General features: G+C 66.8%; 158 protein-coding genes and 1 tRNA gene. 101 read left to right on the top strand and 58 right to left on the bottom strand.

Annotated elements, in window-relative coordinates; all coding sequences use genetic code 11:
- The 4 genes from FOZ70_RS12050 to FOZ70_RS12035 form a co-directional block, all read left to right on the top strand.
- Positions 1 to 785 (top strand): L-carnitine dehydrogenase (locus FOZ70_RS12050; RefSeq protein WP_219705947.1); only part of this gene is annotated, 785 nt, incomplete at its 5' end.
- A 69-nt stretch (positions 786 to 854) separates the two neighbouring features.
- Positions 855 to 1,343 carry a thioesterase family protein gene (locus tag FOZ70_RS12045; protein ID WP_021161452.1) on the top strand — a complete coding sequence of 163 codons (489 nt, stop codon included), beginning with the start codon at positions 855 to 857 and terminating at the stop codon, positions 1,341 to 1,343.
- A gap of 33 nt (positions 1,344 to 1,376) precedes the next feature.
- Complete coding sequence (locus FOZ70_RS12040) at positions 1,377 to 2,333, top strand: alpha/beta hydrolase (RefSeq protein WP_059649713.1); 957 nt, start codon at positions 1,377 to 1,379, stop codon at positions 2,331 to 2,333.
- Between the two features lie 22 nt (positions 2,334 to 2,355).
- Positions 2,356 to 3,552: a TauD/TfdA family dioxygenase gene (locus FOZ70_RS12035; RefSeq protein ID WP_219705946.1), complete on the top strand. Its 1,197-nt coding sequence runs from the start codon at positions 2,356 to 2,358 to the stop codon at positions 3,550 to 3,552.
- Positions 3,553 to 3,752: 200 nt separating this feature from the next.
- Here the strand turns inward: FOZ70_RS12035 and FOZ70_RS12030 are convergent, their stop codons facing one another.
- The 3 genes from FOZ70_RS12030 to FOZ70_RS12020 form a co-directional block, all read right to left on the bottom strand.
- Entirely contained in the window at positions 3,753 to 4,052 is a 300-nt protein-coding gene (locus tag FOZ70_RS12030) for a DUF4148 domain-containing protein (protein ID WP_021161448.1), read from the bottom strand.
- 214 nt (positions 4,053 to 4,266) lie between these two features.
- Positions 4,267 to 5,253, bottom strand: coding sequence for an oxidoreductase (locus FOZ70_RS12025; protein WP_069254882.1), 987 nt, complete (start codon positions 5,251 to 5,253; stop codon positions 4,267 to 4,269).
- A 167-nt stretch (positions 5,254 to 5,420) separates the two neighbouring features.
- On the bottom strand, positions 5,421 to 5,711 hold the full coding sequence (locus tag FOZ70_RS12020) for a DUF3331 domain-containing protein (RefSeq protein ID WP_021161446.1): 291 nt from the start codon (positions 5,709 to 5,711) through the stop codon (positions 5,421 to 5,423).
- Positions 5,712 to 6,376: 665 nt separating this feature from the next.
- Between FOZ70_RS12020 and FOZ70_RS12015 the strand changes: the two genes are divergently transcribed.
- From FOZ70_RS12015 to FOZ70_RS11975, 9 genes are all read left to right on the top strand, one after another.
- On the top strand, positions 6,377 to 7,141 hold the full coding sequence (locus tag FOZ70_RS12015; protein ID WP_021161445.1) for an SDR family oxidoreductase: 765 nt from the start codon (positions 6,377 to 6,379) through the stop codon (positions 7,139 to 7,141).
- Between the two features lie 43 nt (positions 7,142 to 7,184).
- A complete protein-coding gene (locus FOZ70_RS12010) occupies positions 7,185 to 8,027 on the top strand; it encodes an ureidoglycolate lyase (RefSeq protein WP_027789693.1) in 843 nt (280 codons plus the stop codon).
- 23 nt (positions 8,028 to 8,050) lie between these two features.
- Entirely contained in the window at positions 8,051 to 9,328 is a 1,278-nt protein-coding gene (locus FOZ70_RS12005) for an L-fuconate dehydratase (protein WP_219705945.1), read from the top strand.
- A gap of 59 nt (positions 9,329 to 9,387) precedes the next feature.
- A complete protein-coding gene (locus FOZ70_RS12000; protein WP_059489473.1) occupies positions 9,388 to 10,164 on the top strand; it encodes an SDR family oxidoreductase in 777 nt (258 codons plus the stop codon).
- Between the two features lie 12 nt (positions 10,165 to 10,176).
- Positions 10,177 to 11,715 carry a sugar ABC transporter ATP-binding protein gene (locus FOZ70_RS11995; protein WP_059494866.1) on the top strand — a complete coding sequence of 513 codons (1,539 nt, stop codon included), beginning with the start codon at positions 10,177 to 10,179 and terminating at the stop codon, positions 11,713 to 11,715.
- Positions 11,716 to 11,746: 31 nt separating this feature from the next.
- Positions 11,747 to 12,784, top strand: a complete 1,038-nt coding sequence (locus tag FOZ70_RS11990; RefSeq protein ID WP_219705944.1) for an ABC transporter permease — start codon at positions 11,747 to 11,749, stop codon at positions 12,782 to 12,784.
- Between the two features lie 80 nt (positions 12,785 to 12,864).
- Complete coding sequence (locus FOZ70_RS11985) at positions 12,865 to 13,806, top strand: ABC transporter substrate-binding protein (protein ID WP_021161439.1); 942 nt, start codon at positions 12,865 to 12,867, stop codon at positions 13,804 to 13,806.
- Positions 13,807 to 13,897: 91 nt separating this feature from the next.
- Positions 13,898 to 14,788, top strand: coding sequence for an amidohydrolase family protein (locus FOZ70_RS11980; protein ID WP_219705943.1), 891 nt, complete (start codon positions 13,898 to 13,900; stop codon positions 14,786 to 14,788).
- A gap of 68 nt (positions 14,789 to 14,856) precedes the next feature.
- A complete protein-coding gene (locus FOZ70_RS11975) occupies positions 14,857 to 15,624 on the top strand; it encodes a FadR/GntR family transcriptional regulator (RefSeq protein ID WP_021161437.1) in 768 nt (255 codons plus the stop codon).
- A 23-nt stretch (positions 15,625 to 15,647) separates the two neighbouring features.
- Here FOZ70_RS11975 and FOZ70_RS11970 read toward each other — a convergent pair whose 3' ends face one another.
- A complete protein-coding gene (locus FOZ70_RS11970; RefSeq protein WP_219705942.1) occupies positions 15,648 to 16,889 on the bottom strand; it encodes an FAD-binding oxidoreductase in 1,242 nt (413 codons plus the stop codon).
- A gap of 404 nt (positions 16,890 to 17,293) precedes the next feature.
- Here FOZ70_RS11970 and FOZ70_RS11965 point away from each other — a divergent pair, with 404 nt between their 5' ends.
- The 19 genes from FOZ70_RS11965 to FOZ70_RS11865 all read left to right on the top strand — a co-directional run bounded on the left by FOZ70_RS11965 (position 17,294) and on the right by FOZ70_RS11865 (position 36,668).
- Entirely contained in the window at positions 17,294 to 18,466 is a 1,173-nt protein-coding gene (locus FOZ70_RS11965) for an XRE family transcriptional regulator (RefSeq protein WP_193093963.1), read from the top strand.
- Positions 18,463 to 18,960, top strand: a complete 498-nt coding sequence (locus FOZ70_RS11960; protein ID WP_104766916.1) for a PIN domain-containing protein — start codon at positions 18,463 to 18,465, stop codon at positions 18,958 to 18,960. The genes FOZ70_RS11965 and FOZ70_RS11960 overlap by 4 nt, the downstream gene beginning before the upstream one ends.
- Before the next feature lie 302 nt (positions 18,961 to 19,262).
- Entirely contained in the window at positions 19,263 to 19,976 is a 714-nt protein-coding gene (locus FOZ70_RS11955) for a YfiR family protein (protein ID WP_193093964.1), read from the top strand.
- A gap of 32 nt (positions 19,977 to 20,008) precedes the next feature.
- Complete coding sequence (locus FOZ70_RS11950) at positions 20,009 to 21,241, top strand: diguanylate cyclase (RefSeq protein ID WP_230954022.1); 1,233 nt, start codon at positions 20,009 to 20,011, stop codon at positions 21,239 to 21,241.
- An 85-nt stretch (positions 21,242 to 21,326) separates the two neighbouring features.
- A complete protein-coding gene (locus tag FOZ70_RS11945) occupies positions 21,327 to 21,836 on the top strand; it encodes an OmpA family protein (protein ID WP_021161431.1) in 510 nt (169 codons plus the stop codon).
- A 400-nt stretch (positions 21,837 to 22,236) separates the two neighbouring features.
- On the top strand, positions 22,237 to 24,375 hold the full coding sequence (gene tssI / locus FOZ70_RS11940) for a type VI secretion system tip protein TssI/VgrG (protein WP_060066863.1): 2,139 nt from the start codon (positions 22,237 to 22,239) through the stop codon (positions 24,373 to 24,375).
- Between the two features lie 17 nt (positions 24,376 to 24,392).
- Positions 24,393 to 24,851 carry a DUF1795 domain-containing protein gene (locus tag FOZ70_RS11935; RefSeq protein ID WP_059497124.1) on the top strand — a complete coding sequence of 153 codons (459 nt, stop codon included), beginning with the start codon at positions 24,393 to 24,395 and terminating at the stop codon, positions 24,849 to 24,851.
- Positions 24,848 to 29,164: an RHS repeat-associated core domain-containing protein gene (locus tag FOZ70_RS11930; protein ID WP_346656399.1), complete on the top strand. Its 4,317-nt coding sequence runs from the start codon at positions 24,848 to 24,850 to the stop codon at positions 29,162 to 29,164. Before FOZ70_RS11935 ends, FOZ70_RS11930 begins: the two co-directional genes overlap by 4 nt.
- Before the next feature lie 5 nt (positions 29,165 to 29,169).
- The gene (locus FOZ70_RS11925; protein WP_155631100.1) at positions 29,170 to 29,670 is read left to right on the top strand and encodes a hypothetical protein; all 501 of its coding nucleotides are present in this window, start codon (positions 29,170 to 29,172) and stop codon (positions 29,668 to 29,670) included.
- Between the two features lie 228 nt (positions 29,671 to 29,898).
- Positions 29,899 to 30,543 (top strand): hypothetical protein, encoded by a 645-nt coding sequence (locus FOZ70_RS38045; protein WP_226816824.1) that lies wholly within the window; start codon positions 29,899 to 29,901, stop codon positions 30,541 to 30,543.
- 49 nt (positions 30,544 to 30,592) lie between these two features.
- Positions 30,593 to 31,156, top strand: coding sequence for a hypothetical protein (locus FOZ70_RS11910; protein WP_219705941.1), 564 nt, complete (start codon positions 30,593 to 30,595; stop codon positions 31,154 to 31,156).
- A gap of 307 nt (positions 31,157 to 31,463) precedes the next feature.
- A complete protein-coding gene (locus FOZ70_RS11900) occupies positions 31,464 to 31,733 on the top strand; it encodes a hypothetical protein (protein ID WP_219705939.1) in 270 nt (89 codons plus the stop codon).
- Complete coding sequence (locus tag FOZ70_RS11895; protein ID WP_219705938.1) at positions 31,720 to 32,328, top strand: pentapeptide repeat-containing protein; 609 nt, start codon at positions 31,720 to 31,722, stop codon at positions 32,326 to 32,328. Before FOZ70_RS11900 ends, FOZ70_RS11895 begins: the two co-directional genes overlap by 14 nt.
- Positions 32,329 to 32,712: 384 nt before the next feature.
- Entirely contained in the window at positions 32,713 to 33,042 is a 330-nt protein-coding gene (locus FOZ70_RS11890) for a hypothetical protein (RefSeq protein WP_219705937.1), read from the top strand.
- A gap of 216 nt (positions 33,043 to 33,258) precedes the next feature.
- Positions 33,259 to 33,660 carry a barstar family protein gene (locus FOZ70_RS11885; protein ID WP_219705936.1) on the top strand — a complete coding sequence of 134 codons (402 nt, stop codon included), beginning with the start codon at positions 33,259 to 33,261 and terminating at the stop codon, positions 33,658 to 33,660.
- Positions 33,661 to 33,900: 240 nt separating this feature from the next.
- Entirely contained in the window at positions 33,901 to 34,323 is a 423-nt protein-coding gene (locus FOZ70_RS11880; protein ID WP_219705935.1) for a hypothetical protein, read from the top strand.
- A 149-nt stretch (positions 34,324 to 34,472) separates the two neighbouring features.
- Positions 34,473 to 34,922, top strand: coding sequence for an SMI1/KNR4 family protein (locus FOZ70_RS11875; RefSeq protein ID WP_155753888.1), 450 nt, complete (start codon positions 34,473 to 34,475; stop codon positions 34,920 to 34,922).
- 449 nt (positions 34,923 to 35,371) lie between these two features.
- Complete coding sequence (locus tag FOZ70_RS11870; RefSeq protein WP_060056946.1) at positions 35,372 to 35,785, top strand: hypothetical protein; 414 nt, start codon at positions 35,372 to 35,374, stop codon at positions 35,783 to 35,785.
- Between the two features lie 664 nt (positions 35,786 to 36,449).
- Positions 36,450 to 36,668 carry a hypothetical protein gene (locus FOZ70_RS11865; protein ID WP_060056944.1) on the top strand — a complete coding sequence of 73 codons (219 nt, stop codon included), beginning with the start codon at positions 36,450 to 36,452 and terminating at the stop codon, positions 36,666 to 36,668.
- An 86-nt stretch (positions 36,669 to 36,754) separates the two neighbouring features.
- Here FOZ70_RS11865 and FOZ70_RS11860 read toward each other — a convergent pair whose 3' ends face one another.
- Positions 36,755 to 37,378 (bottom strand): hypothetical protein, encoded by a 624-nt coding sequence (locus tag FOZ70_RS11860; RefSeq protein ID WP_219705934.1) that lies wholly within the window; start codon positions 37,376 to 37,378, stop codon positions 36,755 to 36,757.
- A gap of 812 nt (positions 37,379 to 38,190) precedes the next feature.
- Here FOZ70_RS11860 and FOZ70_RS11855 point away from each other — a divergent pair.
- The 7 genes from FOZ70_RS11855 to FOZ70_RS11825 all read left to right on the top strand — a co-directional run bounded on the left by FOZ70_RS11855 (position 38,191) and on the right by FOZ70_RS11825 (position 44,118).
- Positions 38,191 to 39,309, top strand: coding sequence for a branched-chain amino acid ABC transporter substrate-binding protein (locus tag FOZ70_RS11855; protein ID WP_027789675.1), 1,119 nt, complete (start codon positions 38,191 to 38,193; stop codon positions 39,307 to 39,309).
- Positions 39,310 to 39,493: 184 nt separating this feature from the next.
- Entirely contained in the window at positions 39,494 to 40,420 is a 927-nt protein-coding gene (gene livH, locus FOZ70_RS11850; protein WP_027789674.1) for a high-affinity branched-chain amino acid ABC transporter permease LivH, read from the top strand.
- 11 nt (positions 40,421 to 40,431) lie between these two features.
- Complete coding sequence (locus FOZ70_RS11845; RefSeq protein WP_124817866.1) at positions 40,432 to 41,703, top strand: high-affinity branched-chain amino acid ABC transporter permease LivM; 1,272 nt, start codon at positions 40,432 to 40,434, stop codon at positions 41,701 to 41,703.
- The gene (gene livG, locus FOZ70_RS11840; RefSeq protein ID WP_027789672.1) at positions 41,700 to 42,473 is read left to right on the top strand and encodes a high-affinity branched-chain amino acid ABC transporter ATP-binding protein LivG; all 774 of its coding nucleotides are present in this window, start codon (positions 41,700 to 41,702) and stop codon (positions 42,471 to 42,473) included. The genes FOZ70_RS11845 and livG overlap by 4 nt, the downstream gene beginning before the upstream one ends.
- Positions 42,473 to 43,174, top strand: a complete 702-nt coding sequence (locus FOZ70_RS11835) for an ABC transporter ATP-binding protein (protein ID WP_011694813.1) — start codon at positions 42,473 to 42,475, stop codon at positions 43,172 to 43,174. The genes livG and FOZ70_RS11835 overlap by 1 nt, the downstream gene beginning before the upstream one ends.
- Before the next feature lie 251 nt (positions 43,175 to 43,425).
- Positions 43,426 to 43,701, top strand: a complete 276-nt coding sequence (locus FOZ70_RS11830) for an EamA family transporter (protein ID WP_226281415.1) — start codon at positions 43,426 to 43,428, stop codon at positions 43,699 to 43,701.
- 66 nt (positions 43,702 to 43,767) lie between these two features.
- Positions 43,768 to 44,118: a VOC family protein gene (locus tag FOZ70_RS11825; protein ID WP_059698361.1), complete on the top strand. Its 351-nt coding sequence runs from the start codon at positions 43,768 to 43,770 to the stop codon at positions 44,116 to 44,118.
- Positions 44,119 to 44,145: 27 nt separating this feature from the next.
- On the opposite strand, the gene FOZ70_RS11820 is transcribed toward FOZ70_RS11825, so the two are convergent.
- The 3 genes from FOZ70_RS11820 to FOZ70_RS11810 form a co-directional block, all read right to left on the bottom strand.
- Positions 44,146 to 44,553: a DUF2000 domain-containing protein gene (locus FOZ70_RS11820; RefSeq protein ID WP_021161420.1), complete on the bottom strand. Its 408-nt coding sequence runs from the start codon at positions 44,551 to 44,553 to the stop codon at positions 44,146 to 44,148.
- A gap of 44 nt (positions 44,554 to 44,597) precedes the next feature.
- On the bottom strand, positions 44,598 to 45,461 hold the full coding sequence (locus FOZ70_RS11815) for an AraC family transcriptional regulator (protein ID WP_219705933.1): 864 nt from the start codon (positions 45,459 to 45,461) through the stop codon (positions 44,598 to 44,600).
- Positions 45,462 to 45,550: 89 nt separating this feature from the next.
- Entirely contained in the window at positions 45,551 to 46,528 is a 978-nt protein-coding gene (locus FOZ70_RS11810; RefSeq protein WP_021161418.1) for an AraC family transcriptional regulator, read from the bottom strand.
- A 48-nt stretch (positions 46,529 to 46,576) separates the two neighbouring features.
- Between FOZ70_RS11810 and FOZ70_RS11805 the strand changes: the two genes are divergently transcribed.
- Entirely contained in the window at positions 46,577 to 47,326 is a 750-nt protein-coding gene (locus tag FOZ70_RS11805; RefSeq protein ID WP_048024789.1) for an SDR family oxidoreductase, read from the top strand.
- Positions 47,327 to 47,407: 81 nt separating this feature from the next.
- Here FOZ70_RS11805 and FOZ70_RS11800 read toward each other — a convergent pair whose 3' ends face one another.
- The gene (locus FOZ70_RS11800) at positions 47,408 to 48,709 is read right to left on the bottom strand and encodes an aspartate aminotransferase family protein (protein WP_219705932.1); all 1,302 of its coding nucleotides are present in this window, start codon (positions 48,707 to 48,709) and stop codon (positions 47,408 to 47,410) included.
- Between the two features lie 77 nt (positions 48,710 to 48,786).
- Here FOZ70_RS11800 and FOZ70_RS11795 point away from each other — a divergent pair, with 77 nt between their 5' ends.
- Entirely contained in the window at positions 48,787 to 49,671 is an 885-nt protein-coding gene (locus FOZ70_RS11795) for a LysR family transcriptional regulator (protein WP_081052663.1), read from the top strand.
- Between the two features lie 25 nt (positions 49,672 to 49,696).
- On the opposite strand, the gene FOZ70_RS11790 is transcribed toward FOZ70_RS11795, so the two are convergent.
- The 4 genes from FOZ70_RS11790 to FOZ70_RS11775 are packed head-to-tail and all read right to left on the bottom strand — an operon-like array spanning position 49,697 to position 53,863.
- Positions 49,697 to 51,142, bottom strand: a complete 1,446-nt coding sequence (locus FOZ70_RS11790) for an isochorismate synthase (protein WP_219705931.1) — start codon at positions 51,140 to 51,142, stop codon at positions 49,697 to 49,699.
- Positions 51,139 to 51,444: an isochorismate lyase gene (locus FOZ70_RS11785; protein ID WP_021163799.1), complete on the bottom strand. Its 306-nt coding sequence runs from the start codon at positions 51,442 to 51,444 to the stop codon at positions 51,139 to 51,141. Before FOZ70_RS11785 ends, FOZ70_RS11790 begins: the two co-directional genes overlap by 4 nt.
- Positions 51,441 to 52,214 (bottom strand): alpha/beta fold hydrolase, encoded by a 774-nt coding sequence (locus FOZ70_RS11780; RefSeq protein ID WP_021163800.1) that lies wholly within the window; start codon positions 52,212 to 52,214, stop codon positions 51,441 to 51,443. The genes FOZ70_RS11785 and FOZ70_RS11780 overlap by 4 nt, the downstream gene beginning before the upstream one ends.
- Positions 52,211 to 53,863, bottom strand: a complete 1,653-nt coding sequence (locus FOZ70_RS11775; RefSeq protein WP_219705930.1) for an AMP-binding protein — start codon at positions 53,861 to 53,863, stop codon at positions 52,211 to 52,213. The genes FOZ70_RS11780 and FOZ70_RS11775 overlap by 4 nt, the downstream gene beginning before the upstream one ends.
- Positions 53,864 to 54,080: 217 nt before the next feature.
- Between FOZ70_RS11775 and FOZ70_RS11770 the strand changes: the two genes are divergently transcribed.
- The 10 genes from FOZ70_RS11770 (at position 54,081) to FOZ70_RS11725 (ending at position 74,977) form a co-directional block, all read left to right on the top strand.
- The gene (locus FOZ70_RS11770) at positions 54,081 to 55,022 is read left to right on the top strand and encodes an AraC family transcriptional regulator (protein ID WP_021163802.1); all 942 of its coding nucleotides are present in this window, start codon (positions 54,081 to 54,083) and stop codon (positions 55,020 to 55,022) included.
- 123 nt (positions 55,023 to 55,145) lie between these two features.
- Entirely contained in the window at positions 55,146 to 59,558 is a 4,413-nt protein-coding gene (locus FOZ70_RS11765) for a non-ribosomal peptide synthetase (protein WP_219705929.1), read from the top strand.
- Positions 59,555 to 65,029 carry a non-ribosomal peptide synthetase gene (locus FOZ70_RS11760; protein ID WP_219705928.1) on the top strand — a complete coding sequence of 1,825 codons (5,475 nt, stop codon included), beginning with the start codon at positions 59,555 to 59,557 and terminating at the stop codon, positions 65,027 to 65,029. Before FOZ70_RS11765 ends, FOZ70_RS11760 begins: the two co-directional genes overlap by 4 nt.
- Entirely contained in the window at positions 65,026 to 66,078 is a 1,053-nt protein-coding gene (locus tag FOZ70_RS11755; protein ID WP_027789652.1) for a Gfo/Idh/MocA family oxidoreductase, read from the top strand. Before FOZ70_RS11760 ends, FOZ70_RS11755 begins: the two co-directional genes overlap by 4 nt.
- A complete protein-coding gene (locus tag FOZ70_RS11750; RefSeq protein WP_219705927.1) occupies positions 66,075 to 67,796 on the top strand; it encodes an ABC transporter ATP-binding protein in 1,722 nt (573 codons plus the stop codon). The genes FOZ70_RS11755 and FOZ70_RS11750 overlap by 4 nt, the downstream gene beginning before the upstream one ends.
- Complete coding sequence (locus FOZ70_RS11745) at positions 67,796 to 69,595, top strand: ABC transporter ATP-binding protein (RefSeq protein WP_346656400.1); 1,800 nt, start codon at positions 67,796 to 67,798, stop codon at positions 69,593 to 69,595. The genes FOZ70_RS11750 and FOZ70_RS11745 overlap by 1 nt, the downstream gene beginning before the upstream one ends.
- Positions 69,596 to 69,807: 212 nt before the next feature.
- On the top strand, positions 69,808 to 71,931 hold the full coding sequence (locus FOZ70_RS11740; protein ID WP_276573412.1) for a TonB-dependent siderophore receptor: 2,124 nt from the start codon (positions 69,808 to 69,810) through the stop codon (positions 71,929 to 71,931).
- The gene (locus tag FOZ70_RS11735; RefSeq protein ID WP_219705925.1) at positions 71,931 to 72,194 is read left to right on the top strand and encodes a hypothetical protein; all 264 of its coding nucleotides are present in this window, start codon (positions 71,931 to 71,933) and stop codon (positions 72,192 to 72,194) included. The genes FOZ70_RS11740 and FOZ70_RS11735 overlap by 1 nt, the downstream gene beginning before the upstream one ends.
- Before the next feature lies 1 nt (position 72,195).
- The gene (locus FOZ70_RS11730) at positions 72,196 to 73,707 is read left to right on the top strand and encodes a PepSY-associated TM helix domain-containing protein (RefSeq protein ID WP_219705924.1); all 1,512 of its coding nucleotides are present in this window, start codon (positions 72,196 to 72,198) and stop codon (positions 73,705 to 73,707) included.
- Positions 73,708 to 73,729: 22 nt separating this feature from the next.
- Positions 73,730 to 74,977, top strand: a complete 1,248-nt coding sequence (locus tag FOZ70_RS11725) for an MFS transporter (protein ID WP_219705923.1) — start codon at positions 73,730 to 73,732, stop codon at positions 74,975 to 74,977.
- A gap of 109 nt (positions 74,978 to 75,086) precedes the next feature.
- Here the strand turns inward: FOZ70_RS11725 and FOZ70_RS11720 are convergent, their stop codons facing one another.
- Positions 75,087 to 76,328, bottom strand: coding sequence for an MFS transporter (locus FOZ70_RS11720; RefSeq protein ID WP_219705922.1), 1,242 nt, complete (start codon positions 76,326 to 76,328; stop codon positions 75,087 to 75,089).
- A gap of 138 nt (positions 76,329 to 76,466) precedes the next feature.
- On the opposite strand from FOZ70_RS11720, the gene FOZ70_RS11715 reads away from it, so the two are divergent.
- Positions 76,467 to 77,357 carry a LysR substrate-binding domain-containing protein gene (locus FOZ70_RS11715; RefSeq protein WP_048024765.1) on the top strand — a complete coding sequence of 297 codons (891 nt, stop codon included), beginning with the start codon at positions 76,467 to 76,469 and terminating at the stop codon, positions 77,355 to 77,357.
- 111 nt (positions 77,358 to 77,468) lie between these two features.
- On the opposite strand, the gene FOZ70_RS11710 is transcribed toward FOZ70_RS11715, so the two are convergent.
- Complete coding sequence (locus FOZ70_RS11710) at positions 77,469 to 77,666, bottom strand: hypothetical protein (RefSeq protein WP_155632241.1); 198 nt, start codon at positions 77,664 to 77,666, stop codon at positions 77,469 to 77,471.
- 358 nt (positions 77,667 to 78,024) lie between these two features.
- Here FOZ70_RS11710 and FOZ70_RS11705 point away from each other — a divergent pair, with 358 nt between their 5' ends.
- The 5 genes from FOZ70_RS11705 to FOZ70_RS11685 all read left to right on the top strand — a co-directional run bounded on the left by FOZ70_RS11705 (position 78,025) and on the right by FOZ70_RS11685 (position 83,934).
- Positions 78,025 to 80,775 carry a type VI secretion system Vgr family protein gene (locus tag FOZ70_RS11705; protein WP_219705921.1) on the top strand — a complete coding sequence of 917 codons (2,751 nt, stop codon included), beginning with the start codon at positions 78,025 to 78,027 and terminating at the stop codon, positions 80,773 to 80,775.
- The gene (locus FOZ70_RS11700; protein ID WP_219705920.1) at positions 80,772 to 81,350 is read left to right on the top strand and encodes a hypothetical protein; all 579 of its coding nucleotides are present in this window, start codon (positions 80,772 to 80,774) and stop codon (positions 81,348 to 81,350) included. Before FOZ70_RS11705 ends, FOZ70_RS11700 begins: the two co-directional genes overlap by 4 nt.
- A 3-nt stretch (positions 81,351 to 81,353) precedes the next feature.
- Positions 81,354 to 83,138, top strand: coding sequence for a LysM domain-containing protein (locus FOZ70_RS11695; RefSeq protein WP_059619403.1), 1,785 nt, complete (start codon positions 81,354 to 81,356; stop codon positions 83,136 to 83,138).
- Positions 83,135 to 83,620, top strand: a complete 486-nt coding sequence (locus tag FOZ70_RS11690; RefSeq protein ID WP_059485189.1) for a hypothetical protein — start codon at positions 83,135 to 83,137, stop codon at positions 83,618 to 83,620. Before FOZ70_RS11695 ends, FOZ70_RS11690 begins: the two co-directional genes overlap by 4 nt.
- A gap of 62 nt (positions 83,621 to 83,682) precedes the next feature.
- Positions 83,683 to 83,934 carry a PAAR domain-containing protein gene (locus tag FOZ70_RS11685; protein ID WP_042977768.1) on the top strand — a complete coding sequence of 84 codons (252 nt, stop codon included), beginning with the start codon at positions 83,683 to 83,685 and terminating at the stop codon, positions 83,932 to 83,934.
- A gap of 448 nt (positions 83,935 to 84,382) precedes the next feature.
- Here the strand turns inward: FOZ70_RS11685 and FOZ70_RS11680 are convergent.
- A tRNA-Leu gene (locus FOZ70_RS11680) sits at positions 84,383 to 84,467 on the bottom strand.
- Positions 84,468 to 84,618: 151 nt separating this feature from the next.
- Between FOZ70_RS11680 and FOZ70_RS11675 the strand changes: the two genes are divergently transcribed.
- Complete coding sequence (locus FOZ70_RS11675; RefSeq protein WP_219705919.1) at positions 84,619 to 85,944, top strand: leucine-rich repeat-containing protein kinase family protein; 1,326 nt, start codon at positions 84,619 to 84,621, stop codon at positions 85,942 to 85,944.
- 40 nt (positions 85,945 to 85,984) lie between these two features.
- Here FOZ70_RS11675 and FOZ70_RS11670 read toward each other — a convergent pair whose 3' ends face one another.
- From FOZ70_RS11670 to FOZ70_RS11635, 8 genes are all read right to left on the bottom strand, one after another.
- Positions 85,985 to 86,614, bottom strand: coding sequence for a LysE family translocator (locus FOZ70_RS11670; protein WP_059588736.1), 630 nt, complete (start codon positions 86,612 to 86,614; stop codon positions 85,985 to 85,987).
- 98 nt (positions 86,615 to 86,712) lie between these two features.
- Positions 86,713 to 86,886, bottom strand: a complete 174-nt coding sequence (locus FOZ70_RS11665) for a hypothetical protein (RefSeq protein ID WP_021163271.1) — start codon at positions 86,884 to 86,886, stop codon at positions 86,713 to 86,715.
- Positions 86,887 to 86,917: 31 nt separating this feature from the next.
- The gene (locus FOZ70_RS11660; RefSeq protein WP_021163272.1) at positions 86,918 to 87,364 is read right to left on the bottom strand and encodes a copper chaperone PCu(A)C; all 447 of its coding nucleotides are present in this window, start codon (positions 87,362 to 87,364) and stop codon (positions 86,918 to 86,920) included.
- Positions 87,365 to 87,445: 81 nt separating this feature from the next.
- Complete coding sequence (locus FOZ70_RS11655) at positions 87,446 to 87,811, bottom strand: copper resistance protein CopC (RefSeq protein ID WP_219705918.1); 366 nt, start codon at positions 87,809 to 87,811, stop codon at positions 87,446 to 87,448.
- 302 nt (positions 87,812 to 88,113) lie between these two features.
- A complete protein-coding gene (locus tag FOZ70_RS11650) occupies positions 88,114 to 88,491 on the bottom strand; it encodes a DUF2946 domain-containing protein (RefSeq protein WP_048024760.1) in 378 nt (125 codons plus the stop codon).
- Between the two features lie 92 nt (positions 88,492 to 88,583).
- A complete protein-coding gene (locus tag FOZ70_RS11645) occupies positions 88,584 to 89,078 on the bottom strand; it encodes an SRPBCC family protein (RefSeq protein ID WP_059588741.1) in 495 nt (164 codons plus the stop codon).
- Between the two features lie 56 nt (positions 89,079 to 89,134).
- Positions 89,135 to 89,437, bottom strand: coding sequence for a 2Fe-2S iron-sulfur cluster-binding protein (locus FOZ70_RS11640; protein ID WP_027789629.1), 303 nt, complete (start codon positions 89,435 to 89,437; stop codon positions 89,135 to 89,137).
- Positions 89,438 to 89,519: 82 nt separating this feature from the next.
- On the bottom strand, positions 89,520 to 91,433 hold the full coding sequence (locus FOZ70_RS11635; protein WP_219705917.1) for a sigma-54-dependent Fis family transcriptional regulator: 1,914 nt from the start codon (positions 91,431 to 91,433) through the stop codon (positions 89,520 to 89,522).
- Between the two features lie 384 nt (positions 91,434 to 91,817).
- Between FOZ70_RS11635 and FOZ70_RS11630 the strand changes: the two genes are divergently transcribed.
- The 3 genes from FOZ70_RS11630 to FOZ70_RS11620 all read left to right on the top strand — a co-directional run bounded on the left by FOZ70_RS11630 (position 91,818) and on the right by FOZ70_RS11620 (position 93,104).
- On the top strand, positions 91,818 to 92,093 hold the full coding sequence (locus FOZ70_RS11630; RefSeq protein WP_021163278.1) for a DUF2964 family protein: 276 nt from the start codon (positions 91,818 to 91,820) through the stop codon (positions 92,091 to 92,093).
- Positions 92,094 to 92,333: 240 nt separating this feature from the next.
- On the top strand, positions 92,334 to 92,621 hold the full coding sequence (locus tag FOZ70_RS11625) for a DUF1488 domain-containing protein (RefSeq protein WP_011354308.1): 288 nt from the start codon (positions 92,334 to 92,336) through the stop codon (positions 92,619 to 92,621).
- Positions 92,622 to 92,831: 210 nt separating this feature from the next.
- On the top strand, positions 92,832 to 93,104 hold the full coding sequence (locus FOZ70_RS11620; RefSeq protein WP_258025606.1) for a tetratricopeptide repeat protein: 273 nt from the start codon (positions 92,832 to 92,834) through the stop codon (positions 93,102 to 93,104).
- 90 nt (positions 93,105 to 93,194) lie between these two features.
- Here the strand turns inward: FOZ70_RS11620 and FOZ70_RS11615 are convergent, their stop codons facing one another.
- Entirely contained in the window at positions 93,195 to 94,496 is a 1,302-nt protein-coding gene (locus tag FOZ70_RS11615) for an NCS2 family permease (protein ID WP_021163282.1), read from the bottom strand.
- 832 nt (positions 94,497 to 95,328) lie between these two features.
- On the opposite strand from FOZ70_RS11615, the gene FOZ70_RS11610 reads away from it, so the two are divergent.
- Complete coding sequence (locus FOZ70_RS11610; protein ID WP_006480752.1) at positions 95,329 to 95,607, top strand: hypothetical protein; 279 nt, start codon at positions 95,329 to 95,331, stop codon at positions 95,605 to 95,607.
- A gap of 157 nt (positions 95,608 to 95,764) precedes the next feature.
- Here the strand turns inward: FOZ70_RS11610 and FOZ70_RS11605 are convergent, their stop codons facing one another.
- The 6 genes from FOZ70_RS11605 to FOZ70_RS11580 form a co-directional block, all read right to left on the bottom strand.
- Complete coding sequence (locus FOZ70_RS11605; protein ID WP_021163284.1) at positions 95,765 to 96,142, bottom strand: DUF2917 domain-containing protein; 378 nt, start codon at positions 96,140 to 96,142, stop codon at positions 95,765 to 95,767.
- Positions 96,143 to 96,456: 314 nt separating this feature from the next.
- Positions 96,457 to 96,834, bottom strand: coding sequence for a DUF2917 domain-containing protein (locus tag FOZ70_RS11600; RefSeq protein ID WP_048024804.1), 378 nt, complete (start codon positions 96,832 to 96,834; stop codon positions 96,457 to 96,459).
- A 251-nt stretch (positions 96,835 to 97,085) separates the two neighbouring features.
- Positions 97,086 to 97,373, bottom strand: coding sequence for a hypothetical protein (locus FOZ70_RS11595; protein ID WP_021163286.1), 288 nt, complete (start codon positions 97,371 to 97,373; stop codon positions 97,086 to 97,088).
- A gap of 79 nt (positions 97,374 to 97,452) precedes the next feature.
- Positions 97,453 to 98,358 carry a metal-dependent hydrolase gene (locus FOZ70_RS11590; protein ID WP_021163287.1) on the bottom strand — a complete coding sequence of 302 codons (906 nt, stop codon included), beginning with the start codon at positions 98,356 to 98,358 and terminating at the stop codon, positions 97,453 to 97,455.
- A gap of 30 nt (positions 98,359 to 98,388) precedes the next feature.
- Positions 98,389 to 100,176 carry an SDR family oxidoreductase gene (locus tag FOZ70_RS11585; protein ID WP_059649441.1) on the bottom strand — a complete coding sequence of 596 codons (1,788 nt, stop codon included), beginning with the start codon at positions 100,174 to 100,176 and terminating at the stop codon, positions 98,389 to 98,391.
- A 44-nt stretch (positions 100,177 to 100,220) separates the two neighbouring features.
- Entirely contained in the window at positions 100,221 to 101,117 is an 897-nt protein-coding gene (locus tag FOZ70_RS11580) for a M24 family metallopeptidase (protein ID WP_219705916.1), read from the bottom strand.
- Between the two features lie 430 nt (positions 101,118 to 101,547).
- Between FOZ70_RS11580 and FOZ70_RS11575 the strand changes: the two genes are divergently transcribed.
- Together FOZ70_RS11575 and FOZ70_RS11570 are read left to right on the top strand one after the other, a co-directional pair.
- Positions 101,548 to 102,825, top strand: a complete 1,278-nt coding sequence (locus FOZ70_RS11575) for a haloacid dehalogenase-like hydrolase (protein WP_059649442.1) — start codon at positions 101,548 to 101,550, stop codon at positions 102,823 to 102,825.
- A 163-nt stretch (positions 102,826 to 102,988) separates the two neighbouring features.
- Complete coding sequence (locus FOZ70_RS11570; RefSeq protein WP_059485181.1) at positions 102,989 to 103,171, top strand: hypothetical protein; 183 nt, start codon at positions 102,989 to 102,991, stop codon at positions 103,169 to 103,171.
- A gap of 91 nt (positions 103,172 to 103,262) precedes the next feature.
- Here FOZ70_RS11570 and FOZ70_RS11565 read toward each other — a convergent pair whose 3' ends face one another.
- From FOZ70_RS11565 to FOZ70_RS11550, 4 genes are all read right to left on the bottom strand, one after another.
- Entirely contained in the window at positions 103,263 to 104,204 is a 942-nt protein-coding gene (locus tag FOZ70_RS11565; protein ID WP_219705915.1) for an Abi family protein, read from the bottom strand.
- A 156-nt stretch (positions 104,205 to 104,360) separates the two neighbouring features.
- Positions 104,361 to 105,134 carry a slipin family protein gene (locus FOZ70_RS11560; protein ID WP_059588752.1) on the bottom strand — a complete coding sequence of 258 codons (774 nt, stop codon included), beginning with the start codon at positions 105,132 to 105,134 and terminating at the stop codon, positions 104,361 to 104,363.
- Entirely contained in the window at positions 105,131 to 106,723 is a 1,593-nt protein-coding gene (locus tag FOZ70_RS11555; RefSeq protein ID WP_219705914.1) for a nodulation protein NfeD, read from the bottom strand. Before FOZ70_RS11555 ends, FOZ70_RS11560 begins: the two co-directional genes overlap by 4 nt.
- Before the next feature lie 117 nt (positions 106,724 to 106,840).
- Positions 106,841 to 107,875: an AraC family transcriptional regulator gene (locus tag FOZ70_RS11550; protein ID WP_059588755.1), complete on the bottom strand. Its 1,035-nt coding sequence runs from the start codon at positions 107,873 to 107,875 to the stop codon at positions 106,841 to 106,843.
- Positions 107,876 to 108,012: 137 nt separating this feature from the next.
- Between FOZ70_RS11550 and FOZ70_RS11545 the strand changes: the two genes are divergently transcribed.
- From FOZ70_RS11545 to FOZ70_RS11520, 6 genes are all read left to right on the top strand, one after another.
- Positions 108,013 to 109,146 carry an acyl-CoA dehydrogenase family protein gene (locus FOZ70_RS11545; RefSeq protein WP_219705913.1) on the top strand — a complete coding sequence of 378 codons (1,134 nt, stop codon included), beginning with the start codon at positions 108,013 to 108,015 and terminating at the stop codon, positions 109,144 to 109,146.
- Positions 109,147 to 109,444: 298 nt separating this feature from the next.
- Positions 109,445 to 111,151: an AMP-binding protein gene (locus FOZ70_RS11540; protein ID WP_021161956.1), complete on the top strand. Its 1,707-nt coding sequence runs from the start codon at positions 109,445 to 109,447 to the stop codon at positions 111,149 to 111,151.
- A 108-nt stretch (positions 111,152 to 111,259) separates the two neighbouring features.
- Positions 111,260 to 112,789 carry a CoA-acylating methylmalonate-semialdehyde dehydrogenase gene (locus FOZ70_RS11535; protein ID WP_059485176.1) on the top strand — a complete coding sequence of 510 codons (1,530 nt, stop codon included), beginning with the start codon at positions 111,260 to 111,262 and terminating at the stop codon, positions 112,787 to 112,789.
- 15 nt (positions 112,790 to 112,804) lie between these two features.
- The gene (gene mmsB / locus FOZ70_RS11530; protein WP_027789614.1) at positions 112,805 to 113,707 is read left to right on the top strand and encodes a 3-hydroxyisobutyrate dehydrogenase; all 903 of its coding nucleotides are present in this window, start codon (positions 112,805 to 112,807) and stop codon (positions 113,705 to 113,707) included.
- Positions 113,704 to 114,495, top strand: coding sequence for an enoyl-CoA hydratase (locus FOZ70_RS11525; protein WP_059492046.1), 792 nt, complete (start codon positions 113,704 to 113,706; stop codon positions 114,493 to 114,495). The genes mmsB and FOZ70_RS11525 overlap by 4 nt, the downstream gene beginning before the upstream one ends.
- Positions 114,492 to 115,631: an enoyl-CoA hydratase/isomerase family protein gene (locus FOZ70_RS11520; RefSeq protein ID WP_219705912.1), complete on the top strand. Its 1,140-nt coding sequence runs from the start codon at positions 114,492 to 114,494 to the stop codon at positions 115,629 to 115,631. Before FOZ70_RS11525 ends, FOZ70_RS11520 begins: the two co-directional genes overlap by 4 nt.
- 55 nt (positions 115,632 to 115,686) lie before the next feature.
- Here FOZ70_RS11520 and FOZ70_RS11515 read toward each other — a convergent pair whose 3' ends face one another.
- Positions 115,687 to 116,592, bottom strand: a complete 906-nt coding sequence (locus FOZ70_RS11515) for a LysR family transcriptional regulator (protein ID WP_059485170.1) — start codon at positions 116,590 to 116,592, stop codon at positions 115,687 to 115,689.
- Between the two features lie 180 nt (positions 116,593 to 116,772).
- Here FOZ70_RS11515 and FOZ70_RS11510 point away from each other — a divergent pair, with 180 nt between their 5' ends.
- Positions 116,773 to 118,311, top strand: a complete 1,539-nt coding sequence (locus FOZ70_RS11510; RefSeq protein ID WP_048024739.1) for an MFS transporter — start codon at positions 116,773 to 116,775, stop codon at positions 118,309 to 118,311.
- A 51-nt stretch (positions 118,312 to 118,362) separates the two neighbouring features.
- Here the strand turns inward: FOZ70_RS11510 and FOZ70_RS11505 are convergent, their stop codons facing one another.
- The 7 genes from FOZ70_RS11505 to FOZ70_RS11475 all read right to left on the bottom strand — a co-directional run bounded on the left by FOZ70_RS11505 (position 118,363) and on the right by FOZ70_RS11475 (position 126,031).
- Entirely contained in the window at positions 118,363 to 119,736 is a 1,374-nt protein-coding gene (locus FOZ70_RS11505; RefSeq protein ID WP_219705911.1) for an efflux transporter outer membrane subunit, read from the bottom strand.
- Between the two features lie 13 nt (positions 119,737 to 119,749).
- Positions 119,750 to 121,810, bottom strand: coding sequence for a MacB family efflux pump subunit (locus FOZ70_RS11500; RefSeq protein WP_219705910.1), 2,061 nt, complete (start codon positions 121,808 to 121,810; stop codon positions 119,750 to 119,752).
- 2 nt (positions 121,811 to 121,812) lie between these two features.
- Entirely contained in the window at positions 121,813 to 123,006 is a 1,194-nt protein-coding gene (gene macA, locus FOZ70_RS11495) for a macrolide transporter subunit MacA (protein ID WP_059485166.1), read from the bottom strand.
- 287 nt (positions 123,007 to 123,293) lie between these two features.
- A complete protein-coding gene (locus FOZ70_RS11490) occupies positions 123,294 to 124,022 on the bottom strand; it encodes a class I SAM-dependent methyltransferase (RefSeq protein WP_219705909.1) in 729 nt (242 codons plus the stop codon).
- Between the two features lie 55 nt (positions 124,023 to 124,077).
- Positions 124,078 to 124,659: an HD domain-containing protein gene (locus tag FOZ70_RS11485; protein ID WP_021162781.1), complete on the bottom strand. Its 582-nt coding sequence runs from the start codon at positions 124,657 to 124,659 to the stop codon at positions 124,078 to 124,080.
- Between the two features lie 82 nt (positions 124,660 to 124,741).
- Positions 124,742 to 125,299 carry a helix-turn-helix transcriptional regulator gene (locus tag FOZ70_RS11480; protein WP_059709465.1) on the bottom strand — a complete coding sequence of 186 codons (558 nt, stop codon included), beginning with the start codon at positions 125,297 to 125,299 and terminating at the stop codon, positions 124,742 to 124,744.
- A gap of 54 nt (positions 125,300 to 125,353) precedes the next feature.
- The gene (locus FOZ70_RS11475) at positions 125,354 to 126,031 is read right to left on the bottom strand and encodes a hypothetical protein (protein WP_059553059.1); all 678 of its coding nucleotides are present in this window, start codon (positions 126,029 to 126,031) and stop codon (positions 125,354 to 125,356) included.
- Between the two features lie 360 nt (positions 126,032 to 126,391).
- Here FOZ70_RS11475 and FOZ70_RS11470 point away from each other — a divergent pair, with 360 nt between their 5' ends.
- Both FOZ70_RS11470 and FOZ70_RS11465 read left to right on the top strand, forming a co-directional pair.
- Positions 126,392 to 127,795, top strand: a complete 1,404-nt coding sequence (locus tag FOZ70_RS11470) for a hypothetical protein (protein ID WP_059484040.1) — start codon at positions 126,392 to 126,394, stop codon at positions 127,793 to 127,795.
- 96 nt (positions 127,796 to 127,891) lie between these two features.
- Positions 127,892 to 128,470, top strand: a complete 579-nt coding sequence (locus tag FOZ70_RS11465) for a hypothetical protein (protein ID WP_060218121.1) — start codon at positions 127,892 to 127,894, stop codon at positions 128,468 to 128,470.
- Positions 128,471 to 128,551: 81 nt separating this feature from the next.
- Here FOZ70_RS11465 and FOZ70_RS11460 read toward each other — a convergent pair whose 3' ends face one another.
- The gene (locus FOZ70_RS11460; RefSeq protein WP_060224648.1) at positions 128,552 to 128,941 is read right to left on the bottom strand and encodes an OsmC family protein; all 390 of its coding nucleotides are present in this window, start codon (positions 128,939 to 128,941) and stop codon (positions 128,552 to 128,554) included.
- 230 nt (positions 128,942 to 129,171) lie between these two features.
- On the opposite strand from FOZ70_RS11460, the gene FOZ70_RS11455 reads away from it, so the two are divergent.
- Positions 129,172 to 129,903 (top strand): ribonuclease T2, encoded by a 732-nt coding sequence (locus tag FOZ70_RS11455; RefSeq protein ID WP_006498851.1) that lies wholly within the window; start codon positions 129,172 to 129,174, stop codon positions 129,901 to 129,903.
- A 159-nt stretch (positions 129,904 to 130,062) separates the two neighbouring features.
- On the opposite strand, the gene FOZ70_RS11450 is transcribed toward FOZ70_RS11455, so the two are convergent.
- A complete protein-coding gene (locus FOZ70_RS11450) occupies positions 130,063 to 130,701 on the bottom strand; it encodes an isochorismatase family cysteine hydrolase (RefSeq protein WP_059861936.1) in 639 nt (212 codons plus the stop codon).
- A 313-nt stretch (positions 130,702 to 131,014) separates the two neighbouring features.
- Between FOZ70_RS11450 and FOZ70_RS11445 the strand changes: the two genes are divergently transcribed.
- From FOZ70_RS11445 to FOZ70_RS11435, 3 genes are all read left to right on the top strand, one after another.
- Positions 131,015 to 131,419 (top strand): hypothetical protein, encoded by a 405-nt coding sequence (locus FOZ70_RS11445; protein WP_059484037.1) that lies wholly within the window; start codon positions 131,015 to 131,017, stop codon positions 131,417 to 131,419.
- Between the two features lie 149 nt (positions 131,420 to 131,568).
- A complete protein-coding gene (locus tag FOZ70_RS11440) occupies positions 131,569 to 131,934 on the top strand; it encodes a VOC family protein (protein WP_219705908.1) in 366 nt (121 codons plus the stop codon).
- 750 nt (positions 131,935 to 132,684) lie between these two features.
- Positions 132,685 to 132,951: a hypothetical protein gene (locus FOZ70_RS11435; RefSeq protein ID WP_021162772.1), complete on the top strand. Its 267-nt coding sequence runs from the start codon at positions 132,685 to 132,687 to the stop codon at positions 132,949 to 132,951.
- Positions 132,952 to 133,291: 340 nt separating this feature from the next.
- Here FOZ70_RS11435 and FOZ70_RS11430 read toward each other — a convergent pair whose 3' ends face one another.
- Entirely contained in the window at positions 133,292 to 134,206 is a 915-nt protein-coding gene (locus FOZ70_RS11430) for a glutaminase (protein ID WP_060056876.1), read from the bottom strand.
- Between the two features lie 218 nt (positions 134,207 to 134,424).
- On the opposite strand from FOZ70_RS11430, the gene FOZ70_RS11425 reads away from it, so the two are divergent.
- The 3 genes from FOZ70_RS11425 (at position 134,425) to FOZ70_RS11415 (ending at position 137,270) form a co-directional block, all read left to right on the top strand.
- Entirely contained in the window at positions 134,425 to 135,135 is a 711-nt protein-coding gene (locus tag FOZ70_RS11425) for a response regulator (protein ID WP_027789596.1), read from the top strand.
- 64 nt (positions 135,136 to 135,199) lie between these two features.
- Entirely contained in the window at positions 135,200 to 136,330 is a 1,131-nt protein-coding gene (locus FOZ70_RS11420; protein WP_021162771.1) for an ATP-binding protein, read from the top strand.
- Positions 136,331 to 136,646: 316 nt separating this feature from the next.
- Positions 136,647 to 137,270 (top strand): NAD(P)H-dependent oxidoreductase, encoded by a 624-nt coding sequence (locus FOZ70_RS11415; RefSeq protein ID WP_021162770.1) that lies wholly within the window; start codon positions 136,647 to 136,649, stop codon positions 137,268 to 137,270.
- Between the two features lie 57 nt (positions 137,271 to 137,327).
- Here the strand turns inward: FOZ70_RS11415 and FOZ70_RS11410 are convergent, their stop codons facing one another.
- Positions 137,328 to 139,721 carry a patatin-like phospholipase family protein gene (locus tag FOZ70_RS11410; RefSeq protein WP_219705907.1) on the bottom strand — a complete coding sequence of 798 codons (2,394 nt, stop codon included), beginning with the start codon at positions 139,719 to 139,721 and terminating at the stop codon, positions 137,328 to 137,330.
- A 271-nt stretch (positions 139,722 to 139,992) separates the two neighbouring features.
- Between FOZ70_RS11410 and FOZ70_RS11405 the strand changes: the two genes are divergently transcribed.
- The 5 genes from FOZ70_RS11405 to FOZ70_RS11385 all read left to right on the top strand — a co-directional run bounded on the left by FOZ70_RS11405 (position 139,993) and on the right by FOZ70_RS11385 (position 152,998).
- The gene (locus FOZ70_RS11405; protein ID WP_027789592.1) at positions 139,993 to 141,027 is read left to right on the top strand and encodes a rod shape-determining protein; all 1,035 of its coding nucleotides are present in this window, start codon (positions 139,993 to 139,995) and stop codon (positions 141,025 to 141,027) included.
- Positions 141,028 to 141,323: 296 nt separating this feature from the next.
- Entirely contained in the window at positions 141,324 to 142,013 is a 690-nt protein-coding gene (locus FOZ70_RS11400) for a YdcF family protein (protein WP_059492091.1), read from the top strand.
- Between the two features lie 551 nt (positions 142,014 to 142,564).
- The gene (locus FOZ70_RS11395; protein ID WP_219705906.1) at positions 142,565 to 150,274 is read left to right on the top strand and encodes an autotransporter-associated beta strand repeat-containing protein; all 7,710 of its coding nucleotides are present in this window, start codon (positions 142,565 to 142,567) and stop codon (positions 150,272 to 150,274) included.
- A 155-nt stretch (positions 150,275 to 150,429) separates the two neighbouring features.
- Positions 150,430 to 152,652, top strand: coding sequence for an amylo-alpha-1,6-glucosidase (locus FOZ70_RS11390; protein ID WP_219705905.1), 2,223 nt, complete (start codon positions 150,430 to 150,432; stop codon positions 152,650 to 152,652).
- 94 nt (positions 152,653 to 152,746) lie between these two features.
- On the top strand, positions 152,747 to 152,998 hold the full coding sequence (locus FOZ70_RS11385; protein ID WP_006482135.1) for a hypothetical protein: 252 nt from the start codon (positions 152,747 to 152,749) through the stop codon (positions 152,996 to 152,998).
- A 499-nt stretch (positions 152,999 to 153,497) separates the two neighbouring features.
- On the opposite strand, the gene penR is transcribed toward FOZ70_RS11385, so the two are convergent.
- On the bottom strand, positions 153,498 to 154,388 hold the full coding sequence (gene penR / locus FOZ70_RS11380) for a beta-lactamase transcriptional regulator PenR (protein WP_219705904.1): 891 nt from the start codon (positions 154,386 to 154,388) through the stop codon (positions 153,498 to 153,500).
- Between the two features lie 128 nt (positions 154,389 to 154,516).
- Between penR and blaPEN-bcc the strand changes: the two genes are divergently transcribed.
- The gene (blaPEN-bcc, locus tag FOZ70_RS11375) at positions 154,517 to 155,455 is read left to right on the top strand and encodes a PEN family class A beta-lactamase, Bcc-type (RefSeq protein ID WP_219705903.1); all 939 of its coding nucleotides are present in this window, start codon (positions 154,517 to 154,519) and stop codon (positions 155,453 to 155,455) included.
- A 483-nt stretch (positions 155,456 to 155,938) separates the two neighbouring features.
- Here blaPEN-bcc and FOZ70_RS11370 read toward each other — a convergent pair whose 3' ends face one another.
- The 3 genes from FOZ70_RS11370 to FOZ70_RS11360 all read right to left on the bottom strand — a co-directional run bounded on the left by FOZ70_RS11370 (position 155,939) and on the right by FOZ70_RS11360 (position 157,567).
- The gene (locus FOZ70_RS11370; RefSeq protein WP_027789587.1) at positions 155,939 to 156,139 is read right to left on the bottom strand and encodes a membrane protein; all 201 of its coding nucleotides are present in this window, start codon (positions 156,137 to 156,139) and stop codon (positions 155,939 to 155,941) included.
- A gap of 571 nt (positions 156,140 to 156,710) precedes the next feature.
- Positions 156,711 to 157,079 carry an antibiotic biosynthesis monooxygenase family protein gene (locus FOZ70_RS11365; RefSeq protein WP_048026313.1) on the bottom strand — a complete coding sequence of 123 codons (369 nt, stop codon included), beginning with the start codon at positions 157,077 to 157,079 and terminating at the stop codon, positions 156,711 to 156,713.
- Positions 157,080 to 157,120: 41 nt separating this feature from the next.
- Positions 157,121 to 157,567 carry a MarR family winged helix-turn-helix transcriptional regulator gene (locus FOZ70_RS11360; RefSeq protein ID WP_059860307.1) on the bottom strand — a complete coding sequence of 149 codons (447 nt, stop codon included), beginning with the start codon at positions 157,565 to 157,567 and terminating at the stop codon, positions 157,121 to 157,123.
- 202 nt (positions 157,568 to 157,769) lie between these two features.
- Here FOZ70_RS11360 and FOZ70_RS11355 point away from each other — a divergent pair, with 202 nt between their 5' ends.
- Complete coding sequence (locus FOZ70_RS11355; RefSeq protein WP_059488326.1) at positions 157,770 to 158,249, top strand: hypothetical protein; 480 nt, start codon at positions 157,770 to 157,772, stop codon at positions 158,247 to 158,249.
- Positions 158,250 to 158,399: 150 nt separating this feature from the next.
- Here FOZ70_RS11355 and FOZ70_RS11350 read toward each other — a convergent pair whose 3' ends face one another.
- Together FOZ70_RS11350 and FOZ70_RS11345 are read right to left on the bottom strand one after the other, a co-directional pair.
- Positions 158,400 to 159,776, bottom strand: a complete 1,377-nt coding sequence (locus FOZ70_RS11350) for an ATP-binding protein (RefSeq protein ID WP_060156263.1) — start codon at positions 159,774 to 159,776, stop codon at positions 158,400 to 158,402.
- Positions 159,773 to 160,435 carry a response regulator gene (locus tag FOZ70_RS11345; RefSeq protein ID WP_021159887.1) on the bottom strand — a complete coding sequence of 221 codons (663 nt, stop codon included), beginning with the start codon at positions 160,433 to 160,435 and terminating at the stop codon, positions 159,773 to 159,775. The genes FOZ70_RS11350 and FOZ70_RS11345 overlap by 4 nt, the downstream gene beginning before the upstream one ends.
- Positions 160,436 to 160,664: 229 nt before the next feature.
- Between FOZ70_RS11345 and FOZ70_RS11340 the strand changes: the two genes are divergently transcribed.
- From FOZ70_RS11340 to FOZ70_RS11310, 7 genes are all read left to right on the top strand, one after another.
- Positions 160,665 to 161,018, top strand: a complete 354-nt coding sequence (locus FOZ70_RS11340) for a NirD/YgiW/YdeI family stress tolerance protein (protein ID WP_021159886.1) — start codon at positions 160,665 to 160,667, stop codon at positions 161,016 to 161,018.
- 55 nt (positions 161,019 to 161,073) lie between these two features.
- Positions 161,074 to 161,934, top strand: coding sequence for a MurR/RpiR family transcriptional regulator (locus FOZ70_RS11335; RefSeq protein ID WP_059812778.1), 861 nt, complete (start codon positions 161,074 to 161,076; stop codon positions 161,932 to 161,934).
- Positions 161,935 to 161,988: 54 nt separating this feature from the next.
- Positions 161,989 to 162,414 carry a GNAT family N-acetyltransferase gene (locus FOZ70_RS11330; RefSeq protein WP_021159884.1) on the top strand — a complete coding sequence of 142 codons (426 nt, stop codon included), beginning with the start codon at positions 161,989 to 161,991 and terminating at the stop codon, positions 162,412 to 162,414.
- A gap of 189 nt (positions 162,415 to 162,603) precedes the next feature.
- Entirely contained in the window at positions 162,604 to 164,271 is a 1,668-nt protein-coding gene (locus FOZ70_RS11325) for a hypothetical protein (protein WP_219705902.1), read from the top strand.
- Positions 164,272 to 164,558: 287 nt separating this feature from the next.
- Positions 164,559 to 165,419: an isocitrate lyase/phosphoenolpyruvate mutase family protein gene (locus FOZ70_RS11320; protein WP_219705901.1), complete on the top strand. Its 861-nt coding sequence runs from the start codon at positions 164,559 to 164,561 to the stop codon at positions 165,417 to 165,419.
- A gap of 336 nt (positions 165,420 to 165,755) precedes the next feature.
- A complete protein-coding gene (locus FOZ70_RS11315; RefSeq protein ID WP_048023317.1) occupies positions 165,756 to 166,022 on the top strand; it encodes a YodC family protein in 267 nt (88 codons plus the stop codon).
- Between the two features lie 101 nt (positions 166,023 to 166,123).
- Positions 166,124 to 167,329: a cytochrome P450 gene (locus FOZ70_RS11310; protein WP_219705900.1), complete on the top strand. Its 1,206-nt coding sequence runs from the start codon at positions 166,124 to 166,126 to the stop codon at positions 167,327 to 167,329.
- A gap of 15 nt (positions 167,330 to 167,344) precedes the next feature.
- Here the strand turns inward: FOZ70_RS11310 and FOZ70_RS11305 are convergent, their stop codons facing one another.
- On the bottom strand, positions 167,345 to 167,671 hold the full coding sequence (locus FOZ70_RS11305) for a superinfection immunity protein (RefSeq protein WP_219705899.1): 327 nt from the start codon (positions 167,669 to 167,671) through the stop codon (positions 167,345 to 167,347).
- Between the two features lie 101 nt (positions 167,672 to 167,772).
- Positions 167,773 to 168,192, bottom strand: a complete 420-nt coding sequence (locus tag FOZ70_RS11300; RefSeq protein ID WP_059619345.1) for a rhodanese-like domain-containing protein — start codon at positions 168,190 to 168,192, stop codon at positions 167,773 to 167,775.
- A 111-nt stretch (positions 168,193 to 168,303) separates the two neighbouring features.
- On the opposite strand from FOZ70_RS11300, the gene ftrA reads away from it, so the two are divergent.
- Entirely contained in the window at positions 168,304 to 169,278 is a 975-nt protein-coding gene (gene ftrA, locus FOZ70_RS11295) for a transcriptional regulator FtrA (protein WP_059488315.1), read from the top strand.
- Positions 169,279 to 169,366: 88 nt separating this feature from the next.
- Positions 169,367 to 171,793, top strand: coding sequence for a DKNYY domain-containing protein (locus tag FOZ70_RS11290; RefSeq protein WP_219705898.1), 2,427 nt, complete (start codon positions 169,367 to 169,369; stop codon positions 171,791 to 171,793).
- Between the two features lie 202 nt (positions 171,794 to 171,995).
- On the opposite strand, the gene FOZ70_RS11285 is transcribed toward FOZ70_RS11290, so the two are convergent.
- Both FOZ70_RS11285 and adiC read right to left on the bottom strand, forming a co-directional pair.
- The gene (locus tag FOZ70_RS11285; RefSeq protein ID WP_021163782.1) at positions 171,996 to 174,335 is read right to left on the bottom strand and encodes an Orn/Lys/Arg decarboxylase N-terminal domain-containing protein; all 2,340 of its coding nucleotides are present in this window, start codon (positions 174,333 to 174,335) and stop codon (positions 171,996 to 171,998) included.
- A 1-nt stretch (position 174,336) separates the two neighbouring features.
- On the bottom strand, positions 174,337 to 175,869 hold the full coding sequence (gene adiC, locus FOZ70_RS11280) for an arginine/agmatine antiporter (protein ID WP_021163783.1): 1,533 nt from the start codon (positions 175,867 to 175,869) through the stop codon (positions 174,337 to 174,339).
- A gap of 433 nt (positions 175,870 to 176,302) precedes the next feature.
- Between adiC and FOZ70_RS11275 the strand changes: the two genes are divergently transcribed.
- The 5 genes from FOZ70_RS11275 (at position 176,303) to FOZ70_RS11255 (ending at position 181,569) form a co-directional block, all read left to right on the top strand.
- On the top strand, positions 176,303 to 177,373 hold the full coding sequence (locus FOZ70_RS11275) for a nitronate monooxygenase (RefSeq protein WP_192389662.1): 1,071 nt from the start codon (positions 176,303 to 176,305) through the stop codon (positions 177,371 to 177,373).
- A gap of 80 nt (positions 177,374 to 177,453) precedes the next feature.
- Entirely contained in the window at positions 177,454 to 178,908 is a 1,455-nt protein-coding gene (locus tag FOZ70_RS11270) for a M20 family metallopeptidase (protein ID WP_021163689.1), read from the top strand.
- A 40-nt stretch (positions 178,909 to 178,948) separates the two neighbouring features.
- Positions 178,949 to 180,058, top strand: a complete 1,110-nt coding sequence (locus tag FOZ70_RS11265) for a malate/lactate/ureidoglycolate dehydrogenase (RefSeq protein WP_219705897.1) — start codon at positions 178,949 to 178,951, stop codon at positions 180,056 to 180,058.
- Entirely contained in the window at positions 180,055 to 180,672 is a 618-nt protein-coding gene (locus FOZ70_RS11260; protein ID WP_219705896.1) for a TfoX/Sxy family protein, read from the top strand. Before FOZ70_RS11265 ends, FOZ70_RS11260 begins: the two co-directional genes overlap by 4 nt.
- Positions 180,673 to 180,990: 318 nt before the next feature.
- Positions 180,991 to 181,569 (top strand): NnrU family protein, encoded by a 579-nt coding sequence (locus tag FOZ70_RS11255; RefSeq protein ID WP_021163685.1) that lies wholly within the window; start codon positions 180,991 to 180,993, stop codon positions 181,567 to 181,569.
- A gap of 102 nt (positions 181,570 to 181,671) precedes the next feature.
- On the opposite strand, the gene FOZ70_RS11250 is transcribed toward FOZ70_RS11255, so the two are convergent.
- Positions 181,672 to 183,051 carry an amino acid permease gene (locus tag FOZ70_RS11250; protein WP_059488303.1) on the bottom strand — a complete coding sequence of 460 codons (1,380 nt, stop codon included), beginning with the start codon at positions 183,049 to 183,051 and terminating at the stop codon, positions 181,672 to 181,674.
- Positions 183,052 to 183,137 lie beyond the last annotated feature (86 nt).

Genomic DNA, 183,137 nt, shown 5'->3' with positions numbered 1-183,137 from the left:
GCCTCGCGCCCGGCGCCGATCCCGCGCGGCTGCGTTTCGTGGAGACGATCGAGGCATGCGTCGCCGATGCCGATTTCATCCAGGAAAGCGCGCCCGAGCGCGAGGCGCTGAAGCTCGAACTGCACGAGCAGATCAGCCGCGCGGCGAAACCCGACGCGATCATCGCGTCGTCGACGTCGGGCCTGCTGCCGACGGATTTCTACGCGCGGGCGACGCATCCGGAGCGCTGCGTGGTCGGCCACCCGTTCAATCCCGTCTACCTGCTGCCGCTCGTCGAGGTGCTCGGCGGCGCGCGCACGTCGCCGGAAGCGGTCGAAGGTGCGATGGAGATCTATCGCAAGCTCGGCATGCGGCCGCTGCACGTGCGCAAGGAAGTGCCGGGCTTCATCGCGGACCGGCTGCTCGAGGCGTTGTGGCGCGAGGCGCTGCACCTCGTCAACGAGGGCGTCGCGACGACCGGCGAGATCGACGACGCGATCCGCTTCGGCGCGGGCATCCGCTGGTCGTTCATGGGCACCTTCCTGACCTACACGCTCGCCGGCGGCGACGCGGGCATGCGACACTTCATGCAGCAATTCGGCCCCGCGCTCGAACTGCCGTGGACGAAGCTGGTCGCACCCACGCTCACCGATGCGCTGATCGACAGCGTCGTCGTAGGCACGACCGAACAGCAGGGCACGCGCAGCATCAAGGAACTCGAACGCTATCGCGACGAGTGCATCACCGAGGTGCTGAAGTCGATCGCCGCGGTGAAGGCGCGGCACGGGATGCGATTCGAGGACTAAGGGACTAAAGCACTAAAGCACTAAAGCACTAAAGCACTAAAGCACTAAAGCACTAAAGGACTGAAGGCGATGACCGGCGATACCCCGCTGACGATATACCGCGACGTGGTGCGACCCGAATGGGTCGACTACAACGGCCACCTGCGCGATGCGTTCTACCTGCTGATCTTCAGCTTCGCGACCGATGCGCTGCTGGATCGCATCGGCCTCGACGACGCCGCGCGCCGCGAGCGGGGCCGCTCGGTCTACACGCTCGAAGCGCACGTGAACTACCTGCACGAGATCAAGGAGGGCACGCAGGTGCGTGTCGATGCGCGTGTGCTGGCGCATGACGCGAAGCGGCTGCACCTGTATCTCGAGCTGTTCGCGGACGGGCATGACGACGCGGTATCGGCGAGCGAGCAGATGCTGCTGCACGTCGATACGCGCGACGGCGCGAAATCGGCGCCGTTCGACGACGACGTGGCCGCACGCGTGGCCGGGCTGCATGCGTTGCAGCGCGATTGCGCGGCACCCGCGTATGCGGGCCGCGTGATCGCGCTGCCGCCGCGCCGATAGCGGGCGCGAACCTTCAAGCGCGGAGCGCACACGATGCTCGAACCGGAAATCGCGGCGTTCGTCGCTGCCGTCGACGCGTGGTATCCGGCCGACGCGGCCGAACGCGCGCCCGCCGAGCAGCGCCGCCTCTACGACCGCTTCGCGGCCGAGTGGACGCCGGCCGCGCTGCCGGCCGGCATCGTGCAGCAGGACGCCGTCTGGCAGGCGCCCGACGGCCGCGCGATCGCGCTGCGGCGCTACACGTCCGCGCAGGGTGCGCCGCGCGGCACGGTGCTGTTCTTGCATGGCGGCGGCTTCGTCGTCGGCTCGCTCGACAGTCATGCGCTGATCACCGCGCAACTGGCGGCCGATACGGGGCTCGACGTGATCGCGGTCGACTACCGGCTGGCGCCCGAGCATCGTGCGCCGGCCGCGCTTGAAGATTGCCTGGCCGTCACGCGCGCCGCACGCGACGCGCGCTGGCCGTTCGGGCCGTGCGCGCATCCGCTGACGCTCGCGGGCGACAGCGCGGGCGGCATGCTCGCGGCGGCCGTGGCCACCGCGTTGCGCGATGCGGGCGAAGGCGGTGTCGACGGCATCGCGCTCGTCTATCCGATGCTCGGGTTCGAACCGCAATCGCCGGCGCGCGAAACGGAAGCGCACGCACCGATGCTGACGCTCGACGACGTCCATCGTTATCGCGCGCTGTACTGGAACGGCGACTTGTCCGATGCGCTGGGAGACGGCAATCCGCTGTTGCGCGCGTCGGTGCCGCTCGCGGCGGCGCGTTTCGACGGCCTGCCGCCCGTTCTCGCGATCGGCGCCGAACACGATCCGCTGCGCGACGATGCGCGCGTGTACGTCGAACGGATTCGCGCGGCCGGCGGTGCCGCGCACTACTGGATGGGAGAGGGGCTGGTGCACGGCTGCTGGCGCGCGCTCGGAACGAGCCCGCAGGCGGCGCGGATGCACCGGACGGTCGGCGGGTTTCTGCTCGCACCACACGCGTAGCGGGCGTTTCCGGGAGGCAACGATGCAGGCAGCGCAACACCGTATCGAGGACTGGCGGACGTTTTCGGTCGACGCGACCATTGCGGCGGTCGCGATTGGCGACTCAGCGGTGGACGTCGAGTGGAGCGACACGCGACGATCGCCGTTTCATTTCGACTGGCTGCGCGACAATTGCGCGTGCTCCGCATGCGTGCATGCCGTCACGCGTGAACAGGTATTCGAGATCGCCGACGCGCGCGAGGATCTCGCCGCGCGCGCGGTGCACATCGAAGCCGACGGCGCGCTGCATGTCGAGTGGAACGACGGACATCGCAGCGCGTGGTCGCCGGGATGGTTGCGCGCGCATGCGTACGACGACGCGTCGCGCGCCGAGCGCCAGGCCGCGCACGGGCGGCACGTGTGGGCCGGCGACGATGCGACGGCCATCGGCGTGTTCGCGTGGCGCGACGTGATGGAGGACGACGGCGCATTGCTCGCATGGCTCGCCGCGTTGCAGCGCACCGGGCTGACGCTCGTCGAAGGCGTGCCGGCCGAGCGCGGGCGCGTCGACGAGATCGCGCGCCGCGTCGGCCTGATCCGCGAGAGCAATTTCGGTGTGCTGTTCGACGTCGAATCGAAGCCGCGCCCGGACAGCAATGCGTATACGTCGCTGAACCTGCCGCCGCATACCGATCTGCCGACCCGCGAGTTGCAGCCGGGCGTGCAGTTCCTGCATTGTCTGGCGAACGACGCGACCGGCGGCGACAGCGTGTTCCTCGACGGCTTCGCGCTGGCGGATGCGCTGCGGCGCGAGCACCCGGCCGATTTCGAGCAACTCGCGTCGACGCCGTTCGAGCTCTGGAACAAGAGTGCGAACAGCGACTATCGCTGCTCGGCGCCGGTGATCGGGCTCGATGCGCGCGGCAACGTGACCGAGGTGCGCGTCGCGAACTTCCTGCGCGGGCCGCTCGATGCGCCGGCCGGCTCGGTCGCGGCCGTCTATCGCGCGTACCGGCGGTTTCTCGCGCTTGCGCGCGAGCCGCGCTTTCGCGTGCAGCGCCGGCTGCGGGCGGGCGACATGTGGGCGTTCGACAACCGGCGCGTGCTGCATGCGCGCACCGAGTTCGATCCGTCGACCGGCCGCCGGCATCTGCAGGGCTGCTACGTCGATCGTGACGAATTGCTGTCGCGGTGGCGCGTGCTGTCGCGTTCGGCGTCTGCCGCGGCTGCACCGCACTGACGCGCACGCGCGGCTTCATCCTGCCTGCACACCTGCCGCGCAGGATGAAAAAGCGCCCGGACGCGAGGCGCCCGGGCGAAGCCACCCGCTGCCGGGCGGCGGAGGTATGCGTTTCATAAAAAAGGACGAGCCCCGCAAGGGGGCTCGTCCTGATGTTTCTTCATCGCGCTGCTCGCGGCGCCCGTCGGGGGCGCATCGGCTTACTGGCCGAAGAAGATCGAGTCGCGAGCGTTCGACGACGTTGCGGCCGGGGCGCCCGAGTGGACGGCCGGAGCCGGTTGCGCGCCGTAGCCGCTGGTGTCGGCACCATGAACACGCGCTTCGGCGCTCTGGATGTCGTTCGGGTAGTACGGGCTCGACAGGCCCGGCTTGTAGCCGGCTTGTTCGAGCTGAACCAGTTCGTTCTTCACTTGCGCGCGGGTCACGGTGCTTTGGGCGAATGCGCCGAACGAAGCGGACAGGGCGGCAGCGGCAACGACTGCGGAAACGAGCGATTTCATGATGACCTCCGGTGTTTTATTGAGTTCGCTCTCGACACCATGTCTTAAGCGATTGATCAAATCTTAGTCATCGGAAGGTTCAGGGTAAACGCTGATTTTGACGATAGATTGTTTCCTGGGCAGTAACAGTGGCGCGTCGACTCAGGCTTTCAACGGGCTTTCTTATCGGTTGGTGCAACAAGTATGAAGAATGTTGCGGAGGCCGGCACGCATTTCAGCGCGCCTCGGCCGCGGTGTCGAACGGCCGGCCCGGCGAACGTCCGGCCGGCGCGCCCGAGCTGAGGAAGCGCACGCCCGTCGCGGCTTCCGATGCCTCCCACAGCAACGCCGCCGATCCCACGTCGCGGGCCGTGCGTGGCACGCTCGCGGGCGCCGGCAGCCCGCGCGACTCGAACCAGCCGGACGGCCCGATATACGCGCCGCCCGCGAGATCGGGCGCGGTCGCCGCATGAATCGCGGGCAGTGCCCCCTGGTCGGCCGGCTGCGCGAGATAACGGTTCGCGGCCCGCATCAGCGCCGCACGCGCGGGCGAGCTGTCCATCGCCGGGCCCGCGAACTGCAGGTTGGTTGCCGCGTAGCCCGGGTGCGCGGCCACGCTGATCCCGGCGAACGCCGCGCGCTCGAAACGGCGCTGCAGTTCGATCGCGAACACGAGGTTCGCGAGCTTGCTGTCGCAATAGGCGAGATAACGGTTGTAGCGGCGCTCGGCGCGCAGGTCGTCGACGCGGATTCGCCCGCCGCGGTTGAGGCCGCTCGACATCGTCACGACCCGCGGCCGGCGCGCGGCGCGCAGCGCGGGCAGCAGATGGCCGGTCAGCGCGAAATGGCCGAGGTGGTTGGTGCCGAACTGCATCTCGAAGCCGTCGCGCGTATGGCGCAGCGGCAGGAACATCACGCCGGCGTTGTTGCAGAGGATATCGACGCGGCCATGGCGTTCGGCCACATCGGCCGCGAAGCGTGCGATCGAGGCGAGATCGGCGAGGTCGAGCGCGTCGACTTCGACGCGGGCATCGGGATGGAGCCGGCGGATCGCATCGGCGGCCTGCGCGGCGCGGGCCGCGTCGCGGCAGCCCATCACAACGGTCGCGCCTTTCGCGGCCAGCGTTTCCGCGAGTTGCCAGCCGAGCCCGCTATTGGCACCGGTCACGACCGCGACCTTGCCGCCCTGCGCCGGGACGTGGCGCGCGCTCCATGCATGCATGTCTGCCTCCATCGGCGCGACCGGATGGCCGCGGCACGTAATCGTTACATCGAGTGGTGTAACGATAGTGCGCGTGGTCGTGGCAGGCAAGCAGGGGAATTAGACCGGCGCTTCTAGGGCTTGCGCATCGTGTGGCACCGCATGCCGCGATGCGCGGCCGGCAGGATTTACCTGCCGCCGGCCAGCGCGAGCACTTCGGCGGCGGAGATCATCGCGGCCGCGTTCGCGGGCGCCGGGCGTTCGGCCGGGCGGAAGACTTCGTCGCCGCGCTGGATGACCTGGCGCGACAGCGCGCACGTGCCGGTGCGTTGCGCGAAGCGGCGGCGCCAGCGCTGTTCACCGTAGTGACAGCGGCCGGGCTCGACCCAGCGGACGACGAGCAGCGTATCGGAGCGTTCGAGAATTTCGACGTGGACGTCGGCGGGATCGAGCACAGGCAGGGATTTGGAGGCCTTCATTTTGCCGTTTCCTAAAGCTCGTGCGGTTCGGCCGTGGCAGTGGATGTCACTACCCGATGGCGAATCCGTAGCGGTTTCCATGAGTGGTGCGCTAAATGTAAGCGTCTGTGACCGGAAAAAACATCCTGTCTGGCTCAAATTACCTTTTGCCGATTTAGAAACAATCCACGCTTATTTTCTTGGAAAACCAACGACAAAAACGCCCCGGACATGAAGTCCGGGGCGGGAAATCGGCCTGCGCGCCGTGTCTGCTCGCCCAGTCACGGAGCCCATCGCCGGGGGGACGGAGATGCCCGCAGGGATCGAACGCGGGCGGGGAGGCGATGGACCGGTAGCGCAGTCCGGTACGTCATGATGGCGCGCGCATCCCGTTGAGACCCTGACGCGAACATGACTTTTTCGCCAGTTTGGCGCGGCGCCTCGCCGGGCGTGTCTGGATAAACGGCTGGACGGCCCGTCGGTATTGGGTGTGCGCGGATCCCGGGACAGGCGCCCGCGTGCCGTCGAATGCCGGATGCTTGCTCGACCGCCCGATTTCCACGCCCGGGTAAATACTGAATTCCGATTTCGTGACAAACGCAAAGTCGGCTCCTATGATTGGTTGGACCTTTAGTCCTTTGTGCCAATCGGCCGACGGGTGGCCGGTTTTTTCGGGAGAGTCGCTCATGAGATTGCAGGGCAAACGCGCGCTGGTGACGGCGGCCGGGCAGGGTATCGGCCGCGCGACCGCGCTGCGGTTCGCGAGCGAGGGCGCCGACGTGCTGGCGACCGACATCAACGAAGCCGCGCTCGTGCGGCTCGAGGCCGACGCCGAACGCGCGGGCAGCCGGCTGGCCACGCGGCGGCTCGACGTCACCGATGCGCAGGACGTCGCGGCGCTTGCCGCGAACGAGCGCGCGTTCGACGTGCTGTTCAACTGCGCGGGCTATGTCCACCACGGCTCGATCCTCGACTGCGACGACGACGCATGGGCGTTCTCGCTGAACCTGAACGTCACGTCGATGTACCGCCTGATTCGCGCGCTGCTGCCCGCGATGCTCGAAGCGGGCGGCGCGTCGATCATCAACATGGCGTCGGCCGCGTCGAGCGTGAAGGGCGTGCCGAACCGCTTCGTCTACGGCACGACCAAGGCGGCCGTGATCGGCCTGACCAAGGCGGTGGCCGCCGATTTCGTCGAGCGCGGCATCCGCTGCAACGCGATCTGCCCGGGCACGATCGAATCGCCGTCGCTGGAGCAGCGGATCGCGGACCAGGCGCGCATGCGCGACGTGTCGGCCGATGAGGTGCGCCAGGCGTTCGTCGCGCGCCAGCCGATCGGCCGCATCGGCACCGCGGACGAAGTGGCCGCGCTCGCGCTGTACCTCGCGTCCGACGAAGCGTCGTTCACGACCGGCGCGATTCATTTGATCGATGGCGGCTGGTCGAACTGACCGCGCCTTTCTCCGTTCACTTTCCATTTCCGTTCAAGACGACATGAAACTGCTGAGATTTGGCGACAAACACCATGAAAAACCGGGCCTGCTCGATGCGCAGGGCCACATCCGCGACCTGTCGGGCGTGATCGACGATCTCGCCGGCGATGCGCTGGCGCCGGCCTCGCTCGCGCGGCTGCGCGACATTCCGCCGTCGTCGCTGCCGCGGGTCGAAGGCACGCCGCGGCTCGGCGCGTGCGTCGGGCGCGTCGGCAAGTTCATCTGCATCGGGCTCAACTATTCCGACCACGCGGCCGAATCGGGGATGGAGGTGCCGAAGGAGCCCGTCGTGTTCGGCAAGTGGACGAGCGCGATCTCGGGGCCGAACGACGACGTCGAGATTCCGCGCGGCTCGGAGAAGACCGACTGGGAGGTCGAACTCGGCGTGGTGATCGGCCAGGGCGGTCGTTATATCGCGGAAGCCGACGCGCTGTCGCACGTGGCGGGCTACTGCGTCGTGAACGACGTGTCGGAGCGTGAATTCCAGCTCGAACGCGGCGGCACGTGGGACAAGGGCAAGGGCAACGACACGTTCGGGCCGCTCGGCCCGTGGCTCGTGACGGCCGACGAAGTGCCCGATCCGCATGCGCTGCGGCTGTGGCTCGACGTCGATGGCCATCGCTACCAGAACGGCACGACCGCGACGATGGTGTTCCGCGTGCCGCACCTGATCAGCTACCTGAGCCGCTTCATGAGCCTGCAGCCGGGCGACGTGATCTCGACCGGCACGCCGCCGGGTGTCGGCCTCGGGCAGAAGCCGCCCGTCTATCTGCGCGCCGGGCAGGTGATCACGCTCGGTATCGACGGGCTCGGCGAGCAACGCCAGCGCACCGTGCAGGCCTGATTCCCTTTCGCGGACGATTCGTCATGCCTATCATTCGATCGATGCGCGTCCTCGACGTGCGCTTTCCGACCTCGCGCCAGCTCGACGGCTCCGATGCGATGAACCCGGACCCCGATTATTCGGCCGCGTACGTCGTGCTCGAAACCGACCGCGACGGGCTCGAAGGTCACGGCCTCACGTTCACCATCGGGCGCGGCAACGAGATCTGCTGCGCGGCGATCGACGCGATGCGTCACCTCGTCGTCGGCCTCGACCTCGACTGGATTCGCGCGGACATGGGCCGCTTCTGGCGGCACGTCACGTCGGACAGTCAGTTGCGCTGGATCGGCCCCGACAAGGGGGCGATTCATCTGGCGACGGGGGCCGTCGTCAACGCGGTGTGGGATCTGTGGGCGAAAGCCGAACGCAAGCCGTTATGGCGGCTCGTTGCCGACCTGAGCCCCGAGGAACTGGTGCGCGCGATCGACTTCCGCTACCTGACGGACTGCCTGACGCCGGACGAAGCGCTCGACCTGCTGCGCAGGCAGGCGCCGGGCAAGGCCGAGCGGATCGCGATTCTCGAGCGCGACGGCTACCCGTGCTACACGACGTCGGCCGGCTGGCTCGGCTACAGCGACGACAAGCTGCGGCGGCTGTGCCGCGAAGCCGTCGAAGCCGGGTTCGACCACGTGAAGCTGAAAGTCGGCGCGAACCTGGAGGACGATATCCGCCGCGTGACGATCGCGCGCGAAGTGATCGGCTCGGACCGCAAGCTGATGATCGACGCGAACCAGGTGTGGGAAGTGGACGAGGCGATCGACTGGGTGCGCGAGCTGGCGTTCGCGCGGCCGTGGTTCATCGAGGAGCCGACGAGCCCCGACGATGTCGAAGGGCATCGCACGATCCGCGAAGCGATCGCGCCCGTGCAGGTCGCGACCGGCGAGATGTGCCAGAACCGCGTCCTGTTCAAGCAGTTCATCGCGCGCGGTGCGATCGACGTCGTGCAGATCGATGCGTGCCGGCTCGGCGGCGTGAACGAGATTCTCGCGGTGATGCTGATGGCCGCGAAGTACGGGCTGCCCGTCTGCCCGCATGCGGGCGGCGTCGGGTTGTGCGAATACGTGCAGCATCTGTCGATGATCGACTACGTGTGCATTTCCGGCACGAAGGAAGGGCGCGTGACGGAGTACGTCGATCACCTGCACGAGCATTTCGTCGAACCGTGCATCGTGCGCGGCGCGGCCTACATGCCGCCGACGGCGCCCGGTTTCTCGATCGAGATGAAACCCGAATCGCTGGAGCAGTACCGGTTCCGGGGCTGAGGCACGGCGCGCGCGACGCGCGTCGTGCGCGCCGACAACTTGAACGACGGAGACGCGAAGTGGATTTGAATCTGCAACACAAGGTCGTGATCGTGACCGGCGGCGCATCGGGCATCGGTGCCGCGATCTCGATGCGGCTTGCCGAAGAAGGCGCGATTCCGGTGGTGTTCGCGCGCCACGCGCCCGACGATGCGTTCTGGCGCGCACTCGTGCAGAAGCAGCCGCAGGCCGCGTGCATGTCGGTCGAGTTGCAGGACGACGCACAGTGCCGCGACGCGGTTGCGCAGACCGTCGCGCGCTTCGGTCGTCTCGACGGCCTCGTCAACAACGCGGGCGTCAACGACGGTGTCGGGCTCGATGCCGGTCGCGATGCGTTCGTCGCGTCGCTCGAGCGCAACCTGATCCACTACTACGTGATGGCGCACTACTGCGTGCCGCACCTGAAGGCGACGCGCGGCGCGATCGTCAACGTCGCGTCGAAGACGGCCGTGACCGGCCAGGGCAACACGAGCGGCTATTGCGCGTCGAAGGGCGCGCAACTCGCGCTGACACGCGAATGGGCCGTCGCGTTGCGCGACGACGGCGTGCGCGTGAACGCGGTGATTCCGGCCGAGGTGATGACGCCGCTTTACCGCAACTGGCTCGCCGGTTTCGACGACCCCGACGCGAAGCTGGCGGGCATCGCCGGCAAGGTGCCGCTCGGCAAACGCTTCACGACGGCCGACGAGATCGCCGATACGGCCGTATTCCTGCTGTCGGCACGCGCATCGCACACGACGGGCCAGTGGCTGTTCGTCGACGGCGGTTATACGCATCTCGACCGTGCGATCAGCTGAGGGCCGCGCTCCATGCAACCCGACCCGAACCTGACTGCCGCGCCGCCGCTGATCGCATTGACCGGCATCGGCAAGCGCTTCCCGGGCGTGCAGGCGCTCGACGATTGCCGTTTCGACCTGCGTGCCGGCGAAGTGCATGCGCTGATGGGCGAGAACGGCGCCGGCAAGTCGACGTTGATGAAGATCCTCGCGGGCGTGTACCAGCGCGACGGCGGCGAGATCCGGATGGACGGCCGTGCGGTGGAGATCGCCGATCCGCGCGCCGCGCAGGCGCTCGGGATCGGCATCATCCATCAGGAACTGAACCTGATGAACCACCTGAGCGTCGCGCAGAACATCTTCATCGGCCGCGAGCCGCGCGGCCGCTTCGGCGTGTTCGTCGACGAAGACACGCTGAATCGCGATGCCGCCGCGATCTTCCGGCGGATGCGGCTCGATCTCGATCCGCGCACGCCGGTCGGCCGGCTGACGGTCGCGAAGCAGCAGATGGTCGAGATCGCGAAGGCACTGTCGTTCGACTCGCGCGTGCTGATCATGGACGAGCCGACCGCCGCGCTCAACAACGCGGAGATCGCCGAGCTGTTCCGCATCATCCGCGACCTGCGCGCGCACGGCGTCGGCATCGTCTACATCTCGCACAAGATGGACGAGCTGCGCCAGATCGCCGATCGCGTGACCGTGATGCGCGACGGCAAGTACGTCGCGACCGTGCCGATGGCGGATACGTCGATGGACGCGATCATCGCGATGATGGTCGGCCGCCAGCTCGCGACGGAATTCCGCACGCCGCCCGATACGTCCGCGAACGACGTCGCGCTCGAAGTGCGCGGGCTGTCGCGCGGCCGTGCGATCCGCGACGTCGGCTTCACGCTGCGGCGCGGCGAGATTCTCGGCTTCGCGGGCCTGATGGGCGCGGGCCGCACCGAGGTCGCGCGCGCGGTGTTCGGCGCCGACCCGATCGACGCGGGCGAGATCCGCGTGCACGGCAAGACCGTGACGATCCGCACGCCGGCCGATGCGGTGAAGCACGGCATCGGCTATCTGTCCGAGGATCGCAAGCACTTCGGGCTCGCGGTCGGGATGGACGTGCAGAACAACATCGCCATGTCGAGCATGCGTCGTTTCGTGCGCCGTGGCGTGTTTCTCGACGCGCGCGCGATGCGCGACACCGCACACGCGTATGTGCGGCAGCTCGCGATCCGCACGCCGTCGGTCGCGCAGCCCGCGCGCCTTTTGTCGGGCGGCAACCAGCAGAAGATCGTGATCGCGAAGTGGCTGCTGCGCGACTGCGACATCCTGTTCTTCGACGAGCCGACGCGCGGCATCGACGTCGGCGCGAAGAGCGAGATCTACAAGCTGCTCGACGCGCTGGCCGCCGACGGCAAGGCGATCGTGATGATCTCGTCGGAACTGCCGGAGGTGCTGCGCATGAGCCACCGGATTCTCGTGATGTGCGAGGGGCGCGTGACCGGCGAGCTGCGCGCGGCCGACGCCACGCAGGAAAAGATCATGCAGCTCGCGACGCAGCGCGAGTCGACCGTGTTGTCCTGATTCAGACGCCGATCCATACGCCTATCCGATCATGTCCAACGATACGCATCCCATTCCGCCCCTCGCGTCCGGCGATACGCCTGCCGGCGCATCGAGCCTGAAGTCGCGCTTCTTCAACCCCGCCGCGCGCCAGAAGCTGCTCGCGTTCGCGAGCCTCGTGCTGCTGATCGTGTTCTTCAGCTTCGCGTCGCCGAACTTCCTCGAAGTCGACAACCTCGTCACGATCCTGCAGGCCACCGCCGTGAACGGCGTGCTGGCGGTCGCGTGTACCTACGTGATCATCACGTCGGGCATCGACCTGTCGGTCGGCACGCTGATGACGTTCTGCGCGGTGATGGCCGGCGTCGTGCTGACGAAGTGGGGCATGCCGCTGCCGCTCGGGATCCTGGCCGCGCTGTTTTTCGGCGCGCTGTCGGGTTGCGTATCGGGCTTCGTGATCGCGAAGATGAAGGTGCCGCCGTTCATCGCGACGCTCGGCATGATGATGCTGCTCAAGGGGCTGTCGCTCGTGATCTCGGGCACGCGGCCGATCTACTTCAACGACACGCCGGGCTTCACGTCGATCGCGCAGGATTCGCTGATCGGCAACCTGATTCCGGCGCTGCCGATTCCGAATGCGGTGCTGATCCTGTTCCTCGTCGCGATCGGCGCGTCGATCGTGCTGAACCGCACGATCTTCGGCCGCTACACGTTCGCGCTCGGCAGCAACGAGGAGGCGCTGCGGCTGTCCGGCGTGAACGTCGACGCATGGAAGATCGCGGTGTACACGTTCAGCGGCGCGGTGTGCGGGATCGCCGGGCTGCTGATCGCGTCGCGGCTGAACTCCGCGCAGCCGGCGCTCGGGCAGGGCTATGAGCTCGATGCGATCGCGGCCGTCGTGATCGGCGGCACGTCGCTGTCGGGCGGCGCGGGCAGCATCGTCGGCACCATCATCGGCGCGTTCATCATGAGCGTGCTGACCAACGGCCTGCGCATCATGTCGGTCGCGCAGGAATGGCAGACGGTCGTGACGGGCGTGATCATCATCCTGGCCGTCTACGTCGACATCCTGCGCCGGCGGCGCCGCTGATGCACGCAGGCATGTGCTTCACCGCCGGTTCCGGCCGGCGTTCCAGTCGTTCCAGTCGATACGAAAAAAGGAGACGCGAAGTGATCAGGAGCAAGGTGTTGAACGCGATCGTCGGGCTGACGTTCGCCGTCGGCGTCACGGCCGGTGCGCACGCGCAGGAAGCCTACATCCCGCTGATCTCGAAGGGCTTCCAGCATCAGTTCTGGCAGGCCGTGAAATCGGGCGCGACGCAGGCCGCGAAGGACTACAAGGTGAAGGTGACGTTCGAAGGGCCCGAAACCGAGGCGATGGTCGACAAGCAGATCGACATGCTGTCGGCCGCGATCGCGAAGAAGCCGGCCGCGCTCGGCTTCGCGGCGCTCGACAGCAAGGCCGCGCTGCCGCTGCTGAAGAAGGCGCAGGCCGAGAAGATCCCGGTGATCGCATTCGACTCGGGCGTTGACAGCGACATCCCGGTGACGACGGCCGCGACCAACAACAAGGCCGCCGCCGCGCTGGCCGCCGACAAGCTCGCCGCGCTGATCGGCGACGAGGGCGAAGTCGCCGTGGTCGCGCACGACCAGACGAGCCGCACCGGCATCGATCGCCGCGACGGTTTTCTCGAGCGGATGAAGGCGGCGCACCCGAAGGTGCAGGTCGTGACCGTGCAGTACGGCGAAGGCGACCAGCTGAAGTCGACCGAGGTGACGAAGTCGATCCTGCAGGGGTACCCGAAGCTCAAGGGGCTGTTCGGCACCAACGAAGGCTCGGCGATCGGCGTGGTCAACGGCGTGCGTGAAATGAAGCGCAAGGTCGTGATCGTCGGCTACGATTCGGGCAAGCAGCAGAAGGACGCGATCCGCAGCGGGCTGATGGCCGGCGCGATCACGCAGAACCCGATCGGGATCGGCTACAAGACGGTCGAGGCGGCCGTGAAGGCGATCAAGGGCGAGAAGCTGCCGAAGGTCATCGATACCGGTTTCTACTGGTACGACAAGACCAATATCGACGATCCGAAGATCGCGGCGGTGCTGTACGACTGAACGCCGTGCCACGGCGCCGCCGCGCGCGGCGCGTAGCGTGTGCGGCGGCGCGGCGGCGCGGGTGGCCGCCTGAGCAGAACACGAGGACACCATGGGCGCAGTGCGTATCGACTCCCATCAGCACTTCTGGCGTTATCGCGCGGCCGACTATCCGTGGATCGGCCCCGGCATGGAGGTGCTCGCGCGCGACTACCTGCCCGACGCGTTGCGGCCGCTGATGCATGCGCAGGCGCTCGGCGCGTCGATCGCGGTGCAGGCGCGCGCCGGGCGCGACGAGACCGCGTTCCTGCTCGATCTCGCCCGCGACGATACGCACATCGCGGCGGTGGTCGGCTGGGAGGATCTCGCCGCGCCGCAGCTTGCCGAGCGCGTCGCCGAATGGTGCAGCCCGAAGCTGCGTGGCTTCCGGCACCAGGTGCAGGACGAAGCCGACGCCGGCGCGTTCGTCGCCGATCCCGGCTTCAACCGCGGCATCGCGTGGCTGCAGGCGAACGGTTACGTGTACGACGTGCTCGTGTTCGAGCGCCAGTTGCCGGACGTGCAGGCGTTCTGCGCACGGCACGACGCGCACTGGCTCGTGCTCGATCACGCCGGCAAGCCCGCGCTGGCCGAATTCGAGCGCGACGAATCGGCGCTCGCGCGCTGGCGCGCCGCATTGCGCGAGCTGGGCGCGCTGCCGCACGTCGCGTGCAAGCTGTCGGGGCTCGTGACGGAAGCGGACTGGAAGCGCGGCCTGCGCGGGAAGGACGTGCGGCATATCGAGCAGTGCCTCGATGCGGCGCTCGACGCGTTTGGCCCGCAGCGGCTGATGTTCGGGTCGGACTGGCCGGTGTGCCTGCTGGCCGCGTCGTATGACGAAGTCGCATCGATCGTCGAGCGCTGGGCCGAATCGCGGCTGTCGGCGGCCGAGCGCAGTGCGCTTTGGGGCGGGGCGGCGGCGCGTTGTTATGCGGTGCCGGGCGACGCGAAGCGCGGCATATAAAATAGGCGCGAACGGCCCGTGCGCTTCGCCGGGCCGTCCGCAATGCAACCGATCACCAGCATCAACGTATGTCCATCCAGCCGATCCAGAACCGCCGCCTGTACCAGCAGATCGCCGACAAGCTCAGTGCGATGATCGAGTCCGGCGATTTTCCGCCGGGCAGTTACCTGCCGCCCGAGCGCGAACTGGCCGAACAGTTCGGCGTGTCGCGCACGTCGGTGCGTGAAGCGCTGATCGCGCTCGAAGTGAGCGGGCTCGTCAGCGTGCGCGTCGGCGACGGCGTGAAGGTGCGCCACCCCGAAACGGCCGCCGCACCCGAACCCGCACCCGGCCTGGCAGGGAAGGCCGCGCCGTTCACGGTCATCGAGATCGATCCCGAACTCGGCATCGCACTCGATCTCGATACCGAAATCCCGCCGTTCGCGCTGTTGCAGGCACGCCGGCTGATCGAGCCGGAAGCCGCGTCGCTTGCCGCGAAGCACGGCTCCGACGAGCAGATCGAAGGCATCCACGAGGCGTTCCTGCGCAACCAGGAAGACAACCGCAGCGGCTCGCTCACGCATCCGGGCGACCGGCTGTTTCATATCCGCATCGCGGAAGCGAGCGACAACGCCGCGTATGCGCTGATGATCAAGCAGCTGCTCGCGCACAAGTACGACCTGATGTTCCAGCGGCTGCAGTCGCTGTACATGCCGAACGACATGCCGCACCGATCGGAACTGGAACACCGCGCGATCCTCGATGCGATCCGTGCGCGCGACCCGGACGCCGCGCGCCGCGCGATGGCCGAGCACCTCGACGAAGTGATCCGCATCTTCGGGCGCGCGCTCGACTGAGCGCGCGTCGACGCGCTGCCAGGTCAGAAGCGATCCGCGCGGTACGGCGCCGGATCGGTGAACGGCGCTTCGCCCGTCATCATCTCGGCCAGCAGGCGGCCCGTGACGGGGCCGAGCGTCAGCCCGTGATGGTTGTGCCCGAACGCGAACCACAGCCCGCGATGCGCGGGCGCGGGGCCGATCACCGGGCGCATGTCGGGCGTGCACGGCCGGAAGCCGAGCCACGGTTGCGGGTCGAGCCGCTCGCCGAAACCGAACACGGGGCGCGCGACACGTTCCGCGCGTTCCAGCTGCACGCCGGTCGGCGGCACGCGGCGCCGCGCGATCTCGACGCCGGTCGTCAGCCGCAGCCCGCGCTTCATCGGTGCGATCACGTAGCCGTATTCGCGATCGACGATCGGCGCCGACGGCACGCCGCGCGCGGACGGCGCGTAATGCATGTGATAACCGCGCTTCTCGCGCAGCGGGATCTTGTAGCCGAACTTGCCGAACACCGTGTCGGACCACGGGCCGAGCGCGACGACGACAGACGGCGCGGCGGCCGTGCCGTCCTGCGTGTTCACTTGCCAGCCGGGCGAGAGTGCGTCGAGGCTCGCGGCGTCGCCAGTCAGCAGCGTGCCGCCGCCTTGCACGAACAGATGCGCATACGCTTTGACGAGTGCGGCCGGATCGACGACGCTTTTCGGATCGAGCCAGTGCAACGCGCCGCAGAAGCCGGGGGCGAGGCTCGGCTCGTGCGCGAGCAGCGCGGCGGCATCGAGCGGCGTGATGCCGAGCCCGTGGCGGCGTGCGGTGAGGCCGGCCTCGGCCACGCCGCGTTCGAATGCGGCGGGCGTGCGGAACGCTTCCAGCCAGCCGTTCGCGCGGATCAGTTCGCCGGCACCGGCCCGAGCGATCAGCGCGTCGTGCTCGACGAGGCAGCGCTCGATCAGCGGCAGCATGTCGCGTGAAGCTGCCGCGTGGCGCAGCGGCGCCGATTCCCACCAGAAACGCGCGAGCCACGGCGCGAACGCGGGCAGCGACGCGCTGTGCCAGTAGAGATCGGTCGAGCGGTTCAGCGCGTAGCGCATCAGCGTGAACGGGCTGCGCGGGAACGGATACGGCTCGACCGACGAGCGCTCGATCAGCCCCGCGTTGCCGAAGCTCGTGCCTTCGCCGGGCGCACCGCGATCGACGAGGGCGACCTTGCGTCCGCGATCCTGCAGGTGCAGTGCGACGGAGACGCCGACGATGCCGGCGCCGAGAACGATGACGTCGAAGTCCATAGCGAGCTGGATGCAGGTTGTCGTCCAACATTGTGTTGAGACGAATGCCGGAGGTTTCACCGAAACGTGACTGCCGGTTAGGATACTCGCGATGCTGTCCGGTCAGCAAAATCCGGTCACGTTCCGCCCGCGCGATCTTTTACGATTCGCGACATTGAGAGCTTGGTTCACGCGTGAGGAGCCGGGCGGAATGCAGTTCTTTCCGGTGCGAGACCCATGAAAATGGGTGCGTCGCGTGTACGTAATGCCATGATTTAAAATGGTTTTGCATTTCAGGTCGATGGCGGTGTTTCTGCCCGAGGCCGGCGCGAGCGCTCCGCGCGTACCGAGCCCATCGGCGACGAGCCGGCCAAGCATCTATGATGGTGACGGTAGCAGTCTCCTGAATTGATAGAGAAACAGCGATGAAGCGAGAACCCGTGGCAGGCGTGCAGCCTGACGTGTTGCGTTGGGCGAGAGAAACGGTCGGACTGTCGATCGAAGAAGTCGCGACCATCCTTCGGATTCCGTCCAGCGAGGTTGTCGGCTGGGAGACGGGAACCGAGGCGCCGACATACGCTCAGCTCGAGAAGCTTGCGTACCAGGTTTTCAAGAGGCCGCTGGCGGTCTTTTTTCTCCCGGCTCCACCTGACGAGAAGGTGCCTCAGCGCGAGTTCCGGACGCTCCCCGAAACGGACATGCAGTCGCTCTCACGCGACACATATTTACAGATCCGGCAGGCGCAGGCATTTCAGGTTTCGCTGCGAGAAGTATTCGGTGGACGCAATCCCGCGCGAGACATGATCTGGAAATCGTTGGCGCTCTCGTTGTCGGAGTCGGTGTCAGCGCAGGCGGATCGCGTTCGTCATGTGCTGGGCATCACGCTTGATGAGCAGACTTCGTGGCATAACGACGACGTCGCACTGAAGCAATGGCGAAAGGCCGTCGAGGATGCCGGAATTTTCGTGTTCAAGTCGTCGTTCAAGCAGCGCGAAATCTCGGGTTTCTGCTTGATGGAGGATATGTTTCCGATCATCTATCTCAACAACGGCACGACGAAGACCCGTCAGATATTCAGTCTGCTGCACGAACTTGCGCATTTGCTTCTGAGCATGAATGGCCTGAGCAAGCTCAAGCCCGATTATATCGATGCGCTTCCTCAGGCCGAGAGGAGGATCGAGCAATTTTGCAACGCGATCGCGGCAGAGGTACTGATTCCACGCGCCGCGTTCAACGAGGCGGTGCGAGCGTTTCCGGCCGATGTCGAGTCCGCGTCTGACCACGTATTTTCGGATCTCGCGAATCATTTCGGTGTGAGCCGCGAGGCCGTGTTGCGACGATTGTTGGATCAAGGGCGAGTCGGCCAGTCTTTCTACAAGCGCAAGGCAATGGCCTGGTCGGCTCAGCAAAAAGAGGCGACAGGCGGAAGCTATTATGCGAATCAGGGCGCCTATCTCAGTGACCGCTTCGCCAGGGAGGTCGTCGGCCGTCATTACCAGCATCAGATCACGCTCGAGCAGGCCGCTGATTTTCTCGGCATCAAGCCGAAAAGCTTTGCAGGATTTGAAGCGCATGTCCTTCACGGGGCTGGTGCATGATCTATGTGTTCGACACTAGTTCCATCCGGTCACTCCAGCATTTCTACCCGCGTGTGTTCAGAAGCATCTGGGATGGTATCGAAAGACTCGTTGGCCAGAGGCGATTGATTTCGACGCGAGAAGTGTTGAATGAAATCGAGCGACAGGCCGTCAGCGCAGATGTATTGGCGTGGGTGAAAGTCAATCGTTCACTGTTCACGACGCCAAGTGCAGAGGAACTGCGATTTGTCGCTGCGATTTTGCGGATCAAGCATTTTCAGGCATTGATTGGACAGCAGCAGCGTCTCAAAGGGACGCCGGTCGCCGATCCGTTTGTCATAGCCTGCGCAAAGATCTGCGACGGGACGGTCGTGACCGAGGAAGGATGGCAGCACATGCAGGGCGGCCTGACGGCAAAACCTCACGCGGCGAAGATACCTAATGTCTGCGCGCATTTCGGCATTCCGTGCATTGACCTCGAAGAATTCATGCACCAGCAGGATTGGCGGTTCTGAAAACATCCCTGTGCACCGCTGCAGAACGTATGAAGTTTGACGTGCGTGGTTTCGTAATCCGCTGATCAATTCGCCGACACCGGTACCGACACGGGGCCCGCATCAACAATCGCACGCATCCGTATCGTTCTCTACGCGTCAATTCCGCATACTTTCTTCCCCTTCCCAGCGGGTGTTTCCCACTGGTGGATCACGCGGATTTTTACCTAAGATGAAGCAATCGTGCGCGTGATACGGTGCCTGCTCGCGCACGGAGGGAGGCGGGAGGCAGCGCCGGAGCGACGCCAGCGGATGTTGCCATCATGGATGCGAAAGTGTGCGCGGCGGCTGCCGGTTTTGCGACGGCAACGACGCCAACGTGCGCGGCGGCGATCGCCGCGCGGAAGACGGGCCGGCCCGGCCGTACCGCTTCACTGCGCCACGCACTTCTCGCAATCGTTTGCGTTCTGGGAGCGGCGCCGGCCGTGCTCGCGGGGGTTCCCGCCGACGCGGACGGTCCGTCCGACACCATGCACACCGCCGCCGCCGCAAGCCCTGCCGATTCCGCGGCGACGCCCGATCACGCCGTTTCGTCACACGACTCCGCCGTGCGTCAGGTCGTGCTCGGCATCGTCAGCTTCACGCGCTGGCCGACCATGCCCGTTCGTCTGCACCTGTGCGTCACCGGCCGCCCCGACTACGCGCGCGGCCTGACCGATACGCTGCAGGCCGGCTCGACGCTGCTCGACGTGCAGCATGTCCGCTTCGACGATCCGTCGCTCGGCATCGCGTGCGACGTCGTGTATCTCGGCACCTTGAACAACGACGAGAGAACGCGCGTCAGGCGCGCGCTGGCCGGCCATCCCGTCCTGACGATCGCGGAACACGATCCGTCCTGCACCGCGGGCGGCATGTTCTGTCTCAATGTCGATGGCGATCGCGTGTCGTTCGACATCAATCTCGATGCGGTGGCGCGCAGCGGCGTGCGCGTGCATCCGAACGTGCTGAATCTCGCACGACGGCCGGGGGCGCCATGATGCGGCCCTTGCTCCACCTGCCCCCTTCGCGCATGCCGCGCCCCACGCTGCAAAGCGTGCTGCGCCGCGCGCACCTGCGCCTCGCGTTCGTCGCCGTCGCGATGGCGGCCGTGTCGTTGATCGTCGTCGCCGTGATCGCGTTGCGTGCGTATGCCGGTAACAACCTGAACCTGCTGGCCCGCTCGCTCGGTTATACGGTCGAGGCGGCGCTCGTGTTCGGCGATCGCGTCGCGGCGAACGAGGCGATCGGGATGATCGCGAGCGAGGAAGACGTCGCGCAGGTCGTCGTCACCGACAGCAACGGCCAGCCGTTCGCGACGTGGCAGTTGCCAGCCGGCAACGGGATCGCGCGGCTCGAGCGCATCGTGGCCGACGTCGCGCTGCCCGGGCCCGTCGCGGTGCCGGTCGTGCATGACGGCATCGTCGTCGGGAAGGTCGTCGTGCGCGGCCGCGGGCACCAGTTCTTCGGCTTCCTGCTCGGCGGCATCGGCGGCATTCTCGGCTGCCTGGCCGTCAGTGTGTTCGGCGCGTATGTGAGCTCGAAGCGCCTGCTGCGCAACATCGTCGCGCCGCTGCGTGCGCTCGCCGGCGTCGCGCACGCGGTGCGGCGCGAACGGGCATTCGCGCGGCGTGTCGAGCCGGCGGCGATCGCGGAACTGAACGAGCTCGGCGACGACTTCAATGCGCTGCTCGACGAATTCGAAGACTGGCAGAACACGCTGCGCGACGAAAACGCGTCGCTCGAACACAAGGCGACGCACGATGCGCTTACCGGGCTGCCCAATCGCGTGCAGTTCGAGTCGCGCCTGGCGCGCGCGCTCGGCGACGCGAATGCGACGGGCCAGCGGGTCGCGATCCTGTATCTCGACTGCGATCGCTTCAAGGAGATCAACGATTGTCTCGGTCACGATGCCGGCGACGCGGTGCTGATCGGCGTCGCGTCGCGGCTGCGCACGCAGGTGCGCGAGACCGATCTGGTCGCCCGCCTCGGCGGCGACGAATTTGCGGTGATGCTGGCGGCGGTGCCCGAAGCGGGCAGCGTGTGCCGGATCGCCGACGAGATCTTGTCCGGCATGGCGCCGTCGATCGAGCTGTCCGACGGCCGCATGGTGGCCACCATGATGAGTGCCGGCGTAGCGCTGTATCCCGACCACGCATCGGACGCGAGCGGTTTGCTGCGCGCGGCGGATGCAGCGATGTACCGGGCCAAGCGCGCCCGGCCAGGCTCGTGGCAGCTGGCCGAAGGTGTCGCGGGGCCGGTTTGATCGATTGCTTCGCGCTGCGGGCGAGGCCGCAGCCGCGGATGACAACAGGCGCGCCCGGCGCGGGCGCACTCGAAGGGGATGCGACATGAACCACTCGTTTCCGGTGGGCATCGGGCGTACGTGCGTTTGGAGCGCGCTGCTGCTGTGCATGGCGCTGGGCGGCTGCAAGACGCCACCGCTTCATCGCGGGCTGACGCAGACGCAGGTCACGGCGCTCAAGTCGGCCGGTTTCCAGGAAACCCAGCAGGGTTTCGAATTCGGCTCGACCGGGCCGATCCTGTTCGATTTCGATCGCTACAACCTCAAGCCCGATGTGCGGCGGATCGTCGAGCGGATCGGGCGCACGCTCCATTCGGCCGGGATCAACGGGGTGCGGGTCTACGGTTATACGGACGAAGAGGGCGTGGACGACTACGACGTCGAGTTGTCGCGTCGGCGTGCCGAGGTGGTGGCGATCGAGCTCGTCGATCTCGGGCTGGACCCGAAGCGCATCGCGGTCGTCGGGAAAGGCAAGCTCGACCCGGTGGGCGACAACCGGACACCGGCGGGCCGCGCGCAGAACCGGCGGGCGGCGATCGTGGTTTCGCCGCGGTGAGGTTTCGCTTCGGCGGGGCGGCGCGGCGCGTGCAGCGGAATTCCGGGCGTTTGCTCCCCGCGAGCAGCCGATCGTCATGCCCCTGACATGCTGACGTGGCGCATTACCGGGTGAAGCAGTCTTCGACGCCCGGATGGCGTTGCTCGACGCATTCGAGCCCGGGGCTTTCACGTGTCCGGACGAAATCGCCCCGCCGGCTCCTTGAATACTTCCTCACCATGGGGGCGCCGAGGGCGATCCTGCCCCGGAATCCCGCTGCCAGCCTGGTTTACCGGTTTTCGGGGCGCGAGCGTAAACGTTTGCGAGTGGCTTCCGCGCTGTCGGAATTTGTCCTACATTATCGGGGCTTCGGGCCGGCCAGCCGGCCTACGGAACCTGAGATCATACGCAAGGAACAAGAATGAGTTTCGCTCCGAACGGGGGTATTCCCAATGGTTTGGGCGGCGGCGGGCTGGGCTCGTTGAGCGCGCTCGGCGGCCTGGCCGGCCCGGTTGCGTCGAGTGTCGCCGGCAGCCTCGGGCCGCTCGCGGGGCTGGCCGGCCACGTCGACACCGTCCAGCGCGCGATGCAGCTCGCGCAGACCGGCTTCTCGCTGATGGACAAGACGCCCGGCGCGATCGCCGAGGCGATCAACGGTGCCGCCAACCCCGCGCGCCTGACCCAGCTCAACCGCTACGTGACGCTCGATACGCCGCTCGGCCCGGATGTGCTGCTGGTCAGCGCCGCCGTCGTCGACGAGCACGTGAACCGGTTGCCCGAGATCCACCTCGACCTGCTGTCCCATCGCCACGACCTGCGCCCGGAAGACCTGATCGGCCAGCAGGTCAAGATCCGGTTCGACCAGCAGGCGCGCCTGTCGACGCTCGAGCGTGTCGTCGCATCGGGTACCGGCGACAACGACCGTTATTTCGACGGCTACGTGGCATCGTTCGACCGCGCGGGCAACCCCGGGAACGTCACGCAGTATCACCTGACGGCGGTGCCGTGGTTCTGGTTCCTGACGCGCTCGACCGACTGCCGGATCTTCCAGAACAAGACCGCGCAGGACATCCTCACCGAGATCTTCCAGGAGCACGGGTTCTCCGACTTCGTGTTCGATATCCGGACGAGCCAGAAGCCGCTCGAATATGTCGTGATGTACCAGGAGAGCTACTACAACTTCTGCGCTCGGCTGATGGAGCAGGAGGGGCTCGTCTGGACGCACCGCTACGAGAAGGACAAGCACATCCTGGTGATCGGCGATTCGAACCTGCTGTTCCGCCCGATCGACGGGCTCGCCACGGTGCCGTTCGCGGCGACCGAGGCGAGTGAGGACAGCGGGATCGACCAGTTGCACGAAGGCCGGCGCTTCGGCGTCGGCAAGGTCACGTTCCGCGACTTCAACCACCAGAACCCGTCGTCGCCGCTGATGCTGGTGGAAGCCGGGCCGCAGAACCTCAAGCATGCGCGGCTCGACGCGACCGAGCGGTTCGAGCACCAGTCGCTGTACGACCACGGCGATGACGGTAACCGTTACGCCCGTTTTGCGATGGAGGCCGAGGAGGCGCAGGCCCACCGCTATACCGGCGGCGGCTACGCGTGGCGCATGACCACGGCGGGCGCGGTCACCGTGGCGAATCACCCGGTGCTCGAGAACAACCAGGAATACGTGATCCTGCACGTGCGTCACGAGGCGGTGAACGACTACACGCAGCACAGCGCGAAGCTGCCGTATCGCAACAGCTTCGCGCTGCTGCCGAAGAAGGTGCCGTATCGCGCGCCGCGCGGCACGCCGAAGCCGGTGATTCACGGCACGCAGTCGGCGATCGTCGTCGGGCCGAAGGGCGAGGAAATCTACACCAACGGCAGCGCGGTGAAGGTGCATTTTCCGTGGGACCGGCGCGGCAAGAAGGACGGATCCGATTCGATGTGGGTGCGCGTGTCGCAACCGTGGGCGGGTGACGGCTGGGGTGCGGCGGCGATTCCGCGGATCAAGCAGGAAGTGCTCGTCGCGTTCAACCAGGGCGATCCGGACAACCCGGTGATCGTCGGCCGCGTGTTCAACGGCGAGCAAGGCAATCCGTATCACGGCGCGGCCGGCCAGACGATGGGGATCAAGAGCCAGACGCACAAGGGGCAGGGGTCGAACGAGATCCGCATGACCGACACGAACGGCATGCAGGAGTTCTTCATGCACGCGCAGAAGGACATGAACACCGTCGTCGAGAACAACGAGACGCACAAGGTGCTGGGGCCGATGCGTACCGTGCTGGTGGCCACCGGCAGCGAAGAGAAGCAGATTCCGCAGGGCAACCTGACCGAGACGATCGCCGAGAAGCGCAGCACGACCGCGACCACCGTCGAGGTGACGACGCCGGCCAAGGACGGGGGCGGCGGCACGCAGGTTTACATGGCCGAGCGAGGCATCCTGCTGAAGGTGATGGACAGCTCGATCTCGCTCGCGCCGGAAGGCATTCGCCTCGAACACAAGGGCTCCGTGATCCTGATGACCGACGACGGCGTGATGGTCAACGGCAAGCGCATCGATCTCAACAAATAAAACGAACGAAACCAGCCATGCACTACGCAATTCACGAAGGCACCTTCGAACTGCCGGACGCGGCACTTGATCGCACGGTCAACATCCTGATGATGAACGCCGGCCCCGGCGGCCTCAATCTCGTGATCGCTCGCGGGCGCTTGCGTGACGGGGAGAATCTCGACGCGTTCGTCGCGCGCGAATGGGAAGTGGCGTCGCGCGATGCCAGGATGCTGACCGAGAAAGCACGCCGGCCGGTGACGGTGGCGGGTCGTGCGGGCGTTCAAATCGACTCCACGCACGAACGGGACGGCCGGCTCTGGCATCAGGTGCAGACCATGTTTCCGTCGGACGACGCCGGCCGCGTGCTGGTGATGACGTTGACCAGCGCGGCGCCGCTGACCGACGAACAGCAGGCGATCGCCGACCGCATGCTGGCCAGTTTCCAGCCGCGCGCGGCGCGACCGACCCTGCTCGGGCCGGGTGACGCGTCGTGAGCGCGGAAAACTTCGCGGCCGCTCGCTTCGAAGATCCGATCCAGCACACGTCGTTTCTGGGTGAACTGGTCGGTACGGTCGGGTCGGTTGTCGGCGGCGCCATCGTCGGGGCATTGGTGGCGGAGGCGATGGAGGGGCTGATATTCGCCGGCCTCGCCGCGCTCGAGATCGGCACGGCCGGGCTGGCGACGCCGCTCGTGATCGCGATCGGCGTCGGCGTGGCCGTTGGCTCGGGCGCGCTGATGGAAGCGAGCGGGATGAACGAAGCCATCGACGACGGCGCGAAGGCGCTGGCCAATTCGATGGTGCCGCCCGAGATCAAGGGCAAGATCGCAAGCGGATCGGGGAACGTTTACGTCAACAACAAGAAGGCGGCGCGGGCGGCGAAGCCGGGCGATCTCGATACCGTTGCGTGTACCGATCATCCCGGGCCGCAGATGATTGCCGATGGGTCGGGGAGTGTTTACATCAACGATCAACCGGCCGCGCGGGTCGGGGACAAGACCACGTGCGACGGCACGATTGCCGAAGGTTCGGACAACGTTTTCATCGGCGGCGGCACGCAGCGGGTGAGGGACGTGAAGTCGGCTACCCGGCTCGGATGGCTGGGGGCGGCGCTGGGTATTGCGCTCGCAGTTTGCGGGCGCGGAAAGATGAGCTGGGGGCAGTTCCTGAAGAGCAAGGTGCCGTGTCTTGCGGTGAATTTTGCGGCGAGTGCGTTCGGTACCTGGCTGGGGAGCCTGGCGCGGCCGTCGGCAGGGCATCCGGTCAACGTCATTACCGGCAGCAAGGTTCTCGACGGCACGGACGATACCGACTTCGTACTGCCCGGGCCGTTGCCGATCGTGTGGCAGCGTTTCTATAGCAGCCTCGATGATCGTGCCGACAGCCTGTTCGGGACGGGATGGAGCGTGCCGATCAGCGTCGAACTGCGGCTCGCGCGTGAACACGGCGAGGTTCAGTCGATCACTTACTGGGACGAGCAGGGGCGCGATATCGTGTTCCCGGCCGTGTCGCCGGGTGAGAGTCACTTCAGCGTGCCCGAAGGCATTTACCTGATCTGCACCGAGGGTGGCCACTATGTGGTCGAGACGGTCGATGGTGTGTATCGCGATTTCGGTCGTGCCCGGAGCGATGCGGATAACGAAACGCTCAAGCTGTGGCGTCTCGAGGATCGCAACGGCAACTGGATCGAGGTGGAGCAGGAAGCGGCCGGTGAGGTCGTGCGGCCGGCACGGCTGCATGACAGCGCTGGTCGCGTATTGGCGTTCGCCTACGACAAGTCGCACGCCCGACGCATTGCCGCGATCGAGCTGACACGTGGTGTGGACGGTGAGCAACCCGATACGCTGGTGCGTTACGCGTACAACGATGCTGGCGAACTGGTTGCCGTTACCGACCGCAGCGGCTATATCGCGCGACGTTTCGCGTACGAGCGTGGACTGATGGTTCAGCACACGTTGCGCGGCGGCTTGCAGTGTTTCTATGCGTGGGAGGGTGTTGGGCGCGATGCACGTGTCGTGCGCCACTGGACCAACGACGGCGAAGCGTACACGTTCAATGCGGACCTCGCCGGGCGCACGGTGACGATTACCGACCAGATCGGCCGCGTGACGCAGTGGACGTGGAACGAGGATCAGCAGCCGACGAGTCATACGGATGCCGAAGGTCATGTGTGGCACCTCGAATGGAACGCGATGCGGCAGTTGGTCAGTACGACCGATCCGGCAGGGAACACGACCCGCTTCGAATATGACGAGCGCGGGCGGCAGACGCAGCGCATCGATGCACTGGGCCAGGTCGAGCGCACCGAGTGGAACGGGCACTACGATCTGCCCGTCGCGGAAACCGATCCGGCCAACTCGCGCTGGATCTATCGCTACGACGATCGCGGCAACCTGACGATGACGCGCGATCCGGCGGGCTTCGCGACCGAGTATCACCGGGATGAACGCGGGTTGGTACACACGATCCGCGATGCGCGCGGTGGTTACAAGTTCCTCGAATGGAACGGCCGCGCGCAGTTGACCTCGTACACGGATTGTTCAGGCAAGGTCACGCGGTTTGCATACGATGCGCGGGGTACGCTTGCGCGCGTGACCGACGCGATGGGCCAGTCCACCGTCTATGAAACGGATGCGATGGGGAGGGTCACGGGGATCGGGACGGCCGACGGTGCGCGCCAGATGTTTCGATACGATGCGGCCGGGCGGCTCGTTGAAGTTGTCGATGCGAACCAGCGCAGCACGCGCTATGAACTTAATCCGCGCGGATTGCTGATAGCACGCACGGATGCGGCTGATCGTGTCGTGCGATTCGGGTACGACGATGCGTTCCGGTTGGCGAGTTTGACCAACGAGAATCGCGAGACGTATCGCTTCCAGTATGACCGTCGCGATCTGGTTTCTGCGCAGATCGGACTGGATGGTCACAAGCGTACGTACGAATATGACGTGTGCGGCCAAGGCACGAGTGTCCGGGATGGACAGATCGAGACGCGATACGAGCGCGACGCGATCGGTCGACTGACGGCGAAGCAAGCCGCGCATGAGCGGTGTGAATATCTGTACGACAAGGCGAGCCGAATCACATCCGCCGAGTTGTACACGCTGGCTGCTCGCGGCCCGTCGCTGAAGAATCGGGTCAGCTTGAAATACGGCGCTCGCGGTGAGGTCGTCGAGGAATACACACCGACCGGCTGGCTCGCGCATACCTATGATGAACTCGGCAATCGCGTCAGCACCACGATCTCCGGTGAGCGCACGATCGACTGGCTGCATTACGGGTCGGGACATGTGCACCAGATTCGCGTTGACGGTGCTGCGGTCGCCGACATGGAACGCGATGATCTGCATCGCGAGGTGCTGCGAACGCAGGGCAAGCTGACCAGTCGTTTCGGATACGACGCGGTAGGCCGTCGCGCACGGCACGCTGCGCAGCGGGGCCATGCGGCTGATGACCTGCTTGCGAAGCAGTGGCAATACGATGCGGCGGGTGACGTGATCCAGAAGCGCGATCAGCGTTATGGGACGACGAACTATCGGTATGACCCGACGGGTCGCATTGAACAGGCGGCGGGGCCGGGATTGCCGTCGGAAGTGTTTCGCTGGGATGCGGCAGCTAACCTGGTGTCGAGCGATCACCCGGGTGGCTACGTCGAGCACAACCGGCTCAAGATGTTCGAGGACAAGCGCTTCGAGTATGACGTTTATGGTCGGCTGGTTCGCAAGGTGAGTGGTCATGGGCCTGCGAAAGAGCTGGCGCTTGAATACGACGACTGGAACCAGCTGAAGACCGTCGTGACGAAGGACCGGCTGGGGATCGCGACGACGCATTTCGAATACGACGCGTTTGGTCGGCGGATTCGGAAGCTCAACGGCAGTTACGCGAGTACGGATTTCCTGTGGGACGGTATGCGGCTCGTGCAGGAGACGTATCACGACCGTCAGGGTGAGGAAGCGCTGACGTATTTGTATGAGGCTAATAGCTATGTGCCACTTGCGCGGATCGATCAGGGCAAGCCGGCGGCTAACGATGCTGATGCGAGGGATGCGGTTTACTACTTCCACAACGATGTTTCGGGGCTGCCGGAGGAGTTAACCGACGCAGGTGGAGATCTGGTCTGGCAGGCTCGCTACAAGGTTTGGGGCAACGCGGTGCAGGAGGAGTGGGTTGCGCAGGCGCCGCAGCGGCCGACAGCCACCTGGGGCGAAGTGTCGGTGGTCGCGCCAACGCCAACACGCGTACCGCGACCACAGAACCTGCGTTTCCAGGGGCAGTATTTGGACCGTGAGACGGGGCTCCACTACAACACGTTCCGGTTCTACGATCCAGACATTGGGCGGTTCATCAGCCCGGATCCGATCGGGTTGATGGGAGGGTTTAACTTCTATGCGTATGCACCCAACTCGCTTGGATGGGTTGATCCGCTGGGACTTTCCTGTGGAGAAACACCTCGAGCCAAACCGTCAAACTCGAGTTTGGCTAGTCGTATTCGCGGTATGCTCAATTTGTATCCGGAGGTAGTGGACCCGAGAACTGGACGTAGTATCCCTTTCCCCAGCGGAATAGGAGGGAAAGTTCCTGTCGCAGATCGGGTTTCGTGGGGCGCGACCGAGCGAGGAAATTTCATTAAGGAATGGTACGACCGAGGATATTCAACGCCTCGAGGGGGATGGGCTGAGTACGATATACATCATATTCAACCAAGGGAATTTGGTGGTAACAATGATTTCTGGAATTTGGTGCCGGTTCAGCGGAAAAGCCATCAGGAATTGTTCAATGCATTCTGGAGGGATTTTGACGGATTATGAATAAGTTGAGTATTCTTGTTGAGAAAATAAAATCGGATTGGTCCGTTTCGAGAAGGGCTGTTCATTTTGGTCAGGAATGTCCATTTTTATTGAGATCCGATTTTTCTGATGGCATCGCTGGTGATGTGGCGAGCGATGGTATTCCGGATTCTGCATGTGAGCTCACGCAGTTTTGGAAAATATCCGGGCGAGCAGATTTATTCAAGGATGATGAGTATGGGCAATGGGGGGTTGAGATATTGCCACCTCAAGAAGCAATTGAAGAAACGGCGAAGCAAAAGCAGATAAGGGGGCGGGAGTTTCTGGGTAGTGATATTGTGTTCGCCCGTTTTTATGGGGATTCTGACTTGCTTCTGATGGATTCCGTTGGTGCTGTTTATGTCGCTTTGCCTTTGGACCATAGACGCGACTGGCCGAAAGTGGCAGATTCTTTGGGGGATTTTTTGGAGAAGTTGGCGAATTCGCAGGGGGCCAAATATTGGGAACTACCAAAGGGAAGTCGATAATTTGGCGAGGCGATATCGTAGTAATGCATCAGCGTTGTATGCCTCTATAACAAGGCAGGCCAAATCACATCGGCCGAGTTATACGCGCTTGCCGTTCGTGGAGAAGTCGTCGAGGAGTACACGCCGACCGGCCGGCTTGCACACACCTACGACGAGCTTGGTAATCGCGTCAGCACCACGATCTCCGGTGAGCGTACGATCGATTGGCTGCATTACTGTTCAGGGCATGTGCATCAGATCCGTTTCGATGGTGCCGCGGTTGCGGACATCGAACGGGATGATCTGCATCGCGAGGTGCTACGGACGCAGGGCAAGCTGACGAGTCACTTCGGATACGACGCGGTCGGGCGCCGTGCGCGGCAAACTGCGCAGCGTGGTACGGCGGGCGGCGAGTTGCTTTCGAAGCAGTGGCAATACGATGCAGCGGGCGATGTGATCCAGAAGCGCGATCAGCGTTATGGCACGACGAGCTATCGGTATGACCCGACAGGGCGTATCGAACAGGCGGGAGGGCCGGGATTGCCGTCGGAAGTGTTTCGCTGGGATGCGGCGGCCAACCTGGTGTCGAGCGATCACCCGGGTGGCTACGTCGAGCACAACCGGCTCAAGATGTTCGAGGACAAGCGCTTCGAGTATGGCGTTTATGGTCGGCTGGTTCGCAAGCTCAGTGGGCATGGGCCTGCTAAAGAGCTCACGCTTGAATACGACGATTGGAACCAGCTCAAGACCGTCGTGACGAAGGACCGGCTGGGGATCGCGACGATGCATTTCGAATACGACGCGTTTGGTCGGCGGATTCGGAAGCTCAATGGTAGTTACTCGGTGGGGAATTCCGTGGGGCGGACTACAACGGAACGCCTCCTGCATCCATAGTCAGCTGCATGTCGACAAGACTGATGGCATTTTTGACTAGGAGTATCGAATGGCTACAGTCACTGAACATAAAGAAAACCTGACCAGAGAACTGACCACGCTCGACTCAGTGAGTCAATTGAAGTTTGCCTCGTGGTGTTGTTTTGCACTCACCGGAACAAAATCGGTATTTGACTTTTTGTCTCGTTACTCGGTCCTATCGGCAGATGACATCCATGCACGCATCGTCAAAGGGCTTGATCGTGTTTGGGGCGGAGACAAGTCGGGATCAGATTTCTCGGATTTAAGGCTTCGAGAATGGGATATAGACGATATCAGTATGGGTGACGATGCAAATGCTCAAGGTGCGTCTGATCTATTGGGGGCGCTATCCTTTCTTCACAAGTGGATACGTGCTCATTCCGTGATTGACCTAGTAAGCTGCGCGGAGCAGGTCATAAATAGAATTGACTACCTTGAGGGGTTTGAGTTGCTTCCAGGGAATGTCAAGAGCCCAGTGGAAATGGAAATTCATGTGCAAACGAAATTCATTGAGGATCTCAGAGGTGGGTTGGTCGGCGATGATGAGGTATTTAAATATCACGAATTGTTGATGGCTATTGGTAATCCATAATGTATCGGCAGTAGGGCGGATCGCTGATAATTTGAGAGGTGTTCGTGAAAAACTATCGTTCAACCCTGGATTTGCTTGGGGAGCCAGGAAGTTTTCATCGGAGTTCGGCTCTGTCTATTAAAAAAATGCTTAGGTGGTTGATCCTTGGGATTGCCGGAAGAACTGAACGACGCCGACGGTGAACTGGTCTGGCAAGCGTGCTACAAGGTAAGGGGCAACGCGGTGCAGGAGGAGTAGGTTGCACGGGCTCCGCGCCAATCTGAACCGGCTTTGGGTGCGGTGCAGGAGGTGATGCCGACATCTGTCCATGTATCAAGACCGCGAAGCCAAGGGGAATGCTGTTCAGCAGATTGCCGATACAACGCTCAGGAACAATCGCGACCTGCATGATGCCGGCGTCGTATCCAACCAGAGGCATTTGATGGGTGTCAGGAACTTTGCTGGTAATTTACTCAGACCTGACTGCCAAATTTACTTGTCTGGCGGGAAGTTCGCTGTATTCGATATAACAGCTCCTGAGCAAGGGGCGAACGTCGATAAGTATGCTGCCGATATCTGGATAAATGTATTTTACTGATATGGGTGATGAAAAAAAGATTCAACTCAGATGGGGCGAAAATTTATCTCGGTCGGCAAATCAAGAGATGAGTCTCGCGACAAAAAGGAGCGGCATTATTTCGGATTCTCCGTTTCAAAGAACGGAGGGCGGACTTAAGGATTTTCGTGGTTTTCCCCTAAAAGTCCAGATTTCGAGGGTGGAGATGAATGATGTCGATTTTTCTCATTCTATCTGTCTTCTGGCGGGTTCGTTAAATCATTGCAATGTTCGGCGGAGCAAGTTCGCAGGTGCCAACTTCGATGGGAGATTTTTGGGGGTTCGGTTTGAGGATTGTGATTTTGAAAAATCATCACTGAAAAGCACCGCGCTTGGATCGACATATTTTTTAAATTGCAATTTTTCGGGCGCAAAAATGAATGGTGCGATGGCTCGGGCGGCTATTTTTGAAAAGTGTTCATTTGATCGGGCAAATATGAAGAAGGCAGTCCTCCTTGGTTGTACGTTCAATGAATGTACCTTCGATGGTGCTGAGTTTCACAATGGGTCTTTGGTGGGCTGCAAATTCATAGGTAATCGCCCGAGCGATGCTCAATTGGGTAACACGATGATTTAGCGCGACAATCGCCGATTCTGAACGGGGCGCGTGTGGATTTCTCCGTTGCCTACGCGGAGCTCGGACGTATCAAGGGAGTTGGTGAAAATTTCGCCAAGTACTTCCTAAAGGAGAAGGAGCCTGACTTCGCTTTGAACGACGCTGAGTGCGCTGGTCGGATTCTCTTTGTCATTTTCTCGGTTCCTTTGCCATCGTTATCGCTGGCTTAGGCCCTCGCCAAAGCACTTATCCGAATGTCAGAGGTTGCATGGTCCTCTGTGCGGCAGGACCGCTGATGATCTGCTTGCGAAGTAGTAGCAACTAGATGCAGCGGGCAGCAGCGTCCAGAAGCGCTATCGGCATTACCAATAACGATGCAAGGGAAACTGCGTATCTAGGGTGCGAATGAAAATATATGTCGATGAAGACGGTTTTGTCAAAGTGAAGATGGCGAAAGGCAGCGAGGTGCCTGGTGATTTCTTATCGGGAGATGTTCAGGGAAGTGTCTTTGCTGCCATTGAATACATAAACGCCTGTCTGTCCGTCGAAAGTGGAGAGGCTAGCAGGTGGGAGGGCACTGGTAACGCTTTCACAGTAAGAATTGAGGGCGGTGGCGTGGAAATATTCAACGAGTACACGGAGGAGTTTGTGCGGATAATCAACATCAGTGATTTCAGAGCTTATCTGGAGGAGTGGAAGGAATATTTGATTCGTCTGAAATCGAAGGATCAGTGATGGACCGCCGTTTCAACGCGATGCGGAGACCGTTTGAGTGATCGCGGACCTACTGAAGAACTGGCTCTTGAGTGCGATGATTGGAGCCGGTTGAAGGTCGTCGTGACGAAGGGCCGCTTTGACAAACCGGCAACATATTTTTTAATTCGATGAATTTGGTCGCTGGATTCGTAATTTAAATGAGAATATCGTTTATTTAGATCGAGGTGGTTTGGAATGCGTGATAAGCCAGGATTATATGTTGTTGGTGCGATCGAGGCGAAGCGTATTGCGGAAGAATATGAGCGCAGTGGTTGGGTGGTTATTTATTTGCCTGCAGGAATTGCAACCAAGGATCAGTTTTACGATGTGATTCGCAGCAACTGTCCGCTGGATCCGCCGTTGCATAGCAATCGAAGCTGGGACGCGCTGGCTGATTCGTTATGGTCGGGACTGGGTGAGGTAGGGAATGAGAGGATTGTGATCTTCTGGCCCAATTCGGACCGTATGAGAGCAGTGGATCCGGATACTTTTGCTGTTGCGACAGCTGTACTCAGAGACTTGTGCATTTCGTTGGCAGACCCGAAAATCACGGTATCCAGAACGAAGTCGTTGCTGGTTTTCCAAATTCAAGGTTGAATACACGCAAGAGATGCGTGTGCGGATCTTTTCGTCTCGACCAGTGATGTCAGTAAGTTGTCGGTGTTTGTCTGCAATTCAGGTTCATCGCTTCGACTAGCGTCCCGCATGCTCGATCTACATCACGGAAAATTTCACTAATATGTGAAGAATCACGAGTTATTCGTCGACGAAATTCTGATCAATGACTGCAATCATTAATGATAACGTGGAATGCTCGCAAAACCATAGGAGTTGACGGTGTTGAACGAAATAATTGTTCCCGCAAAATCCTTGGGTGGAATTATTCTTGGTGAAAAATTTCAGGTTGCTGTTGACAGGCTAGGTGCGCACCATGTGATTACGAGAATCGATCGAGGTGCCGTCGCTATAGATGATGGTGCAATTACGATCTACTATGATCCGGAAAGTGGGTGCATTGAAAGTCTCGCGTGTAATAAGAATTTCCGTGCGAACTTCCTTGGAAAGCTGTGGCCGGGGATGACCGTTGGCGATGTGCTGGAAAGAACGAAAACGCAGCTTGCGTGGTGTGGGTTTGTTCAGGTTGATGGTATTGGTGGAGTAGGTCTTTCGTTGCCGGAAGAATTTGATGATTTTGAACAGTTGACGGATTTCTTGGGTCGAGAATTCGTGTTTAATGAGCTATGGGTGTATCGATTTTGAAAAATTACTTTTATGGAAAATGGAGCTGAGAGGAATTCTTGCTAGCGCGGCATGGTAGGGCAGTTGACGGTGGAGCAGGCGACACGCGAGCATTTTGGGTGCGGTAACTATGGAAGGTAGTGCTGGAAAGAGACGGCGAGGGGTTCGCGATGCATTTGAATCTTGGTGGTCTGATTTTTGAAAATGAAAGGTCTGGATCGGATATTGTAATTTCCGGATCTGTTTCCATTGAAAAAATTCAAGAGGCAGAGTTGCTGCTTGGGGTTGAATTTCCATCGTCATATAAAGAGTATTTGTTAGAGTATGGCGCCATGGAGATTGATGGGCGTTCGTTTGCCGGGCTCACGCCCAATCCCGTCGGAGACAGGGGTGATGTTGTCGCATTTACAAGGTATGCGCGTGGCAATTATGGATTGCCTAATCAATATTTGGCTTTGGATTTTCAGGATGGTGACGCCTTTTTGTGTATCGATACGTCTCAGAAGGACGGTGATGGTGAATCGCCCGTGGCATTGATTAGTCCTGTTGATGGAAGGAAAATGGGGGCGGTGACAGCTAAGAGTTGGGGAGATTATTTGGTCAAGTATCTTTCGAGTTAGTGGGGCGCGTGATGGAGGTAATGAATTCGAGATGGTGAGTCGCGTGTACAACGATGACGGCAAATTGATTGCAGTTACCGACCGCAGTGGCTGTGTCGCACGACGATTCACGTACGAGCGCGGATTGATGGCACAGCACACCTTGCGCGGTGGTTTGCAGTGTGTTTACGCGTGGTAGGTGTCTGCCGCGACGCGCGTGTCGTGCGTACTGAACCGATGACGACGAGGCGTACACCCGATCCGCGTTTACGGGGCTACTGTTCTGATGCTTTCGATCCAAATTTGAGTGAAGATGAGAATCACGCTGCAGTTCAGGTCGTCCTGGCTAATTCGTTTGAGTCGTTCATAAGCCAGTTGAGCGGAGATCCTAATCTGGAGTTGGATGAGGGGCCGGAAGGGTGACTCGGTTTGGTCGAGAAGATGCGAATTATTGTGATGGAAGGGTTGCGATGAGCGCCACGATGCATTCTGTAGGGGTGGATTTTGTCTATGACGTATTGAATACAAATGCCGTCAACTTCAAATTGAAAGATGGGTATATTTCGATCCAGACCTGTGTTTACCTCCTGGATGATGAGAGGCTAAATGAGCCGACGATCGAGTTGAACGATCAGGGAAGTTCGCAGTGCGGCGGGTTGATGAAGGTTGTTATTTTTCCGAGTGAGATTCAGTTGGTGTTTTGTGAAAATTCTCGCTTTCTCGGTGAATACTATTTCATATCTATTTTGCTTGATGAGTTGGTTGATGTGAGGCTTGTGGATTTTTTTGTTAATCATTTGTTCCTTGGTGGTATTGTGGTGTATGGCGATGATTTTGATCCTTCCAAAAAGGTGGATCAAATCGGGAGGCGAGATTACCTTTGAGGCGATCTGGGAAATTTACTGTCTCTAATTTTCGAACAGGTGAGGTGCTTGGTGGTGAGCCTCACAGATTGAATTCCAGTGGAATTTTTCGATATCTATTGCCGATCGTGCATCGGTGAGGCCAAGGGTTTTCAAATAATTTCAGTCGCTGAGCATAAAGAAAACTTGACCTGAAAACCCATCGCGCTCGATTCGGCAAGTCAACTGGAATTTTTCCTGTGGTGCCTCTCTCCGTGAGAAAACAAATATTTAGCAGCAGTCGTATCCGCATCGAGAGGGACTCGTACATATACAGTTCGTCTAATCCAATCGAACTGTTTCGAATCGTCAAGTTCTGATCAACCGCTCACTGTGACAGATCGACGTTCACTATCAGCTATCGCACTGCCCGTGAGCATTGACCTCATGGTGTGCCTATAACCAACGGCTAACGTGTGCGCAAGCAACGAACACTGTCTAATAGGCAATGTCCAGCCAATGATGATCGCGCGCGTGGATGGATACGCCGCACGTCCTGATCCACACGTCGACCCCCCGTATCCCCCGAACCACCAACAAAGGAGGACTCCGAACCATCAAAATCACCGCTGTAAACGAGCGCGGGCCGCAAGTGCTACCAACACTCACGACCCGCTAACCACAGCCAACTACAGGAGAGTTGTCCATGGCTAAGCCGAATCATAAAGCACGACCACCAAAGACGGAACGTTTCGTAACGATCCAGGAAATGTGGGGTACGCCGAAAACCGACCGCAAGCCGGAGAAGATCTTCCCGTACATGAAGATTGGCGGAATGTGGCTGATCAGCGATGCGTGTTTTGTCCCGGGCCGAAAGGCGCGAATCGATATTGAGCCTGGCCGGCTGATCATCACGCAGTTGTAAAAGGCAACGCCGCGGGATGCGGCCGCGCTGCGCGAAGTCGCGCAGCGCGCCGGGTAGGGCAACCTAAGCCACCCGCGCCGAGCGCATCACCAGGCGATATTGCAAGACGACCGCGACGTCCCCGCACCGCCGGTAGCCGTGCAATGCGTGCCTGCGCCGTTGTCATAGAACGTCCGCGTCTCCGGCTGCGGCACGGACGGATCGAACGGATTCGGCGCGCCATGCGGACCGCGCGGCGGATCGAACGACCGCTGCGCCGCATACGATCCACCACTCCCCGCCGGCCGCGACCCATTAGCCCTCAGGTACTCATTCCAGTTCTGCTCGCGCTGCTCATACCCAGGCACCGCGCGACCAAAACTATCGTTCCCACCCGCACCGAGCGCGATGCGGTTCGGCGGCAATGCAAAATCGGGTTCGTGTTTGAAAGAAGTCGGCGCTGCCACAAGCGCATCGCCCGTTACACGCAACGGCCGCGTATCCGGCGTATCGAAAGGACTACGCTCCACGGGCGCAGCGTACTGCGAGCGGCGGCGGTTCAAACGTGCCGTATGTCCATCATCGCGAATGGCGGCGCGCCGTTCGGAACGAAAGACATTGGCACCGGCCGACCGATCGGTCAGCGTATCGCGGCCCGACGCATTGGCGGTAGAAACAGAAAGCGCGCACGCGATCGCGGCGGCGGAGGAAAGGCGAAACGGATGATTCATGAGCGATCCCAATCAGGTGATGTGCAATGAACAAAACGGCAGATCACTGGCTGGCGGCTGGGCGACGGGCGGGCGTTGAAGTGGCCCTGAAGCGACTGCAAGGCGCGGTGGACGCGTCTCGCAGGAAGGCTGGCTGGATTGCAGAGGCGAATTCGTATTATTTCACATCAATAACAAGCACCTTTCTAAGTGACGAAAACCGTCGGCAAACAGAAGGCTTGAGCGCCTCCACCCAACGCACTGCAATGGTGCCCGCCAAACCAATCATCAGTCGATTGAAGAACGATGATGCGACCCTTTATGGCTCCACCACACCCCACGAAAAATCGCCTATCACCCAATCCCAATCCCGACAAGGCACAGCGCCGAAAAACCCCCCGCCAATAGCAACCAGATTGCACTCCCACCAAGCACCCCAGGGCCCCCAAGGTTGCGCCGTCATTGCTACCGACTGTCACAACCTCTCTACGTGTTTTCCCTCGGTAGACCGGCATTTTTGACAGACGATTTAAAAACGCCCATATAATTTCGACTGCCTTGCCAACGGCTGTCGGACCACCCCTCCGATCAAGCGGTTTGGCAAGCGGGGCAGGCGAAACGCTTGCGCAATGCAAGACGCATCACGATGTCTTTCCGAACCAGACGTCCCCTTCGGGGACTGCAAGAGCCGGGCCCCGCTACGCAACATTCCGCTGGAGTTCCGTCTTCTATGTGTCTCGGGCGTGTCCCATGTCCTCGCCCCGGGTGCTGTTCGATTGCGCAAGTCATGCCGCCTTTGCCCGTATGACTAAACAACATCGAGGAGCTCCCAGATGACGCTGTCCCGTCTTACGTCCATTTCCGTCGCCGCCGTGCTGTTCGCCGCCGGCGCGGCCACCGCGCAAGCGGAAACCGTGAAGATCGCCATCGCTGGTCCGATGAGCGGCTCGGTCGCCCAATACGGCGACATGGTGAAGGCCGGCGCGCTGACCGCGATCGAGCAGGTCAACGCAGCAGGCGGTGCGGGCGGCAACAAGTTCGAAGTGGTGATGATGGACGACGCATGCGAACCGAAGCAGGCCGTCGCCGTCGCCAATAAGATCGTCAGCCAGAAGATCAAGTACGTGATCGGCCACGTGTGCTCGGGGTCGACGATCCCGGCCTCCGACATCTACGAGAACGAAGGCATCGTGATGGTCACGCCGTCGGCCACCGCACCGCAGTTGACGGAAGGCAAGAAGCGTCACTTCATCTTCCGCACGATCGGCCGTGACGACCAGCAAGGCCCGGCCGCCGCGCACTTCATCATCAACAACGTGAAGCCGAAGAAGGTCGCGGTGCTGCACGACAAGCAGTCGTACGGCCAGGGCATCGCATCGTCGGTGAAGAAGGACCTCGAAGCCGCGAAGATCCCGGTCGTGCTGTTCGAAGGCATCAACGCCGGCGATTCGGACTACTCGGCGATCATCACGAAGCTGAAGTCGCAAGGCGTCGATTTCGTCTACTTCGGCGGCTACCACCCGGAAATGGGCCTGCTGCTGCGCCAGGCGCGCGAGCAGGGCGTGAAGGCCACGTTCATGGGGCCTGAAGGCGTGGGCAACAAGGACGTGACGGCAATCGCCGGCCCGGCCTCGGAAGGCATGCTCGTCACGCTGCCGGCCGATTTCTCGGCCGATCCGGCCAACGCGGCGCTCGTGAAGGCGTTCGCGGACAAGAAGCGCGATCCGAACGGCCCGTTCCAGATGCCGTCGTACGCCGCGGTGAAGATCATCGCCGACGCGATCGCCGGCGCGAAGACGACCGACCCGACCAAGGTCGCCGCGTACATGCACAAGACGACGTTCGACACGCCGATCGGCAAGGTCGCGTATGACGCGCAGGGCGACCTGAAGGCGTTCAAGTTCGTCGTGTACACGTGGCACAAGGACGCGACGAAGACCGCCGCCAAGTAATACGGAGTACCCGCCCACGCATCCGCCCTGTCCGAAACCCGGACGGGGCGGGTGTGCATTCGCGCCGCGCATGTCCCCAGTGCGCGGCCGGCAGGCGGCCCGAGACGACACCGTGCGTTGCGCGCGGCCGAATGCCGTGATCCGGCGCGGTACGCGACACAGCGCCAACGGGAGCTTCCCGCACATGACTGACTTCTTTCCGCAATTCGCCCAGCAGCTGGTCAACGGCCTGACGCTGGGTGCGATCTATGCGCTGATCGCCATCGGCTATTCGATGGTCTACGGCATCATCGGCATGATCAACTTCGCCCACGGCGAGATCTACATGATCGGCGCATACGTGGGCCTCGTCACCCTGACGGCCATCGGCATCTCCGCTGGTTATCCGCTGCCGCTCGTGCTCGGCGCCGCACTGATCGTGTCGGTGATCGTCACCGGGTTGTACGGTTTCGCGGTCGAGCGTGTCGCGTATCGGCCGCTGCGCGGCGGCCCGCGCCTCGTGCCGCTGATCTCCGCGATCGGCATGTCGATCTTCCTGCAGAACTACGTGCAGATCGGCCAGGGCGCGCGCGACGTGTCCGTGCCGGTGCTGATCTCCGGCGCGTTCGACATCCATCTCGGCGGCGACTTCGACGTGACGATCCCGTATGCGCGCCTGCTGATCGTCTGCGTGACGGTCGTGCTGATGATCGCGCTCACGCTGTTCATCTCGCATTCGCGGATGGGCCGTGCCTGCCGCGCATGCGCCGAGGACATGAAGATGGCGAACCTGCTCGGCATCGACACGAACCGCGTGATCTCGTTCACGTTCGTGCTCGGCGCGATGCTGGCGGCCGTCGGCGGCGTGCTGATCGGGCTGACGATCGGCAAGCTGAATCCGTATATCGGCTTCGTCGCGGGCATCAAGGCGTTCACGGCCGCGGTGCTCGGCGGGATCGGCAGCATCCCGGGCGCGATGCTCGGCGGCGTGCTGCTGGGCCTCGCTGAAACCTTCGCCGCAGGCTACATGCCGGCCGAGTACAAGGACGTCGTTGCGTTCGGCCTGCTCGTGCTGATCCTGCTCTTCCGCCCGACCGGCCTGCTCGGCAAGTCGGACATCGAAAAGGTTTGACGGAGACGCAGATGAGTACAGTCATTTCCGTTCGCCGCCCGGCCGCCGACGCTTCGTTCGGCCAGGCGCTGAAAAATGCCGTGGCCGCCGCGTTCCTGACGGCGATCCTCACGATTCCGGTGCTCGGGCTGCAACTGAAGCTCGAAGGCTATCAGGTGGTGCTCACGCCGCACTGGCGGCCGGTGTGGATCGCGGTCGCGGCCGTGTTCCTGTTCCAGCTCTTCAAGCCGTGGCTCGTGCGCGCGAAATCGGCGGTGAAGCTGCCGGCGATGCCCGCGATGGGCGCACGGCAGCAGCGCGCGGTCGTATGGGTGCTGCTCGCGGTCGGGCTCGTGTGGCCGTTCTTCGGCTCGCGCGGCGCGGTGGACGTCGCGACGCTCGCGCTGATCTACGTGATCCTCGGCCTCGGGCTGAACATCGTGGTCGGTTTCGCGGGGCTGCTGGATCTCGGTTATGTCGGGTTCTACGCGGTCGGCGGCTATACGTACGCGATGCTGAACCAGTACTTCGGGCTGTCGTTCTGGGAGTGCCTGCCGCTCGCCGCGATCGCGGCCGCGACGTTCGGCTTCCTGCTCGGCTTCCCGGTGCTGCGGCTGCGCGGCGACTATCTCGCGATCGTCACGCTCGGCTTCGGCGAAATCATCCGCCTGCTCGCGAACAACCTGACGAGCCTCACGGGCGGCCCGGACGGCATCTCGGGCATCCCGAAGCCGACCGTGTTCGGTTACGAGATGGCGCGCAGCGCGAGCGTCGAAGGCGCGAAGACGTTCCACGAACTGATCGGGCTGGAATACAGCGGCGACCACGTGGTGATCTTCCTGTACCTGCTCGCGCTCGTGCTGGTCGGCTTCACGCTGTTCGTCACGAGCCGCCTGATCCGCATGCCGATGGGCCGTGCGTGGGAAGCGCTGCGCGACGACGAGATCGCGTGCCGTTCGCTGGGCCTGAACCCGACACGCATCAAGCTGTCGGCGTTCACGCTCGGCGCGGCGTTCGCGGGCATCGGCGGCGCGTTCTTCGCGGCACGCCAGGGCCTCGTGAATCCTGAATCGTTCACCTTCATCGAATCGGCGCTGATCCTCGCGATCGTCGTGCTCGGCGGGATGGGCTCGCAGCTCGGCGTGATTCTCGCGGCGATCCTGCTGACCGTGCTGCCGGAAGTCGCGCGCGGCTTTGCCGAGTACCGGATGCTGATCTTCGGTCTGGTGATGGTGTTGATGATGATGTGGCGTCCGCAGGGCCTGCTGCCCGCGAGCCGTCCCCACGTGGAGCTGCCGCGATGAGCGCACATGCAGAACTGTTGAAGGTCGCCGGGCTGCAGATGCGCTTCGGCGGGTTGCTCGCGGTGGACGGGATCGATTTCGACGTGCGCCGCGATGAAGTATTCGCGATCATCGGGCCGAACGGCGCGGGCAAGACCACGGTGTTCAACTGCGTCGGCGGCTTCTACAAGCCGACCGGCGGCGACGTCGTGCTCGACGGCCACGCGATCGCGGGGCTGCCGAGCCACAAGATCGCGTTGAAGGGCCTCGTGCGGACGTTCCAGAACATTCGCCTGTTCAAGTCGCTGACCGTCGTCGAGAACCTGCTCGTCGCGCAGCACCGCAAGGTGAAGGCGGGGTTGCTGCCGGGCCTCTTCTCGACGCCCGCGTATCGCCGTGCCGAGAAGGAAGCGCTCGAGCGCGCGGCGGTGTGGCTCGACCGGATGGGGCTGACGTCGGTCGCCAACCGGCCGGCCGGCACGCTGTCGTACGGGCATCAGCGGCGTCTGGAGATTGCGCGCTGCATGATCACCGAGCCGCGCCTGCTGATGCTCGACGAGCCGGCGGCTGGCCTCAACCCGCAGGAGAAGGTCGAACTGCAGCACCTGATCGACAAGCTGCGCCGCGAGTTCGGCGTGTCGGTGCTGCTGATCGAACACGACATGAGCCTCGTGATGGGCGTGTCCGACCGCATCCTCGTGATGGAGCACGGCCGGCCGATCGTGATCGGCACGCCGGAAGCGGTCCGCAACGACCCGCGCGTGATCAAGGCGTATCTGGGGGAAGAGTGATGCTGAAGCTGGAACAGGTCCATACGCACTACGGCGCGGTCGAGGCGCTCGCGGGCGTGTCGATCGAGGTGAACAAGGGCGAGATCGTCACGCTGATCGGCAGCAACGGCGCCGGCAAGACGACGCTGATGATGACCGTGTGCGGCACGCCGCGCGCATCGTCGGGCCGCGTGCTGTTCGAGGGCAACGACATCACCGCGATGTCGACGCACCAGATCATGCGGCAGGGGATGGCGATCTCGCCGGAAGGGCGGCGCGTATTCCCGAGCCTGACGGTGCTCGAGAACCTGAAGATGGGCGGCTTCTTCGCGAGCCGTCACGAGATCGACGACGGCATCGAGCACGTGTTCAAGCTGTTTCCGCGCCTGAAGGAGCGCGCGACGCAGCGGGCCGGCACGATGTCGGGCGGCGAGCAGCAGATGCTGGCGATCGGACGTGCGCTGATGAGCAAGCCGCGCCTGCTGCTGCTCGACGAACCGACGCTCGGCCTCGCGCCGCTCGTGATCGCGCAGATCTTCGACATCATCAGGACGATCCGCGACGAGGGCGTCACGGTGTTCCTCGTCGAGCAGAACGCGAACAAGGCGCTCGGTGTGGCCGATCGCGGCTACGTGCTCGAAACGGGGCGCGTGGTGCTTGCCGATACGGGCGCGAACCTGCTCGCGAACGACCGGATCAAGCAGGCGTACCTCGGCGGTTGATGAAGGAAGCCGCCGGCCTGCAATGGGCCGGCGGTCACCGCGAATGGTGTAGCCGATTCGGCTTCGATCGTAGTTGATCCGGCTACGCCCGGCGGCGACGCGAAACACCTCTATCGGCAGCCGCTCGACCTCGACCTCGACCTCGAACTGCCGATGCCTTTTCTACCCTAGCCGATCCTGAACGTGCTTTTCAGCACGTCGCGCAAATGCAGCGCGGCGCGATTGCCGTCGTCCGTCAGCCGGATGTGTGGGTGTCCGTCGTGTGGCTGACGGTTTTCTCGACTTTCATCGCCTACCTGTCGTTGTGGGCGCTGCTCAAGCGCATGCCCGCGACGCGCGTGGCGACCCTCGTTTATCTCGAACCGCCGGTGACGCTGACCTGGGCCGCGTGGATGTTCGGCGACAGCATCGCGGTGTCGACCTATCTCGGCATCGTCGTCGTCGCGATCGGTGTGTGGCTGGCCGGCAAGCCAGGCGAGCGGGCCACCCGGGCCCGGCGTGCCAGGATGGAAGCGGCCGGGCGCTGATGCGCTGGTTGTGCACGCGATTCCGGTGTAGCGTCGCGGTACTGTCACGACCTGTGAAGGAATCCGATGAAGGTCAAACGGATCGTCGCCAATATCGACACACGATCAGTCGACGACGCAAAGCGCTTCTACCAGCGGATCTTCGGCCTCGACTTGCTGATGGACCACGGCTGGATCGCAACCTATGGCAATGCCGAGCAGATGGACGTGCAGATCAGCTTCGCATCGCAGGGCGGGGCGGGTACGCCGACGCCCGATCTGTCGATCGAGGTCGACGACGTCGACGAAGCGCTCGCACGCGTGCATGCGGCCGGGATTCCCGTCGAATACGGCCCGGCTGACGAGCCTTGGGGCGTGCGGCGGTTTTACGTGCGCGATCCGTTCGGCAAGCTCGTCAACGTGCTCGCGCATCGTTGATCCGGGATGCGGGGGCGGCCGGGGTGTTCACGTATGCAGCGCCAGCCCCTTCACGGCCTTGTCGACCGCCTTCTTCGGCCCGCGCAGCGCCAGCCCGACGAGGTCGGGATGCTCCGCATCGCCGGCACGAAAGACTTCGCGGTTGGCCGCGTCGTGCCCGGTCGAAAACATCGCGTGCACGTAGGGCACGATCGTGAGCTCGCGCGACAGCGCCTGCCGGTGCGCGGCCTGCAGGCCGTTCAAATCGGCCGCGAACACCAGCATCGGCTGGCCCAGCATGCGGCCGTAGCGGCGTCCCGCCGCATCCTCGTAAGGCTCGCCGAGCGCTTCGGGCGCTTCAGCCGCGACGCCTGTCGCGAGAAACGCGACGACATTGAGTTTCTGCCACGCCGCGAGATCGTCGCGCACGATCAGCGCCACCTTGGTATCGAACATGATTGCTCCTCGTTGAAGCGCACATGATCGGATGCCGCGTGGGATCAGTCTGGAACGTTTGTGCACATCTGCCGGTACGCGGCCGGCGTGATCCGGTATGCGCGGCGGAACCAGCGGCCGAGGTGGCTCTGGTCGGCGAAGCCGACGTCGGCCGCGACCTGTGCGGGCGTGCGGCCGGCGGCCAGCAGGCGGCGCGCGGCGCGTAGCCGCACGCGCACCAGGTACGCGTGCGGCGACGCGCCGTACGCGCGCTGGAACAGCCGCGTCAGCCGGAACCGGTCGATCCCGGTGAGATCGACGAGTGCGTCGAGGCCGATATCGTCGCTCATGCGCGCATGCAGCAGATCGCGCGCGCGGGCAATCGCGGGCGCGACGGCATGGCCGCTGCTCTCAAGCGGGGCGCGCAATTCGCCGCCGAGCCGCGTCAGCAGGCGGTCGAGCGCCTGGTCGCGTGCGAGCTTGCCCTCGTTGCCGTGGAGCGCGACGAACGCCTGCCGGATCGTGTCGACGAGGCCGCGATCGTCGACCAGCGTGTGGCCGAACGCGGCTTCGACGCCGCCGAGGCCCGGCAGGTCCAGCCGGCGTGCCGCTCGCTCGACCCATGCCTGCGGGAGGTACAGCATTCCGTACGTGAAGCCGCCGGCTTCGGGCGCGTGGCCATCGTGCAGCGCGCCCGGCTCGATCAGGATCGCGCGGCCCGGCACGCTCGTATGCACCGACCGGTGGCACTGGAATTGCTGCACGCCCTGTTCGGTGAAACCGACCAGCATGTCGTCGTGATCGTGCGCATCGTATGCATGGCCGCTGAAATGCGCATGCAGGCTCTCGATGCCGGTGTCCGCATCGCGCCGAGCGACGAGCCAGTGGTCGCGCGTGTCGTTGCCGTTCGTCGCCGTGTCCCTCTCCATCGCTCGTTTCGTGCCGCGTCGTGACGTGTCCTGCAGTGTACGCCGATGCCGCCCGCTCACGCGCTGCCGGATGCCCCGGCCCCGGCCATTCACGCGTCGTTCGTCGTCGCCTGTTCGTCGCGCGCATATTGCGCGGGCGGCCGGCCGACGTGCCGCGTGAACGCCACGCTGAACGTGCTGGCCGAGCTGTAGCCGACACGTCCCGCGATCTCCGCGATACGGCCCTCGTTGCGCCGGAGCAGGTCCTTCGCGAGCGCCATGCGCCATGTCAGCAGGTATTCCATCGGTGCGACGCCGACCGCGCGGCTGAAGCGTTCGAAGAACGTCGAGCGCGACAACGCGGCTTCCTTTGCCAGCTCGACGACCGTCCAGGGGTGCGCGGGACGTTCGTGCATCCGCCGGATCGCGGCTGCGAGGCGGCTGTCGGCAAGCCCGCGCACGAGGCCGGGCGACGCGTTCGTGCCGGACGTGAAGCGCAGCGCCTCGATCAGCAGCACTTCCAGCAGGCGCGCCAGCACGATCTCGCGGGCCGGCCGCTGTGCGCGCGATTCGTCGCGCACCAGTTGCACGAGCGTGGTCAACCGCGGTTCGCCGCGCACGTGCACGAATTGCGGCAGCAGCGACACCAGCAGCGATGCATCGGGCGAACCGAAGCTGCAGTTGCCGGCCATCATCCGCGTGTCGACCGGGTTGGCGGCGTCGCCGATCCGGTATTCGCCGTGGTCGAGCGCGACTGGCGGCGCGGTTTCGACGCCCGGTGCCGGCGGTTCGAGGCTCGACATCGCGACGCCTTGGGCAGCCGGAATCAGCATGAAGTCGCCGGGCAACAGTTCGATCGGTGCGTGCCCGTCGATCGCGATCCGGCACCCGCCGTCGAGGATCGCGCAGTAGAACGGTTCGCCGGCGACCGTGCGGCTGATCGCCCACGGGCTCGCGCCGCGCACGTACTTCGAGTACCGCGCGCCCGGTTGCAACAGCGTCACGACTTCGGTCAGCGGGTCGATCATCGCCGGACTCTCGCAAAAGAAAAGCGGATTTTCGATTGTAGCGAATACGGATCCGGCCATCTATCGTACGAACACCTGCCCGACACATGACACATCACAGGAGTTCACATGAAGACCGTACTGATCACCGGCTGTTCCTCCGGCTTCGGCCTCGAGATCGCCCGCCATTTCCTGGCCCGCGACTGGCAAGTCGTCGCGACGATGCGCACGCCGCGCGAGGACGTGCTGCCGCCGTCGGCCAACCTGCGCGTGCTGCCGCTCGACGTGACGAACGCGGACAGCATCCGTGCCGCGATCGACGCGGCGGGCCCGATCGACGTGCTCGTCAACAACGCGGGTTTCGGCGCGGCCGCGCCGGCCGAGCTCATGCCGCTCGATACGGTGCGTGCGCTATTCGAGACCAACACGCTCGGCACGATCGCGCTCACGCAGGCCGTGCTGCCGCAGTTTCGCGCGCGCGGGGCCGGGGTGGTCGTGAACGTCACGTCGAGCGTCACGCTGAAGGCGTTGCCGCTGGTCGGCGCGTACCGCGCGAGCAAGGCGGCGGTCAATGCGTACACCGAATCGATGGCGGTCGAGCTCGAACCGTTCGGCGTGCGCGCGCATCTCGTGTTGCCGGGTCGGGCGCCCGACACGCGCTTCGGCGACAACGCGCGCGCGAACATGCACGGCTTCGAGCATGAAGCGTATGCGGAGTTTGTCGGGAAGGCCGTCGCGCGGATGCTCGATGCATCGGGGCCGATCACCCATGCGCAGGACGTCGCCGAAGCCGTATGGCGGGCGGCGACCGATCCGTCGAGCCCGATGCGCATTCCGGCCGGCGCGGATGCCGAGGCGTGGGCGGCCGAGGCGCGTTGATCGATCGGATATTCGTCGCGCCGGTCGGTCGAGCCGGCGCGACGGATTGCGTGATGCGGGGAAGGGCGTTACCGCGCGCCGCTACAGCGCCCGTTCGATCGCCTGCCCCAGCAGCGACAGGCCAAGATCGATCTCTTCCTCGCTGACGGTCAGCGGCGGCGCGATCCGGAACACGCCGCCCATGCCGGGCAACTGCACGATGTTCATGCTGAGCCCGAGGTTCATGCATTCGCGCGTGATCTTCGCGCCGAGCCCGTCCGCCGGTTCCTTCGTCCGGCGATCCTTGACGATCTCGACACCGAGCAGCAGCCCGCGCCCACGCACGTCGCCGATGCAGTCGAACCGTTCCATCAGGTCGAGCAGGCCGCGCCGGAGCCGGTCGCCCATCACGTTCGCCCGTGCGACGAGCCCGTCGCGCTGCACCACGTCGAGCACGCGCAGGCCGACGGCCGCCGGCAGCGGGTCCGACACGTGCGTCGTGTAGAACAGGTAACCGAGTTCGTGCGCGCGTTCCTCGATCGCCGCGGACGTCACGATCGCCGCGAGCGGCAGCCCCGCGCCGAGCGTTTTCGACAGCGTCAGGATGTCGGGCGTCACGCCGTCGCGCTGGCACGCGAACATCGTGCCGGTGCGCCCGACGCCCGTCTGCGCCTCGTCGAGGATCAGCAGCATTCCGCGTTCCTCGCACTTGCGCTTGAGCGCCGCCATATAGCCTTCCGGCAGCTCGATGATCCCGCCTGAACTGAGGATCGGCTCCGCGATGAACGCGGCGAGGTTGCCGCTCGACTGGCGGTCGATCAGGTCGAACGCGTAGTCGAGTTCGGCGAGATAGTCGTACGTGCCCTCGCGCTCGAAGCGCGGCCGGTACGTGAACGGTGCCGGGATCGCGAACGAGCCGACGGCGGCCGGGCCGACGCCCTTGCGGCCGGCACTGTACGTCGCCGACGCGGCGGCGCCCGTCATCCCGTGCCACGACTGCGCGAAGCCGACGATCTCGTACTTGCCGGTGACGAGCTTCGCCATCCGGATCGCCGCTTCGTTCGATTCCGCGCCGGTGCTGAGCAACAGCGCGCGATCGAGCCCGTCGGGCGTGATGTCGGCGAGGCGTGTCGCGAGGTCGACGACCGGCCGCGACAGCATCCCGCTGAACAGATGGTCGAGCTTGCCCGCGTATTCGCCGATCACGGAGACGATCTCCGGATGGCTATGGCCGAGCACCGCGCTCATCTGCCCCGACGTGAAATCGAGGATCGCGCGGCCGTCGGCGTCGTAGACGAAGCTGCCTTTCGCGCGCTCGATGATCATCGGCTCGAACGTGCCGCCATAGCGGACCAGGTGCTGCCTGGCGTTGCGCCAGAAGGTCGGGTCGTCGTTCAGGGACATCGGGCTTCTCCGGGCAAGGGGCAGGGATCGCTTGCAGTCTAGGCGTGTGTTTGGTTTGATGGAAACGAATAGTTCTTATGCAAGGTAGAAAAGGAGCTAATACCTTGGGGCTTTCGCTTGAAATCGACCTGCTGCGCTCGTTCGTCGTGATCGCGGAGGTGCGCGCGCTCAGCCGCGCGGCCGCGCGTGTCGGCCGCACCCAGTCCGCGCTGAGCCAGCAGATGAAGCGGCTCGAGGAGGCCGTCGACCAGCCGCTGTTCCAGCGCACCGGGCGCGGCGTGGTGCTGACCCATCCGGGCGAGCGGCTGCTCGTGCATGCGCAGCGCATCCTGCGGCTGCACGACGAGGCGATGGCCGACCTGTGCGGCACGGGGTTGTCGGGGACGATCCGCTTCGGGTGCCCGGACGATTACGCGCAGGTGTGGCTGCCGTCGCTGCTGCGGCAGTTTTCGAGCCAGCATCCGCAGGCGATCGTCGAGGTCGTGTGCGGGCCGACGCCGCGTCTCGTCGAACAGCTGGAGAAACGCGCGGTCGACCTAGCGATGATTTCATTGCCGGACGACGGCGCGAACGACGACATCATTCGCCGCGAGCAACTGGTCTGGATCGGCTATCCGGGGCTGGAACCCGGGCATTTCGATCCGCTGCCGCTTGCGTTGTCCGATCGCGACACGCTCGACCACATCGCGGCCTGCGAGGCGCTGGAGCGCGCCGGCCGCCATTACCGTGTCGCATACGCGAGCAGCAGTCTCGCGGGGCTGATCGCGCTGGTGCGTTCGGGGCAGGCGTTCGCGGTGATGACGCAGACGGCGGTACCGGCCGACCTGGCGATCGTCACCGGCGATCCGCGCCTGCCGCCGTTGCCCGCCGTGGGCATTACGCTGAAGTTCGATCGCAAGCGGCCGTCGCACCTGACGGCGGCGTTCGCCGAGCATATCCGGCTCACGCTGCCGCTGTTGTGATGCGCGCGGCCGCCGCGCCGCGGCGTCACTCGACCGTCGACGAAGCCGACACCCGTGCCGGGTCATGCGCATCCGATGCCGCCTCCATCCCCACATCACGCACGCGGATCGCCGCCTGCATGCCCGACAACTTGAGTTCGGTCTCCTGATATTCGTTGACCGGTTCGGAATCGGCGACGATGCCGCAGCCCGCGAACAGCCGGCAGGCCCCGCCGTCGACCAGCGCGGAGCGCAGCGCGACGATGAAGTCGCCGTTGCCGTGCGCGTCGATCCAGCCGACGGGCGCCGCATACCAGCCGCGATCGAATCCTTCATGCGCGCGGATGTGGTCGAGCGCCGCGTCGCGCGGATGGCCGGCCACCGCCGGCGTCGGGTGCAGCGCCGCGATGACCTGCAGGAGCGTCGCGTCCGCGTTCAGCGTCGCGCGGATCGGCGTGCTCAGGTGCTGCAGCCTCGGCAGCCGGTGCAGCGACGGTTCCGCGGGTACGTCGAGCGCGCGCGAGAGCGGCGTGAGCGCGGCGCGGATCGCGTCGACGACGAGCGCGTGTTCGAGCCGCTCCTTGGCGGAAGCCATCAGGGCCGCGCCGAGTGCGCGATCGTCGTCGGGCGTGGCGCCGCGCCGGGTCGTCCCGGCCAGCGCATGCGTGCGCACGTTGCCGGCCGCGACACGCGCGAGCCGTTCCGGCGTGGCGCCGACGAAGCAGGCGCCTTCTCGGCGGACCGCGAACAGGTGCGCGTGCGCGTCGCGCTTGCGCAGCCGGCGCAGCAGCGGCGCGATGGCAACGGGCCGCGCGTATTGTTCGAGCACGTCGCGCGCGAGCACGACCTTGCCGAATGCGCCGCCGTGGATCGCGTCCACCGCGCACCGGACTTCGTGCTGCCATTCGCTCGCCTGCAGCGCCTGCGTGTGCAGCAGATGCGGTGCAGCGTCGTCGCGGGCGGCCGCGAGCGAGCCGAGCGACTCGATGCGCGCGAGACACGCATGCGCGAGCGCGGCCGGATCGTCATGCGCGGCGACGACGTGCTGGCAGACGGCCCAGTGCGCGTCGCCTTCGCGCACGATCAGCAGCGTCGCCACCGTCATGCTGGCGTCGGGAAACGGCGCCCAGTGCGCGCTGCGCGCGCCGCGCGGATCGAACCGGAAGCCGCCGACGGCGCGCGGCGGTTGCGGGCCGGCCGTCACGGCATCGCGAACGAGCGTGCGCCAGCGCGCATCGATCTGCGCGAAGCGCGTGTCGCCGGTGGCGGTCAGTTCGAGCGCGTTGCCCCAGCCGAACAGCGTGACGGATGTATCACCGGCTTCGTGGAAGAACCACGGCGTGGCCCCGTCGTCCCATGCGGCGATCAGGTCGAAGAAGTCGAGCGGCCGCACCGGCACCGACACCGACGCGAGCGTCGGCGTGCCGGTGTCGGCGGCGCGGCGGGCCGCACGGGCGAACGTGTCGTGCAGCAGCGGGAGGCCGGCGTTCATGCGAGCCCCCGTTGCCGGCGCCAGTGCTGCGTTTGCTGCGCGATGTACCACGCGATCAGGCCGGCGAACAGCGTTTCGACGTAGTCGCCGTCGAGGCCCGCCTGTTCGGCCCAGCGGCGCCGGTCGGGCAGCATCGCGGCCACCCGTTCCGGCGCGGCGATGCTCGCTTCGTCGGGCTTGAAGCGCGATGCAGCCTTCACGTACTGCATGCGCCGGCCGAGCGCGTCGATGATGTCGGCGTCCAGGCGATCGATGGCTTCGCGAATGTCGGGCAGCCCCGTGCAGGCGTCCGGTGTTTTCATGTGTACTCCTTTCCGTAACGAAGGGATTGGTCGATCCGTTCGACCAGGTGCGCGATCAGCGCCGGGTACTGGTGCCGCAGGTAGAAGTGGTCGCCGCTGAACGTCTCGATGCGGATCGGGCGCGACGCGACGTCCTGCCACGCGTGCGCTTCGTCGTCGTCGAGCTCGGAATCGGCAAGCGGCAGCATCACGCCGAGCGGCGTGTCGAGCCGCGGCGGCCGGTCGCGGCGATACGTCTCGATCGCACGGTAGTCGTGGCGGATCATCGGCAGGTAGATCGCGCGCATCTCCGGATCGGCGAGCAGCGCGGCGTGCTCGCCGGACAGCCGGGCGACATCGGCCACGAGCGCGTCGTCGGATTGCAGGTGCAGATCGGACAGGCGCTGACGATGCGGCGGCGGCAACGCGGATACGGCCAGGTAAAGCGGCGCCGCGCCGCGCGCCTCGAGCCGCACCGCCACCTCGTACGCGAGCGCCGCGCCGAGGCTGTGCCCGAACAGCACGAGCGGCGCGTGCGCATAACGTTGCAGCGCGTCGGCGGCGGGGCCGGCGAGGGCGTCGATCGTCGTCAGGCACGGTTCGCCGAAGCGCTCCTCTCGGCCCGGATACTGCAGCGCGAGCAGGTCGACGTCCCATGGCAGCGCGCGGCTCCAGTTGCGAAAGAAATTCGCGGTGCCGCCTGCATGCGGGAAACACACGAGCTGCGCGCGCGGGCACGGCGACAGGCGCAGCTCGCGGATCCAGTTCGAACCGGTCGGTCGCGCGCTCATGCGGCCGCCGCCTGCAACTGGCGGCGCAGCAGGTCGCGCAGCGATTTCTTGCTGGTCTTGCCGATGCCGGTTTCCGGGAAGCGCGGCATGAACTCGATGCGATCGGGAATCTTGAAGGTGGCGAGCCCGCAGTCGCGCAGGTAGCGTTTCAGCACCAGCCTCGACGGCGCGGGTGCGCGTGCGACGACGAACGCGCACGTGCGCTCGCCGAGCAGCGGGTCGGGCATCGCGACCACCGCGGCGTCATGCACCTGCGGGTGCGCGAGCAGCAGGTTCTCCACTTCCTCGGCGGAGACCTTCTCGCCGCCGCGATTGATCTGGTCCTTGTCGCGGCCTTCGACGACGAGGTCGCCGTCGGCGGTGCGCCGCACGCGATCGCCGCTGCGATAGAAGCCGTCGGCCGTGAACGCGGTGGCATCGTGCCCGGCGAGCCGGTAGTAGCCGCGTATCGTGTACGGGCCGCGCACCTGCAGTTCGCCGATCTCGCCCGGTGCGACCGGTTCGCCGGTTTCGTCGACGATGCGCACTTCGTCGCCGTCCGACACCGGGCGGCCCTGTGTATGCGCGATCCGTTCAGGTGAATCGTCGAGCCGCGTGCAGCAGATGAGCCCTTCGGCCATCCCGAACACCTGTTGCAGCCGGCAGCCGAGCACGGGCGTCACGCGCGCGGCGGCGTGGTCCATCAACCGCGCGCCGCCGACCTGCAGCACGCGCAGGCTCGACAGGTCGGCCCGGCGTTGCGGCTGTTCGTCGAGCCACAGCAGCGCGAGCGGCGGCACGAGCGCGGTATGCGTGACGCGCTCCTGCGCGATCAGCGCGAAGCTCTGTTCGGGCTCGGGCCGCCCGGTCGCGACCACGCGGCCGCCCGCGAGCAGCGCACCGATCGTGCCGGGGCAGCACAGCGTGAAGTTGTGCGCCATCGGCAGCGCGGCGAGGTAGACGGTGCCGGCGTCGAATCCGCTCGCGGCGCTGCACGCGCGCACGTTGTACAGGTATTCGCGATGGCGGCGCGGGATCAGCTTCGGCGTGCCGGTCGTGCCGCCCGACAGCTGGAAGCATGCGATGTCGTCGGCGCGTGCCGCGCATTCGCGCAGCGGCGGCGCGTCGTACAGCGCGTCGAATGGTGTGAACGCGTGATCGTCGCCGTCCATCACGACGTGCTCGAGCGTCGGGCAGTCGGCCTGCAATGCGGCCGCGAGCGGCCGGCAGTCGAACTCGCCGAGTCGTGCCGCGCACAGATACGCGCGCGCGCCGGCGAAGCGGCAGAACGCGCCGATCTCGTAGTGCCGGTGGGCAGGCAGCGCGAGCACCGGCCGCACCCCGAGCTGGAACAGCGCGAAGCAGGTTTCGATGAAGCGTGCGCCGTTCGGCAGATGGACGACGACCGCGTCGCCGCGCACCAAGCCTAGACGCGCGAGGCCGCCCGCAAGCCGGCGGATGCGCGCCAGCAGGTCGCGGTAGCTGAGCCGGCAGGTGCCGTCAACGACCGCGAGCGCGTCGGGGGTGCGCTGCGCTTGCGCGTCGAGCGCCTCGAAGAACGTCGTGTCCTGCCAGTAGCCGGCGTCGCGATAGCGGTGTGCGAAGTCGTCGGGCCAGTCGGGCGCGTCGGCCGGGATGGCCGGCGCCACGGAGGGAAGGGAGGAGTGCATGCGCTGACCTTGGGTTCCGACAAGTTGTCAAAAAATGTAAATGAGAGGTATTATCATTTGTAACAAGTGCCGCGATAACGTCGTTTCTTTCGATATCGCGGCAATTTCATTCGATCGGGCGCCTGTCGCGCGGCGCCCGCCCGGCCCGGCCGGAGAATCGGCCGGTTGCCGCCGGCGCGCGCCGGGCCGCGCGTGCCGCCTAACCAACGGACCTCCGATGAGCTCGACCTCCTTCGCTTCGTCACGACGTCACCCGCCGGTGCTCGTGCCCGGCAATCATCCGGGCGTGGTGCACATCGACGCGGGCATGAAACTCATGAGCGGCACGCTGTGCTCGGACAGCCGCGACTGGTACGAGGAGCCGCTCGAAAAAGGGCTGAAGCTCGTCCTCGTGCAGAGCGGGCAGTTGCGCTGCCGCGTGCCGGGCCAGCCCGAGCAGTGCATCAAGGGGCCGGGCCTGTGCGTGATCGCCAACGACGGCGAATTCACGACGCACCAGATCTACGACCGCGACGTGCCGCTGCGCTACACGATCGTGCAGCTCGGCCTCGATGCGCTCGACCGCAACCTGAGCCTGTTGCCGGAGAAGATGCTCGCGCCGACGGGCGGCGATCCGCGCATCGTCAGTTGCCCGGCATCGAAGGCGCTGCAGGCGCTCGCGGTGCAGATCGCGACGTGCCCGTTCGAGGGCGCGGTGCGCGAGTACTACCTGAAGGCCAAGGCATTCGAGCTGACCGCGCTGAGCGCGCAGCTGCTGGCGACGCAGCGGCAGTTCGCGCCGGCCGACGTGCGCGTCACGTCGTCGGACGTCGAGCGCGTGTACGCGGCGAGCGACATCCTCACGCGCGAGCTCCAGCAGCCGCCGACGCTCGATGCGCTCGCGGGCCGGGTGGGGATGAATTCGCGCAAGCTGACGGCCGGCTTCCGCAAGGTGTTCGGCACGAGCGTGTATGCGTACCTGCAGGAATACCGGCTGCGGACCGCGCACGCGATGCTGTGCGCGGAGGACGCGAACGTGTCGACCGTGGCGTACCGCGTCGGCTACAGCCCCGCGCATTTCTCGATCGCGTTCCGCAAGCGCTACGGCATTTCGCCGAGCGACATTCGCGCATCGTCGAACGCGATCGACGATGCCGAACTGGAGAGCGCGGCAATCTAAAACAACTGACCGGCCGCCTAAAGCAATCGACCGGGCTCATGGGCGTGAATGCGATAGATTCTCATTCACGGGTGGCCGCCGCCGCGCGGATCCGCCATCGAACGACCCATACAAGGCGTGCCCATGAGCCAGACCGCTGTCGATTCAACCATCGATCATTCCGATCCTTCCCGTTTTTCTCCCATTGCCTTTCGCTCGCAGCTCGTCGCGATGATCGCGGCGCTGCTCGACGAGCCCGTCGACGAAATCGCGTCGCTCGACGATGACGAGGACCTGCTGAGCTGCGGCCTCGATTCGATCCGGCTGATGTATCTGCAGACGCGCGTGAACCGGCTCGGCTACGCGCTGACGTTCGATGCGCTCGCGCGTACGCCGACGCTCGGCGCGTGGGCCGAGCTGCTCGCGAATGCGCCGCGCGGCGCATCCTCGGCGCCCGACGTCGAAGCCGCCGAGGCGGTCGATGTCGACGTGCATGCGCCGTTCGACTTGTCCGCGGTGCAGCAGGCGTACTGGCTCGGCCGCGGCGACGGGGAAGTGCTCGGCAACGTGAGCTGCCACGCATTCCTCGAGTTTCGCAGCCGCGCGATCGATCCCGTTCGTCTCGACGCGGTGTGCCGACTCGTGCGCGAACGCCATCCGATGCTGCGTGCGCGCTTTGCCGGTGGCCGCCAGCAGATCGTCGCGGCACCGGAGGCCCCGGTGTTCGCGCATGCGGACTGGCGCGACCTGACGGCCGCCGAAGCGGAAACCGAATGGGTGTCGCTGCGCGCGTTCCGGTCGCACGAATGTCTCGACGTCGAGCACGCGCAGGTCTTCATGATGGGCCTCGCGCAGATGCCCGGCGGCGAGGATCGCGTGTGGCTGAGCGTCGACCTGCTCGCGGCCGACGTGGACAGCGTGCGGCTGCTGATGCAGGAGATCGGCGCCGCGTATGCCGAGCCGTCGGCGTTGCCCGACGCGCCGTCGACGTGGTTCCCGACCTGGCTCGCGCGTCGCGCGGCCGATACGCGCGATGCGCGGGCCGCGGCGCGCGACGCATGGCAGGCGCGGCTCGCGACGCTCCCGGAAGGGCCGGCGCTGCCGCTCGCCCGCGCGCCGGAAACGATCCGCGCGCCGCGTTTCAGCCGCGTCACGCATACGCTGAGCACGGCCGAACTGACGCGCCTGCAGGCACGGGCCGCGCAGCATGGCGTCACGCTGTCGTCGGTGTTCGGTGCGGCGTTCGCGGCAGTGCTCGCGCGCTGGAGCGGCCGGCAGGCGTTCCTGCTCAACGTGCCGTTGTTCGACCGGCACGGCGATGCGCCCGATCTCGGCCGCGTGATCGCCGATTTCACGACGCTGCTGCTCGTCGAATGCGACGTGCGCGCCGACGCGAGCGCGGCCGACACGGTGCGCGCGTTCCAGCAGCGGCTGCACGGCGCGATCGCGCAGGCTGCGTATCCGGCGCTCGATGTGCTGCGCGATGCACGCAGGCAGGGCGCGCCGCGGGCGGCGCCCGTCGTGTTCTCGTGCAATCTCGGCGACGCGCCGTTCGTGCCCGACGCATTCGCGCGCGTGTTCGGCGATCTGCACGACATGATTTCGCAGACGCCGCAGGTGTGGCTCGATCACCAGCTCTATCGCGTGCCGGACGGCGCGTTGCTCGCATGGGACAGCGTCGACGGCCTGTTTCCCGACGGGATGGTCGATGCGATGTTCGGCGCGTATGTCGCGCTCGTGCAGGCGCTGTGCGATCGCGACTGGCGGCTGCCGATCGCGGTCGAGCTGCCGTCCGCGCAGCGACGCGTGCGCGATGCGCTCAACGCGGTGCCCGCTCCCGCGCGGCCGCGCACGCTGCATGCCGACTTCTTTGCATCGGCCGCGCGCGAGCCGGCGGCCGTCGCATTGCGGTGCGCCGAGCGCGTGGTGACGCGCGGCAAACTGGCCGCGCAGGCACTGGCGATCGCGGGTGGCCTGCGTGCCGCCGGCATCGGTCACGGCGATGCCGTCGAGATCAGCCTGCCGCGCGGGCCGGAACAGGTGGCCGCGGTGTTCGGCGTACTGGCCGCCGGCGCGTGTTACGTGCCGCTCGACATTGCGCAGCCGGCCGCGCGCAAGACGCTGATCGAACGCGCGGCCGGCGTGAAGGCCGCGATCGGCGACACGGCGCACGCGGATGCGCCGCTGCCGCGCTTCGATGTTGCCTCGCTGATGAAACATGCGCCGCTGGCCGCGCCGCTCGCGGTGGCGCCGCAGGCCACCGCGTACGTGATCTACACGTCCGGTTCGACGGGCGTGCCGAAGGGTGTCGAGATGACGCATGCGGCGGCGCTCAACACGATCGACGCGATCGATGCACTGCTCGGCGTGCGTGCACACGACCGGCTGCTCGCGGTATCGGCGCTCGACTTCGACCTGTCGGTGTACGACCTGTTCGGCGTGCTCGGTGCCGGCGCCGAGCTCGTGCTGCCGACCCAGGACGACGCGCGCGACGCGGCGCGCTGGATCGACCTGATCGCGCAGCATCGCGTGACGCTGTGGAATTCGGCGCCCGCGCTGCTCGAAATGGCGCTGGCGGTGCCCGCCGCGGCCGACGCATGCCGCAGCGTGCGCGCGGCGCTGCTGTCCGGCGACTGGATCGCACTCGACCTGCCGGCGCGCCTGCGCGAACGGTGCGGCGACGCATGTGCGTTCCATGCGCTCGGCGGCGCGACCGAGGCCGGCATCTGGTCGAACGTGCAGACGGTGCGCGACGTGCCGCCGCACTGGCGTTCGATTCCGTATGGCCGGCCGTTGCCGGGGCAGGCCTATCGCGTCGTCGATGCCGACGGCCGCGATGTGCCGGATTACGTGCCGGGCGAACTGCTGATCGGCGGCGACAGTCTCGCGCGCGGCTACCGCAACGATCCCGAGCTGACCGCGCAGCGCTTCGTGCAGCACGCGTCGGGCCGCTGGTATCGCACGGGCGACCGTGGCCGCTACTGGCCCGACGGCACGCTCGAATTCCTGGGGCGCGAGGATCGCCAGGTGAAGGTGCGCGGGCACCGGATCGAGCTGGGCGAGATCGAGGCCGCGCTGGCCGCGCATCCGCAGATCGACGGTGCGTGCGCGAGTGTCGTGAATGGCGAGGCTGCGCGCATCGTCGCCGCATTCGTGCCGGCCGATTGCGTTGCCGACTGTGGTGCGGATCGCGTTGCCGATGCCGCGCCGTCGTTGCTCGCGGATGCCGACCTGGCCGATACGGTCGAGGCGGAAGCGGCCGTTGCGCGCACCGTCGCCGATCGGCTGCTCGATGGCGGCGCGGGTCTGCCGCCGTCGTTGCGTGCGCACCGGCACGCGAAAGGCGATGCGTCGATCGCCATCGACGGTGCGCTCGATCGGCTCGACTGGCATGCAACCGATCTCGACGATCTGACGGCGTCGCTGCGCGCGCTCGCAGCCGATCCGGATACGGCCGCGCAGCGCGTACCGCTGGACCCGTGCGTGGCACCGCTTGCGTTCGCGACGCGTTTGCCGGACGGCGCCCGCGCGCTGCGCGAGTTTGCCGGCGCGCTGGAGGCCCAGGCCGCTGCGCGCACCGGTGTGCTGCGCGTGGCGGTGATCGACGCCCGCGCCGGGCAATGGTTCGAAGCGGGCCTCGGCGTGCTCGACGATCCACGTTTCGACGTGACGCTGTTCGACGTGTCGCCGGGGCTGCTGCACACCGCACAGGCACGCTTCACCGTTACGAGGCCCGCGCTTCAGACGATGCAGGACGGCTTGTTGCCCGCGCGGCATCTCGGCGAATTCGATTGCGTGATCAGTTTCGCGGCCGCGCATCTGCGCGACGATCCGCGCGATACGTTCCGGATCGCGGCAGCGTTGCTGGCGCAGGATGGCCGTTTGCTGTTCGCCGACGTGCTGCGCGACTCGCCGTTGCGTGAACTCGTCGCGAGCGTGGCGGGTGATGCGTCGTTGCCGCAGCCGTTCACGCCCGATGCGATCGCCGCCGCCGCGCATGCGCGCGGTTTTACGCTCGACTCCCGAAGCTGGCGTTCGAACGCATTCGCGTGCATCGACGCGCGCCGTGCCGGCGAACCGGCCGCGCAAGCGGCGCTGGCCGACTGGCTGCGCGACCGCTTGCCCGACGCGATGCGCCCCGATGCGCTGTGGTGCATCGCGCGCTGGCCGCTCAACGCGAACGGCAAGATCGACCGGCGGGCGGTGGGCGAGGCGCTCGCGCGCGCGCGCGGCGACGCACCGGCCGCCCACGATGCATTCGTGCCGGCCGACGAACGGCAGGCAACGCTGCTCGCATGCTGGGAGCACGCGCTCGGCCGTCCGGCGAACGCGCGCGACGCGACGTTCTTCGCGCTCGGCGGCGACAGCCTGCTCGCGACGCGCCTGCTCGCGCAACTGCGCGAGCGGCTCGGCGTGCGGGTCGGGATGGCGGCGTTCTACCGGCAGCCGACGCTCGCGGGTCTCGCCGCGCAGCTCGACGAGGCCGCACCGGCCATGCAAGCCTCGCAGGCCGACGGCGACACGCGGGTTGCGACGATCGAGGAGGGCGTGCTGTGAGCTTCGATGACGTGCTCGATCTCTGCCGCGAACGCCAGATCGAACTGTGGTGCGACGACGGCGGCCAGTTGCGCTATCGCGCGCCGGCCGGCGCGCTCGATGCGGACCTGGCCGCGCGCATCAAGGCCGAACGCGACGCGTTCGTCCGCTTCCTGCAGGACGGCGCATGGCGCTGCGATCCGGTGCGCCGGCACGAGCGGTTCGCACTGACGCCGGTGCAGGCCGCGTACGTGCTCGGCCGCCACGAATCGTTCGAGTTCGGCGGCAATGCGTGCCATCTGTACGTCGAATACGGCGAGCCCGCGAATCTCGACTGCGTGCGCTTCGAGGCGGCGTGGAACGCGTGCGTCGCGCGGCATCCGATGCTGCGCGCGATCGTCGAGGACAACGCATGGCAACGCGTGCTGCCCGACGTGCCGTGGCAGCCGCTCGTGGTGCACGACCTGCGCGATGTCGACGCGAACGCGTTCGACGCGCACGTAAGGCGCGTGCGCGAGCGTCTCGACCATGCGGTGCACGCGCTCGACCGCTGGCCGGTGCTGCAGCCGGAAGTGAGCCTCGGGCCGGACGGTGCGGTGCTGCACCTGTCGGTCGATTTCACGCTGATCGACTATGCGAGCCTGCAATTGCTGCTCGCCGAATGGCGGCGCCGCTACGACGACCCGCAGTGGCAGCCCGAGGCGCTCGACGCGACGTTCCGCGACTACGTCGTCAATGAAGCCCATGCCGGCACGCGCGCGGATCATGCGCGCGACAAGGCGTGGTGGCTTGCGCGCATCGACGATCTGCCGGCGCGCCCCGATCTGCCGGTGGTGCCCGCGATGCCGTCCGACGCGCGGCCGCGCTTCACGCACCGGCATGCGCGGCTCGATCGCGCGCAATGGGCCGCGCTGAGCGGCCACGCGAGCCGCTTCGGCCTGAGCGCGGCGAGTGTCGCGCTGGCCGCGTTCGCCGAAGTCGTCGGCCGCTGGAGCCAGTCGCCCGCGTTCTGCCTGAACCTGACGGTGCTGAACCGGCCGCCCGTGCATCCGCGCATCGACGCGGTGCTCGGCGATTTCACCGCGCTGAGCCTGCTCGCGGTCGACACGACGCAAGGGCGCGATTTCGTCGAGCGTGCCCGCACGATCGGCGCGCGGATGTTCGACGACCTCGACCATCGAGCGTTTACCGGTGTCGACGTGATGCGCGAACTCGCGCGACGGCGCGGCAAGGATGCGGCGCTGATGCCGGTGGTGTTCACGAGCGGCATCGGCAGTGTCGGCCGGCTGCTCGGCGAACACGCGGCCCGTGCCGAGCCGCCGCGCTACATGATCAGCCAGACGCCGCAGGTGTGGCTCGACTGCCAGGTGACCGATCAGTTCGGCGGCCTGGAAATCGGCTGGGACGTGCGCGACGACCTGTTTCCGGACGGGATGCCCGCGGCGATGTTCGACGCGTACGTCGCCCTGCTGGGCCGGCTCGCCGCCGACGCCGCATGGTGGTCGCGCGCGGGCGACATCGTGCTGCCGTCCGATGCGCCCGCCGCCGGAATCCATCCGGATGCGGAGTCGCACATCGCGGCCGGCTTCGCCGCGCAGGCGTTGCGTACGCCCGATGCGCCGGCGGTGATCGATGCGCAGGGGGCGCGCACGTATCGCGACGTCGCGCAGCACGCGGCGGCGCTGCGGTCGGCGCTCGAACAGGCCGGCGTCGCCGTGGGCGATACCGTCGCGGTGCTGATGCCGAAGTGCGCGCACCAGCTCGTGGCCGTGCTCGCGATCGTCCAGGCGGGCGCCGCGTACGTGCCGGTCGACAGCCGGCAGCCGGCGCTGCGGCAACAGGCGATCCTGCGCAATGCGCGCGTGCGTGCGGTCGTCAGCGTGCAGGCGCTCGAGTTCGAACACGACGGGTGCGTGCGCATCGATGTCGATGCCGTGCCGATCGATCCGCAATGGCCGCCGCGCGCCGCGCGCGACATCGCTGGCGACGCACTTGCATACGTGATCTATACGTCGGGCTCCACCGGCGAGCCCAAGGGCGTGATGCTGAGCCACGCGGCCGTGTGCAACACGCTGGCCGACATCAGCGCGCGCCATGAAGTGGGCGACGGCGACGTGGTGCTCGGCCTGGCCGAGTTGAGCTTCGACCTGTCCGTCTACGACTTCTTCGGCGCGACCGCGCGCGGCGCGTGCATCGTGCTGCCCGATCCGGCGCGCGGCAACGATCCGTCGCATTGGGCCGCGCTGATGGCGCGCCATCGCGTGACGCTGTGGAATTCGGTTCCCGCGCAAGGGCAGATGCTGATCGACTACGTCGAAAGCGAACCGGCGCTCGATGTGCCGGGCCCGCGCCGCGTGCTGTGGTCGGGCGACTGGATTCCGGTGACGCTGCCCACCCGCTGGTGGCGGCGCTGGCCCGACAGTGCGCTGTTCAGCCTCGGCGGCGCGACCGAGGCATCGATCTGGTCGATCGAGCATCCGATCCGTCCGGCGGACACGCAGCTGGCCAGCATTCCTTACGGCCGCGCGCTGACCGGGCAGACGATGGAGGTGCTCGACGCGCTCGGCCGGCCGTGCCCGCCGGGTGTGCGCGGCGAGATCCATATCGGCGGCGTCGGGCTGGCGACGGGTTACGCGAACGATCCGGTGCGAACGGCCGAACGCTTCATCCGTCATGGCGACGGGCGGCGACTCTACCGCACCGGCGATCTCGGCCGCGTGCGTGCCGACGGTTCGCTCGAATTCCTCGGGCGGCAGGACGATCAGGTGAAGATCCGCGGCTACCGGATCGAGCTGGCCGAGATCGATGCGGCGCTGACCGCGCATCCGCTCGTCGGCGCGGCCGCGACGATCGTGCTCGGCGACGGCACGGAGCGCCGGCTCGCGAGCTTCGTGTCGCTGCATGGCGCGGAGCCGCCGCAGCAGGACGACGCGCTGCACGAGATCGCGGCGCACGTGCGCACGGCGTTCGACGCCGCGCGCTGGCCCGCGCACGCGGACGTGACGCGGTCGGTCGCCCGGCTCGAAGCGGCCTGCGTTGCATCGCTGGCAGCGTGGATCGTGCCGGCGGGGGCGCTGACCGAGGAGGCGGCGACGGACTTCGCGACGTTGTGCGAACGGTTGCGTGTGCCGGCGGCGCGACAGCATCTGCTGCGTCACTGGCTCGCGATGCTCGACCGGCACGGCGTGCTGCACGCGGATGCCGATGGCGGCTGGCGCAGGCGGCCCGATGCCGGCCACGCCGATGCGCATGCCTGCTGGGACGCGTTTGCGCAGGATGCGTCGCCCGATCTGTGGCCGGCCGTCCTCGTCGACTACTTCCGCGACAGCGCGGGATGCATCGACGTGCAGGTGGACGGCACCGTGTCGCCCGCCGGCCTGATGTTCCCGGAAGGCGCGTCGCATATCGCCGACGCGATGTACAGCGACGGCGAACATGCGCAGGCCCTGCATGACGGAATGGCACAGGCCGTGCGTGCGATCGTCGCGCGCGAGCCGCAGCGCCCGTGGCGCATCCTCGAGATCGGCGCGGGTACGGCCGCGGCGACGCGGGCGATCGTCGACGCGCTCGCGCCGCTGGTCGAAGCGGGCGCGCGGATCGACTACCTGTTCAGCGACGTGTCGAGCTATTTCCTCGCGGCGGCACGCGAGCGCTTCGCCGCGTATCCGTGGATGCGGTTCGAGCGGTTCGACATGAACGCGGCACTCGACGCGCAGGGTATTGCGCCGCATTCGATCGACATCACGATCAGCTCCGGCGCACTGAACAATGCGCGCGACACGGTCGCGCTGGTCGCCGGATTGCGTGCGCTGTCGGCGGCGGATGCGTGGTGGGTGATCCAGGAACTGACGACCGAGCATCCGGAGATCAGCATCAGCCAGGGGTTGATGATGGAAACGCCGCACGACGCGCGCGTCGAATCGGCGCGTCTGTTCGTGCCGCGCGCGCAGTGGCTCGAATGGCTGCAAGCGGCGGGCGGCGATCGCGCGCTCGGTTGCGTGGCACCCGGCACGCCGCTCGACGCACTCGGCTATGACATCCTGCTCGCGCACGTGAAGCGCGGGGCGGCGCGCATCGCGCCGGACGCGCTGCTGGCATGCGTCGCGGAGCGCGTGCCGGGTTACATGGTGCCGTCGCAATTGCGCGTGCTCGACCGCCTGCCCGTGACCGCGAACGGCAAGATCGATCGCCGCACGCTGGCCGGCATCGCCGGCATCCGCGAAGCGGAGCTGGCGGCCGCCCGGCCGGCTCACGCGCAGGCCGCCGCCGATCCGCTGCTGGCGCGGCTGATCGGCTTGTGGGAAGCCGTGCTCGATACGCGCAACGTCACGCCCGATCAGGACTTCTTCGCCGCGGGCGGCGATTCGCTGCTGATCGCGCAACTCGTGTCGCGGCTGCGCGGCGAGGAACCGCTCGCGCATGCGCATCCGTTCGACCGGTTGCTGCGCTGGGTGCTCGCGCAACCGACGCCCGCCGCGTTCGCGCAATGCCTGCGCGACGCGGATGCGCAGCCGTCGGACAGCGCATCGCCGGTTGCGCCGGCCGCTCCGCGTAGCGCGCACGTTTCGGCGGTCGTCCATGCGCCGGCGCCGCGCGTGCGCGCCGGCGTGCGGCCGATACCGCTCGCGCCCGGCGACGGCGTGCCGCGCGTGATCGTGCATGAAGGGCTCGGCACGGTGCACGCGTATCGTCCGGTCATGCCGGCGCTCGCGCGGCTCGGCCCCGTGCTCGGCTTCGCGGTGCGCGACGCGCAGGACTATCTCGACCTGCCGGCGCGCCACCTGAACGCGACGCTCGGCCGGCGTTATGCGGATGCGCTGTGGCGCACCGGCGTGCGCGAGGTCGACGTGCTCGGCTACTGCTCGGGCGGGCTGGTCGCGCTCGAAATGGCGAAGTCGCTGGTGCAGCTCGGTGTCGAGGTGCGCACGCTCGACATCGTGTCGAGCTACCGGATTCCCTATCTGATCGAAGACGAGCGGCTCGTGCTGTTCAACTTCGCGGCGACGCTCGGGCTGCCGCTCGACGCGCTCGGGTTTCCGGAAACGTATGTGCTGGCCGACGCACTCGCCGACGCATTGAAGGCCGACCCCGCGCGTCTCGCGCCCGGCAGCCTGCAGGCCCAGCTGGAGATTTTCGGCGACCGCTGCGAGCCGCTCGACACGTTGCGACGCCGCGTGCTGCGCGCGGCCGCCGGATTGTCGATGCAGGACGAGGTCGCGCATCCGCTGCTCGACGAGCGCGAACGGCTGTACCGGCTTTTCATGCATTCGGTGCAGGCGAGCCACTGGGCGGGCGACGCGCCATACGCGGGTGCGCTGCGGCTGTTCGTGCCGGAGCGCTGCAACCCGCTGATTCCGCAGCAGCGCGCGGCGCTCACCGAATACTGGGCGGCACAGGCGCTCGGCGGCATCACGTCCGTCGACATCCCCGGCGGTCATTTCGACTGCCTGAACGCCGCGTTCGTCGACACCCGCCTGAAGGAGGCGCAATGAAGGCTCATCCGCTGCCGGTCGTCGTGGCCGGCTCCCGCTTCGGCCAGTTCTATGCGGCGGGCCTCGCCGCGTCCGGCACGTATCGCGTCGCCGGCATCCTGGGGCAAGGCAGCGCGCGTACCGCCGCGCTGGCCGCGCGCGTCGGCGCGCCCGTGTTCGACCGTCCGGAAGCGTTGCCCGACGACGTGCGCGCTGCGTGCGTCGCGGTCGGCGGTGCGGCGCGCGGTGCCGACGGGGCCGCGCTCGCGTGCCGGCTGCTCGAGCGCGGGATCGACGTCGTGATCGAGCATCCGCTGCTGCCCGACGAATGGGACCGCGTGCTGCGCACCGCGTCGCGTCACGGCCGGCGCTGCCTGCTCAACAGTTTCTATCCGAACCTACCGGTCGTCTCCCGCTTCATCGCGGTCGCGCGACGGCTGCGTGAAACGAGCGCGCCCGTGCATGCGGATGTCGTGTGCTCGGTGCAGGCCAGTTACGCGGCGCTCGACGTGCTCGCCGCCGCGCTGCAGGGCGTGGGCCCGTGGTCGGTCGAGCCGGTCGGGCCGGCACTGTCGTCGATGCGCGAATGCGCGATGGTGCTCGCCGAAACGCCGGTCTCGCTGCGCGTGCACAACGAGATGGCGGCGGCCGACGACGGCCGGATGAGCATGCTGTTCAGCATCACGCTGACGACGGACGCCGGCACGTGGACGCTCGCGTCGCCGCATGGCCCGCTGTGGTGGGCGCCCGCGCTGCGCGAACCGGCAACGGACGACGACGGGCTGTTCCCGATCTTCGGCGACGCGGCGGGCGACGACATGCCGAGCATCCAGATCTGCGACGATGCGCGCGATACGTGGGGCGCGATTCATGCCCGCAGCTGGCCGCAGGCGGCCGTGCGCGCGGTCGACCGGCTCGTGTCGGGCGAAGGGTTGCACGCGTGCAACCAGCGCAGCATCGACGTGACGCGCGTCTGGCAGCAACTGACGATGCAGCTCGGTTTTCCGGAGCAGCCGCCGGGCGACGCGTGCGCGGCCACGCTCGGCATGCTGCTGGAGCGTGCCGCATGAAGGGACCGTTGCTTTCGATGTTGCGGCCGTTCGCGGTGCCGCTTGCGGCGGCGGTCGTGCTGCAGGCGCTGGCGGGTGTCGCGTCGCTCGTGCCGTGGCTCGCGCTCGGCCGTATCGCCGACGTATGGCGCGAGACGGCCCAGCTCGACGCGACGGCGCGCGGCTGGCTCGTCGCGGCCGTGGCGGCCGGCGTGTGCTGGCTGGGCGGCCAGACGGTCGCGCTGCACCTGACCCACCGTGTCGATGCCGATCTCGCCGATCGCTTGCGCAGGCGGCTCGCCGATCATCTGCAACGCTTGCCGCTCGGCTGGTTCGCGCGCGCGGGCAGCGATCGCGTCGCGCGCCACGTCGACCAGGACGTGCGTGCGCTGCACCAGCTCGTCGCGCATGCGCCGGCCGACGTCACGCAACTCGTCGTCGTGCCGTGCGCGGCGCTGGCGTGCCTGCTTTACCTGAATCCCGTGCTGCTCGCCTTTGCGCTGGTCCCGCTCGTCGCGGGCGCCGCGCTGTTCCGCTGGATGCGCTCGGCGCGGTTCGCACCGGCCGTCGCGGCGCGCAACGCGGCACTCGAACAGCTGATGGGCGATTACGCGCAGCTCGCGCAGAACCCGGCGCTCGTGCGGCAGTATCCGGGCGCCGGCATCGAGGCGGCCGCGCTCGCGTCGACCGGGCGCTTCGACCAGGCGTTTTCGGCATGGGTCGGCCGCGTCGGCGGGCCCGGTGCCTGCACGCAGGTGCTGCTCGGCACGCCGTTCCTGCTCGCGTGGGTCGTGTTCGGCGCGACGTGGCTCACGGCCGGCCGCCTGCCGGTCGGCGAACTGTGCGCGTTCGCACTGCTGATCTGGGCGGTCGCCGCGCCGGTGCGGGCGCTCGGCCACGGTGCCGACGCGTTGCGCGAAGCGCGCGCGGCCGCTGCGCGCCTCGATGCGTTGCTCGCGCAGCCGGGCCTGCCCGAGCCGGCCGACGGCGCGGCACAGGTGCCGTGCGATGCGTCGATCGAGCTGCGCGGCGTGAGCGTCGACATCGACGGCACGCCGATCCTGCGCGACATCGACGCGACGGTCGCGGCGGGCACGACCACCGCGATCGTCGGGCCGTCGGGTGCGGGCAAGAGCACGCTGCTGATGCTGCTCGCGCGCTTCATGGACCCCGACCGCGGCACGGTGCGGCTCGGCGGCGCCGACCTGCGGCTGCTTGCGCCGGATACGCGGCGCGAGCAGATGGCGATGGTGTTCCAGCAGGCCGCCGCGCTCGACGTGTCGATTGCCGCGAACATCGCGCTGTACCGGCCCGATGCCGATCACGATGCGATTCGCGCGGCCGCGCGCGCCGCCTGTCTCGACGAACGCATCGATGCGTTGCCGGGCGGCTACGGTTGCGTGTGCGGGCGCGACGTGCGGCTGTCCGGCGGCGAGCTGCAGCGGCTGGCGATTGCGCGTGCGCTGCTGTCGACGGCGCCGCTGTTGCTGCTCGACGAACCGGCATCGGCACTCGATCCGCAAACCGGACGCGCATTGCGCAACGCGCTGCGCGGCGACGCGCGCACGCGCGTGATCGTCAGCCACGATCTCGACGCGATCCGGCAGGCGGACCAGATTCTCGTGATGGATCGCGGCCGCATCGTCGAGCGCGGCACGCATGCGGCGCTGCTGGCCGCGTGCGGGCTGTATGCGCGGCTGTGGCGCGAACGCGGTGCCGCGGACGGGGAGGCCGCATGATGATGAAATCGCTCAAACGTTTGCAGTGCCTGCCATCCGGCACACGCCGCGCGCTGTGGCGCGGGGTCGGCTGGGCGGTGGCGGCCGCGTTGCTCGACGGCGCCTGCGGGTTGCTGCTCGTGCCGTTGATCCGCGCGTGGTTCGCCGGCGCGCAGGCAGCCGTGTTGCACTGGACGATCGCGCTCTGTGTGCTGACGTTGTGCCATGCATTCGTGGTGTACGTCGCGCAGCGCGGCGGCTATCGCGCGGGTGGCGCGCTCGCGGCCGGTCTCGTCGAACGCCTCGTGCGGCACCTGCCGCGCATCGCGTCGTGGCAGGCCGTGCGCGACAGTCATCCGGTCGGGCTGCTGCGCGGGCCGGTCATGCAGGCGATGGGGATTCCGGCGCACCTGCTCGGGCCGCTGATCGGCGCGGTCGTGACACCGCTTGCGGTCGTCGCCGGGCTCGCGTGGATCGACTGGCGCATCGCGCTGTGCCTCGCGGCAGCCGCCGTGTTGCTGTTCGCGCTGCTCGAGCGCGGCGGCACGCGCACCCTCGCGTTCGAGCAGGCGCGCGCGTCCGGCGATCGCGACATGGCCGTGCAGCTTCAGACCTTCGCCGCGCATCAGGGGCTGCTGCGCTTCGCGGGCCGCGAAGGCGACGCGCGCGCGGCGCTGATGCACGCGTTCGACGCGCAGCATCGCCGCACGTGCGCGCTGATGCGGCGCTCGCTGCCGATCGAACTCGGCTTCGCGGGCGCGGTGCAGGGCGTGTTCGTCGCGATGCTGGCGGGCGGCGCATGGGCCGTCTCGGCGGGCCGGCTCGATGCCGCGACGGCCGTGGCGGTGCTCGTGCTGCTCGTGCGTTTCATCGAACCGCTCGCGCAGCTCACGCAGCTCGACCAGGCGCTGCGCGGCGCCTGGCGCGCACTCGACACCGTGCTCGCGGTGCTGCATGCGCCGCGTTTCGACAGCCCCGACCGCGGCACGCCGGTGCACGACGCGAGTGTCGACGCGGTGCGCGTCGGTTACCGTTCGCCCGCCGGCGCGACGCTGCTGGACGGCGTCGACCTGCATTGCCCGGCGGGCGGCTTCGTCGCGATCGTCGGCCCCACGGGTGCCGGCAAGAGCACGCTGCTCGGCCTGCTCGCGCGGCTCGACGATCCGGGCGCCGGGCGCGTGCTGCTCGGCCGCGCCGATGTGCGGCACCTGAGCGAGGCGACGCTCGCGGCGACGCGCAACCTCGTGTTCCAGGACAACGGGCTGTTTCGCGGCAGCCTCGCGTGGAACGTGCGGATGGGCCGCCCGGATGCGACCGATGCCGAACTGCGCGACGCGCTCGACGCGGCCGGCCTGCTGCACGACGCCGAGCACTTGCCGGACGGGCTCGAATCCGACGTGGGGCCGGGCGGCCAGTTGCTGTCGGGCGGGCAGCGCCAGCGGGCGTGCCTGGCGCGCGCGCTGCTGTCGCGTGCGCCGGTGCTGATGTTCGACGAGCCGACCGCGAGCCTCGACGAATCGAGTGCGCGGCGCGTGCGCGACAGCCTCGTCGCGCTGCGCGGGCAGCGCACGCGCATCGTCGTCACGCACCAGCCGGCGCTCGCGGCGGCCGCCGACACGATCGTCGTGCTCGACGCGGGCCGCGTGCGGGCGACCGGCACGCACGCGCAGCTCGTCGAGGCCGACGCGTGGTACGCGGCCTTCGCCCGCGCGGAGCCGGGGCTCGACGGCCTGCCGCCGGACGATCTGGAGGCTAACGACGCAGAGGACGCTGTGGGCGCTTCGAACGCGGAAGCCCGGGCGGCCGAATCCGAACACTGACGTGAACAATGCGGGCCGGCGTGCCCGGAATCGATAGGAAAAGCCCCTCGATCGAAAAATGGCCTGCCGGTTCTATTTGATAATGAGAATGATTATCAAATACGGGGGCGTGAATGCGGTACGAGGTGCTGGAACCTGGGAGATCGATGACGAAGGGCGCGCGCGTCGCCCGTCCGGGGCGAGGGCGCTGGCGCCCGTCGCTGTATCTCGGCCTGCTGATCGCCGCGCATCCGGCGGCGGCGTTCGCCGATGCGGCGCCGGCGGCCGGCGCGGAAGTCCGGAAGGAGGAAACGACCGCCGTGAAGCCTGCCGCGGGCGAGCTGAAGGCGATATCCGTGACCGCGTCGCGCGGCGTGGCCGACGATCCGGCCGTGGCGACGGTCGGCAAGATGCCGCTGGCGTTGCGGGAGATTCCGCAGTCGGTCAGCGTGACGACGCGCGAACGGATCGACCAGCAGAACCTGTATTCGCTCGACGAGGTGATGCAGCAATCGGCGGGCGTGACCGTGCAACCGTACGTGCTGCTCACCACCGCGTATTTCGTGCGCGGCTTCAAGGTCGATTCGTTCGAATTCGACGGCGTGCCGGTGGTGATCGGCGACATGGCGAGCGCGCCGCAGGACATCTCCGTGTACGAGCGCGTGGAGATCCTGCGCGGCGCGAACGGCCTGCTGCACGGCTCGGGCAACCCGGCCGCGACGGTCAACCTCGTGCGCAAGCGGCCGCAGTACCAGTTCTCCGCGAACGCGAGCGTGAGCGTCGGCAGCTGGGACCGCTACCGCGCGGAAGCCGACATCGGCGGCCCGCTCAATGCGGCCGGCACCGTGCGCAGCCGGCTCGTCGCCGCATACGAGGATCGTCATTTCTTCTACGACCACGCGAAACAGGACACGCGCTCGATCTACGGCATCACGGAAGTCGACGTGACGCGCGACACGCTGCTCACGTTCGGCGCGCAATACCAGACGACGCGCTCGGTGCCCGACATGTCCGGCGTGCCGATGGCGCGCGACGGGTCGAGCCTCGGCCTGTCGCGCTCGACGTTCCTCGACACGGCGTGGGGCCACTTCGACTGGGACACGACGCGCGCGTTCGCGTCGGTCGAGCAGAAGCTCGGCGCCGGCTGGAAAGCGAAGGTCAGCGGCGAATACCAGAGCGTGCGTTCCGACCTGAAATACGCGGGCTCGTACGGCGCGATCGATCCGTCGACCGGTGCGGGCGGCGCGCTGACGGGCGGCGCGTACCAGTTCAGCAGCTACAGCCGCAGCATCGATGCGAACGTGCAGGGGCCGGTGCATGCGTTCGGGCTGACGCACGACCTGCTGTTCGGCGTGACCTACGCGAACAGCAGCAGCGGGCAGATGTCGGCGCAGCTGCTCGGCAACGTGGCCGGCATGCCGGTGAACGTCTACCGCTGGAACCCGGGCAGCGTGCCCGAGCCGGGCGTCGGCCCGTACCAGCAGTCGCAGCAGAACGACGTGTCGCAGAAGGGCGTGTACGGGCTCGGCCGCATCAAGCTCGCGGAACCCGTCACGCTCGTGCTCGGCGGCCGGATGAGCTGGTGGAACCAGGACAGCCTCGGCGCGCACTACAACACCGGCCACCAGTTCACGCCGTACGGCGGGCTGATCTGGGATTTCGCGCGCGACTGGTCGTGGTACGCGAGTTATGCGGAAGTGTTTCAGCCGCAAACCAAGTCGATGTGGGGCGGCGGCATCCTGACGCCGGTGAAGGGGCGCACCTACGAGACGGGCGTGAAGGGCGAGCTGGCGGGCGGCAAGCTGAACGTGTCGCTCGCGGCGTTCCGCATCGATCTCGACAACAATCCGCAGGTCGATCTCGCGCATCCGTGCGCGGGGCCGAACTGCTACTACGTGAACGGCGGCAGCGTGCGCAGCCAGGGCTTCGAGTTCGAGGCGAACGGCCGCATCACGCCGTGGTGGAGCGTGTGGGCGAGCTATACGTACGACACGATGCGCTATGCGGACAACCTCGCGAACGCGGGCACGTTCGCGCCGCTGCTGAACCCGCGCCACCTGTTCCGGCTGTGGACCAACTACGACCTGCCGTGGCAGGAACGGCGCTGGAGCATCGGCGGCGGCGTGCAGGTGCAGAGCAATTACTCGGCGCAGGCGAACGGCGTCACGATGAGCCAGGGCGGCTACGCGCTCGCCAGCGTGCGGCTCGGCTATCGCTACGACAAGCACTGGAGTGCGGCCGTCAACGTCAACAACCTGTTCGACCGCAAGTACTACCTGAGCCTGAGCCAGCCGGGCTGGAACAACCGCTACGGGGAACCGCGCAACGTGATGCTGACCGTGCGCGGGCAGTTCTGATGGCGGGCGGCTGGGGGACGCGGGCGGCGCTCGCGATCGCAGGCGTGCTGCCGGGCGCGGTCGCGCTGGCGGTCACGCTGGCCCGTCATTACCCGGCCGACGGCCTGAACCGGCTCTACGCGGCGGTGCTGCTGTCGCTGGCCGCGGGTGTCGCCGCGCTGCTGTGGGTGCTCGTCGCGCCCGTGCGGCGGCAGGCCGCGTGGCGCGCCTGCCTGTGGCTCGCGGTGCTCGTGCCGTGCGCGATGTTCTGGGGAGGGCGCTGACATGGACGCTTCATCGCGTTCGCGCTGGCGCGCGCTGCATCGCGGCGCCGGTGCGCTGTTCGGCGTGGTGCTGTTCGTCGTGCTGTTCAGCGGCACGTGGAGTCTCGCGACCGATTCGATGCAGGGCTGGTGGCGGCCGCCGCCGGTCGCCGTCGCGCGGCCGGCGCTGCCGCTCGATACGCTCGTCGCACGCGCGGCGGCGCTCGGCGTGCCGTTGCGCGATGCGCGCATCGTGCTGCCGCAACCGGACGATCCGGCGATCCGTTTCTGCGACGCGCGGCAGGCCTGCACGCTGGCGCTCGACCCGGCGACGGGCGAGCGGCTGGCCGACGGCGGACGCGCGGCGTTGCTCGTCACGCTGCACAAGACGCTGTTCGCGGGCTTTCCCGGGCGGATCTTCGTCAGCCTGTGGGGGATCGTGCTGCTCGTGCTCATCGTCGCGGGCCTGGTCGTGCATCACCGGCGCTGGCCCGCAGCGGCGCGCATCCGGCGCGGCAGCGGGCTGCGCGCCGCGCTGTTCGACCTGCACGCGTGGATCGGCCTGTGGGGCGCGCCGTGGCTCGTGCTGTTCGCGTTCACCGGCGCGTTGTCGGGGCTGGGCGCGCTCGGCACGGTGTCGCTTGCGGGCGTCGCGTATCCGGGGCAACCGCAGCGCGCGTTCGCCGAGCTGCTCGGCGGGCCGCCGCCGATTGCCGCCGGCGGCGCGTGGCAACACGCGCCCGATCTCGAGGCGCTGCTGCGGCGCGATGCGGCGCGCACGCCGGATTTCCGGCGCGAAGCCGTCGTGCTGCATCGGTGGGGGGACGTGAACGCGCGTGTCGAGATTGCCGGGACGACCGCCGGCCTGCCGAGCACGGCGGTGTTCGAGCGCCACCTGTATCGCGCGGTGGACGGCCAATGGCTCGCGGACGCCACGTCGCGCGGCCGAGGCTTCTGGTTGCGCGCGTTCATCGCGGTGCAGCCGCTGCATTTCGCGCAATACGGCTGGGTCGGTGCGATGGGCGGCGTGCTGCGCGTGCTGCATTTCCTGATGGGACTCGCGGCGTGCGCGCTCTGCGCGACGGGGCTGCATCTGTGGATCGAGCGGCGGCGGGCGCAGCACGACCGCTCGGCGAACGTGCTGGCCGCGGTCGCCGTCGGCACCTGCGGCGGGCTGGTGCTCGCCGGCGGCGTCCTGCTGCTCGCGGGGCGTGCGTTGCCCGCCGACGTGCACGTCGACCATGTGCTCGCGATGCTGTTCTGGGCCGTGTGGGGCGGTGCGCTCGCGCTCGCGGCCTGCGTGGCCGATCGCGCGGCCTGGCTGCGGACGCTGATGCGTGCGGCCGGCGCCGCTTACGGGCTGGCAGGGGCGACGCACTGCGCGATCGCGCTGCTCGGCACGGGCGAACCCGTGTACTGGCCGATCGACGCGGCCCTCGTCGCGTTCGGCGCATTGCTGCTGCGTGCCGCGCGCCGTCCGCGCCGCGATGCGATGCAGCCCGCGCGCGTGCCGGCCGGTGCCGAACCTTTTTAATTTCATGCAACTGGAGACTTCGATGCGCGATCTGCTCGAACATCGCCGCCTGGTCATCACGATCACGCTGCTTTACCTGTCACAGGGAATCCCGATCGGCATCGCGATGGATGCGATGCCGACCCTGCTGCGCCACGACGGCGCACCGCTTCATGCACTGGCGTTCCTGCCGCTCGTCGGTTTGCCGTGGGTCGTGAAGTTCCTGTGGGCGCCTGTCGTCGACAACCGCTGGTCGCCGCGCATCGGCCGGCGGTGCAGCTGGATGCTGCCGATGCAGACGCTCGTGGTGCTCTGCCTCGGCAGCCTCGCGCAGATCGGGATGACCGTCGCGACGGCCGGATGGGCGGTCGGCCTGCTGGCCGTCGCGTCGCTTGCGAGCGCGACCCAGGACATCGCGAACGACGGGATGGCCGCCGAGCACTTCAGCGGCGACACGCTCGCGAAGATCAACGCGATCCAGATCGCGGGCGTGATGATCGGCTTCTTCGGCGGCGGCGCCGGCACGTTGACGCTGATCGGCCTGTTCGGCCAGCGGGCCGCGTTTCTCGCGCTGGCGGCCGTGCCGCTCGCGAGCCTGGTCTGCGTGCTGTGGGTGTTGCCGCGCGATGCGGATCGTGCGCGCGCGAAGCCCGAGCATGATGCGAGCCTCGTCCGTTTCGCGAAGCGGCCGCGCTCGTGGTCGCTGCTGTCGCTCGCGCTGCTGTCGGCGATGACGGCCGTATCGGGCTTCGGCCTGTCGAAGCTGTTCCTCAACGACGCGGGCTGGACGCTCGACGCGATCGGCAAGCTCGGCATGGCCGGCGGCATCGTGACGGTCGTGCTCGGTTGCGGCGGCGGTGCGTGGCTCGTGAGGCGGCTCGGGTTGTGGCCCGCGTTTACGGCCGGCGTGAGCTGTGCGGGCGCGGCCGCGCTGCTGTGGTTCGCGCAGGCGGGCGGGTGGCTGCCGGTGTCGCCGTCGTGGGCATGGCTGTGCACGGTACTCGGTTCGCTGGCGACCGGGATCACGTCGGTGTCGATCATGACGGCCGGCATGCGCTTCGCGGGCGGCAGCGACCAGGCCGGCACCGACGTGACGGCCGTGCAGAGCACGCGCGACCTCGGCGAGCTGATCGCGTCGTCGACGATTCTGTCGCTCACCGCGAAGGTCGGTTATACGGGCGGGTTTCTCACGGGCGCCGCGCTGGCGGTGCTCGCGGCGCTGATCGCGATGCGGCTGAAGCGGCGCGAGTCGGCGTATGCGGTGAAGGGGGATGATGTGCTGGCGTCTTGATCGGCGCGCGGTCGGCCTGATGCGTCGCGCGCTTGAAGCTCGCGACGAATGACCGGATCGCGCGGGGCGTTCACTGCACTCACTGCGCCCATTACGTCTGCTACACCCATTACGCCCGTGCCAGCCGACGCGCAGCCAGCAGCCCGAGCACGAGCAGCACCGCGACGTAAGCGGCGACGCCCGTCCACGCGCCGTGTTGCCAGAACGTGCCGCCGATCGACCCGAGCACGCTCGACCCGAGATAGTACGCAAGCAGGTACAGCGACGCGGCGTGCCCTTTCGCGGCCCCCGCGAGGTAGCCCACCCAGCCGCTCGCGACCGAGTGGGCAATGAAGAAGCCGATCGTCACGAGCACGATGCCGACGACGATCGCGACGAGCGAATGCGACAGCGTCAGCGCGAGGCCCGCCGCGAACACGAGCACGCCGCTGACGAGCACCGGTGCGCGGCCGAGGCGGTCGGCGAGCGCGCCTGCGCTCGATGACGACACCATCCCGAACAGGTAGGCGCCGAAGATCAGCCCGCACGCGGTCGCACTCAGGTTGAACGGGGCCGCGGTGAGCCGGAACCCCGCGTAGTTGTAGATCGTCACGAACGCGCCCATCACGAGGAAGCCGATCGCGAACACGAACGGGAGCCGCGCGTGACGCAGTTGCTCGCCCCACAGCCGGAAGTGATGGCGCAGTGTCAGGTCGGTGCGCTTCACGAAACGTCGCGACGGCGGCAGCAGCATCACGAACGCGGCCGCCGCGACGAGATCGACGACACCGATCGTCAGCATCGCCGTGCGCCACGAAAAGTGCTCTTCCAGCATGCTCATGCCGATCCGTCCGACCATGCCGCCGAACGCGGTCCCGCCGACATAGAGCCCCATCGAGAAACCGAGCCCTTCCGACGCGATTTCCTCGGCGAGATACGCCATCGCGACTGCCGGGACGCCGCCCAGCGCGAAACCTTCCAGCGCGCGCCAGACCAGCAGCAGGTTCCAGTCGGGCGACAGCGCGGCGAGCACGTTGAACAGCGCGGCGAGCGTCATCGACGCGAACATCAGCCCGCGCCGCCCGACGCGTTCGGACAGCGCGCCGGCGCACAGAATGGAGATCGCCAGCATCCCGGTCGACAGCGACAGCGAGAGCGAACTCGAGGCCGCGCCGAGCCCGAACTCGCGTGCGAACGCGGGAAGCAGCGGCTGGACGCAGTACAGCAGCGAGAACGTGGAAAAACCGGCGAGGAAGAGCGCGAGAGCGATGCGCTTGTACGCGGCCGAGCGCGGGGAAACGCCGGCGGGCAGCGCATCGGGCGTGGCCTGTTGCGTGCCGGGCAGCGCACGGGAAAGCGAAGGGGAGGACATGACTGCGCTCGATGTGCGAAGGAATGCCTGAATTCTTGCGCACGGTCATGTATATGTCCAATATATGAAAGTAACCGCAGCGATATGTTTAACCACTGGCTGGTGAATCAACCCGGCACACCGTGAGAGCACGTACGAATGGAACTCCGGCATCTCCGTTATTTTCTGGCCGTGGCGGCCGCATCGAATTTCACCAAGGCGGCAGAGGCGCTCGGCATCGGGCAGCCGCCGTTGAGCCAGCAGATCAAGGCGCTCGAAAGCGAGCTCGATGTGGAACTGTTCAGGCGGACCGCGCGCGGCGCCGAGCTGACGCTGGCGGGCGAGGTCTTCGCGCAGGAAGCGCGCCGCGTGCTCGACGCCGCCGAGCGTGCGGTGCGCGCGGCAAGGCGGGCCGCGCGCGGGGAAACCGGGCATCTGCGCGTGGGTTTCACCGGGACGGCGGCGTTCAATTCGAAAGTGTCGGACCTGATCCGGCGCTTTCGGGAAGCGTTTCCGGATGCCGAGCTGACGTTGCAGGAGGCCGCGTCGCGGATGCTGCTGGAGGCGCTGGAGGCCGGGCACCTCGACGTCGCGATCGTGCGGCCGGCACGCCGGGCCGCCGCGACGTTGCGGTTACTCGACTGGGACGACGAACCGATGTTCGTCGCGTTGCCCGTTGCGCACAGGCTGGCGCAGCGGCGGCGGATCGATCTGGTGGAACTGGCGGACGAGTCGTTCGTGCAGGTGCCGAGGGAGGCCGGCGGCGCGCTGTTCGACCATATCGTCGCCGCATGCAATGCTGCCGGGTTCGAGCCGCGCATGGCGCAGCCCGCGCCGCAAATGGCGTCCGCGGTGACGCTGGTCGCGGCCGGGCTCGGCGTGTCGGTCGTGCCGAAGGCGATTACGCAGGTGCAGGTTGCCGGAGTCGTTTATCGGCCGCTGGCGGGGGATGCGTTGCGGGCACGGCTCGCCATTGCGTCACGATGCGATGAGTCGTCGGCGGTGGTCCGGAATTTCCTGTTGCTGGCGGGAGAGGATGGGGCGGTGTGAGGGCGGCGGAAACAAAAACCGCGTAGCGATGTGGCGTCGTGTTTTTCGAGCATGCTGGAAGCGCGATGATGTCGTATTCGACGGGCCGTTGGTCTTCGCATTTGAATGACTTCAATATCGACGAAGACGTATTTTTGCTAATTGTTGCGCGCTGCCGTCTGCAATCTGTCGATGTTGATCGCGAGATGAAATTGACGTTGATTTCAATTTCACCAGCACGCAGGTCGATGGAGTGGCTCGAATTTCCTTGTCGTTCGCCATGATCACGGCCTGGCAGGAGCCGGGTGGTGGGAAGCCGATCGATGTCATCAGGAAACACTTCAACGGTTCGTCCGAACTGCAGCGGCGGCCATGCTGGCATCGATGCCAGCGACGACAACCTGATCAAGCGCCAAGCATTACGAATTTGTTTTTATTTCGTGAAAATTGAAAAGAAATAGAAAGGCTGTAGTTTGGTAATTTGAATGATCCTGTCATCAAAATGAGAAACTCGGTTCTTTAATACTTCGTTTATCAATTTTTACATGGTCTTTTTGTTGTTTTCGCGAGCCGGGTACATTCTCACGACTCGTTGCTGCCGCTAGAATTGCGGCGGCATGACGGGAAGCCGTTCCCGTGAGAGTGCGGGCCGCTGCGGGCTCGCAAAGAACAAGAAGACGGATAACGAATGAACATGAACGAAGTGGCTCAGGCGATTCGTGGCGGCCTGATCCAGCAGGATCGCCTGCTCAAGACAAGCATCCCGGCGTTGCCGGAAAATGCGCTGGTGCCACGACGAGCCGTGACGTATTCCGAACTTGGCCGTGACTACAGCGTCACGCTCGATATGGTATCCACGGCAGGCGACATCGAGCTGAAAACGCTGATTGCCCAGCCGATGACGCTCTGGATTCAGCAAGCGAACAAGTCCTATCGACCGCTCAACGGTTACATTCATACGGCTCGCAGACTGGGTGCCGACGGCAGCCTTTCGAGCTATCAATTGACATTCGCTTCGTGGATGCATTTCCTCAGGTTCCGCAGCGATATGCGGTACTGGCAGGACAAGAGCGTCGACACCATCATCACGGACGTATTCAATGCGCATCCGCAAGCCCAGGGGCAATTCGAATTTGCTTTATTGAAGCCGCTGCCTCCGCGTTCGTATTGCCGCCAGAGCGAGACTGACTGGAATTTTGTCCATCGGCTGCTGGAGGAGGAGGGGCTGTTCGGTTTCTGGCGGCAGGATCAAGACGGGAAGTCGCATCGACTCGTCGTGACCGACGATGTCTACTCGCTCGATGAGATGTCTCCCAATTCAGTCGGTTTCTCCCGATCGGGTACGGGTGGAGAAACGGATGCTTTTACGCAGTGGGCGGGTTCGCGGACATTGCAAAGCGCAGTGCACACGACACGCACGTTCGACTACAAGGCGCCTTCGTCCTTCGCCAATCCCAAAGGCACGACGTTGCCGACGATGTCGGGCCAGGGGAGTTTGCCGGAGCAGGCCGAAGTTTACGAATACACCGGCGCTTATACGTATCTGGATCGCAATCGCGGTGAGCATCTTTCGAAGATGCACCTGGAGGAATGGGAGTCCCGGGCGAAGCGATTTTTCGGTGTGGGCGGCGTGCGGGGGATCGATGCCGGCTGCCGTTTCGTTCTGACCGGGCATCCGGAGCATGACCGCGATTCGGCAGCTCAGCGTGAATTCGCCGCAATCAAGGTGCATCGGTATATCGAGAACAACCTGCCGCTGTCGAGTCATGAATCGAGCTTTCCGTACAGCCTGCAGGGCGAACTCGCCCAGGCCAAGCTCGCGCAGGAGGGTGCAGTCGTTGCACACGCTGACGGTTCAGTCGGCTTTTATCGGGTGGAGGTCGAGGCGCAGCGTGTGACGGTCCCGTATCGGAGCCCGTTCGAGCACAAGAAGCCGGCGATGGAACTGGAAACGGCAATCGTCGTCGGGCCGCAGGGCGAAGAGGTCTATACGGACGCGCTGAATCGAGTCAAGGTCATGTTCATCTGGGACCGGCAAAACTCGGGAGATGCGAGCGCTTCGTGCTGGGTGAGAGTCGCCCAGTCGGACACGGGGGGCGGTTACGGGAGCGTTCACGTTCCACGTGTCGGCGAGGAAGTGCTGGTCGGTTACGTCGGTGGAGACTGTGACCGGCCCATCGTACTGCATCGTGTATACAACGGGAACGTTCAGCCGCAGTGGCACAGCAACGGCATCCTTTCGGGTTACCGGTCGAAGGAGTATTCAGGGGCCGGTTATAACGAAATGGTTCTGGACGATGCGACGGGACAGAATCGCGCAAGACTGTTCAGCAGCAATGGCAACAGTTTGCTGCATTTGGGATACCTGATCGATCAGAGCGGCAACGCGCGCGGCTCGTATCTGGGCTCGGGATTCGACCTGAAAACCGATGCGTATGGTGCCGTGCGAGCCGCACGGGGGTTGTACGTCACGACCCATGCGAAAGAGGCGAACAGTCAGCAACTCGACGTGCGTGAAGCCCAGCAGCAACTCGTCGGCGCCGAAAGCACGATCGAAGCAATGTCGCGGGTCAGCCTGGCGCATCAGGCGGAAGGTCTCGCCGAAGCGCACGAATCGCTGAAGGCGTTTACCGATGCAACGCAAGGCAGCGCGCAGGGCGTGCAGTCGGGCGGCAGAACGGCGGGCGGGGGCGCCGGCAACGCCAACGTTTTCCGGACCCCCGTCATGCTGCTTGCCAGTCCGTCCGGCGTTGCGTTGTCCACGCAGCAATCGGTCCATGTCGCGAGCGATCAGCAGACCAATCTGGTCAGCGGGCAAGGCATGTTCATCGCCAGCGGAAAGTCGCTCGTCGCGAGCGTCGCGGAGAAGATCAGTCTGTTCGTGCAGAACGCAGGGATGAAATTGTTCGCGGCGAAAGGCAAGGTCGAGATTCAGGCGCAGGGCGACCAGATGGCGCTTGCCGCGTTGAAGGATCTTACGATCACCAGCACCGATGGAAAGGTGGTGATCTCGGCGGCAAAGGAAGTCTGGATCGGCGCGGGCGGATCGTACATCCAGATCAATGGCAACGGGATCGTCAATGGTTCGCCGGGAACGATTCTGGAGCGGGCCGCGAGCTGGGATGTGCCTGGACCGGATTCGGCGCGCATGCCTTTGCCACCGATGCCCATACCCCAGAGCGCGGGCCCGTACAGCTTGCGATTCGATCTGTCGGGGGCGCTCGCAGATGGAGAAATACTCGGCAATGCACCGTACATGATCAAGGTCGGCGAGGATTCTCACTATTACGGAACGCTTGATGAGGATGGCATGACCGGCAGAATCTTCACGGAGTCGGAAGAGACGGTACAGGTCAGCGTGAGGAACGGCGATTGGACTCATCATTTGGACACGGTTCACGATGACCTGTTTTCTAGCGGAGATGGAGTGCAGGAATGACGCAGGAACACACTGGAAAAGTACGATTGAAGGGACTCTTCGAAGTCCGTTCGTATCAGGCTCGATTCAGATTTCTCTGGATGGTTTTGTTTTGTTCGGCGGCATTCGGTTGCAAGGCTCAGAGCCAGGTTTCCGTGGCGGAAAATGTCACGCCGGCAAGCTCGGAATATAAAACCGAGATCTTCAATCTCGTGGATCCGGATGGAAGTCAGGCCGACACCCCGGCCGGCCGGACGCTGTCGAGCGCGTTCGACCACTTTCTGAATACGTCCGGCCTGGATGTGCAGATGCTTCGAAAACGCCTGCTGAGTGGCCCTGCGACACAAGGATCGCTCTGGCGGGTGGGCGATTCACGCGAGTGGCTCTACCATATTTGCCAGGCCAATCAGTGCAACGTTACGAACGTCGCGATGCTTTATGACGAACAGTCTCATCGCACCGCGGGACGCTTGCTGTATCGCTGCGCGCCGCAATGGCTGGGAAGTCCGAGCGCGGCTGAAAAGACGTTGATCGAGACGCAATATCCGATCAGGATCGATGCGGACGACGCTCGAATTTTTTGCAAGAAGAAGTGAACCATGAGCAAGGGCGGAATCAAGGAATTCCTGGGCGCACTCTTTCAGAGCGAGGGTGGCGGGAACTATCAGGTCATCAACAAGTACGGATACGTCGGTAAATATCAGTTTGGCGAGTCCGCGTTGAGCGACCTGGGTTATTACGTGTCGGACGGTACGTCTCCCATCATCAAGTTGCCGAACCACCATACGAAGTTCCAGTATCAATGGAAAGGAACCTGGACCGGAAAGGATGGAATCCACAGTCTGGAGGATTTCAGGAACTCTCCCGATGAACAGGACGTGGCGGCCGTATCGTGGGTGCGGTTGCTTTGTTCGAGAGCTCGTCAGCAAGGTGCGGATCAATATGAGGGCAAGGTCATTGCCGGAATAACGATCACGCACTCCGGTATTGTCGGTGCGGCTCACCTCAAGGGTTTCGGAACAGCCACGCATCCCGGCGTGATGAAATTCCTTGAATCGAATGGAGCCGACGATCCTTCGGACGCGAACGGTACTACGGTTTCAGACTATATCGACAAGTTCGGCGACTACGATCTCGGCTGCTGCTCGGGTGCACTGGGCGTTCAGTTCGTCAACAAGAAAAAACAGCCTGTTTCCGGCGTGCACTACCAGGTGAAGTCCGGAGGGAAGGTGCTGCAGGAAGGCCATAGCGACGCGTCCGGAAAAATCAGTCAGCCCGTCAAGAACATTCCGTTCACACAGACGCTGGAGGTCTGGGTGAGGGAGGTGGAGACGAATCTCGAGCGGGCATGGACGGGTTCGCTTTCCGGCTCGTTTGCCACGTTGACGCTGACGAGTCCGCACAGCAAAGTCGAGGCCCGGACAAATTCGCATCCCGGGGCGCCGGGGGATCACCGACGGAATAGCAAGCTGGGCGCGTATACGGTCAAGAGCGGCGATTCGCTATGGAAAATTGCGCACCAGCACGGGACGAGCGTTGCCGAGCTCCGGCGAGTCAATCCAGGGCTGGACGGCAATTTGATTAAGCCGGGGCAGCAAATCAAGCTGCCGTCGAATGGTGCGTCATCGGGAGCCGCGCGCGCTCCAGCGGCGGCATCTTCGACGCCGGTGTCGCCGGCGGCAGCGCCCTCTCCAACGGCGACATCGTCGGCACCCGTGCCGCCGGGGGCAACGTCCGCTCCAGCGGCGGCATCTTCAGCGCCGGCGTCGTCGGCCGAGCAGGCGGATGCGCCTTCTCCGGACACGCATCAAGCGAAAGTGACCCGCAACGACAATGGTCATCCTGTTGCCGTGGCGCACGCGTCCGACGATCCGCCGCCGGACGGCGACCCCAAGCAGAAGATGTTCGAGATTTTGCGCAGGGACGCCAAGTACGGCAAGCGAAAGGCCAATTTCAGCGGGCCTGCCGCGGTCAAGAAGGCGAAGCTGGGGCAGCCGATCTACAGTGTCGCCAAAGCGCCCGGTGTGTCGACGATGGAGTGCTGGAAGTATGTGAAAATCGCGCTCATGGCTTCCGGCATGGTCGATTCGTACCCGCCGCAGGTCGAAGCCAAGGATGCCGGAATCGATCTTGAAAAGGCTGGATTCAAAAACATTCTGTCCGATCCGTCCTATCGCATCGCCAGCCCCTATGATGCCCCCGAGGGTGCCGTGATCGTCTACGGTACGACCGATGGATCGACTCATGGTCACGCCGAGGTCGTACTGCCCGGACCGCTTTTCGCGAGTGATTACATCAGTCCGAATAGCAGGGTGATGCGCAAGGGCGAGAAGCCCACGTTGATCGGAAAGGGTAGAAAGGTAACGGGAGTCTGGATCAAATGAAATGGAATGCCTGGTTTTTGATTTCTGGCGCAGTGCTTTCTTGCTGGGGGGCGACAGTTCTGGCCGATCAAGGCAACGCCGATCCGTTCGTCGCGTTTCAGCAGCGGTTCGGCGGCAATCAGGAGTTCGTTTGCACGGTAAAGGGAGGGAAGAAACTTTCCGTCAATGTTGGCGTGCCTCAGGCGGATGCCGATCAGATGAAGGTGGTGCCCCGCCAGGAGTGGGGCAATACCCTGTCGGTCTACCTGTCCGCTGGCGAGGGGAAGCCGATTGATTCGTCATGGGGAACGCCGACATTCGATCAATCGATGAAGTTCATGTCGATACGGTTGCGGAACGGCAAGACGCTCGTTTTCGAGCGATTTCGAAATATCCCCGATCCCGATGCGGACGAAAAGCATCTCGATCGCAAACCGTACTTCAATCTGACGATCGATAGCGGAGCAAAGCTGCCTTGCAGTCAGGTCTTCAACTTGCCCTGACGCGTGAATATCTCGTTGATCCCGTTGCGGCAGTCGACAGGTTGCCGAATGAGGGAAACTCCATGATTGATCTGATTCGACTCGGCGACACCACTGACCACGGGGGCGAGGTCATTACCGCCTCGGAGACCATGCGCTACGGCGGACGGCGTGTGGCGCGCAAGGGCGACCTCGTGAAGTGCCCCCTGCATCCTGACGTGAATCCGAACGTGATTCTGGAAGGCGATGCCAAAATAACCGATCGCGGCATATGGGTCGCCCGACAGGGGCACCACGCTACGTGCGGGTGCGCGCTGATTTCGAGCATCCGGTAAGGTTGCTGTCCCTGCGGCGCAGCCAAAAGTCGCGCGCATGATCGAACGGCCAAAAACGGCTGTTTGCGCACTGAACGTCGGAGTCGTATCGACCGGCGTGGCCCGTGCCCGTGATCCGGGCGCAAGGGAATGCCGCATTGAAGTCGACCGGACCTCGGTCATTTGCTTCTCTCAGATCGCGGAGTGTGGCCGGGCCGTCAGTAAAGCGTGACGCGCAGCATTCCCGACAGTGTCCGATCGAATGGACTTCAAGCTGGAAAGGGGAGCGTGCGGTTATCGATGTGGGCCAAGCTCCGACAGGCCTTGTCGGCCGGCAATTGGCGCATGCCGCGCCAGGCGGGCAATGAGGAAGGAACCACGACGAAAACCTCGTTGCGAGGCGGCTGGATCGTCGGAGCCTCGACGCAAGGCGTGGACTGCTGAACTCGAAATGCGGTTAAACCGCATCTGGTGCCGACGGCGAGACTCGAACTCGCACAGCTTTCGCCACTACCCCCTCAAGATAGCGTGTCTACCAATTTCACCACGTCGGCACTGCATTGCACTGCAAGGGGCGCAATTGTAGCGTCACATTTCGCGTTTGTGAAGAGGGTGTGACACGATGGGCGGATGCGCGAAAGCGATCCCGGTAGAATTCCGGCGATCGACCCGATGGCCGCCGCAACCGCAACCCATTTTCTCCGCGTGACACATACCCTCGAACAACTGCAGGCCGGGCAACTGGCCGGCGCACGGCAACTCAAGCTCGCATGCGGGTTGACGGCATTCCCGCGCGAGATTTTCGATCTCGCCGACACGCTCGAAGTGCTCGACCTGACCGGCAATGCGCTCACCGCGCTGCCGGACGACCTGCCGCGCCTGCATCGCCTGCGCATCCTGTTCGCGTCCGGCAACCGCTTCACCGCGTTCCCCGGCGTGCTCGGCGCGTGCGAACGGCTCGACATGATCGGCTTCAAGGCGAACCGGATTCAAACGGTGTCGCGCGGATCGCTGCCGCGCGCATTGCGCTGGCTGATCCTCACCGACAACGCAATCGACGAGTTGCCCGCCGATATCGGCGATTGCCCGCGCTTGCAGAAGCTGATGCTCGCCGGCAACCGGCTGCGCACGCTGCCGGCCGGGCTGGCCGCCTGCCGCGCGCTCGAACTGGTGCGCCTGTCGGCGAATCGCCTGGACGAACTGCCGGACTGGCTGCTGCGGATGCCGCGGCTCGCGTGGCTTGCTGCCGCCGGCAATCCGTTCGGCGCGGCACCGGAAGCCGCGGCGTCGGCGGAGCCGGACATCGCCGACGTCGATTGGGCATCGCTCGCATGCGAGCAGAAGCTCGGTGAAGGCGCATCGGGCGTGATTTACCGCGCGCGATGGGCGGCGGAAAACCGCGCGCCGCGCGCGGTCGCCGTCAAGCTGTTCAAGGGCGCGGTGACGAGCGACGGCCTGCCCGATTGCGAAATGGCCGCGTGCCTGCATGCCGGCCGCCACCCGAACATGATCCCGGTGATCGGCAAGGTGCGCGGGCACCCGGACGGCACGCACGGCCTCGTGATGGAACTCGTCGATCCCGCGCTGACGAATCTCGCGGGGCCGCCGAGCTTCGCGACCTGCACGCGCGACGTATATGCCGACGGTACGGAATTCGAGCCTGCCGCGGCGCTGCGAATCGCACACGGCATCGCGTCGGTCGCGGGCCATCTGCACGAACGCGGCATCATGCACGGCGACCTGTATGCGCACAACATCCTGCACGACGGTGCCGGTGGCGCGTTGCTCGGCGATTTCGGCGCGGCGTCGCTCTACGACGTGAACGACCGCATGCGCGGTGCGCGGTTCGAACGCCTCGAGGTGCGTGCGTTCGGTTACCTGCTCGGCGAGTTGCTCGATCGGTGCGGGCAGCAGGTGTGGGCCGGCCGGCCCACGCTCGACGCACTGGCGGCCGCCTGTTTGAACGAGGATGTCGACGCGCGGCCGTCGTTCGTGGAGATCACCGCCGCGCTGGCTGCGCAAACACGCTGACGGGACGGCGCGGCAGGTTCGGTCTCGACAATACGGGCGCTTACGCCTGCCGCGCAGTCAGCAGCTTGATCCCGAGCCCGACGAACAGCAGCCCGCTGGCGCGCTTGAGCGCACGCACCGCGCGGCTCATGCCGAAGCCGCGATGGAACCGGCGCACGCCGGCCGAATAGACGCTGTGAACGACCACGACGGTGCACGCGATCGTCGCGTACATCACGACGAACTGCAGCGCGAGCGGGCGGTCGTGCACGATGAACTGCGGCATGAACGCCGACAGGAAGATCATCGTCTTCGGGTTGCTGCCCGACACGAACAGCGCTTCGCGGAACAGCTTCCCGCGGTCGGGCGCTTCGACCTCCGCCGCGCCGGTCGACGCGCCGGCCTTGCGCTCGCCGCGCAGTTGCCTGACACCCAGGACCATCAGGTACGCGGCGCCGGCCACCTTCATCGCGACGAACAGCGGCGGCATCGCGGCGAGCACCGCGCCGACGCCGAGTGCGACGAGCACCACGACCACGCCCTGCGCGACGAGATTGCCCGCGATCGTCGCGGCCGTGCCGTGCGTGCCGTAGCGCACCGTGTTGCGGATGACGAGCAGCACGTTGGGCCCCGGCGACAGCGTCGTGGCGAGATAGGCTGCGGCAAACAGCATCCAGGTCTGAAGGGGCATGCGGCGCTCCGAGAGGCGGTTCCGGCGGGCGGGATGACGCGATGATGCCACGCCAATATATGGCCCGGCCTTGCCCGGAACCGTGCCGTCGCGGCGCGTCAGCGTGCGTCGCGCATGCAGTAGGCGGGGATCGACGGCGGCGTATCGATCGCGGCGGGCCGCGTCATCCACGCGATCCATCCGGCCCATATCCCGCAGACGATCAGCACGGCGACATTCAGCGGCGTCCGGTAGCGGACGATCAGGTCGGCCAGCGGCAGGCGGTGTTTCATGTGCGTCTCCTTCGATCGGGGGCGGGCGGCGTTACTGGCCGGCGTAGGTCGGCGCCTTGGCGTCGCAGGTCACGGATACCGTCGAGCCGTCCGCGAAACGCAGCCGGAACGGCACCTTCGCGCCGGGCGCGACGGCTTGGCGCGGCTGCTCAAGCATCACGTGATAGCTCTTCGGCTTGAAGGTCACCGTGCCGTGCGCGGGCACTTCGACGGCGTCGACGTGAACCATCTTCGCGGTGCTGCCGTTCGTTTGCGTTTCATGCAGCATCGCCATTCCGTATGCGGGCGTGTCGAGGCCCGTCAGCGTGACGGGCGCGTCGCCGTCGTTCTTCAGCGTGAAGTAGCCGGACGACGGCACGGTCGCCGGCATCGCACGGATCCAGCAGTTTTCTGCCTGTACGGCCGGCGCGGCGAACGTGGCGGGAGCCTGCAGCGCGAGCAGTGCGAACAGCAGGCCGGTCGGAATCGGGTGTTTCATGGTTGGTTCTCCTGATGGGTGGATGCGGCGGGTATCGGCGGCGACGCGATCGGCACGAAACGCCGATGCGCATCGCGAACGTCATTTCAGCGTGAACGCGTAGTGGCCTTGCGTGCGATGACCATCGCTGGCCACCGCGATCCACGTGACCGTGTACGTGCCGGCGGTCAGGCTGGCCAGCGCGACGTGCATGCGTTTCCGGTTGCCGGAGTCGACGGACGATTTCCCGTCGGCGACCGACTGCCCGTGGCCGTCGGTCACGGCGATCGAGCTGAAAGCGGGCTCGAGCGCCTCGCTGAAACCGATCGAGACCGCATGCGGCGCGGTTGAGAGCGTGGCGCCGGCGGCCGGTTCCTGCGTCTTCGGGAGTGCGTGCGCGTGGGCGGCCTGGATGGCGACGAAGCCGAGTGCGGCGAGCGTGCCGCGAATGAAAGTGGCGGTTTTCATGGTTGAGTGTGCGAGTGGCGAATCGAATGAAGCAACACGGATTCGACGGACGGATGCACGCGCACCATCGCAGCAGCACCGATGGCGGCCGACGCCGGCGCGAACGTGCGCGGCCGGGCGTTTGCCCGCATGCGAATGCCGGCGCGACGGTACGCATCGGCAGCAAGCGGCCGCACGCACGGAACGACGCCGAGCGCAACACGGTGAGACATGATCGTCCTTCGAAACGTGACACGTCGCGCATGCCGGCGGCATGCGCGAGCCGCGCGATGCGCTACGGCATCACGGGCGTTGACGACGAATCAGGACGTGAACGGAGGGGCGCGCGGTTGCGCGGCCGTGAGCGGCAGCGCGCGGCGCAGGCTTTCGAAGCGGGTCGCTTCGCGATGCTGAATGATGTGCACGTTGGCCGCGAACGTCAGTTCGGGCGCGGGCAGTGCGGGCGTATGGGCGAGCAGGCTGCAGTAGCCGCATGCCTGGAGGTGGGCCTGCAGGCTCTTCCGCGACGCATCGGCGGCGCGCTCGCCGGTGGCCGGCGCGGCCGTGCAGTAGCCGGCCAGCAGCGTATCGACGCGCTGCTGCGTCGTCAGGGCCTGCGAGATCGTCGGCGCGAGCGCCGTCATCAGGATGGCGAGCATCCCGATCAGACTGCCGATCTTCCGGAGACGACGACTCAGCATGCGATGCGCGGCGGCGTAGGGGCGACGATGGAGCGGATTATGCCACGCACGTCGAGTCGCATGTCGACACGGCGGTGCGGCGTTGCGGCGCGCTACGCGTGCCTGGCCAGGTATTTCGCGATCAGCGTCATCTGCGCGGCCCAGCCCTGATCGTTCATCTCGCGTGCCTTCGCGCGGCGCGTTTCGATCAACTGATCGAAGCCCGTTTCGGTGACCGTGAGCAGCGTGCCGCCGGCCTGCGCCGCGAGCGCGAACGTGACGAGCGTCATCGGCTCGGAGGTGTAATCGACATTCGGGTCGATCGCGAACGGATGCCAGCGAAAGGAGAACAGTTGCTTCGGCTCGACGCGATCGACGACGATTTCGAACACAGTGCCCGCATAGGGTTCTTGCGCCTTGGCGACGTCGTCGTCGACGCGGGTCGGCGTGATGCGGCCGAACAGCGGCTGGCCGGCGGCGAACGGCCCGTCGAACGAGACGCCGAACCACTGGCCGAATTCGCCGGAATTGCTGACGGCTTCCCACACGCGGTCGGGCGATGCGTCGAGCTGGGCCTGTTTTTCGATGCGATCGGTTTGCTGGGTCATGACGTTCTCCACACAGGATCAACCTTTGCCGGACGGCACGCGACCGCGGGCCGCGTCTAGTCGAGCATGACCGCGTCGGGCACGTCGAGCACGAGGTCCGACGTCGCGACGGCCACGCACGGCAGCGTATAGCCGTCGGCTTTTTCCTCGCGGCTCAGCCCTGGCCATTCGATCGTGTAGCGTACGCTGCCGCTGACGATCCGGCAAAGGCAGCTTCGGCATGTGCCGTTGCGGCACGAACGCGGCAGCGACACGCGCGCGAACGCGGCGGCTTCGAGCAGCGTGAGCGAATCGGGTGCATCGAAGGTCGCGCCGAGCGGCTCGATGCGCACGAGGGGAGGGTGTTCCGGATGGGTCATGGCGAAGGCGGGCGGCGATTCGGCGGCAACGCGCCAAGCATACCCGAACGGGCTGGCGGCCGGCGTCGGCCGGCCGCCAGCGTCAATGCCGGCGCAGGTGCCGGTACACGGTATTGCGGGCGAGGCCGAGCTCGCGCGCGGCCGCCGACACGTTGCCGCCATGCCGTGCCAGCACGGCATCGATCACCGCGGCCTGATGGTGTTGCAGCGTCGTGCCTTCGTGCGAGCCGGCCGATGCGGCCGATGCGGTCGGTGCCGCGGATGACGGCGCCGCCGGTGCGTCGTCGCAATCGAGCCAGAAATCGTCGGGCAAATGGGTGAGCGTGATCTCGTCTTCGTCCTCGGCCAGCATGCCGGCCGTGCGCAGCACGTTGGTCATCTGGCGCAGGTTGCCGGGCCAGCGGTGGCGCATGAACGCGTCGAGCACGTCGGCCGCGATGCGGCGCGGCATCGGTTCGCTGCGCGCGAGCCGCGCGAGAATCCGCTCGACGAGCGCGGGCAGGTCGGTGCGTGCGGCGAGCGCCGGCAGCGTGACCGCGAGCCCGTTGATCCGGTAGAACAGGTCTTCGCGGAACGTGCCTTCCGCGATCATCGCGCGCAGGTCGCGATGGGTCGCGCAGACCACGCGCACGTCGACCGGCACCGCGCGCGCGCCGCCGAGCGGCATCACCGCGCGTTCCTGCAGCACGCGCATCAGCCGGACCTGCTGCGCGAGCGGCATGTCGCCGATTTCGTCGAGAAACAGCGTGCCGCCATCGGCCTGCACGATCTTGCCGGGGCTGCCGCGCTTGCGCGCGCCGGTGAACGCGCCGTCTTCGTAGCCGAACAGCTCGGCCTCGATCAGCGAATCGGGCAGCGCCGCGCAGTTGACCGCGACGAACGGGCCGTCCGCGCGAGGCGATGCCTGGTGCAGTGCGCGGGCGAGCCATTCCTTGCCGGTGCCGGTCTGGCCGAGGATCAACAGCGGCAGGTCGCGCCCGCGGATTTTCGCGACGCGTTCGAGCACGGCGGCCATGCGTGCGTCGCCCGTGTCGAGCGTCGCGAACGTGATCGCATCGGGGTCCGGTATGCGCACGCGTGCGGCGGGCGCGGGCGGCGTGACGGCGACGGCGGTCTTGTGCGCTTCCGCGAATTCGCAGCGCGCCAGCACGCGTACCCCGGTCGACAGCGTGAGGCGGAACATTGCGCCGGGTGCGCGTGCCGCCTGCTGCGCGAGCTGGCTGAAGCGCATGCCGAACAGCGCGTCGCTGGCCTGATGTTGCAGTGCGTCGAACGACGCGCCGAGCTGGAATTGTGCGCTGCGGTTCGCGGCGATCAGGCCCCCGTCGGGGCCGAAGGCGACGAGCCCGGCGAACAGTGAATCGACGCATTCCTCGTGCGCATGAAAGCGCAGCCGCAGGGCTTCCGCGCACTGGTTCGCGAACAGGTGGTTCTCGATCAGTTGCGCGGACATCCGCACGAGCGCGAGCGTGTGCGGGCTCGAGCCGCGCGGATCGCCGCTGACGTCGAGCGTGCCGAGCGTGCGGCCGAACGGGTCGAAGATCGGCGCGCATGAGCAGGTGAGGATGTGGTTGGCGCGCAGGAAGTGTTCGTCGCCGTGCACGGCGACGGCCTGGCCCGATGCGAGCGCGGTGCCGATCGCGTTGGTGCCGCGTGCGCCTTCCGCCCACGAAACGCCCGTGCACAGCGCGACGCGGTTGGCTTTTTCGATGAAGTCCGCGTCGCCGATGCTGTGCAGGATGACGCCGTCCGCGTCGGTCAGCAGCACGAGGCTTTGCGTGTCGGCGATTTGCGCGTGGAGGTTCTCCATTACCGGGCGGGCGTGCGAGAACAGCGCGTGATTCGTGTCGAGCAGTTCGCGCAGCGCGAGGCGCGACAGCGGCGAGAAATCGGGGCGTTCGTGCGCGCGCAGGCCGACCGCGGTCGAACGCGCATGCGCCTGCGCGAGCAGGTCGGTGCGACCCGCGGTGGCGGGCAGCACGAAAGGTTGCGGCATGACTTGTCTCCTGTCGACCAGAGTTAGCGCTTTAGCGCTTACTCTGGTCCCATGCTTCGCGGTCGACCAGAGTTGGCGCTTTAGCGCTTGCTCGGGTCCTATGCTTCGCGGTCGACCAGAGTTAGCGCTTTAGCGCTTGCTCGGGTCCCATGCTTCGCGGTCGACCCGAGTTCGCGTTTTAGCGCCACCCAAGCCCCACGCTCCTCGAATCCGGCCTATCCGGCACACACGTGCTCGCCGGATTTCTCTACCGGTTCCCGCCTGCGCGTGCGGCGCACCATCGACGCGCGAACGCCGGCCATCCGGGCACACAACATCATACAAGCGCCGCGTGCGATGTGCGACCGCGTACAAAATCCACTTGCTTTTAAATACCCGCCTGCAATGATGGAAACGGAGCACGCACGCGCCGTGTTCCGCATTGCAACATGCATGCGACGCGACATGCATCCGTTCGGGAGACGCATCATGGTTCGGACGGAACTGAGAGTCGTGCTGGCGGCCATCGCCACATTCATCATGCTGGGCGGCATTGCCGTGGCGATCCACGGGCTGCTGTTCGATCTGACCGATGCGGTGCGATACGGGGCGGCCGCGATTGCGGTCGGCGCCACGACGGCCGCAATCGCGCTCAACGTCTGGCCCAACGATCCTCACTGACGCCGGTCTCCGAAACGGTGCCGGATGCCGCGCTGATCAGATGAAATGCGCGTCGGAACGACGCACGCCGTAAATTTTGTCTCCCGCGCGAAACCGTCTAAAGTGGAAAGCAACCGGCATGCATTACCCGCGCCATTACCCGCGGGCCGTGCCCCCGCCGGCGAGCCCGCGTACATTTCGTCCGGCCGGTGGCGGACGACGGACGCGGTCATTCGTTTTCTACCGGTCGAGGCGGGTCCCATGCAAATCCATTTCACGAACGAGAAGCCCGAGTATTCGGGGCGCGACCTGATGCTTGCGTTCACGGCGTTGGTGAATGGCGAGCGCGTTCAATGTCAGATCACCGCCGAGGCACTGGAAGACCACTTCGGTGCGGCTTCGCCGCGCTTCGAGGACATGGTCGGTGCATTCGACCAGCACCGCGATCGTATCGAGGCGGCTGCACGGCGCCTGCTGTCGGAGACGCGCGCGCAATGCGTGACGCTGCGCAGCGGCTACGTCCGCTTCTACGAGGCCAACTGGCGCTGACGACACGACGCCCGTCTTGCTGCGCGCGTCGCTGAACGCCGCGCACGCGAAGACGTTGCCTTTCATGCGATGCCGTTCGGCGTGCCCGGGCGGCATTTTCGTATGCGGGGCGCACCGGATTGCTGCCGCGCCCGGCCGGCTGCTGGTGTGCCGGCACGACCCGGCGTATCGATTCGTCAGGATCGCAGAGAAAATCATTCGAATCAGGCGTTGAAGCTCGATCCGGCGAACCGTCTGGCGCTCGAGGCAACGGGCATCGCGGCGATCCGCCGCAACCGGCCCGATGCGGCGGTCGGGATCTTCGAGGGCGTGAACCGCGCGTATCCCGACGACGCACACGTGATCACCAACCTGGCGGTCGCCTATCGCCGCACCGGGCGGATCGATGACGCGATGCAGTTGTACCGCCGCGTCAAGACGCTGGATCCGCAACTGGCGCAGCGGCTGTACGACGAGGAACTCGAGGGCGTCGCGACGCCGTGATGCGCGCGGGCGGGCCTGCGCGGCTCGCCCAACGAAAACGCCACCCGAAGGTGGCGTTCGTTCGTCGAGCATCGCGCTGAAGCGCGACCGTCACTCGCTGCCGAGATAGAAGAAGCGGAACAGGAACACGGCCGCGATGATCCACACGATCGGCTTGACCGAACGGGCCTGGCCCGTCAGCAGCTTCAGGCCGCCGTAAGCGATGAAACCGAACGCGACGCCGTTCGCGATCGAGTACGTGAACGGCATCAGCAGCGCGGTGAGCGCGGCCGGCACGGCTTCCGTTGCATCGTCCCACGGCACCTCGACCATTTCGCGCAGCATCAGGCACGACACGTACAGCAGTGCCGGTGCCGTCGCATACGCCGGCACGACGCCGGCGAGCGGCGCGATGAACAGGCACGCGAGGAACAGCACCGCGACGGTGATGGCCGTCACGCCCGTGCGGCCGCCGGCCTGCACACCCGATGCGCTTTCGATATACGCGGTGGTCGACGACGTGCCGAGCACCGAGCCCGCGACGATCGCCGTGCTGTCGGCGAGCAGCGCCTTGTTCAGGCGGTTCATCTTGCCTTCGACGAGCAGGCCCGCGCGGTTCGCGACGCCCATCAGCGTGCCGGTCGCATCGAACAGCTCGACGAGGAAGAACACGAGGATCACGTTGATGATGCCGGTCGACAGTGCGGCGCCGATGTCGAGCTTGAACAGCGTCGCATCGATCGACGGCGGCGCGGAGAACACGCCGTGGAACTGGTTGCCGCCGAAGAAGAACGACAGGATCGTCACGCCGATGATGCCGATCAGGATCGCGCCGCGCACGCGCAGGTGGTCGAGCGTGACGATCGTGAAGAAGCCGATGATCGCGAGGATCGTCGTGGGCTTGTGCAGGTCGCCGAGCGTGACGAGCGTGGCCGGGTTGCCGACGATCACGCCCGACGTCTTCAGCGAGATGATGCCGAGGAACAGGCCGATACCCGCGGTGATCGAGATCCGCAGCGATTTCGGAATGCCGTTGACGATCGCCTCGCGCACGCGGAACAGCGTGACGAGCAGGAACAGGCAGCCGGAGATGAACACCGCGCCCAGCGCGGCCTGCCACGTGAAGCCCATCCCCTTGACGACCGTGTAAGCGAAATACGCGTTCAGGCCCATGCCGGGCGCGCATGCGATCGGGTAGTTCGCGTACAGCCCCATGATGATCGATGCCAGCGCCGCGACGAGGCAGGTCGCGACGAACACGGATTCCTTCGGCATGCCGGCGTCGCCGAGGATCGCGGGGTTGACGAAGATGATGTAGGCCATCGTCAGGAACGTGGTGACGCCCGCGAGTATTTCGGTGCGGAAGTCGGTGCCGGCTTCAGCGAAGCCGAAATACCGCTTGATGGATTCCATGAAGGCGTTTCTCCGGTCGGGTTGTCGTGTTGCTTGTTGTGCCGAATTGTTGTACAGGCAGCGGACGGCCGGCTTAATGTAACCAGCCACTATTGCCCGGCTATCGGCGGATTGTAATAGCGCGGATAGCTCGGACGATATAGTTGGAGGGCACGATCGCAAGATCGGTCGGCAGCCTGCGCGCGAACGGTCTGGCAGCCCGGCCGCGCGGCGAAGGCGCGCATTTTACCGGTTCGGGTGGAACGAACCGGAAGAAATGGCGGAAACGGGAGCAAGGCAAGGAAGCAAGGCAAGGAAGCAACACCAGCGAACGGAGCCGGCCGATGCGTGCGCAACAACGAGAGAAGCGAGTGCAAGCCGGACGTGCAGGCGGACGCACAAAGCGGCGTGCGGTGTGGTGCGCGTGGCGGGTGCGGGATGACATCCGGCTGAAACGGATCGCCCGCATGCTGCACGAACGCGGGGCAGGCAGCACGTGCGCGGCCGGCGCGGAGGCCTGGCAGCGGCGTGCGGCGGCCATTCTTCAGGCCAGGGGGAGCAGATATCGGGCTATCGTGCGCCGAAGCCGTCCCGCCCGCAACTGTCATTTCGCGATGCGGGGGCGACTGTGGTTTCTGTGTAAAAGATTGCAAGACCCCATCGCATAAACCGGCAAGGCTTTCTAGGATAGATACACCGCGCATGCACACGCCGGCCGGTAATTGCCGACGCGGGGGAGTCGCAGTCCGTGCAGGCCGGGCGGTGAAGTGCGGTCAAGGCCGTTGCGCGTTCGGGCAGGCACGGCCGGTTGCGATTGCCCGATGCGGGTTCGTCCGTAATCACGGAGGTCAGCATGTTGAACTGGATCAGCCGTTGGGCGATGCGACACGCCCCCACGCCGGAAAAAACCGCTGCGTCGATGCTCGTGACGGCGCGCATGGAACTGTTCGCTGCCGAACAGCGCGTCATCGACGCGAAATTACAAGCGGATTACTGGCGCACACGTGTGTCATTCCTCGAAGAGGTGCAGAAGCAGGGCATCGATCCGTGGGTGACCTCGCAGGCAGCGCAACGCCCCGACCTCGATTCCACTCCCCGCAGCACGGGCCCGCGTCTCGCCGCCAGCACCTGATGCACCGGATGCACCAGCTGCATCGCGGCGCGCGATCGCTCGCGGCACGCACCGGCGTGCCGCGTCATTCGATGCGCACCCGCGGCGCCTCATGCCGCGGGTGCGTCCGTTTCCGGTCGCGGCCGTTCCGCGTCTCGCGTGCCTGACGGCACGTCGCTCATCCGCTCCTTCCCGCTATCCCGAAGAGCAAACGTTGCACTTGCGCGAGCGTGCGCCTGAAGCGCTCGCCGCGACGCACGTATGCGGTCGTGAGTGTCGCTTCGGCCGGCCGGTCGTCGGCAACGGTGCCGAGCCAGATGCGTTCGCCGCGTGCGATGCGCAGCACGTCGCCGGGCTGCACCCAGCAATCGTCGACGCTCGGCGGGCGCGTGACCCACAGCGCCGCGCCATGCGTGCGCAGCTCCGCGTCCCGCGGCGCGCGCCAGGTCATCGTCGTGCGCGGCGCGACCGCGAAACGGATCACGACAGTCGGTAACGCGATCGTGCCGGCGTGGCGCCGATCGGGACGGTCAAACAGCGGGCTTGCCTGGTCCATCGTCTTCTCCAGTGATTGAGCCGGATGGATGACGCGCACCAGAACAAAAAGGCCTCATCCGTTTCCGGCGAGGCCTTGTGTGACATGCGGTACTGCCCGATTGCTAACGCACAAGCGCCTCCCGTGAACCATTCTTTCGAATGTTCATCGATCGATGAATCGAGGCGGAGACGAGCGTGTACGTAGGCATGCGAACGAGTTTGTCTTCGTGGAACGGCGTTGTCAACGACAATTTTAGAGATAGTAAAGGGGATGCGTCGGCGGCTGCGCGCGAGTGGCCGCGCTCCCGGATCGCATGCGTCGCGACACGTTCGTCATGAGCGACTTCGACATCGTTCGCGCAACAGGCTGCGCATTCGCGCGAGCGCATGCGCCAGCCATGCGCCGCGTCCCGTCGCGTACGCGGTCGTGATCGATGCTTCGGCCGGACGGGTGTCGTCGGTGCTTATCCAGATGCGATCGCCGCGCCGCACGCGCAGCACGTCGCCGGTTCGTATCCAGTAATCGTCGACGCTGCCCAGCCGCGTGACCCACAGTGTCGCGTCGTGCACGCGAATCTCGGCATCGTTTTGCGCGCGCCACGCCAGCGTCTTGCGCGGCGCGACCGTGAACTGGATCACGACCCGCGGCAACGCGATCGCATCGGTGCGGCACCGATCGGGGCAGACAACCAGCCGGCTTGCTTGGTCCATCGTCATCTCCTTCCGTTGAGCCGGGCGGGATGACGCGCACCAAAACAAAAAGGCCTCATCCGCTTCCGGCGAGGCCTTGTGACATGCGCAACTGAATCTCGATGCTAACGCACAAGCGCCTCCGGTGCTCGCCACGGATGGGCGTTCACTCGGTTTTCATGCGCGATGGCGGCGGGCTTGAGCATAAGCATGCGAACGAGTGTGTCGTGGCAGCGCATCGATGTCAACGGAAATTTCGAGATACGTGACGGTTACGCGTCGCGTTGCGCGAGGCCGTTCACGAGCAGCTCGGACAGGAGGCCCGTCATCCCTTCCGGGTGCGTGGCCGCGCGCGCCTTCAGCTGTTCGACGAGTTCGGCATTGAGCTTGCATGCGAACGGCACGAGGCCCTGTTCCTGGTCGAGCTTGCGCTGCGCGCGGCGGTCGAGCTTGGCGACTTCTTCGGCACCCTTGCCGAAACGTGCTGAGCTCGACTGCTTCATCGCGTGCGTCAGCTTGAGCGCCTTGTTCTTTTCGAGATCGGTTTTCTTCATGGCCATCGCGGCACCTCCGGGAAATTGAAGCCGCGATTGTACGCATTTCGGCGGGCGCCGCTCGTGGAGCCGGCAAGAAACCCGGTCAGGCGCCCTTCGCCGTGCCCCAGTTGCCGCCGTGCGCGGCCGCCTGTGCGGCCGGCGAGCGGGCGAGGTACGCGAGCGCCTGTTCGGTCGAGCCTTCGTGATGCGGCGTATAGCCGGGCTTGAAATAGCGCAGCGCCGCGCCGATCACCTTCCAGAACGACGGCAGGTGCCCGCGCCGCGAGCCTTGCCACCACGCGAGCACGAAACCCGGGTAGCGGCCGGCGTCCGGGTCGCGCCGGTACATGAACTTCGCGCCCGTCGTGATGTAGTAGAGCAGCAGCAGGATCACGAACGCCATGTGCACGCAGCGCTCCGGATAGGTGCCGCCCATGTGCCGGTAGATGTCGAACGCGACCGTGCGGTGCTCGACCTCCTCCGCGCCGTGCCAGCGCAGCAGGTCGACCATCGTCGGATCGGCTTTCCCCTCGTCGAGCCCGTGCGCGTTGAGCACCCAGTTGCCGAGATAACCGAAGAAATGCTCGAGCGACGCGATCACCGCGAGCTGCTGCCGCAGCCAGAAACGCGTGTGGCCGATCTTCAGCCCGAGCGGTTGTTCGCCGAGCACGCGCGTGAACAGCCGGTTGAGCTTTTGCGTGAACGGCTTCGTGTCGATCCCGTGCCGGTCGTAGTAATGCTTCAGCACGCCGCCGTGCGAACGCGAGTGCACGGCCTCCTGCCGCAGGAAGCCTTCGGCCTCGTCGCGCAGGCGCGCGTCGGTGATCAGCGGCAAGGCCTTGTTGTACACGCGGCAGAACCACAGCTCGCCTTCCGGGAACAGCAGGTTCAGCGTGTTGATGATGTGCGTGCTGCCCGGGTCGTTCGGCACCCAGGTGACCGGTGTGTCGCTGAAGTCGAACTTCACGTGCCGGGCCTTGATCTTGTGATAGTCGGCGGTATCGGTCATCTTTGTCTCCCTGTGCGGCGGCGTGCGCCGTCAATGCGATGCCATGCTGACGCGGGCGATCATCCGGCCGAGCCACGGCATGAAGCGGCCGACGAAGCGCATCGCGTGCGCCTCGCCGCCGACGGCGACGACGGGGCGGTTGCGCAGCACGCCGTCGACCATCGCCTGCGCGACGGTTTCGGGTTTCAGGCCGCGCATCTGGTACAGCTTCGTCGCGCGCTTGCGCAGCCGCGCTTCGTCCTGGGCATTGGCGCCCGCGTATTGCGTCGACGCCATGATTCCGGTCTCCGCGAAGCCGGGGCACACGGCCGTCACGCCGATGCCTTTTTCCGCGAGCTCCGCGCGCATGCATTCGCTGAGCATCAGCACGGCGGCTTTCGTCGTCGCATACGCGGGCAGGTCGCGCGACGGCCCGAACGCGGCGGCCGACGCGGTGTTGACGATGTGCCCGCCGGTGCCGCGCGCGGCCATCTGCTGCGCGAACAGCCGCGAGCCGTGGATCACGCCCCACAGGTTCACGTGCAGGATGCGCTCCCAGTGCCGCGTGCTCGTGTCGAGGATGCCGCCGGCCATGCCGATGCCGGCGTTGTTGATCACCACGTCCGCGCCGCCGAGTTCGCTGCCGACCCACGTCGCCAGCGCTTCCATTTCGTCGGCGGACCCGACGTCGACGCGCTTCGCGTGGGCCTGCGCGCCGGTCAGCCCGATCAGCAGCGCGGTGCGTTCGGCGCTTGCGGGATCGATGTCGCAAGCGACGATCGTCGCGCCTTCGCGCGCGAACGCGAGCGCCGCGCAGCGGCCGATGCCGCTGCCCGCGCCGGTGACGACCGCGACCTTGCCGCTGAAGCGGCCGCTCGTTGCGCGGCGGCGCGCGTTCGCGAGCGCGGGCGGCTCGTTGCCCGATTCGACCGCGTCGATCAGTTGCCCGGCCAGATCCGCGAAGCGCGCCGGATCGGCGAGCGGCAGCCAGTGGCCGGCCGCGACCTCACGGCGGTAGTACTGCGGCACCCAGCGCGACAGGTTCTCGGACAGCGCGGGGCTCACGTACTTGTCGCCGAGCGGCACGATCGTCTGCACCGGTGCATGCGCATGGCGTTCGCGCGGCGCGAACAGGCAGCGGATGAAGTTCGCGCGATAGAGGCGCACGCCGCGCGCGCCGTCGTCGGCTTGCGTCGGACGCGGCGCGACGGGCGTTTTCTCGAGCCGGCGCAGCAGGCGCGGCCACGCGCGGCCGAGCCACAGCCGCCAGCCGAGCTCGGGGATGAACGGCAGGTGGAACAGGTACACGTACCACGAGCGCACGAGCTGGCCGCCGAGCCTGGCGAGCGACGCGGGCGTCGGGTGCAGCACGCGTTCGCGCAGCCAGAAGCCGACATGGTCGAGGCACGGCCCCGAGCACGACGTGTAAGACGCGATGCGGCCGGAAAGGCGCGGATCGGTGACGAATTCCCAGCCCTGGATCGAACCCCAGTCGTGCGCGACCAGATGCACGGCGCGGCCGGGGCAGAGCGCGTCGATCACCGCGACGAAATCGTCGGTCAGCTTCGCGAGGTGGTAGTCGGCCGTGCGCTTCGGCGCGCCGGACAGGCCCGCGCCGCGCACGTCGTATGCGATCACGTAGTGCTTGCGCGCGAGCAGCGGCGCGACGTGCTGCCAGACGCTGCTGTCGTCGGGATAACCGTGCACGAGCACGACCGGCGAGCGGGCCGCGTCGCCCCAGGTCCTGACCGCGAGCGTCAGGTCGCCGGAGGCGACCGCCGTTTCGCCATGAACCGATTCGAACAGGGCCAGCGGCGCTTCGTTGGAAAGAGGCTGCATCGTGAGTCCGTCGTTCAGGGAGTCGGGGGGAAGGCGAGGATGCGTCAGGCGGCGGCCGGGACGGTCGCGACGGCCTGCGCACGCTCGGCCTGGCGGCGCTGCCAGCGGCGCACGTGCGGCAGGTCTTCGTCGAGCCAGTACGCGTCGTCTTCGGTGATCACGAGCAGCTCCTCGAATTTCGCGCCGACACCGGCGAAGCCGAGATGCGGCTCGACGGCCCACAGGCCCGGCACGGGCGCATGCTCGGAGCGGCGGTCGATCGACCACAGCGGCGACCAGCCTTGCCGTTTCGCCGCGCGGCCCTGGTCGAGGAGCAGGTTGCGCGTCGCGTTCAGCCCGAAGCGCGCGACGAAGCGCGGCTTCGACAGCTTGTGGATCTTCGCGACGCGATGCGCGAGCACCTTGAACGGATAGGCCTTGTGGCGCGGCTCGACACCCTGGCGGCGGCACAGCGCGTCGACTTCCTGCGCGACCTCGGCCATCGGCCGGCGCGCCTTCACGAGCCGCACGATCAGGTCGCGATGGTCCATCAGGTCATCCTTCAGCTGCTCTAGGATCGGGTTCTGGCCGAGGCAGTGCGCGTAGCCGACGTCGGCCACGATGCCGTCGAGCACCGGCGCGACGTCGAGGATCACCGGCATGTCGGTTTCGAGCTGGCGGTTGCTCGGGAAGAACGCGAGATTGAAGCCGCCCATGTGCTTGAGGCCCGAGAAGCCTTCGAACGCGGTGCGGTCGCCGAACCACGCGAACGGCTTGTGCAGCCAGTCGTGTACGCCGTTGTCCTGCAGCCATTCGGTCAGCAGGCGCGCGGCTTCCTTTTCGGTGATGCCGGGGTAGAGCATCGCGCCGACGGTCTCGACACAGCGGTAGGCAAGCTGCTGGACCGCGCGGAATTGCGGCAGCTCGTCGAGGTGGACTTCCGGCAGCGAGTGGTCGGCCATGATGCGTCTCCAAGGGGGCGCTGATCCGGAATCCGTCCGCTGGCGTCGCCGTCGCGGGTTATTCAGTCAGCATTTAATGTGTCATTGATCAATGTAACGATCATAGACGGTTCCACGTGCCGGGACGTGAGGATTTGTCCTAATGGCAGGGGGAAATGGAGGGGAGCCTCTAGGTTTCCGGACGATGTCGCGAGCGGCTGCGTCGCCGGCCCGGACGGCCGTGTTCGATCGCTTCGTGATGCCCGGCATGTCGCGCCGGATCAACTCGCCGTCGTGTCGCGGCGTGACGCTGTCAAATTGCCGAAATAATTTCGTCACATCATTCGTCCCCCGATTCGAGGCAGTCCCGGCTTCGCGGTGGCGATGACCCGCCAGTGCGCCGCACGGGGCAGTGACCGGAACCGATTCGACATTTCCACGGAGAGAGACCATGCAACGCCGCCAGTTCATGAACACCCTTGCCGCGGCGACCGCTGCGACGTCGCTGATGCTCAAGGCCGGCACCGCCGACGCAAAGAGCGCCACCGCGCCGGACGCGCTGGACCCGGGCCGCTGGTCGCCGTTCAACGCCGCGCGCCTGCAGGCGGTGCTCGACCAGCATGGCGTCGCGAGCGCGCGCTACGACGAAAAGCGCCGCCCGTACGCGGTGTTCGACTGGGACAACACGTGCATCATGAACGACTGCGAAGAGGCGTTGCTGATGTACCAGATCAACCATCTGCAATACAAGCTGACACCGGACGAATTCGTCGGCGTGATGTGGAAGGACGTGCCGAAGGGCGCGTTCATGAAGGACTACACGACCGTCGACGGCAAGCCGGTGACGATGGAGGATCTCGCCGCCGACGTCGAATCCGACTACCGCTGGCTCTACGCGAACTACAAGGGTTTCGGCGGCAGCAAGAGCCTCGACGAGATTCACGAGACCGACCAGTTCAAGGATTTCCGCGCGAAGCTGTACTTCATGTACGACGCGATCTGCGACACGCACCCGCTCGAAGTCGGCTACAAGTGGATCATCTATTTCTACAAGAACATGACGACCGCCGAGCTGCAGGCGATGGCGGAAGCGTCGGACAACTACGGGATCGGCGACGCGCTGCGCAAGGTACGCTACGAAAGCCCGAAGACGCTGCCGGGCAAGGCCGGCGTCGTCGCCGATACGCATTTCCACGGCATTCGCATCCATGAGGAAATCCGCGCGGTGATGCACACGCTGCGCGCGAACGGCATCGACGTGTACGTGAGCACCGCGTCGCTCGACGATGTGGTGCGCGTGTTCGCCGGCAATCCGAACTATGGCTACGGCGTGCCGCCTGAAAACGTGATCGGCCTGCGCCTCGACATGCAGGACGGCAAGTACACGAGCACCTATCCGGCCGGCTGGCATTTCAACTGGGGGCCCGGCAAGACGGTGGGCATCCGCAACGTGCTCGAATCGAAGAAGGGCTACGGCCCGCTGCTGGTGTTCGGCGACAGCGACGGCGACGCGTGGATGCTGCGCGACTTCAAGGACACCGCTGCCGGCGTGATCGTCAACCGGATGAAGAAGGGCGAGATCGGCGCGGACAGCAAGCTCGCGGCCGGGCAGATCGGCCAGCCGGATGCGCGTTTCCTGCTGCAGGGCCGCGACGAGCACACGGGCCTGATGATTCCCGACGAGAAGTCGATCAAGTACGGCAAGACCGAGCGTAAGCTGCTGGCCTGACGGGTGCTTGATGCCGGGCCGTGGCGGCCCGGCGTCCGGCATCCGGCGGGATCGACGGCGGCGCGTCGCGCGAGCCGGAACTCGTTCGTCTCAGCGCTCGCGCGGCATACCCGGCCGATCCAGCAACGCCCCCAGCAGATCGATCGGCAGCGGAAACACGAAAATGAAGGAGAAGCGCAGGACGATCGATCAGGTGCGGGAGTGGTACCGAATCCGGGGAGGGAAGCGGATCGAGCTCGCAACGGAGGAGGCGGGCAATAAAAAAGGACGCTTGCGCGTCCTTTTGCCGTCTGAAGTGTTGCGCATCGTCGAGAGGCGTCCCCAGCGTTTTCATCGGCAATCCTAGCGAAGTATCGAACGAATGTCAAAATGCATCGTGTCGAAAACGGATGCATGACGGGCATCCTGCCGCGTGTTCGGTTGTATCCGCCCTGAACTCACCGCCACGCCGGCGTCGAATGCCAATCGGTCGTGAAGCCGAGATGGGCCGCCGCGTCCACGTGCTCACACCCCGTCAACGTCGCTCGCAAGGCTTCGCGCCATTCGCTCCCATGACCGAGTGGGTCGAGCAGGGCCTTCATCATCGTTGCGCGGGCGTAGAACGTCTCCGGCCGGGTCATTTCCGGAGCATACCGGGCGAGCGTTCGCCCGGCCGGCTTGGCGGGAGGCGATACCGTCAGCTTCATTCCCCAAAGCCGGGCGTGGTGCGCACACGCATTGCGCAGGTCGGTGAGCGATTGCAGCCAGCTGGTGAGCACCGTATCAGGGATGTCCGGCCACGCATGGCGTCCGGCGACCTTGCGGTCGCGCATCGAGAGCGCGCTGAAAATTCGGGACAATGCGCCCAGGCTCAGCCGCTCGCAGACCAGCCAGATCGGCGGCAGGTCGGGGCTGGCATAGGTCCGATAGTAGTGAGTCAGTGCCGAGCCCTTCCGGGTTTCACACTCCCGGGCGATCTGATCCAGAACGCGCGCGTAGTGGCGCAGGTCGACGAAACGGTCCCTCTCGACGTACCAGTGGCTGCCGTAGTCGATTGCGAGGGGATCGCTGAGTGCGGCGCGCAGTGCAACCTCAATGCGCTCGACCGCGTCCATCGTGATCGAGCGCAGACGTCGATCGAATGCGTAGAGTTCAACGATGTCGGAGAATCGGGTTCGAGGCCAGAATCGCCTGGTCGTGGGGTTCTGGAACCGCCGCATGTAGACCAGCAACCGGAAATGGCCGATCGACCGGAGCATGCGCAAGTTCGCCGGGCGATCGTCGATGCGCAGGCCGCGTTGCCACAGCCGATGAAGCGTTTCCTCGGCACTGAGGGCCACCTTGCCATAGGCCCTGGTTGGCGTCGCCGGTGCCGTCTTCCTTGTCCGAGTCTTGCCCATCGTCGATCCGTACTGCCATGCATGAGGATCTCGTTGTATACGCCATCGGACCGTAAGCGGCCACCTTCCATACCATTCGGCAGATGGGGGCGCCGGTCGGTATCGATGCCTGCTGCCTCTCGTCCGGCGAATCCGGTGAGGATCCGAATGTCTGCCTCATTCCTCCCGCTTTCCTCCCAACCGCTCCAGCAACGCCCCCAGCAGATCGATCGGCAGCGGAAACACGATCGTCGAGTTCTTGTCCGCCGCGATCGTCGTCAGTGTCTGCAGGTAGCGCAGCTGCATCGCCTGCGGCTGCAGCGCGAGCCGCTGCGCGGCCTGCAGCAGTTTCTCCGACGCCTGCAGTTCGCCTTCCGCATGAATCACCTTCGCGCGCCGCTCGCGTTCGGCCTCGGCCTGTCGCGCAATCGCGCGGATCATCGTCTCGTTCAGGTCGACATGCTTGATCTCGACGGTCGACACCTTGATCCCCCACGCATCGGTCTGCGCGTCGAGCGTCTTCTGGATGTCGGCGTTCAGCTGCTCGCGCTCGGCCAGCAGCGCATCGAGCTCGTGCTTGCCGAGCACCGAACGCAGCGTCGTCTGCGAGAGCTGGCTCGTCGCGTCGAAGAAGCGCGCGACCTGGATCACGGCCTTCTCCGGATCGACGACGCGGAAATACACGACCGCATTGACCTTCACCGACACGTTGTCGCGCGTGATCACGTCCTGCGCGGGCACGTCGAACACGACGGTGCGCAGGTCGATCCGCACGACCTGCTGAACGATCGGGATGATCAGCACGAGCCCCGGCCCCTTCACCTTCCAGAAGCGGCCGAGCATGAACACCACGCCGCGCTCGTACTCGCGGAAGATGCGGATCGACGACGCGACGAGCACCACGGCGAAGACGATCAGGACGCTGCTGAAGCCGAATGTGTAGCCGATCATGTTGGTTCACCTTGGTGTTGTTGTTCCTGCGCCGGCACGTCGTACAGCGGCGCGACGGTGAGCAGCAGCCCCTGGCGGCCGGTGACGCGCACGCGGCAGCCCGCGGCAAGCGGCGCGCTGCTGGCCACCCGCCAGCGCTCGCCATGCACGCGAGCCCAGCCCGCGGCCGATGTAGCCGTGCCGGCTGTCTCGTGCGGCTGGTCGGCGCGCAGGCCGTCGTCGAGCACTTCGCCGATGCTGCCGACCATCGCCTCGGCACCCGTCACGACCGGGCGCCGCCGCGCGCGCAGCGCGACGCTCGACACGCCCGCGACGAGCAGCCCGCCGCCGAGCGCCAGGCTCGCGATCACGGGCCATGGAATCCCGTAGCCGGGCACGTCGGTGTCGATCAGCATCAGCGCGCCGATCGTGAACGACACGATCCCGCCGAAACCGAGCACGCCGAAGGTCGGCAGGAACGCCTCGGCGACCAGGCAGCCGAGGCCGAGCAGCACGAGGCCGAGGCCCGCATAGCTGATCGGCAGCAACTGCATCGCGAACAGCCCGACCAGCAGGCAGATCGTGCCGGCGACGCCCGGCAGCACGAAGCCGGGGTTCGCGAACTCGAAGAAGAGGCCGTAGATGCCGATCGTCAGCAGGATCAGCGCGACGTTCGGATCGGCGATGATCGCGAGGAAGCGGCTGCGCCAGTCGGGCTCGACGATGACGAGCGGCGCGTGCGTGGTCGCGAGCTTCACCGTGCCGGCGGTGGTCGTCGCGGTATGACCGTCGAGCTGGCGCGCGAGGTCGGCCGGATCTTGTGCGATCAGGTCGACGACGTGCTGCGCGCGCGCCTCGCTGGCCGACAGGCTGACGGCTTCGCGCACCGCACGCTCGCCCCATTCGGCATTGCGCCCGCGCAGCTGCGCGAGGCCGCGGATGTAGGCGGACGCGTCCTGCATCGCCTTGCGGATCTCGGTCGATTGCGTGTCGGTCGGCAATGCGGCCTGCGTGGCGGCCTCGGATGCGCCGGATGCCCCTGACGCACCCGGGGTTCCGGCCGGCGGGCGTGGTGCAGCGGGGTTCGCACCCGGTGGCGCGGCGCCGCCGATGCCGAACTGCACCGGCGACGCCGCGCCGAGATTGGTGCCGGGCGCCATCGCCGCGAAGTGGCTGGCATAGACGATGTAGGTGCCCGCGCTGGCGGCCCGCGCGCCGCCCGGCGCGACGAACGCGGCGACCGGCACGGGCGAGCCGAGGATGGCCTTGATGATCTGCCGCATCGACGTGTCGAGGCCGCCGGGCGTGTCGAGCTGCAGGATCGCGAGCGGCGCGTGCTGGCGTGCCGCACGGTCGAGCGAGCGCACGATGAAATCGGCGCTGGCGGGCCCGATCGCGCCGTTGATCGGGATCACGATGACCGGGCGGGCGGCGGCGGGTGCGGCGGGTGTGTCGGGTGTGTCGGCGGACGGCGGCGCGGCGACCGCGGCACACACGACCAGCAGCGCCGCGAACAGCGCGGCGCGCGCGACCCGCGCGGACAGCGGGTGACGAGGGTGGCCGCCGGGCGTGGCAGGCACCGGCGACGGCCCGTGACGGTGAAAGTGCATCGGGGCGTCCGGGCGGCGCGTGGCCGTGCGCCATCCGGCTTGCGGAAAGGGCGTGGGCCCGATGCTTAAAGATTAGGCGGTTTCGGCGGAAAGCGCGAAGCGAGTGCCGTGCCGGCCTCAGCTCGCGCCGCCGCCGCGCGCAAGCACTTCGTCGCGATAGTCGGCCGGGCTGCGCCCGCTCCATTTGCGGAACGCGCGGTAGAACGCGCTCGGTTCCGCGAAACCGGTTGCAGCCGCGACGTCGGCGATCGTGCGCGCGGGATCGGCCAGCGCCTCGAACGCGAGGTCGCGCCGCAGCGTGTCCTTGATCGACTGGTACGCGTGGCCTTCCTGGTGCAGCTTGCGGCGCAGCGTGGCCTCGGCCACGTGCAGCCGCGCGGCCATCCCGCCCGCGCCCGGCCACGCGGCGGGCGGCATCCCGCGCAGCACCGCGCGCACGCGCTGCGCGAGCGCGTTCGGGTTGCGGTACTTGACGATGAAGCTCGCCGGCGCGTTGCGCAGGAACGTCTTCAGCGTCTTCGCGTTCTGCACGACCGGCAGCGTCGCGAATTCGGGATCGAAATCGACATACGAATCGGGTTCGTTGAAACGCATGTCGTCGCAGAACATCGACGGGTATTCATGGTCGGCGGGCGGCGTGTCGCAGCGGAAGCTCGCATGCAGCAGCGGGATGCGCCGCCCGATCAGCCAGCAGGTCAGCCCGTAGACGATGATGAAATAGGTCGCATACGTGAACATCGCCGGCGTCGCACCGTTGTTGCGGTGCACGAAGCGCAACCGCACGCGCTGCGGGTTCGCGTCGAGCTCGGCGTGCAGGTCGTCGAGCACGCAGTGCATGAAATTCACCGCGCGTGCCATCGCGTGCAGGCCGTCGCGCGCGGTCAGCGCCGCCTGGCTCATCGCGATGAAACTGCCGCTGCGCATCGGGTGGCGATCCTGCCCGAAAAACTCGTCGTCGAGCGTGCGCGCGATCGCGTTCCACAGTGCGCCGTATTGTTGCGCGGACACGCGTGCGCGCGGCTGTCCGAGCAGCGCCGGGGCGATGCCGGCCTGCGCGAGCAGCGGTTCGGCCGCGACGCCGCGCCGGGTCGCGAGCGCGACGCTGTAAGCGACGAGGCTGATCGCGACGGTTCCCTTGTCTTCCTGCTTCATCCGTGCCGCCGGTGTGGCAAAAACGCTCAGTGTAAATGAGCGGCGCGAGCATCGAACAGTCGCGCGTGCTTGCCTACACTTGTTGCATCGAAACGCAAGGACGGTCGCGCCCGGCGGCCGCGGGAGACAGCAGCACCATGGACGAGCTTTACACCGAAGACCAGCGGATGATCCGCGACGCCGCACGCGCCTTTGCCACCGAGATGCTGGCGCCGAACGCGGCGCAGTGGGACCACGAAGCACACCTGCCCGACGCCATCGTCGCGCAGCTCGGCGAACTCGGCCTGCTCGGGATGATCGTGCCGCAGGAGCTGGGCGGCTCGTATACGGACTACGTGGCCTACGCGCTGGCGATGGAAGAAGTCGCCGCCGGCGACGCCGCGTGCGCGACGATGATGAGCGTGCACAACTCGGTCGGCTGCGGGCCGATCCTCGGCTTCGGCACGCCCGCGCAGAAGGATCGCTGGCTGGCCGACATGGCGGCCGGCCGCGTGATCGGCGCGTTCTGCCTGACCGAGCCGCATGCGGGTTCCGAGGCGAACAACCTGCGCACGCGGGCCGAACTGCGCGACGGCAAATGGGTGCTGAACGGCGCGAAGCAGTTCGTGACCAACGGCCAGCGCGCGGGTGTCGCGATCGTTTTTGCCATGACGGACCCGGAAGCCGGCAAACGCGGCATTTCCGCATTTCTGGTGCCGACCGACACGCCGGGCTTCATCGTCGGCAAGCCCGAGAAGAAGATGGGCATCCGCGCGTCGGACACGTGCCCGATCACGTTCGAGAACTGCGCGATTCCGGAAGAAAACCTGCTCGGCAATCGCGGCGAAGGGCTGAAGATCGCGTTGTCGAACCTCGAAGGCGGGCGCATCGGCATCGCCGCGCAGGCGCTCGGCATCGCGCGCGCCGCGTTCGACAAGGCGCGCCGCTATGCGGGCGAGCGCGTGCAGTTCGGCAAGCCAATCGCCGAGCACCAGGCGATCCAGCAGAAGCTCGCCGACATGGCCGTGCAGATCAACGCCGCGCGCCTGCTCGTGCATCACGCGGCGAAGCTGCGCACGGCCGGCTTGCCGTGCCTGTCGGAAGCGTCGCAGGCGAAGCTGTTCGCGTCGGAGATGGCCGAGCGCGTGTGTTCGGACGCGATCCAGATCCACGGCGGCTACGGCTACCTGGTCGATTACGAAGTCGAGCGCCACTATCGTGACGCGCGCATCACGCAGATTTACGAAGGCACCAGCGAAGTGCAGCGGATGGTGATCGCGCGGCAGCTTTGAGCCGCGACATCCGGGTCGAAAAGAAGCATCGCGCAGGGCACGAGGGCAGTGCGGTGAACGCGGCACGCAACGACGTGACCGTGCACCGCGACAGAGGAGACCGGGCATGCGCTGCAGTCATGCTGCCGGTTCACCGCGAGGCATGGGACGAGAGGAAGCGTTGAAGCGCTGACGCTCGTCGACCGCGCAAGGCATGGGACGAGAGCAAGCGCTGAAGCGCTGACGCTCGTCGACCGCACGAGGCATGGGACGAGAGTAAGCGCTGAAGCGCTAACTCTCGTCGACAGGAGACAAAACGATGACGGTACAGGCATTCCTGAACGCACGCGACTTTCTGCTGCGCCATCGCACCGACTACGAAACCGCGTACCGCGATTTCGAATGGCCGGTGCTCGACGCGTTCAACTGGGCGCTCGACTACTTCGACCCGATGGCGCGCGGCAACGACCAGCCCGCACTGTGGATCGTCGACGCGGCCACCGGCACGGGCGATCCGTATTCGTTCGCGCAGATGTCCGAGCGTTCGTCGCGGATCGCGAACTGGCTGCGCTCGATCGGCGTCGTGCGCGGCGACCGCATCCTGCTGATGCTGCCGAACCGTGTCGAGCTGTGGGACGCGATGCTCGCCGCGATGAAGCTGGGCGCGATCGTCCTGCCCGCCACCACGCAACTGTCGCCCGACGACGTGCGCGACCGCGTGCAGATCGGCGGCGCGAAATACGCGATCGTCGACGAGAACGAAACCGCGAAATTCGACCAGCCCGACCTCGGCCTCGCGCAGAAGATCGTCGCGGGCGCGCCGCGCGCGGGCTGGCTCGCGATGAACGACGGCTATGCGGCGAGCGCCGAATTCGAGCCGGACGCCGTCACGCACGCGAACGATCCGATGCTGCTGTACTTCACGTCGGGCACGACGTCGAAGCCGAAACTCGTCGAGCATACGCATCGCACCTATCCGGTCGGGCACCTGTCGACGATGTACTGGGTCGGCCTGCAGCCGGGCGACATCCACTGGAACATCAGCTCGCCGGGCTGGGCGAAACACGCATGGAGCTGCTTCTTCGCGCCGTGGAACGCGCAGGCCTGCGTGTTCGCATTCAACTACGCGCGCTTCGAGCCGAAGGTGGTGCTCGATGCGCTCGTCAAATACCAGGTGACGACGCTGTGCGCGCCGCCGACCGTGTGGCGCATGCTCGTGCAGCAGCCGCTCGCGTCGTTCGACGTGAAGCTGCGCGAGATCGTCGGCGCGGGCGAGCCGCTGAATCCCGAGATCATCGAGCGCGTGAAGAAGGCGTGGGGCATCGCGATTCGCGACGGCTACGGCCAGACCGAAACGACCTGCCTGATCGGCAACTCGCCGGGCCAGCCGGTGGTCGCGGGCTCGATGGGCCGGCCGCTGCCCGGCTACCGCATTACGCTGCTCGACCCGGACGGCGCGCCCGTGACAGAAGGCGAGGTTGCGCTGCCGATCGGCGCCGACGTCACGCGCCCGGTGGGCCTGATGAAAGGCTATGCGAACAACCCCGATGCAACCGCCTACGCGATGCGCGACGGCCACTACCGCACGTCGGACATCGCGATGCGCGGCGACGACGGTTATTACGTCTACATCGGCCGCGCGGACGACGTGTTCAAGTCGTCCGACTACCGGCTGAGCCCGTTCGAACTGGAAAGCGTGCTGATCGAGCATCCGGCGATCGCCGAGGCGGCCGTCGTGCCGAGCCCCGACCCCGTGCGGCTGTCGGTGCCGAAGACCTTCATCACGCTGCGGCAGGGTTACGAGGAAAGCCCCGCGCTCGCGCTGGAGATCTTCCGTTTCTCGCGCGAGAAGCTCGCGCCGTACAAGCGCATCCGCCGCCTGCAATTCGCGGAGCTGCCGAAGACGATCTCGGGGAAGATCCGCCGCGTCGAGCTGCGCCGCCGCGAGATCGAGCGCGGCGACGACGCGACCGCGCGCATGCCCGGCGAATACTGGGAAGAAGATTTTGCTGCCGAACTGAAATGACGTGACCGCGGGCCGCGCGCCGCATTCCGCGGCCGCCGCCCGCAGCCGAACTGAACCGGCCGCGCGGCGATATCGCGCTTCGCGGCCCTCTGCAAGGAGAAGGGATCGATGAACGCGAATCCGACGCCCCGGACGGGGCAAGACGTGCCGACGGTCAAGCTGCTGATCGACGGCGCTTTCGTCGAGTCCGCCACGAAAGAGTGGCGCGACATCGTCAACCCGGCGACGCAGCAGGTGCTCGCGCGCGTGCCGTTCGCGACCGTCGAGGAAGTCGACGCGGCCGTGCAGGCCGCGCACGCCGCGTATGCGACGTGGAAGAACACGCCGATCGCCGCGCGCATGCGCATCATGCTGAAGTTCCAGGATCTGGTGCGCACGAACCAGCAGCGCATCGCGAAGACGCTGACGGCCGAGCAGGGCAAGACGATCCCCGATGCCGAAGGCGACATCTTCCGCGGCCTCGAAGTGGTCGAGCACGCGTGCTCGATCGGCTCGCTGCAGCTCGGCGAATTCGCGGAGAACGTCGCGGGCGGCGTCGATACCTACACGCTGCGCCAGCCGCTCGGCGTGTGCGCGGGCATCACGCCGTTCAACTTCCCCGCGATGATTCCGCTGTGGATGTTCCCGATGGCGATCGTCTGCGGCAACACGTTCGTGCTGAAGCCGTCCGAGCAGGATCCGATGTCGACGATGGAGCTCGTCGAGCTCGCGATCGAGGCCGGCGTACCGAAAGGGGTACTGAACGTCGTGCACGGCGGCAAGGAAGTCGTCGACGCGATCTGCACGCATCCGCTCGTGAAGGCGATCTCGTTCGTCGGCTCGACCGCCGTCGGCACGCACGTGTACAACCTCGGCAGCGCGCACGGCAAGCGCGTGCAGTCGATGATGGGCGCGAAGAACCATGCGGTCGTGCTGCCCGATGCGAACCGCGAGCAGACGATCAATGCGCTCGTCGGCGCGGGCTTCGGCGCGGCGGGGCAGCGCTGCATGGCGACGTCGGTCGCGGTGCTGGTTGGCGAAGCGCGCGACTGGCTGCCCGATCTCGTCGCGAAGGCGAAGCTGTTGAAGGTGAATGCGGGTGCGGAAGCCGGCACCGACGTCGGCCCGGTCGTGTCGAAGGCCGCGAAGGCGCGCATCCTGTCGCTGATCGAAGCGGGCGTGAGCGAAGGCGCGAAGCTCGAACTCGACGGCCGCGACGTGAAGGTGGCCGGCTATGAAAGCGGCAACTTCATCGGCCCGACGATCTTCTCGGGCGTAAAGACCGACATGTCGATCTACACGCACGAAATCTTCGGCCCGGTGCTCGTCGTGCTCGAAGCCGACACGCTCGACGACGCGATCGCGCTCGTCAACGCGAACCCGTTCGGCAACGGCGTGGGCCTGTTCACGCAAAGCGGCGCGGCCGCGCGCAAGTTCCAGAGCGAGATCGACATCGGCCAGGTCGGCATCAACATCCCGATCCCGGTGCCCGTGCCGTTCTTCAGCTTCACCGGTTCGCGCGGCTCGAAGCTCGGCGATCTCGGCCCGTACGGCAAGCAGGTCGTGCAGTTCTACACGCAGACCAAGACGGTCACCGCACGCTGGTTCGACGACGACACGACGGCCGGCCCGGTGAATACGACGATCCGGCTCCACTGAGCCGTGGAGGACAACATGAAAATCGGTTTTATCGGCCTCGGCCACATGGGCGCGCCGATGGCGCTGAACCTGCTGAAAGCCGGCCACGAAGTGCACGCGTTCGACCTGAGCGCTGACGCCTTGCGCGCACTGCAGGATGCCGGCGCACAGGTGGCCGCGTCGCCGCGCGATGCCGCCTCGGGCGCGACGTTCGTCATCACGATGCTGCCGGCCGCGCCGCACGTGCGCTCGGTGCTGTCCGGCGAGAATGGCGTGCTCGCCGGCCTCGGCGCGGGCGCGACCGTGATCGATTCGAGCACGATCGACCCGGCGAGCGCACAGGCGTTCGGCGCGCTCGTGCGCGAGCACGGCGGCGCGTTCGTCGATGCGCCCGTGTCGGGCGGCACCGGCGGCGCGGCGGCGGGCACGCTGACCTTCATGGTCGGCGGCAGCGACGCGGATTTCGAGCGCGTGAAGCCCGTGCTCGCGGGCATGGGCAAGAACATCGTCCATTGCGGTGCGACGGGGATGGGGCAGGTCGCGAAGGTCTGCAACAACCTCGTGCTCGGCATCTCGATGGCGGCGGTGTCCGAGGCGATGTCGCTCGGCGTCGCGCTCGGCATCGACCCGAAGGTGCTGGCGGGCATCGTCAACACGTCGACGGGCCGCTGCTGGAGCTCGGACACCTACAACCCGTATCCGGGCGTGATCGAGACCGCGCCGTCGTCGCGCGGCTACTCGGGCGGCTTCGGCACCGACCTGATGCTGAAGGATCTCGGCCTCGCGAACGATGCCGCGAAGCAGGCGCGCCAACCCGTCTATCTCGGCGCGCTCGCGCAGCAGCTGTACCAGACGATGAGCAGCCGTGGCGACGGCCAGCTCGATTTCTCGGCGGTGATCCGCCTGTACCAACCGGCCAGCAAGAAGGACGCGTCATGATCGAACTGGACTACGTCGACGACGGCGCGATCGCGTGCGCGACGCTCAAGCGTCCGCCTGCGAACGCCTTTACCGCCGACGGGCTGCGGCAACTGCAGGACACCGTCGCCGAACTGAATGCGAACCCGCGCGTGCGCGCGCTGGTGATCACGGGCGACGGCCCGAAATTCTTCAGCGCGGGTGCCGACCTCAACACCTTCGCCGAAGGCGACCGCGCGGTCGCGCGCGCGATGGCGTCGCGTTTCGGCGCGGCGTTCGAGGCGCTGCACGACGCGCGTGTCGTGACGATCGCGGCGATCAACGGCTACGCGATGGGCGGCGGCCTCGAATGCGCGCTTGCGTGCGACCTGCGGATCGCCGAGACCCATGCGCAGATGGCGCTGCCCGAGCCGTCGGTCGGCCTGCTGCCGTGCGGGCTCGGCACGCAGACGCTGCCCTGGCTCGTCGGTGAAGGCTGGGCGAAGAAGATCATCCTGACCGGCGCGCGTGTCGACGCGGCCACCGCGCTGCGCATCGGCCTCGTCGAGGATGTCGTGGAGTCGGGCGCGTCGCGCGACGCGGCGCTGGCGCTGGCGCGCAACGTCGCGCGGCAGAGCCCGCACGCGGTCGCGTACAGCAAGGAGCTGATCGGTCTCGCGCGCCGCGGCGTGCCGCGCGGTGCGGCGCTTGCGGTCGAGCGCGAACGCTTCGTCGACCTGTTCGATACCAGCGATCCGCGCGAAGGCGTGGCCGCGTTCCTCGGCAAGCGCGCGCCGCAGTGGCACATCGACGGGGAGGGGCAACGATGAGCACGCCGGTCACGAATCACGACGCGTTCGCGGAGCATGCCCCCGAGGTGCTGTTCCGCGTGGTGAATCGCGTGGCGCTGATCACGCTGAACCGGCCGGCCGCGTTGAACGCGCTGTCGTACGCGATGATCGGCGAGCTGGCCGCGCTGCTCGAACGCTGCCGCCATGACGACCAGATCGTCGCGGTCGTGTTGCGCGGAGCGGGCGAGAAGGGCTTCTGCGCGGGCGGCGACGTGCGCGCGCTATACAGGATGGTCGCGCAGCGCGAGACCTGGCTGCCGTTCTTCGTCGACGAATACCGGCTCGATTACGCGATCCATACGTTCCCGAAGCCGGTGGTCGCGCTGATGGACGGCGTGACGATGGGCGGCGGGATGGGCCTTGCGCAGGGCGCCGGGTTGCGCGTCGCGACCGAGCGCAGCAAGATCGCGATGCCGGAAACGCGCATCGGCCTCGTGCCCGATGTCGGCGCGACGCATTTCCTGTCGCGCATGCCGGTCGAACTCGAGCTGTACGTCGGGCTGACCGGCGCGATGCTGTCGGGTGCCGACGCGCTGACCGCGAAGCTCGCGGATCTGTGCGTGCCGTCCGCGTGGCTCGACACGTTCGAGACGCGCATCGAAAGCGTCAAGTGGGAAGGCGATGCGCTGCCGCTGCTGCGCAAGGTGTTCGAGCCGCCGTGCAACGTCGTGCCGCATGCGGCGCTCGACGGGCAGATGCCGTGGATCGTGCGTCACTTCGACAAGCGCTCGACCGTCGAGCGGATCGTCGCGACGCTGACGCAGGATCTCGCGCGCGAGGAACTGTCGCGCGAGCACCGTCAATGGCTGCAGGCGACGCTCGATGCGCTCACGGGCCATTCGCCGACGATGCTGTACGTGACGCGCGAGGCGCTGCTGCGCGGCCGCCAGATGACGCTCGCCGAATCGTTCCGGATGGAGCTCGGCATCGTCGCGCGCGCGATCGAGGAAGGCGACTTCTGCGAAGGCGTGCGCGCGCATCTCGTCGACAAGGATCGCAAGCCGCGCTGGGCGCCCGCGTCGCTCGTCGAGCTGCGCGCCGAACGCGTGCGGCATTTCCTCACGTCGCCGTGGAAGCTGTTCGCGCACCCGCTCGCCGATCTCGGCGCGGCGTGAGCGCGTAGCCGGCGCGCCGCGCGGGCACACGCTGCCGCGCGGCGGGCGTTGCATCTCACCGCTCGATCATCGGCGGAATCGCCTGCGCGAACGCGTCGATCACGCAGCGCGTCTTGCGCGGCAGGTAGCGCGTCTTCGGCCAGATCGCGTGGATGTCGCCTTCGCAGACGAAGCAGCGGTCGAGCACGACCGTCATCTCGCCGCGCTTCACGTAGTGATCGAGCAGCCAGCTCGGCAGCCAGGCGATCCCGAACCCCGATGCGCCGGCCGCCGCGATCGCCTGCACGTCGTCGAAACTGAGCTGGTGCGGCATGTCGATACGGACCGTCGTGCCGTCCGGCGCGCGCAAGTCCCACGGTTGAACGACCCCCGAGCGGGAATACGCGATCGTCCGGTGATGCTTCAGGTCGTCGAGCGTCTTCGGCATCCCGTGTCGCGCGAGATACGACGGCGCCGCGCCGAGGCTCCCGTATTGCGTGCCGAGCCGCCGCACCGCGAGGCTCGTGCTGTCCGCGAGCGTGCCGATCCGCACCGCGAGGTCGATGCCTTCCTCGACGAGATCGACGAAACGGTCGGTGATCGACACGTCGATCCGCAGATCCGGGTAGGTGCGTGCGAGATCGAGCACGACGGGCGTCACGCAGTGGTGCCCGAACGCGAGCGGCACGCTCAGGCGCAGCTTGCCGCGCGGCTCGTTACGGCCGCAGTCGAGGTCGGCCTCCGCCGCTTCCAGTTCCGCCAGCGCGCGCACGCAGCGGTCGTAGTACGCCTGGCCGTCGTCGGTCAGGCTCTGGCTGCGCGTCGTGCGCTGCAGCAGCCGCGCACCGAGCCGCTTCTCGAGCCGCGCGACCGCCTTGCCGACGGCCGAACGCGTCATGTCGAGCCGCTCCGCCGCGAGCGCGAAGCTGCCCGATTCCACTACCTGGACGAAGGTCGTCACGCCGTCGAGTCTGTCGGTCATCGGAGGGAGGGGTGATTGAGTCCTGTAGTTCCCCAGTCTGGAGAAATGCCTGCGTCAATGGGGATGGAAATTCTCACTATAGTACCGATTCCGGTTCAGCGTGCGTTGCCGGTCGCGCGCGACCCATCCTTTTCATCTGGAGGCACGCGCGGCCCGTTGCCGGGCCGCCGCGCAATACGCATGACGCTATCCGACTCCCGCAGGAATGCGGTCGCGCTCGCGGCCGTCTGTCTCACGTCGCTGATGTTCGGCCTCGAAATCTCGAGCGTGCCGGTGATCCTGCCGACGCTCGAACACGTGCTGCATGGCGATTTCAACGGCATGCAGTGGATCATGAACGCGTACACGATCGCGTGTACGACCGTGCTGATGGCGGCCGGCACGCTCGCCGACCGGTTCGGCCGCAAGCGCGTGTACGTGATTGGCACCCTGCTGTTCGGCGCGACGTCGCTGCTGTGCGGGCTCGCGCCGAACGTGCCGGTGCTCGTCGCGGGCCGGCTGCTGCAGGGCGCCAGCGGCGGTGCGATGCTGATCTGCCAGATTGCGGTGCTGTCCCACCAGTTCCGCGAGGGGCGCGAGCGCGGCCGCGCATTCGGGATCTGGGGGATCGTGTTCGGCATCGGGCTCGGTTTCGGGCCGATCGTCGGCGGCGCGATCGTCGCGCTGGCGAACTGGCCGTGGGTGTTCCTCGTTCATGCACCGCTCGCGGCCGTCGCGCTCGCGCTGATCGGCGGCGCGGTGCAGGAGTCGCGCGATCCGCATGCGGGCAGCCTCGACGTGGCGGGCATCGTCACGCTGTCGCTCGCGGTGCTCGGCCTGGCCTTCTACATCACGCAAAGTGCGGAACTCGGGCTGACGAGTGCCGCCGGCCTCGGCGTGCTCGGCGCGACCGTGCTGGCGGTGGCCGGCTTCTTCCTCGCGGAACGCGCGAGCGCGCGGCCGATGTTCGACTTCTCGGTGTTCCGGATTCGCGCGTTCACCGGCGCGATCTTCGGCTCGATGGGGATGAACTTCAGCTTCTGGCCGTTCATGATCTACCTGCCGATCTGGTTCCAGGTCGCGCTCGGCTACGACAGCGTGACGGCCGGCCTCGCGTTGCTCGCGTACACGCTGCCGACGCTGGTCGCGCCGCCGTTCGGCGAACGGCTCGCGCTGCGCTACGGGCCGGGCGTCGTGATCCCAGGCGGCTTGTTCACGATTGCCGCCGGTTTTGTGCTGATGCGGATCGGCAGCGCGGCCGACCACGCAAGCTGGGTGACGATGCTGCCCGGCTGCGTGATCGCCGGCATCGGGCTCGGGCTCACGAACACGCCGGTGACCAATACGACGACGGGTGCGGTGCCGAGCGCGCGGGCGGGGATGGCGTCGGGCATCGACATGAGCGCGCGGATGATCTCGCTCGCACTGAATATCGCGGCCATGGGCTTCGTGCTGGTCGCGGGGATCGTCGCGAGCCTGAAGGGCGGTGTCGCGGGCACGATCGGCGACGGGGCGCTGCGCCGGCTCGCGCAGGAGATTGCTTCCGGGCGAACCGACGGGCTGCACGAGATCGCACCGGCGCTCGCACAGGCCGACCCGACCGGCGCGGCGTTGCACGCGGCGCTCGTGCACGGGTTCGGCTGGGTGATGGTGTACGGCGCGGCCGGCGTGGCCGTGCTCGCGACGGCGAGCGCGGTGGCGTTCGCGCCGGCGCGGCGCGGGGCGGCCGTGTGCGAATGACGCCGCGCATGGCCGGCGGGGCAGGGGCGGCCGGCCCGGTGCGCGGGCCGGTCAGGACATCCCGCCGCCGAGCGCGCGGTACAGCGTCATCTGGTTGTTGAGCCGGTCCAGCCGCGTCTGTTCGTCGGCGCTTTGCGCATCGCGCAGCCGCTGCTGCTGGTCGAGCCATGGTTGCACGGCGGTCGCGCCGGCTGCGAACTGCGCGGCGGCGAGCCGTTCGGCGCGCTGCGCCTGTTCGAGCGACAGCGCGCGCTGTTCGGCCTCGCGTTCGAGCTGGACGCGCGCCGACAGCGCGTTCTCGACTTCCGCGAGTGCCGTGTAGAGCTTCTGCCGGAACCCGACGACGGCCTCCTCGTACTGCGTCTTCGACACCTTGATCTGCAGCTGCATCGTGTTCCACTGGATGAACGGCAGGGCGAGGCCGAGCCCGAGCGTGCCGACCGGATTCGCGAGCACGCGCTCGAGGCTCGTGCTCGACGTGCCGGCCGCGCCGGTCAACGTGAAGGTCGGGTAGAAACTGGTACGTGTCGCGTCGACCTGCGCGAGCGATTCGCGCAGCCTGAATTCCGCCGCGCGCAAGTCGGGGCGCCGGCCGAGCAGGCTGGCCGGCAGGCCGGCCACCACTTCCGGCGGCGGCGCGTCCGGCAGCGCCGGCGGTTCGGCCGCGTGCTGTTGTGGCGGCCGGTCGAACAGGATCGCGAGGGCGTGACGGTTCTCGGTACGCTGCTGGATCAGGCGTGTCTGCGCGGCCCGTTGCGTGGCGAGGCTTTGTTCGGCCTGCGCAAGGTCGAGCCCCGACACGGCGCCGGCCGTGTGTCGTGACCGGACGACCGCGAGCGTGCGGACCGCATACGCGATGTTCGCGTCGCCGAGCGCGATCTGCCGGTTCAGGAAGCCGATCCGCCAGTACAGCGACGCGGTCGTGCCGATCAGCGACAGCCGCGCGGCTTCGAGATCGGCGGCCGTCGCGTCGGCTTCCCAGCGCGCGGCGTCGCGCAGCGCGGCCAGCCGGCCCCACAGGTCGATTTCATAGCTGAGCGAAGCGTTCGCGTTGCTCGACCGGCTCATCTGGTGCGTATCGAGCGTGCGCGATACGGCGCCGTTCGCGCCGAGCGTCACGTTGGGCGTCAGGTTCGTATTCGCGAGCCCGGCCTGCAGTTGCGCGCGGTACACGCGGATCGCCGCGATCGCGAGGTCGTTGTTGGCGCGCAGCGCGTCGTCGATCAGCGTGTCGAGTTGCGGATCGCCGAAGCTGCGCCACCAGTCGCGCGTCGTGGCCGGTGCGTCGGCGGAAACCGGCGCCGCCCAGTTCGCGGGCATCGCGACGGCGGGCAGCGGATCATGGCGTGCGCCCGCGCAGCCGGCGAGCAGCGCGGCCGCGCATGCGAATGCGCCGAGGCGCTGAAACGATGAGGAACGCGTCATGGCGGGCCTTGCGTCAGTCGCGCGCGAGCGCATCGATCGGATCGAGCCGCGATGCGTTGCGCGCGGGCATGAAGCCGAATATCACACCGGTGAGCGTCGAGCAGACGAACGCGGTCACGATCGCGCCGGCCGAGAACACCATCTTCCACTGCGCGACGAACATCGAGAACAGCGCGCCGAGCCCGAACGACAGCGCGATGCCGATCGTGCCGCCGAGCAGGCAGACCAGCACGGCCTCGACGAGAAACTGCTGCAGGATGTCGGACTGGCGCGCGCCGACCGCCATCCGGATGCCGATTTCGCGCGTGCGCTCGGTAACCGACACCAGCATGATGTTCATCACGCCGATCCCGCCGACGACGAGCGAGATCACGGCGATCAACGACAGCAGCAGCGTCAGCGACTGGCCGGTCTTCTCGACGGTCTTCACGACGCTGTCCATGTTGTACGTGAAGAAGTCCTTGCGGCCGTGGCGCTGCTTCATCAGCGTTTCGAGGCTTTTTTCGGCGGCGGCGCTCGGCTGGCCGTCGCGCACGCGCACGGTGATGCTGTCGAGATAACGCTGCCCGAAGAGGCGCCCGCTCGCGGTCGTGTACGGCACCCACACGTTCAGGCTCTTCACGCTGCCGAATGCACTCTTCTTGTCCGCCGTCACGCCGATCACGACGCACGGCACGTTGTCGACCAGGAACACTTCGCCGATCGGGTTGCGCGTCGCGCCGAACAGCTTGCGGCGCGTGTTCTGGTCGATCACGGCCACCTGCACCTGGCGGCGCACCGCGTCCTCGTCGAATGCGACACCGAGCGCCAAACGCATCCCGCGCGCCTGGAAGAAGCGGTCGCCGACGCCGCTCACGAGCGCGTTCACGTCGACGTTGCGGTAGCGCAGCAGCAGCGTGCGCGACGTTTCGGGCGTCGCGCTGTCGACATACGGCTGCTCGGCGAGCGCGGCGACGTCGGCGGGCACGAGCGTCTGGATCGCATCGGCGCGGCTGTCGCCCCAGTCGGTGCCCGGGTAGATGTTGATCGTGTTCGTGCCGATGCTGCCGATCTCGTCGAGCATGTAGCGCTTCGCGCCTTCGCCGATCGCGACGATCGACACGACCGACGTGATGCCGATGATGATGCCGAGCATCGTCAGCAGCGTGCGCAGCCGGTGCGACACGAGTGCGATCCACGCCATCCGGCAGGCCTCGGCGAAGCGTCCGGAGCCGGCCGCGAAGCGGCGCACGCGCTGGGCGGCATCGGCCTGCGGATCGGGGGCGACTGCCGCGGGCGGCGACAGCGTGTCGCGACGATCGCGGGTGGATGGTGTGCCGGTTTCCGCTTCGCTCGCTTCCGCTGCATCTGCGCCCGCGGCTGCTTCCGCGAGGGCTTCCGCATGGTGGCGGTTCGGCCGGTCGGCGACGATCTCGCCGTCGCTGATCTCGATGATGCGCCGCGCATGGCGCGCGACGGCCTTGTCGTGCGTGACGATGACGATCGTGTGGCCGAGCGCGTTCAGCTCGTGCAGGATGCGGATCACGTCCTGGCCGCTTTTCGTGTCGAGCGCGCCGGTCGGTTCGTCGGCGAGGATCACGTGGCCGCCGTTCATCAGCGCGCGCGCGATGCTCACGCGCTGCTGCTGGCCGCCGGACAGTTGCCCGGGGCGATGGTGTGCGCGATCCGCGAGCCCGAGGCGCGCGAGCAGCTCGCGTGCGCGCGCGTGCCGCTCCGCGCGCGGCGTGCCGGCATAGATCGCGGGCATTTCGAGGTTCGCGACGGCATCGACGTGCGGCAGCAGGTGATAGCGCTGGAACACGAAGCCGAAGTGCTCGCGACGCAGTTGCGCGAGCTCGTCGCTGTCGAGCATGTGCGTGTCGCGTCCGCCGACCGTGTAGGTGCCTTCGCTCGGGTGGTCGAGGCAGCCGAGGATGTTCATCAGCGTCGACTTCCCGGAGCCCGATGCGCCGACGATCGCGACGATCTCGCCCGCGTGGATCGACAGGTTGACGTTGTTCAGCACGACGACGTCCTTGTCGCCGGCCGGAAAGCGTCGTGTGACGGCGGAGAGTTTCAGCAGGGGCTGGCTCATCGTCACACCACGTCCGCCAGCGGCGCGTGGTCGTCCGCGGACGCTTCGCCGATCACCACGCGTTCGCCGTCCTTCAGGCCGGCCAGCACTTCGACGCGCACGTTGTTGTTGATGCCGATGCGGACGTTGCGCGTTTCCGTGCTGCCGTCGGCGCGCAGCACGCGCACCGCGTAGGTGCCGTCCTTGCGTTTCTCGCCGAGCGCGGCGGCCGGAATGCTGAGCGCGTTGCGCGCGTTGCCGAGCACGATGTTGACCTGCGCGGTCATCGAGATGCGCAGACGGTGCTCGGGATTCGGCACCTCGAACAACGCGTTGTAGAACACCGCCGAATTCGGTTTCGCGCCGCCGCCCGCGCCGCCGCCGAGCGCGCCTTGCGTTTCGGCGTAGTTCTGCGGCGCCGGCTCGATCGCGCGCAGCTTGCCGTAGTGGCGTCTGTCCGGTTCGCCCAGGATCGTGAAATACGCGGTCTGGCCGGCGTTCACGCGGATCACGTCGGCTTCCGACACCTGCGCCTTCACGGTCATCGTGTCGAGATCCGCGAGCTTCAGGATCACCGGCGCCTGCTGTTGCGCGATCACCGTCTGGCCTTCCTGCGTGACGATCGCGACGACCTGGCCGTCGATCGGCGCGACGATGCGCGTGTAGCCGAGGTTGGCCTGTGCGGTCTCGATCTGGATGCGGGCCGAGCGGATCTGCGCGGCGAGCGACGCGAGCGTCGCGCGCTGCACGTCGAGCGTCGCGCGCGCGGCTTCGAACGACTCGCGCGACGTCGCGTCGTCGGGCAGCATGGCCTGCTGGCGCCGGAACGCGAGTTCCGCCTGCGTGAGTTGCGCGGCGGTCGACTGCTGCTGTGCGCGCAGGCTTTCTTCGCTGGCGCGTGCCTGGCGCAGCGCGTTTTCCGAGAGCACGGGGTCGATCTCGGCGAGCCACTGGCCCTTCGTGACCTTGTCGCCGAGCTTGACCTTCAGCGATTTCAACTGCCCCGAGACTTGCGCGCCGACGTCGACCTGCCTGAATGCCTGCAGCGCACCGGTGGCCAGCACCGCGTTTTCGAGGTCGCCGCGCGAGACGGGCGCGGACAGGTATTGCGGATGCTTGTCGGGTGCGCACGCCTTCAGCGTGACACCGGTGGCGATCGCGACGATGGCGAGAGAAGCCAGCACGATGCGCCGGCGGCGATGGGTCTTCTGAGTCATGAGAGCGCAGCGAGGATGAAGCGGGCGCCGGCGATGCGTGCGGCCGACCGGGACGATCCGGCCGGCGTCGCATGCAGGGCGTGTCGCCCGCGACGGAATCCGCGTACGCATCGCGCGGGCGTGCCGATTCGAATCAGGCGCTCATGGTAAGCGAGGAATTCACGACAAATCGTGTGGAAATTGTGCTGAATTGTGCGGACGCCGCGCCGGAGCGGGGGCCGCGCGACGTCATTGTTGCGATCTGTGAAGTCTGCGGACGACGGCCCGCGTGCGTACCGCGCTCCGCGTTATCGCTGCGCGGCGACGAGTGCCATCATCGGCCGGTCGCGTTCCTCGTCGAGTGCGGGCAGGGCATCGACCTGTTCCTGCGTCGGCCCCCATTCGTCCAGGTGCGTGAGCGTGAAGCCGCTGCCGATCAGCAGGTTCACGAGCGTGCCGAGCGTGCGGTGGTGCTTGACGACGCCCGGCGCGAGCCAGTCGGTCACGCGTTCGCCTTCGCGCTGATAGCCGTCGAGCGGCCACGAGCGGTTGCCCTGCGCGTCGACGACGAAACCGGGCCGGCGCGGCGCCGTATAGACCGGATGCTCGATCGAGAACACGAGCCGCCCGCCCGGCACGAGCGCGCGATGGAGCGTGCGGAACAAGGTATCGAGGTCTGCGATGTAATGGAACGCGAGCGAGCTGTACGCGAGATCGAACGCGGCATCCGGCAGCGCGAGCGTTTCGAGGTCGGCGCGGCGGTACGTGATCGCCGGATGCGCGGCGCTCGATGCCGCACGTTCGAGCATGCGCTCGGACACGTCGATGCCGAGCACGCTTGCCGCGCCCTGGCCGGCGGCCCAGCGGCTGAACCATCCGTAGCCGCAGCCGAGGTCGAGCACGCGGCGACCGTGCAGGTCGGGCAGCAGCGCGCGCAGCGCGGGCCATTCGGGGGCGCCGTCGAGTCCGTGGATCGAGCGGTTCAGGCGGCTGTAGCCTTCGAAGAAGGCCGGGTCGTCGTAGATGTTCTGCGTCATGCGTAGGGCCTCGTGCGGGCTGGGTGCGCGGTGTCGCGCGCCCGGTTCCGCGAGCTTACGCGTGCTGCCCGCTCGCGTCGATCCGGCGTTGCGTGTCGGCGTCGACGATGTCGCGGATCGCGCTGAACAGCGGTGCGGCGTCGGTATAGCGGCGGCCGTAGCCGAGATTGAACGCGTAGTCGAAGCCGGGCGGATTGCGGCCCTGGGTGTGCTGCAGGATCGTCTCCAGCTTGTCGAACGCTTTTGCCGCGCGCGCTTCCGGCGACGCGGCCGCTTCGTATTCATCCCACAGTGCGACGATCTCGTCGCGCTGCGCCGGATCGAGCGGCGCGGTCAGCGTCAGCAGGTCGTCGCGTTCGTGCGCGCTCTTGTCGGGGTGCGCGGCCTGCTCGATCGCGGGGATGTCGCCGTGCAGCGCCTCGCCGAGATCGTGGACGACACACAGCTTCAGCAGCTTCAGCGTGTCGATGCCGGGCAGCGCGTCGGCGAATACGAGTGCCATCAGGCACAGCCGCCAGCTATGCTCGGCGGTGCTTTCCGCGCGCCCGGCCGACGTGTGGCCGCTGCGCAGCACATCCTTCAGGCGTTCGGCTTCGCGCAGGAACGCGAGCCGCGCGTGGATCGTATCGGGGTTCATGGTCGGTGTCCGTGCGATGAGCCGTCAAGCGTAAGGCGGCCACGCACGGTTCGTCCACGCATGAAATATGCGCGGGGTCGTACTACAGCGTTTCCACGAGCCGCGCGGCCGACCCGTCCGACAACGTCATCCGTGTCCACCGGCACAGGCTGCCGCGGATCGGCACGACGCGCGACGCATTCGCGCCGGTGTCGAATTCGACGCTCGGCGGTCCCGCGCGATCATGCCAGCCGAGCGTATCGAGCGCGGTTTCCATGCGGACGATTGCCGGCGTCGCATAGCGCCACAGCGACGTGCCGAGCAGCATCGACAGCGGTTGCGAGAATTCGGCTGCACGCGCAGGCGAACAGGCGAGCAGCCGATGCGTGAGGTCGCACACGAGATGCATGCGGCCCGCGCTGCCCGCGACGAGCCGCGCAAGCGCGTGATCGCCGGCGGAATCGAGGCGCGCGGCGAGCAGCCGTTCGGCCGTCGCGCGTTCGCCGGGCGACATCTGTTGCAGGCCGGCTTCCCAGCGTGAGATCGTCGACTGCGCCACGCCGAACAGTTCCGCTGCGTGGCTCTGTTTCACGCGGTGCAGCGCACGCCAGCGCTTGAGTTGCGGGCCGAGTGGCGGCGTGTGTAGCGGTGAGGCAGACATGGCGGTACTCCGTTCGGTGTGTGCGTCGCGTGGCGGCTGCGGTGGATGGAATCGTCATTCCTGCGGCGCCTGAAGCACGACGAGTTCGACCGGAACCAGTGCCGCGCCGCCGACGACGAGATCGCCATCGGCGGTGGCGGTGATCGGCGTGGGTTGCATCGTGAGATTCAGGCCCGCCAGTGCTGTTGTCACATGCCGGGCAGGGATCGTGTACGGCCGGTCGAGCAACTGGGCGGCGACCTTCGGCGGTATGTCGAAACCCTGGGTGGAATAACGCATACCGGCGATATTGCCCTCGAGCGCGAAACCGTCCCGCACGGCGACGTACCCGTGCGCGACCGCTGCCAGCCGATCGATTGCCGAAGCGCCATCCGGCAGCACGACACGGTAATGGCCTTTGACATGCCCGCCGATCGCCTGGAATTCGGTAAACGACCAACGCAGTGACGCCCGGTAGCGGGACGACAAGGCCGACCGCAGCGTGTCCGGCAGATCGAGGACGAAGTGCACGGGGCGACCCAGCACGACCAGCTTCGTATGGTCTGCGGTGGTCATGAAGCCGGATACCACTTCGTCGTACGGCGCGTCCCGCACCAGCCCGGACTTGAACAGCTGATCCTCGGATGGCGGTGGCTCGGCTTGCGCCTGCGGCTTGTGACAGCCCGGCAGCGCGACGCAGCCCGCGGCAAATGCGGCGGCGAGCCACCGTCGGCGTGCGATCGATATGGTCATGGTCTCGTCCCGTCTTGTGCGGTTTGGTCTTTTGACGCCCTCGGAAGCCGGATTCTCGCGTATCCGCTGCGCGTTGTCGAACGGGAAATCTGCCTGGGCAGCGCTCGCAATCCGGCCCTGTCCAGCGGCATGCTGCGCTCTCCCGACTCGCCGCCAACGTTTTCGTCGCGCTTTCAACCGTCTCCGCCATATCTTATTATTCGGCCAGTGCGGAGGCGTACCGGCCGCCAACGGTCATGTCGAGGCATGACGCGCCGGCATGAATGACCGCTTTTCGGCCGGTGCGTCGCTCGACGCGCGGTCGAAACGACAGGACCCGCGTGGCCAGCGCGTGTCCCAAAAAAATCACGAGAGGGCGCGATGGTACGACTGGTCTTGCTGCTGCTGGGCATCGAATACTTGCGCACCCGCTGGCGCGGGCTGACCGCACTTGGCTGGGTGTGGGTCGTCGCGGGTGTGGTGATCTTCGTCGACGCGCTCGACGGCGCGCTGCATTTTCCGATCCAGATCTTCGCGTGGCTGTTCCTGATCGAGGGGCTCGCGACGCTCGCGGTGGCCGGCAGCGGCGTCGGCGGGCAGCGCGTCCTGCGCTACGTGAAGGGGATCGCGGTCGTGGTGGCCGCCGGGCTCGTGTTCGCGGGGCATCATCACGGCCATTTCCTGCTGTCGATGATCTTCGGCACGCTGTTCCTCGTCGACGGGCTGCTGCAGTGCACCGCCGCGTGGATGGTGCGCTATCGCCGCTGGAACGTCGCTTTCGCGTGGGGCGTCGTCGAAATCCTGCTGGCGATCTTCTTCTACCAGCCGTACCCGACCCACTACGTGGGCACCGTGCCGTACTGCCTCGGCCTGCTGCTGATATTCGGCGGGATGCACATGCTGAGCCTCGCCGCACGCGTGCGGCGACTGACGCGCAATCCGGCGTTCGCGACCTCGCCGGCGCCGGCACTCGCGCCGGACCTCGACGATGCGCGCGACCTGCCGCATTTTTCCCAATCCGAATGGGACGGCCCGCCGGCCGACGGCGAGCATGCGCTCACCGTGCACGTGTGGACGCCGACCGGCACGTCGAAAGCCGAAGCGCAACGCTACCCCGTGATCGACCGCTATATCGCGGCGGTGGACGTCAACGGCGTGATCTCGACCGGGCACGCGGCGCTGGAATCGCCGGAGGGCATCTATATCAGCCTGTATCCGGGCGTCGAAATCGATCGTTCTCCGGACGAATTCACGCGCATCCTGCGTGCAACCCGCGAAAACGACGTGCCGGGCCTGTTCCAGCCCGACTACGCGACCGAGTCGAAGGCATGGTGCCCGTCGACCGTGCGCGTGCGGATCCGCAACTACGATCCGGCGAAGCTGGACGCGTTCTGGTCGTCGTACCGGCAGAACGTGACGTACAACCTCACGCACCGCAACTGCTCGAGCACCGTGTCGAACGCACTCGAAGCCGCGCTCGACGGCGCGGTGTGGCGGCTGAAGGGGGCGCGCGCCGGATGGGGCGCGTTCGTGCGGTTGCTGCTCACGCCCGAGCTGTGGGTTGCCGCGCAGATCCGCAAGCGCGCGGTGACCATGGCATGGACGCCCGGGCTCACGCTCGACTATGCGCGCGCGCTCAGCATGCTTGCCGACCCGCGGCCGTTCGCGTGGTGGAAGGTCGCGCGCTCGGCCGTGAAGGCGATCATGGAGTCGCGCCGCACGTGGCGCGAGCAGGACAACGCGGCGCTGTCGCCGGGCGGATCGGAGGCCGCGTCGTTGAAGTGACCGCGTGCCGCCGGACGAGGGCCCGGCGGCACTGAGGCCGCCACCGCGCGGCCCGGCGATGTTGCCCGCCACAAGAACCCACAGATACGAACAACAATGAACAAGACGAGCGCATTCCGCATCCTGATTCCAGCCGTGCTGGCGCTGACGAGCGCCGGTTTCGCGCAGGCGAGCGCGGACGAAGTGCCGCACATGAGCGACGACGTGTACCGCACCTCGGTGTCGTTCTGCTCGAACGTCGCGGCTGCGGAGAAGATCGCGTGCCAGGGCGACATGATCGCCGCGGGCAGCCGGATCGTCGCGGCGATCGGCGGCCTGCCGCCGGCATCCGCCGTGTCGATCGACGAAGGCGCGCGCAACAAGCTGCCGGCGGCGGAGCGCAGGGGGCTCGCGCCTGTCGAGCCGCGCGCGATCGACAAGGACGACGACGTTGCCGGTCTCGCCGGCATGGTGCGCCTGTGCGACGTGTACGAATCCGAACCGGCATCGCGTGCGCGGCATCACGCGGCGTTGAAGCAGCAGGCGCCGGATGCGGCGCCGCGCGTCGAGGCGTTGCTGGCCGATGCGTCGACGGCGGCGCGCCAGCGCGTCAGCATCGGCGTGTGGCAGATCCTCGCGCTCGAAGGCCCCGAAGCGTCCGCCCGCGCGTGCACACAGCTCGGCACCGGGTCGTGAGTGCCTGTTCGCCACGGATGCCTGTCGTGTGGGCATCGACGCGCGGCCGTCGATCGTGCCGAGTCCGGCGCGCCGTGACGGTCAGCCGCTGACGATCGTGGCCGGCCTGACCCGTATCGGCCTGCCGAGCGTCCGGGCGACCGGAGAAGCCTGCACCGCGTCGCGCACGAGTGTCTGCTGCGCGTGCGACAGCGGCGCCGCGAAGCGCAGTGCGATGTCGAAGCCCGTTTCGTGGTCGAGGCGATCGACGGCGACGTCCGCCGTGCAAGCGGGCAGCGTCACGCCCGCGCGTCGTGCGGCCAGGTCGATCGACATGCAGACGCAGGCCGCGAGCGCGCTTTCGAGCAGTTCGTGCGGCCGCATGCCGGCGTCGCCGCCCTGGCCGTCCTTGTGCGTGTCCGAGCGCACGACGCTGCGCCCGTTGCCGATCTCGACGCAATATGGCTTGCCGAGCCGTGTCGCGGTCACCATGGCGATGCTCCGTTGCAGGATGAGGGTGGCGACACGGTACGCCGGCGTCGCGTGCGGCGGAAGGCAACCGCTGGTACCGGTACCGGATGTAACCGCTTCGGCGGCGACCCGCGCATTCTTTCGTCCACCTTCACATTCGTGCCACGTTGCGACGGCAACAATCGCGGTCGGACATTCGACAACCGTGCGGCGCATCCCGCGATCGCATGCCTTTTCCGAGGAAACACGCCATGCTCAAGACGCTCGCCCGCGCCGCTGCCGCACTCGCCGTTGCTTCCGTGTCGCTGCACGCCGCCGCGCAGACCAGCTACGACTACCTGTTGCTCGCCGCATCGTGGGAGCCCGGTTTCTGCGCGTCGCACGACACGCCGGAATGCACGAACCTCGCCGGCTCGTATGCGGCGACGAGCCTGTCGCTGCATGGCCTGTGGCCGAATCGTTATGACGGCAACCAGCCGTTCTACTGCGGCGTGCCGCAGAACGACATCGACCTCGACAACGCGCACCAGTGGTGCAGCATGGACGCCTACCCGATCAGCAGCGCGACCCGCAACACGCTGTCGACGTACATGCCGGGCGTTGCGTCGTGCCTCGACAAGCACGAATGGTTCAAGCACGGCACCTGCTCGAACTCGGCGACGCCCGATGCGTACTGGAACCAGGCGTCCGGCATGATCAGCCGGCTCGGCAATACGTCGTTCAACGCATTCCTGCAGGCTAATGCGGGCAAGACGGTCACGCGCAACCAGTTGCTGTCGGCGTTCGAAGGCGCGTTCGGCAGCAACACGCGCAGCGCGGTGTCGCTGAAGTGCACGAAGACGAATGGCGTCAGCTATTTCACCGAAGCGTGGATCGCGGTGAAGACCAATGCGACCGCGCAGTTCCCGAGCGCCGCGTCGCTCGTGACCGACGGCAATACGCAGGGCACGTGCCCGACGTCGGGTGTGTTTATCGCGAAGTAACGCGGAAGAAGGGGGCGGCGCGCGCGGCATCGCGCACGCCGTCGCCCGTTACGGGTTCGGCGGGACGCTCGACCACGGCAGCCGGGTCTGGTGGCCGTCACCCTGCAGGTCGACTCGGGTGATGACGTTGGTCCGTCACGCTCGCGCGCGTGCGTGCGCTTACGCGAGCAGCCGCAACGCGTCCTCTAGCGACAGTACCGTCGTGCGCGATTCGAAGGCGGTGGCGAACAGGTGTTCGTGAACCACCGGGTCCGGGTCGTAGCAGCAATCCTTGACCGTAAAGAGGCGGAAGTCCGCATCGCTCGCGTGGGCGACCGACGACAGCATCACGCCCGTCGACGCGATGCCGACCATGATCAGCGAATCGACACCTTGCTCGACCAGGCGCGCTTGGAGATCGGTGCCGAAGAACACGCTGGCGCGGTGCGCGACGATCAGCGGCTCGTCGGCCTGCCGACCCAACTCCGGGCATGGGCCGTCGTCGATGAAGCGGCCGAGCTGCTTGATGCCCTGGCCGTTCTTGTTGCGCGGGCTGACTTCCGGATAGCCGGGACTGAACCGGAGGTTCGCGAACCAGACGCCGACGCCGCTTGCCCGCGCCGCGCCGCAGAGCCGGCGCGTATTGGCGAGCAAACCGGGCGCGACCGACGGAAAGAGGCCGAGGATGTCGGTCTGGTAATGCATGACGAGCAGCGCGGTGCTTGACGGCACGATGGCGGGAATCGGGGCGGATGGGGCGTCGCCGGGGTTCGTGCGGGGGGCCGTTGTTGCGATTTCCGGTGCGGTTTGCCGAGTCATGAACGAGGGTCTCCGATAGCTCGCGGGGAATTTCAGCGTCCCCGATTTGTACCGGAAAATCGGGGTGGCCGCCGTTGCGATTTTCGTAGGGGCATTTTGTTGCGTCGCGCGGTGGTTTCCGTCATACCGGCGCCAAGTTGCCGCTCGGCTGCAATATGCTGACGTGCGCTTTATCGACCGACAGTCGGTTGCGGTAGGGTGACAACGAGGTCGATGGCCAGCTTCTGCTGCTCGCCTTTTCGCATGTTCCGTTGGGATTGCGCGGGCTGGTCGGCGCAGGTACAGCTGGCCAACATCTGGGTTAGTAAACGCGATGGCAAAACCGTTCTTAACCGTACTAGTGAAGGGTTCATTCCCGGAAGCTTTTGGCTTTGTCGAGACTTTGCTTCAACCTCTTGGATTCCTGCTCGTCAATCCCGATAGCGGAAAAATCACGCACTGGAGCGATGACGGGCAGCAGATCGCAGTATCCCGAACCTGGATTATTGACGAAGCACCGACAGGTATAGCGAAGAACGTACAGTTCTGGCAATCCGGCTGTGACGATCTGTTTGTGTCCTGGATCGATGCGTCGCCGGGATGGGAGTTTTCTTTTCATCTCGATGGCGTCACGCCGGAATTGAAGGTCGCGTTGGCGACCGCACTCTCAAATGCGATCCTGGTCGATTTGAGGCTTCAATACGGAGAAGAGTGTGCGTTGAGGATCGAATTTGACTAAGGTTCCAGTCGATAGACTGGTATGGATTCCGGTTGCCCGATTCCCCGAACAAGTCGTCAACCATTTCAGCGTAATACCATTCCATGTCGTTACGGGCGGCTACGGTGCATATATTGCCTTTCGGCAGACAACCAAGGGAACGGGTACTGATGAGCATTCGAGGGAAAGACCGCCAGATCGATAACATCGAATTCAATGTCAGCGATATTGGACGAAGCAAGGCCTTCTATGGCAGCGTTTTCGGCTGGACTTTCACCGATTACGGCCCGACCTACACCGAGTTTCACGACGGCCGGATCGCAGGCGGGTTGACAACGGGTGAGCCTGTCCGGCCAGGCGGCCCGCTAGTCATCCTCTACGCCGATGATCTGGCTGAAATCCAGCGAAGGATCGAGGCGACGGGCGCCACCATCAACCGTCGGACTTTCTCGTTCCCTGGCGGCCGGCGCTTTCACTTTATTGACCCCGATGGTTATGAACTGGCCGTATGGTCAGCAGACGAATCGTCCCAGTAACCAAAACGAGTACCGGCAAGCGATGAGTCCGCCGCGTTGTGATTACTGCCAGGTTGGCCCGTGAGCTCATAGAGCTCAATCCACACGTTTCTCCGCAAGTGCCGACGTGACTGTCGGCAACCGAGAAAGGGGCGGGCCGCTCCGGGGCGATTGCTGCCGAACGACGAATTCGCCGTTGAGTGTGCCGGAACTCACCAGCCGCCGTTGCGCCAGATGAGTCTCACTTGACTTTCACCACCTCAAAAAATTGACCCTCCCGAATAAGTCGTCAACCACTCCAACGCCAGCGTGCCCGCACTCCTGCAATATAAACTGACAGGTAACATCCCCGGGACAAACTCTGCGGGCCAGTGTCGCGCCGCCTTCGACGACCGAGTTCGGCCAGGAGGCGCCATTGGCTTTCATTACTACCAAGCCGCTCGGACGTTGGCTTCGCGTCATTGCCCGAAGTTGCCATTGACATACGGCGACTCGGACCACGGAACGGCACTCGACTGCAGCTGCCCAGCAGGCTGCCGCCGGCGGCAGCTTGCTCGGTTCGCGGTGCTGCCCGGCAGGTTTGCGCATGACGAAGTACGTTGTACCTCCGCCAATTTGCTAGTCGTGTAATTGCCTGTAATTGATCCGCTAGGCCTTCTGGTCGATTCTTGAATCGTCATCTGAAGACCCGAGCGACTTGATTTTGAAAATATGGCGGGCTTATGTGTGACGAGATGTATTCGATCAACGTAATCAAAGACGAGGCTCAAAATGACTGAACCGGTACGCGAAGTGGCAATTGTATATGCGGGTTACGGCTACCTTAACAAGACAATTGACGTCACCAACGGTATCCGAACGGAATACAAGGAAGGCGCACGTACTTTTCTGGCGACCAATCGATTTGGAGATCCTGATCCTGGCGCGACAAAGGCGCTGTACATCCTCTGGGAGTATGTGCCTCCCGTGAAACCGGGCCAGGCACCGTTCTCCGGGGTCACGTTCGAGGGCGATAAAAAAGGAATCAAGATCGATTGACGGAAAATCGATTGAACCCTTTTAAAATGGTTTGGTGGTGCATATTGCCTGCCAAACCATTATTTCGTACGCGAAGTGACGGCCCTGCATAAAGTTCATCTTTCTTGATTTCAGTGCGAAATCACGTAGGCCATCGCTCGCCAAGGCCGGCGTGCTGTCGGCAGACATCGGTTCACGAACGTCTGCTCCGACTCTGGTAAAACGATTGACCTCTCGCAATGTCGACGGCCCGCTCAGGGTCGATTGCTACCGATGGACGAGTTTTCCATTAGCCTGCAGGTGCGCGCCGATATAAATCTGCCACCGTTGCGGTAAATGAGGCACGCCAAACTTCGCCTCTTCAAAAGATCGACCGCCCTGAATACGTAGTCAACCATTCCAAAGCTGTGGTCCCCGCCAACGAGTTCCCATTAGCATCGAGCCCCGGCGCCCACACACAAACCGCCATTTCCCCGGGCAGCACCGCTACGATCCCGCCACCGACACCACTCTTCGCCGGCAACCCGACGCGATACACAAAATCCCCCGCCGCATCGTAAGTGCCGCAGGTCAGCATCAACGCCGACAGCCGCTTGGCGGAACTCGAATCCACGATCCGCTCGCCGGTCACCGGCGCGACACCTCCGTTCGCGAGAAACAGCGCGGCGCTTGCCAGCTCGACGCAGTTCATCTCGATCGCGCACTGCCGGCAATACGCGTCGATCACCGTATCCGGCGGCATCTGCATGTTGCCGAAGCTCGCCATGAAATGCGCCATCGCGCGGTTGCGCTCCGCGTGCTGCAGTTCCGACTGCGCGACGCGCGAATCGTAGTCGATGTCGTTCGCGCCGATCAGCCGCCGCACGAATTCGACGAGCGCCGTCTCGGCCTTCACGAAGCGGCGGCACAGCACGTCGGTGACGACCAGCGCCCCCGCATTGATGAACGGGTTGCGCGGCTTGCCGCGTTCGCTTTCGAGCTGGACCAGCGAATTGAACGCGGTGCCGGACGGCTCGCGGCCGACCCGTTCCCACAGTGCGTCGCCCAGCAGTTGAAACGCGAGCGTGCACGCGAACAGCTTCGAGATGCTCTGGATCGAGAAGCGCTCGTGCGCGTCGCCGACCGTGCAAACGTTTCCATCGAGTGTGACGACGGCCATCCCGAACTTGTCGGCGGGCACTTTCGCGAGCTCGGGAATGTAATCGGCGACCCGTCCCTGGCCAATCCAGGGGGCGAGTTCGGTGTGGATGCGTTCGAGGATCGTTTGATAATTCATCAAGTCAGGCGGGCAGCGCATGGCCCGGATTCAGGCGAGCCCGTATGGAACCGTCCCGGCGCCGATTCGTCAAGCTCGGCCGATATCGTTCCCTTATTTTCAAGACCGCTAAACAGGCAATCGGCTGTCGCAGTATCATGCGGTACGTTTCGGCCACTGGCCGGCGTCCGGCACCGGCCGGCGCCGCCGCGGCTTCCCCGATGAACCGACCGCTGCCCATGTCTTTTCGCATCCTGCTCGTCGAAGACGACACCCGCCTGTCCACGCTGATCGCCGGCTACCTGCGCAAGAACGACTATGAAGTCGACACTGTGCTGCATGGTGACGCCGCGGTGCCGGCGATCCTGTCCATTCGCCCCGATCTCGTCATTCTCGACGTGAACCTGCCGGGCAAGGACGGCTTCGAAATCTGCCGGGAGGCGCGCAAGCAGTACGACGGCGTGATCATCATGGTGACGGCCCGCGACGAGCCGTTCGACGAGCTGCTCGGCCTGGAATTCGGCGCGGACGACTACGTGCACAAGCCGGTCGAGCCGCGCATCCTGCTCGCGCGGATCAAGGCCCAGCTGCGCCGTGCGCCCGCGCGCGCGCCCGAGAGCAGCGCGCCGCAGCCCGAACGCTACGCGTTCGGCAAGTTCTCGATCGACCGCACCGACCGCTCCGTCGTGCTGCCCGACGGCAGCACGCCCGACCTGACGTCGGCCGAATTCGACCTGCTGTGGGCGCTCGTATGCCATGCGGGCGAAGTCGTCAGCCGCGACGACCTGATGCTGCAGTTGCGCGGCGTCGAATTCGACGGCCTCGACCGCACGATCGACGGGCGCATCTCGAAGCTGCGCCGCAAGCTGCGCGACGACGCGAGCAACCCGCAGCGGATCAAGACGATCCGCAGCAAGGGTTATCAATTCAGCAAGCACGCGTGGGAATGACGCGGCCTTCGGGCGACGCCGTCACGTTCCGCGCGGGCATTCCCCCTGCCGGCCGGGAGCCGAGATGATCCGACGAACCCGTTCGCACCCCGATGCACCGCCGCTGCCGACGCTGCGCTACGTCAAATGGCGCTGGCTGCATTTCCGCCGCGCGTGGACCGATACGCGCGCCGACCGCATTCCGAGCTGGTCGCGCCTTTACGTGCGCACCTACCTGCATCTGCTCGGCCTCGTGCTGCTGACCGCGCTCGTGCCGGCGCTCGCGCTGTGTGTCGAATTGTCGCCGCAGGTCGTGTGGCATGCGTTCGATTCGCTGCCCGGCGACATCTGGATCGTGCTCGCGTTCGTGTTCGCCGCACCCGCGCTCGCGGCGTACCGGTGGATGCGGCCGGTGTGGTCGGATCTCGTGATGGTGCGCGAGCGCGCGATCGACTTCACGGGCGGGCGCTTCAACACGCGCGCGCGCGAATCGCACAGCGTGATCATCGGCCCGCTCGCACGGACGCTGAACGCGCTCGCGATGCGGATGGAACGCCTGATCGCCGCGCAGCGCGACCTCACGAACGGCATCTCGCACGAGCTGCGCACGCCGCTCGCACGCGTGCGTTTCGCGCTCGAAATGCTGCGCGAGCCAAGTTCCGCGGCCGAATACCAGAGCGCGCTCGAGAGCATCGCGCAGGACGTGACCGAGCTCGAGGAACTGATCGACATGAGCCTGACGTTCGCGCGGCTCGAATACAGTTCGCTGCAGTCGAATCTCGAGATGACGGCCCCCGTCGCGTGGTTCGAACACCAGGTCAACGATGCGCAGCTGCTGTATCCGGAACGCGCGATCGAGTCGCGTATCGCGATCGCGTCGGACCTGCGGGTGAAGATGGACCGGCGGCTGATGTCGTACGCGATGCGCAACCTGCTGCGCAACGCGAGCAAGTACGCGAGGTCGCGGATCGTCGTCGGGATCTCGCTCGTTCACGGCAACATCGGGATCTTCGTCGAGGACGACGGCCCCGGCGTGCCGGAGAGCGAGCGCGAGCGGATCTTCGACGCGTTCGTGCGCCTCGACCGCCGCACCGGCGGTTATGGCCTCGGCCTGTCGATCACGCGGCAGGTGCTTCACGCGCACAACGGCCGGATCGCGGTCGTCGACCCGATGGAACTCGGCGGCGCACGCTTCGAGATCAGCTGGCCGGTCTGACGATCCGCAACACGAATCCCGGGCCCCGGGACTCGACAGCAACCCCGCACGACCCCACGACAGCCGCGCGCGCCGGATTCGAGCGCGTCGCCGGCTTGTCCCGCCGTTCCTTTCCCGTCCCGATGTCTGCCCGCACCGCCACCGCATGACGATTCGTTTGCCGCACGTGCGCGCTTTGCATTACGATTGCAATTGCAACTGTGTGGACGGGCCGATCCGTGTCAGTGGAGGCGGGCGGCCCGCGACGCAGCCGTGAAGCCGGGGCAGCCACGATGGCCGCTCCGTTGTTCATGCATTCCTGTCAGGGTCATACGTCATGCGGCTTTTGAATATCGTGTCTTCTCCCCGCGGCGCGAGGTCGGCGTCGATCGCGGTCGCCAATGCCTTTGTCGATGCGTTCCGGGAAACGGGCGCATCGATCGACGTCGATACGCTGAATGTCTGGGAAGAAGACTTGCCGGACTTCGGCAGCGACGCGATCGGCGCGAAGTACAAAGGCGTCGCCAACGCGCCGATGGACGACGCGGAACAGTCGGTCTGGCGGCGCATCCAGGCGCTCGTGAAGCGCTTTCAGGAAGCGGACCGGATCGTCGTGGGCGTGCCGATGTGGAATTTCGGCTATCCGTACAAGCTCAAGCAGCTGATCGATCTCGTCAGCCAGCGGAACATGCTGTTCACGTTCGACGGCAAGGCCTACGGTCCGCTGCTGGAGATTCCGCGCGCGCTGGTCATCCATGTTCGCGGACAGAGCCGGGAGACGGGCGCCGGTGCCGACAATCCGGGGTTCCGGCATCAGGCCGACTACATCGAATTCTGGTTGAAGTTCATCGGCGTGAGCGAGGTCAGGAGCCTGACGGTTGAACACACGTGGGGGGCGCGGGCGAGCGACAGCATCGAACAGGCGCAGGCCCGGGCGGTCGCGATGGCTGCGGCGTTCTGATCCGGGCGTGTCGCGCGAAGGTGTGGAGGATGCCGCCGAAGCGGCACCCGCGCACGCTCAGTACGTGCGGCCGAGCTGCAGGTAGAAGTTGCGGCGGCCGCCGGGCGCGAGCGCCACGCCGAGGTAGACCGGCCCGAACGCGGTCGACAGGCTCGTGAAGAACGTATAGCTCTGCTTGAGCGCGCCGCCGCCGATCTGCTGCCCGCTCGACCAGACGTTGCCGACTTCCGCGCTGGCGCCCACCGACAGCGCCTTGATCGGCGATGCGTTGAACGTCATCAGCTGGTTCATGTAGGTCACCTGCGCATACGCGAGTTCGTTGCCGTTCAGCTGGTCGGCCGCATACGCGGACAGATGCTGGAAGCCGCCGAGCGTGAAGTTGAACGCGTTGATCAGGTTGGTGCCGCCGATGCTCTTGCCGCCTTCGATCGTCGCGCTGACGCTGTTGCTGCCGAACTGCTGCGCCACCATCGCCTTGCCGTAGATCTCGGTGTAGGGCGCGTTGTTGATGCTGTCGTCGAATTCGCTCGCCGAGCCCCCGTTGCGCGACACCAGCGAGCGCTCGACGCGGAACTCGGTGAAATAACCCTTGCGCGGGAACAGCGGATCGTCGAGCTGGTCGATGACGAGCCGCGCGCGCGCGATCAGCGCCTGCGACGTGAAGCTCGGCCACAGCAGCGTCTGGCCGCTGCCGTCGTCGAACGGGACGTTGTAGGTCGGCGAGCCGTGCCCGGTCACGTACCCGACGCCGATCCGGAAATCGCCGAGCCGCGCGATCGGCAGGCCGAAATCGAGCCCGGCGCGCGCGGTCTGCATCAGGTACTGCGTGATCTTCACGTCGCCGGAGTCGTCGTACAGGTTCGCGTAGCGGCGCTGGTATTCGGCGTAGGGCGACAGATAGACGCCGTACGCCATCGACAGCGGCTGGCGGAATTCGACGCGCGCCGATTGCAGGTCGCTGCCGATCGTCGTGTCTGCGCGGAATTCGAGCCCCGATTCGGTCAGCCACGGGCGCCGGTAGCCGACATGCAGGCGGAAGCCGCCCTCATCGGTCGAGCTGCTCGACATGCCGAGCCCGAACAGCAGGAAATTCGGCCCCCAGTATTTCTCGCGGGCGTCGATCTCGAGCACGTTCTCGTCACCGCGGCTCACGATCTGCTGCGTGACGCTCTCGAAGTTGCCGCCCGTCGTGAGGCCGAGCAGATCCTGGCTGACGGTGTTCGGATCGTACGTGTCGCCGGGCTTCACGTGCAGCGCGTTGCTGACGACCCGCTTCGGCACGCCGCCGGAGGTCTTGATCTCGATGCGCGTGATCCGGATCGGCGGCGGCAGCGGTTGCGCGTGCGCGGAGCGGTACGCCGCATATTGTTCCGGCGTGAGCGCGAAGCGCTGCAGCCTCGGCAGCGCCGCGGTCGCGGCGGCCGCACCGGCGGCGATCGCCTGCTTCGCGTTCTGGAAATCGGTGAACGCGAGCGAGCCGAGGTCCGGCGTGAGCAGCACGTCCTGCGCGTCGAGCTGCTTGCGCTGGGCGGTCACGTTCTGGCGGATCAGGATGCCGACCATCTGCTGCATCACGTCGGCGGGCGACGCGAGCGCGTCGAGCGGGCGCAGTTGCGAGCCGATGTCGACCGCGATCACGACGTTCGCGCCCATCTGCCGCGCGGTGTCGACGGGCAGGTTGCTGACGAGCCCGCCGTCCACCAGCGCGCGCCCGTTGATCTCGGCCGGCGCGAACAGGCCCGGCATGGCCATGCTCGCGCGGATCGCGAGCGGCAGCGAGCCGCGGTCGAGCACCACCATCTGGCCCGTCTGCAGGTCGGTCGCGACCGCGCGGTACGGGATCGGCAGCCGGTCGAACGGCTGGTTGGTCGGCACGGCGGCCGTCCAGTTCGCGAGCAGCGCCTGCAGCCGGTTGCCCTGCACGAGGCCGACCGGCGCCTTCACACCTTTCTTGCCGAAACCGAGCGTCAGCCCGTTGATGTACAGGCGTTCGTCCTCCCGGCTGGTTTGCGGCAGGTCCGCGCGGTCCGTCACGTCGAACGCGATGTCCGCGAGGTTGACCTCCGAGAGCCGCTTCTGCATCTCGCCGGCGGCCATGCCGCTCGCATACAGCCCGCCGACCACGGCACCCATGCTGGTGCCCGCGATGCAGTCGATCGGGATGCGGTTGTCCTCCAGCACCTTCAGGACCCCGAGGTGTGCGTAACCGCGCGCGCCGCCGCCGGACAGCACGAGGCCGATCGACGGGCGGCCCGCCGGGCCGCCGTCGGCGTCGCAGGTGTGCCCGGATGCGGCGGGCGTGGCAGCCGGCGCGCTGGCGGCGGTGGCCTGGGCGGCGGCGGATTCGGGGGCCGGCAGCGGTTGCGCGGCGACCGTGCAGCACCAGAAGGCGACGAGCGTCGTGCAAAGCGGGCGCACCCGCGCCCAGCGGAAGGAAACGGTCGCTGTCATGGAGGAAATACCTGGCGTGATCGGGCGTCTGAGGCCTGCCGGGAGCAGGCAAGACCGAGAGATTACCGTGTTTTACAGACGCAATGCGAGAGGCTGTGGCGTAGCCGGATGTGTCCGGAACGGCACATTTGACAATTGCGTCGCGAAAAAATCATTGGAATTGCCTAAAGTATCGGAACGATTTGCCGCTAAGTCCGTGATGGAGCGGCATGGCCGCGCCACGGAAATGCGGCGCGGCTGCCCCGCGTCCGTTCGATTACAAGGGTTTGATATGTCGACACCGCTGTTCGGAAAGTTGTTTGCGCAACCCGTTGCGATCGACCCTGGAACGGCAAGTACGCGGATTTATACGCACGAACGCGGCGTGGTGCTGAACCAGCCGTCGGTCGTCTGCTTCCGCAAGGCCGGCGCGACCGACGCACGGCCGACGCTCGAGGCCGTCGGCGAGCTCGCGAAGGCGCTGCTCGGCCGCGAACCGGGGCATCTCGAAGCCGTGCGGCCGATGCGGCACGGCGTGATCGCCGACGCGCACGCGGCCGAGCAGATGATCCGCAGTTTCATCGACATGTCGCGCACGCGGTCGCGTTTCGGCCGCCGCGTCGAGGTCACGCTGTGCGTGCCGTCCGATGCGACGGCCGTCGAGCGCCGCGCGCTCCGCGAGGCCGCGTTCGCGGCGGGTGTATCGGAGGTCGAACTGATCGAGGAATCGCTGGCGGCCGGGCTCGGCGCGGGCCTACCGGTGACCGAGCCGGTCGGCTCGATGGTCGTCGACATCGGCGGCGGGACGACGGAAGTCGCGGTGATCGCGCTCGGCGGCATCGTCTACCGCGAGGCGATCCGCGTCGGCGGCAACCAGTTCGACGCGGCGATCGTCAACCATGTCCGCAACCTGTATGGCGTGCTGCTCGGCGAGCAGACGGCCGAGCACGTGAAGCAGTCGATCGGCTCGGCCACCAGCGCGGTGCCGCGCAGGTCGACGCGCGCGGTCGGGCGCAGCGTCGGCGACGGCCTGCCGCGCTCGATCGAGCTGTCCAACCACGACGTGGCGGACGCGCTGGTCGCGCCGCTCAAGCAGGTGATCGGCGCGGTGAAGTCAGTGCTGGAGAACGCGCCGGCCGAGCTCGTGACCGATATCGCGAATCGCGGCGTGGTGCTGACGGGCGGCGGCGCGCTGCTCGCGGATCTCGAGCGCCTGCTGTACGACGAGACGGGCCTCGTCGCCCGGATCGCCGACGAGCCGGCCACCTGCGCGGTGCGCGGCGCCGGCGAGGCGATGGGGCGGCTCGCGATGTGCCCGGTCGACTGATTCGGGCCGGGCCGGGCATCGCGGCACGGTCATTCACGTTTCTTCGATCTCCGTAGATCTCCGCAGGTTTTCCCTTTCCAGTTGCCTGCCCGCTTCGCCGGGCACGCTGCTCCGGTCGACTTGCCGGAAGGCCGGCCATCGTCCGGCATCGGTCCGCCGCGTGGACACCCGGACGCGCACCGTGCTAGCGTTACGCGCCCGCGCGGGGCCGGGCATGCCGAAATGCCCGGCGAGCCCGGCGAGCCCGACGAGTCCGACGAGTCCGACGAGTCCGACGACCTGAGAGACCGAAAACCTTGAAAAACCGTACCAAACGGGGCTTCTTCGCCCGAACGGGCCGCCTGCTGGCCATCGTCGCCTGCCTGTGGATCGTCGCAGCCGTTGCGCTCGTCGCGCACGGGCTGCGGATGCCGAGCGAGCCGGCCGACGTTGCCGTGATCTTCGGCAATGCGCTCGACGCGACCGGCGCGCCGAAGCCCGTACTCGCCGCCAGGCTCGATGTCGGCGTGCGCTGCTACCGCACGGGGCAGTGCCCGGCGTTCCTGGTCAGCGGCGCGATCGACGGCCCCGGGCTGAACGAGGCGACCGCGATGCGCGACTATCTGGTGGCGCGCGGCGTGCCGGCCGACCGGATCGCGGTGGACGACCAGGGCGACAACACGCTCGCGACGGCGCAGCACACGCTCGCTTACCTGCAGGCGCACCGCGTGTCGCGCGTGCTGATCGTCAGCCAGTTCTACCACCTCGCGCGGGCGCGGCTCGCGTTCGAGCGCGTCGGCATCGCGCGGGCGAACATCTCCGCCGCGTACCCCGCCCGTTTCCAGTTGCGCGACATCTATTCGAGCTGGCGCGAAGTGCCGGCCTACGCGGTGTATGCGGTGCGGTTGTGGGTCAACCCCGATGCGCGGCCCGTCTCGTTCCGGCCGATGCTTTATCTGATACGGCTGTTTTCGTCACGCGGTGCGGGTTTTCCGGTCGACGCGTGACGAACATCGACTAACCCTGGACATCCCGCACGTTTCGTCTGATGAATTAAGGCGGGTGGATTATCGAGTGTCGATACTTCCCGCGCATGTGGATATTGCGTTGCAAAAAAATCGGCCGTGATAATCGCGTGGATATCCGTATTTTCACGGATGCGTCATTTTCGCTACTGTAAATAAATATCCGGGAAATTGACAAAAAAGGAATGCGGATTTACCTGTCTGACGCGTCCCGATAAGTAAAAAATGCGTGCCCGCCGGACCTCGATCAAATGGGGAAAAGATCGACTGGAAAAGCCTGTTTTTTTGATATAGCCTTGTCTGACAAAAGCAGGGCGGTGATCAAATCAACCAGAAAATCGCTGCAGAAAAACAGGGGCCATCGACATGTCATTCGACTAGTTTCACGCCTGCCTTCCCGGGCCAATTAAAGATTCGTCCATGAATTAACCGACGTCGCATCGCGACAGGCGGCGTGGATGCTTTTGTCCGCGATTTTCTGCTGCCGGCCGTTCGATTTCACGGTAATACCAATTCCAATAACGAGGGAAAGCATGAATCTTGCGCGTTCGAAAAAAGCCGGCGAACCGTTTCCGAGATTGCTGTTGCCGACGGGCGTTTTCCTGGCGTTGTCCGGCGCCGGTATCGTGCCCGCCCAGGCGACCTGCAGCACGGCGGGCACGACGGTGACCTGCTCCGGGGTCGCCAACCCGCTTGCGCCGAGCTATGCGAACAGCGCGAACAACGTCCAGGCCACCGTCAATCCCGGCGCGAGCGTGGGCGTTCTGCTCGGCGTCGGCGGCACCGCGATGTCGCTGACCGGCAACGGCGTCAGGCTGACCAACAACGGCACGATCGACCCATCCGCACTCGGCTCGGGCCTCGGCGTGCTGTCGAGCGGGGCAGTGGTCGGCAATGCGTCCGCGAGCGCGAACACCACGGTCGTCAACAACGGCACGATGAACGGCTCGACCGGGGTGGCGATCAGTGGCGTGACGGGCATGGCGCTGTCGGTCCAGAACGGCACGGGCGGTACGTCGACGATCAACAACACCGGCACGATCGGCTCGAACCCGCTGGTCGGCGCGATCCTCGTCGGCGCGGACGCGCCCGTGGTGGCTGCGTACGGCGGCGCCACGGTCAACATGACGAACAGCGGGACGATCAACGGCCGCGTGTCGCTCGGCTCGAACGGCACGCCCGGCCAGGGCAATACGTTTACCAACTCGGGCACGATCAACGGCGGCGTGTCGATGGGCGCGAACAGCACCAACACGTTCAATGCCGTGACGGGTTCGTCGGTCAACACGGCGGGCGGCACCGGCGGCGGATTCAACATCACGATCGGCCCGAACACGATCAACGTGGCGGCGACGGGCACGGTCGACGGCGGCGCGGGCGGCAACAACACGCTCAACCTGCAGCAGGGCACCAGCGCGAACGGCACGATCGCGGTCAACAATTACGTCAACTTCAATCACGTCGACGTCCAGAGCGGCAACTGGACGATCAACGGCGCGTCGACCGCGCAGGACACGACGCTGGCGGGCGGCGTCGCGATCATCGGCGACAACGCGTCGCTCGGCACCGGTAACGTCACGGCCAACGGCGGCGCGCTGCAGGCGGGTGCCGCCGGGCTCAACGTCGCCAATACCGTGACGCTCGGCGCGGGCGGGCTGACGGTGCAGGGCGCGACCGGGCTCACGCTGTCGGGCGCGGTGACGGGCGGCGGCGCGCTGACGAAGAACGACGGCGGCACGCTGACGTTGAACGGCGCGAACAGCTATACGGGCGGCACGAACCTGAACGGCGGCGGCATCGTCGTCGGCAACAACGGGGCGCTCGGCAGCGGTGCGCTGAACGTCAACGCCGCGGCCTCGCTCGACTCGAGTGCGAACACGACGCTCGGCAACAACGTCAATCTCGCCAACAGCAGCACGCTGACGGTCGGCGGCAGCAACAATCTCGGGCTGGCCGGCACCATCAGCGGCAACGGCGGTCTCGTGAAGAACGGCGCGGCGACCACGACACTGACGGGCGCGAACACCTACACGGGCGGCACGACGATCAATGCCGGCACGCTCGCGGTGGGCGCGGGCGGCAGCCTGGCGGCGACCGGTGCGGTGAACCTGGCGAACGCGGGTGCGACGCTCGACCTGAGCGCCGCGACGAGCGCGCAGGCGATCGGCGCGCTGGCGGGCTCGGCCGGTACCAGCGTGAACCTCGGCGGCAATTCGCTGACGCTGAACGGCACCACCAATGCGACGTATGCCGGCTCGATCGGCGGCGCGGGCGGCATCACGCTCTCCGGCAGCGGCACGCAGACGTTGACGGGCACGAACGTGTACTCGGGCGGCACGAACCTGAACGGCGGCAACCTCGCGGTCGGCAGCAATACGGCGCTCGGCATCGGCGCGGTGAACGTCAACGGCTCGTCGTCGCTCGACGCGACCGCCAACGTATCGCTCGCGAACAATGTCAACGTCGCCATCGGCACGACGCTGACGCTCGTCGGCAGCGCCGATGTCGGCCTGAACGGCACGGTCTCGGGCGGCGGCGGTCTCGTGAAGAACGGCGCGGCGACCGTGACGCTGTCCGGCGCGAACAACTACACCGGCGGCACGACGCTGAATGCCGGCGGCCTGGTGCTCGGCAACAACTCGGCACTCGGCACGGGTGCGTTGACCGTCGGCGGTGCGGCGACGCTCGATACGAGCGCGAACCTGTCGGTCAACAACGCCGTCAACCTTGCCACCAGTTCGACGCTGACACTGGGCGGCAGCCATGCGCTCACGCTGAGCGGCGGCATTGCCGGCGCGGGCGCCCTCGTGAAGGACGGCGCGGCGACCACGACGCTGACGGGGACGAACACCTACACCGGCGGCACGACGATCAATGCCGGCACGCTCGCGGTGGGTGCGGGCGGCAGCCTGGCGGCGACCGGCGCGGTGAACCTGGCCAACGCGGGTGCGACGCTCGACCTGAGCGCCGCGACGAGCGCGCAGACGATCGGCGGGCTGTCGGGGGTGGCCGGGACGAACGTCAACATGGGCGGCAACGGGCTGACGCTGGACGGGACGGCCAGCGGCACCTTCGGCGGCGCGATCGGCGGCACGGGCAGCCTGACGCTGGCCGGCACCGGCACGCAGACGCTGAACGGCGCAAGCACCTACTCGGGCGGCACGAACCTGAACGGCGGCAGCAGCGTCGTGCTCGGCAACAATGCGGCGCTCGGCACCGGCACGCTGAACGTCGGCGGCGCGGCGACGCTCGACACGAACACGAGCCTGTCGGTCAACAACGCGGTCAATCTTGGCAACGGTTCGACGCTGACGCTCGGCGGCAGCAACGCGCTCACGCTGAGCGGCGGCATTGCCGGCGCGGGCGCTCTCGTGAAGAACGGCGCGGCGACCACGACACTGACGGGCGCGAACACCTACACCGGCGGCACGACGATCAACGCCGGCACGCTCGCGGTGGGCGCGGGCGGCAGCCTGGCGGCGACCGGCGCGGTGAACCTGGCCAACGCGGGTGCAGCGCTCGACCTGAGCGCCGCGACGAGCGCACAGACGATCGGCGGGCTGTCGGGAGTGGCCGGGACGAACGTCAACATGGGCGGCAACGGGCTGACGCTCGGCGGGACGGCCAGCGGCACGTTCAGCGGCGCGATCGGCGGCACGGGCAGCCTGACGCTGGCCGGCACCGGCACGCAGACGCTGAACGGCGCAAGCACCTACTCGGGCGGCACGAACCTGAACGGCGGCAGCAGCGTCGTGCTCGGCAACAATGCGGCGCTCGGCACCGGCACGCTGAACGTCGGCGGCGCGGCGACGCTCGACACGAACACGAACCTGTCGGTCGACAACGCGGTCAATCTTGGCAACGGTTCGACGCTGACGCTCGGCGGCAGCAACGCGCTCACGCTGACCGGCGGCATCGCCGGCGCGGGCGGTCTCGTGAAGGACGGCGCGGCGACCACGACGTTGACGGCCGCGAACACCTACACGGGCGGCACGACGATCAACGCCGGCACGCTGGCGCTCGGTGCGGGCGGCAGCCTCGCGGCGACGGGCGCGGTGAACGTGGCCGGCGCGGGCGCGGCGCTCGACCTGAGCGCCGCGACGGGCGCGCAGACGATCGGTGCACTGAGCGGCGTGGCCGGCTCGGCCGTGAACCTCGGCACGAACGGGCTGACGCTGAGCGGGACAGCCAGCGGCAACTTCGGCGGCACGATCGGCGGCACCGGCGGCCTGACCGTGGCCGGCACGGGCACGCAAACGCTGTCCGGCACGAACACCTACACGGGCGGCACGACGATCAACGGCGGCAGCACGCTGGCGCTCGGTGCGGGCGGCAGCCTCGCGGCGACCGGTACGGTGGACCTCGCCGGTGCGGGCGCGACGTTCAACCTCAGCGGCGCGTCGGGTTCGCAAACGATCGGCGCGCTGACCGGTGCGGCGAATACGAATGTGGATCTTGGCGCGAACGGGCTGACGTTGAGCGGCAACGGCAATCACGCGTTCGGCGGGACGATCGGCGGCACGGGCAGCGTGACGTTCGCGGGTGCCGGCATGCAGACGCTGACGGGTGCGAACACCTACACCGGCGGCACGACGATCAACGGCGGCAGCACGCTTGCGCTCGGCGCGAACGGCAGCCTGGCGTCGGGCGGTGCCGTGAACCTTGCCGGCGCAGGCGCGACGTTCAACCTGAGCGGCGCATCGGGCTCGCAAACGATCGGCGCGTTGAACGGCGCGGCGAATACGAACGTGGATCTTGGCGCGAACGGGCTGACGCTGAGCGGCACGGCCAGCGGCACGTTCGGCGGGACGATCGGCGGCACGGGCAGCGTGACGTACGCGGGTACCGGCACGCAAACGCTGACCGGCGCGAACACCTACACCGGCGGCACGACGATCAACGCCGGCAGCACGCTGGCGCTCGGCGCGAACGGCAGCCTCGCGTCGGGCGGTGCGGTGAGTCTCGCCGGCACGGGCGCGACGCTCAACCTCGGTGGCGCATCCGGCGCGCAGACGCTCGGCGTGCTGACCGGCGGTACCGGCACGAACGTGAACCTCGGTGCGAATGGCCTGACGCTGAACGGCAGCGGCAACAACACGTTCGGCGGCGCGATCGGCGGTACGGGCAGCGTGACGTTCGCGGGTGCCGGCACGCAAACGCTGACGGGCGCGAATACGTACACCGGCGGCACGACGATCAACGGCGGCAGCACACTCGCGCTCGGCGCGGGCGGCAGCCTGGCTTCGGGCAGCGCGGTGAATCTCGCCGGCACGGGTGCGACGTTCGACGTGAGCGGCGCGTCGGGCGCACAGACGTTTGGTGCGCTGAGCGGCGCGGTCGGCACGAACGTGAACCTCGGCGGCAACGCACTGACGTTGAACGGAAGTGGCGGGACATTCGGCGGGACGATCGGCGGCACGGGCAGCGTGACGTTCGCGGGTGCCGGCACGCAAACGCTGACGGGCGCGAACACTTACACCGGCGGCACGACGATCAACGGCGGCAGCACGCTGGCGCTGGGGGCGGGCGGCAGCCTCGCGTCGGGTAGTGCGGTGAATCTCGCCGGCACGGGCGCGACGCTCAACCTCGGCGGCGCATCGGGCGCACAGACGCTCGGCGTGCTGACCGGCGGTACCGGCACGAACGTGAACCTCGGTGCGAATGGCCTGACGCTGAACGGCAGCGGCAACAACACGTTCGGCGGTGCGATCGGCGGCACGGGCAACGTGACGTTCGCGGGCGCCGGCACGCAGACGCTGACGGGCGCGAATACGTACACGGGCGGCACGACGGTCAACGGCGGCAGCACGCTGGCATTGGGTGCGGGCGGCAGCCTGGCGTCGGCGGGCGCGGTGAATCTCGCGGGCACGGGTGCGACGTTCGACGTAAGCGCCGCGACGGGCGCACAGACGATCGGTGCGCTGACCGGCACGGGCGGCACGAACGTGAACCTCGGCACGAATGCGCTGACGCTGAACGGCAGCGGCAACAACACGTTCGGCGGGACGATCGGCGGCACGGGCGGCGTGACGGTTGCCGGTAGCGGCACGCAAACGCTGACGGGCGCGAACACCTACACCGGCGGCACGACGATCAACGGCGGCAGCACGCTCGCGCTGGGCGCGGGCGGCAGCCTGGCGTCGGCGGGTGCGGTGAATCTCGCGGGCACGGGTGCGACGCTCGACGTAAGCGCCGCGACGGGCGCGCAGACGATCGGCACGTTGAACGGTGCGACCGGCGCGACGATCAATCTCGGCGCCAACGCGCTGACGTTGAACGGCAGCGGCAACGGCACGTTCGGCGGGACGATCGGCGGTGCGGGCGGCGTGACGATCGCCGGCACCGGTGTTCAGACGCTGACGGGCGCGAACACGTACACGGGCGGCACCACGATCGCGGCCGGCGGTGCGCTGCAACTCGGCAACGGCGGCACGTCGGGCAGCATCGCCGGCAATGTCGTCGACAACGGCGCGCTGATCGTCAATCAATCCGGCAACGTGACGATTGCAAGCGTGCTGTCCGGCGCGGGCTCGCTGACGCAGGCCGGCAGCGGGCAACTGACGTTGACGGGCACCAGCACACTGAGCGGGCCGACCACGGTCAGCGCGGGCACGCTCGCCGTCAACGGGTCGCTCGGCCAGTCGACCGTCACCGTGCAGAACGGCGCGACGGTCACGGGCACCGGCACGATCGGCGGCCTCGTGGTGCAGGGCGGCGCGACGGCGGCCGCGTCGCAGCCGGGCGCGGCGCTGAACGTGGGCGGCAACGTCACGTTCCAGCCGGGCTCGACGTTCCAGGTCGCGGCTTCGCCGCAGCAAAGCGGCAGCCTCGCGGCAGGCGGCACGGCGACGCTGAACGGCGGCACCGTGCAGGTGCTCGCGAACCAGAGCGGCTACCAGCCGAGCACGACCTACACGATCGTGACCGCGGCATCGGGCGTGCAGGGCGCGTTCAGCCAGGTGAATGCGAACTATGCGTTCCTGATGCCGACGCTCAGCTACGACCCGAATCACGTGTACCTGCGACTGGTCCAGAACGGCACGTCGCTGCCCGACGTCGCGACGACGCCCAACCAGCGCGCGGTCGCGGCCGCGCTCGGCGGGCTCGGCGCCGGCAATCCGCTGTACGACGCGGTCCTGACGACCGACGTGCCGACCGCACGCCGCGCATACGGGCTGCTCGACGGCGAACTGCAGGCGAGCCTGAAGAGCATGCTGCTGCTCGACAGCCGCTACGTTCGCGACGCGGTGACCGATCGCGTCCGCCAGGGCCTCGCGCCCGGATCGGGCCCGCTCGCCGCGCTGTCGTCGGGCGGTGCCGCGCTGTGCGGGGACAACACGGCCGGCGCGGTCGACCCGACGCTGCCGCCGGAACGCCGGATCGGTTCGCGCGAGGGCTGCTACGGCGGCACGCCTTATCAACCGGTGGTCTGGGGGCAGGCGTTCGGCGGCCGCAGCCGGCTCACCGGCGACGGCAACGCGTCGACGATCAACCGCAGCATGACGGGCTTCATCGCCGGTGCCGACATGGCGCTCAACGACAAGTGGCGTGCGGGCCTGGCCGCGGGCGTCACGCACAGCTCGCTCGACAACGCCCAGAGTTCGTCGGCGTCGGTGAACAGCTACTACCTGTCGCTGTACGGCGGCGCGCAGTACGGTGCGCTCGGCGTGCGCGGCGGCGCGTCGTACACGTGGTACCGAATCAACAGCGACCGCAATCCGGGCTTCGCGGGTTTCTCCGATCACGATTCGGCCGGTTACGACGCGAATTCGGCGCAGGTGTTCGGCGAAGTCGGCTACGCGCTGCCGGTCGGGCCCGTGGCGATCGAACCGTTCGCGGGCCTCGCGTATGTGAACCTGCATACCGACGGTTATACGGAAACGGGCGGCGCGGCCGCACTGCGCGCCGGCGGCGAGACGACCCACGTCGGCTTCTCGACGCTCGGCTTGCGCGCGGCGTCGCAGCTCGGCTCGATCGGGAGCGGCACGTTCACCGCGCGCGGGACGGTCGGCTGGAGGCATGCGTTCGGCAACGTGCGGCCGTCGTCGGCGTTCACGTTCGCGAACGGCGGCACGTCGTTCCAGGTGTCGGGCGTGCCGATTGCTCGCGACAGCGCCGTGCTCGAGGCCGGCATCGACGCGAACATCACGAAGCGCCTGACGCTCGGCCTCACGTACAGTGGCCAGTACGGCAGCGGCGTGCGCGACAACGCGATCCTCGGCAACATCCTGTGGAAATTCTGATCCGCACTTGATGTGCCTGTAAGCGACGCCAGGCGGCGACGGCAACGTCGCATGGCGTCGCGCTCTTTTCGTCGCTGCGCACGTTCCCCGTTCTGTCCTATCCTGTGCGAACCACGCGGCGCGCCACGCGCGTCGCGCTCGACACAGGAGCATCGATGCTGAATCACGCCGAAGCCACGACGACCCAGGCGCCGCAGGTTGCGCCAACTGCCCCGACCCACGCGTCGGGCCCCGCCTTCATCGCGCCCGAAGCCGATCCGCAGGCACTGGCGCGCAACAACCAGTACGTGCTGAAATCCGGCAACGCGTTCGTGGTCAGCGACGCGCTCGGCGACATCGGCGGTCATGACGACGGCCTGTTCGTCGACGACATGCGCGTGCTGTCGAAGTGGCGCCTGACGTTCGGCGGCCGCGCGCCGTCGCTGCTGTCGGGCGCGACGAGCGCCGACAACGCGTCGTTCACCGCCCACCTGACGAACCGCCCGCTGCCGCCGCTCGGCGGCCACGAAACGCCCGAGGGCGTGATCCATATCGAACGGATGCGCGTGCTCGCGGGCGACGTGCTTTACGAAGCGCTGACGCTGACGAACTACGGCTCGAGCGAGGCCGAAGTGCCGCTGTCGCTGTCGTTCGCGGCCGATTTCAAGGACATGTTCGAGGTGCGCGGCACCCAGCGCCCGAAGCGCGGCACCGTGGTGGCGCCGCGCGTCGACGCGGGCGCGGTGCGCCTGCGCTACGACGGCCTCGACAGCGTCGAGCGCAACGTGACCGTGCATTTCTCGCCGGCGCCCGACGCGCTGTCGGTCGATCGTGCCGATTACACGCTGACGATCGCCGCGCAGGCATGCGTGTCGATCTACCTGACCGTCGATGCGACGCTCGGCCCGGTGCATGAGGAAGGGCCGGGATGCGGCCGCGTCGCGCTGCGCACCGCGCTCGTCGGCGTGCACCGCGAGATGCGCGCGCGGCGCGAATCGATGGCGCGCGTGAACACCGGCAATCCGCTGTTCGATGCGTGGCTCGACCGTTCGCTCGCGGATCTCGGGCTGCTCACGACGCAGCTCGACACGGGGCCGTACCCGTATGCGGGCATTCCGTGGTTCTCGACGCCGTTCGGCCGCGACGCGGTCATCACGTCGTTGCAGATGCTCTGGCTGCAGCCGTCGCTCGCGCGCGGCGTGCTGCGGTTCCTGGCCGAGCACCAGGCGCGCGAGACTTCCGCGTTCCGCGATGCCGAGCCCGGCAAGATCATGCACGAGTTCCGCCGCAGCGAGATGGCCGCGACGGGCGAGGTGCCGTTCGCGCTGTACTACGGCGGTGTCGATACGACGCCGCTGTTCATCGTGCTCGCGGGCGCGTATGTCGAACGCACCGGCGACGATGCGCTGATCGACGAACTGTGGCCCGCGCTCGAGCGCGCCGCGCAATGGGTGATCGACAAGTGCGACCGCAATCCTTACGGATTGCTCGATTACCAGCGCACGTCGGAGCGCGGCCTCGCGAACCAGGGCTGGAAGGACAGCCACGATTCGGTGTTCCATGCGGACGGCCGCTTTCCGGATGGGCCGATCGCGCTCGTCGAAGTGCAGGCGTATGCGTGCGCGGCGCTCGATGCGATGTCGATGTGCTCGTACCGGCGCGGCCACGCGGCCGACGCCACGCGTTATGCGCTGCGCGCGAAGGCGCTGCGCGAGCAGGTCGACGCGCTGTTCTGGATGCCGGAAGGCGATTTCTACGGCATCGCGCTCGACGGTCATGGCGACCTGTGCCGCGTGTTCGCATCGAACGCGGGCCACCTGCTCGCGTTCGGGCTGCCCGACGCCGAGCGCGGCGCGGCGGTTGCCGGCGTGCTCGGCTCGGCGCTGTTCCAGACCGGCTGGGGCATCCGCACGCTGGCCGCCGGCCAGCCGCGCTTCAACCCGATGGCGTATCACAACGGCTCGGTGTGGCCGCACGACAATGCGCTGATCGCGCGCGGCCTCGCGCGCTACGGCGACAAGACGGCCGCGGTGAACCTGCTGCGCGCGCTGTTCGAGGCGGCGGTGAGTTTCGAGATGCGCTTGCCCGAGCTGTTCTGCGGGTTTCCGCGCCGGCGCGGCGAACCGCCGACCGCGTATCCGGTGGCCTGCCTGCCGCAAGCATGGGCGGCGGGCGCGCCGTTCATGATGCTGCAGGCCTGCCTCGGCGTGAGCATCGACGCGTCGCGTCACGAGGTGCGCGTCGAGCGTCCGACGCTGCCGGAAGGCGTCGACTGGCTGCGGATCGACGCGTTGCGCGTCGGTGAAGAAACCGTGTCGCTCACGTTCCGCCGCGTCGACGGCCAGGTCGTCGCGTCGGCGGAGCAGCCGGGCCGCGTGAAGGTGGTCGCGGTGCTGTAGCGGTGCCGCGCGAACGTTGCGCGATGTCGCGCCACGTTCGCACGACGCGGCATAGAATCGTGACATGACCCTTGAACGATGGCGGAGGTAAACGATGACGACCGACAACCGGCCCGACGACGGCGAGCACAAGCTCGAGAATCTGGAAGCGGCGGTCGACCACCTGCACAAGTCGATCGAATCGCAGAGCATCGCGGTCGGCGCGGCGAAAGGCATTCTGTTCAGCCTGATCGAAACGCTCGGCGCGCTGATCGGCGATCCCGACCTGCCCGAGCACGCGCGCTCGGGTTACGAGGCGCTGCGCGACAAGGCGAGCGAACTGCGCGGCGGGCTTGACCGGCATTGATGCGCGGCTGGCGCCGGCGTTGGCCGAAAGGGCTGCGCCGGCGCTGCCCGATTCCGCAGACGAAGCACAAAACCCCGTGCGCTCAATGAGTTAGGTGGCCGATGCGCAGGATATCCACAAGCTTGCCAACACAATCTGTGGAGAACCGTCCGGCCCCGGGTCAGAGGTGCGGTGCGTGCCGTGCGAAAGCGTGTGCGGTGCCACACGGTTGACCGCGCAAGGTCCTGGTATCGAATCCCCTTTTGTATCAGCGTGTTACGCGCCGCATCGGCGGGATATCCACAGGCTTGCCAACATATTCTGTGGATAACTCGCAATCGATTGCGTCGCGACAGTTGAGGATCGGTCCGCCGAGGAGCCCGCTCGCGAAGCCCGGTGCACACGGGCTGCCCGATGTCTGCGTCCGCACGCTAATTCGTGCGCGATCAACGGCTTACGCCCCGGGTACCCAGGATATCCACATCCTTGCCAACACTTTCTGTGGACAAGCGGGGCCGTGTCATTCGTCCTGCGCCGCGGCGGCTGCTTCGGCCACGATCCAGTCGCGAAAGAGCGTCATTGCCGGCGTGAGCGGCTTCGACTTCAGCGAGGTGAGCCAGTAGCCGCCGGCACGCACGTCGATGTCGAACGGCCGTGCGAGCAGGCCGAGCTGAAGTTCGCGTACGAACATGCATGCCGGCGCGAGCGCGACGCCCGCGCCCTGCATCGCGGCCTCGACCATCAGCCGCGACGAATCGAACACGGGCCCGTTGACCGCCCATGGCGCGAGCTGCGCGGCGTCGAACCAGCCGAGCCATTCGTCGGTGCGGTACGAGCGCAGCAGCGTTTCGTTCGCGAGATCGGCCGGTTGCGCGAGGCGTCGCGCGATGTCCGGCGCGCACAGCGCGGTGAGCGGCGCGTCGAGCAGGTGCTCGTTGCGCGTCGCCGGCCAGCTGCCTTCCCCGAAGCGGATCGCGAAGTCGAGGCCCTCGGCGGCGAGATCGACGACGTTGTTGTTGGTCCGCAGCCGCAGCTCGACGAACGGGTGCGTATCGCCGAACTGCTTCAACCGTGGCATTAGCCAGCCTATGGCAAAGGTGCCGACGACGCCGAGCGACAGCACCTCGTGGAAGCGCCCGCCGTCGAACTGCTTGAGCACCGTCTCGATGCGGCTGAACGCGTCGCTCAGCACGGGCAGCAGTGCGCGCCCCTCGTCGGTGAGCCCGAGGCCGCGCGGCAGCCGCGTGAACAGCGTGCAGCCGAGCCGCTCCTCGAGCGAGCGCACCTGCTGGCTGACCGCGGCCTGGGTCACGCTCAGCTCAAGGCCGGCGCGCGTGAAGTTCAGGTGGCGCGCCGACGATTCGAACGCGCGCAGGGCATTGAGCGGAAGATGAGGGCGGAGCTTGGTCATAAGATTTTCTTTTGTCAGCGCTCAATTATCGTTGCTTGTCAGGCAACCGTAAAGTCACGATAGTGCTGTCTCGGCGGCCGGCCGTTTTCACTATCGATTCGCCTCCATTCCATCACGAGACAACCGACATGACCTACTCATCGAAACGTCGAACCCTGTTGCTGGCCGCCGCGACGGCGCCGCTCGTTCTCACCGTCACCGCGTGCGCGTCGCGGCAGGCCGCCGCGCCCGACGAGGCAAGCGCCGCCGCCGCGGCCGCTGCGGCGGCCGTGGCGCCTGCCGCCGCCGGGCAGATGCTGGCCGAGCTCGAAAGCAGCGTGGGCGGCCGCCTCGGCGTGTGCGCGATCGACGCGGCGAGCGGCCGCGTCATCGCGCATCGCGCGGACGAACGCTTCCCGTTCTGCAGCACGTTCAAGGCGATGCTGAGTGCGGCGGTGCTGGCGCAGAGCGTCGAGCGTCCGGCGTTGCTGCAACAGCGCGTGACGTATACCCGGGCCGATCTCGTCAACTATTCGCCGGTGTCGGAGAAGCATGTCGGCGAGGGCATGACGGTCGCCGCGTTGTGCGAGGCTGCGATCCAGTACAGCGACAACTCGGCCGCGAACCTGCTGATGAAGCTGCTCGGCGGCCCGTCGGCGGTGACGGCCTACGTGCGCTCGATCGGCGACGACACGTTCAGGCTCGATCGATGGGAGACCGAACTGAATACCGCGCTGCCGGGCGACCTGCGCGACACGACGACGCCGGCCGCGATGGCCGCGAGCATGCGCGTGCTGATGGTCGGCGATGCGCTGCCGGCCGCGCAGCGTGCGCAGCTCGTTGCGTGGATGCGCGGCAACAAGGTGGGCGACAAGCGGCTGCGCGCGGGCGTGCCGGCCGGGTGGACGGTCGGTGACAAGACGGGCACCGGCGACTACGGGACGACCAACGACGCGGGTGTCGTGTGGTCGCCGTCGCGTGCGCCGATCGCGGTGGCCGTGTACTACACGCAGGCGCGTGCCGATGCGCGCTCGAAGGACGACGTGATCGCGTCGGTCGCGCGCATCGTGGTTCAGGCATTCGGTTGACGCGGGCGGTGCGGTGCGCATGCTTGATGCGATGCGCAGGCGGGCCGTGCCGCAGCCGTGACCCGCGCGATCAAACGTTGTGCGATCAACGACTTAGGTCACGCATGCTCAGGATATCCACATGCTTGCCAACAAAAATTGTGGACAAGCCCGCGCGCGGCCGCGCCCGGCGTGGCGCGGGCCGGCGTGCCACATTTGAGGCGGCGCGGACAAAGTCTTTCGGATCAAGCGCTTGGTCGCGGTATGCGCAGGCTATCCACACGCTTGCCAACACAATCTGTGGACAAGCCGGTTCGCCCGCGCGGAAGGCGGCCCGTCACGTGGCGCGACGACGTGCGAGCGGCACTTTGCCTGCCGCGTGCCGCATTTGAGGCGGCGCGGACAAAGTCTTTCGGATCAAGCGCTTGATCGCGGTATGCGCAGGCTATCCACATGCTTGCCAACAAAAATTGTGGACAAGCCCGGCGGCCGCGGCGGCGACGGTCAGGGCTGCCGATCGTCGACCGTGGGCCAGCGCACGAACGCGAACACCCACAACATGACGAAGTTCAGGATCGGGACGAACATCGTCAGGATCCACCAGCCCGAATGCCCGGTGCGCCGGACGATGCGGACGTACGGATAAACGACGACGGCGACGAGCACGAGTGAGACGACCAGCTGCCACGCGGTGAAGTGTTCCATGGCCTTCCTCGGAGTGATGTGTCGGGCGGAACGTCCGGCCCGTTTAGCCGTCGCGCGAAGCCGGTGATGCGCGGCCGCGTGCGGCTCGCGTGATCTTGACGCGCGGCGGGCGCGAGCGTCAAGGCGAGGGCGGTGCACGGCGGCGGCGCGTCTGTCGCGCGGGATCGTCCGCATTCGCGCATGTCCGGGCCGCACGCTGCCGCAACCGTGACGCGGCGCATGAACCCTAAGCCGATCAACGGGTTAGCGCACGCGTGCGCAGGATATCCACAAGCTTGCCAACAAAATCTGTGGGTAAGTGGCGCAGCGCATGGCCGGCCCGTATGCGCCGGCTGCGGCGTGCATCGTCGTGGCGTCGTGATGCGAAGTGCGGCGAAGCGGTGGACGCGGCGGCCGTCACCGGGGCCTCGTCTGCATCACGCGTGCCAAAGTCCATCGGATCAAGGGTTTAGCGTTGCGGTGCGCAGGATATCCACAAGCTTGCCAACATTTTCTGTGGAGAAGTCGGGGTGCGTGCGCGACGCGCAGGACACCCGCGGATGCCACGTGTTGCCGCGATGCGTGCGGGCACTCACGCAGTGCAGATGCCGGCCACGCCGACTTTCTGGAACAGGTGCGGGCTCGCGACGGCGGACGACGGATAGGCCGACAGCTTGGCCACGAACCCGGGGTGCGTGAAGGCCGCGCGAAATGCTTCGGTCGATTCCCAGATCGCGTAGTTCAGGTAAGTCGGACTGTCGCCGAGCGCGCGATGAAGCTGGGTCGAGATGAATCCCGGCTGCTGCTTCATGAATTCGGCATCGTCCTTCCACACGGAGAGAAAGTCCGCTTCGTCGGCGGGGGCCAACGTGAACAGGTTGACGAGAACGACCGGCTCGGCGTCGATGCCGATCTGTTGCTGGATCGGAAAGGCCGGATCCATCGGCTTGAATTGAGGCATGGGAACTCCTTCGGGTGAGGGGGGCGGGCGCGATTGAGCGCTCACATCGGTGCATCGGCGCCATGTGCGCTGGACATCGCTGACAGCACGCGGATCGCCGCGTCCAGGTCAGCCGAACTGAAGTCGCCGGCGATGTCGCGGACATGCTGTTGCCACTCCCCGACCACGGCCTGATAGGCCGCATCACCACGCGGCGTCAGCGCATACAGAGGCGAGCGCTTGTGCGCCGGATTGGGTAGCGACTGGATGAGCCCTTCGTCGGTCAGCACGTTGACCTGTTTCAGCACGGCCTGCCGCGTGATGCCCATTGCTTCGGCGATCTGCGGGATGTTCGGGGCAACCGGTGCCATCGCGATGGCACCCAGCACCTGCCAGCGCGCACTGGTCAGCCCGTGCGGGCCGGCAAAGGTGTTGCCCCATTCGATCAGCAGGCCGTTCAACCGGAATACGGACAGCGCGACGGTGGTCAACTTCGCGGATTTCGTCATGTTCGATACGCGTGATGAATTGACAACTACTTTACGTAATGGACAACTGGTTGTCAAATTGGCGAATGAGCGTCACTGAGCGTAGTCAGGCCGGTAAACTGGCAACGCGATCCGGCACCGGTAACATTTGCCGCGACGGATGGCGGGCCAACAACAAAGAACCTGGAGAGAATCAGTGAGAACCATCTGGAAAACGGTCGCCGTGCCGCTGCTGGCGATCGCATGCGGAACGCCTGCACACGCGTGCCTGCCGGCCCGATACGAGACCGCATATTTCGGCACGGCCGAATACATGGGCGACGCACTACGCGACAAGGTAGTCGACGACATCCGCGCCAATCACTACACGATCATCGAGCCGAAAATCGGCTTGCTGTTCTACGCGATCGTCCGGAAGGGGGACGGGATCTATCTGGGCGCTGACCGGATCGCCACGGGGAGCGATTCGTTCTGGTACCTCGGGCACGGCTATTACCAACTGAACGGTCAGCTCTATTTCATGGGTGAACACGTCGGCGCGCATCCGTTCGACGGTACCGTGGTCGTCCACACCGAGGATCGCACCCGGCAAAGGCCGGACGACTATCCCAAGGGCCGCCTGTTTTGCGTCGTGAAGAAATACGCCAGCATTCTCGAAACCTCGACCGGCCTGCGGATCGAGCGGATCGTCTTCGACAACTGAGCGGGGAGCATGAGTGACCCGGGCGGCGCATTTCCGACGCAGCCCTGACAAACCCTTTCCGATCAATGGCTTGGTGCCGTTAATGAAAGGTTGTCCACAAGCTTGCCAACACAATCTGTGGAAAAGCTGCGTGTCGTGTGTCGCGCGGCGTCAGGCCGGCAGCGGAAAGCGCACCGTGACGGTCAGCCCGCGCCCGCCGCGTGTCGTGCCGAGTGCGACCGTCGCGCGATGCTGTTCGGCGATCCGCTTGACGATCGACAGCCCGAGCCCGCTGCCCGACGACGTGACGGCCTGCGCGCCTTCGCCGCGATAGAAACGCTCCCACACATCGGTGCGTTCGGCTTCCGGGATGCCGGGGCCGTCGTCGGCGACTTCGAGCACGGGCGTCGTGCCGTCGAGCCGCGCGGACACGTCGACACGCGCGCCGTCGCCCGCATAACGGATCGCGTTGTCGACGAGGTTGTTCAGCAGCACGCGCAGCGTGTCGGCATTGCCCGACGTCATCACGGGCGTCGATACGATCGCGCCGAGATCGATCCGGTGCGCGTCGGCGACGCGCGTGCGATCCGATACCACCGACCGGCACAGCGCGGAGAGATCGACGGGCGCCGACGCGGAGGCGGCCGCCTGCGCATCGGGTTCGAGGCGCGCGAGCGTCAGCAGCTGTTCGGCGAGGTGGCCGAGCCGCGTCGTGCCGGCATGGATCTGCGCGAGGATGTGCTCGCGTTCCTCGGCGGTCGACGCGCGCCGCAGCAGCTGCGACTGGATCGACAAGCCCATGATCGGCGTGCGCAATTCGTGCGCGGCATCGGCGATGAAGTGCCGTTGCAGCGTGAACGAACGGTCCAGGCGCGCGAGCAGGTCGTTGATCGCTTCGGCGAGCGGACGGACTTCGTTCGGCATCGCGCCGACGTCGACCGGCTCGAGATTGTTCGCATTCCTGCGTTTGAGGCCGGATGCGATCGTGCGCAGCGGCCGCAACCCCGCGCCGATGCCGAACCACAGGCCGATCGCGAGCAGCGGCAGCATCGAGAACACGGGCCACAGCAGGTGCACGGCGATACCCGCGATCGCTTCCCAGCGCGCATGGCGTGCCTGCGCGAGCCGGATCGTCGTGCCGCCGCGTTCGGTCACGTAGGTGCGCCACGGCTGGCCGCCGACGTCGACGCTCGCGATGCCTTTCTGCTCGGGCGGCGGCAGGGTCGAATCGCGGTCGGTCGAATACACGAGCTTGCCGTTGCGCCAGACCTGCAGCAGCACGGCGTCGGGATCGCTCGCCTCGAAACCGTGCTTGCCGCTGGCGCGGTTGCTGAACGACAGCTCGCCGTTCGGGCCGACGACGATCTGCTTCGACATGCTGCGCATCTGGTCGTCGAGCAGGTCGTCGAGCTCGCGCAGCGCGCCCCAGTAGGTGCCGGCGCTCGCGACGAGGCCGATCACGCACGCGGCCGGGAGCAGCCACATCAGCAGGCGCCGCCGCAGCGACGCGTTGCGCCAGCGTGCGATCGCGTGTTGCATGCGCGTCATGCGCCGTCACCGATCCGGTAGCCGACGCCGCGCACCGTGCGGATCATGTCGTGGCCGAGCTTCTTGCGCAGGTTGTGGATGTGCACCTGCACGGCGTTGCTCTCGATTTCCTCGCCCCAGCTGTACAGCCGCTCCTCGAACTGCTCGCGCGAAATAACCGCGCCCGGGTCGCGCATCAGCTCATGCAGCAGCACGAACTCCTTCGGCGACAGCGTGACTTCGTCGTCGCCGAGCCAGACGAGGTGCTTGACGGGGTCGAGCCGCAGCGGGCCGATCGCGAGGGTCGTCTGCGCGCGGCCCGCGTGGCGGCGGTTGACCGCGCGGATGCGGGCGAGCAGTTCGTCGAGTTCGAACGGCTTGACGAGATAGTCGTCCGCGCCGCTGTCGAGGCCCGCGATGCGGTCGGGCACGCCGTCGCGCGCGGTGATGATGATCGCGGGCAGGTTTTCGTCGCGGCGGCGCAGCGCAGCGAGCACCGACAGGCCGTCGCGGTTCGGCAGCCCGAGATCGAGCAGCAGCAGGCCGTAGCCGGTCGCGCGCAACGCGAGCGACGCGGCGTCGCCGTCCTTCACCCAGTCGACCGCGAAGCCTTCCTGTTTGAGGCCCTGTTCGAGCCCGCTGCCGATCAGCGGATCGTCCTCGACGAGCAGTACGCGCATGGATTCGTGTCTCTTCAACGGGGCGCCATGGCGCCCGGGGTTCCCATGATAAGCGCGCGTGCCTTAGCGGGAGCTTAAACACGGGCGCGCGGCCGGCTTTCGCGCGTGCCCGGTGCGGCACCGTGCCGCTGCGGCGCGACCTTCAGGTTTGCTTAATCTTACGGTCCGTAATCTGGGGCCGTCGCGTTCAACGGGGCGCGGCGTCACATCGAAGAAGAGGACCGAGATCATGAAACACCTGACGAGAATCCTGGCGGTTGCGCTCGCCGTGCTGCCCGCCGCCGTTTACGCGGAATATACCGGGCCGTCCACGCTGACCACGACGACCGTGAAGGAGCTGCTCGCGAACGGCAAGGACGACCAGCACGTGCAGTTGCAGGGGCGCATCGTCAAGCACGTCGGCGGCGAGGATTACGAATTCGCCGATGCGACGGGCACGATCCGCGTCGAGATCGACCACAAGCTGTGGGCGGCCGGCCAGCCCGTCAGCGACCGGAACGAAGTGAAGGTGACCGGCGAATTCGAGCGCAAATGGTCGGGCAGCGTGAAGGTCGACGCCGATCACGTCGAAGTGCTGCGCTGACCGGTGCATACGGGGCCGGTGATACCATGGTCGACCGGTTCCCGTTCACACCAAGATGGCCGCCAATTTCGACGAACTCGCGTCCCGGATCCGGGCGCAATTTTCCGAGCTGAGCCCGCAATTCCAGGCGGGCGCGGCCTTCCTGCTCGATCATCCCGACGAAGTCGCCACGTCGTCGATGCGCAAGGTCGCACAGCGCGCGCAGGTGCAGCCCGCGTCGCTCGTGCGGCTCGCGCAGCAATTCGGCTTCCCCGGCTGGAACGAGCTGCGCGACCTGTGTGTCGCGCGCGTGCGCACGCGCCCCGAGCCGCTCACGCAGCGGGCGCGCTCGCTCGTGCGGCCCGATGCGAAGGCGTCGCTCGCGCACGACCTGCTCGCCGCGCAACAACACAACCTGTCGGCCACCGCCGCGCAGAACGAGCACGCGCTCGCCGAAGCCGCGAAACTGATCCGCAAGGCGTCGCACGTGCATGTCGCGGGGTTTCGCTCGTGCTACCCGGTTGCATTCGGCTTCGTGTACGGCTACCGGCTGTTCCGCCCGACCGTGTCGCTGCTCAACGGCGTCGCCGGGTCGCTCGAAATGGAGCTGCGGACGATCGCGAAGCAGAGCGTGACCGTCATCGTCAGCTTCGCGCCGTATTCGGCGGAAGCGACGCGCGTCGCGCAGGCCGCGAAGGCGCAGGGCAGCCGGATCGTCGCGATCACCGACAGCGCAGTGTCGCCGATCGCGCTGCACGCGGACGCACAACTGATCTTCACGCACGACAGCCCGTCGTTCTTCCCGTCGCTGGTGGCCGCGCACGCGATGGCCGAAGCGCTGGTCGCGCAGTTGCTGGCGCTCGAAGGCACCGATGCGATCGCCGCGCTCGAGCGCACGGAAGCGGAGCTGCATGCGAAGGGCGCTTACGTCGTCTGACGCGGTGCGTGCGGGTTCAACCTTCCTCATTTCCGATTCAACCAGGCTCGACCGATGACGTTCACATACGAGGTGACCGACGCGGGCGACGTGAACGTTCGCAAGCAGATCGTCGCGCCGCTCGTCCGATTCAACGAAAGCCAGGCGGGCCCGAACGACTTCCGTGCGCTGGCCGTGGTCGTGACCGACGCCGAAGGCACGGTAGTCGGCGGCTTGTGGGGCAGCACGGCGTACGGCTGGCTGCATGTCGACCTGCTCGTGGTGCCCGAGGCCGCGCGCGGCCAGGGTGCGGGCACGCGCATCATGGATCTGGCCGAGGCGGAAGCCGTCGCGCGCGGATGCCACGGCGCATGGCTCGACACGTTCGACTTCCAGGCGCGGCCGTTCTACGAGAAACGCGGTTATGTCCGATTCGGCGAACTGCCGGATTATCCGGCCGGGCACACGCGCATTTTCCTGACGAAGCGGCTTGCAGGCTGAGCATCGCCGCATGGAGCGGCCCGGTTGACGAGGTCGCCGGCGGTCGCCTAGGATAGCGACCAGCGATGCAGGTCGCTTCCGGGTCCGCGGAAAGGGTTCAACCCACCTGTCGCAGCAAATCCAGTCTTCCTCCTGTCCTTTGTGCTGGCGGTATTGCGGACCTTCGGCCATGACTGCACGAGGATTCGCATGAAAAAGCTGCCTCCCGGGGCCAATCCCGATCATCTGAAAAAGCAGGCCAAGGCATTGTTGCGCCTGTACCGGCAGGGTGACGCCGACGCCGTCGCGCGTTTTGTCCGCTTTCTCCCCGCCGCCGCCAACCGCACGCACGACGAAGCGCTCGCGCTCGGGCTCCGGCTGCACGATGCGCAGTCGTGCATTGCGCGCGAGTACGGTTTCGCGTCATGGGCCGATCTCGGCGCGTTCGTCGAAACGCACGCGCTTGCCGGGCAGCAGCGGTCGGCGTTGATCCGGCGCTGGCTCGACCTGGCGTACGGGGCCGACGTGACGGGCGGTTTCGACGCGGCCCGGCCGCGTGTCGCCGCGCAACTGCTGCTCGACCGGCCCGATCTCGTGGCGAGCGATCCGACCGTCGCATGCGCGGCCGGCGACCTCGATGCCGTGAAGGCGGCGCTGGCCGCCGATCCCGGATGGATCGCGCGCGCCGGCGGCGTGCTGAAGCTGCCGCCGCTGGTTGCCGTCACGCATTCGCGGCTCGGGCAGATTCCCGGGTTCGCCGTCCGGCTGCGCGCCTGCGCGCGTCATCTGCTCGATGCCGGCGCCGATCCGAACCAGCGGATCGGCAACCGGTTTCCGCCGGCGTCGCTCGCGGCGCCCGACGAAGCGGGGCCGCTGTCGGCGCTGTACGGTGCCGCGGGCGTCAATCGCGATCCGGTTCTGACCGCGATGCTGCTGGAAGCCGGCGCCGACCCGAACGACGGCGAATCCCTCTATCACTCGGTCGAAAATCCGGCCTGTACGCGCCTGCTGCTCGAACACGGCGCGCGGGTGGGCGGGACGAATGCGTTGCGTCGCGCATTCGACATGCGCGAGGCGGACGCGCTCGAACTGCTGCTCGCGCATGGCGGCGACCCGAACGAGCCGCCCGGCGAGGGGCTGGCGCAGACCTGGGGCGCACCGTTGTTGCGGGCGATCGGCGTGCGCTGCTCGGCGCGCCACGTCGCCGCGCTGCTGGCGGCCGGCGCCGATCCCCGCGCGCGGACCCCGGCGGGCGTCAGTGCGTACCGGCTGGCGATGCAGACCGGGCTGTCCGAGGTCGCCGCGTTGTTGCGTGCGGCGGGCGCGGAAGAGACGCTCGACGCCGAGGACGCGTTCGTGGCGGCCTGCGCGCGCGCCGACGCCGACGATGCGCGACGCATCCAGGCACGGCATCCCGAACTGCCGGGCGCGCTGCCCGGCGAGCGGCTGCGGCTGCTGCCGGATGCCGTCGCGTGGGGCTCGGGCGACGCGGTGAAGGTCATGGTCGAACTGGGCTGGCCGATCGCGGCGCGGGGCGGCGACTGGGACGCGAGCGCGCTGAATCACGCGGTGTTTCGCGGCGATGCGGGCTTGCTGGCGTTCCTCCTCGAGCACGGCGCGAACTGGCGTGACAGGCACGGGTTCGACAGCGACGCGCTCGGTACATTGTCCTGGGCATCCGTCAACGAACCGGAGCATGTCGGCGCCGCCGACTGGGAGGCTTGCGCGCGGGTGCTGCTCGCGCACGGTGTGCCGCAGGCCGCGCGGGACCCGTCGAATCCGGACGGCGTACTGATCGACGGTCGCGCGATGCGTTTCTCCGAAGCCGTCACCGACGTGTTGCTCGGCATCGACGGCGGGCCATCGGCGGCAAGGTAAGTGGCTATCGGTCGGCAGCGGGCGGGCGGCGGTATAGGCCCGCTCGTTGCCGGTTGCTTGTTACCGGCTTACGGCAAGCGGCAAGCGGCAAGCGGCAAGCGGCAACCGGCAACCGGCAACCGGCAACCGGCTTACGGCAACCGGCTTACGGCTTACGGCTTACGGCTTACGGCGCGTAATCGGCGCATCGGTTTTTCCCTGTCACGCGACGACATTTCGGTGAACGCTGAAACGTCGCGTGCACGATCGGCGTAAGCTCGGCCGTCAACATCCTCCTGGAGCCCGCGATGACCCGTTCCGATCTTCAAGCCCGCCAAGCCGAAGCCTTCCGCGCACTGCATGCACGCGCCGGCGCCTTCATCATCCCGAACCCGTGGGACGCCGGTACCGCGCGCCTGCTTGCGATGGCCGGCTTCGAGGCGCTCGCGACCACGAGCGCCGGCTATGCCTTTTCGAAAGGGCGGCCCGACTATGCGATCGACCGCGGCGAGATGCTCGATCACATCGCCGAGATCGCCGCCGCGGGCGGCCTGCCCGTGAGCGCCGACCTCGAGAATGGCTTCGGCGATGCGCCAGACACGGTGGCCGAGACGATCCGGCTCGCGGCCGAGGCCGGCGCGGTCGGCGGATCGATCGAGGATGCGACGGGCCGCACCGACGCGCCGATCTATGCGCACGAAGCGGCGGTCGAGCGCATCGCGGCGGCCGTCGACGCGGCGCGTGCGCTGCCGTTTCCGTTCACGCTGACCGCGCGCTGCGAAAACTACCTGCACGGCCGCCACGACCTCGCCGACACGATCGCGCGGCTCGTCGCCTATCGCGACGCGGGCGCCGACGTGCTGTATGCGCCGGGCATCACCGATGCGGACGACATCGCGGCGGTGACGCGGGCGGTCGGCGCACCCGTGAACGTCGTGATGGGGCTGCAGGGCGGATTGCTGAGCGTCGACGCACTGGCGGCGCTCGGCGTGAAGCGCGTGAGTGTCGGCGGCGCACTGGCGCGGGCCGCGCTCGGCGCGTTCCTGCGTGCCGCGAAGGAGATGGCGCAGGACGGCACGTTTACGTTCACGCAAGCGGCCGTTCCCGGGCGCGATATCAACCGCTGGTTTGCGTCGCCGGATAATTCACCGGTTTTGTTCGATGAATGAGTGTAAATAAATCGTGGGATCGTTCCCAATCGAAAAGTTGATTGACAATAATCAATCGATTTCGCGTCGGAATTAAACGTCGGTGACGACGTAAAATACATCGTCTATTCTCCGCATTTCGCCCGTTCGACCGGGTCCGGCGCGCAAGCCGCGCCGGATCGGCGGCCGGGCACCCGCCGGGCGCGTCGATGGCGCGCATTGTTGCATTTTCCCGATCATGACATTTTTGAAAAGGGGAGTTGCCGGCAGGTTTTTTGATTGATAATCTGCGGCACGTTCGAATGAACAGCTGGTGAGCTGACGGGAATATCGATATATAAAAATGCTGAGAGAGCGATGACGATCCGAGAAAATCAACGCGTCAGGTTTCGCGTCGGCGATGTCGTGACGCTGAAGACGGGCGGGCCGCGCATGACCGTGACCTATGCCGGGCCGGTCGTATTCGACGACGGCGACTGGCTGATCTGCCAGTGGTTCGACGAACACGGCGAATTCCGGCAGGAAATGTTCCCTCACGACACCGTGGTGCCGGAGCCGCGCGCGATTTCGGCCGGCCGTGTCCGCATGCGCATGCAGTCGTATCGCTACCGGTCGGCGGCCTGACAATCACCTGACATCGCGATGCGGCCGCACGCGGCGCCCGCGCCGCGACATTTCACGCCGGCCTGAAACATGCGGCGGTGCACGCCGCCGATACTGTCTGCATGAACCCGACCGATCCCATCGCAGCGGTTACGCACCGCGATCCCTATCCCTACTATGCGGCGCTCGTCGACGGGCCGCCGCTCGCGTTCGACGCCACGCTCGGCCTGTGGGTCGCGAGCCGCGCGGCCGCCGTGACGGCCGTGCTCGGCCATCCGGCCTGCCGCGTACGCCCGCTGGACGCGCCCGTGCCGCCCGCGTTGCGCGGCACGACGGCCGGCGCGCTGTTCGGCGAGCTGGTGCGCATGAACGACGGCGCGTTGCGGCACGACGTGCCGAAGCAGGCGCTGCGCGCGGCGTTCGCGCCGATCGACACGGCTGCGCTGCGCGACCGTGCGATGCAGCTCGCCGCGCGGCGCCTGCCGCCGCCGGGCGATGCCGGCGCGCTGAACACGTGGTGCATGACGATGCCCGTCTGCGCGGTCGCCGATCTGCTGGGCTTCGACGAGACGCAGCTCGACGCGATCGCGGCAGAGGTGGTCGACTTCGTCGCGGCGCTGTCGCCGCTGTCCGATGCCGACGCGCTGGCCCGCGCGAGCGACGCCGCGCGACAGTTGCTCGACCGGATGACGGTGCGCGTCGCGCAGACGCGTGCACACGACGGCACGCTCGTCGCCGCCGTGCAGCAGGCGGCCCGTGCGGCGGGCTGGCAGTCAAGCGGCGCGCTGGTCGCGAACCTCGTCGGGCTGCTGTCGCAGACATGCGAGGCGACTGCCGCCTGGCTCGGCAATGTGCTGGTGGCGTGGAACGGGGGCGCGGAAGCGGACTTGGAAGCGGGTTTAGAAGCGGGCGCGGGCGCCGCGCGCGTCGTGCCGGACGATGCCGCGCTCGACGCGTTCGTTGCAGAAGTCGGGCGTTTCGATTCCCCGGTGCAGAACACGCGCCGCTTCGTCGCATCGCGCACGACGATCGAGGGCGTGACCGTCGAAGCCGGCGACGCGATCCTCGTCGTGCTCGCCGCGGCGAACCGCGACCCGGCCGTGCATCGCGATCCGCACCGGCTGATGCCCGGCCGCGCGGCCGGGCCGAATTTCGGCTTCGGCACGGGGCCGCATGGATGCCCGGGCGAGCGGATCGCACGGGCGGTGACAGCGGGGGCGTTCGGGGCGTGGCTGCGTGCGGGCGGCGGGCCGCGGCACGACGGGCTGGCGTGGCATTACCGCGCGTCGACCAACGTCAGGATGCCGAAGTTCGACGCGGCAGGGTGATCGGGAAAGAGGGACTTAACGGCAGCCTTGCTTTTCCGCCCATTGCTCCTGGGCGGCGACACGGCGCTGCACGCGCTCGACGAGACCGGTTGAAAAGGTCCGCATGCTGATGCCGCGACGCTTGGCGAGGATCGTCTGCACGACATCGGTGCGCGGGTTCGGCTGGCAGGCCCAGTACAGCGTCATCAGCCAGCCGATGCCGGTCCACCCGAACAGCGCGTTGAACATCGCGACCGTCAGCTTGTCGTGCCGGCCACGCCGGTCGGCAATGACCGCCGGCAGAAAATAGATCGCGATCGCGGCCACCGAACCGGCCACTTGAATCAGGACTGCGTTCTGCATGTTGCTGCTCCATCCGAACTGCAATGGAGCCGATTGTCGCGCTTTTTCCGTTCGCGTGCAGGCCGCGCGCAGACAATTGATTGTTGCGGTTTTAATGATGATCAGCCAGCTTCGGTGTCCGCCGGCTGCATTTCGTTGCTCAGCGCGAAACCTTCGTCACGCCAGCCCGCCACGCCGCCGATCATCAGCTTGACCGGCCGGCCCAGGCGTGCGAGCTGGATCGCCGCGCGCGCGGCGCCGTTGCAGTGCGGGCCCGCGCAGTAGACGACGAACAGCGTGCCGGCCGGATAGCCGGCGAGCTTGCTCTCGATGATCTTGCGGCGCGGCAGGTTGCGCGCGCCGGGCACGTGGCCGGCGGCGAACTGGTCGGGGCCGCGCACGTCGAGCAGTACGAAATCGGGCGCACCCGACGCGAGCGCGTCGTGCACGTCCCAGCAATCGGTCTCGAAGCGCAAGGACGCCTCGAAATGCGCGAGGGCGGCGGGGCTGTCGGCAGCGGGGACGTCGGTGACGTAGGACATGGTCAAGTTCTCCTGAAGGTTGCGCGGAACGCAGTGGAATGATGGGCAGTATCGCGGTTCGGCGACCGTCGCGGCAGTGGCGCGATCGACAAGTTCCGGTAACATCGCGCCATGCACAATCATCTCGTTGTCGCGCTCGCCTACGATCGCCTCTGCACCTTCGAATTCGGCTGCGTGGTCGAACTGTTCGCGCTCGAACGCCCCGAGCTCGGGGTCGACTGGTATCGCTTCGCGGTCTGCGCGAGCGAGCCGGGGCCCGTGCGCGCGGCGGGCGGCATCACGGTCGCCGCGCCGTATCGGCTCGCGACGCTCGATCGCGCCGATACCATCGTGATTCCCGGCTGGCGCGATCCGGACGAACCGCCGCCGGAGCCGTTGCTGAAGAAACTGCGGGCCGCGCATCGCCGTGGCGCGCGGCTTTGCTCGATCTGCTCGGGCGTGTTCGTGCTGGCCGCGGCCGGCGTGCTCGACGGCCTCACGGTGACGACCCACTGGCGCTATGCGGAGAAACTGCAGGCGCGTTATCCCGCGCTGCGCGTGAATCCCGATGCGCTTTACGTCGACGAAGGGCAGGTCGTCACGTCGGCCGGATCGGCGGCGGGGCTCGACATGCTGCTGCATCTCGTGCGCCGCGATCACGGCGGCGCGATCGCGAACCGGGTCGCGCAGCGCCTCGTGCTGCCGCCGCATCGTGACGGCGGCCAGGCGCAGTTCGTGCCGCGCCCGGTCGCGCCGGGCGGCACCGACCGGCTCGCGAAGCTGATCGACTGGATGCGCGCGCACGCGGCCGAGCCGCACACGCTCGCGTCGCTCGCCGCGCAGGCCGCGATGAGCACGCGCACGCTGCAGCGGCAGTTCGCGGACGCGACGGGGATGTCGCCGCTCGCATGGCTGATCCGCGAGCGCGTGAACGTGGCGAAGGACATGCTCGAAGCGCATCCCGCGCTGTCGCTCGCGCAGGTGGCGGCGCGTGCGGGGTTCGGGTCGGAGGAGTCGCTGCGGCGGCATTTCCGGCGCGTCGCGGCGACGAGCCCGGCCGCGTATCGGCGCGGGATGGATCGCGGCGTAAGATCGCAGGACGCTTGAGCGCCGCGCTGTTGCGCGGTGGCTTTCGTACCCGGCGGCGCACCGCCTGACCGGGGCATTCCGGACGAAAGCGCAACAAACCAACAACATGACACTCAGAGAGAACCTCGGATTCGGCTTCATGCGCGATGACGCGCACGTCTATTGCCACGATGGCCCGCTGCGGGACCGCGCCGGCAACCTCATCCAAGGCATCGCGATCGACAGCTTCCGGCCGTTGTCCCCGTATCTGGCGACGGACGGCGTGCGTGCCTATGCGTGCACTTTCACGTGGTTGCGCTTCACCGTGCTCGACGTCGACGCCGCGACGTTTCGCCTGCTGGACGAGTCGCATGCCGTCGACGCGAACCATGTCTATTTTCAGAACCGGAAACTTGCCGGCGCGTCGCCTGCGCGCTTTCGGCTGCTGAGCGAATCATGGGGGCATGACGACCGTTACCTGTATCACTACGGCAAGCGCATGCGCGGCGCGGATCCCGCGACGCTGCGTTGGGTCGGCGCGTATCTGGTCGACGCACAGCGCGTCTGGTACGGCGGGCGGGCAGTGGAAGGCGCCGATGCGGCGAGCTTTGTCAGCGCGGATGAAGTGGCGCAGGATCAGGCGACCGACCGCGCGCGTCCCTACCGTTACGGCCATGCGGATGATCCCGGCCCGCGCGAGCAATGGGAACGCAACTGGTCGCCGTTCTTCGCCGCGCGTCCCGAATTGCAGGGGTACTGGTGGCATGCGCTGATCGGGCAGGCCGCGGCGGACGTATCGACGCGGGAACTCGGCGGCGGATACCGGGTGATCGGCGATCAGGTGTACCTGCACGACCTGCCGCTGCTCGAACCGGACGCGGGGACGGTCCGATGGCTCGGCGATTCATTCATCGCGGACCGCTCGCGGCTCTATTCGTATTCGGAGTACCACAAGGGCTTTCTTCGCGGAGGGCCGCTTCCGGGCGATCCTGCGCAGTGGCGGCATCTTGGCGGGCCGTGGTATCAGGCCGGCGACCATTGCTATCGGCAGCAATGGCGCGGCCATGCGGAGGCCGCGAAGGTCGACGGCAAGACGTTCGAGATCCTGAACGATACCTATGCGAAGGATCGCAATGGCGTGCTGTGCATGCTGGTACGCAAGCGCGGCATCGATCCCGCACGAATCGAAGTCGTCGGCGACGACCATCTGCGGGAGGGCGGCCGGCTGTTCTATTTCGGCAAGGAAGTGAAGGCCAGGTTCGACGCCCCGACGGCCGAACCGGTCGGTCACGGCTTTCTGCGCGACGGGCAGGGGCGATTGCTGCACTACAACCAGCCGTATCGGCGCGGCGTCGACGGAGCGACGCTCACGTTCCTGTCCGAGTATTTCGCACGGGACCGCGCGCGTGCCTATGTCTATTGCAACGGCGCCGAACTCGTGCCGCTGCCCGGCGTCGATCCGGCCGCCTTTCATCTGGAGCAACCCGATATCGGCACGGACGGCAGTCGTCGCTACGTGTATCAGGCATGGCTGGCTGCGTGGCGCGCGCGTGACAGGTCACCGATGCCCGACTACGTACCGCCGGACTACGTGGCGCCCGAAGCGGAAGCACGGGCGGATGCCGGACCGGCGCCCGAATCGGTGTCGGCGAACGGGTTCCGGCAGGCGTCGCCCGCCGGGCCGGACGCCGCCCGCCGGGCGTGCGTGATCGAATGGGCGCGCGACGAGACGGGCGAACCGCGACTCGTCGTGGCCGGCGACGGGTTCTGCGACATCTGGGATCTGGCGCAGCGGCAAGTGGTCGCGTCGTTTGCGCTGCCTCGTCCGTTCGTGCCCGACGAGACGGAGGCGACGGCCATGGACCGACTGCGCAACGTGCCGGTGAGCGCGTCGGCCGATGCGTCGTTGTCGACGCTGATTGTCGCGTACTGGGACAACACGGCACTTTACCGGGTCGATGCCGCGAGCGGTGCAGCGGACGCGTGCTGGCGGGCGGACAGCCGTTATGACGATCTGGAACGGGTTCATCTGTCGCCCGACGCGCGCGAAGCGTGGGTGCGCATCCGCAACCGGCTCTATCGTGTGCCGCTCGCCGGCGACGGCACGCTCGACGTGCTCGATTACGATCTGGCCGACCAGCGTTTCCAGGATGCTCCGTTCGCGGTGAGCGCCAGCCGGCATCGCCGCGCATTCGCGCGGGACGCGGCGTTGACGGTGCGCACGGATGGCGCGACCGATTGCGACATACCCGGCGCGGACAACGGCTTTCCATGCGCGTTTTCGGACGACGGCACGCGCGTGCTGGCGCGCGACGCGAAATTCGTGTTGCGCGAATTCGGCGTCGACAGCGGCAAGCGCCTCGCGTTGCATCGTGGCGGCTGGTGCGAGCGCAAGTGGTTCAAGAGCCAGGCCGGCTGGATCGGCGGGCGCCCCGTGTTCGTCGGCCTGCCGGTGGGCGGGCAGGGCGAGGTCGACATCTGGGATGTGCTCGACAACCGGCTGCTGTTTCGCATCGAGGCCGCCGCACGCGTGCCCGAGCCGGACGCGGGCTGACACCGTCGCGACGCTGCGGCCGGTCGCGGGAAGAACGCCGGGAGATTCCGAAGCCGACGCGGGCAGCCGACGCGATCGCGCCGTGATACGGCGCATGCATCCTCCAACCCGACGACGACGACGGTGAAGCGCAGGCGGCCGGTGACCGGAGCAACCGGCCGCGTGTACTGAACGGCCGCGTGCCACCGCGGCCGGTGCAGGCTCAGCGCGAAATGGTGTCGCGCGCCTTCTGCTTGATGCACGCGATCCGGTACACGCCATCCTCGACTTCGACACCGTGCGTGTCGTGCGTGAAGCCCGGGAAGCGCAGGTCATACTGCTCGAGCGCCTTCAGGTAACCGAGCAGCGGGCCGTCGGCCGGCCCCGCGTTCTCGCCGGGCATCAGCAGCGGAATGCCGGGCGGATAGGGCACGACGCCCGTCGCGACGGTGCGGCCTTCCATCTCCGACAACTCCAGCATCTCGATGTCGTTGTGCACGAGATGCTCGAACGCCTCGGCCGGGCTGTAATCGGGCTTCGGCAGCGTCGAGAAGCCGCGCGACATCATCTCGGTCGTCTTCAGGTCGCTCATCGCGCTGAACATCAGGTCGCACAGGTCGCGCAGGCCGAGCTTGCCGTAGCGTTCCGGATAGCGCGCGACGAGTTCGGGCAACGCCTGTTCGAGCGGCGCGTTCGCGTCGTAGTCGCGCTTGAAATCGAGCAGCGTGTTGACGAGCGTGCCCCACTTGCCCTTCGTCACGCCGAGCGAGAACAGGAACAGGATCGTGAAGTCGGTCGTTTTCTCGACGACGATCCCGTGCCGGTCGAGATACGCGGTGACGACCGATGCCGGAATGCCGACCGGCATCAGCCCGCCGTGCGATGCGACGCCCGGCGTGACGATCGACACCTTGATCGGGTCGAGCATGCAGTAGTCGTCCTCGAGATCGCCGAAGCCGTGCCACGTGTCGCCGGGATGCAGTACCCAGCACGACGGGTCGGTGGCGAGCAGCGTCTCGTCCGCTTCGTGGAAGCGCACGCGGCGGCCCGTCTTGCGATCGACGACGTTGTCGGGCTGCCAGCCGTTGAAGAACCAGTCGTTGTTCTCCGCGCATTCCGCATGCAGGCGCGCAAGCATCTGGCGGAACGCGACGGCCTCGCGGATCGCGTCGGTCGTCAGCGCCTCGCCGCCGGGGCCGTCCATCATCGCGGCGCTCACGTCGTTCGACGCGATGATCGCGTAGTTCGGCGACGTCGACGCATGCATCATGTACGCCTCGTTGAAGCGCGCATGCTCGATCGGGTTGCGGCCGTCGCGGACGTGGATGAACGACGCCTGCGACAGCGCGGCGAGCAGCTTGTGCGTCGATTGCGTCGCGAACACCGTCGGCTTGCTCGCGTCGTGCTGCGACGGATCGCCGTGCATCGCGTGACGGTCGCGGTAGATCGGGTTGAAGCGCGCATAGCCGTACCACGCCTCGTCGAAGTGCAGTCGATCGACGCTCTGCCCGAGCAGTTCCTCGACGCGCGCGACGTTGTAGCAGAGGCCGTCGTATGTCGAGTTCGTGATCAGCGCATGCACGGGCGTCGGATCGATGCCGTCGCGGCCGCGCACGAGCGGGTTCGCGTCGATCGCGAGCCGCACCGCGGCGGCCGTCAGCCGCTCGGGCATGATCGGCCCGATGATCCCGTAATGGTTGCGCGACGGAATCAGGTAGGTCGGAATCGCGCCGGACATCGTCATCGCGTGCTCGGCCGACTTGTGGCAGTTGCGGTCGCACAGCGCGACCTGGTTGCGCGTGACGCTCGCCATCAGGATCACGCGGTTCGACATCGACGAGCCGTTCGTCACGTGATACGTGCGGTGCGCGCCGAACACGCGCGCCGCGTAGCGTTCGCTTTCGCCGATCGGGCCGGAGTGGTCGAGCAGCGAGCCGAGTTCGCCGACCGAGATCGACAGGTCCGAGCGGAACAGCGCCTCGCCGAAGAATTCGAAGTACGCGCGGCCGACCGGCGATTTCAGGAACGCGGTGCCGCCGGTGTGACCGGGCGTGTGCCACGAGTATTCGTACACGCGCGAGAATTTCGCGAGCGCGCGGAACATCGGCGGCAGCACGGTCTCGCGGTAGCGTTCGATCGCGGCGACGATCCGCCCGCCGATGAACGCGGTGGTGTCCTCCAGCATCCAGATGAAGTCGTCGGCCTTGCGCATCGCGTCGACGGGAATCGCGGATGCGCTCGCGCGGCTCGCGAGCAGGAACACGGGCACGGTCGCGTTGCGCGCGCGCATTGCGTCGAGCACGGCCTGCGCGGGTGCGTGGCCGGCGTCGTTGCCGAGTTCCCAGTTGAGCAGCAGGCACTGGATCGCCGGATCGGCGGCGACGACCGCGCAGGCGTCGTCGGCGGACGTCGCGATCACGACGTCGACGAGCCGGGTGCGCAGCTCCTCGGCAAGCGCCGTCGCGGCGCGCCCGGTGGCCGTGCGTTCGTCGATGTCGTGCTGCACGAGCAGCGCCTTCATGCCGAGGCGGCGGAAGGCCGGTTGGGTCAAGGATGCGGTCATGTCATTCCCCCGTTTGCTGGGTTGCCTGGACGCTCGCGGCAACGGCCGGCGAGCGCGCGTGAAGGGTGTCGGCCTGGTGACGGCCCACGGAAATCCAGAAGGTCGCGGCGAGCGCGGCGATGGTCACGCCGAGCGCGAGATAGCGCACCCAGCGCGGCGAGCGGCCGCCAGGATGGACATGGGTTTCCTCGATCTCGCGCTGGCGGTTGATCGACAGCTCGTAGAAGACGATCGTCGCGACGACGAAGATCAGCGACCAGCGCGTCTGCTGGCCGTCGGAGCCGACCATCGCCCACAGCGCGTAGACGGCGCCGATCAGGCCGACGATCGTGTAGAACGTGAACTGGTGCGACGGCATCTTGCCGTAGCCGAGCACCTTGATCGCGATGCACGAATAGATGTACGGCAGCAGCGTCATGATCACGGCGATCGACGCGATCTTGCCGAACTGCTCGCTGGCGCTCGGCGACATCGTCGCGAGCACCTGCACCGACATGATCAGCGCGACGATCGCGAGGCCGGCCGACGGCACGTTCTTCGAGTTGACGCGCGCGAACACGCTGGCGAACAGGCCGTCGTCGGCCGCCGCCTTCGCGGTCTGGCCGACCAGCAGCGTCCACCCCGCGAGCGAGCCGAGGCAGCCGAGCGCCGCGCACAGCGCGACCGCGTTCGCGGCCGTATTGCCGAGCGCGAGGCGCGCGGCATCCGCGAACGGCGCGCTCGACGCGAGCAGCGCCTTGTTCGGGATCATCCCCATGATCACGGTCGAGCTGAGCACGTAGCAGACGGCCGCGAGCACCACGCCGCCGACGGTCGCGATCGGCACGTTGCGCGACGGATTCTCGACGACGCCGGCCGATACCGATGCGCTTTCCACGCCGATGAACGCCCACAGCGTGAAGTTCAGCGTCGCGCCGATCGCGCTGAAGCTGTTGGTGCCCGACACGTTCCAGCCGGCGAAATACACGTCCTTGCTGAACCAGAACCAGCCGAACACGGCCATCCCGAGGATCGGCACGAGCGCGAAGACCGTCGTGACCGACTGCACGCGGCCGACGACGTTCGGCCCGAGGATGTTCGCGTACGTGAACAGCCAGATCACGAAGATCTGCGCGAGCGCGAACACGAGCGGGTCCTTCAGTACCGGGAAGAAATGCGTGAGGTAGCCGAGGCCGGCGACCGCGAGGCCGACGTTGCCGAGCACGTTCGCGAGCCAGTAGATCAGGTTGGTCTGGTAGCCCATGTACGGGCCGAACGACTTGCGCGCATACGCGTACGGGCCGCCGGCGGCCGGGTCGATCGCGGCGAGCTTCGCGAACACGAGCGCGAGCGACACGGCGCCGACGACGGTGATCAGCCAGCCGAAGATCGCGATGCCGCCGGTCGCGGCGAGGTTCGCGGGCAGCATGAAGACGCCGGAGCCCATCATGTTGCCCGCGACCATCAGCGTGGCGGGAATGACGCCGATTTTCGGCGCGGAAGCCGCGGCCGGCGTGGCGGCGGCGCGGGAGGAGGACGAGCTGGCATCGGACATGCGACGCTCCTTGAGAAGACGTGTTTCGGTTGAGGTGACGCGGTGTGGCGCCGGTCGACGATTCCGGTGCGGTTCGTCGTTTTAATTGACGCGTTCATGTTATCGCTCGGGGTGATTATTAATAAGGGTAAACGCCGGCATTTAATAACTTGAATATTGATGAATGTCATTGAAGCCGGTGAAACGGTGTTTGAGTTCCGGGTTGGGCGGCCCGGGCCGCAAGGCTGGAGGGCATTTTTGCCGTCTCGATCGGGGCAAGCGAGATTGCGCTGCCGAAGCTTCGATGAATAATCGTTTTTTACGAACTGGTTAAATCATTTCTCGATCAAAATGGCACCGTAATCGGGGTTTGTCTTTGTCGGTTATTATCGGGCGCATTAAATGCGCACCGCCGGCGCGCGCGACCACCGCTGCTTCCCCGAGGATGATTCCGATGACGACGCTGCCTTCCCGTTTGCCGCTGATCCAGGCCCCGATGGTCGGTTCGCTGAGCCCGCTCGCGATCGCCGTGTGCGAAGCCGGCGGGCTCGGCTCGCTCGCCTGTGCGGCACTGGGCCCGCAGCAATTGCGCGACGAGATCGCGGCGATCCGGGCGCGCACGAGCGCACCGTTCAACGTGAACTTCTTCTGCCATACGCCGCCGGCGCCCGATGCCGCAGTCGACGCGCGCTGGCGCGCGGCGCTCGCGGGCTACTACGCGGAAGCCGGGCTCGATCCGGCCGACGTGAAGGGCGGCCCCGGACGCGCGCCGTTCGACGATGCGATGTGCGCGGTCGTCGAGGAGTTGCGGCCGGCCGTCGTGAGCTTTCACTTCGGGCTCCCGGACGATCCGCTGCTCGATCGCGTGCGGCGCACGGGCGCGCAGGTCGTCTCGTCCGCGACGACCGTCGAGGAAGCGCGCTGGCTGGATGCGCGCGGCGTCGACGCGATCGTCGCGCAGGGCGCGGAGGCCGGCGGCCATCGCGGCATGTTCCTGACCGACGACATCCACGCGCAGCCGGGCCTGTTCGCGTTGCTGCCGCAGATCGTCGACGCGGTGCGCGCGCCGGTGATTGCCGCCGGCGCGATCGCCGACGGGCGCGGCATCGCGGCCGCGTTCGCGCTCGGCGCGCGCGCAGTGCAGATCGGCACCGCTTACCTGCTGACGCCGCAGGCCGGCCGCTCGGCGCAGCATCGCGCGGCGGTGCGCGCCGCGCGCGACGACGGCACGCGCCTGACCAACCTGTACACGGGCCGCCCCGCGCGCGGGCTGCTGACGCGTTTCATGCGCGAACAGGGGCCGATGAGCGCGCTCGCGCCGGCGTTTCCGCTCGCGACGGCCATGGTCGATCCGCTGCGCGGCGCGTTCGAGCGGCAGGGCCGCGACGACTTCTCGGTGCTGTGGTCAGGCGAGGCCGCGGCGCTCGCGCGTGAAGAGGACGCGGGCGAGCTGACGCAGCGCCTGTGGCGCGATGCGCTCGCATGTGCGGCGGGGCTGCGCGACGCGTTTCCGCAGGCGCGCTGAGCGACCGGGAAGGGGGCGCCGGCGCGGGAGCATCGGCGTATCATCTGGGTTTTCGTCAGCCCGATCCAGGCACCCCCACCATGACCTCCGTCGACACTACCCCCGTCCTCGACCATGACAAGCTCGTTACCTTCATCGAGCGCAAGTGGAACGATGAAATCCTCCACGCACTGACCGACTACATCGCGATCCCCGCGAAGAGCCCGGCGTTCGACCCCGACTGGGCGAAGCGCGGTTATCTCGAGCGCGTCGTCACCGATGCCGCGCAGTGGGCCGAGAAGCAGCCCGTGAAGGGCCTGAAGCTCGAGATCGTGCGCCTGCCGGGCCGCACGCCGGTGATCTTCTTCGAATCGCCCGCCACGCGCTCGGGCAGCACCGACACGATCCTGCTGTACGGCCACCTCGACAAGCAGCCCGAGTTCGACGGCTGGCGCGCGGACCTCGGCCCGTGGACGCCGAAGTACGAGAACGGCAAGCTGTACGGCCGAGGCGGCGCGGACGACGGTTATGCGATCTACGCGAGCCTCGCCGCGCTCGGCGCGCTCGACGAGCAGGGCATCGAGCGGCCGCGTTGCGTCGGCCTGATCGAGACCTGCGAGGAGTCGGGCAGCTACGACCTGCTGCCGTACGTCGACGCGCTGCGCGACCGGCTCGGCCAGGTGTCGCTCGTCGTGTGCCTCGATTCGGGCGCCGGCAACTATGACCAGATGTGGCTCACCACGTCGCTGCGCGGGCTGGTGTCCGGCGACCTGCAGGTCGAGGTGCTCGAGGAAGGCGTGCATTCGGGCGTGTTCGGCGGCATCGCGCCGTCGAGTTTCCGCGTGATGCGCCAGCTGTTCGAGCGCCTCGAAGATGCGAAGAACGGCAACCTGCTGCCGGGCGTGTTCCATTGCGAGATTCCCGACAGCCGCGTGCGCGAAGCCGACGCAGCCGCCGCGATTCTCGGCGACGCCGTGTGGAAGGGGCTGCCGTGGGCCTGCGGCGCGGACGGCAAGCCGGTGCTGCCGACCACGACCGATCCGCGCGAGGCGCTGCTGAATTCGACGTGGCGCCCGTCGCTGTCGGTGACCGGCGCGGCCGGCATGCCGGCGCTCGCGGATGCGGGCAACGTGCTGCGTCCGCGCACCGCGTTCAAGCTGTCGCTGCGCCTGCCGCCGCTCGTCGACGCCGCGCAGGCCGTGCAGCAACTGAAAGAACTGCTCGAACTCGACCCGCCGTATAACGCGAAGGTCACGTTCAAGCCGGACGCGGGTGCCGCGACGGGCTGGAGCGCTCCGGATCTCGCGCCGTGGCTCGCGTCGTCGCTCGATGCCGCGTCGCGCCGCCACTTCGGCGCCGATTGCGCGTACATGGGCCTCGGCGGCACGATCCCGCTGATGAACGTGCTGCAGGAAGGTTTCCCGTCCGCCCAGTTCATGGTGTGCGGCGTGCTCGGGCCGAAGTCGAACGCACACGGCCCGAACGAGTTCCTGCACGTGCCGTATGCGAAGAAGCTGACGGCGGCGGTCGCGGACGTGATCGCGACCGCGCGCTGAGCGCCACGACTGCCCGACCCGACCTGACGGAACCTTGCCGATGACCGCGTTGCCGACGCCCGATACCGAACCGCTGCGCATGCGCGCCGAACCGCTGCATGCATTCGTCGCGGCACTCTGGGAACGGGCCGGCAGCAACGAGCGAGAGGCACGGCTCGTCGCCGATCACCTGGTCGGCGCGAATCTCGCGGGCCACGATTCGCACGGGATCGGGATGATCCCGAACTACGTCGCGTCGTGGCGGGAAGGGCAGTTGCAGCTGAACGGGCACGCGTCGATCGTCCGCGACGGCGGCGCGGTGCTGACGATCGACGGCGGGCGCGGCTTCGGCCAGGTGATCGCGTTCGAGGCGATGGTCGAAGGGATCGAGCGTGCGCGGCGCATGGGCATCTGCGCGATCGGGCTGCGCGACGTGCATCATCTCGGCCGCATCGGGCACTGGGCCGAGCAGTGCGCGCGCGCGGGGCTCGTGTCGTTCCATTTCGTCAACGTGCCGGGCGACCTGCTGGTCGCGCCGCTGCACGGCACCGATCCGCGCTTCGGCACGAACCCGTTCTGCGCCGCGTATCCGCGTGCGGGCAGGCCGCCGCTGCTGCTCGATTTCGCGACGAGTGCGATCGCGTACGGCAAGACGCGCGTCGCGTACAACCAGGGCAAGCGCGTGCCGGCCGGGTCGCTGATCGACCATCGCGGCCAGCCGACCGACGATCCGGCCGTGATGCACGAGCAGCCGTTCGGCGCGCTGCTGCCGTTCGGGCTGCACAAGGGGTACGCGCTGGCGGCGATGTGCGAGATTTTCGGCGGTGCGCTCGTCGGCGGGCATACGACCTACGGCGACACGCTGCAGAAGACGAGCGCGATCGTCAACGGGATGCTGTCGGTGCTGATCGACCCGAAGGCATTCGATGCGGCCGATGCGGAGCGTGAAGCCGATGCGTTCGTCGCATGGGCCAAGGCGTCGCCGCAGGCCGGTGACGCACCGGTACAGGTGCCCGGCGAGCCCGAAGAAGCGAGCCGCTCGGCGCGCGGGGCCGGCGGCATTCCGGTCGACCGCGCGACGTGGCGGCAGATTCGCGAAAGCGCGGCGGCGGTCGGCTTCGACGACGCGGCGCTCGACGCGTGGACGCAGCGTTGTACGGAGCGAGTATGAGCTGGCAGTCGGAGAAGGCACACGGCGAGGAGATCGCGTATCAGCTCGCGCCGCTCGGCAAGGTCGAGGTCGCGCGGTTCTTCAGCGGGGCGGCGATGCGGCTCGATGGCGTGATGTTCGGCTTCATGTCGCGCGGGTCGCTGTTCCTGCGTGTCGACGACGTGAACCGTCCGGCGTTCGTCGCGGCGGGGATGGGGCCGTTCTCGTATGCGAGGCCCACGCGTACCGTCTCGCTCGAGGGCTACTACGAAACACCGGCCGACGTGCTCGAGGATGCGGGTGCGCTGTTCGACTGGTGCCGCAGCGCATATCGCGCGGCGCTGCTGGCAGGGCCGCCGAAGCGGAAGACGAGGGCGGCGGCGAAGCCGGTGCCGGAGGCGGAACCGGTGGTGAAGCGGGTGGCGAAAGCGACGGCGAAGCCTGCGGAGAAGTCTGCGGCAAAGCCGGCAGTGAAGCGGGCAACGAAACCGGCGGCCAAGCCAGCGGCAAAGGCGGCAGCGAAACCGACGGCGAAACCGACAGCGAAACCGACAGCGAAACCGACAGCGAAACCGGCAGCAAAACCAGCAGCAAAACCAGCAACTAAACCACCGGCAAAGCGCAAGCAAACCTGATGCCGGTCGAGCGAAGCGACACTTTCGCGAATTTTCGCTTTCCTTTCTTTCGATCTCGAACGTGTCGGGTCGATTCGCGCGACGCGCGGCGCATGACAGGTGCCAGGCAATGCGCCCGCGCAGGTGCGTAAAGTCATGCGGCTTGCCGCACCGCACATCCCCCGTGCTTCACAACGGCGGCCCCGGCGTTTATGATCGGCGCGGGTTGCACCCGTGACTGGCGCGACCCGCGCCGGCCTCGCCGCCGGCTCCAACGAACGGCGCATCGTATGCCGCGCGGGACGCTTCCCCACCCATCATTCCAGACGGAGACAACCGATGCTCGTCCTGATTCTCGGTTTAGCGATCTTCCTCGGTGTGCACTCGATCCGGATCGTCGCGGACGGCTGGCGATCGGCGACGATCGAGCGAATCGGCGAGAAAGGCTGGAAGGGCCCCTATGCGATCGCATCGATCATCGGCTTCGTGCTGATCGTCTGGGGTTACGGCATCGCGCGCCAGGGCGCGACGCTGCTGTGGGTGTCGCCGGTCGGTGTACGCCACCTCACCGGCATGCTGACGGCGATCGCATTCGTGCTCATCGCCGCCTCCTACGTGCCCGGCAACCGTATCAAGACGCTCGTCGGCCATCCGATGGTGGCCGGCGTGGCGGTCTGGGCGATCGCGCACCTGCTCGCGAACGGCACGCTGCACGCCGTCGTGCTGTTCGGCGCCTTCTTCGTCTGGTCGCTCGTCGATTTCGTCGTGTGGCGCGCGCGCGACCGCCGCGAAGGCGTTCGTTATCCGGCAGGCAGGCTGTCGGGCGACGTCGTGGCGATCGTGGCCGGGCTCGTCGTCTGGGCCGTCTTCGTGCTGTTCCTGCACGGCTGGCTGATCGGCGTGCGGCCGTTCGGCTAGGCCGCCAGGTACTTGATCGGCCGAGCGGCCGAGAAGCCAGGCGGTTGAGCAACTGGCTGGCCGAGCGGCGCCGGCCAGCGCGCCGCCCGCCGAGGGCAACGGTCAGCGCAGTTTCGCGCCGGCCGTTTCGCCGAGTTGTGCCGGCTTGCGGCGCAGGAAATACGCCGCGACGATCGCAAGCGCCGTCGATACCGTGAACCAGAACTGGAAGCGCGAATCCGGATTGAATGCCTGCGAGCCGAGCACGGCGACGAGCGCCAGCAGCGCGACCCAGTTCGATACCGGATAGAACCACGCGCGGAACGCCGCCGGGTCGCGTCGCTCGTGCTTCGTCTGCCGGCGCATCGCGAAGTGCGCGACGATGATGAAGATCCACACGATCATCACGAACGCGCCGCTGCTTTTCGCGAGCATCAGGAACAGGTCGCCGCCGCTCACGAAGTGAACGCCGAGGATCGACACGCAGATCGCGAGGCACAGCACGAGCGCGTTCATCGGCACGCCTTTCGCGTTGGTACGGCCGAACATCGCGGGCGCGTGACCGCGCTGGCTGAGCGAGAACAGCATGCGCGAGTTCGAGAACAGGAACGAGTTCATCACCGACATGAACGACACGAACAGCACGATCTTCATCGCGACGGCCGCGCCCGTGAAGCCCGCCATGCCGAACAGCGACACGTACGGCGATTTCAGGTTGGCCTTGTCCGTCCACGGCATGCACAGGATCAGGATCGACACCGAGCCCACGTAGAACACCATCACGCGCACGATCACGCTCTTGATCGCGCGGATCACGTTCTTGCCCGGGTTCTCCGATTCGCCCGCGGCCACGGCCGCGATTTCGCTGCCGCCGAGCGAGAAGATCACGACCATCACGCCGGCGAGCACGGGCGAAATGCCGTTCGGCATGAAGCCGCCGTGATCCGTGAGGTTCACGAGCCCGGGCGCCGGAATGCGCGGCTGGAAGCCGAGCAGGATCGATGCGCCGAGCGCCATGAACACGATGATCGTCGCGACCTTCGCGAACGACAGCCAGTATTCCGCTTCGCCGAACGAGCGCACCGAGTATGCGTTGCTCGCGATCAGCGTCACGAGCATGAACAGCGCGCCGGCCCACACGGGCAGCCACGGCAGGAAATCGTTGAGGATCGCCCCGAGCAGGATCGCCTCGACGGTGATCGTCATCATCGACTTGAACCAGTACAGCCAGCCGACCGCGAAGCCGGCCCATTCGCCGAGATAGCTGCTCGCGTAGGTGGAGAACGAGCCGCTGTCGGGATTGCGGGACGCCATTTCGCCGAGCATGAACATGACGAGCGTGACGATCACGCCGCCGATCAGGTACGACAGGATCGCCGCGGGGCCGGCGGTCGCGATGATGGCGCCGGAGCCGACGAACAGGCCTGCGCCGATCACGCCGCCAAGCGCGATCATCGTGATGTGCCGTTGCTTGAGGCTTTGCCTCAAAGAATTGTCCTGCATCTCCTACCTCTAGTTATTGTTGGCCGGGAACGCATCGGGCAGCGGCGGCAACGTTCTGCCGCCGGGGGGGCCGATGTCGGGGGAGC

It is taken from the genome of Burkholderia sp. COPS, from assembly GCF_019425585.1.
GTDB lineage: Bacteria > Pseudomonadota > Gammaproteobacteria > Burkholderiales > Burkholderiaceae > Burkholderia > Burkholderia cepacia.
This window is presented reverse-complemented; position numbering and strand designations above follow the sequence as displayed.

What these genes read in the sequence shown, in the direction of transcription:
- FOZ70_RS11875 (WP_155753888.1), top strand. Translation starts at nt 34,473, where the DNA reads ATGCATTTGAATCTTGGTGGTCTGATTTTTGAAAATGAAAGGTCTGGA.
- FOZ70_RS11885 (WP_219705936.1), top strand. Translation starts at nt 33,259, where the DNA reads ATGCGTGATAAGCCAGGATTATATGTTGTTGGTGCGATCGAGGCGAAG.
- FOZ70_RS11935 (WP_059497124.1), top strand. Translation starts at nt 24,393, where the DNA reads ATGCACTACGCAATTCACGAAGGCACCTTCGAACTGCCGGACGCGGCA.
- FOZ70_RS11685 (WP_042977768.1), top strand. Translation starts at nt 83,683, where the DNA reads ATGATTGATCTGATTCGACTCGGCGACACCACTGACCACGGGGGCGAG.
- FOZ70_RS11455 (WP_006498851.1), top strand. Translation starts at nt 129,172, where the DNA reads ATGCTCAAGACGCTCGCCCGCGCCGCTGCCGCACTCGCCGTTGCTTCC.
- FOZ70_RS11285 (WP_021163782.1), bottom strand. Translation starts at nt 174,335, where the DNA reads ATGACCGCATCCTTGACCCAACCGGCCTTCCGCCGCCTCGGCATGAAG.
- FOZ70_RS11555 (WP_219705914.1), bottom strand. Translation starts at nt 106,723, where the DNA reads ATGCACTTTCACCGTCACGGGCCGTCGCCGGTGCCTGCCACGCCCGGC.
- macA (WP_059485166.1), bottom strand. Translation starts at nt 123,006, where the DNA reads ATGACTCAGAAGACCCATCGCCGCCGGCGCATCGTGCTGGCTTCTCTC.
- FOZ70_RS11700 (WP_219705920.1), top strand. Translation starts at nt 80,772, where the DNA reads ATGACGCAGGAACACACTGGAAAAGTACGATTGAAGGGACTCTTCGAA.
- FOZ70_RS11725 (WP_219705923.1), top strand. Translation starts at nt 73,730, where the DNA reads ATGCGCGATCTGCTCGAACATCGCCGCCTGGTCATCACGATCACGCTG.
- FOZ70_RS11275 (WP_192389662.1), top strand. Translation starts at nt 176,303, where the DNA reads ATGACGACGCTGCCTTCCCGTTTGCCGCTGATCCAGGCCCCGATGGTC.
- FOZ70_RS11385 (WP_006482135.1), top strand. Translation starts at nt 152,747, where the DNA reads ATGACGACCGACAACCGGCCCGACGACGGCGAGCACAAGCTCGAGAAT.
- FOZ70_RS11540 (WP_021161956.1), top strand. Translation starts at nt 109,445, where the DNA reads ATGACGGTACAGGCATTCCTGAACGCACGCGACTTTCTGCTGCGCCAT.
- FOZ70_RS11965 (WP_193093963.1), top strand. Translation starts at nt 17,294, where the DNA reads ATGAAGCGAGAACCCGTGGCAGGCGTGCAGCCTGACGTGTTGCGTTGG.
- FOZ70_RS11440 (WP_219705908.1), top strand. Translation starts at nt 131,569, where the DNA reads ATGAGCATTCGAGGGAAAGACCGCCAGATCGATAACATCGAATTCAAT.
- FOZ70_RS11395 (WP_219705906.1), top strand. Translation starts at nt 142,565, where the DNA reads ATGAATCTTGCGCGTTCGAAAAAAGCCGGCGAACCGTTTCCGAGATTG.
- FOZ70_RS11820 (WP_021161420.1), bottom strand. Translation starts at nt 44,553, where the DNA reads ATGTTCGATACCAAGGTGGCGCTGATCGTGCGCGACGATCTCGCGGCG.
- FOZ70_RS11260 (WP_219705896.1), top strand. Translation starts at nt 180,055, where the DNA reads ATGAGCTGGCAGTCGGAGAAGGCACACGGCGAGGAGATCGCGTATCAG.
- FOZ70_RS11825 (WP_059698361.1), top strand. Translation starts at nt 43,768, where the DNA reads ATGAAGGTCAAACGGATCGTCGCCAATATCGACACACGATCAGTCGAC.
- FOZ70_RS11520 (WP_219705912.1), top strand. Translation starts at nt 114,492, where the DNA reads ATGAGCACGCCGGTCACGAATCACGACGCGTTCGCGGAGCATGCCCCC.
- FOZ70_RS11730 (WP_219705924.1), top strand. Translation starts at nt 72,196, where the DNA reads ATGGACGCTTCATCGCGTTCGCGCTGGCGCGCGCTGCATCGCGGCGCC.
- FOZ70_RS11980 (WP_219705943.1), top strand. Translation starts at nt 13,898, where the DNA reads ATGGGCGCAGTGCGTATCGACTCCCATCAGCACTTCTGGCGTTATCGC.
- FOZ70_RS11750 (WP_219705927.1), top strand. Translation starts at nt 66,075, where the DNA reads ATGAAGGGACCGTTGCTTTCGATGTTGCGGCCGTTCGCGGTGCCGCTT.
- FOZ70_RS11845 (WP_124817866.1), top strand. Translation starts at nt 40,432, where the DNA reads ATGAGTACAGTCATTTCCGTTCGCCGCCCGGCCGCCGACGCTTCGTTC.
- FOZ70_RS11605 (WP_021163284.1), bottom strand. Translation starts at nt 96,142, where the DNA reads ATGGACCAGGCAAGCCCGCTGTTTGACCGTCCCGATCGGCGCCACGCC.
- FOZ70_RS11415 (WP_021162770.1), top strand. Translation starts at nt 136,647, where the DNA reads ATGCGGCTTTTGAATATCGTGTCTTCTCCCCGCGGCGCGAGGTCGGCG.
- FOZ70_RS11765 (WP_219705929.1), top strand. Translation starts at nt 55,146, where the DNA reads ATGAGCCAGACCGCTGTCGATTCAACCATCGATCATTCCGATCCTTCC.
- FOZ70_RS11330 (WP_021159884.1), top strand. Translation starts at nt 161,989, where the DNA reads ATGACGTTCACATACGAGGTGACCGACGCGGGCGACGTGAACGTTCGC.
- FOZ70_RS12035 (WP_219705946.1), top strand. Translation starts at nt 2,356, where the DNA reads ATGCAGGCAGCGCAACACCGTATCGAGGACTGGCGGACGTTTTCGGTC.
- FOZ70_RS11645 (WP_059588741.1), bottom strand. Translation starts at nt 89,078, where the DNA reads ATGACCCAGCAAACCGATCGCATCGAAAAACAGGCCCAGCTCGACGCA.
- FOZ70_RS11800 (WP_219705932.1), bottom strand. Translation starts at nt 48,709, where the DNA reads ATGTCCCTGAACGACGACCCGACCTTCTGGCGCAACGCCAGGCAGCAC.
- FOZ70_RS11430 (WP_060056876.1), bottom strand. Translation starts at nt 134,206, where the DNA reads ATGAATTATCAAACGATCCTCGAACGCATCCACACCGAACTCGCCCCC.
- FOZ70_RS11835 (WP_011694813.1), top strand. Translation starts at nt 42,473, where the DNA reads ATGCTGAAGCTGGAACAGGTCCATACGCACTACGGCGCGGTCGAGGCG.
- FOZ70_RS11365 (WP_048026313.1), bottom strand. Translation starts at nt 157,079, where the DNA reads ATGCCTCAATTCAAGCCGATGGATCCGGCCTTTCCGATCCAGCAACAG.
- FOZ70_RS11910 (WP_219705941.1), top strand. Translation starts at nt 30,593, where the DNA reads ATGGCTACAGTCACTGAACATAAAGAAAACCTGACCAGAGAACTGACC.
- FOZ70_RS11860 (WP_219705934.1), bottom strand. Translation starts at nt 37,378, where the DNA reads ATGAATCATCCGTTTCGCCTTTCCTCCGCCGCCGCGATCGCGTGCGCG.
- FOZ70_RS11770 (WP_021163802.1), top strand. Translation starts at nt 54,081, where the DNA reads ATGAGCTCGACCTCCTTCGCTTCGTCACGACGTCACCCGCCGGTGCTC.
- FOZ70_RS11335 (WP_059812778.1), top strand. Translation starts at nt 161,074, where the DNA reads ATGGCCGCCAATTTCGACGAACTCGCGTCCCGGATCCGGGCGCAATTT.
- FOZ70_RS11435 (WP_021162772.1), top strand. Translation starts at nt 132,685, where the DNA reads ATGACTGAACCGGTACGCGAAGTGGCAATTGTATATGCGGGTTACGGC.
- FOZ70_RS11550 (WP_059588755.1), bottom strand. Translation starts at nt 107,875, where the DNA reads ATGAAGCAGGAAGACAAGGGAACCGTCGCGATCAGCCTCGTCGCTTAC.
- FOZ70_RS11465 (WP_060218121.1), top strand. Translation starts at nt 127,892, where the DNA reads ATGAACAAGACGAGCGCATTCCGCATCCTGATTCCAGCCGTGCTGGCG.
- tssI (WP_060066863.1), top strand. Translation starts at nt 22,237, where the DNA reads ATGAGTTTCGCTCCGAACGGGGGTATTCCCAATGGTTTGGGCGGCGGC.
- FOZ70_RS11370 (WP_027789587.1), bottom strand. Translation starts at nt 156,139, where the DNA reads ATGGAACACTTCACCGCGTGGCAGCTGGTCGTCTCACTCGTGCTCGTC.
- FOZ70_RS11405 (WP_027789592.1), top strand. Translation starts at nt 139,993, where the DNA reads ATGTCGACACCGCTGTTCGGAAAGTTGTTTGCGCAACCCGTTGCGATC.
- FOZ70_RS11735 (WP_219705925.1), top strand. Translation starts at nt 71,931, where the DNA reads ATGGCGGGCGGCTGGGGGACGCGGGCGGCGCTCGCGATCGCAGGCGTG.
- FOZ70_RS11565 (WP_219705915.1), bottom strand. Translation starts at nt 104,204, where the DNA reads ATGGGCAAGACTCGGACAAGGAAGACGGCACCGGCGACGCCAACCAGG.
- FOZ70_RS11480 (WP_059709465.1), bottom strand. Translation starts at nt 125,299, where the DNA reads ATGTCTGCCTCACCGCTACACACGCCGCCACTCGGCCCGCAACTCAAG.
- FOZ70_RS11660 (WP_021163272.1), bottom strand. Translation starts at nt 87,364, where the DNA reads ATGAAACACCCGATTCCGACCGGCCTGCTGTTCGCACTGCTCGCGCTG.
- FOZ70_RS11900 (WP_219705939.1), top strand. Translation starts at nt 31,464, where the DNA reads ATGTATCAAGACCGCGAAGCCAAGGGGAATGCTGTTCAGCAGATTGCC.
- FOZ70_RS11715 (WP_048024765.1), top strand. Translation starts at nt 76,467, where the DNA reads ATGGAACTCCGGCATCTCCGTTATTTTCTGGCCGTGGCGGCCGCATCG.
- FOZ70_RS11305 (WP_219705899.1), bottom strand. Translation starts at nt 167,671, where the DNA reads ATGCAGAACGCAGTCCTGATTCAAGTGGCCGGTTCGGTGGCCGCGATC.
- FOZ70_RS11310 (WP_219705900.1), top strand. Translation starts at nt 166,124, where the DNA reads ATGAACCCGACCGATCCCATCGCAGCGGTTACGCACCGCGATCCCTAT.
- FOZ70_RS11560 (WP_059588752.1), bottom strand. Translation starts at nt 105,134, where the DNA reads ATGATCGGCTACACATTCGGCTTCAGCAGCGTCCTGATCGTCTTCGCC.
- FOZ70_RS11350 (WP_060156263.1), bottom strand. Translation starts at nt 159,776, where the DNA reads ATGACGCGCATGCAACACGCGATCGCACGCTGGCGCAACGCGTCGCTG.
- FOZ70_RS11810 (WP_021161418.1), bottom strand. Translation starts at nt 46,528, where the DNA reads ATGGCCGGATCCGTATTCGCTACAATCGAAAATCCGCTTTTCTTTTGC.
- FOZ70_RS11895 (WP_219705938.1), top strand. Translation starts at nt 31,720, where the DNA reads ATGTATTTTACTGATATGGGTGATGAAAAAAAGATTCAACTCAGATGG.
- FOZ70_RS11655 (WP_219705918.1), bottom strand. Translation starts at nt 87,811, where the DNA reads ATGAAAACCGCCACTTTCATTCGCGGCACGCTCGCCGCACTCGGCTTC.
- FOZ70_RS12030 (WP_021161448.1), bottom strand. Translation starts at nt 4,052, where the DNA reads ATGAAATCGCTCGTTTCCGCAGTCGTTGCCGCTGCCGCCCTGTCCGCT.
- FOZ70_RS11490 (WP_219705909.1), bottom strand. Translation starts at nt 124,022, where the DNA reads ATGACGCAGAACATCTACGACGACCCGGCCTTCTTCGAAGGCTACAGC.
- FOZ70_RS11950 (WP_230954022.1), top strand. Translation starts at nt 20,009, where the DNA reads ATGCCGCGCCCCACGCTGCAAAGCGTGCTGCGCCGCGCGCACCTGCGC.
- ftrA (WP_059488315.1), top strand. Translation starts at nt 168,304, where the DNA reads ATGCACAATCATCTCGTTGTCGCGCTCGCCTACGATCGCCTCTGCACC.
- FOZ70_RS11390 (WP_219705905.1), top strand. Translation starts at nt 150,430, where the DNA reads ATGCTGAATCACGCCGAAGCCACGACGACCCAGGCGCCGCAGGTTGCG.
- FOZ70_RS11535 (WP_059485176.1), top strand. Translation starts at nt 111,260, where the DNA reads ATGAACGCGAATCCGACGCCCCGGACGGGGCAAGACGTGCCGACGGTC.
- FOZ70_RS11695 (WP_059619403.1), top strand. Translation starts at nt 81,354, where the DNA reads ATGAGCAAGGGCGGAATCAAGGAATTCCTGGGCGCACTCTTTCAGAGC.
- FOZ70_RS12045 (WP_021161452.1), top strand. Translation starts at nt 855, where the DNA reads ATGACCGGCGATACCCCGCTGACGATATACCGCGACGTGGTGCGACCC.
- FOZ70_RS11610 (WP_006480752.1), top strand. Translation starts at nt 95,329, where the DNA reads ATGTTGAACTGGATCAGCCGTTGGGCGATGCGACACGCCCCCACGCCG.
- FOZ70_RS11575 (WP_059649442.1), top strand. Translation starts at nt 101,548, where the DNA reads ATGCAACGCCGCCAGTTCATGAACACCCTTGCCGCGGCGACCGCTGCG.
- FOZ70_RS12015 (WP_021161445.1), top strand. Translation starts at nt 6,377, where the DNA reads ATGAGATTGCAGGGCAAACGCGCGCTGGTGACGGCGGCCGGGCAGGGT.
- FOZ70_RS11580 (WP_219705916.1), bottom strand. Translation starts at nt 101,117, where the DNA reads ATGGCCGACCACTCGCTGCCGGAAGTCCACCTCGACGAGCTGCCGCAA.
- FOZ70_RS11865 (WP_060056944.1), top strand. Translation starts at nt 36,450, where the DNA reads ATGGCTAAGCCGAATCATAAAGCACGACCACCAAAGACGGAACGTTTC.
- blaPEN-bcc (WP_219705903.1), top strand. Translation starts at nt 154,517, where the DNA reads ATGACCTACTCATCGAAACGTCGAACCCTGTTGCTGGCCGCCGCGACG.
- penR (WP_219705904.1), bottom strand. Translation starts at nt 154,388, where the DNA reads ATGACCAAGCTCCGCCCTCATCTTCCGCTCAATGCCCTGCGCGCGTTC.
- FOZ70_RS11745 (WP_346656400.1), top strand. Translation starts at nt 67,796, where the DNA reads ATGATGAAATCGCTCAAACGTTTGCAGTGCCTGCCATCCGGCACACGC.
- FOZ70_RS11955 (WP_193093964.1), top strand. Translation starts at nt 19,263, where the DNA reads ATGGATGCGAAAGTGTGCGCGGCGGCTGCCGGTTTTGCGACGGCAACG.
- livG (WP_027789672.1), top strand. Translation starts at nt 41,700, where the DNA reads ATGAGCGCACATGCAGAACTGTTGAAGGTCGCCGGGCTGCAGATGCGC.
- FOZ70_RS11300 (WP_059619345.1), bottom strand. Translation starts at nt 168,192, where the DNA reads ATGTCCTACGTCACCGACGTCCCCGCTGCCGACAGCCCCGCCGCCCTC.
- FOZ70_RS11590 (WP_021163287.1), bottom strand. Translation starts at nt 98,358, where the DNA reads ATGACCGATACCGCCGACTATCACAAGATCAAGGCCCGGCACGTGAAG.
- FOZ70_RS11650 (WP_048024760.1), bottom strand. Translation starts at nt 88,491, where the DNA reads ATGCTGAGTCGTCGTCTCCGGAAGATCGGCAGTCTGATCGGGATGCTC.
- FOZ70_RS11625 (WP_011354308.1), top strand. Translation starts at nt 92,334, where the DNA reads ATGCAAATCCATTTCACGAACGAGAAGCCCGAGTATTCGGGGCGCGAC.
- FOZ70_RS11325 (WP_219705902.1), top strand. Translation starts at nt 162,604, where the DNA reads ATGAAAAAGCTGCCTCCCGGGGCCAATCCCGATCATCTGAAAAAGCAG.
- FOZ70_RS11570 (WP_059485181.1), top strand. Translation starts at nt 102,989, where the DNA reads ATGAAGGAGAAGCGCAGGACGATCGATCAGGTGCGGGAGTGGTACCGA.
- FOZ70_RS12005 (WP_219705945.1), top strand. Translation starts at nt 8,051, where the DNA reads ATGCCTATCATTCGATCGATGCGCGTCCTCGACGTGCGCTTTCCGACC.
- FOZ70_RS11250 (WP_059488303.1), bottom strand. Translation starts at nt 183,051, where the DNA reads ATGCAGGACAATTCTTTGAGGCAAAGCCTCAAGCAACGGCACATCACG.
- FOZ70_RS11775 (WP_219705930.1), bottom strand. Translation starts at nt 53,863, where the DNA reads ATGCACTCCTCCCTTCCCTCCGTGGCGCCGGCCATCCCGGCCGACGCG.
- mmsB (WP_027789614.1), top strand. Translation starts at nt 112,805, where the DNA reads ATGAAAATCGGTTTTATCGGCCTCGGCCACATGGGCGCGCCGATGGCG.
- FOZ70_RS11460 (WP_060224648.1), bottom strand. Translation starts at nt 128,941, where the DNA reads ATGGTGACCGCGACACGGCTCGGCAAGCCATATTGCGTCGAGATCGGC.
- FOZ70_RS11290 (WP_219705898.1), top strand. Translation starts at nt 169,367, where the DNA reads ATGACACTCAGAGAGAACCTCGGATTCGGCTTCATGCGCGATGACGCG.
- FOZ70_RS11420 (WP_021162771.1), top strand. Translation starts at nt 135,200, where the DNA reads ATGATCCGACGAACCCGTTCGCACCCCGATGCACCGCCGCTGCCGACG.
- FOZ70_RS11870 (WP_060056946.1), top strand. Translation starts at nt 35,372, where the DNA reads ATGAGCGCCACGATGCATTCTGTAGGGGTGGATTTTGTCTATGACGTA.
- FOZ70_RS11445 (WP_059484037.1), top strand. Translation starts at nt 131,015, where the DNA reads ATGGCAAAACCGTTCTTAACCGTACTAGTGAAGGGTTCATTCCCGGAA.
- FOZ70_RS11690 (WP_059485189.1), top strand. Translation starts at nt 83,135, where the DNA reads ATGAAATGGAATGCCTGGTTTTTGATTTCTGGCGCAGTGCTTTCTTGC.
- FOZ70_RS11755 (WP_027789652.1), top strand. Translation starts at nt 65,026, where the DNA reads ATGAAGGCTCATCCGCTGCCGGTCGTCGTGGCCGGCTCCCGCTTCGGC.
- FOZ70_RS11615 (WP_021163282.1), bottom strand. Translation starts at nt 94,496, where the DNA reads ATGGAATCCATCAAGCGGTATTTCGGCTTCGCTGAAGCCGGCACCGAC.
- FOZ70_RS11785 (WP_021163799.1), bottom strand. Translation starts at nt 51,444, where the DNA reads ATGAAAACACCGGACGCCTGCACGGGGCTGCCCGACATTCGCGAAGCC.
- FOZ70_RS11670 (WP_059588736.1), bottom strand. Translation starts at nt 86,614, where the DNA reads ATGCCCCTTCAGACCTGGATGCTGTTTGCCGCAGCCTATCTCGCCACG.
- FOZ70_RS11990 (WP_219705944.1), top strand. Translation starts at nt 11,747, where the DNA reads ATGTCCAACGATACGCATCCCATTCCGCCCCTCGCGTCCGGCGATACG.
- FOZ70_RS11975 (WP_021161437.1), top strand. Translation starts at nt 14,857, where the DNA reads ATGTCCATCCAGCCGATCCAGAACCGCCGCCTGTACCAGCAGATCGCC.
- FOZ70_RS11340 (WP_021159886.1), top strand. Translation starts at nt 160,665, where the DNA reads ATGAAACACCTGACGAGAATCCTGGCGGTTGCGCTCGCCGTGCTGCCC.
- FOZ70_RS11705 (WP_219705921.1), top strand. Translation starts at nt 78,025, where the DNA reads ATGAACATGAACGAAGTGGCTCAGGCGATTCGTGGCGGCCTGATCCAG.
- FOZ70_RS11470 (WP_059484040.1), top strand. Translation starts at nt 126,392, where the DNA reads ATGGTACGACTGGTCTTGCTGCTGCTGGGCATCGAATACTTGCGCACC.
- FOZ70_RS11510 (WP_048024739.1), top strand. Translation starts at nt 116,773, where the DNA reads ATGACGCTATCCGACTCCCGCAGGAATGCGGTCGCGCTCGCGGCCGTC.
- FOZ70_RS11585 (WP_059649441.1), bottom strand. Translation starts at nt 100,176, where the DNA reads ATGCAGCCTCTTTCCAACGAAGCGCCGCTGGCCCTGTTCGAATCGGTT.
- FOZ70_RS11545 (WP_219705913.1), top strand. Translation starts at nt 108,013, where the DNA reads ATGGACGAGCTTTACACCGAAGACCAGCGGATGATCCGCGACGCCGCA.
- FOZ70_RS11815 (WP_219705933.1), bottom strand. Translation starts at nt 45,461, where the DNA reads ATGGAGAGGGACACGGCGACGAACGGCAACGACACGCGCGACCACTGG.
- FOZ70_RS11525 (WP_059492046.1), top strand. Translation starts at nt 113,704, where the DNA reads ATGATCGAACTGGACTACGTCGACGACGGCGCGATCGCGTGCGCGACG.
- FOZ70_RS11890 (WP_219705937.1), top strand. Translation starts at nt 32,713, where the DNA reads ATGAAAATATATGTCGATGAAGACGGTTTTGTCAAAGTGAAGATGGCG.
- FOZ70_RS11425 (WP_027789596.1), top strand. Translation starts at nt 134,425, where the DNA reads ATGTCTTTTCGCATCCTGCTCGTCGAAGACGACACCCGCCTGTCCACG.
- FOZ70_RS12040 (WP_059649713.1), top strand. Translation starts at nt 1,377, where the DNA reads ATGCTCGAACCGGAAATCGCGGCGTTCGTCGCTGCCGTCGACGCGTGG.
- FOZ70_RS11320 (WP_219705901.1), top strand. Translation starts at nt 164,559, where the DNA reads ATGACCCGTTCCGATCTTCAAGCCCGCCAAGCCGAAGCCTTCCGCGCA.
- livH (WP_027789674.1), top strand. Translation starts at nt 39,494, where the DNA reads ATGACTGACTTCTTTCCGCAATTCGCCCAGCAGCTGGTCAACGGCCTG.
- FOZ70_RS12010 (WP_027789693.1), top strand. Translation starts at nt 7,185, where the DNA reads ATGAAACTGCTGAGATTTGGCGACAAACACCATGAAAAACCGGGCCTG.
- FOZ70_RS11410 (WP_219705907.1), bottom strand. Translation starts at nt 139,721, where the DNA reads ATGACAGCGACCGTTTCCTTCCGCTGGGCGCGGGTGCGCCCGCTTTGC.
- FOZ70_RS11790 (WP_219705931.1), bottom strand. Translation starts at nt 51,142, where the DNA reads ATGAACGCCGGCCTCCCGCTGCTGCACGACACGTTCGCCCGTGCGGCC.
- FOZ70_RS11345 (WP_021159887.1), bottom strand. Translation starts at nt 160,435, where the DNA reads ATGCGCGTACTGCTCGTCGAGGACGATCCGCTGATCGGCAGCGGGCTC.
- FOZ70_RS11500 (WP_219705910.1), bottom strand. Translation starts at nt 121,810, where the DNA reads ATGAGCCAGCCCCTGCTGAAACTCTCCGCCGTCACACGACGCTTTCCG.
- FOZ70_RS11665 (WP_021163271.1), bottom strand. Translation starts at nt 86,886, where the DNA reads ATGAAACACCGCCTGCCGCTGGCCGACCTGATCGTCCGCTACCGGACG.
- FOZ70_RS11265 (WP_219705897.1), top strand. Translation starts at nt 178,949, where the DNA reads ATGACCGCGTTGCCGACGCCCGATACCGAACCGCTGCGCATGCGCGCC.
- FOZ70_RS11710 (WP_155632241.1), bottom strand. Translation starts at nt 77,666, where the DNA reads ATGACATCGATCGGCTTCCCACCACCCGGCTCCTGCCAGGCCGTGATC.
- FOZ70_RS11780 (WP_021163800.1), bottom strand. Translation starts at nt 52,214, where the DNA reads ATGAGCGCGCGACCGACCGGTTCGAACTGGATCCGCGAGCTGCGCCTG.
- FOZ70_RS11450 (WP_059861936.1), bottom strand. Translation starts at nt 130,701, where the DNA reads ATGACTCGGCAAACCGCACCGGAAATCGCAACAACGGCCCCCCGCACG.
- FOZ70_RS12020 (WP_021161446.1), bottom strand. Translation starts at nt 5,711, where the DNA reads ATGAAGGCCTCCAAATCCCTGCCTGTGCTCGATCCCGCCGACGTCCAC.
- FOZ70_RS11270 (WP_021163689.1), top strand. Translation starts at nt 177,454, where the DNA reads ATGACCTCCGTCGACACTACCCCCGTCCTCGACCATGACAAGCTCGTT.
- FOZ70_RS11855 (WP_027789675.1), top strand. Translation starts at nt 38,191, where the DNA reads ATGACGCTGTCCCGTCTTACGTCCATTTCCGTCGCCGCCGTGCTGTTC.
- FOZ70_RS11315 (WP_048023317.1), top strand. Translation starts at nt 165,756, where the DNA reads ATGACGATCCGAGAAAATCAACGCGTCAGGTTTCGCGTCGGCGATGTC.
- FOZ70_RS11630 (WP_021163278.1), top strand. Translation starts at nt 91,818, where the DNA reads ATGATGGAAACGGAGCACGCACGCGCCGTGTTCCGCATTGCAACATGC.
- FOZ70_RS11970 (WP_219705942.1), bottom strand. Translation starts at nt 16,889, where the DNA reads ATGGACTTCGACGTCATCGTTCTCGGCGCCGGCATCGTCGGCGTCTCC.
- FOZ70_RS11960 (WP_104766916.1), top strand. Translation starts at nt 18,463, where the DNA reads ATGATCTATGTGTTCGACACTAGTTCCATCCGGTCACTCCAGCATTTC.
- FOZ70_RS11795 (WP_081052663.1), top strand. Translation starts at nt 48,787, where the DNA reads ATGCAAGGTAGAAAAGGAGCTAATACCTTGGGGCTTTCGCTTGAAATC.
- FOZ70_RS11720 (WP_219705922.1), bottom strand. Translation starts at nt 76,328, where the DNA reads ATGTCCTCCCCTTCGCTTTCCCGTGCGCTGCCCGGCACGCAACAGGCC.
- adiC (WP_021163783.1), bottom strand. Translation starts at nt 175,869, where the DNA reads ATGTCCGATGCCAGCTCGTCCTCCTCCCGCGCCGCCGCCACGCCGGCC.
- FOZ70_RS11945 (WP_021161431.1), top strand. Translation starts at nt 21,327, where the DNA reads ATGAACCACTCGTTTCCGGTGGGCATCGGGCGTACGTGCGTTTGGAGC.
- FOZ70_RS11595 (WP_021163286.1), bottom strand. Translation starts at nt 97,373, where the DNA reads ATGGCCATGAAGAAAACCGATCTCGAAAAGAACAAGGCGCTCAAGCTG.
- FOZ70_RS11515 (WP_059485170.1), bottom strand. Translation starts at nt 116,592, where the DNA reads ATGACCGACAGACTCGACGGCGTGACGACCTTCGTCCAGGTAGTGGAA.
- FOZ70_RS11255 (WP_021163685.1), top strand. Translation starts at nt 180,991, where the DNA reads ATGCTCGTCCTGATTCTCGGTTTAGCGATCTTCCTCGGTGTGCACTCG.
- FOZ70_RS11600 (WP_048024804.1), bottom strand. Translation starts at nt 96,834, where the DNA reads ATGGACCAAGCAAGCCGGCTGGTTGTCTGCCCCGATCGGTGCCGCACC.
- FOZ70_RS11505 (WP_219705911.1), bottom strand. Translation starts at nt 119,736, where the DNA reads ATGACGCGTTCCTCATCGTTTCAGCGCCTCGGCGCATTCGCATGCGCG.
- FOZ70_RS11635 (WP_219705917.1), bottom strand. Translation starts at nt 91,433, where the DNA reads ATGCCGCAACCTTTCGTGCTGCCCGCCACCGCGGGTCGCACCGACCTG.
- FOZ70_RS11805 (WP_048024789.1), top strand. Translation starts at nt 46,577, where the DNA reads ATGAAGACCGTACTGATCACCGGCTGTTCCTCCGGCTTCGGCCTCGAG.
- FOZ70_RS11640 (WP_027789629.1), bottom strand. Translation starts at nt 89,437, where the DNA reads ATGACCCATCCGGAACACCCTCCCCTCGTGCGCATCGAGCCGCTCGGC.
- FOZ70_RS11475 (WP_059553059.1), bottom strand. Translation starts at nt 126,031, where the DNA reads ATGACCATATCGATCGCACGCCGACGGTGGCTCGCCGCCGCATTTGCC.
- FOZ70_RS11995 (WP_059494866.1), top strand. Translation starts at nt 10,177, where the DNA reads ATGCAACCCGACCCGAACCTGACTGCCGCGCCGCCGCTGATCGCATTG.
- FOZ70_RS12025 (WP_069254882.1), bottom strand. Translation starts at nt 5,253, where the DNA reads ATGCATGCATGGAGCGCGCGCCACGTCCCGGCGCAGGGCGGCAAGGTC.
- FOZ70_RS11485 (WP_021162781.1), bottom strand. Translation starts at nt 124,659, where the DNA reads ATGAACCCCGATACGATCCACGCGCGGCTCGCGTTCCTGCGCGAAGCC.
- FOZ70_RS11360 (WP_059860307.1), bottom strand. Translation starts at nt 157,567, where the DNA reads ATGACGAAATCCGCGAAGTTGACCACCGTCGCGCTGTCCGTATTCCGG.